Here is a 230,686-nt window from a genome sequence, read left to right as displayed (position 1 = left end):
CCGTCAAGTGTACCAAAAAGCGGAAGGATTTATTGAGGATGAACGTGAATTTCCATTATCTCAGGTCTTCTTAAATGCGACTTTTCAGCGCTTTGTGACCGATAATGTGAAAATGTTGCAAGATCTGCACGCAGACTTACACGACGACTGGTTACGTCTTTATGCAACCCTAGATTACAACGGCTTGAACATCACTCTGTCTGTCGATTTAAAATTAGTACAGATGGAATTGAATAAAGATACTCAGCTGATTGTGTTTGAACAAATTAGTGACACGCAGGTGATTGAAGCAAGTTATCCAAGTTTTTTGCATAAAATCGCTGTGAAGTGCGCTTTATTTTACTATCAAAAAATACGCAATGATGACCCTTTAGGCATGATTTTAGAAAAACTCAAAGTCATTAAAGTCAAAGATGATTTGCTGCATTTAGATTTAAATCGCTGGTTGGGCAAAAGCCGCTCTATCATTGACACACTCAGCAAAGTTCATGTGAATCATGCGGTATTACGTGAAGCGGAATTGGTGCTCACTGGCAACGTCAATTTAACGGCGTTGTTCCGCAAAATGTCTGAAGAAAGACTAGAAGATGTGGAAGAATCTCTTGCAGATACGCAAGTCACACCGCTGAAACAAAAATAAAGCTAAGCTGAAACTTTAGAAGAGAATACATACAGGAAAACTACACAAGCCGCATAATTCCTAATTTTCTCTTCATATTCAACGCGTATAATGGCAACAAGCAAGCAAATTGCATCTCCCTACATACAGAGGAAATATCTCAGCAATGGCAAATCATGTATTGAAAAAAATGGGTATGGCAGCCGGTGTGTCTACAGCACTGTTTTTGGCTGGTTTCTCTAGCCAAACATTTGCCATGAGTCCTTTCCAAGCCAGTTATCAATTTAACTACAATGGTAAAAACTTAGGTTCTGCAACACGTACTTTAAGCCAAACAGGTAACCAATGGAGTTATGTGTTTGCTGCCAAAGCAGGCGTGATTGCCTCTGCTACAGAAACTAGCCGTTTTAGTTTTAATAATGGCAAAATTGGCTCATCTAGCTTTAGCCGCAGCAGTAAGATTTTGGTGCATAACAACACCATGAGTATTAACTTCAATCCTTCGGCGAAAACCATTAACACCAAAAAGGACAGCGACACCCGTTCTTTTGCGTGGAAAGCGGGCGTGTTGGATGAGTTGAATGCGGAACTGCAAATCCGTGAAGACTTAAAAAGTGGCGGTTTAAAATCGAGCTACTATATTGCCGATAATAAAGAGGTGGAATCACGTCGCTTTATTAAGCAAGGTTCAGAAAAAATCAAAACCAGTTATGGTACTTTTGATACCATTAAAGTGGTGCTGAAACACAACAAACCAAACCGTGATACGATTTTCTGGTTGGCACCAAAACTTGACTACTTGCCTGTCAAAGTTACCCACCAAGACAAAGACAAGTCTTATGGATTATTACTCACAGGCTATAAAGGCCCGACCAACTAATTTAGAATATAACTACTGAGCAAAGCTTGGCAGTTATTCACCATTTGGTAAATTGTTCTTGCATTTTTTCAGGTGCTTTTTAAAATACGCTTTTGCTTTGAAAAGCACCTGCTCTTGAGGATTCTCCCGTGCATGCACTAGAACAGAAAATTTTAGCCGAAGGTATCGTTCTATCTGAAGCGGTTCTAAAAGTCGACTCTTTCTTAAACCATCAAATTGACCCTGTGATGATGCAGCAAATTGGTCAAGAATTTGCGCGTTTGTTTAAAGATGCAGGCATCACCAAAATTATTACCATCGAAGCTTCTGGCATTGCACCAGCTGTGATGGCAGGTTTAGAGCTTGGCGTACCTGTAATTTTTGCACGTAAATATCAATCTTTAACCTTAAAAGATGATTTATACCGCTCTAAAGTATTTTCATTTACCAAGCAAACTGAAAGCACGATTGCCATTTCAAACAAACATATCAGCGCGAGCGACAAAGTCTTGGTGATTGATGACTTTTTGGCAAATGGTCAAGCTGCACTTGGTTTGGCAGATTTAATCCATCAAGCCAATGCAGAAGTCGTGGGTATTGGGATTGTGATTGAAAAATCATTCCAACCGGGTCGTGAATTATTGCTTGAAAAAGGCTATCGTGTTGAATCATTGGCACGAGTAAAGTCTTTGGCAAACGGTACTGTTGAATTTGTACGCGATTAAGGTCGATTAAAACTGATGTTGTTTCATCATTTAGACCTTATGATCAAAGAGTGCTTAGGCGCTCTTTTTTTTGCTTTTTTTCAAACTTAAACAACTCATTTACATATATTTTATTTACAAAACTGTGGTGCTACGCCATGCTGCACTTGAAATAACAGTGTTTAAGCAGTCTGCTCTTTTCAGATTGCAGCTCTACACAGCACTCTTTAGGTCGTCTGCGTGCATTGATGCATGCGGCATGAGTACAAGGCATTTTAAAGTCATGACACAAGACAATCCGTTGATGGAACATAGTATCGTCTGTCCAAAATGTGGTTCAACTCAAGTTGAAAAACGCAACCATGAACAAAACTTACAAAAAATTGGTGGCGTGTTATTAGGCTCTGCAGGTACAGCAGCAGGTACTGTGGGCGGCGCAGCTTCAGGAGCTTCTATTGGTGCGGCAATCGGTACTGCCGCAGGACCTTTGGGCGTAATTATGGGCGGCACGATTGGCACGTTTGTCGGGGCAATTAGTGTGGGAATCACAGGCGGTTTTCTTGGGCATCGCTTTGGTAAAAAAGCAGGTGTAATTGTCGATCAGAATATTTTTCTGGATTTTCAATGCCTCAAGTGCAAACACCGCTTTAAAGAAAAAATTCAAACAGCCAAGCAACTCTAAATAGCCCTAAATCAATTTCAAAAAAATGCTGCACATGGCAACACTTTTTGATTGTATCTTTTTATTTTGCAGTGCTGCTTGCAGAAGTCATCACAGTTTTTTGTGCCGCTAAATACTGTGCTTCCGCAGGTTGTTTTTCAATACGTTGTTCTTCTGGAAAACTCAGACTATGCACAATTTCAGTCGCTGCAACACTCGACCATGAACACCCTAAACTCATTAGACCTAACCCAATCAGCATCCACTTATTCATTTTCACTTTCCTCAATCTCTCATTTTTACAGCAGTCCGTTGTGCTCAATACATTAGGGTCTGTTGACAATTCGTCTATGTTTGCGGCATGAGAGATATATCTCGCAAGGTTTTTTAGCTGATATAAGGCATGGGACAGGAAATTTAGTCATTCTAAATGACTGGCACATAACGCAATAGCAGCAAAAAATATGCTCGCCCCGAAAGGCTGTGGCTAAAACTTTCTCAGATTGCGTTATGAAACTTAGCAATAATCTCGCTATTCCTTGCGTTTCATGCCTGATCTGCTCAGTTTTAGCCTACAGCGCAAGCCATTTATGAAATGTCAACAGACCCTAGCCTGCAAAAAAATGCTGCGTGAACCGTGACAGAAAACTCTGCTTTTAAAGCGGTTATTAGACGTGAAAAGAGAAAACTGAATATCACTGCAAATGGTGATTTTAGGTGAAAAGTGAACTTATTTTTTAGCACGCTCAATGCTACATAAGCCAATCGAATTCAAGTACAAAAGATAAAAGCGTAAAACGATATCCACATTTTACGCTTCATCTTAATTAAAGAAAGAATCTCACATGCCCTGTAATTTTTTTACCATTTCACCTAGGCGTTGTCCTTGCGCTTCACAAAGGATTTTTTCATCCTGACTCAAAGCCTGATCGTGGCGCGGGCCGCTCACATGCGTTGCACCATACGGCGTACCGCCCGTTTTGGTATTTGATAAAGCAGGATGCGCATTATGCAATCCCATAATCATCATTCCGTGGTGAAACAATGGCGGCAACATGGTCAATAAGGTACTTTCCTGTCCACCATGCATCGAACCCGATGAGGTAAAAACGCAGGCAGGTTTATTGTGCAATGCGCCATTCAGCCACAGACTAGTGGTTTGATCCCAGAAATATTTCATTTCAGATGCCATATTGCCAAAACGTGTAGGTGAACCTAAAGCCAAACCTGCACAATTGGCCAAGTCATCCAAAGTACAATAAATATCACCTTCGGCAGGAATACTTGGCTCTGCTTGTTGCACCACGGTCGAGATATTTGGCACAGTTCTAATTTTAACGGGCATGCCACTAGCCTCCACCCCGTTGGCAATTAAATGTGCCATTTCTTTGGTAGAACCATATTTACTAAAGTACAAAACCAGAATATATGCTTGCATCATGCTAAGAAATCAGACTAAAAATGAAAACTATACGGTATTTTGCTGCTTTTTTGGTTAAGCTTAACCATGAAAACAGATAAAGATGATTAAAAAAGTTGAGACAGCCACTGTATGATCGTTGATTATTTAAAGAAACTGCCTTTTTATGACAAACAATGGTTTCAATTTGTCTTATTTGTGCTGCGTCGCTTTGAAGCAGATCGCTGCCGTGAACAAGCAGGCTCTTTAACCTACACTACCCTGTTTGCCGTTGTACCTATGCTCACCGTATTTTTGGTGATCATCTCATCCATTAAGGCACTCGAACCTGCACGGCAACAATTACAACAACTGATTTACAGCAACTTTTTACCTAAAACCACCATCGCCTTTGATAAAGCCTTAAATGCCTTTACCGACAAATCTAGCAACTTAACCGTCATCGGGATTTTGTTTTTATTCGTGACCACGGTGATGATGCTGACCAGTATTGAAACTGTGTTTAATCGAATTTGGCGGGTTAAGGAAACCCGTGGCGGCATTATGGGTTTTATGCGTTACTGGACCATTATCTCATTAGGCCCTATTTTACTGGGCAGTGCTTTTGTCATTTCCTCAACTTTGGCTTCTATGAATGTGCTGAGTAATAACTTTGCAGGTTATGAGCTCAATGGAGCATTTATTTTATGGCTGATTTCATTTGCCCTAACCATTTTAGGTTTTTTTATTCTGAATTGGACCATTCCCAACCGCAGTGTACCTATTAAAGCCGCATTAATTGCGGGGGGTTTCAGTGCTGTTGTATTTGAATTTTTGAAAAACCTGTTTGGTTTTATTATGTCCAACTTCACCAGTTATGAAATTATTTATGGTGCTTTTGCTGCCGTACCTATTTTCTTACTGTGGATTTTCCTGTCTTGGAATATTGTGCTGTTAGGTGTTGAAATTAGTTATGCCTTGACCGCTTTTGAAGCCAGTCGCGAAAAAAAATGCCATCCGCTGCTCATGCTATTGGACTTACTGGAATTGTTTTACAAAAAACAAATGCGCGGAGAAAGTGTCACTGAAGCTGAAGCCTTAGATGTATTGGGACGTAATGAAATTGGGCGCTGGCCGTCTTATGTGCTGATGCTAGAACAACAAAATTTAATTAAACGTACTGAAAATGATGAATTTGTTTTGGTGCGCAATTTATCTCAGGTAGATTTTTGGAGTTTTTATTCACAGCTACCGTATTCATTGCCACGTCGTCAGGACTTGGCCAATGTCTATCCTGATGATGAATGGATGCAAAAACTTGGCCCCGTACTCAGTGAAACCGATGACTATTTGGCTGCCAAATTGTCGATTCCGCTCTCTAAGATTTTTGAAGAAAAATAATCTTGTACGCGCTAGCGAGATTGTAAATATATCAATCATTTTCAAATTTAAAGCCGTATTGAGCTACTGGTGATTTGAAGATGAGTTTTACATGACAACATTGCTGATGTTGAATCTTGCTCAAGTTCATGGAAAAGCTGCAAATACTTATTTTCTTTTTAGTACTTGGGTTTTATGTTTAAACCAACATTGAGCATTCACCATCAACACCCCCAGCATGACCAAAACAGCCCCAATCATAAAACTTTGGCTCAAGCTTTCATTCAACAACCATACACCAAACAATACGCCAAATAATGGCGTTAAAAATGAAAACACGCCTAAACTGGATGCTAAATATTGTTTCAGCAACCAAAACCAAGCGAGATAGCTAATAAACGAAATCAATACCGCATGAAAAATCAAACTGCCAATGGCTAAGGCTGTCCAATGAATTTCAGCCTGTCCCATCCACCATGCCATCGGCAGTAAAATCAAAAAACCACCCATCAATTGGTAAAACAAAGTTTGTGTTGCAGGGGCTTCCGATAAACGACTTAGACGTACCGCAACAGTTGTGGCTGCCCAAAGTATGCCTGCACTCAGCGCAAGTAAATCGCCAAAAAGCATCTGGCTGAAGTTTTGGTGGCTCTCTTGTTGCACAGTATCACGCCATAAAAAAGTCACCGCTATGCCAGCAAAAGACAACAGAATCCCGCCCCATTGCAAGCGAGATAAACGCTCTGCAGGTAGTTTCCAATGCAACGCTAAAGCCACAAAAATAGGCGCGGTATATAGTAAAACCACCACATGCGACGCAGAAGTATATTGAATCGCCTGCCCTAACATAAAAAATTCTGCGGCAAATAAAATACCCACCAATATGCCTACAGGCAGATATTCAGTCGAAGCCCATTGTGTATTTCTTGCAAGCAATAACAAAGGCAACACCATCACAGCAGACAAGCCTGAACGCAGTGCCAATTGCATCAAGGGTGAAATATCTGCCGCAGCAACTTTTAGCACCACTTGTTGCAGACCCCAAAAAACACACAAAATTAGCATCATACTGCTGGCTTTTGCATCAAGTGCTTGGCGTGAACTCATGGCTGAACCTGATCTGAGATAAAAAATAGACTTTAAAGTAAGCAGCGGACTCAACCTAAATCTTTTGGATATTCAACATCATTGAGTACTTGAGGAGTTTTGGCATTATGCGCGACTTTGCATAAAAAAAGCGACCTAAATAGATCGCTAATTTTTAAGGATTAACTTAATCATCTGTTGCGAAAGCAATATCACTGAGTCCGGCTTCACTCGCACGTGACATCACTTGCGCCACAGTATCATAACGCGCATCTTTATCTGCTCTTAACACCACGGTTGGCTGTTGAGCTTGCTGACTAGCATCATTAAAGCGGGTTTGCAACTCATCTAAACTAATGATTTGATCATCCCACGCCACTTCACCATTGGCATTGATACTGACCTGAATTTGCTCAGGCGGTAAATCAACAATTTCTGCGCTGGTTTGCGGTAAGGTTAATGGTATAGATGGGTTGGCAACGGTCGCTGTCACCAAAAAGATGATCATCAATACCAACATAATGTCGATCAGGGGAATGAGGTTCATCTCATTCATGCCAGAGTCGTTGTCTTCACCCAATTGAAAAGCCATTAAACCTGACCTCCCACTAAACTTTGTTGTGTTGCTTTCACTTCTGTTTTTTGCACAGATGAATCTTGCTGCAACATGGTATCAATCAATAAGCTGTGTGCATGATCTTGCAGATTGTTCGATAAGGTACGGTTCACGCGTGAGCAAATGTTGTAGGCAATCACTGCTGGAATTGCGACTGCCAAACCAAAGCCTGTCATAATTAAAGCTTCACCCACTGGGGTTGCGACTTGTGCCAGTCCTGCCTGCCCACTTTTACCTACAGCAACCAGTGCATGGAAAATGCCCCAAACCGTACCGAATAAACCGACAAACGGTGCAAGTGAGGCAATCGTACCCAATACCGATACCCCTTTTTCTGCCGATGCTTTTTCTACAGAAATTTGACGCAATAGAGCCTGTTCTGCAACCGCTTTGCGCTGTTCAAAACTTAGTGGCGCCAGTTTTGCCTTAAGCTGATTTAAAGCCTGAGACAGTTGAGCATAAGCTTGTTGCTTCAATTGGCGCGTGCCCATCAAGCGTAATGCGAAGATGGTCCATGTCGCAATCGACATCGCCAATAACACGAAATACAGTGTTTTACTGACTGCATCTGCATGTTGCCAATAGACGGAAAAGTTCATACTCGAACTCCTGTTAAGGTTAGCCGTTAGGGTTCAATATCAATTCAAAAGGCTGCTCAGCACGAATTGGATAAGCAACGCCATTTTCTTTGTACGGTTTGAATTTTGCACTACGCACAGCGCGTAAAATCTTTTGATCTAAAGCAGGTAAACCACTGGAACGGGTGATTTGTGCATGGGTAATTGCACCGTTTTCATTGGCTTCAATGAGAACCACCACTGTTCGGGTTTCACCTTGTAAATCGCGGTTACTATAAGTTGGTTTTGGTGAGCGACTCCATTGCACCCCTGACCCACCAATTGAAACTGTTTTAGGTGCGGCTGGCACGACAGGTGCGGGTGCAACAGGCGCAGGAGTTGGTTTAGGTGCGGCTTGTACCACCTTAGTTTCAGTCACTGTCGCTACAGGTGCAGGTTTCACAACACGCTCGACAGGTTTTTCTACGGGTTTTGCCACAGGCTTAGGCGCTTCCGCTTTTTTCACCTGCTGTACTTTTTCCACTTTTTTAGGTGGCGGTGGTAACGGTTTTTCTACCACTGGCACTTCTTTCACTGGCTGCGGTTTTGGTTTTTCTGGTTGCGGCTCAGCTTTAGGTTGTGGCGGCAAAGGTTTTGGAGGTTCTTGAATTTTTACAAAGCGGACTTTTAAAGGTTCTTTTTCTATTGGCTTTAAGCTTGGGGTTGGCATCTGCCCCAATGCCCACAACACGCCCACGTGTCCCAATGCAACCACGGCTAAAGCTGTTACAACTTTCTTTTTCATGGTGTGGGATGTATGCGTCATAGCGTTGGGAGATTGGTTCATTAAAGTCAGCGACCTTGAAAAGCAATTGCCAAACCATCACAGCTTATACGATCAAACTGATCGGTTAGCACAATTAAAGTAACGCAATAATAAATGAGAAGTGTTTTCATTTGCAACTATTTTTTAATAACACATGTGAACAATCACACATTATGCTTATTAATACACAATTAAAATAAATGTTATAACATTACAATTATAGTATAAAAAAACATGCCTAGACGGCATGTTTTTTGTTCAATCTTGAGATGGCTTTACACCCTATTGAAATACAACAGTTTTGTTGCCATCTACAATAATACGGTCTTCTAAATGCCATTTGACTGCACGAGCCAGTACATTACGTTCAACGTCCTGCCCCAATTCGCGCAACTGATCTACCGTAAAGTCATGGTTTACACGCTCTACATCTTGCTCAATAATCGGGCCTTGGTCTAGGTCTGCAGTCACGTAGTGTGCCGTTGCACCAATCAACTTCACGCCTTTTTCATAGGCTTGTTTGTACGGGTTTGCTCCCACAAAGGCCGGCAAGAAAGAGTGGTGAATATTGATCACTTTCATTTCCCACTTAGAGACAAACTCTTCATCCAAAATTTGCATATAACGCGCCAATACCAACAAATCATTGCCTTGCATCAATTCATCAATTTTAGCGTAAGCTTCACGTTTATTTTCTTTATTAACAGGCACTACTTCAAACGGAATACCAAAGTTTTCTACCGCTTCACGCAAGGTGTCATGGTTCGACACCACTTTGGTAATTTCACATGGTAAACCACCACGTGAATGACGCCATAATAGTTCGAGCAAAGCATGATCAACTTTAGACACCAAAATGCCGACTTTTTTCACATCGCTGACCAAAGCCAAACGCCATTGCATTTCATAACGCTCTGCCACGTTAGAAGCAAAGGTTTGCAATAAGCTTTCTTTACGGCTTTGCAAGTGATCCAGTTCAAACTCAACCCGCATGAAATAACGCCCGCCCTGAGCTTCTGTTGCGTATTGATCAAGCGCGGTAATGTTGGCTCCTTGATGATACAAAAAGCTCGATACAGCCTGCACAATACCTGGCTTATCTTCACAGGTAATCAGTAAACGTGCAGTATTCGCAGTCGTCATATTCATGTTGTTTTTAGTCACTACTTGGTTAAATTGAAAAACAAGCCGAGTATTCTAGCGCGTTTCTCAGACATTCTAAATAGCCATTCTCAGTCTCTTAGTCGGCTTGAGTATTTTTACTGGATGATAAACTCTCAAACAGTTCAGATGTGCCTAGTGTTTCTAGTAAACGCTCATAGGTTGCACGACTTTCACCCCGTAAATATGCCCCTTCAAGGAACAGCATTTGACGTAAAGCCTGCCAAATCCATTTTTCTTCCAAATGGTTTGAATCGGTAATGTGACCCGACATATATAAGAAGTTCGTCCAGTTGGTCAGCACAATCCAAATATTGATAATCAAGGCTTCAATTTCTGACTCAGTCATTTGCATCAGACCCGCATCCACAAAGGCCTGATAAATTTTTTGTCCCTGCTGCATGACCTGTCCTGCAAAACGTGGATACATTTTGCGGAAATCTTCATTGGTTTCGACCAAATGATAGACATCACGATGCAAAAAACGATAAGCCCACAGCTGACTACTGAGAACCTGAAAATAACGAATTTTGTCATTGGCATCTAAGCCACGATTTTCAGGCAAAGCCAGCATTTCTAAAGTTTCTTGCTGATATTGTTCCATCAGCTCTTTAATAATTTCGTTCTTATTGCGGAAGTGGTAATACAAGTTTCCTGGGCTCATGCCCAGTTCTGCCGCAATATGATTGGTTGTTACCGAACGCTCACCACGCTCGTTAAACAATTGCAAACTCAATTGCAAAATACGTTCTTTGGTTTTCAACGTTTTGGTTTGAGACATCCTAAAAACAACCATTCTTTAAAATTTGGGGGGCATGAAAACATAAAGTCACTTGACTGATTAGAGTAAATACTCTAAAAATTAACTTATATTGCTTTTATTGAATGGTAACATGCCATGAACAGTCAAACAAAAACAACTTCAATGACCCCACATTCACCCGATTTACAACGTCTGGATGATATTTTGGCATTGCAGAAATATGCCTATCAGCGTCATCCTGTCCCAAGTGCCAAAGAACGCATTGAACGCTTAGCCCGCTTAAAACGTGTGATTGTGAAATATCAGGATCAATTTGCCGAAGCCATTAACCGTGACTATGGCAACCGCGCCATTGCAGAAACCAAAATTGGTGAATTACTTACCTGCTTGGAACATATCAAATATTACAGCAAAAACCTGACCGACTGGATGAAGCCATCTAAACGTCAGGTTGGTATTATCCACCAACCTGCAAAAGCATGGGTACAGTATCAACCTTTAGGGGTAATTGGCATTATTGCACCTTGGAACTATCCGCTGCTGTTGTCTTTAGGCCCACTGATCTGTGCTTTGGCTGCAGGCAACCATGCCATGATCAAAATTTCCAGTGCTTCTGCGCATTTTGGTAAAGTACTGGAAAACGCCATGAGCGAAGCATTTCCACAGGAATTGGTGGCAGTAATTAATGGCGGCGGTATTATTTCCGATGCGTTCTGTCATTTGCCTTTTGACAAAATTATTTTCACAGGCTCTACCGAAGTCGGCAAAACTGTAATGGCTGCCGCGTCACAAAACCTTGTGCCTGTCATTTTAGAACTAGGTGGAAAATCCCCTGTTTTGGTGCATCCATCTAGCGATATGGTCGATGTAGCGCAGCGTATTGCGGTAGGTAAACTCTGGAATGCTGGACAAACCTGTGTTGCACCCGACTATATGTTCTTGCCTAAAGGCAAAACTGCCGAATTTATGGAGCATTTCGAGCAATTTGTGACCGAAATGTATCCGCATATTCGTGATAACCAAGACTACACTTCTATTATTAATGACAAACAATATCGTCGCTTACAGGGCTATTTAGAAGATGCACGTGAGCGAGGTGCAAATATTATTGAAATTAATCCGCAAAGTGAAAATGTGGCTGCAACCCGTAAAATGGCACCAACGGTACTGACCAATGTCAGTCCAGACATGCAAATTATGCAAAATGAGATCTTTGGTCCAGTCCTGCCAATCTTAGAATATGAACAAATTGATGATGTAATCGAGTTTATTAATAGCCGACCGCGTCCTCTTGCTTTATACTATTTCGACTTTGATCAGGCGCGTGCCGACTATGTCGCACAGCGAACCCATTCAGGGCATTTCGGACTCAATACTGTATTGACCCACGTTGCACAAGATGACTTACCATTTGGTGGTGTTGGTGCATCGGGCATGGGGAAATATCACGGTCCAGAAGGTTTTTTCAGCTTGTCACATGAACGGTCGGTAATGTCTAATCCGAAGCTTTACAGCTTGAAGTTCATTCTCCCCCCATTTGATAAGCCGATTCATCGATTGATTTCGAAGACGCTTCTTCGTTAACTGATCAAGGCATGAGCTATCAAACACGCTCATGCTGTTTTTGAAGAAAATCGCTTGTCTTTTAAGCGTATTTTTGATATAAAACGCCCCTTGAATGAATTCATCCGTTTATTTTTGACTGGCCATACAGATTTGCTGTTGGCTAAATCAATGGAGTTACACCATGTCTAAGGTTTGCCAAGTTACCGGCAAGCGTCCAGTCGTTGGTAACAACGTCTCACACGCCAACAACAAAACTAAGCGCCGGTTCGAGCCGAACCTGCACAACCACCGTTTCTGGTTAGAAAGCGAAAAACGTTTCGTACGTCTTCGTTTAACCACTAAAGGTATGCGTATTATCGACAAATTGGGCATTGAAAAGGTTGTTGCTGACCTTCGTGCTCAAGGTCAAAAGATCTAAGTAAGGAGTCAGGACAATGCGTGATAAGATTCGCTTAGTTTCTACAGCTGGTACAGGTTATTTCTATACCACTACTAAAAACAAACGTACTATGCCGGAAAAAATGGAAATCAAAAAATTTGATCCAAAAATCCGTCAACACGTAGTTTTCAAAGAAGCTAAAATCAAATAATTTTAGCTTTTTTAAAAAACGACCTTATTCAGGTCGTTTTTTTTTGCACTTTTTTTGCCTCACTTGTTAAAATTTCCTCGTTTTCTTTTTTGGCACTATTTGTGCTTGTCTTATTTCAGTCTTTTGACCGCACCTTCACCATGGCTTAGGAGTTTCTCGTGCCTCATGATGTAGAACTCATCATCTTACTTGCCGTTGGTTTTAGCTTGGCACTGGTATTTGGCTATATCGCTGCGCGCTTACGCCTTCCACCGCTTATGGGCTATCTGATTGCAGGTGTCATCATTAGTCCCAACACACCGGGCATTGTGGCAGATATTCATCTTGCCAACCAATTGGCAGAACTTGGGGTCATGTTCCTCATGTTCGGTGTTGGCATGCATTTCTCGCTAAATGATTTAATGCAGGTACGACGCATTGCTTTGCCTGGTGCAGTATTGCAGATCGCCGTGGCGACCCTGCTCGGTGTAGGCGTGTCGATGATGTGGGGTTGGAGTTTTGGTTCTGCCTTAATTTTTGGCTTAAGTCTGTCTTGTGCCAGTACCGTTGTGCTCTTAAAAGCATTGGGTGATCGTGGCCTGCTCGACTCCGTGAACGGTAAAATTGCCGTAGGCTGGTTGTTAGTTGAAGACTTAGTGATGGTCTTAGCATTGGTGCTTTTGCCTGCCACAGCTGTATTACTGGGTGGACAAGCTATCGACAATGCCAGTGATGAAAATATTTGGCTAACACTCGGACTGACTTTATTAAAAGTTTCAGGCTTTATTGCCTTTATGCTGATTGTTGGCAAACGCCTTGTGCCCTTCATTATGCAAATTGTGGCACGTTTAGGCTCAAGGGAACTGTTTACCCTAACTGTAGTTGCAGCAGCGGTATCAATTGCCTTTGGTGCCTATAAAGTCTTTGGCGTATCGATGGCGCTCGGTGCATTCTTTGCAGGTATGGTGGTGAAAGAGTCTGACTTTAGCCATCGTGCCGAAGAAGAAACTCTTCCACTACGTGAAATTTTCTCAATCCTGTTCTTTGTAGCCGTGGGCATGCTGTTTGATCCACGTATTTTAATTGAAGAACCGATACACGTACTGGCTGTGGTCGCCATTATTATGGTGGGTAAAACCATTGCGGCAATGGCGTTGGTGCTGTTCTTCCGCTACCCACTCAACACGGCCTTAACTGTAGGTGCAAGCTTAGCGCAAATTGGTGAGTTCTCCTTCATTTTGGCAACCTTAGGCGTATCGCTACAACTGTTGTCGCTGGAAGGCCAAAACCTGATTCTGGCAGGAGCACTCATTTCTATTACACTCAACTCTTTTGTTTTCTCTGCAATTGAACCCGTGCAAAACTGGATTCGGGAACGCTCTTACTTGGCACGTTTACTGGAACGTAGCAGCGACCCATTAGCGATGCTACCCGATGAAGTCTCACAGGACTATTTACGTGATCAGGTCGTGATTGTTGGACATGGTGAAGTCGGACGTCGTATTACCCAAAACCTCATGGCTGAAAATATTAAGGTCGTGATTGCCGAAGAAAACCGTGAAATTGTAGAAGATTTACGAGCTAAAGGCATTGCTGCGGTCAGCGGAGTTGCGACAGAAGCAGGTGTGCTGATTCAAGCACATATCCAGCATGCAAGACTGTTGGTGCTTTCGCCTATGGATATTCTGGACATTCATAAAATTGTGGATATTGCCAAAACCCTCAACCCAGAAATTCAGGTCTTGGTTTGTGCAGAAAGCAAAGCTGAAGCCGAAGTGATTCGTAAGGACAACATTGGTGAGGTCTATTTCGCCAAAGAAGAAATGGCGAAAAATATGAGTAATTATATTTTAAATCAAATTGAAATTGCGCATCATCAACTACCAACGCATTAAGCCAAGTTTGGACTTATGGCGATCTAAGCCAGATATAAAACAAACAAAAAGCGCACTTTAAACAGTGCGCTTTTTATATGAACGATTGCTTTCTCTGCTGATCTAGCAAGTTCACTGAAGCATACAGATCAACTCATAAATTTTGGCTGCTCATCCACAATTTCTGCATGCCACTCATTGACCTGTTTTTCCAACAAGCCAAATAATGCCGCCTGAATCATGTGCTGTGCAACAACAGCCGTCTGATCACCCAATAAGGCTTTGACTTCATCATTAAACTGGATTTTCACTAACGGCTCTTTCTCTGAGCCTGCATTACGCAATGCCAACTCACCGCCTTCAAGCTGCACCAGCTCCAAAATAGCTTCCTGATTACCAAATAATTCTTTCAATTGCTCTATAGACATATATCCTCCATGCTCGACATGGCGGCAAAGGCGCTTGCACTTTGCATCGTTCAGAATATTTATATCGGGCTGATCAAAAATTTTTCAAGGGCTATTGGTCAGCTTAAAACTCCACCATCTCATTGCGAAAACCATCAATCAACTGGGTTAAGTCACGATGCCATTCGCGCAAAATTTTCGTATCTGGTAGCCATGCTTGCGGAGATTGCGTGACTTTAATAATCAAATTGGATGACGTTTCCTGTTCAGGTTCTGGTGCACTTGGCTCGGGCGTGTACTGACATAAACGATAAGCGCGCTTTAACTCTGCAATAAAACCCGATTTGCTCAGTTGCTGCAAAATTGCCACTTCAGGGGAAATCTGCCCTTTGGCTGCCATCAATTCTTCAATTGATTTAAGGGTTGGATTACTGTCATTTAAACGATAATACCGCACCAATTCCTGCAAAAAAGCCAGCACCGCGCCATTTAAATGAAACACCGCAGCTTCACGATGTGCCTGCGCTTGCTGAACATGCTCGGTTTGCTCGGCCTGCTGACATGAAAGACGGGCGAAATATAATTTCTGATTGGTACGATCTGCATGAAAACGAGCAACACGGGACATGAGCATTTCCTCAATTTAGCGTTCTAAGAAGCTTAGATTAAACCGATTTTGCTACAACGCCCAATAAAAAATACACTATTTTTACTGCGATAAAATCGCGCACCGATGCAGTGCCAATCTCGTGTTTTTTCTAAAATTTACGCATAAAAAAGGAGCATTTTTGCTCCCTTTGAACTATTTTGATGCAGGCTTATCTTCTGCTGCTTTGACACGTATTCCATGTCCATGCAGGCGCAAAGTGTTCAGTGCTTTAATGGCTTTAACTGCTTCACGTGCATGTGGCATTTCCACAAATGCAAAACCTTTAGATTTTCCTGTTGCAGCATCCAACACCAAATTACAAGATTCTACAGTGCCATATTCCTGAAAAAGTTTTAATAATTCTTCTTCAGTCACTGTGCGCTCTAAACTACGAACTAAAATTTTCATCTTACAACCTTAAAATAGGCAAAAAACATCAAAAAGCACTCGCCTACTCTACTTTTTGCAGGAAACCTTATGACATAGTTTAATCGAGATCAATGCCAAAATCTAAATTAATCGCTTGGCGTTCCACCAAGGCACTTTTCACAGTTTGCTGTCGGGTATGGTGATGAGTTTCCATCGTACACAACTGTCGTGTCAGATCATTCAAAAAATAACTGTCCAGTTTGCGTCCTTGTTCATCTACCGTATCACGCGCCCATAAATTAAAATTTTGCTTGGTTAAAATCAGTTCATTTTGAGCACGGGTCAAAGCCACGTACAACACTCGACGTTCTTCTTCAATATCATCAAAACTGCCCTGCGCCCGTGCATGTGGATACTGTCCTGCAGTCACATTCGCCACATAACAGACTTTTTGCTCGGTGCCTTTGGCAGAATGGATGGTGATTAAAGTGACCACATCTGTATCAGACTGGCGTTCAATTTCAGAAATAGACACAGGATCGAGTACGTATTCTTCTAAAAACTCACTTAACTGTGCATGCTTACCCGCCAGTTGTTGCACCAACTGAAAATCACTCTGACGACGGTTCCAGTCTTTTTTATAGTTCTCTGCCAATTGTTCCTGAATCGCTTCTATACCTAATCCGACACAAGCCGCAACCTCATGTCGTAATACATCCATTTGCTTCATGATCAATAACGTTTTTTCTGGCAAGCGTCCAAATTTTTCCAGCTTTTCAATCACCTTATCCATGGTAGGTTCAATTAACAATTGCTGCGCCAACTTACTCGCACCGACATCACCCACGCCATTCCATAAAGTGAGAAAACGCATCCATGCAATATCATCTAAAGGATTGGCAATAATCCGCAATAAACTGAGCAAGTCTTTGACATGCGCGGTTTCCAAGAGCTTCATGCCACCAATAAAACGATACGGCACACTTGCCGCAATACACGCGGCTTCAATATGTCGTGCTGCAAAACTCGAACGCACCAAAACCATGTGATCTGACCACGGCGCGCCTTGTAAGAAATGTCGCTCTTTAATATCAATCGCAATCCATTTGGCTTCATCAAATTCATTCGGGAAAATATGCATTTTGGGCTTGATGCCATCGCCACGATGCGCCTGCAAACGCTTGTTATAACGAATCTCGCTTTGATCTAATAGCCAGTTAGATAAGTCTAAAATTTCCTGTGTAGAACGGTAATTTTGCTCTAATTTAAAAATTTGGGCGTTGGGTACACGCTCTGTAAAATGATGAATATTTTCAAAATCTGCACCACGGAAACCATAAATAGATTGTGCATCATCGCCCACACAAAACAGACTAACCCGATCTTTTAAGGGTTCAAGCAAAGCCCATTGCAAAGGATTGGTGTCCTGCATTTCATCGACCAAAAGATGCTGACAAATTGACGCGACATAATCGACCAGACCTTCAGACTGTGCCAATGCCGATGCCACCACAGCCAAAATATCGTCATAATCGAGAAAGCCACGTGCACGTTTACGGCTTTCGTATTCCTGCATAATTTCAGCAATTTGATCTTTTAATGCCAAATATTCAGGCTGTTGCTTTTCTAAAGCCACACTCAGTTTTTGACGGGTATTCCGCGCAAAAGAATACAAATCACATAATTCTTGAGGCTTAGGCAACTGACTTGGATTTTTCTTATCATCTTTTCCGCGAATGAGGCGAAACATCATCAACTGATCATCACGATCAATAATAGAAAATTGTTCCAAGCCAAAAGCTTTAGGAATACGTCGTAACAAGTACATACAAAAAGTATGAAAGGTCGAAGCACGTAAGCCTTTGGCTTGCTCGCCCAGTGCCAACTCCACCCGTGCGACAATTTCACTCGCCGCACGGCGGGTAAAGGTCAAAATTTGAATTTGATTGGCTGGAATACCTTGATCAATCAAGTACGCTGCACGTGCCACAATGGTTTTGGTTTTGCCACAGCCTGCGCCAGCCAAGACCAGACTATGTTGATATGCTGTCGTGGCTGCTTGTTTTTGCTGGGGATTCAATTCATCAATTAGGCTGGCTAAACTCATAGTGACTCATCGTACTGGGTGGATGAATAGTTTAACAGATCGGTTTAGGAATAAACCCATGAATATAAATGGCTCGGTTCATGCCTAAACACATACTTTTACACAAGCTCTATTGTAGAGATGTGGATAAGTACATGCTTATCCACATTATTTCCAGCCCAATTCTATGGCAGTGATTTCGTTAATACGTGTCTGTTGTAGAGATTCAGGCATTTTACTTTTGCTTTGCGAAAGTGGCACATAACCCGCCATCAGTTCAGCCTGTCGTTGTGGGTACAATGGTTGCTGATTTGGGTCTGCATAACCAATCGGATAAATCGGTTGACCTGTGCTCAAATCATATTTATCTGTGGCACCAAAGGTATGCAGTAATTCATGCACCATCACCATGGTATTGCGCTCACTGTGTGCAGCAGAAGCAAATAAATTCACCGAGCCAATTTTACCTTTTTGTAAAGCGGTGGAATGTTTCAAAATTTGAGTTTGACTCGGATCATAATAATTCAGGTACAGCGTCACGGTTGCCGTACCATCACTGCTTTGTCGTTGCTGCCAAGCGTAAAAACGGAACTTTAAACTCCAAAGTACAGTATTAAGTAGTGATGCCTGCTCAGGCACTTTTGGTGGCAACTCCTTTAATTCTCGCCCCTGTTTGAAATAAAGCGCAATGGGTTGCCCACGATACTGCAAAGAAGCTTGTTTTAGATAGTCTTGAGCAGAATTTAAATTATTGATATTTAACGTATTGATATAGTTTTGGGTATTTGATCGTCCATCGGCATTGATTGGATGTAACAATACGATGATGGGCTTATTCCAGTCTTGGTTCTGATCACGCCAAGCATTGACTGCGACGACCAGCAAAACCAGCAATAAGCATAAAATTCGGATTTTTTTCCACATACTTTAAATATCTTTAGGCAATCACTTTACCGAGTTTAATCTTATTATCTTTAAACTCGACCCCCACATCGGATTAAGATTCACAAAACCTCTCTGTTTTTTATTTTTCACATTTCAAATTATATGATTTAAAAAAATGCTGACCGAAGCCAGCATTTTGTAATTTGGATAATTAAGCCTCAACCCATTTACCATCTTGGTAAACCAATGACCATTTGGTTTGTTTGCCTTCAGGCGTTTCCGAACCAATATATTGCGCTTGATTCTTACGGCTGAATTTCACTAATGTTGGATTACCCTCTGGGTCTGCATCAGGTGCTTGCAAAATAAATTGATATTTTGGATCAAGCTGTTCTGCAACAGTACGCAATTCCGCGACTTTCGGCGCACGGGTTTCACGTACTTTCGGGAACTTACTGGCTGCCAAAAACAAGCCTGCTGCACCATCACGCAACACAAAGAAATCATCATGTTTGGTTGAGCGTAAATGTTCCATTTTAATTGGATCAACACGCGGTGGCGCAGGCTGACCATTCTTGAGTACTTTACGTGTGTTTTCACAACTGGTGCAGGCAAAATAAGGGCCAAAGCGACCTGTTTTCAACTGCATTTCGCCATCACACTTGTCGCACGGAATGGTTGGGCCATCATAGCCTTTAATTTTGAACTCGCCTTCTTCTAGCTCAAAACCTGCACAGTCTGGGTTATTCCCACAAATGTGCAGTTTACGACCACCATCAATCACATAGCTGTCCATGGCAGTTTCGCAAATTGGACAGCGTTTTTTAGACATCAAATCTGCAGTTTCAGCGGTATCATCATCCGACAATGCAGCAAGCGACTCGACAGGAGTTAGGTTCAGAGTTCCCTTGCAACGTTCTTTCGGTGGCAAGTTATAGCCTGAACATCCCAAGAATACCCCTGTTGTACCTGTACGAATCTGCATTGGACGTGAACATTCTTTACAATGTACTGCATCAACCTCTACAGGTAGATTACGGCGCATGCCTTGTTCGCCCTGTGCATTGGTCAAACGCTGCTTGAAGTCACCATAAAAACTGTTGAGTAAGTCTTTCCAGTTACGTTCTCCATCTGCAACTTTATCCAGCTGACCTTCCAAGTCTGCTGTAAAATCGTAGTTCATCAGGTTATTAAAACTTTCATCCAGACGATCTGTAACAATCTCACCCATTTTTTCGGCAAACAGACGACGGTTTTCCAGTTTGACATAACCACGGTCTTGAATAGTTGAAATAATCGCAGCATAGGTCGATGGACGTCCAATACCTTTTTTCTCAAGCTCTTTCACCAAAGAGGCTTCGGTAAAACGCGCAGGCGGTTTGGTAAAGTGTTGTGATGGATCAAGCTTCTCTAATTTAAGAATTTCACCGACTTTAACTGCAGGCAGTAACACATCATCATCCGATTTGTTTTGCCCACGCACTTTGGTAAAGCCATCAAAAACTAGCGTACGACCTTTGGCTTTTAACTCGACACCATTGGCATCAACCAAAATGGTCGATGATAAATATTCGGCTGGTGTCATTTGGCAAGCGACGAACTGACGCCAAATCAGATCATATAAACGCTGTGCATCGCGCTCTACACCCACCAAACTGTCGCCTTTAAGCGCAACATTAGATGGACGAATCGCTTCGTGCGCTTCTTGTGCGCCTGCTTTATTGCCATAACGATTTGGTTTAGCAGGCAGATATTTTTGACCAAACTCCGCTTCAATATGCGTACGCACCATATTGACCGCGTCATCACTGAGGAAGGTCGAGTCTGTACGCATATAGGTGATAAAACCTGCCTCATACAAACGCTGTGCTAGCATCATGGTTTTCTTGACTGAAAAACCAAGACGGGTACTCGCAGCCTGTTGCAGCGTTGACGTGATATACGGCGCACTTGGGTTGACTTTGGTCGGCTTATCTTCACGTGCAGATACGGTGTATTGCGCATCTTTAATCAAGTTCAGTAAAGCATCGGTTTCAGCTTTGTTGCGTAACTTGAGGGTTTTACCCGCTTGCTTAACCGCTTCTAGACGAATGTCATCTTTTTCAGATTTAGTATCTGCAAAGACTTGCCAATATTCTTCGGGTACAAAGGCGCGAATTTCACGCTCGCGCTCCACAACCAGCTTCACCGCAACTGACTGCACTCGTCCTGCCGATAAACCACGGGCAATTTTTTCCCAGAGCAGTGGCGAAATCATAAAACCCACCACGCGATCTAAGAAACGACGTGCCTGTTGGGCATTGACTTTGTTGGTATCTAAACGCGCAGGATGCTTAAAGGCTTCTTGAATCGCATTTTTGGTAATTTCGTTAAACACGACACGTTGATAACGTGAGTCATCTCCACCAATGACTTCTTTTAAGTGCCACGCAATCGCTTCCCCTTCACGGTCCAAGTCCGTTGCGAGATAGACTTCATCGACCTGCGATGCCAGTTTTTTTAATTCAGCGACTACATTTTCTTTGCCTGGCAGCACTTCATAGTGTGCTTTCCAGTCATGTTCAGGATCAACCCCCATACGGTTGACTAATGCTTGTTGAGCTTTTTCAGCTTTCTGAGCCTCGGTCAGTTTGGTTCGGGTGGTGGTTTTCTTTTCTGTGGTTTTTGCGCCACCACTGGTTGGCAAATCACGCACGTGACCGACCGAAGACTTCACAATGTAGTCCGAACCAAGATATTTATTGATTGTTTTCGCTTTTGCAGGCGACTCCACAATCACTAAAGCACGTTTGTGACCAGCTTCAGATTTGGCTGCAGTGCTTTTGGATGTGGACCGAGGAGCGTTCGCCATAAGTAACCGTATTTCCTATTTAATGGTTTAAAAATTAACGTTCAGCCAAGCTATGTAAAAAGGCTTTCATCTCATCTAATTGAGTTGCGCGAAGATCGGCTTCTTCATCCCAATAGATTCCTACACAGTTTGCCTGCATATCAATAGCATAAATGCCCTTTAATGCAATGGGTAAGCCTTGGAATTTCTCATCGCCATGCAACAGCTCTAGCTTTTGATCTGTCACTAAAGCACGCATTAACGGTAAACGTGCATCGGCAATGAGTACGCTGTAATACGCCACCATACTGGCACGTGATTCCGTAGCTTTGGGGATTTTTGTCCAATCAGGTGCAACCACCAAACGAGGGTGTAGTCCCATTTTTCGGGCTTTTTCACGCATCAATCCTAAAGCTTTTTCTCTTGGGCTGACACGCAGACCAAAAATAGAGCCCATCACAAATATAATGATGGCAACGGCAACCCAAATTCCAGTATTTTCCATAGTACAACCTTTCTATTCTTATATTAGAGTTGCATAAGCACAATATAAAACGCAAGTACCACCGACTAAAATCAACTGGCTTTATCAGAAGCTTATACTGTTTATGACAAAACTTCCGTATTAGGTTGTTCCATCAAACTTGTCTGAATTATTGTTGTATTCAAACAAGTTTTGTCTAGACTTGCCCAAGCCTCAATCAAGGAATCGTTATATATTAGTTTAGTACTTTCTTGCTTAACAATATTTTGCTTTATTAAAATATTGATAAAGTCTTGAGCCAATTGCTGAGCGTTTAACTTTAATACAGATTGAATCGAATTCAGTAAACTATTTAATTTTGCAGGTTTATTATTGCTAATTTTACTTAGATAATCACAATACTGTTTCACTCTTTGCAAGTGCGGCTTAATCTGAATTTCATCAACTGACGGTAAAGCTTTACTCAAAGCCTGTACCTCACCTTTTTCTCTAAATTTAAGAGCATCTTTCATCCGAGATAGCTCATAACTTACAGTCTGATCTTTAATTTGGATCAATTGATAATCTTTTAACTGCTCAATAATCTTTCTGGTATTGCTTGTATATCCTTTTAACCAAGACTTTAGAGCATTGTTTAATGAATTAAATTGTTTGGGTTGATTTTTTAAAAGTAATTGGATTGCAAACAGTAAAGGTTTCAGTTCATCAGAACTTAAATCAGTTTCTTGATTTATTAATTTGAACTCTTTGCTAGGTGAAGATAAGAGATCCCTTTTTAACTGTTGAGACTTAAAACCCATTACTATCAATAAATCAACAATATATTCAATTTTCTTGTCATTAGACATTACATCAAATTCAACATTTGATTTATCCATTTGAATAGATAACTGACCAGCTAAGAAAGCTAATCCAAAATCTGCAGCATCTGGGCCAATCTTAGGCATTTTAATAAGAACAAGCTTTTTCTTGCTCACAAAATCAGAAAGCATCTGCAAACCATCTAAGCTTAAATTTATAGGTGATTTTGCATATACCAAATACACGAATTGATATTCAGATAAATATTTTAGAAGTTCTTTTTCTGATTTATGTAAATTTTCAATATCCAACAACAAGACTTTTTTCATACACTCTCACAATCTTTTAACTCAAGAACATCTCATGACTATATAGCACTTCATGTCCATTCCAATAAATATAGCCTTTTTCAATCAGTTCTTTGAGCAATAAACGAATATCAGACTTTGGAAACAACCGCTCTAGTAAATCACGCAATTCATAAATATCTTTCGGTTTTTCACCTTTTAGCTCACGTAACTTTTTGGCAACTTCCCATTGCACAGGGTCAATTTGGCTAAAGTTTTTAAACAAACTGTGCTGAGGATGTGGCTCTACGGCTTCAGTTTGCGCCACGATTGTAGAAGTGACTGTCGCCTCTTGCGTAGATTCTTCCACAGCATCCAAGTCAAGTTGAACCCACTGCTTCAGTACTTTTTTACGAAAGCTAATTTGCTCATCCACCCGCTTTACAATTTTCAGGTTCATCAACATACCAACCACATGCTGCACTTTGTCTGCCTCAAGTTGCAAAATATTGGCAATCGAGTTTTTTAAAGCCTCTACGTTGGTTGGCTTGCCTGACATTTTTGCCAACGCATCACAATACTTTTTTACCAACAGCAATTCAGGTTTGTTGCGAATTGCCATTGGGCTTGGTAAACGATTTTTGCTTTTCCCAGACTGCGTTTCAGGCTGAATATGAATCAGGTGACAGGCAATTTCAGATGCTTGCAACATTTCCATTAAAATCTGAATACTATCAGCCGCAGAAATCACTTCAACTTGTGTTTCTGGCTCTAGCAGTGCCATCAGTTGCCCCACCACCACCGCATATTCAAACTCTTTAAACTCTGCGCGCGGGCTGTCTAAAATCATAAGCTGACCGGTACTGATCCAGCCAGCCAACTCAGTTAAATCCTGCAAGTTATATTCAAATTTTCCTGCACAATTAAACAGATACACACTCGGATGATGCTCAATAATTTCTCGCAACAAAGTCGCGGTAGGCTGGTTGTTTTCAAGGTCAAGTAACACAACTTTAAAGGACATAAACTTTAGCGGACACAATAGGGTTTAAAAGATTCAGGCACAGCAGCCGAGCATTACAGCGGGAAGTACAGCAAAGGTCAAATTAAAATCAGCACGGAAACCAATACCGTTGATTAAGTACGATTGATTAATAGTGTGGTGGGCGATTGGTCATCGGGTCAAATGGTGCAATCCCATCCGACAAATCTGCCGACTCTACCCGCTGATATAACAACTGCATTTGTTTCTTTAAATCAGCAATTTCCAGACTTTGATGAACCACTTGTTCATTCAATTGCTCAACTAAATCGTCCAAAAATGCAATTCGCACTTGCAAATCTTCAATGGGTGCGGAAAATGACGCCTGATCATCTATACTTTGTTTAGTCATTTCAAATCCTCATTTGAGATTTTTTAGGAAACACTATGGCCTATATTACTTTAAGGGATGTCCAACTTGCATTTGGTGGACCTGCCTTGCTCGACGGCGCGAATTTTAACCTAGAACGTGGCGAACGAGTGTGTTTGATTGGCCGTAATGGAGAAGGTAAGTCTACTCTACTTAAACTGATTGAAGGAAGTTTACTGCCCGATGCAGGTGAAGTGTCTATTCAAAATGGCATCACCATTGCCATGTTGGCGCAAGATGTGCCCATGGATTCAGGCAAAGTCGCTGATATTGTGGCCGATGGTGCAGGTGAAGCTGCTGCAGTATTAAAAGCCTATCACGAAGCCAGCGATGCCTGTGTATTGGGCGATATGGATGCCTGTGACCGTATGGGGAACTTGCAACACAAGCTAGATCAGCTTGATGGCTGGGCGCTAGAAAATAAGGTCAATGCCATTTTAAGTAAAATGGGACTTGATCCAAATGCCGACTTGGCCGATTTATCGGGTGGACGTAAACGTCGTGTGTTGTTGGCACGTGCCCTACTCACCCAACCTGACGTATTGTTGCTAGATGAGCCGACCAACCACTTAGATGTGGAAAGTATTGAATGGCTAGAAAAATTTTTACTCGATCAAAATAATTTAACTCTACTGTTTATTTCGCATGACCGTGCTTTTGTCGATAGTATCGCCACCCGCATTGTCGAGTTAGATCGTGGTGTATTACGCAGCTACGAAGGCAACTATTCACGTTATTTAGATTTAAAAGCACAGCAACTTGAAGCTGAAGAAAAACAAAATGCGCTGTTTGATAAAAAACTGGCCGAAGAAGAAGCATGGATTCGTCAAGGCATTAAAGCACGTCGTACCCGCAACGAAGGACGTGTGCGTGCCTTAAAAGCCTTACGTGAAGAATCCAAAGCACGTCGCTTCCAACAAGGCAAAGTCAATATGGCAGCGCAGGAAGCCAATCGCTCAGGCAAACTGGTCTTTGATATTGAACATTTACAAGTGGCCTTTGGCAATCAAGCTCCGATTATCAAAGACTTTTCAACACTGGTATTACGTGGCGATCGTATTGGTTTAGTTGGCGATAACGGTGTCGGTAAAACCACCCTGATTAAAGCCATTTTAGGTGAAATTGAGCATGGTGGCTCTGTCAAAACAGGCACACAACTGGAAATTGCCTATTTCGACCAATTACGCAATGTCTTGGATTTGGAAAAGTCGGTCAAAGATAACGTGTCTGAAGGTTCAGACTTTGTTGATGTGAACGGACAACGTCGTCATATCTATAGTTATTTACAAGACTTTTTATTCTCACCAGAACGTGCACGCACGCCGGTTAAAGCTTTGTCTGGCGGTGAACGCAACCGTATTTTACTGGCAAAATTACTACTCAAACCATCTAACCTAATTGTGATGGATGAGCCGACCAACGACTTAGATATGGTCACTTTAGAGTTGCTTGAGGAAATGCTCAGCGACTATAAGGGTACTTTATTGCTGATTTCACACGACCGTGCTTTTATGGACAACGTGGTGACCTCGACTTGGGTATTTGATGGCAAAGGCAATATTGATGAATATATTGGCGGCTATCAGGACTACTTGCAGCAACGCCCAGACCAAACTGTAGTTGATCAAAAAAGTGATGTTAAAAAAGCCGTTGCCAAAGCCGAAGCGGCTGCAGCAGCACCAACGGCTAAAAAAGTAAAATTGAGCTACAAAGATCAACGTGCTTTAGAGCAGTTGCCAGGTGAAATTGAAGCACTGGAACAGGAACAAACCGAATTGGCTGAAAAACTGGCGGATGGTTCTTGGTTTGTAACAGATGCCAATGCAGCCACCAAAGCCTCACAGCGTTTGGCTGAAATTGATGAAGAACTGCTGGAAAAACTGGAGCGTTGGGACGAACTGGAAAACTTGGCGAATGGTAACTAGGGTCTATTGACACTTCGTCTACGCTTGTCCTGAAAGACTTCGCAAAACCGTTTTAAGCATCTTTCCCATTGGACGGATGCTTTTAAATTTTAAAATCGGTTCGTGCTAAACTGCAACGATACAACACTTTACACGGTCATTATGAGTCAACACACTGAATATCCACCAGGCGAATTTCAATGGTCTTTCCTGTTGCCAAAATATTGGGGCATCTGGATTGGCATTGTCTGCCTGATGATTTTAGCCATTTTGCCGTGGGCGATTCAGTATCGTTTGGCGCAGCTTTTAGGCAATCTTGCCTTTAACAGCATGAAGTCACGTCGCGTAACTACGTTACGCAATTTGGAAGTGTGTTTTCCTGAATGGAGCGAGGCTGAAGTACATGAAAATGCTCGCCAAGTCTTTGTTGATCAAATGCTGGGCGTATTTGAAACCTTAAATGCGTGGTACTGTCCACAGTGGTTTAAAGGACGTACTCAGGTTGAAGGTTTAGAACATATTCAGCAAGCCCAAGCAGATGGTCGCGGGGTTTTATTGTTAGGTACACATTCTACTCTGCTAGATGCAGGCGGCTATGTCTGTGCGCAATATTTTGACCCCGATGTGGTCTATCGTCCACAAAACAATCCATTACTGGACATGCTGATTTACCGTTGTCGCGCCACCATTTACGGTCATCAAATTGACCACGATGACATGCGTGGTTTAATCCGTCACTTAAAAAATGGTCGTGCCATTTGGTATAGCCCAGATCAGGACTTTGGTTTAAAACAAGGTGTTATGGCACCGTTTTTTGGCGTACCTGCAGCGACAGTTACAGCGCATCGTCGTTTACTTAAAATGACCAAAGCCGCAGCAATTCCGTTATATTTTTACCGTACAGGCAAGCTTTCCAACCCGCAATATAAAGTCTTGATTGAACCTGAACTGCTGGATTTCCCAAGCGCAGATGAAGTTGCAGATGCAACGCGCACCAATTTCATTATTGAGCAGCAATTACGGATCGCTCCTACCCAATATATGTGGTTTCATCGTCGGTTTAAGAGCCGCCCCGAAGGTTATGACAGTATTTACTAATCTGTACGGCAGAAGGAAAGATTCATGAAAGTCATGCAGTTATTACCCGAATTAAACAGTGGCGGTGTAGAACGCGGTACGCTCGAAATCGCCCGAGCCTTGGTCGCTCAAGGACATACGTCATTGGTGGTGTCGAATGGCGGACGGATGGTTAACCAACTCGAAGCTGAAGGTTCCACTCATTTAAAGTTAGCCATCCACAAAAAATCATTATCAAGCTTGTGGCAAATCCGTCCTTTACGCCAACTGATTATGCAACATCAACCTGATATTGTGCATGTACGTTCCCGCGTACCTGCATGGCTAACTCATTTTTCCCTAAAAGGTATTCCAGCCGAAAAACGTCCACACTTAATTTCAACTGTACATGGTTTTTATTCAGTTAACCGTTACAGCCAAATTATGACCCAAGCGGAAAAAGTGATCGCAGTTTCTGACAGTGTAGTCAAATACATTCGTGATCATTATCAAAACTGTCCACCTGAAGATATTGTCCGTATTTATCGTGGAATTGACCCTGCTGCATTTCCGCACGGGTATCAACCTTCGGCACAATGGATGCAACAAACCTATCAAGATTTCCCAGAACTTGAACATAAGTTTTTAATTTGTTTGCCGGGACGTATCACCCGCTTAAAAGGTCATGAAACATTGATTGATCTAATTGCGAAATTAAAAACCCAGTATCCACAGATTCATGCTGTTGTTGTAGGCGGTGCAGATGTTAAAAAAGCAGCTTATTTACAGGAACTGGAACGCAATATTCGGGATAAACATCTGACCGAAGCGATAACCTTTGTTGGACACCGTTCTGACATTCGCGAGTGGCTTGCGTTTAGCGATATTGTACTTTCACTTTCCAATCAGGCGGAAACCTTTGGACGCACTGCACTTGAGGCTTTATCTGTAGGAACACCTGTGATTGGCTGGAACCGTGGTGGTGTGGCTGAAATTTTGTCACAACTGTATCCGCAAGGGCTCATCGCAGCAGATGACCAAGTGGCTTTATTCAATGCAGTGCAATTGCATCTGGAAATACCGCAAAGTGTCACCCCTGTTGAATTGTTCAGCTTGGCAGATATGTGTCATCAAACCTTAGATTTATATCAGCAAGTTTTGCAGTCAAAACACACCTAAAGCCTTAAAACTGAATCGAGCTGATTGAAATTTAATTTGTTTAAAAACAATGAGAATGAAAAAATAAGCCCTAAAAAATCATCGCCCGAGTTCTACATCCTGTAAAACTCGGGCTCATGAGGTTGTGCTTTCAAAACTTATTGTTATTTTATTGTATGGCGTTCCTTACCTACATCATATCCTTGATGTTTATCCCTCAGCGTCGTCTTCCCTAATGGGATACTCCGTTCCCGAGTCCTTGTGCTGATGAATTAATCTTAACCAGATCAGTCAGAATAAACCATGCGTCATGTGCCTAAATCCGTGTAAGCCATTTCGTACACTTTTCGTTTAATTTCTAAACCGATTTATCCTGTGCTTTATACGGTTGTGCAATTTCATCGGTCACCAGTTTTTCTTCTTGCTCTGCTTTTTCAATCCCATCCTGAATCGCCTGTTGTGCTTCCTGCTCATCGGCATCGGTTTGCGGCAGTTCTTCCTGAATTCGATCAAACACCCGTCCAGTTTGTAATACCGCATACACAGGAAAATGGTCTGAACCGATATGCGATAAACGCTGCATATCCACCAATGCAAAATCAGTACTATGAAAAACGTGGTCTAATGACCAACGCAATAAAGGATAATCGGCATGAAAGGTATTGATATAGTGCCGTCCAACGCGCGGGTCGAGCAAGCCACTGATTCTTTGAAACAAGCGTGTAGTCCGCGACCATGCCACATCGTTTAAATCCCCCATCACGATACAACTTTCATCTAAATCTTTGATTTGATCGCCTACAATCAACAATTCGGCATCTCTTAAAACTGAATCTTTGGCTTCGGTAGGACTTGGTGGTTTAGGATGCAAACAATACAACTGTACAGGCTGCCCCGAAGGCAAAATCACACTGGTATGAATGGATGGAATTTCATCGCTGAGAATAAATTTGATCTCAGTGTCTTTTAATGGCAAACGGCTATACAAATGCATGCCATATAAATTATCTAAAGGCACAGCGACCCGATAAGGATAGTCGGCTTCAATCACAGACAAGGCTTTCTGCCAAGCCAAATCAGATTCTAGGGTCAACACCAAATCTGGTTTTAAGGCTTGAATATGTTCAATTAAAAGATGATATTTTTGATTTGGTGTCAGAACATTGGACACGATTAATGAAATTTGTTTTTCAGGATTTAGCTGTTCTGGACGAACTTGTTTGACCTGTTTTTTCCACAGCAAGGTGTAGGGCAAGACCATTTTTAACTGATAAGCCAAAGCTGCAATCAGCCCAATTAAAATCACTTGGCTAGACACATCCCACGTCTGCTCCCAAATCAGTAGCAAAACAAAGGCAATGATGCCCAAAACCAAGATCTGTAAACGTGGAAAATCTGCGCCCCGAATCCACCATTCATCACGCGGAATCAGTGACCAAAAACTTAACCAAATGACTAATATTGCAAGCCCTTCTACCCAAATCATCTTGCTTTACTCTTTTGTATTTTTTGTCGTTTTTACATGAAAACCAAAGTTATCAATTTTGTATGTAACACAAACAAGAGATTTCACTCAATAATACTCATGTTTTGTTCATGTAATGCTTGCAGTTGCGTCCCCTTTTGATAGACTTATATTCCTTTATTGTTTTTTAACGCACCGAGGCAAAGTGACATGAAAGTAGGTCTGGTCGGTTGGCGCGGGATGGTGGGTTCCGTCCTTATGCAACGTATGGTTGAAGAAAATGATTTTGCTCATTTTGAGCCATTCTATTTCTCTACCAGTAATGCTGGCGGTGAAGCACCAGCGTTTGGTGGTAAGACTGCCCCAGCACTTATGGATGCAACAGATATTGAAAGTCTGAAGCAAATGGATGTCATTATTACCTGTCAAGGTGGTGATTACACTTCTGCCGTTTTCCCGAAGCTTAAAGCTGAAGGATGGAATGGTTACTGGATTGATGCTGCATCTACCCTGCGTATGGATGATGAAGCGATTATCGTACTTGATCCAGTCAACATGAATGTCATTAAAGATGGCTTGGTGAATGGCACCAAAACATTTGTGGGCGGTAACTGTACTGTTTCACTCATGTTGATGGGCTTGGGTTCATTATTCCAAAACAATTTGGTGGAATGGGCAACTTCAATGACCTATCAAGCAGCTTCTGGTGCAGGTGCGCAAAACATGCGTGAGCTGATCACAGGCATGGGCTACTTGTATAACAACACCAAAGACTTGTTGGATGACCCACGTTCACCAATTTTAGACATCGACTCTAAAATTGCCGAATTACAACGTGGCGAAGGTTTCCCATCGGCAAACTTTGGTGTGCCTTTAGCGGGTTCTCTCATTCCATATATCGACAAACAGCTTGAAAGCGGTCAGTCAAAAGAAGAATGGAAAGGTCAGGTTGAAACCAACAAGATTTTAGGCAATCAGCAGATCGTTCCAATTGATGGTCACTGTGTGCGTATTGGCGCAATGCGTTGTCACTCTCAGGCAATCACATTGAAGCTGAAAAAAGACGTTCCACTGAACGAAATTGAAGATATGATTCGTCAATCAAGCCAATGGGCAAAAGTGGTACCAAATACACGCGAAGCATCAATGACCGATCTTACCCCAGTTGCAGTTACAGGGACTTTAACAGTACCTGTTGGTCGTTTACGCAAAATGAACATGGGTAAAGAATACCTTGGTGCATTCACTGTAGGTGACCAATTACTTTGGGGCGCAGCAGAGCCATTACGTCGTATGTTACGCATCTTAATTGATTACAAAAATGCTTAAGCTTCGTCTTGAGCACTGAATCATTTTTGATTCTGTGATCAATCTCAACAAGCCAGTCAAATTTGACTGGCTTTTTTATGTAATCAACGTGTTAATATTTTACAATCGACCTACAACTCGCTACTCTATCCTTTTCGCCTTGCGATAAATGACCGAGCTAACAATTAAGATGACTGTATATAACAAATTAAAGATCGCCATTTTATCTATTTTGGCTTCACAGCAAATGTATGCAATGAATGTTGACCCGATTCAAATTCAGTCAACAACTGGGGAATTGCTCTATGCCGAAATCAACTTTCGTCAATCGAATGTGAATGAAGCGATTGATGTTAGTTTAGCTACGGCCGAAGATCTGATGTCGATTGGTGCGAGCCACCGTCCGCCTGGTCATCTTAACTTTTTTACACGTCGTAACAGCAACGGTACAGGGGTTATCACCATTACCTCATCTCGACCTCTAACCGAGTCTGAGTTGAATATTGTGGTCAAAATTAAAGAAGGCAATGCAACCCGCCTGCAACATATTCGCACCCCATTAAAACGCAGTGCACCTGCGCCATTGGCCGCTATGCAACGTAGCAATGAACAAGCTTTAATGCCTGTTATGATTGTCAATGAGCAAGATATTGCTTTAAATTTACCTGTAAGTACGGCCTATCAGGTTGAAACACCCAAAGCAATTGAACAACAAACTTTTGAAGCACCGCTAACCATTAAACGCAATACACCGCCTGCGTTAAACCATCAAGCAGTAACAGTGATTCAAACTGCGCCAAGCCGTAGCGCAGCGAGTGAAAATACGACTGTTGCTGCTCCAAAAGCAGCGCCAGCAAAAACAAATAACAACCCAACACCGACAGCATCTACAGCGACTACGTCAGTCACTTCACAACAATCGGCTGATCCATTGGTACAAAAATTTGCTGAACAGCAACGCACGAAGCAACTGGCACAAACTCAGCCTGCTGCTGCCGTGAAAAAGCCTGCACAAATAGCGGCTACACAGGCTAAACCAAGCCCTGCCACAGCCATGCCTGCAGTCAATACCCAACACGTGGTGCAATCGAATGAATCATTATGGGCAATTGCCTCACGCATTGCGGGTGAAAATAACCGCCCTGTTGCTGAAGTGATGCAGCAAATTAAAGCCAATAATGAGCATGCTTTTATTCAAGGCGATGCCAATCGTTTGCGTCGTGGTGCGACCTTAAATTTACATGCACAAGCTAACTCTAAAACAGAGAAAAAAGCCGCAATTCCAAAACCAGAAACGGCCAGTACACCACAATCAGGCAAAGCCAAATATCGTTTAAATCAAGCAGAAATGAGCCTTGTGGCAGAGAATCAACAAGACTCGACCCACGGTTCTGCCAAGAAGAACACACAATCCACACAAACTTCGGGTGACTTGTCATTAAAAGTTATGACATCCCGCGAGAAAACCGTTAAATTACAGAGAAACGTAACAGAATTAGAATTGGCATTACGTCAGAAGGATCACAGAATTCAATTACTCAACGCGCGCCTTGCCGAACTGCAACAACAATTGCAAAAACAACAAGCCGCAAATAAGCCAAAACACTAAATGTTACACACAATGATTTTTTTGGGATAAGGTCAAACAGGGACCACATCCTCAAGGGGTATAAACATGCTGATTTATGTGATTCCGTTTATTTTATTACTGGTGATCGCAATTTTCTTGAAAAAGCGTGAAGCAAGTAAAGAAGCCGAACCAAGCAACAAGAAAACAGCAGCGCCAGCCAAAACCAGTGGCAAGAAAACTACAACTACCAAAAAAGTTGCCCAGAAATCGGTGGTGGTTGAAGAGGTTGTTCCAACACCACAACACTCTACCCCTGTTCCTGTAAAAATCCAAACCAACATTGAAAACCTGATCAAAGAACGTAATTTCTTTGCTGCAGAAGCACAAATTAACCAAGCATTAAAACGTGATAACTCATTGCATGGTTTGTATTTATTCTTGCTTGATATTCATTTACAACAAAAAGATGAATTTGCAATTGATCAATTGCTGAATCATTTACGTTCTTTAGAGCTTGACGATATTCTGTCACAAGCTGAAGCGAAAAAAGCCAGTCATGCACATGAAGATATTGCTGAAAAATCAGCAAATGAAGCGCCGACAGCAGCTCCAAGCAGCTTAGATTTTACTGCACCTGTGAGTACGCCAAATCAAACGGCTTCTTTTGACCAGTTACAGCACGAACTGACCTCAAATAAAACTGCAGAACCTGAAGCAGCTTTAGAATTTGACACCTCATCGTTAAATTTCAGCCCTGCAGCTACACCTGTTGTAGAAAAAGCAGCCGAACCTGAAGTCAAAGCAGAACCTGCTGCACTGGATTTTAATTTCTCACTCGATTCCACAGCAGCAGAAGCAAAAACTGAAGCGCCTGCAATTACAGCTGAACCAAGTGTAAGCCCTGCAGAGGAAGTTAAACCGCTCGACTTCACGTTTGATTTAACACCAAGTCCAGCTGAAACCACAGCAGCACCAGAAACAGCAGCCCCAGAATCAACAGTCAATGAAGCTTCTTCAGTCAAAGCCCCAAGTCTAGACTTCAATTTTTCTACACCAGAAAGCGCATCTGCGGTTGAAGCAAAAGCTGAACCTGCAACGCCTGATTTTAATTTCACATTTGACAGTGCGCCTGCTGAGGAAACCAACCTTCAGCCTGCAATTGAACCTGAAGTCATTGCTGCACCAAGTATTGCACTTGAACCTGCTGCAACCGTTGTCAGCACAGATGTTGATCTAAATGATCCATTGGTGAAATCATTCCCAGACTTATCTCAAGTAGATGAAATTCAGTTGAATTTAGACTTGGCGAGCCAATATGTGGAATTGGGCGCTTATGATGCTGCGAAAGCTTTACTTAGCGAACAAGGCGCAAATTATTCTGCTGAACAACGCCAACGTGCCGATCAGTTACTGAATCAAATCGCTTCTTAATTCAAATCAGATTAAGATAAAGCAGTCATTCTTGACTGCTTTTTTTATGATGAAAAAAATTGCGTTAATCTATATGGGCGGCACTTTTGGCTGTGTCGGTGAACCACTAAGCCCAATGCCTGCGGAGCAATTTCTGCCACGCTTGGCACAGGTCTTACCCCTAAATTTAGAGATTGAATGCTTTGTTGCCCCTGTCATTAAAGACAGTAGTGCCTGCACAGCCGCAGACTGGTTACAGCTCATTCAATATATTCAAAAATTACAACACGATGATTTTCAACATTTCGTTATTTTACATGGCACCGACACCCTCAGCTATGCCAGCGCAGTCTTGGCACGTTTTTTAGCGCAAAGTACCCATGTCATTCTCACGGGTAGCCAATATCCCTTACTCAATGCACAAGGCACAGATACCCGTGAATTTAGTGATGCCTTGGACAATCTAAATTTTGCTTTACAACAGATTCATCAAGTGACTCAGGGCGTATATCTCGCCTTCCATCAGCAACTGATTCATGCCGCAACGGCACTGAAACAACACACCACCGAGTTAAATGCATTTACAGGTCAGTCTGCTTTGGTTTACACGGAGAACAAATCGCAGAATGAGCCAGCATTCAACATTAGCACTCAACATATTGAAAAAGCCCAGCACTTTAACTGCCTGAACTGGATGTTACAGCCAATTGCCATTTCCGCTTTGGTCGATAATTTAAAAGCCTTACAGCAACAGCCACCACACTGCCTCATTTTACAGAGTTATGGTACAGGCAATATGGCCGTCAATGCCGAAGTGATTGAGTTAATTCAGGCCTTACAAGCTCAACAATGTGCCGTGATTCTCACCACCCAAGTCACTTTTGGTGGCATGCAACAACGCTATGCGATCAGCCAGTGGTTACAGGACAGTAAAATTTTAATCAGTGATTGCCAAAGTCACGCAGATCTTTATGCCAAAGCCTTAAAAATGTATTTACAATACGACAGCCTTGCACAGTGGTATGCGCATTGGCAGTCTTCAGTGTGATTTGAGGTGATTATGCAGCGTTTTGCAATCGGAATTGAGTTTTGTGGCATTCGGTATCGGGGTTGGCAAACCCAGCAAGCAGGCGTACCTAGTGTGCAGGAAACCATTGAAAAAGTTCTGAGCAAAATTGCCGATGAACCCATTATTTTACATGGTGCAGGACGTACCGATGCAGGCGTGCATGCAACCAATATGGTGGCACATTTTGATACGCATGCCATTCGCCCTGAACGCGGTTGGTTGATGGGTGCCAACAGCCAACTACCCAAAGACATTGCAATTCAATGGATTAAAACGATGGATATGGACTTCCATGCTCGTTTTAAGGCTCAGGCACGGCGTTATCGCTATGTCGTGTATAACAATCCACAACGCCCTGCCTTGCTGCACAAACAAGTCACTCACGCTTATTATCCCTTAGATGTCGATAAAATGATTGCGGCTGCGCAGAAATTTGAAGGGACACATAATTTTGAAAGCTTTCGTGCCGCAGCGTGTCAGTCCAATCAGCCTGTCCGTCATGTCAGCCATTGCCGCTTAATTCGTCACGGCAATTATTTAGTGTTAGATATTCAAGCCGATGGTTTTTTACATCACATGGTTCGCAATATCATGGGTTGTCTATTGGAGATTGGACAAGGTTTATATGACATTGCGCATATTGACCAAATTTTTGCAGCTCAAGACCGTAAAGCAGCAGGAATTACCGCCCCACCCGATGGCTTGTATTTTATTCAGGCACACTATCCTGAACAGTTTGATTTACCGAAAGTTCCCTTAGGGCCACATTGGTTAAATATGCCGGAATAATTTAATCCCTTCCGACCTCCCTTTTCCAAAGAGAGGAGCTCCATTTCGAGGCTTTAAAACGAAAGTCCCCCTTTGAAAAAGGGGGATTTAGGGGGATTCTGTTTAGGAAAGGTTTTAAATTTTCAAACTTAACGCTGCTTGCGCTTTCTATATTCCACTGGGGTTTCATTGGTCCAGCGTTTAAAGGCACGATAGAACGTACTTGGCTCTGAAAAACCCGTTAAGTACACAATCCGCTCCACGCTTTCATTGGTATTCGATAATAATCGTTTAGCCAGACGACAGCGATAATCGGACAGAATTTGCTGAAAACTGGTATTGGCTTCGCTCAATTGGGTACGCAAACGGCGTGGCGTGATATTCAATTGTGCCGCCACTGTTTCTAGTGTCGTTTCTCCACTTTCTAAGGTCGAACCAATGGCACGGCGCACTTCACCAACCAAATCATAACGCGCCAGTTCCTGCAGTTTTTCCAATGCCAACTGTTCGTGTAATTGCAATAACTCAGGTTCTGCCTGCCACAGTGGATAATCCAAAATACTCGGATCAAAATACAAACGCGTTTCTTTCTGCCCCAAACTCACAGGACATTCAAAGACACGGAAATATTCATCATCTGCAGCACCATCACTAAAGTTAAAGTCAATATAAATAGGCTGAAAACGACCTTCGGTAATGAATTTAAAGAAGCGTAAAACACCCGACATGGCGCATTCAGAAAAATGACGATTGACGATATTTTCTGACCACGGCTGCACGCCATTGGTTAAATAGCAGCGTCCATCTTCCACCACCAATTTGGCATCAAAAGCATCACTAATCAGGCGTTGATAAGCCAAAGCACGTTTTAGGCCTTCACCAAAGTTTTCTGAAGAAATAAACAAATGTTCAATCACTTGCCCGCGATAAAGTGGCAAATGCTCCCCCAGATGTAAACCAATATCAGGGTCTTTACTGACTTCCTCAGCCGCAACCCAAAACGCATATTGTGCATTTAAAGGCGTACGCTCATTGGCTTCGACCTGATTTAAGGCCACACCTGCTTTTGTTAAAATATCTTCGGTTGGCAACCCCGCACGACGAATCGCTTGGTAGCCTAAACGCAATACAACCGATGCATCAGTTAGCTGACCCACGCAAAAACCTTCCTTGTATGTACTTCATTTATACTTAAAAAGATTGAAATTAGATTAACTGCGATTGACCGAACTGACAACCTACCCAAGCCCATTTTTACAGAAAAAGTATAAACCGATGATTCGCTTATTTTACTAACAGATGCGCTGTGTATAGGGTAAAGCATCTTGTTTTTTTCAGAAAAATTGCCTATAATTTGCGCCTTTCCAATTTGATACTCAGGTAGGCTATGGCCAATAAAGAGGAACTCATCGAGTTCGAAGGCGTTGTCACCGAAACGCTTCCTAATACTATGTTTCGTGTACGTTTAGAAAACGGTCATGAAGTGATTGCTCACATTTCTGGTAAAATGCGTAAACACTATATTCGTATTTTAACAGGCGACAGTGTGAAAGTTGAAATGACACCTTACGACTTAACCAAGGGTCGCATCACTTACCGCGCACGCTAAGTTTTAGAGTAAGCTAAAGCCACTTTCGGAGTGGCTTTTTTACGTTCACTTAAAAAAATTCTGTTTAGCCTTTAATTCGTCCCCGCCGCTTATCGAATCACCACATTCTTTTCTTGCATTGCCTTCTACAATAAAGTTTTGAGCAAGGGAGAAAAAGCATGTTATTTCGATCCTGCGTTGCTTGTATAACAGGTCTTTTTGCGCTCAGTTTAGTGGCGTGTAGTAGTAATCCACCGCATTCCACTTTAAACCGCGATGCGTATTTACAGCAATTTATTGGTCAATCTAGCCAATATATCCTGACCCATTTGCAATTAAGCCAAATTGGCTATCAACAGCTTGGTACAGCTCAAGCTACCCCTCAATTGCTACATTACCGTATCATTCGTCCTGTACGTGTTCCGATCCCTATGGCGCAGCATCCCACTACAGGTATTGGTGCTGTTCCGTTAAATATCGGTATCCCGAGTCATGAAAGTTACGATGTTGCACTGACTTGTGATTTGTATTTTCGCCTACAGCAGGGTATTGCTACCGCAGTGTATGTTTCGGGACAACGCTGTTAAGTCTCCTAGCTAAAACACTCTGAAAGTACAAAACCAATAAAAAAACGCAGCCCGAAGACTGCGTTTAATGATTTGATTTTGAGCTGTAAGCGATAGGTTAAATCGCTTAAATTTTTAGTTGAGTGCCGTAACGACTGCTTGACCCATTTCAACAGTACCAACTTTATTCATGCCTTCAGACATAATATCGGCAGTACGTAAACCTTGATCTAATACATTGCCTACTGCATCTTCAATGGCTTTTGCTGCCGCTTCTTCGCGGAAGGTGTAACGTAGCATCATTGCCACAGAAAGAATGGTTGCCAATGGGTTTGCCAAGTTCTGACCTGCGATATCTGGCGCTGAACCATGACAAGGCTCATACATACCCTTACCGTTTTCGTCTAAAGATGCAGATGGCAACATACCAATAGAACCTGTCAACATCGCCGCTTCATCAGACAAGATGTCACCAAACAAGTTACCTGTCACCAATACGTCAAATTGTTTTGGCGCGCGTACCAATTGCATCGCTGCGTTATCGACATACATGTGCGACAAGTTGATTTCTGGGTACTGTTCTGCATGTAACTGAGTCACAGTTTGCTTCCACAATTCAGTCACTTCCAGTACGTTGGCTTTATCTACCGAACATACTTTACCGCCACGCAATTTCGCCATTTCAAACGCTACTTTTGCAATGCGTTTGATTTCTGACTCAGCATATACGTCGGTGTTAAAACCTTGTTTTTCACCGTTTTCTAATTCACGAATACCACGTGGCTGACCGAAATAGATACCACCCGTCAATTCACGCACGATTAAGATATCTAAGCCCGATACAATTTCAGGTTTTAAGCTTGAAGCATCTGCCAATTGTGGATACAAAATTGCAGGACGTAAGTTCGCAAATAAATTGAGTTCTGAACGCAATTTTAACAAACCACGCTCTGGACGGATTGAGCGCTCAATGTTGTCCCATTTTGGACCACCAACTGCACCCAATAAAATTGCATCGGCTTTTTTCGCTTGCTCAGATGTTACTGCTGGGTACGGTTCACCATGTGCATCAATTGCAGAACCACCCAATAAACCTTGTTCCCAAGTCAAACCCAAATTGAATTTTTCATTGACACGTGTCAGCACTTGTTCAGCAGCTTTCACAATTTCTGGACCAATGCCGTCACCAGCTAAAATCAAAATATGTTTTGACATGAGAGTTTCCATTGTTCATGACAGTCAAAGACTGTGGGATTAAATTTTTTGTTCTACAAACTCACCCAAGCCATTTAAGACATTGTAGGGTTTGCAAAAACGTCGAATGGTTTTGTTGTTTTGCACCAAATCTACACATAAAGGATCTGGCGCAGACACATTTAATAAGCTGCCTTTAGTACGACTTCGATCACGATACATTCTAAAGGTATATTTTTGCCTGGCATTAAACTTATGAATTACATGCAGTTTTTCTGCACGATCTTTAGAAATGGGATAAAAGCGAATCACCAATTCATGTTGTTTAGGCGGTACAGATAAATACAAGGCATTGGATTTATTTAAGGATGATTCCTGTAAACGTACCAAACCCTCCTGAATGGCAGCACGTGTAACACGATGTTTTTCTGCATCGAAAATTGTGACCGTATTTAAACGCTCAAACTCACAATCATCTGTACCCGCACAGTAAATCAGTGCATTGGATTTGCTTTGTTCAGTTTCTTTCACCTGTTTAATGCGTGCTGTATTCCACGTTTGGCATGCGCTTAGCGTGGTGATACATAATCCAATGACAGCAAGCCGACCGAAAATTTTAGTCATTGTTCGCGCCCAACCTCACCTGTTAGATACAAAATATAAAAATTATTATGTGCCGATGTTAGCAAGAGTTAGGCAGCGATGCTATGACAAATTTCAGCGAATTTATGCCTGAATTTCGGCAAAAACCCACGGACGCGACTGCTTGGTTTTCTCTTCATAAGCACGAATGTCATCGGCTGCTTGTAATGTTAAGCCAATATCATCCAAACCATTCAATAAACAGTGCTTACGGAATGGATCTACTTCAAATTTAAATGCCGTACCGCTTGGTGTGCGTACTTCTTGCGCGTCTAAGTCGATGGTTAATTGATAGCCTTCAGTCGCCGCACATTCTTTAAATAATTGCTCGACCTGCTCTTCAGACAAGATCACAGGCAACATGCCGTTTTTAAAGCAGTTATTGAAGAAAATGTCGGCAAAACTTGGCGCAATAACGGTACGGAAACCATATTCATTCAACGCCCAAGGCGCATGCTCACGGCTTGAACCACAACCAAAGTTGGCACGTGAAATTAAGATTGAAGCACCCTGATAACGCGGCTGATTCAATACAAACTCAGTATTAATCGGACGTTTTGAGTTGTCCTGACCCGGATAACCTTCATCTAAATAACGCAATTCATCAAATAAGTTATCGCCAAAACCAGTACGTTTGATCGATTTCAAAAACTGTTTTGGAATGATTAAGTCTGTATCGACATTGGCACGGTCTAATGGTGCAACGATACCTTGTTCAACGGTATATTTTTTCATGTTTAATTCTCACTGAATCCGTAACCTCTCCCTTGCCCTCTCCGATAATGAGAGGGAACGCCTTCTCTCAGAGAGAGGGTGGGATGAAGGCATAACTTAGAATGAACGTACGTCTACAAAATGACCTGCGATGGCTGCTGCAGCTGCCATTGCTGGACTCACCAAATGGGTACGACCACCATTACCTTGACGACCTTCAAAGTTACGGTTTGAAGTCGATGCACAGTGTTCACCCGGTTGCAATTTGTCTGCGTTCATTGCCAAGCACATTGAACAACCTGGTTCACGCCATTCAAAGCCTGCTTCTACAAACACTTTGTCTAAGCCTTCTTGTTCCGCTTGTTGCTTAACTAAACCAGAACCTGGAACCACCATCGCCTGTTTAATACTTGCTGCAACTTTACGACCTTTAATCACTTCAGCGGCTGCACGAATATCTTCAATACGCGAGTTGGTGCATGAGCCAATAAATACGCGGTCTAATTGAATATCTGCCAAAGACTGACCTGCAGTTAAGCCCATATATTGATAAGCACGCGTCCAGTCATTGCGCTGTACATCATCTTTCGCCTGCTCTAAAGTTGGTACGGCTTGTGATACTGGAATGACCATTTCAGGTGAAGTTCCCCAAGACACTTGCGGCTCAATTTCTTCGCCTTGTAATACCACTACGGTGTCAAAGTGCGCGCCTTCATCTGAGTGTAAAGTATTCCAGTAAGCAACTGCTGCATCCCATTGCTCGCCTTTTGGTGCATAGTTACGACCTTTCACGTATTCAATGGTTTTGTCATCCACAGCGACCATACCTACGCGCGCGCCTGCTTCAATCGCCATATTACATACTGTCATACGTCCTTCAATCGACATATCACGGAATACTTGACCACCAAACTCAATCGCGTGACCTGTACCGCCTGCAGTACCAATTTTACCAATGATCGCTAAAACGACATCTTTCGGTGTAACACCTTGACCTAATTTGCCATCTACACGCACTAGCATGTTTTTCATTTTCTTTTGAACTAAGCATTGGGTTGCTAATACGTGTTCAACTTCAGACGTCCCAATACCATGCGCTAAACACCCAAATGCACCGTGAGTCGCTGTATGTGAGTCACCACAAACTACGGTCATACCTGGCAAAGTTAAGCCCTGCTCAGGCCCAACCACGTGCGCAATCCCCTGACGGATGTCGTTGATGTCAAACTGCACCACGTTAAAGGTTTTACAGTTGTCATCTAAAGTTTGTACCTGAATACGTGAGGTATCATCTTCAATACCTGCAATACCGTCTGCACGTTCTTTCTTAGACGTTGGTACGTTATGGTCAGGCGTTGCCACGTTGGCACTTAAACGCCACGGCTTACGTCCTGCAAGTTGCAAACCTTCAAAGGCTTGTGGAGAAGTCACTTCATGCAATAAATGACGGTCGATATACAATAAAGCCGAGCCATCATCACGTTGAGTGACCAAGTGATCATCCCACAATTTGTCGTACAAAGTTTTTGCAGCTGGATTTTGTGCTTGTTGGTTTTCGCCTGCCATGTCAGATCTACTCCACTGGACTGGGTAATTTTTTCATTAATTTGATTATAACCGCGAATTTGTATAAATCTAATTTATCATTTTTATTAATTTAAAAACTTTTAGGAATTTCTAGCAAAATAATTTTTATTGATTCATCACGACCTGCCTATAAGCAAAAACAAATAGATGCTTAAAATTTTGACCTTATAATCTTTCTATTAAAATCTAATTTTCCAATCAAAATTACAAAATTATTCGTTTTTACAAATTAAATAAGAATGATTATCCTTTAGCTATCCACACAGAAAATGATCAAAGCAGCATAAGGAGTATTCACATGAGCCATATTCAAAAATTTGTCGCCAACAATCAACGCATGTTCAAAAAAACTTTAAGCTACTACATCATGCACATCACCGTGGCGATGGTGGTCGGTTATATAGTCACAGGCAATATTTGGATGGCCATTACCTTAAGTTTGGTCGAACCGACAGTACAAGCTGTTGCGTATTTCATTCACGAGCGGATTTGGGAAAAGAAAGCACAAACGCAAGATTCTAAAATTATCGCTTAATGGTTTTATAGATTCTGCTTGTGAATATTCCATTTCAGTTTGAGATCATCTTGGTTGCAGCCCACGATGATCTTTTTTTATCTCTGCTGTATCTCTACAAGATCATCCCGGATGCATAGTTTAAAAATAAGTAGAATTTGTTTTGATTAATTCTAATTTTTTCTAAATAATAAGCACAGTAATAAAAAATCTTTATGGATGGTGCAAATGAATCTTGCAGCCTTTGAAGCCTTTGTTAAAGTCATGGAAACAGGTTCTATTTCTTTGGCAGCAGATCAGTTATTTATTACCCAACCTGCGGTGACCAAACGTATTCACAGCCTAGAAGACTATTTTGGCGTGAAACTGTTTGAATCAGCAGGTCGTGGAGTGCAAGCCACGCATGCAGCACATTCATTATTACCCAAAGTCAAAAACTGGCTGAATGAACTGGGCGATATTCACCACACTCTCAGTCATGAGCAAGGACAGGTTCAAGGCAAACTGAAAATCGGCACCAGTCACCATATTGGTTTGCACCATTTACCCAATCATTTACGTGAATATGTACAGGAATTTCCCAACGTCACGTTAGATGTGCATTTTGTCGACTCAGAACAGGCACATGAACAAGTTTTGGCAGGCGATTTAGAACTGGCTTTTCTGACCTTACCGCCCAAATTAGATGAACGTCTGTCTTATGTCACCATTTGGAATGATCCATTGGTGTTTGTGGTCGCATCTTTTCATCCGCTTGCACATCAGAAAAACCTGCAATTGACCGATTTACTCGCCTACCCTAGTTTGTTGCCTGCCGCGCAAACCTATACCAGTCAAATCACTTTGGCAGAGTTTGAAAAGCAAGGTGTTAAACCTAAAGTCACCATGAGCAATAATCCGCTAGAATCTATTCGGATGTTGGTGTCAATTGGTTTGGGATGGTCTGTTTTACCTAAAACTTTGGTCAATCAAGACTTACAACAGTTAGATATTGACTTAGAAATGAACCGTCAATTAGGCATGGTATGGCATCCGGGACGAACGCAATCACGCGCTGTTTTAGAATTGATTGAGATGATGAAACACTAAAAGATTAATCGTTTCTTTTGAATGAAAAACACCCTCAGACACGATTGTACTGAGGGTGTTTTTTTATTGGCTCAACTTGGACACAAGTGAAGTCTTAACGACTCACCGAATCTTCATGCAAAGATTCATTCAATTGGTCTACCACAATTGCCCATGAACCATCCGATTTCATTTTTTCGACGATAAACTGACGCTGTGCTTCCGTCCAAAATTCTGCCTCGGCAATTGTTGTTTCTGCATTCAATTGATGCGTTTCAATAAATTGCTGAATCGCAGCTTCACTGGCATCCAAACCCAGTTGTTCAAATAAATGTGTCATTCTTGGGCGTACACCACTCATTTTTTCACTCCTGATCATTTTTAATTCTTGTCTTACCTTAGCATGCCTATTCTAAAAATGAATGACATAATCCAACATTGCAGCAAATAAAAACAAAACAGAAACAAGCGACTAGTTACACCTGATACAGCAACAATTGCACTAATCTAAGCTTTAAATTGACCAGTCCTGCACATCCCACCCTTGCTCTTCCGCCAAAGCCTGTAAACGTGCATCTGGGTTTACCGCAATGGCATGATCGGCATATTCCAGCAAGAAACGGTCGTTAATGGAATCTGAATACGCCCAAGACTCAGTCACATCGCGGCCTTCTAGCCATTGCTCCAAACGCACTAATTTGCCTTTTTGGTAACATGCGGTGTTAATCACTTTGCCTGTATATTTACCATCGACTACTTCCGCATTGGTGGCAATAATTTCAGTAATGCCAAATTCACGAAAAATAGGTGCTGTAATAAAGTCAGAAGTTGCGGTGATGCCCACCAATTCATGTCCTAAAGCCTGATGACGCTGAATTGCTTTAAAACCTTCAGGACGCATTTGCGGACGAATCACCTTTTGCATAAATAATTCATGCAAATCTGTGAGGTACTGATTGTCGTGCTGGGTTAAAAACTCAAATACAAATTCGTTATATGCAATTGGGTCGAGTTGCCCTGCTTTGTAGTCTTCATAAAACTTGTCGTTCATGGCGCGATGGCGAACAGGATCGACCAAGCCCTCACTTACCAAAAACTCACCCCAAGAATGATCTGAATCAGTATTTAACAAGGTGTGATCGAGATCAAATAGCGCCAATTTCATGAAAATACTCGTAAAAACTGAAATTTAAGAAAAAAATTGTAAATCTATCTCCGCTAGTCGATAGAAATTCGTTAAGATCATAGCAATTTTAACATTATTTACACTTTGCGTTTTCGAGTTGGAGAAAAGAAATCATTATCCCCGAGTGCAAAGTCATAAATTAAACAATATTTAGGTAGCCAAATGATCGACTCAGAAGGTTTCCGACCCAATGTCGGGATCATTTTGGCAAACGAGTTTGGACAAGTTCTATGGGCAAAACGCATTGGTCACAATGCATGGCAATTTCCACAAGGAGGTATCCAATATGGAGAAACCCCTGAACAGGCACTTTATCGTGAGCTGAGAGAAGAAGTTGGCTTACTGCCCGAACACGTCCAAGTTATCGCGCAAACTAAGGGTTGGCTGCGTTATCGTTTGCCACATCGGTATATACGCACGGATTCGGATCCCGTATGTATTGGTCAAAAACAGAAGTGGTTTTTATTGCAACTGACAGCGTCAGCGCATCATATTCGGCTGAATTTGTCAGACCCACCCGAATTTGATCAATGGCAATGGGTCAGTTACTGGTATCCGCTTGGTCAGGTTGTCAATTTTAAACGTGACGTCTACCGTAAAGCGATGGTGGAATTGTGCAATCAATTGCCCCTGAAAAAACCTTAAAATTTGCATGAAGATGTAGATTTTTTAGCTTATTGTTATAGGGTCATCTGTGGTGTAAAACTGACCTCAAATCATTGATTGGAATATGGAGTAGCGCGTATGTCGAACATGCAACTGGATACCCTTAGACGCATTGTACAAGAAATCAATGCGTCCACCAGTTTGCATGAATCACTCGATATTATGGTCAATCAGGTCGCAGAAGCCATGCATGTGGATGTCTGCTCTATTTACCTGCTCGATGAACGCAATCAACGCTACTTGCTCATGGCATCAAAGGGTTTAAATCCTGAGTCCGTGGGGCATGTGTCTCTACATACCAGTGAAGGTTTGGTCGGTTTAGTCGGACAACGTGAAGAAATTGTCAACCTAAACGATGCGCCCAAACACGAACGCTTCATGTATTTACCCGAAACAGGCGAAGAAATTTATAATTCCTTCCTTGGCGTGCCTGTCATGTATCGTCGTAAAGTGATGGGCGTTCTTGTGGTGCAAAACAAAGATAAACAAGACTTTTCTGAAGCGGCAGAATCCTTTTTAGTGACGCTCTGCGCCCAGCTTTCTGGTGTCATTGCGCATGCGCATGCCGTGGGCAATATTGATGTGTTCCGCAAACCCAACAACCTGCCTGCCTACAAAACCTTTCAGGGCGTATCAGGTTCGGGCGGGATTGCACTGGGTCGTGCGGTAATTCTGTATCCACCTGCAGATTTGGCGGCTGTACCTGATCGTGAAGCTGAAGACATTAGTGAAGAGTTAGAATTACTAGACAACGCACTAGATGCAGTGCGTCAAGAAATTCAGGCACTAGATGACAAAATGCAGGATGCCTTAATGGCAGAAGAACGCGCTTTATTCAGTGTGTTCCTACGCATGTTGGATGAAAATGCCCTGCCTGCAGAAATTAAAGAACTGATTCGTGAAGGGAACTGGGCACAAGGTGCAGTGCGTATTGTAATTGACAATCACATTGCCCTATTTTCGCAAATGGAAGATGACTATTTACGCGAACGTGTTTCTGACCTGAAAGATTTAGGGCGTCGTATTCTCGCCTCTTTACAAGAAGCCGATGCCAGTCACCGTGAACTGACCGATGAAAGTATTTTAATTGGCGAAGAAATTTCCACAGCAGCTTTGGTAGAACTGCCTGTCGATAAAATTGCAGCAATTGTCACCACCGAAGGCGCAATGAATTCTCACATGGTCATTGTGGCACGTGCTTTGGGTATTCCAACCGTAGTTGGCGTAACTGAATTGCCCATCAACAGCCTAGACGATGTGGAAATGATTGTAGATGCGCACCAAGGTCGGGTGTTTATCAACCCGCCACGTCGCATGCGGACACGCTATAAAGAAATTCAAAAAGAAGAAGAACAGATTGCCAAAGACCTCAAGCAATATGAAACCAAAGATGCCATTACCCCTGACGGCGTAGCGGTAAAATTGTATGTCAATACAGGCTTGATGATTGACGTGGTGCGTGGCGTACAACGCGGTGCTAAAGGTGTTGGTTTATATCGTTCTGAAATTCCATTTATGCTGCGTGACCGTTTCCCGGGCGAAGAAGAACAGCGTGCTATTTACCGCCAACAGCTCAGTCACTTTGCCAACAAACCTGTGGTGATGCGTACGCTAGATATTGGCGCAGACAAGGACTTGCCGTACTTTTCGATTGAAGAAGAAAACTCAGCCTTGGGTTGGCGCGGGATTCGCTTCACGCTAGATCATCCTGAAATTTTTTCTTCGCAAATTCGTGCCATGCTCAAAGCCAGTATTGGTTTGAATAATCTGCATATTTTGCTGCCAATGATCACCAGTGTCAGCGAGGTTGAAGAAGCCTTGTATTTGCTAGATCGTGACTTGCAAGCAGTGCAGGAAGAAGAACAGGTTAAAATCACCAAACCGAAAATTGGCATTATGGTAGAAGTACCGAGTGTGCTGCTGCAAATTGATGAATTTGCCCCGTTGGTGGATTTTTTCTCGGTAGGATCAAACGATTTAACCCAGTATTTATTGGCAGTGGATCGTAACAATCCGCGTGTGGCCAACGTCTATTCACACTTTCATCCTGCAGTACTGCGCGCCTTAACCCGCTTGGTGAAAGAATGTCATAAATATGACAAGCCTGTGAGCGTTTGTGGCGAAATGGCAGGAGATCCGCTGTCTGCGGTAATTCTGATGGCAATGGGCTTTAATACCCTGTCGATGAGTTCAAGTAATATCTTGCGGGTGCGTAAAGCAATTTGTCATGTACCGATGACCGATGCGCAACATTTATTAGATCAGGCGTTAAAAATGAATAATCCGCTGATGGTGAAAAGTCTGATGGAATATTATTTTAAAACCCATGGCTTGGGCGATATGGTGAAACTAGCGACACGTATCGTATCTCCATAAAACTTAGTTTAAGCCTCAAGCAACACACCATTCACTCCAAAAACAACAAGGGCGATAATCATCGGAATATCGCCCTTGTTTGTGTTTGCTATAGCCTCGTTTGGCATTTTTCTTACGGTCTACAAAAACCTGACTTTTGTTGACCTCATGCATGTGCTTTGCCACAAAGTTATGCTGAATAAGCTCTGGCTGTTTTTTCTTTGCCATAACGCTGTTCCTTTCAGTTGATTATTGAAATGAGCAGTATGCCTGCTCTATATAAATGGAGGTGTTGGCGTAAAATTCAAGCCGATAATATCTGCAAAAAATGGTTAATCTTCCTCCAACCGTCCACGTAAGTTGGGCAGCCGATCATACGCTTTTTTGTACAATTTACAAGCGATTTACCCTAAATAGTGCTAAGATAAAAATAAGGGTGAAAAACTTACTAAAAGCAGTTTTACTGGATTTTTCTGACGGTTATTTTTGAAAGCTATTTTAAAGAATATTCAGCTGCTTTACCCATACAATTATAGCACGAAATTCTAAAAAATTTTATTACTTTGCAAAGACTTAGTAGTTATAAAATCCACTAGAAAAATGGCAATGATTGGCTAATATGAATATAGAAGATCAGTTAAACAAGACCATTAAAAACAGGAGTCAAATCTATGATTTATGAAGTATCTGGAGATATTTTACTGAGCGAAGCACGTGCAATTGCTCACGGTGTTGCCCCTAACGATAACTTTGCTACAGGTTTGGCTTTAAGTCTGCGCGAGCACTGGCCTGCATTGTATAAAGACTTCCGTAACTATTGCCATATTTACCACCCTAAAGCGGGCGAGCAATGGACTTGGGTCAATGCTGAAGGTCAACGCATTGTGAACTTGATGACTCAGGAAGCCGCTTATGACAACGGTTCAAAACCTGGTAAAGCATCAACAGAATACGTAAACCGTACTTTGAAAAACTTAAAACAGTTGATTGAAGAAGAGAAAATTGAAAGCTTGGCATTACCACGTCTTGCAACAGGTGTAGGCGGTTTAGATTGGGAAGATGTACGTCCACTGATCTACAAACACTTAGAAGATTTGGATATTCCGATCTACATTTACACGCTTTATCAAAAAGGTGTAAAAGCTGAAGAGCCTGCGAAGTAAGTATTGCCAGATCAGCTTTGACTTGATCTATTGAGTGTGATTATTCAACACTTAACTGAAAGAGACGGTTCGATTCACCCGTTTGGTGTTTGCCAAGCGGGTGAATTTTTTTATGTGTTAACTATGAGAAGCACTGGATTTTATGCCGCAAATGCACGCTGTAAAATGGCGGCAACATCTACCTGTTCAGGTTTCAGCATACCCACCACTTGCCCATGCGATTCACTATAACGTGACTGAATAAAACCCTGTGCAACAAAGTCTGGGGCATAACGCAGCAACAATACCGCTTGTGCCAAGATCACTAAACGGCTGACTAAAGAACGTGCCATAAATTGTAAATCTTGACCATTCGTGCTCTTCAATAACTGCTGCAAACGATCTAACTCACGGCTCAAAATAGCATCTGTAATGGCAGTACCCGCCAAGTCTTGTAATAACACCTGAATTAGCCCAGGTTCTCGCTGCATGGCGCGTAGCACATCTAAGCACATCACATTGCCTGAACCTTCCCAAATGGTATTCACAGGCGCTTCTTTGAAAATACGTGCCATGATGCCGTTATCGACATAACCATTGCCACCAAAGACCTCCATCATCTCACCTGTAAGCTCCACAGCGCGTTTGCATACCCAAAACTTCGCTGCAGGCGTCATTAAGCGCTTCCATGCCAAAGACACAGCATCATCGCTTTCATAACAATGAGCCAAATGAAAACTGAGTTGTACTGCAGCTTCGGTTTCCAGTGCTAAATCTGCCAAAACCGCCTGCATTAATGGCTGATTAGCCAGTGTCTGCCCAAAAGCCTGACGCTGTCGGGTATAGGCAAGGCACTGCACAAGGGCTTGGCGGAGCATGGCACTACTGCCCACAGCACATGTTAAACGGGTGTAATTCGCCATTTCAATAATCGTGGGAATACCACGCCCCGCTTCTCCGATCATAACGCCCCAAGCCTGCTGAAATTCGACTTCTGAACTGGAGTTGCTGCGGTTTCCGACTTTGTCTTTTAAGCGCTGTACCTGAACATGATTTTTGCTGCCATCTTCCAACCAGCGCGGGACAAAGAAACAAGCCAAACCATCTTGCTCGGTATTGGCCACCACCAAATGTGCATCACACATCGGTGCTGAGAAAAACCATTTATGCCCTGTCAGTAAATAAGCTTGGCCTCGTCCTGTTTCTGCGACTGGAACGGCAAGCGTTTGGTTGGCACGCACATCTGAACCACCCTGCTTTTCGGTCATACCCATGCCCAGCCAAATAGATTTCTTTTGTGAAATCGGCACATCACGCGGGTCATATTCATGCGATAACAGTTTCTCACCCATGCTTGCCCACAACTCAGGTTCACGCTGAATGAGCGGAATGCTGCCTAAAGTCATAGAATTTGGGCATAAATTACCGCACTCAACCTGTCCTGCCAAATAAAAACGACTGGCCCAATCGACCCATTTTGCCGTAGATTGCGGTTGCTTAAATGGATGTGCATGCGTGTCAAACTTACGATTCAGCGCCATCCAGTGATGCCACGCAGGATGAAACTCCACTACATCTTTACGACGTCCACGTGCATCGAAGGCATGTAAAATAGGCGTATGCCGATTGGCTAAATCGGCATAATGATAATATTCTGCCGATGCTGCAATGTGCCCCAATTCACTCAGTCGGGTCTGATCTTGACTGCCATAACGGGTTAAAATTTCTTGTAAAACCGTATCGGTTTCAAATAAGTTATAGTCTTGTAATTCATCAAACTGATTTTGAATTTGATGGGTCATCCATGTCTGCATTGTGTCACTCCTAGATAAACGCGGTGCTATCATTGCATTCAGTATAGAGAAAAATATGCGCTCAGGTGTTCGGCTTTATTTATGAAAAATTCTGAGGTTCAAGTGCGCCGTAAGCCGCGCCAATCAAGGGCTAAACTGACTCAAGAGGCTTTACAAGAAAGTTTTGTTCGGCTTTTGCATGAACGCTCGGCAGCTGAAATTACCATTCGCGAAATTACCGATTTGGCAGGTGTCGGTTTAGGCACTTTTTATGAATACTTTGCCAAGAAAGAAGATTTACTGGCATTGACGATTCACCTGCAAGTCAAACAGCATGCAGAACGCTTAAAAAGTTATGCCCAACAGCAACTTGAGTTATCCACAGTTGTTGAAATAAACCGCTATATCGCAACAATCATTCAGTTTCAGCTTCAGCAAATTCAGGCACAACAATGGCTTTGGGCACAGACTTTTTTACTGGAACGACAAGTTTCACACATTGAAACTTACCAAAAAAGTTACAGCATGATGCTGCAAATGTGGCAACAGATATTCGCACCTGTCATACATAATGCCGAACTACAACTGCGCCTTGCTTTGAATCTGCACCGCATCAGCTATGGCTTTATTTCACAAAGTTTATTAATCAATCCGCATTTTCAAGATTGGGGCACCTTGTACACCGATATTTCACTAGCAATTCAACCGTTTTTAGTCTCTGTTTCAGATATTTAATGCTGCAAAAACTATTAGGGTCTGTTGACACTTCGTCTATGTTTGCGACGACGCATATTTTTTTAGCTGATATAAGGCATGAGATAGGGAATTTAGTCATTCTAAGTGACTGACACATAACGTAATAGCAGCAAAAAATATGCTTGTCCTGAAAGGCTGTGACTAAAACTTTCTCAGATTGCGTTATGAAACTTGGCAATAGTCTCGCTATTCCCTGCGTTTCATGCCTGATCTGCTCAGTTTTAGCCTACAGCGCAAGCCATTTATGAAATGTCAACAGACCCTGATTTCCACACAAACAATAATCGAATACACCAATCATAAACAATAAATTTATCTATTTGTAAAATTATAAAAATCGTTTTACATTAAAATGGTGAGATTTGAAAAGCTTTCATCTACAAAGCCCGATCTGCATGGTATTGTGGTGTTGTAGTTGATTTTTTAAACAAACAAAACGGTTCATGGCCGCTTGTTTTAGAAGCTAAATTTCTAATACAGCCCACCACATGATGATCACAATAATGGAGAACAATGATGAGCCAAGAGATAAAAAAATGCCCTGTAACGCATTTAACCACCGATGCAGGCGCACCTGTTGTAGATAACCAAAATAGTATGACTGCGGGCGCACGTGGCCCACTTCTTGCCCAAGATTTATGGCTCAATGAAAAGTTGGCAAACTTTGTACGTGAAGTAATTCCTGAGCGTCGTATGCATGCCAAAGGTTCAGGTGCGTTTGGTACGTTTACTGTCACGCACGACATCAGCCAATATACCCGTGCCAAAATTTTCTCTGAAGTTGGCAAAAAAACTGAAATGTTTGCTCGTTTCTCTACCGTTGCAGGTGAGCGTGGCGCTGCCGATGCAGAACGTGACATTCGTGGTTTTGCTTTAAAATTCTATACTGAAGAAGGCAACTGGGATTTAGTCGGTAACAACACACCAGTGTTCTTTTTCCGCGACCCACGTCAATTCCCTGACCTGAATAAAGCGGTAAAGCGTGACCCACGCACCAACCTGCGTAATGCGACCAATAACTGGGATTTCTGGACTTTGCTGCCAGAAGCACTGCACCAAGTCACCATTGTGATGTCGGATCGTGGTATTCCTGTGGGTTATCGTCACATGCATGGTTTTGGTAGCCACACCTATAGTTTTATTAATGCCAATAATGAGCGTTTCTGGGTGAAATTCCACTTCCGCACTCAACAAGGCATTCAAAACCTGACCGATGCAGAAGCAGCAGAATTGATTGGTCGTGACCGTGAAAGCAGCCAGACTGACCTTTACAATGCCATTGAACGTGGTGATTTCCCGAAATGGACACTGTTCGTGCAAATCATGCCTGAACTGGATGCAGAAAAAGTCCCTTATCACCCATTTGACCTCACCAAAGTTTGGCCGAAAGGTGATTATCCACTGATTGAAGTGGGTGAATTTGAACTGAACCGTAACCCTGAAAACTACTTCCAAGATGTTGAACAGGCTGCCTTTGCACCAAGCAACCTTGTACCAGGAATTAGCTACTCGCCAGATCGCATGTTACAAGCGCGTTTGGTCAACTATGCCGATGCTGCACGTTACCGTGTTGGTGTGAACCATTCACAAATTCCAGTGAATGCTGCACGCTGCCCTGTGCACTCAAACCGTCGTGATGGTCAGGGTCGTATGGATGGCAACTATGGCAGCTTGCCACACTATGAGCCAAACAGCTTCCATCAATGGCAAGAGCAACCACAATACCGCGAACCACCGCTAAAAATTCGTGGCGATGCAGATTTCTGGGATTATCGTGAAGATGATAGCAACTATTTTAGCCAGCCGCGTGCCTTGTTCAATTTAATGAACCCTGAGCAAAAACAAGCACTGTTTGATAACACGGCACGTGCGATGGGTGATGCTTTAGACTTTATTAAGTATCGTCATATTCGTAACTGTTATGCATGTGACCCTGCTTATGGCGAAGGCGTTGCAGCAGCTTTAGGCATGACCGTTGCCGATGCGCAAGCAGCACGTGCCAGTGACCCTGCACTTGGTCAGCCTGGCGTACTGTAATCTTTGTAGTTAAAGATCAAGTCAGTCTAAACAGCAAGACTTTAAACACCAAAACAAAGCCCCTATTTCGATAGGGGCTTTGTGTTCTATATCTATCATTGCCACTTTTCAGTAGCGTGAAAAGTAGCGTGTCACTTTTATTTAAGGTCAAGTTTTTAAAAGATTAAACAATTAATTTCTTACCTTCACGAATACAATAAAACGGATTCATTAATTTAGATGAACGCTTCATGGCATGATGCAAGTCTGCCTCTGGTTGCTCACGCCCTTCATCGGTCAGCTCAAAAGTGCGGTAATGAATGGCCAAAGAACATTTGGAATGTAAATCTTTATGGGCCTGAAAGGCATCTTCAGGGTTCATATGCATATAACGCATCAGATTCCGTGGCTCGTAAGAACCTATAGGTAAAAGTGCCACGCGCGGTGCGCCAATGCGGGTTTGGATTTCTTTAAAGTGTGGCGAGTAACCTGTATCGCCCGCAAAGAAGCAATGATCTTGCCCATGCAAAATAGAAAAACCGCCCCATAACGCCATGTTCTGATCACGTACGCCACGCCCTGAACCATGTTGTGCAGGGGTGTAGACAATTTTCACTTCTTTAAATAAAGCCGATTGCCACCAGTCCATTTCAATCACATGCAAATCAGGCGGCAAATACCAAGCATTGCCCAAACCTGTATAAATAGGCATGGCAAATTGATGATTCAGCCATTTTAAGGTGGCTAAATCCATGTGGTCATAATGGTTATGGCTCAAGAAGACGGCATGAATGGTCGGTAAATCTTCCAGTGCAATCCCTGCAGGACAGGCACGTTTAGGCCCTCGCCCCTGTTTCGGACTGGCATGCTCTGCCCAGACTGGATCGGTTAAAAAGTTATACGGTCCAATTTGAATCAGCACCGTTGCATGCCCCACAAACCAAACTTGCCAATCATCCAAACTGGCGTGTGGACGTAATTGTGGCAAAGCACTTGGCGCTGTAAAAAATTGCTGTGCTTCTTGTTGCGGATTGACATTCCAACTGTTCGATTTGCGTTTTAGCAACCATTTCAATAAATCAGTTTGGCTGCGCCCCTCAGGACACGCAATCGGATTAAAAAACTGCGCTCCATCATAATGATTTGAAGGCAAAAACTGCAGCTTGGGTTTACGCCAAGTATGCGACCAACAGGCTTCCGTTGGCAGTTGAAAATGCTTTTGTTCCACGTTGTTCATGTAAGCCCAATAATATATAGCGCATCTACCATGATGCTTTTTATCCTGATCTGTTCAGAAAAAAACACAGCTTTGGTTCATGTGTTGACTCTATCACGCATAGTAGCGAAATCAAGCAGGCAATTTCCTTTATGTTTTTGTTGTTTTGAGAAAAAAGTCGTATCGACAGCGGGTTAATGATCGGAAATTTACACCTCAGATAAACGAGGCTTTAGAAAAACCTAAACACGGGTATAGCAATGCGGGCTTAGCGTTTAGCAAAATATTGTTCGCGCCATTCTTTCCAGAAATACATCACAATCCCGAACATCACCACGGCAATGCCAATAAACGCATTCATGCTGATGTGTTCATTATTTAAGGTCGCACCTAAAATTAACGCGATGATGGGAGTCATCACATTACTTAAAGATACGGTTGAGGCATTTAAACGACGAATCAGCCAGAAATAACACAGCATGGCGACAATAGACGACATGATCATGGTAAATACAAAACCAATCATGGCTTGGCTGCTTGGCATTTGAGTCGGGAAATGCGACCAAATAAAGGGAATTAATAACAATGACCCTGCCGATGATACCAATAAAGAACCTGTGGCTTGTGACATCGGCTTTAAAGGAGCATTGATTTGTTTGACCCAAAAAATTGAGCTGATATAGGACAGCATACTGATAAACATCAACACCACGCCCCATGGATTCACTTTGCTGTCGGCAGAGTCTGCAAAGACAAAGCTGAGTCCTGCAATCGCAATTGCCATCCCTGTCCACTGTAAGGCAATCAATTTTTGCGTGCGTAAAATCACATGACCAATCAAGCCTGCGATTAAAGGAGAAAAGCCAAAAATCAGCGCCATTAAGCCTGAAGTTAAATAATTGGCAGCCAAGTAAATAAATAGCTGTGCACCAATTAAATTCAGACTACCCGCCAAATAGCTTTTCACTGAGGTGTGATCAAAAGGCAGTGGATCGCGCATCAGTTTGAGCAAGCATAGCGCAATCACGGAAGCCCCAATGTAGCGGATAATCAAGACCCACATAGGGTGAATTTCCTGCACACTCCAGACAATCGCCAATGGCGTGGTCGCCCAGATTAATACTAACAAGGCATAAATACTGGCAGTTACCACAACAGGAGATGTATTCGCATTCATCGCTTGCTCAACATAAAATGGACACTTTTATTCGGCAGATAAAAAACAGACCCAAGTTGCCTCAGGTCTGTTTGATAGCAGTTCAAGCTTACTTCACCAATTTGCGAAGCTCTTGGCTCACATCTAAATATTTGTCAGCTTCAAAAGCAGCTTGCTTGGCAATCAGCTTTTTCAAGTGACGCATATCTTTGGCTGAGTTGACGGTAATTCCGCCCACAATCACACCATCGGTCACACCAAACAATACGAATGAAGACTCACTGCGTTTGGCAGCATCCATCTCACCACGCACATGCCATTCTGCTGCCGACATATCTCCTACAAACTGGTAGTTAATGTCGAGCTGATCAGTCCAAAACCACGCAGGATTGGCCACAGGATGTTCCACGCCCATCACATGACGCGCGAATATGCCTGCTTGCAGGTTGGCATTTTCCCAAGTTTCTACACGACGATGATTGCCACATTCACGCAGTTGTGATGCGACATCGCCCGCAGCATAAATGTCTGGGTTTGAGGTTTGACAGTTTTCATTCACATGCACGGCAAAGTCTGCATCTAAGCCTGCTTCAACTGCCAGTTGTGCGTTTGGAATAATCCCAATACCGTAAATCACCGCATCGGCACGTAGTTCTTCGCCACCTTCTAGGGTCACGACAATTTCTTCACCATCTAGCTTGCAATCTGCAATTTGCGTAGACAGACGTACATCAACTCCTGCCAATAACTGCTGTTGCAGTAAAAACTCACTCAAGATGAGTGGTGATGAACGTCCCATCACCATTGGTCCCATTTCAATGACAGTTACCTGACAGTCTTTAAAACGTGCAGAAGATGCCAACTCTAAACCAATCACACCACCACCAATTAAGATGATGCGACGACCCGCTTGTAATACAGGGACTAAGGCTTGCGAGTCTTCAAGATTACGCAACGTGTAAACGTGTTTACCTAAGGCATCAAAATTTGGCAAGCGACGTGCAGCACCGCCTGTGGCAAGCAACAACTTGTCGTAGGCAATGACCTCACCATTTTGCAATTCAACCGTATGTGCTTCGGCATTGATTTTGCTCACGCCATTGCCACGAATAGTGGTCACACCTAGTTCTGCCAATTTTTCTTCCGACAGAATTTCGATTTTGGTTTCTTCAGGACGCAAAATCACATCTTTAGACAGCGGTGGACGCTCATAAGGCAAATGTGTTTCATCTCCAATTAAGATGATGTTGCCTGCATATTGATTGCCGCGCAGCTCAAGAATGGCACTCGCCCCTGCCTGACCTGCCCCCACAATCACAATTGTTTCTACACTCATGGGCTTAACCTTTTAACTCGGCAGATACGATGCCAAAGCCCGCAATCCACTCACTAATATCTTCATAGCAATGCGTGGTCATTTCATACGCACCCAGTTCATCTAACGCAGCAAAAGCAGCCATCCACGAACGGACTTCCTGACCACCACGACCACCATCTCGACGAATTTCAGCTTCGGTCATGGCTTCCATAGCTGCAAAGTCTGCCTGTTTGAATTTTTCAAGCAAGGCAATATCCCACTCAGGGCTTAACGGTACAGCCACAGAAGTATCGCCTGCAGCAAGTTTCTGACCGACTGCAATCACTTTGGCCTGACGTGCATGACGTGCTTCAGGGCTCGGATTACGACCTGCAATTAAAAACTCTTCAACTTCAGGCGGTACTGAACCCATTTGTGGCGTTGGTGGATCGTGTGAAAGACCACCTGTACCCAAGACCAAAACGCGCTCATTTTCAAGATTCAACGACTTGATGAATTGACCCACAGCACGACCCAAAGCAATGGTACGCTTGGTGGTTGGCATCGGTGCTGCAGCGCCATTAATAAATACGGGAATGGTTGGATAACGATCTAGCTGCCCCTCACACAAAAAGTGTAATGGCTGAGTCACCCCATGGTCGGCCTGCATACGATACGAATATGCAACATCTACACCTTCATCCAACACACGGCGCACCATTGCCAAGGCTTTGTCTTCAGGCACATCAATACGGTTGTTGTCTTTGCCGTAGTCCCAGTCACCCGCAGCCGTAGCACGAATACCGACACAGAAACTTGGCATCAAATCGTAAAAGAAACCGTTGAAATGGTCTGGACCAAAGGTAATGATCAGGGTTGGATCGTAAGCTTTGACTTCGGCAGAAAGTTGCTCAAAGGCAGCACGAACTTTTTGTTCTTTAGATTGATCTTGCGGTGTTGCAAATTCCATTAAAGGACTGTGCGATGCACAAATGAGTTTAACGGCCATGAAAGACTCCTAAATAAGGAAGGCAGCCCAGAGAAAGGCTGCCGATTCGTCTATTGAATTTAGACTCAATTTTATTCGTCAAAAAAACCTGCACGTGGTTGACGCAAACCACGAATACCCAAACCACATTCTGCATTGATCAGAACGCCAGTCAGCGCACGGTTATTTTGACGCGATGCCAAGAGCACATACGAACCAGTCATGTCTTCTGGCTCAGGCAAGAAATTCAGCGGCATACCGCGTGCAATTTTTTCAGGATCACGTGCATCGAGTAAGCCTAGGTTTTCCTGACCTAAAGATGCTGCGCCCTTAATATTGACATTCATCGCTGAAGGCGCAACAGCATTGACACGTACTTTAGGTGCCAATTCATAAGCCAACTCTTTCATGATGCCAACACCTGCATGTTTAGATGCAGTGTAAACAGGACCACCGCCTGAAGAATACAGCGCAGAATTGGATAAGGTTAAGATGATAGAACCTTCAGATTTCACCAACTCATCCAGTGCTGCTTTTGCCCCCAAGATTAACGCCTTGGTATTGATGCCCATGATTTCATCAAAGGCTTTTTCAAGCTGCTCACCAGAAGTATTGACGATATCTGCGTAGTGATCCCAAATCCCTGCATTGCCAATAAAGCAATCCAGCTTTCCAAAACGCTCCACAGTGGCCTGCACAGCACGGACATTGTCTGCATAGTTGGCAACATCACCAGCGACTGCCACGATTTGATCACCAAAACGTTCTTTTAAGGCATCAACTTTAGATTGTGAGCGCTGTAACACGCCCACATGCGCACCTTCTTCAAGAAAGCGCTCGACCAAAGCCCAACCTAAACCAGAACCGCCACCTGTAATCAGTGCCACTTCGCCTTTTAGCCAACCCATGCTTACTCTCCTGCCATTTCTACATATAACGCGCCGTCTTCAACCACCACAGGGAAAGTTTGAATCGGGTCGGTGGCTGGCAAGCATAATGCTTGACCAGTCTTTAAACAGAAACGTGCAGAATGCAGTGGGCATTCAACTGTGCCATCATCTTCAAGATAACCTTCAGACATTGAGGCATTGCCGTGTGAACAACGGTCATTCATGGCAAAGAACTCACCACCGTTGTTGAATACTGCCAGTGCCTCGATACCGTTCACACCGCAGTCCACTTTTAACGCTTCGCCTTCGTCTAATTCGTCAACTTGGCAAACAAAGATTTTATTCATTAGAAGAATACACTCAGGTTGTGTGAGTTATAGGTTACTTGGTCAAGCACAATCTTACGGTTGAAGATCTGGAAGCCTAAGCCACCTTCAACACGACGGATTTTGTCATGGCGCTTACCACAGTAAATGGTCACGTCTTTCTCTTTTTGAGTACGGTACAACAAGTAAGTCACGTGTACGTCGTATTCGCCTGCTACCTCTGTCGCTTCAACAATCACGTTGCTGACCATGTGCGTTGTACGTGACGGAGGTTCTTCAGCCCACGCCATACCAGTTTCCAGACGTGCAACACGGCGCTCAAGCAAGTGTTTGTTGTCGTTGAACACCCACGTTGTTGGCGGTTCAACTGAGCGACGACGGTCACGAGTTTGTGCATTTGGTGTAGTACGCAAGGTATAAGAAATGTCTTCTGCCATGAGGTCTAACCACTCACGGAATTTCCAGTCGTCCAGCAATTTTGCTTCGCGATACAAGAATTGGCTCACTTCATGTTGAAGTTCTAAACTGATTTGACTCATTTCATTAGCTCCTTCTCGTATTCGTCAGCTGCTTTTTCAACGTCTTCCCATTTTTCATGGATCAGCAAGTCTGCCCAACGGCGGTACATACCACGTGCTGCAGTTTCAGAGAAAATGTAGTTGGTGATTCCTGGAATACCATCTTCACGTACTTTTTCGTTGCCTTTACCCATTTCTACAATGAGCTTGTTTTGACGTGCTTTATAGCCGCGCAATACTTTTTGAATTTCAATCCAGTTCTCAGAGTCATCTTGCTCTAAGAAACCTGCAGGACCGAAAGCACGTGTTGCAGAACGCTCAAATGCTTCTTTCACGTCTTGAGGTGCTTCAGCATCGGCAATACAGAATGCCCATACTTCAGTTTTGTTTGGCCCACGTGGATGCCATACGCGCAGTGTTGCAGTACCGTTCAGCCAAGACAGTGTTGGGAACATGGTGTTGTGACCTGCAAGACGTAAGGCACGTACTTCGCCTAAACGCTCTTTCACTTCTTCGTAAGTTTCACGGAAATAGTTGGCAACTTCACCGTCAACCCATACGTTTGCATCTGGTTTTTCTGTAAAGAAGAAACCTGAACCGTGACCACGTGAACCATACTGAATCGCATCTTTGGCAGTTTCCCAAACAGGACGAGCTGTTTGCGCTGCACCTAATTGTTTGCTGCTGTCATCATCTGGTTTTGCACCAAGTACCTGAATCGCAGAGGCGTGTGAGAACAAAGCGTGATATTGGTCAGAAGCAAACTGTTCTGCAGCAAATTTCCAGTTACAGTCAATTTCCCACTTGTGTACGCCACCAATAATTTCAGTACCACCCGGACGACGGTCAATCACGCCATCTAAGTACCAAGCGATGTCGCCCATATATTCTTCTAGGTCTGGAGTGGTTTCATCCCAGCAACCAAAGATCAAGCCTTTGTAAGACTTCACGCGGTTCACTTCCACCAAGCCCCATTGCTCTTTACAAGCACCTTGTGGATACGCACGTTCTTCTAAAGGAATATCTTTGAGTGAACCATCAATACCGTAAGACCAACCGTGATATGGGCAAGTAAATGCACGGGTATTACCACAGTCTGCAAAGCTCACACGCATAGAACGGTGACGGCACTGGTTTAAAAATGCTTTGATTGAACCGTCTTTTTGACGTGCCACAATAATTGGATCTTCACCCATGTAGGTGTTGAAGAAGTCGCCAGCTTTAGGAATTTGGCTTTCATGACACAGGAACAACCACGTACGGCCGAACACACGTTCAAGTTCTAATTCGTAGATATCTGGATCTGTATAAATAGATGGAGTGATACGTCCATTTTGTGCATCGACCAAAGCGTCGATTTCGCGCACATCAATTTTTCCACTCATGAAAAGCTCTCCTGTGACCAACAACGGCACAAAGTAAATAGACTCAACTTTTGATGGATAATGGTTTTTTAGGGACGTTTAGTGAAATATTTTTTTTGTTTCAATTAATAGTTTTTATAGATTAATCCAACATTATATTTTGCATTTAAATCGTTGCATAATGATGAAACCCTATTTACTTCGTGAATGACACAATAATTCTCACCGAATAGTTGTTTATAGATCATTCTTTTATTAATCTATAATTAGACATATTTTAAATTAATCTTTGGAATGGTTGTATGGAATTACGTCACCTTCGCTACTTCATTACCGTTGCTGAAGAACTCAACTTCAGTAAAGCCGCACTTAAACTTTATACGGCTCAACCTTCGCTGAGTCAGCAAATTAAAGATTTAGAAGAAGATGTCGGCGTTAAGCTACTCAACCGTACCAAACGTAAAGTCGAGCTAACCGAAGAAGGTGCTGTATTTTTAGAACAGGCGCGTCTGACTTTGGCGCAAGCCGACAAAGCGGTTGCCATGGCACGTCAGGTGTCACAAGCCAAACAGAAAATGCTGCGTATTGGCTTTGTTCCTGTGGCAGAAATGAAAATTTTCCCTTTTGTACTGCCTAATTTACGAGTACAAAACCCAGAATTAAAAATTGAATTGCTAAGTTTGAACAACACTGAGCAAATGAAAATGATTAAAAAAGGTGAACTCGATATCACCTTTACCCGCCACAATATCAACAGTGATGAAATTGAGAGCCAGTTTGTACTGCGTGAACCGTTAATTTTTATTTTGCCCAAAGATCATCCGTTAGCAAAATACGAACGCATTCCTGTCAAAGCATTGAATGGTATTGATTTTATTATTCCTTCGGCAGAAGCTTCGTATAATCTGCATCACCTGATTGTCGATTTTGCCAAACAGCACAACATTGAACTAAACATTGTGCAAAAAGCTGACAACATTTTATTTAATATCAACTCGATTGGTATGGGCTTGGGTTGCACCATTTTACCGGGCTATGTTGCTCCGCTAACCATGGAAAATACCGTCATCCGTCCACTTGATGTAGAACTTCCACATTTAGATTTATACGTCAGCTACGGCAAAAACAGCCATTCCGCTGCGGTACAGAAATTTATGGAACTGCTCACACGTGTGTTCTATTTGGACATCAACCGCGAACAATAATTCTAAAACCACTCGCGTTTTTCAACCTTTCAAAAGTGCTTGCTGCTTGATGTAGTAAGCACTTTTTTGTGCATCCTAAATGCTAAAACAAAGCTTTAGACTTAAGTCTAAACTTATTTTTTTAATCTTTTTCTGAACTACTGCTCATTCTTACACTCAAACATTCGCATTTTTGCAGTCTGCTTTTTCCTCGCTTCGCTACCACATTTCCTGCAAATTACAACTTAAGTCTAATAAGTTAAAATAGGCACCCCATCGCTATTTTCTAAAATTAAGCCGATGATAACAGGCAGTAACACCTTTAGATTGCACATCCAGAAAGGATCAAGAATGATAAAAACACCCTTCAGCAGAATGAAAACAGGGATTCAATATCGTCCTTATTTTTTTATCAGTTTTGTGATTACCATTGTGCTGTATGCTGTTTTTCAGACCCTCACTGCATGGTCATGGTCAAGCTGTTTATTGATTAGCTGGAATATCGCGATTTCCTGCTATTTGGTTTTAACCATGCGCAGTTTGTGGCACAGCGATCATGCACATATTTTACAACGTGCCCAACAACAAGATGCCAGCAAATGGCTGATTTTATTCTTGGTATTTCTAACCTTAGTGATGTGCTTTATTGCGATCATTGTCGAGGTGAATTTATTTGCACAAAGTGAGTTTGTGCGCATGGGACATTTTATTTTATCCATTACCACTATTTTATGTGCTTGGTTTTTTATGCACACCATTTTTGCGATTCACTATGCGCATGACTATTATTTGGCACTGCAACAGCAGCAAGAAGGTGGTTTGGATTTTCCCAAGACGTCGCATCCAACCTATCCTGACTTTTTATATTTCAGCTATGTGATTGGTACATCTGCACAAACCGCCGATGTCTCGATTAGCTCACAACCCATGCGGGTACTGAACACGCTACATATTATTTTGGCTTATAGCTTTAATACCACTATTTTGGCAATTTGCATTAACTTGGTCGCGAGCTTTATTCAGCACTAAATTGGGTACATAAAACATCCATAAAAAAGGATGGCAAATTGCCATCCTTTTTTACCTCACTGCGCTTAATTTACGCCACGTGCAGTTAAGTAGTTTTTAATCACAGTGTTAAATTCTTCCGCTTTTTCAACCTGTGACCAGTGACCACATTGGCTGAAAATGTGTGCATCGGCATGTGGCACAATATTTAAAATATCCCATGTACGCGATACTGGAATCACCACATCTTGTGTACCGTGAATCAGCAATACAGGCACAGTGATGTCTTTCATTTTGTCAAAGTCGAGTGGGAACTCGAAACGGTCACGGTCACGCGCGCCCACAACATCCATTAAACGGTCTGAAGCATAGTCATTTTTTGCAGAAGCAAAACGGACTTTGACCAACTCATCTGTAATCAAGTCTTTATTTACCACGAACATTGAAAGCGTCTTTTTAATGCCTTCTTCAGTCAATACAGGATTTGCATGCGCTTTGAGGGCTGCAGTCTGTTTTGCACCGCCTGTACCCATTGAGATAATACCAAGAACACGCTCTGGGTAATCCAATGCCAACTGGAATGCCAACCAGCCACCCAACGAGTTACCCACCAACCAAGTTTTTTCAATGCCTAAGGCATCTAAAGTACGCACAGCATGATCGACCCATGCACGGATGCCATATTGTGTTCCTGGTGCAACCACAGTTTGACCATAGCCAATGGTATCAATGGCGATACAACGTGCTTGCTCACCAATTTGTGGCAAGTTTAACCACCAGTTTGCAGCAGCCGATACGCCTGTACCTGAACCGTGTAAAAATAGAATAGGTGTACCTTCACCCACTTCGTGATAATGCGTTAATTCGCCTTCTGCTGTTTCAATCCATTTATCTTCTAAGCCAAAGAATGGATCTGTTGTATAGTCAGGGATTTGAACAGTGCTCATATATACTCCTCGTACAGTCTTTAGCTTGCGTTTGGCTCTAGGTATAGAATTTGACGTCAAGTGGACTCATTCAACATTACTTTTTACAGGCTTATATTACCTGTTCACACAGCATCAACTGATACAAATTTACGATCACAACCCATAAAAAAACGATTAAACAACTCTTTGAATTTTATAACTTTAATAAAATAAAAGTCTTAATTTATATAAGGTATTTATTCAGTAAATATTAAAAAAAGAGCGACTATATAAAGTCGCTCTTTTTTTCAAATTTTAAAATTTATAGGTGTAAGTGGTGGCTACACGGTACTCTTGTAAATCAGATTTGTAATCAAAATCTGCATCAATATACATTGCCTGAACACCTAAACCTTTCAATTTACCTTCTGGTACGGTGTAATTGACAATCAAGTTCAACTCTTTTGAGTCTTGGTCTTTTTTCACACCATACGTTGCATCTTTACCTAACATATACACAGCTGTTGCGTTTAAGCCTTTTGCACCCAATTCAGCAAAATCATAGCCATAAGTGAAGCCCCATGATTTTTCATCAGGGTTGGTAAAGGTTGCAACACCCCAGTTCACTAAATAAGGCTGTGGCACCCAACCACCCAATGTTGGAAAGTTGGTTTCGCCAAACATTTGCTGATAGCCAACACCAAAAGTATGCGCACCATAATTCACCTTTGCACCTACCGAAAGTGCTTGGTTATCAATTTCACCATATAATTGATCACCCGATTCGGCGTTATCAAAGTAGCGTACATGGCTAGTGAGTTTGGTCTTTTCAGCCAATTGGCGGTTATAACTCAAACCTACATAATGTTGTTGGTAAATATCTTGCACATCTGCATACCAATAACTTGCACCCAACTCTTTTGTGAATTGGTGATCTACTCCCGCAATCCACATACCATCAGAAGTTGGACCAAGATCAAAATGTCCTTTTGAAGCATCTGGCAAGGTTTTACCTGGTGCGAATAAAGTCAGATCACGGAACTGATTGTCATAACGGTTGTTAATTTTATCAATATAAGCAACGGATAGTTTAGTATTCTGAATATCTTTAGATTCTAACCATGCACCACTATAAGTGGTCAGCAATTGACGTGATGGATCAAAGACCAAAACTGGAGATACAGGTAACAACTCCCCCACTTTAAGCTCAGTTTCAGATACTTTCGCTTTGAGCGTTGCTCCCACTTTCCCAAAGTGATCTTTTGATTCTTTACCGTTATGTGGCAACACCCAGTCTGGGTTTTTATCGCGCCCTTTGAGTTTCACTGCATGCTGAACAAGAAGATCGGCTCCAACCTTAATTCCACCTAAATCGTGATAACCTGATTTAGCATCTAAAGTGACAGCTTGTGACCACGAACCCCAATTACCCGCAGGGTTGTCTTTAATTTGACGATCTAAATAAAAATTCTTAAATTTAAGTTGAACATTGCTGTCGTCAATAAAATCTGCCTGAGTTGCAGTTGTCCCTAAAGTTGCTGTCGCAGCAAAAAGTGCTATCCATAAATTGTGACGATGCATGCGTTTTTCCTATTCATCCAATAAGCGAATCTGGGCATCATGCAAAACTCTTGTCATGAAAAAAATCCGACCACAGTATTAAGCTTTTCTACAAATTCAGCACTTTCTGTATCGAGCAGCTTTTTTCCAAGTTTTTTAATTCTTTTTAACGATAAAAAATTAAGCTCAAAATCCTCACTAAATGAATTTTTATTTGAATTCACTGCTTAATTTAGGTGAAAAACGCTGTTATTTTTTGCATCATGTGAAGGATTAATCTTTTTTAACTTTAAACCCATGTGTTAGCGTTATTTTCTATAAACCCAACTTATAAGAAAAACATTTTAATCAGCACAAAATTCAGCACGTTTTACATCTTTCACAGCATAAAAAAGCACCCCAAACGCATTTGGAGTGCTTAATTCAAGCCTGCTTTATATTAAAAACTTAGGCTTGCATTTCACGTGCTTTAGACATAGTCAATGCCAAGTCTTCAATCATATCTTCCTGACCGCCCACCGTACCGCGACGACCAAGCTCAAGTAGAATTTCACGCGCAGATACTCCATATTTTGCTTCGGCACGTTTTGCGAACAATAGGAACGATGAGTAAACACCTGCATAACCTAAAGTTGCTGCATCACGGTCTGCACGAATTTGATGCGTCATCATTGGAATGATCAAGTCTTCAGCAATATCCTGCACTTTAAACAAGTCCACACCTGTTTCCATTTGCATACGGTTTGCGACCGCTACAAACAATTCAAGTGGTGTATTACCTGCGCCTGCACCTAAACCAGCCGAAGCCAAGTCAACACGGGTTGCACCTGCGGTCACAGCCGATACAGAGTTCGCAACGCCCATGCCCAAGTTATGGTGACCATGGAAACCAATTTCGATGTCTGAGCCGAGGTTGGCACGTAAAATACCTACGCGATCAGTCACATCTTGAGGCAACATATAGCCTGCAGAATCTGTTACATAGATACAGTTTGCACCGTAAGACACCATTTTTTGTGCTTCTTCGAGCAATTTTTCAGGAGAAGCCATGTGCGCCATCATCAAGAAGCCCACAGTATCCATACCCAGTTTACGTGCTGCAGTAATGTGCTGTTCAGAAACGTCTGCTTCAGTCGAATGTGTCGCCACACGAATGGTTGCCACGCCTACATCATGCGCCATTTTCAGATGATCAACTGTTCCAATACCTGGCAGTAATAGTGCAGAAACTTTTGCCTGTTTCAGGTTTGGAATCACTGCTTTCAGATATTCTTCATCAGTAGCGGCTGCAAAACCATAGTTCACAGAGTTACCACCTAAGCCATCACCGTGTGTGACTTCAATTAAAGGCACACCTGCATCATCCAAAGCAGTGGCAATCGCAACCATTTGCTCTGGCGTGGTTTGATGGCGCATTGGGTGCATACCATCACGTAAAGTCATATCATTAATAATAATCTTAGACATTTTGGTATTCCTTAAGCTTCAGCAGTTTTGAAAACGTGTTCTGCAAACATTTCTGCAGTACGTGCAGCCGCTGCAGTCATAATGTCTAGATTACCTGCATATTTAGGCAAGTAATCACCCAAACCTTCAACTTCCAAGAAAATTGAAACACGGTTGCCATCAAAAACAGGGCCGTTTACAAGTTTGTAACCCGGTACATATTTTTGCACTTCTTTGATCATGGCATGCACAGATGCTGTAATCGCTGCCTGATCTGGCTCACCTTCCACCAAGCAGTGAACGGTATCACGCATCATTAATGGTGGCTCAGCTGGGTTAATGATGATGATGGCTTTACCTTGTTTTGCACCGCCAACTTCTTCAATCGCGCCTGCAGTTGTACGGGTAAATTCATCAATGTTTTTACGTGTACCCGGCCCCACAGATTTAGTCGATACCGTTGCAATAATTTCACCGTATTCCACAGGTTGAACACGAGAAACTGCAGCCACCATAGGAATTGTTGCCTGACCACCACAAGTCACCATGTTGACGTTTGGCACTTCGCCCGCTTCAAGCAATGCTTCAAGGTTCACTGGCGGTACGCAGAATGGGCCAATTGCCGCAGGCGTTAAGTCAATCATCAACACGCCAAGCTCATTCAGTTTGCGACTGTTTTCTGCATGCACATAAGCGGAAGTTGCATCAAAAGCAATTTTAATGTCATCTTCAAGTACGTGAGGAAGAAGACCATCTACACCGTCACTTGTGGTTTTTAAACCCATTTTTGCCGCACGAGCTAGACCTTCAGAGGTTGGGTCAATTCCCACCATCCACACAGGCTCTAACCATTCACTGCGTTGTAATTTATAAAGCAAATCTGTACCAATATTACCTGGACCAATCATTGCACATTTAATCTTTTTCATGCATGTACTCTCTTAGAATCTCGATTTATTCCGCAGCAAACGCAGCTGTCACTGAACCAAAGCCTTCAATTTCGACTTTAAATTCTTCACCTGGCTGTGCAACAACCATAGGACCTAAAGCACCAGTTAAGATGATGTCGCCTTTTAACAATGGACGACCTCGGCGCACCATTTCATCGGCTAACCACACGGCAGCGTTTAATGGATTTGCTAAACAAGCTTTACCCACGCCTTGAGAAACTACTTCTTCACCACGGGTCATCACCATTTTGCAGTTCACCAAATCCAGATTTTCTAGCTTGACTGGTTTTGAACCTAGAACGAATGCAGCAGAAGATGCGTTATCGGCCACGGTATCAATCAAACTAATTTTCCAGTTTTCAATACGGCTATCGACCACTTCAATGGCAGGCAAGGCATATTCAGTCGCGCTGATAATATCCGCATACGTGTGTTTTTCTTTGGTTAGATCTTGGTTAATCACCAATGCAATTTCTGCTTCTACTTTTGGCTGAATCAGCAAACCTGCAGGAATCGCTTCACCATCACCATAAGCCATATCGGCAAACAACATGCCAAAGTCAGGCTGATCTACACCCAGTTGTGCTTGAACCACTTTAGAGGTCAAACCAATTTTACGCCCCACCAAACGACGACCTTCTTTTAAGGCACGTTCGGTATTCACTTCTTGAACGGCATAGGCAATATCTACGTCAGCACTTTCACCACCAAGTTCTGGGCGGATTGGCGCAATCGCAGTTTGAGAGAGTTCGGCAGTACGTAATGCTTGCGCAACTGATTCAACAACAGCAGAATTCGACATCAATGTTTCCTTAAACTGCAAAAATTGGGCATATACCCCGAGATGTTGGAAAGGTAATAATAGAAAATAGGGATGATGACCCCGATCTTGTCCATTCTCAGGACAAGCTATCCAGCTCAGAGGTATGTAAACTGATTAAGAATCGGAAAAATGGCGGGTTTATGCCAATACTTATTTTCTTTTTTTCAATAGCTATTAGCTATTAATCTATTTTTATAAAAAGCAAGCAAAACAGTTGTCTGTAGGCTATGACATTATTTTCCGAGTCATTGACTCGGCAATTCGCAGCAATCTTAAAATGTCTTAATCCTAACTTTAGACTAAAAGCTAAGCCTTTTTATGACGCTCCCAAAAGTACATAAAAAAAGAGCAACCTGAAATTTTTCAAGTTACTCTAATTTCAAATTCATCTAAATTGTTTTACTGGGTTTAACTCGCCTGACGTAAACGATATTGCTGCACTAAAAAATCATGCAAACTCGGCACATCATCTGCAATGGTTAAAGGCTGATAACGCTGCAACACCTCTACACTATGCACGCCATAACTCACGCCTACACGCGGCATGGCAATGTTTTGTGCCATTTCCAAATCGTAAGAAGTATCACCCACCATAATCGCTTGCTCGACCTGCACATCGGTACTGCTCAAAATTTCCTGCAACATTAAAGGATCAGGTTTAGATTTGGTTTCACTTGCAGCACGTGTCGCCACAAACAAATCCTGACTTTGGGTTTGCGCCAACACTCGGTCTAAACCTTTACGGCTTTTGCCTGTTGCCACTGCCAATTTCAGTCCCAAACCTGACAACTCATCGAGCATATCTGCCACACCCTCAAACCAAGCATCGGTTTTTGAGTGTTCGACATAGTGTTCTGAATAGCACTGCAAAATCGCTTGATGCAGCTCTGGCACTTCAGGAAATAAACGCTGTGCCACTTCAGGCAAACCCAAACCAATAATACTTTTAGCCGCAGCATCGGTCAGGGGTTGCTGAAATTGTTGTGCTGCGAACTGCAAACTCGCCACAATTTGACCGACGGAATTAAATAAGGTGCCATCCCAATCAAAAATGATGAGTTCTACAGGTTTGTTCATATTAGATTCCTAAATTTGATTCGGCTTTTAAATTCCCTCGCTTTACCTTAACTCAAAAGGATAAACGACCAAGAATCAGCACATATATCACAACAAATATTCGATACGCGAAGGGCGACATGGATGTCGCCGTTTCGCTGTGGCACAGAGATGTTCCATCAGCGAAACAAAAGTTTTTTGTTACTTTTCATCTTTGAAAAGTAAGGCATAGCCTATACACCAAAAATTTAAATTAAAAACTATAAAATGTGGCTGTGAATTACCCCTAAAAACCTCATCTCCTTGTTGCGAAACAATGTTCCTCATCTTTAAAAAGAAGCAAGCTGCTATCGCACAACAGAGAGTTACAAAAATTAAAACTCAGGTGGCGCCGTCGGCTTATCCGCCTTTTGCGCTCTCAACTGCGCCACCAAACTCTGCATATCTTCAGGTAAAGGCGCTTCAATCACAGGATAGCCTGGAATTTCCAAACGCATGGCATGTAAGCACAAACGACGTGGCGCAGGACCCCGATATTCAGTTTGATGACCATATTTATCATCACCTACTAGCGGATGCCCAATACTTAAACCATGCACACGAATTTGATGGGTACGTCCAGACAATGGCGAAGCATATACCAAGCTTGCATGCATAAAACGCTCAGCCACATTCCACTGGGTTTTAGACTCTTTACCTTCTTTAGATACACGTACACGACGTTCGCCATTCGCCAATTCATAACGATGTAACGGCGCATCAATCAATTGTTTATCCAAACTCACCTGCCCTTTGACAATGGCAGCATAAGTTTTTTGGATTTTATGTTCGCGCAATAAATCTTGCAGGGTTTTTAAGGTACTGCGTTTTTTGGAAATCATCACCAAGCCTGAAGTATCACGGTCAATACGGTGAATCAATTCCAAATATTTTTTACCTGTCGCAGCACGTAAGCCTTCAATCAACCCGTATGCAACGCCACTGCCGCCATGGACTGCAATGCCCGAAGGTTTATTCACCACCATCAAGCCTTCATCTTCATAAATCACACGGCTCAATAAACCCTGTGCCACCTTGTCTGAAATTGGAGCAGCACTGTCGTCTTTTTGTTCATAGCGAATCGGCGCCACACGAATTTGATCGCCAATATTCAGTTTGGTTTCTGCTTTAATGCGCTTTTTATTGACCCGCACCTGCCCTTCACGAATCAAACGATAGATGCGACTTTTAGGCACCCCTTTTAAACGACTAAACAAAAAATTATCGATGCGTTGACCCGCTTGATGCTCATCCACTTCAAACCAAGTGACACTTTGCCATTGTTGGGTAGAATTCATACAGTTAAGAGACCTAATAAAATACTAAAATTGATTAAAAACTGATCATTTAGGCTATGCTTTACACAAGAAACATAAGCTTAGCCCATAGGCAGATGATGCAAGGTTTGATATAGTCAGCGCACGGAAACCATCGTCAGTGGGTTCACGTTGAATCTTTTCAGGTTTTTCTGAAATAGAGCAATCAACCAACATCCCACTACATACGAGCAGGTCCCAAAAGAATTATGCCGACGCCGAAGGCTTATTATATCGGCAAAAAAGCAAACTGTTGCGTTTAATTGTACCTCAGGTACATAAATCAGTTTGCCTGAAAAAATATGTCGCCAACTCTAGTTGGTTTTTAAACGTAAACTGATACACATCAGATTAGTCGCACCCTGAAAACCACTTCAGGCTAAAGCGTTTGATGTATTGGATCTGCACAATTTGTAAAGATACGACGATAATTCCGTATCAAGACACTCTATCTATGAAAGAAGAGATGATCTTCGAGCAATGTGACAGTGAAAGTTACACACATCCAATACACCGCTCGTCCGCCAGTGAAGCGATCAGGTGACTTTATCCGTTTAAAGGTTAAAGCCGTATTGCCATCATCAATACGTGAATCATACACCGCAGCCCCACACAAAAAGGCCGGTAAAAAAGCTCAGACCACAATTGGTTTTTTTGAGATCTGAGCAGTTGATCCGTGATGCTTGATGTTCGCTACGTGTCTAGCGATTTTTTGCTGTGTATCACTATTAGGTGTTACACCCATGAAACGTATGTTGATTAATGCAACACATGCCGAAGAAATTCGCGTTGCACTTGTCACTGGTCAGCGTCTTTACGATTTCGATTTAGAAAATCGTACCCGTGAACAAAAAAAATCGAATATCTACAAAGGTCATGTGACCCGTGTAGAACCTTCTTTAGAAGCCGTATTTGTTGAATACGGTGCAGGTCGCCAAGGCTTCCTGTCGATGCGTGAAATCGCAAACTCTTATTACAAAGCCGACCCTCGCCAAACTTCTAATATTCGTGAACTGATCACTGAAGGCACTGAGCTTTTGGTACAGGTAGAAAAAGAAGAACGTGGCAACAAAGGTGCTGCGCTCTCTACCTTCATTTCTTTGGCTGGTCGTTATTTAGTGCTTATGCCAAATAACCCGAAAGGTGGCGGTATCAGTCGTCAAATTTCAGGTTCTGTGCGTGAAGAACTCAAAGAAATGTTGGCATCTTTAAACGTGCCACGCGGCATGAGCGTGATTGTACGTACTGCGGGCATTGGTCGTTCACAAGAAGAATTACAGCTTGATTTACAACACTTGCTTGACCTTTGGGCGCAAATTCAAAACACCGCAAGCTCTGGCCCATCGCCAATGTTGGTACACCAAGAAGCAGGTGTGGTGACACGTGCGATTCGTGACTACTTACGTGATGATGTTGCCGAAATTTTAATTGACTCAGAACAAGCTTATAACGAAGCCTATAACTTCGTAAAAGCCGTGATGCCACGTCAGTTAGACAAGCTAAAAACCTATACTTTAAATGAGCCGCTATTCGCGCATTTTGGTATCGAAAGCCAAATTCAAACAGCTTATGAGCGTGAAGTTAAATTGCCTTCAGGCGGCTCAATTGTCATTGACCAAACTGAAGCATTAGTTTCAATTGACATCAACTCGGCTAAGTCTACCCGTGGTCAAGATGTTGAAGATACTGCGCTTAATACCAACCTTGAAGCTGCCGAAGAAATTGCGCGTCAATTGCGTTTACGCGACATCGGTGGTTTGGTGGTCATCGACTTTATCGACATGACCAAAGACCGCAACCAACGTATGGTTGAAGCCAAACTTCGTGAAGCAACACAAAGTGACCGCGCACGTATTCAATTTGGTCAATTATCACGTTTTGGTTTAATGGAAATGAGCCGTCAGCGCTTACGTCCATCACTTGAAGAAGCGACTGGCTACGTTTGCCCACGCTGTCATGGCACAGGCATGGTACGTGACCTACGCTCTCTTTCACTTTCTATTATGCGTAAAGTGGAAGAAATTGCCCTGCGTGAACGTCATGGTGAAGTTCAAGTCGAAGTACCTGTTGAAATTGCAGCATTCTTACTGAATGAAAAGCGTCACAGTCTGGTTTACCTTGAGCAAACTTCAAATGTGCGTGTGACTGTATTACCTCACCCACACTTAGAAACCCCACATTACGAAATTTCGTATAATCCTGAAGGTTTTGCACCAACCAGCTATGAACGTACTGAAGCAACCCGTTCAAGCGAAAAAGAGTTGGGTTATGAATCTTCTGAATGGCATTTAGAAGAAGCAGATCAATCGCACAGCCACGCTGCTGCACCTGCGGCTGAAAAAACCTCTGCAAGAAAACCACAAGCAGCACAGCAAAATAAAGCATCTGCACAACAGCAGCCTGCACCTGCGGCAGCAACAACTACTGCAAGCCCATGTGCCTGGTTAGAAAACCTGTTTGTTCAAAAGCAAGCCAGCACCATTGATCAAGCACGTAGTGCCAACAATGCAGCAGCAGCCATCGAGCAAATGGTGAATAGCGGTGCTGTGAGCCGTGGTCAGTTTGGTCAAATTGCAACTGCATCTGCTGCCCCTGCTGCAAGCAGTCAAAATGTATACCTTGCACCATCGACAGTGGCACAAAAAACTGAACGTGACTCTGCAGAGAAATCTGCTGAACGTGAAGACAAACCGGCTCCTCGTCACAACAACAAAAAGCCGCGTCACAGCAACAACAATAACAAGCACAAAGAGCAACGTGAGCCGCAAACTCAGCACGATAATCAACAACATCAAGTGCATGAAGAAGTGGTTCAAATGTCGCGTCAGGAGCAACGTCAAGAAGCGCGTGAAAACAAACGCAACTCTCGTCGTCAGCACAACAATGACCAAGCACCGCAGCAGCAAGAAGCTCAAAACAACAATGAGCAGCAGCAAAATGCCGTGCCACGTCGTGACCGTCGCAACCAACCTCGTCCAGAACGCCCAAATCGTCACCGCGACCCAAGCGTATTGAATGAGCAAGCAACGACTACGGCAGTGGCTTCTAATCATCCGAAAGTGGAGTTAATTGACGCACCGCGTCAAGAGTTCAATACAACGGCTTTGGTGGTGAATGTCGATCAAGCTCAAACTGAAATTGTGGCATTGAATGCTGCGCCAGTAGCGGCTGAACCAGTGACAGCAGTAGAAGCAACTCTGCTTGAAACGGTTGCTGAACCGACTCAAGCTGTTGCTGCGGTAGAAGCTGCTCCAGTTGTTGCAGAAGAAACAGCTGCACCTGCGGAAGTACAAGCACAACCGACTGCGCCTGCAAAACGTGCCAGCAACGATCCGCGTCAGCGTCGTCGTCAGCAACGTGAAGGTCAAGCGCAGCAAGTAACTGCACCAAAGTTAACACCTTCACAGGTGCCAACTTTAGCGCAATACAGCATTGGTAGCCTGATTCGCCACGTATATGGCGAAGATTGTTCAGTTCTGATTGAACAGTTTGGTTTAATTCCAACGTTCAATCGTGCTTTGCAGAAGTTCACTGACGAGTATGCTGCAAGCCTTGTTAGCACTGCGCCTGTGGCAGAGAAAAAACCTGTCACTCGTGATGTGGAAGTTGCCAAAGCTGCTCCTGAAGCTGAGCCTGCACCTGTGTTAGACCTAACACCACCAAAACCAGTGTCAGATAAGCGTGTTGCCAACGATCCGCGTGAGCGTCGTCGTTTAGCCAAACAAGCTGCTGAGCAAGCATTGGAACAAGCCAAGCAAGCACAGGCAGTAGAAAAAGCTGAAGCGGAAAGCACACCTGCAGCAGAGCCAACGACTGACGTTGTGGCAACTACCGACGCATCTGTAGAAGCAAACTCTACTGCAGAAACGTCTGTAGCGCTAAGCACAGAAGTCGAAGCAACTACAGAAGTAAACCCTGAAGTAGAGGCTACAACTGAAGCTACTCAGCCAGAGTTGAACGCGCAAGACGACCTTGCACAAACTGTCACTGAAACTGCAGCAGCGCAAGAAGAAACTGCCGTTGAAGTGGTCGCACCTGTACAAGCGGAATTAGCAGTAGATGACCCAGTCGAAACTGCTGAATCTGAACAGGACAAAGCAGAGAAAGAGAAAACTGCGCGTCCGCGTCGTCCACGTGGCCGTCCACCTAAAAAAGTAACTCCGCCAACTGAGTCGTAATTCGCACTTTTGCAGCGGAATAAAAAAATCCAGTCATTTTAATGACTGGATTTTTTTTGCTACTTTAGAGCAAATGCAGTGGTGACTTAAATTTAAGCAAGTTAATTTGGTGTTAGGTGTTTTTGATTTTTAACAGCTTTTATAAAAACATCAGTCAAAGCTAAAAATTAGGTTGATTGCACTAGGACTAAGGGATTACAAAACAATAAGACGCGATGCTTTGCAGATGCAACGGATGATGACAAAAACAGGATTCTTATGTACCAGATGACAAAAAGCGATTTAATTGGCTTAACGGATGTTGCGGCAAAAATTCCGCAGTTTATGACTAAAGTGCCCCACCTGATCACAGGGTTAAAGCAAGCCTATTTACGCACACCCAATACGCCTGCAGGCTTAGGTCTTGCGTTTGAAAAAGCCGTGCATCGTAACCCGCATGGTTGTGCCTTGATGTTTGAAGATCAGCAGTACAGCTATTTGCAGCTCAACGCATGGGCTAACCAAATTGCACATTACTATTTAAGCATTGGCGCACGCAAAGGTGATGTCATTGCGGTGATGTTGGAAAATCGCCCTGAATTAATTGCCAGTGTCATTGGCTTAGCAAAAATTGGCGTTACCGTGGCTTTGGTCAATACCGCACAAGTTGCCAAAGTTTTGGCGCACAGCATCAATTTAGTCAAACCAATTGCCGTGATTGTGGGGGAAGAATGTCGTCAAGCCGTTGCCGATATTCGCCAAGAACTTGAGCTTACAGAAAATCGACTGTATTGGTTTGCAGATCAAAATACCCGTACCGATGCTGGCACTGCCCCTGAAGGTTTTCAAAATTTAGCGCAATGCATTGCATCATTCCCAAGCTTTAACCCTGCCACCACACAGTCAGTACAGGGCAAAGATGGGCTGTTTTATATCTATACCTCAGGTACAACAGGCTTACCTAAAGCGGTGATTTTCACCAATAGCCGTTGGACGTTGGCTTATGGTACCTATGGTCATGTCTTGGGTTTAAATCAGGATGATGTGATGTACTGCACTCTGCCGCTGTACCACGCCACAGGCATTGTGGTGTGCTGGTGTGGCGTAATTGCAGGCAGTGCCACCTTTGCCATCCGTAGAAAATACTCCACTTCATGCTTCTGGCAAGATGTACACAAATTCAATGCCTCTGCGATTGGCTATGTGGGCGAATTGTGCCGTTATTTAATGGATGCGCCTGCTTCTGATTTAGAGCGTGGGCATCGTGTGACCAAAATGATTGGCAATGGCATGCGTCCTAATATTTGGAGCAAATTCAAAACACGCTTTGGTGTTCAGGAAATTCTGGAACTGTATGCGTCTAGCGAAGGCAACGTCGGCTTTAGCAATGTGTTTAACTTTGACAACACGGTTGGTTTTTCACCGACACCTTATGCGGTCATTCAGTTTGATAAAGAAAAAAATGAACCCGTACGCGATGCCAAAGGCAAATGCATGAAAGTCAAAAAAGGCGAAGTCGGCTTATTGATTGGAAAAATCACCCGTCGCTCACCGTTTGATGGCTACACCGACCCTGAAAAAAACAAGGCGGTGATGATGCAAAACGTGTTTAAACAAGGCGATGCCTATTTTAACACGGGCGATTTAGTCCGCGACATTGGCTTCCGTCACGCCCAGTTTGTTGATCGTTTAGGTGATACCTTCCGCTGGAAAGGTGAGAACGTATCCACCACAGAAGTAGAAAACATTGTCAGTGACTATGAAAAAATTGCTGAAGCTGTCGTGTATGGCGTTGAAATCCCACATACCAATGGTCGTGCAGGTATGGCTGCGATTACCTTAAACGAAGGCTGCCAGTTAGATGAACAAGACTTGCGTCAAATGCTGGTGGAGTTTAAAAAAGCAATGCCCGCTTATGCAGTACCCGTTTTTTTACGCATTCAAAAGCAAATGCAAACCACAGGTACATTTAAATATCAGAAGAACACCCTGAAAACTCAAGGTTTTGATTTAAAACAGTGTGATGAAAAAATTCTGGTGTTATTGCCAAACCAATCTGCTTATTGCGAGCTGACCCAAGAAATTTACGACAATATTCAACAGTATCAATATCGCTTCTAGGCCACTATGTTGCCTATTTTTTGATTAGATACGACAAATTTGTTGCATTTATAATCAAACATAGGCAACTTTTTTATTTTTTACTTGCGCTCGCTTCATATCTTGCTACAATACGCTCCATCAAACGAAGTGGTGCTTAAAACCCTCTGGTTTTTCTTGCACTTCACAATCAAGCCTGCTTGATTGCTGGTTCAGGGTCGTTAGCTCAGTCGGTAGAGCAGCGGACTTTTAATCCGTTGGTCCCGCGTTCGAATCGCGGACGACCCACCATTTCCTTGATCAACCTTAGATGGGTCGTTAGCTCAGTCGGTAGAGCAGCGGACTTTTAATCCGTTGGTCCCGCGTTCGAATCGCGGACGACCCACCATTCCTTCTAAAAAATCTTTAAATTACCAGTCATCACAGCACTGTTCTGTGGATCGTGCAGTTTCGTAATTTACTATAGAATTCCCGTATTCTGCCCTGTTTGACTAACACTTTTATCCACTACACCTTGCTCAATTCAGTTGTAGACGATGTGCCATCATTGATAAATCATACTTTACACATCCCAAATAAAAACTTGATGTAAAAAAACAAAAGCCCAAAAGTTTTTCACGAATGGGCTAAGAATTGAATGAGCGAATAATTAACTTGCTCTGATTAAATGATAGTTTTGCGAAGGTAAGGGATTGCTTTTAAAGTATTCACGATTATTTTCTGTTGCAATCGCAATTTTTTTTTTATCCATAATTAAATTATGGTCTTGATCAACATTATAGTAAAAGTTCACCCCAGAGGCGCGTGCCACCACAATTTGATGCGCGTCTTCATCATAGAACCATAAATCTTTGCGGTATTTTTTTTTATTGTCGTAACTGATTTGCCCCGCATTGACAAAAATACGATGCGCTGTCCCATCAGGCAATAAGGTCAGAATATAATCGACTTTTCCGCTTTCGCACATAACAAACTTATCTTCACAGCTAATCTGAACGGTATAGCGCCCCACATAAGTCAGAAGATTCTCTGGAATATGATGTTCCGTTGCAGCCGTTTGTATGGGTGCGGTTGCCTGCCCTGCCACCTCAGTCAGTCTTTTGGTTTCTGCCTGTTCTGTATATTTTTGCACGGCAGCTTGCTCAAGTTGTGAATCATCGCATCCAAGCAATGCCACTGCACTCCATATTGAAACTGCGCAAATATTTGATTTAGCTGACACACTATCCCTCATATAGAGTGACCAGACTGAATACTCAGTCCTATTCAAACCACTGAATAGGCAGCTCGATGTAAGCCATGCTTTTCCTCAATCCTTTGTGGTCAAGCGCTTACTCTGCCCATCGCTTCTTTAGGATATTTTAGGTGGATGCTGGTTTAAGCAACACCAAATGTTACATAACTTTACTAATTGCCTTGCTTACCGCCCTTTAAAAACCCAAGTGCATCACCATTTTTATTTTATATATAGATGATGTGCTGTGAAGCTAAACATCAGCCTGTATTTATTTTGAATTTTAGATCTCTTAAGGAGAATTAGATGGCCAATGTTGGTTTATATCGCTCAAACCGCTCAAATATGATTGCTGGGGTTATGGGTGGTATTGCTGAACGTTTTGGTTGGAACGCAAATTTACTGCGCTTAATTTTTGTGATTGTTTCCGTGATGAGCGCTGCCTTTCCTGGCATTTTGGTGTATTTGGTGTTGTGGTTGGTGATTCCTAAACAAAACCAGTCGAATACAGCAAACTATACTCAGGGCTACACAAGACCTGTGCGCACAGTCAATCCTGATCAAGACCGATAAACGGTATTGAAATTTGAAAGACTGACCACATGTAAGATTTATAGGTTTTAATCGTTCGCTGATTCACTCTTAGATATCCCTTATTTACACAGTTTTTTTCTTTTTCGCTACGATTGCTCCCCCAAGCATCGTAGCTTTTTTTTGCCTTTCAACCTGCAATATATTTTAAAAGTCACAGCATTTCAGGATTGAGTCGTGTTGAATACTCATCGACAATACAAGTCAATCAATTCGTCTTTACAGCAAGCTGTTGATTCAAGACGGCAATCATGTCGGCACGGCTAATAATCCCGACCAAACGCTGCTGTTCTACCACAGGAATATAGTTAAAAGAACGCTCGACAAAGTACGGCACAAGGTCTTGAATACTTTGTTGCGGTTGCACCGTGACCACTTGGCGCAACATGATATGTTTCACCTGATGTTTCCAGCTATACGGAAAATCTGTTGCGTGTTTAAACCATTCCACCACTTCATACAGCGCCAAAGTTCCGACCAAATGTTGTTCAGTATCAATGACAGGTAAACTCATTAAATTCATGTGTTTGAATTTTTCTAAAGCACTGTGAATATCATCATCTTGGTGCAAACTGACTACATCTTTACTCATAATATCTGCACAAGTCAGTGCTTGAGTTTGTCGTTCACTGGCTTTGTGCTGCGCTTCTAAAATGATTTTTTGTAAGTCATATTCACTAATATCTAGCAACTGGGTTTGTGCATCTAAAACATCTTGAATATCTTGCGGCTGAATAGTGGCTTTTTGAGTAGGCGTTGGGTCTTGGGTACGTTGATTCAACTGTGGCGTTTGAGGATAAGGCTTGCCAATCATGCGGTTAAATACGATTGCAATCATCATCAGCAAAACTGAATTAAGCAGCACAGGATAAAAGATGAAGTGATAACCCAGCTCACGCACGGCATCTCCGCCAAGCACTGCGGTAATGGCCACTGCTCCACTCGGTGGATGCAGCGAATCGGTGGTCATCATCAAGAAAATAGATAAAGCCACAGCCACACTAAAGGCTTCGGTTAAATTTGGAATATATAAAGCACAGCTCACGCCCATAATTGCTGCAATACTGTTCCCAACTACAATATTCCACGGCTGCGCCAAAGGACTGGCAGGCACAGCAAACAACAATACCGAAGATGCACCCATTGGCGCGATATACCATGCGTTAATATCGCCCAACACCCACCAACTGATCAGGGAAGATAATGCCAAACCCAATAATGCGCCCAAACCACAAAGTAGGCGTTCTTTTAACGGCAATACTTTAAAATTGGGTTTCAGCGTATTCAGCCAATCAAGTTGTGAATGAAACACGGGCAGGCAATCCAGTGGTGACAATTGGACAAGATTATAAGGCAATCATTTAGTAATGATGTATTTGTTTTATATCTTTCATTTATCAGTGAATTTGTAAAACCCCAAACAACCAACCGCTAGTTGTGCTTTAACCTTTGCCAGCACCCCGCAAAATCCTTATAATTGAGCACAATTTTTCTCTAATTTTAAGTGGATGACCATGAGTCGCGCCATATCGCATATTGATACCTTTCAAGGCTTAATTCTTGCCTTACAAAACTACTGGGCGGAGCAGGGCTGCGTCGTTTTACAACCTTACGATATGGAAATGGGTGCAGGGACATTCCACACTGCCACTTTCCTACGTGCTTTAGGTCCAGAAACATGGAACGCGGCGTATGTACAACCATCTCGTCGTCCTAAAGATGGTCGTTATGGCGAAAACCCGAACCGCTTACAACACTACTATCAATTTCAGGTGGTGCTGAAACCAAACCCAGACAACATCCAGCAGTTGTATTTAGATTCTTTAAAAGCGATTGGAATTGACCCATTGGTGCATGACATTCGCTTTGTGGAAGATAACTGGGAATCTCCAACACTTGGCGCGTGGGGCCTAGGTTGGGAAGTATGGTTAAACGGTATGGAAGTGACGCAATTCACTTACTTCCAGCAAGTGGGTGGAGTTGAATGCTACCCTGTAACAGGCGAAATCACTTATGGTCTTGAGCGTTTGGCAATGTACCTGCAAGGTGTAGACTCAGTTTACGACTTGGTTTGGACTAAAGGACAGTTTGGTACTGTGACGTATGGCGATGTGTTCCATCAAAACGAAGTTGAACAATCGACCTATAACTTTGAATACGCACCTGTAGAAAAAATGTTTGAACTGTTTGACTTCTATGAAGTAGAAGCGAGCCGTTTAATTGCAGCAGAATTACCATTACCTGCTTATGAGCAAGTGATTAAAGCATCTCACTGCTTTAACCTGTTGGATGCGCGCGGTGCAATTTCTGTGACTGAACGTCAGCGTTATATTTTACGTGTTCGTACTTTGGCACGTTCTATTGCACAAAGTTATGTGGCTGCACGTGCAAAATTAGGTTTCCCAATGGCTGAACCACATTTACGTGATGAAGTCTTGGCGCAGTTAAAAGCACAGGTTGAAGCGGAAGCCAAAGCGCAAAATACTGAGGAAAGCAAATAATGTCTAAACATACAGTTTTATTTGAACTCGGTTGCGAAGAACTCCCACCGAAAAGCTTAAAAACCTTACGCGATGCCTTACTTGCAGAAACTGAAAAAGGTTTGAAAGATGCAGGCTTGGCTTTTGATGCAATTGAAGCCTATGCAGCACCACGTCGCTTGGCACTTAAAATTGTCAATGTAGATGGTGCGCAAGCAGACACCCAAAAACGTTTTGATGGACCTGCTGTTCAAGCCGCTTATGATGCCGAAGGCAAACCGACCAAAGCGCTTGAAGGCTTTATGCGCGGTCAAGGTATTACGGTTGATCAGGTTTCTACTTTCCAAGCAGGTAAAGTTGAAAAAGTCTGCTACCTAAAAGATGTGAAAGGTCAAAGCCTTGATGCATTATTGCCACAAATTCTACAAACTGCGTTGGACAACCTGCCAATTGCAAAACGCATGCGCTCTGCTGCGAGCCGTACTGAATTTGTGCGTCCAGTTAAATGGGTCGTTTTACTTAAAGATCATCAAGTAATTGAAGCAACGATTCAAGACCATCAGGCAGCTAATGTCACTTATGGTCACCGCTTCCATGCCCCTGAAGCAATCAGACTACAACACGCCAATGACTATTTAGATGCGTTACGTGCGGCTAAAGTCATTGCGTCGTTTGAAGAGCGTCAAGCGATCATTGATCAGCAAGTAAAAGCATTAGCGGATGAAGTGAATGCGATTGCAATTGTGCCTAGCGACCTACGTGATGAAGTGACTGCATTGGTTGAATGGCCTGTTGCACTACGTGCCAGCTTTGAAGAACGCTTCCTTGCCGTTCCTCAAGAAGCCCTGATCACTACCATGCAGGATAACCAGAAGTATTTCTGTCTGGTGAATGCTGAAAACAAATTACAGCCTTACTTCATTACCGTTTCAAACATTGAGTCTAAAGATCCGACTCAAATTATTGAAGGTAATGAGAAAGTGGTTCGTCCACGTCTGTCAGATGCTGAGTTCTTCTTCCTGCAAGACCAGAAACAGCCATTAGCTTCTCGTAAAGAGAAACTGGCCAACATGGTATTCCAGGCACAACTGGGTACTTTGTGGAACAAGTCTGAACGTATTGCTAAACTGGCTGTCGCACTTGCTCCGATTACGGGTGCAAAAGCTGAAGATGCTGAAAAAGCTGCCCTGCTTGCAAAATGCGACTTAACTTCTGAGTTAGTAGGTGAATTCCCAGAACTTCAAGGCATCGCGGGTACTTACTACGCACGTCTTGAAGGTGAAAATGATGAAGTGGCTGAATCTTTAGGTGAGCAATATTTACCTAAATTCGCGGGTGACGTTCTGCCTAAAACCAAAACGGGTACAACGATTGCCCTTGCGGATCGTCTAGATACTTTAACTGGTATTTTCGGTATTGGTCAGGCACCTACAGGTTCTAAAGACCCATTTGCGCTACGTCGTTCTGCCATTGGTATCCTGCGTCTAGTGACTGAAAATGGTTTAGACGTATCTATCGAAGACTTGATTAAGCTAGCCTTGGCTGCTTATGGCGATGTATTGAAAGACCACGACAAGACTTTGGCAGATGCTGTTGCATTCCTTGAAGGTCGTTACCGTGCGAAATACGAAGACCAAGGCGTTGCAGTAGATGTGATTCAAGCCGTTCAAGCTTTATCACCAAAATCTCCACTAGATTTTGATAAACGTGTGAATGCGGTAAATCACTTCCGTGCCTTGCCTGAAGCGGCTGCATTGGCTGCTGCAAACAAGCGTGTTGCCAACATTTTAGCCAAAGAAACCGCACCTGAAGGAAGCGTCATTGAAGCTAACTTGGTGGAAGATGCAGAAAAAGCATTATTCGCGGAACTTGCGAAAATCACACCTGTGGTGGAGCCATTATTGGCAGCAAAAGACTACACCGCCGCACTCTCTCAATTGGCTGCATTGCGTGCGCCTATTGATGCTTTCTTTGACAGTGTCATGGTGATGGCAGATGATGCAGAGTTGAAAGCCAACCGCTTACGTTTACTTGCGCAGTTACGTGATTTGTTTACACGTGTTGCGGATGTAAGTGTATTGCAGCATTAATATGCGAAACCAATATGCAAATTTATAGCAATTCACCCATTGCTTTAGCCATCCTCAAGCTCTTTCGAGAGCTTGAGGAATGGATTTCCCTCTATCATCACAACTTGCCAAACGGTGCAATTAAAGCCTATATTTTTGGTGGATGTGCTTTTCATTTACACACCAATGCCCGAGGCAGTAACGACATTGATGCCGAGATTCAGGCAATTCAACAATTAAAAAAACAAGACATTTTATTATTTCTTGAAAATAATGATGTGGAGTACATCGACCATAATCATCTTGAAACAAATTTAGAATTTGATCGAAGTTTTAATACCGCCTTAGCTTCAATTGATCCAGATTATATTGATCGAGTAATCCCTCTACATACAAGCAGTATTGTTGAAGTTTATCTGGTTTCAGGCGTAGATTTGGCAACTTCTAAACTTGCCCGACTCTCCGACCAAGATATTGAAGATATAAAAACTTTATATCTAAAGCACAAATTCACACTTGATCAGTTTAAAAAATCAGCGAATAATGCTAAGGATTATTACGCAATCCCAGAGCAATTAGACTCGAACATACGCTATATGACATCTGTATTGTCCAGCTTGAAGGATGTGAGATGAATCAGCAAAAATTTGAACAAGCATTAAATGATTTAGTTACACAACCTTTAAACTCTGCCAAATTTGAAGAGGTTAAACCCATTGTTGAATCATTACTCTACTCAGACTTGCTCCCGACCACAGTAAATAAACTCGGTTTGACCGAAAAGCGCCGACTTCTTTTTTTACTTGAAAAGTTTAGAAGATATTCTTGTGCTTCTGTTACGCGTCGTCTGCAATTAAAAACATTCGCCCATCATTTAAGCTTAGAACAGCCTTTAACAGATTCACCTATATTCAATCAAGTTGATCCTTTAGCAAGAAAAATAGGGTTAAATGAAGACCTGAATCACTTAAAACCTCAATTATTGAGCTTACAAACTCGACACTATCAAAATGCTCATTCAGCGTTTCCATTTTAAACGCATACTTTTTATTAGAGCCGAGTAACTAGGCATTTCACTTCAGATTCCCTATACTCAACCTAACAACACTCAACAAGAAAACAAGCTTATGAAACTTAAAACACTCATTTTATCGGGTTTAACTTGCCTTTCTCTTAGTGCGTGTACTTCTGCACCTGTCATTCCACAGCTCACAGCAGGTGTTTTACAAGAAGTGAAAAATATTGAAGTTTACCCAGACACTGTCAATAACAGCGCCAAACTCACAAAATTTATTGATAAATGCGTGATCGAATTTACAGGCACACTGCAAGCAGGTCGTTCTATTGAACAATGGGCATTTAAAGGCAATGCATTAATTTCAGCTGGTTCTGCAACATTTGCACAAGATGGGACTAGCATAGCAACTCACTTTGACTTGCATGATGCAACTGTGCAAAAGAACTTCATCACCTTACGCAACCATTTTCATAAAGATGCGCTTGCACAATGCAACTAAGCTAAAAACAGCTTTGAATGTATCTTGATGTAGCAAGATTGTTGGACTTTCAATATAAATACAGCATCGCTTGATATTTCAAACTAAGATGATAAAAGCAGTGTAGCCATTGCTGCCCTGCTTTAAAAACTCTCCAGAGTAACAAGACCCACAATTTTATGTGGGTCTTCTTCTTTAAGCCTGAAATGCTGCCATAATTTCAAATATTTTAAAGTTTCAAACACTGTAAATTTCACCTAAAAATACATCATACTTGCGAAAAATAAACACTGCAGATCATCTAGGCTTTATACAATGCAGTACATTCCATTCAAAACCTTTCAACGACCAGTATTCGGCATCCTAAGAGGCACAGCACAATGAAAAAGATCAATATCAGCATTTGTATTGGACTATTGTTCAGTAGTGCTTCGGTGTGGGCACAAAGTAGTGCTGCACAAACTCAAAGTAATAAACCAATTCAGCCTTATGCAGACAATCCAAACCTCTTACATGTTTGGGCATATAAAACTCAGGAAGGTGTGATTCAGGCAGCACAAAAAGTCGGTGAAGTAACCGAAAAAGGTATTGAAAAAATTCGCCCATCGGCACATCAAGCTTTAGACAACGCCAAACAATTGGGCAGTCAGGGTGCGGCTCAAGCCAAACATACTGGGCAGCAACTTGCCAACAATGTAAATACTAAAATTCAGAAAACCAAAGAAGTGATTACAGGACAAAGTGATCATGCCGTGCCTATCTATCAAGCACCATTAAGCGCGCCTTCGCAGAATATCGCCCCTGCAGCCACCATTGCCGCACCTACTCAAGAAGCACAGACTCAGGCTGCACCAAGTACAGATACTGAAGAAGAAATTAAAGTGATTAAGCTATAATTTTTTTGATTTATTGGTTTGCTCAAAATTATAAAAACAACTCAGTGCAAATAAAAAAGCCTGCATTTAATCTGCAGGCTTATTCATGTGATAGCGTATCGATTTTTGAATTTGTCGGAATACATAAGCGCCTAATACCAACAATACCAACAAACCTAAAGCAAAAAATAGATAAGCCTTCGGCTCAGGCGCATCTGCAAACAAAGTCGCAGATAAAATGAAACTGGACAGCAAAACAAGCACAGCAGGCATCAACAACTTGGTCATACATACTACCCTTGGAATGATCAACAAAACCATGTTTTAAGATCATCTTAGCCCAATGGCAAAACAATACAAGTGTCTAAAGTTTAAACCATCTAAATAATGGATCAAACTTTGCAGCTTACTGTTCCAGTTCTAGGGTAAATTTGGCAGTATCTGGCAAATCTTCCACAAAGTCATTGCCGCCAAACTCATCACTGCTCAGGTTCAAATCTTTATAGCTCAACACAAAATAGTCGCTATATTTTTTCAATATTAATGGGTGCATGCCTGCAGCAAGCGCATCTTGTTCCTTGCATAGTTTCATGACATGACGATCATTCATACTAATTAAATAGCGTTCATCATTCAGATAAATTTGCACCAAACCACTGCACTTTGCATAAATCGGAATCAGGAATTTATGGTTCAAAGCAATCGCATGTGCGGCATAGCTCTCAATTTTTTGGCTGATGATGTTAAATACCAAACCATGACCAAAATGGTCGAGCAAGACATTACGATTTTCATACGGCAACTGAATTTGTAAGCCAAGTTTGTTTAAATCGTGCTGATCGACCTGTTTATTACTAAGCAAAGAGCGAATCAGGTTTTGTTTTAACTTGGCATCAAAAAAGTTACTGTCTAGCTGTAAGTTATTGTATTTTAAAATACGACCTAAAGACCAACGATGATTCGGCAAGACATTTTCAATCACTTTACGATAGTAAAACTTGCTGTTCTTTTTCACCTTGCGAATTTTTTGGTAAAAGAACGGCGCATCAAAAGGATGGGTTAAAAAGTCATTCAGTAATTCAGAGTTGGCTAAAATCGCAATTGCATCATGCCCTGTAAATGGCAAATGTAAGGTATGTAAATGCGGAATTAAAGGCTGAATTTTTAAATAATGCCCACGATCTTCAGCATAATATTGGTCATAGACCACAATATATTCACGCTGTGCCGATACATCTTGCGCTTGAATGCGCATATTGGCATTTAAGTCTGCATGATAAAACATGTTATAGCGTGGGTCATGAATATCTTCAGGGTCAATTGAATATTGCGGCACCAAAGCCACAATGCGGTTTAAATCCAGCAAATTGGAATATTTAATTGCCGCATAGCCACCCATTGAGCCGCCATAGCCCACACGAATTTTAAATGGGGCAATCAGGTCTTGAATGGCTGCCAACATGGCGCGCATAGAGGCTTCAGGAAACCATGATTTTTCCTTGGGCATGACCCCAATCACATTAAAATGAAACTTTTCCAGTGATTTTTCGGCATTAATAGACGTTCCTTTGGCCCGTGTAATTAAATCGCCAAAAGAAAAAATCAGCTCCTGAGATGAGCCTTTCATGAAAATAGCGCGGATATGTCCGTCTTCAAAAATTATGTGTTTGTCCATTCCCACACCGGCGCCAAGGCGCTGAATTAAACCATTACTTTAAACTTGAATACACTGTACGCAAGTTCAAAAGTGAATATGTTATTTTATAGATGCACAGCAGATTAAAAATCGCAAAATATGACACAATCTCTACATCCTGCCGCACAACAAGGTTTTGCTTTAGGGGCAAACCTATATCAACAAGTTCGCCCCAGTTACCCGCAAGAAGTCGATATTTTCCTGCAAGATCAGCTCCAAGTTCCACTTAATAGCAATATTGTAGACTTGGGTTCTGGCACAGGAAAGTTCCTACCACATTTGCTCAAACTGACAACTCAGCTTATAGCGGTAGATCCGATTGCCAGCATGTTAGCCGAATTAGAACAACTTTACCCGCAAGTTGCGACAATTCAGGCACGAAGTGAGCAATTACCACTGCACGATCAATGTGCAGATTTGGTGAGCTGTGCGCAATCTTTTCATTGGTTTGCCAATCTGCAAAGTTTAAAGGAAATTCACCGAATCTTAAAACCTAAAGGTTATTTGCTGTTAATTTGGAATCAACGTGATATTTCGGTCAATTGGGTCAATGCACTGGCACAGATGATTTTGCCTTTTGAGGGCGATACACCGCGTTTTCACAATCAAGACTGGCGTCAGGTATTTACCGATACAGATTTATTTCAACTCACTCACGAGCAGCAATTTCATCACACGCATGTTGGTACAGTCGAACAAGTGGTATCTAAGCGTTTGCTTTCGACCAGTTTCATTGCTGCGATGCCAACTGAACAGCAACAACAACTCAAAACACAATTTGAACAATTAGTATTAGAATATACGAATAAGCATGTGCAAGATGAAATTGAATTTCCCTATTGCACACATTTGTATGTCTATCAAAAAGTTGAATGAGAGGGAGCAAATAAATGCAAATAACCTTTAAACACGCGATTGCTCCCTTAACAATTTGTTTGGCGTTCGCCCTCAGCGCTTGTGAGCGCAGCAAGGTAGAACATGCCGACAAACTCAGCCCTGAAGATCAAATCATGCAAAGTCAGGTCGAGCAAGCCGCTATTCAACCCTTTGAAATGACTGCGGATGACCCGCATGATATTCAATTGCTGATGGATTATGAACAACGCCATGACCAAATGAGCAATGATTTGGAAGATGAGTTAGAACGCTTGCATGAAAGCCAACAACTCGATGCTGCATTTGCACAAAATCGCCTGCAGGACAACATTCAATCTGCCTTGAGTATGCTCAAAGAACTGGATTTAAAGACACCGCAAGGGCGTTATATTCAAGGCCTAATGAGTCATTATTGGGAACAGCAAGCGCAATATCTAGCAACTCAAAATACAACTTCTGCACCTTATCCTGTCAGTAAAGAACAACGTCAGCAAGGCTTAGCAGACTTGCTACAGGCGCAGCAACAACTAGAACATTGGCGTGGGCAATATCCACAACTTGATGAATAACGTGTTTTACGGACGCTGCTGTAAATACTGATGCACTCCTTCAGCGGCAGCGCGTCCTGTAGCAAAACAGGCTGTCAGCAAATAGCCGCCCGTTGGCGCATCCCAATCCAGCATTTCACCACAGAGAAAAACGTGTGGATTGGAATTTAACTGCAATTGTGCAGATAAAACCTCACGTTTGACTCCGCCCGCACAGCTAATTGCTTCTTCAATAGGACGAAAACCCTTTAAAGGCACCGTTAAATTTTTAATCTGCTGCGCCAATTGCATAGGTTGCTGCCAAAGGGCTTTATCCACCAATTCACGCACGACTGCAGACTTCACGGCATCCAAACCTGCCTTACGCCAAATATTGCTTACAGACTGTTTTTTGGAAGGTTGCAACTTTTGGTAGAGTTGCTCAACGGTTAAATCGGGTAGCAAATCGAGTTGTAACTGCAGCGGTTGTTGAGCGTGCTGCAACTGTCGCAATGCTCGCCCTTGCTTATAAATTAAGCCACTTTCCAAACCATAATGGCTAATCACAATATCGCCCATGCTCGCTTCAGCGCCTTTCACCCATGCTTGCACACGTTTTAAAGGTTGTCCAAAAACTGGCTGCATATAGTTAGACCAGTGACATTCCACCCCTGCATTACTGGCTTGAAAAGGCTGAATTTCATTGGCAGATAACCAACGCTGCCATGCACCATCACTACCTAATTTTGACCACGACACTGCTCCACATGCCATCACAATAGCGGCAAACTGCTGTTGTTCAACTTGCGCTGTACTTAGATTTTGAATACTGAGTTGATTGTTCTTTAAATCACATACCTGATGCCGATAATGAAACTGCACGCCTGCATCAACCAAACGTTTTAACCATGCGCGTAGCAAAGGTGCGGCTTTCATTTCTTGTGGAAAAATTCGCCCCGATGAACCTACATAAGACTGAATACCTAAACCCTGCATCCAATTTTGAATCCAAGCCGCATCCCATTGTTGAATCCACGGCGCCAACCATTCCGCCCGATCATAACGCTGAATAAATTGTGCAATCGGTTCGGCATGTGAAATATTCAGCCCCGTTTTACCTGCCATCAAAAACTTACGTGCCGCTGAAGGTTTCTGCTCATAGACATGCACATCATAGGCATACTGACTCAGCACTTCGGCAGCCATTAGCCCTGCTGGCCCTGCTCCTATAATTGCAATGCGCTGTTTCATGCCTGTTTACTCAGTTGTTGCACTTGAGTCTGCAGAAACTTTCGCCTCAACTGCAGCAGGTGTTAAAGTCGGCTGCTGTCCTTGCAAAGGCTGAAAATCATCAAAACGGGTTGTATAAGCCGCAGGTTTGGTGATCAGCAGTTCCTGACAACGCTCACCACGTGCTAAATATTTGATTTCAAAATGAGTGCGTGCTGAATCTACTGGAACATCCTGCTGAATAAATGGCAATTTCCACACTTCAATCAGCTGTTGCTGTGCTTCTGCAATATATTCAGGAATATTACTTACCAAAGTAATACTGCCGCCTGCTTTTAAACGCGACAATAAAAACTCAAAAAATGGCATATTCAACCAACGCTGGGTGGCATTATGCGGTTCTGGGTTCGGATATAAAATAAAGAATTGCTCAACTTGAGCAGGAAATAAAGCATGCACAATCCACGGAATGGCATCGGCATGTACTATTTGTAAGTTACGCCGACCTTCAAGTTGATGCTGTTTTTGCATCGCCACAAATTTTTCGCGGGTACGCTCAATCGCAATTAATTTTTTATCGGGATGTTGCCCACTAAATAATAAAGCATGCCTGCCTTTTCCCGCACCAATTTCAACACAAATCGATTCATTGGCAATGGCTTGAAAATCACGAGGGGCATGCATACGCTGGGCTTGAAATTGACGAATTGGCATAATCAGATCAAACTTACAAAATTCGGCACAAGTCTACCAAGTCAGGTGCTATTTGCCTAATCCAATCCTGTATTTTTCATTTGGAGTTGATCATGCCACGCACTTTTCCTTGCCCTCGTTGTGGTGAACCTTCGCAATGGGAAAACAATCCATTTCGTCCTTTTTGTTCTGAGCGTTGCAAGCTCATTGATTTAGGCGCATGGGCAAATGACGAGTATCGTTTACCCACCCAAGATGCTCCGCAAGCAGAAAACTCTGAGGAATAAGCAATAAATTTCCACGCCAAATATTGCCTAAAACTACACACAGTTTCATGGAATTTTTCACATTTTTAGAAAAATTATTCAAAATTTAGTTGTTCTATAATTGCTTTCAGCAGAATTAGCACAGGTTATACTTTGCACTATTCGTGACTCCGTCACTGCACATAACAATAAAGAAAGCAAAAAATAACCTAGGAACATTTCACCATGGAAATCATGTTAAAAGGAATTGTAATGCTGTGTATTTTACTCTCTACCAGCAGTTTAGGCTTTGGACTGTACGCGCATGATTTACTCATGCTGTGCATAGGCATCTTACTGACAATTTTCACAATGCTGTTTGCAATTGAAAGCAAACAAATGCTGAATAATCCCTTTCGCAAATAAAAAAGTCAGCGACTGCTGACTTTTTCTTAAAGCATAAATACACACTGCTTTTAACCTGCTTGCCCTGCTACAAACGGGTTATGCTGTTTTTCAAAACCAATGGTGCTGATTGGCCCATGCCCCGAAATAAACTGAGTGTCATCGGGCAAACTAAAACATTCGCGCTGAATTGAATCTAGCAATTGTTGATGATTCCCACGTGGAAAATCTGTACGACCAATAGAACCCTTAAACAGCACATCACCCGTCCACAAAATGCCATATTTAGCGTTATAGAACATCACATGACCTGGGGTATGTCCTGGGGCATAGCGCACTTCAAAACTTTCTTGACCCAATTGCAGCACTTCACCACCCTCTAACCACTGTGTAACCGTGACTTGTTCAGGGATAGGAAAACCATAACGTGCAGACACTTCTTGCAGTTGATCTAACCAAAAAGCATCTTCTTTCTGTGGACCAATCACAGGAACATTCCAGTAATGTTGCAACGCACCAACAGCCCCCGCATGGTCTAAATGTCCATGAGTGAGCCACAAAGCTTTCACCGTTAAACCCAACGCTTCAACTTCGGCTTTCAGCTTTTCAGGCTCACCGCCTGCATCAATCAAAATTGCTTCTTTGCTTTCTGCATCCCAAACAATTGAACAGTTTTGCTGAAATGCAGTTACAGGAACAATTTTGACTTGCAACATAGGTCTAGACCTCAAAATTTAACAGGCGAGCTGAAGCTTTAAAGCCTCAAGATTAGCCTGAAGTAAATGTTTGAGCAAATCCAAATGATCGGCACGGGTATTCAGTGCAGGAATATAGGCATATTCTTTGCCACCTGCTTGTAAAAACAATTCTGCGTTTTGAATTGCCAATTCTTCTAGCGTTTCCAAACAATCTGCAGAAAAAGCAGGACTCATAATTTGCACCGACTTCACGCCCTGCTGTCCCCATTCTTCAAGTAAGACATCGGTATAGGGTTTGACCCATTCTTGTTTGCCAAAACGTGACTGGAAGCTAATTGCCCACTGATCATCATTTAAATTTAAAGCATCGGCAAGCAATTTGGCCGTGATCCGACAACGCTCTGCATACGGATCACCCTTATCGGCATACGGCTGTGGAATGCCATGAAACGACATCAATAATTTTTCTGCCACACCATGCTCGGCTTGAAATTCACGCACACTTTGCGCCAACGCCTGAATGTATAAAGGATGCTGATAATAATCACGAATGATGGATAAGCCTGGCAAATTACGCTGCTGTGGCACCCATTTGGCAACGGCATCATATAAAGGTGCAGTCGAAGTTGCCGAATATTGTGGAAATAAAGGGAACAAAATCACGTGATCTTGAGGATTTTGACTCAAAGCTGCCAAAGCCTGTTGAATACCCGGATTGCCATAGGTCATTACCGGTAGAATATTCAATTCAAACTCAGGATATAGCGGCAATAACTGCTGTTTTAAAGCATCAACCTGTTGCAACAAAATTTCCCGCATCGGTGAATCTTGCTGCCAGACCATGGCATAAGCATGTGCAACACGCTTAGGACGAAATGGCAAAATGAATAAGTTCAAAATGATTTGCCAAATCGGTTTTGGAATTTCAATCACCCGTTGATCGGATAAAAACTGCTTTAAAAAACGGCGAACCGCTGCTGCAGTCGGTTCATCAGGCGTACCTAAATTGGCTAAAAGAACGGTTACTTTGGGTTTTGCTGTAGACAACATCCAGCCCTCGTGTCTGATGATTGAGCCCGACTACTTTAACAGTTTTTTCACTCTGTATTGAGAGATTAATACGGTGTTTTAAATGAATAAACCCGATCGGTATCTAGCAAATTGCTCTCTAAAAGTTTTTGCGCTTTTGCCGTGGTTTGCCACAACATCCGCTGACGATCATCACGCCCCGCCTGCACAATCCAGTCATTTTGACGCATTTGCATTTTAATCTGATGCAAGGCCCGAATATTGATTTGGGCACGTGCAACTGCATGCGCACGTGGCATGATCCGACGTGCATCCTCCAAACCAGTTTCATTCAAATATTCATTCATGCGTTTCGAAAAATATTCTTCAGGGGTTGGATGAATAAAAGTATTGCCTAAAATTGCCAACAACTGCGCCCAACTTAAACTTCGCTCAACTTTCAGCTCTCTAAAGTTACCATCCTGATAGGCATGCATGCGATATTCAAAACGATATGATTCATTCATCGACACTTTAGATACGCTTAGAAACGGGTCTGCTTCGCGCTGTCCCACATCGGTTTCCAGCTGACGTAACTTACTTTTTAAACGTTCAATTTCATCATGCAAAGCTTGTGTATTTTGCGGGCGCACCCAACCAGAAGTCGGATAACGTTCTAGCATTTGCGACATATTAAAGCGGACAGCAAGCTCTAAATCACGCAGAGTGCGGTAGCTAAACACCTGATCGACTTCTTGTTGTAATAATTTACGGAACTCTTTGAATTTTTCACGCAATTCAGGTTTTTCATCATGTAAAGATGAATCACGTGAATCTGGGTCTTCGTGCATAAATACAATGATCGGCTTTTGCTTGGTGACTGCATAAATATACTCTAAATGCATATACCCCACGCCCGACACCGATTGCTCACCGTACTGGCTGCCCAATAGAATCACCACATAATCACAATCATCAATTTGACGGCGTGCAAATGCAGTGCTGAGTGAGGTACGTTGTTCTAAACCCCACGAAAAAAAACCCATTCCCACCAATGTTTGTGCCAAGATCACTCGTTCTGGCTGCATATCTGCCCCAGACGTCGAGATAAAGACCTGATAGCGCTTATCGAGCATTGGTTTCCCCTCTCCTATTGCCATTACAAGTCGGTCACCGTCTACTTGTAATGCCTTTCCCCAATCATAAAAAAGTTATCTTAAAGTCAGTCCACAGTACTCACATTTGCGATACTCCAAGAAATATTGCCTGGAATAAGATGCTGCAACACGGGCTTTAATTGTTCTGCATTGTTCCCGCTGACATAACACGCAATTTGTAAAGTATCTGCCAAACTTTGTTCAAATAATAACTCATTTTTAATTAAAATGCGGGAAGTTTGACGCGCAACGGCAATTCCTGAGTCAATTAATGTCAGTTTCTGACCAAAAATGGACTCAATCGCAGGTTTTAGGAAAGGATAATGGGTACAACCGAGCACCAAATAGTCCGCGCCCTGATCGACCACAGGTTGCAAACTCTGCTGTAAGGAACTTAAACATGCCTCACTCATTTGCGCCCCTTGCTCAACAAAAGGCACTAAATCTAGATTGGTGACATTCAAGACTTGCACTTGAGCAGGAATCGCAAAACGCTGCATCACATCTTTAATAAGTTGTCCGCGAAAAGTCGCAGGCGTCGCAAGTACAGCCACAGTTTTGCTTTGGCTATTTAATACGGCAGGCTTTAAAGCAGGCACTAAACCAATAATGGGAAAATCTTCGCCGTAATGATCGCGCAGATAATCTAGACTAAAAGCAGAAGCAGTATTACACGCCACGACCGCAACTTTACAACCTTGTCGATATAACCATTCGATTGCAGCTGCAGTGAGTTCTCGAATATTTTGATCATCACGTGGGCCATACGGCACATGTGCAGTATCGGCATAATAAAGGATGCGCTCATTGGGCAAATATTCTGCAATTTCAATGGCAACTGACAAGCCTCCTATGCCCGAATCAAAAATACCAATTGGCGCACTGGCTTGTGCTTTTGGCATGGCTTGATTTAAGGGAGAAACAGGATGAATGGCTGTCATAGCAAGAGATTCAGCAATACAAAATGGGATGAATAAAGCTTAAACCTCAGCTGCTTAAATGCAAGTGCAAATCACCACTTTTCAACGATAAAATCGTTTCGCCCTGCGCATTTTCACTCAGCTCGCCCAATTCCACCAAATGTAAAAAAGCCGCACGCTGAATCAGGGCATTAATACCAAAACGCACATGCACATAAGGACGCAGCTCACCTGCATATTCACGCATAAAAATAGGATGCTCGGCATCAACAATCACAATATCCTGATGTGTAGTGATAAGTTGAATATAATTTTGCTGTCCGATTTCGACCACATCAACCTGATTGATGAACAAAGGCTCATCTTCTACCTGGATTTCAATTTGTTCCACTGGGGTTTTTAAATAAAACTTGCCCTGCTCTTTCCATAACACACTAGAAAACAGATCAACCAATGCCTGACGTTTGATCAATTGACCTTCGTGCCACCATTCTCCATTGGCTTTGACCAGCAAATCCATTGCTCCACAATGCTTTGGATGCCATTGCTCCAAAGGAGGGATTGATCTTTTGTGACCTGACTGTCCAGTTTTTATATATTGTGCAATGTGCATTAAATTTTTATTATCAGCCGTAGCTACATTTTCTGTCGGTTTGATTGAATTATCGTCATGCTTCATGCTGCAGTACCTTACTGACGGAAAAATAATACGATTCAGCCAATTGGCTAAGACTCGGTTTAAAACTATACTAGCTCACAATACTTACCCATACTGTAAAAGACACGATTAAATTTGTGTCTGGCAACTAAAAATACTCATGGCAGCACCGTTGCTTGATGCGGTTGCCACCTTCAATTATATGAGGAGTCCTACATGGAACACATCGAACGTGAATCGATGGAGTTTGACGTAGTCATCGTAGGCGCAGGCCCTGCGGGTCTTTCTGCTGCGATCAAAATTCGTCAACTTGCAATTGAAAACAATTTAAATGATCTGTCCGTTTGTGTGGTCGAAAAAGGCTCTGAAGTTGGTGCGCATATCCTTTCGGGTGCAATTCTTGAGCCTCGCGCCATCAACGAGTTATTTCCTAACTGGAAAGAAGAAGGTGCGCCTTTAAATGTGCCTGTGACTGAAGATAAAACTTTCTTCTTGATGTCACCTGAAAAAGCTCAGCAAGCACCGCATTGGATGGTGCCTAAAACCATGCATAACGATGGTAACTACGTGATCTCGTTAGGCAACGTGGTGCGTTGGTTAGGTCAAAAAGCCGAAGAATTAGAAGTTTCTATTTTCCCTGGCTTTGCGGCATCTGAAATTCTTTACCATGCCGATGGTACGGTTAAAGGCATCCAAACTGGTGACATGGGCATTGGTAAAGATGGCGAGCCAACGCATAACTTCACACCGGGTTATGAACTACATGCCAAATACACCATTTTCGCAGAAGGCTGTCGTGGTCATTTAGGTAAGCGTTTAATCCAGCAATTCAATTTGGATAAAGATGCCGATCCGCAACACTACGGGATTGGTATTAAAGAACTTTGGGAAATTGACCCTGCAAAACACAAACCAGGTTTAGTCATGCACGGTGCAGGCTGGCCATTAAGTGAAACAGGTTCTTCAGGTGGTTGGTGGTTATACCACGCAGAAAACAACCAAGTGACTTTGGGTATGATTGTGGACTTGTCGTATACCAACCCACACATGTATCCATTTATGGAAATGCAGCGCTGGAAAACTCACCCTCTAATTAAACAGTATCTAGAAGGCGGCAAGCGTATTTCTTATGGTGCACGTGCTGTGACCAAAGGTGGCTTTAACTCATTGCCAAAATTCACCTTCCCAGGTGGTTCTTTAATTGGTGATGATGCAGGCTTCTTAAACTTTGCCAAAATCAAAGGCTCTCATACCGCCATGAAGTCTGGCATGCTTTGCGGTGAAGCAGTATTTGAAGCGATTGCTGCAGGTGTCGCAAAAGGCGGTGACTTGGCGATTGCTCGCGTAACTGAAGGCGAAGATTTCTTTGTGAAAGAGCTAACGGCTTACACTGAAAAATTCAACAACAGCTGGCTGAAAGAAGAACTTTATAGCGCACGTAACTTTGGCCCTGCAATGCATAAGTTTGGTCAATGGATGGGTGGTGCGTTTAACTTTATCGACCAGAACGTGTTTAAAGTACCATTTACTTTGCATGATTTAGTGCCTGATTTCAGCGCACTCAAAACTGTAGATGCAACCAGCTTTAAACCGAACTATCCAAAACCAGATGGCAAGCTGACTTTTGACCGTTTATCTTCAGTGTTCGTATCGAATACCGTACATGAAGAAAATCAGCCAGCACACTTAAAGTTGACAGATACCTCTATTCCAGTGAACGTAAACTTACCTAAATGGGATGAGCCTGCACAGCGCTACTGCCCTGCGGGTGTTTATGAAATCATGGAAAATGATGATGGTTCAAAACGCTTCCAGATTAACGCAGCCAACTGTGTTCACTGTAAGACTTGTGACATTAAAGACCCATCACAGAACATCACTTGGGTAACACCTGAAGGTGGCGGTGGTCCGAATTACCCGAATATGTAATTGCGAATCGCAATTGAGAAACCCAAAAGCAGTGCCTCGGCACTGCTTTTTTATACACAGTTTACAAAATTACCAAGGTCTCATAATCCCTTACATTTTTCAGGTATTTCTCTATTCAAAAGCAGGCGATTGAATAACTTTCCTTGTTATGCTGTTTTGCTTATTTTTTATCTTTTCTATTTTTAGTTTTTTATTTCGTTTTTTTCAGACTTGAACAACCGAAAATGTTGTTTTGTCAGCTTTTATACAATGCTATTCGGCATTTTATGCAGCACTTAGCACGGTAGCAAAATGTTGTAGATGCTGACTAAAACTGACTTGAGTGGAGTATAAAGCAGTACTTTGAGTTTTATCTTGCTCAAGCATTTGGTTGTTCTTCTTATTTTCATTAGAAGAGGAATTCCAACATGCTTAATTTAACAGACACCCTCAACCAACTTAAAAATGTGCAGGCACAACCTGCAGTCAGCTTATTTCTACCCACACATCGTACCTTTCCAGACAATCAGCAAGATGTGATTGCTCTTAAAAACCAACTTAAACAACTCGAAGAACGCCTGTTGGCAGACTATGACAAACGTCTGGTGGCACAAATTTTAGAACAGATTCATCATCAAACCAAAGATTTGAATCCCAACTACCATTTAGACAGTCTGGCTATTTTTGCCACAGCCGACAGTGCACAAGTACTGCGTCTGCCATTCCCTACCCAAGAACGTATTGTGATTGATCAACAATTTTCAGTGCGTGATTTTATTCGTGAGCTATCTTATGCAGTGCAATACTATGTGGTAGTGATCAGTCGTGAAGTTGGACGTCTGATTAAGGCCTCCAATGATCGTGTAATCCATGAGTTTTCTGTAGATGACAGCGACTTGAATGAACGACTGCCACATGGTGCATTTCCTGTTCAAAATGATAACTTATATAGCACCAGCGGTGCAGAACGTGCCACAGCCGCCAATGAAGACCGTTTACTCAAAGAGTTTTTAAACCGTGTCGATAAAAATGTGCAAACTGTACGTGCCAGTGAGCCATTGGGCTTGGTCATTGTGGGTGATCGACGCAATATCAGTTTTTATGAATCTATTTGCGACCAACCCAATGCCATTATTTTCAGTGTAGATAACGTCACTCAGCTAGAACAAGGCAGCGCACAACACATTATTGACAGTATTCAGACCGAGCTAAAAAGCCATCAACAACAATTGCATCAGCAACATGCGCAGCAACTGGATGAACTCTATGCCAGTGACCGTGTTGTGACCGATCTGCAGCAAATTTATCAGGCAGTGTTGCAAAATAATGTCGATACTTTATATGTTCAACAAGGCTACATGCAGACAGGTTGGGTCGATACCGACCAGCAACGAATTTATCTAAATCAAGCGCACGCACCTGACAGCGCACAAGCCACAGACGATGTGATCAACCATATTATTGATGCAGCACAGCAACACGCTGCCAATATCGTATTTATTCCTGCCGATTATTTACAGTCCAAAGCACCACTGACTTTAATGAGTCGCTATGCGGTCTAAAACTCAGTCCATTTGACTGTGATCTAAAAAACAGCCATGCAGATTTATCTACATGGCTGTTTCAATCAAGATTCAAACTTCTCATTCATACGCAAATCTACGCTTTTTCATGACTTTCTCATGAATAAAACGATCAATTAGAATCGAGTCGTTACCGCCAACTGTACCCGATGACTGTCGCTATGTGATCGCCCGCTATATTCATAATTCAAATTGATAAAACTATGTTGTCCAAAGTGAAGTTGTGAACCTAAGGCAGCATGATATTGACCTTGATCGGCGCCATGCATCAAACTTCAGTTTCTCCGCTGTGCCTACATAATGGGTATCTAAATATGCTTTTTCCTGAATCGGTTGGCTGTAATACAAGCTGCCTTGCAATTGCCATGCTGGATTCAACTGGTAATTGGCTTGCAAACCTGCACCAAAATTCCAGCGCTGCATCACCAAATCATCTAAGCTGTTGACACCATCCTGCTGAGTTTGTTCGGCATGAACATAATGTTGGAACGAAGCGTCTAAATACGGTTGAATCTGCATTTTTTGACTGAGTGGATAGCTATAATCTAGACGCAAACCTGCGGCATACATTTGTCCATCAAACTGTATTTTTTGTGCTTGAGCATGACCACGCTGCGCGTCAACATCCACCTGCATGCCTTTTAACCATGCCGCGACACTTAAATCACGATTAAGCTGCTGTGCTGTCCCCATAGTTAGTGCATAGGCTTTGCTCTGACTGCTATTTTTTGAGCCTGTTTGTACGGCATCATCTAAGTTCAGTTGACTGAAATCGGCCTGCGCTGCCAAGGTCATCCCTGCCAGTTTTGTTGCCACACCAACACCTTGATGATGACTACGGCGCTCACTATTTAAGCCGACATAATCCATATCATAACTTTGGTAATCACCCGAAAACCAAAGCTGTTTGGGTTGTGCGGTTGCCAAACGCTGTGCAAACTGACGTTCTTGCTTGCTGCTTTCTTCTGCGACATTTAAAACGGTATTGGCATAAAAACTTGGATCAAGTTGATGAAACAGTTGATTCAATGCCTGCGTAGAAACTGTACTTTCAGCAGCATTGCTATAACGTATAGTTTGAGCAAAATTGTTAAATAAGCGATTGGAAAAAACTTTTTCAGCATCTTCCAGCGTTTCTAACTGTTGTTTCTGATCAAGACTTGCTAAAACTACATCTAAATTACGGGCAACCTGAGTACGTCCTTCAAGTTCAGCAGCAAGAGCCGCCACCGTTTCAGTCGATTTACGCTTTGCCGTAATCACCACATCGGTATTGATTGTATCTGCCGCACGTACAAGCTCGCCCGTTGCATTCAGTTCAGGACGATAACTAACTTGTGTCAACTCAAATAATGGATTGCTTGAGCGATAAGCATCGAACTCACGCTGTACGCCTTGTTGCGCACGTAATACGGTAGTTTGTGAACCTTGTGCAGTAATAAGTGGCTGATCAAGTGGCACTTCATCAAACAGGTTCAAAGTCCCTGCCAAATTGGCGGTTCCCGTTACCGTCAGCAAATTGCCAAAACGTGCTTTAAAACCCGCATGTTGCTGCTGATCTGCAGCAATCTGCATCGAATAGTTGCCTGTGATGGTTAAATTGCCTTCCTTTCAAGAAATGCACTGCCTGTTTCGACTTCTAAAGTGTTTTGTGAGGGTTCAAGTTCTTGAATCGTACTACCCATCTCAACTTCAGATGTATCTTGTGGTACTTCAATATCTTGAATTGCACTATCGACCAAAACGGTGTCGGTTAAAGCAGGCTCTACTGCAGGTGGAGCTACCACATCGACTGGTTGCTCTACTTCTGACGGAGGTGATTCAAGTGTAGGTATCGTATCAGGCTGATTGACATCATTATTTTCTAAAACGGTAGCATCATCGCTAGGTACAGCATCATTGCTGTCTAAAAGTGAATCTTCAGTTGGTGATGTATTGCCATGATCTGTACTGCCACCACTCAAACCACCACCATTGGATGATACATCGCCATGATCTAGCTCTAAATTCACAGGAGGTTGATCGGTAATGGGTGCAGATGGTGCGATAGGTTGCTCTACTCCGCTGCCAATGCCTTCATTTGTAGTCGGTTGATCTTCTTGGCTGACATTTTCTGCCCCCAACACATCAGTGACTTGAACCGTGCTTGACTGAGAGCCTGAACCCGATGAACAGCCTGAGATACTCATGGCCAATAAACACGCCACACTCAGTGGCTTTAAAGAAAAGTTTTGCTTTTTATCTAAAATCATACCGTACTCAATCAAAATGATGATAACGCAAGATTTATAGATGATTGATCACGTAAAAAATTAAGCAGATTTTGCTCAGTCTAAATGGCATATTTTTTTAAGATAAAGACAATCAGTTAAGCCCCCCAAAATTATTTTTCTTAACTTGACTACTTTAATGCGACAGCTTAATCAGCTTTTTCAGCCTTATAAAACATAAACACTGCCATATAACATTCAAACCAAGCAAAACCCCAAATCTGCTTAATTTTATCCCCAAATGTTCTGCAATCGAACTCAATAAACTGATCGCATTATAGGCTAATTTTTCCATATATTAAAAAATATTTAAAATAATTTTGTTAAAAATCAATAATTAAACAATAGACTAAACTCACACTCTAAAAATTATTTCTTATACAACACACAGAGCTTTGTTAGATTTTGCACAAGCACACAACTTGCCCTATAAATGCAGAAAAGTTGAAAAGTCCCTTAAAAAATGTGTAGCAGATAACGCAACTCGTGGATCGTTTCGCCATTTTTTAACTCAAACTGTGAAGCAGGTGGGATTGATGCAAAATTGATGAAAAATTAAAAATAAAGTTGAACGTCATGGCTAAAAACACAAAAGGCATATTTCAACTTGCATGAATTGCAAATGAAATATGCCTATATGGATCACATGACTATTTTATCGTGTTTAAATTATAGTGTTCTAAAAGTGCTGAGGCTAATTTTTGCCTATTAGCCTTTTTTCACCAAATAATGAAATTCTTTATTGCCTTGCTCATCTAAGCGTTCTTCTTGCAATAACAACTCATGCCCCAAATGCATGCAAAATTTTGGAATATCCCAAGACGTCGAATTGTCAGTTGCAAACACTTCAACCACATCGCCAGACTTAGATTTGCGAATGGCTTGATGCAGCATCATCACAGGTTCAGGGCAACGCAAACCGCGGGTATTCAGTTGAATACTAGGTGTGACAGGAAGTTCAGACATGCACAGACTCGATATTAAAACATCGGGCTAGTTTAGCATAAAGCGCAGCCTTGTTTTATGTGTTCCCGCTACGCACAGCAACACATCTCGTGACGTAATTGCCGTCATTTTCTCCCAAGATTAGCAATAGACAACTGTATTTTCTAAGGTATGATTAAGCTAAGTTTTTTAGATATAAAGAGTCTTTAGGAAAGATCATGCACGAGGAATCAGGCCCATCGTGGGGTATGCGTGGCCTAAGAAAATGGTTAGGCACTGCACCAGAAACCCGCGATGAATTGCTAAAATTAGTACAAGATTCACGTCGTTTTTTAGAACCCGATACGGTGGCAATGCTCGAAGGTGTTCTGGATTTACCTGCCACCAAAATCCGTGAAGTCATGACCCCACGTACCGCCATGATTAGCTTACAAGAAGATGATGAGCTACTCGACATTTTGCATGTACTGGTCGAATCGGCACATTCACGTTTTCCTGTGTTCTCATCTGACCAACCCGACAACGTGGTGGGGATTTTATTGGCAAAAGATTTATTGCCTTTACTGACCGAACAAAGAACCAAAGTCGATATTCGCGCCTTAATGCGTCAGCCGTTATTTGTGCCTGAAAGTGCTCGTTCAGACCAAGTATTGCGTATGCTCAAAAACACCCAAACCCATATTGCAGTGGTGATTGATGAGTATGGCACCACTTCGGGCTTGGTTACTTTAGAAGATATTTTAGAAGAAATTGTCGGTGAAATTGAAGATGAACACGACAATATTGACGAAGAAGCAGAATACATCATCCCCGATCACGACCCAAAAACGGCAAATACTTGGTTAGTACAAGCACTTACACCAATCGAACATTTTAATAATGTTTTAGATGCAGATTTTTCTGACGATGAAGTAGAAACTGTGGGCGGTTTATTGCTTCAGGAAATTGGTTTGGTGAGTGATTTGCAAGGACAAGTGATTGTGATTGGCAACTGGGAGTTTACCATTCTTGAAGCAGATGCCCGCACTATTCATCTGATTCGAGCCGTACGTCAATGAGGACTTTTTTTTCCAAGCTGTCTAATCCTGCAGAACATCAACAACTGCCCTTAATTTATCCATTAATCATTGCCCTATTGGCAGGTGCAGTGTTTAGTTTGGCACTTGCTCCCTATCATTACTGGTGGATTGCCTTACTTTCACCTGCTTTGCTGTATGCGACTTTAAGCAAACGCACCCCGAAACAGGCCTTTTTGATTGGTTGGTCTTACGGGATTGGGTTGTGGTTTGTCGGAGCATTTTGGCTCTATACATCCATTCACGTCTATGGCGACACCAATGCCTTTTTAAGCGTGCTGATGATTGTCATTATGGCGCTGTTGATGGGTTTGTTTACTGCCGTACAAACGTGGTTATATCGTCGGTTTTTCCCTGAAACACCACTGACTTTTGCACCGCTATGGGTATTTTTTGAATGGGCGAAAACTTGGGTCTTTACAGGTTTTCCATGGCTGTTTGCAGGTTATGCCTTCACCGAACGCTTTTTGGATAGCTATGCACCGTTGTTTGGTATTTTCGGGGTGTCTTTTGTGGTCATCTTGCTGGCCTGTGCGTTGGTTGAAGTCCTTAAAAAGCGTATCTTCTGGCTGATTCCATCGGCAATTTTACTTTTGGGTGCATGGGGTGCAGCACAACTCAGTTTTGTAACTGCAAAATCTGAAAAGCCACTCTCGGTTTCTCTGATTCAAGGCAACATTCCTCAAGACTTAAAGTGGCTAACCGAATACCAAATTAAGACCTTGGAAATTTATACCCGCTTGACCCGAACTGAATGGGGACGCGACATTATTGTTTGGCCTGAATCATCCATTCCAATGTTCCAGACCGATATTGAACCGTTTTTGGATGCCATGAAAACACAGGCTGAAAAAACGGGCAGTTCGTGGGTGACAGGTATTCCGTATTGGGACTTGCCTGAATCACAAGTGCAGCAACATCCAATGTATTACAACAGCATTATGGCAACGGGAGATGCGGCTGAAGGCTTGTATAAAAAGCAGCGTCTGGTGCCTTTTGGTGAATATATTCCGCTTTCAGGCTTACTGAGTTGGGTACTACCTGCGATGCAAAATGACCCATCCATGAGTGGTTTTTCACGTGGAGCGTCTGAGCAAAAACCGCTTGCAATTAAACAGCATCATTTGGGGGCAGCCATTTGTTATGAGGTGGCTTATCCGAACCTGACCCGCCGCAATGCTAGCCAAAGTGACTTTTTGGTAACAGTATCCAATGATGCTTGGTTTACGGGTACTGCAGGGCCATTGCAACATTTACAAATGGTACAAATGCGCGCCAAAGAAAATGGACGCTGGTTTGTTCGTGCCACCAATACAGGTGTGACCGCATTTATTGACCATCATGGGCATATTGTCAAACAAGCGCCAATGGATCAGGAATTTGTGCTGCGTGGTGATCTGCCTGCCATGCAAGGTCAAACACTGTATACCCAACTCAGCGATTGGCCTGTGCTGATTTTCTCATTGCTGTTGTTAATTATGGGGTGGATTTATCGACCACGTCAGGTGGATGTGTCGTTTAAATCACGTCGTTAATAGTACTGTTCAATAGCGGCTAGAAATAACCATTCATAAAAAAACCGAGCATTAAGCGCTCGGTTTTTTTTGGAGTTCACTGAATCAATATATAGACTCAACTCATCTTCTATTAAGGCTGATAATAAATGTCGGCATCGGTACCTTCACCACCCTGCTGACCATCTGCACCAAAAGAATATAAATCAAATGGACGACCTTCTGAACCCGGAATCACATATTGGATGTCATTATCCCAACTGTCTTTCGGATAGCCCCCTTTCACATAACCGCCTGGCAACCAGTTTTTAGCCGAAGCAGGCTGATTCACCAAGGCATCTAAACCACCGTCTTGCATTGAAGGATATTTTTGATTATCGAGTTTGTATTGATCGAGTGCGCCAGCCACACCTTTTAAAGTAATAACCGTAGTATCTACTTTGGCTTTTTCACCACGTCCCATTACGTTCGGTACGATTAAAGCCGCCAACACACCTAAAATTACAATCACCACCATGACTTCAATCAGGGTAAAACCAGACTGTTTACTCGGTTGCTTCTGTTTCATTCAATCTCTCTCATTTATTTATATCAATTCGACATTTATTTTAGATTCTGTTTGAAGAACGATGCTTCAAAACGATTTAAATCATATTGTTCATATTCACAATTGGCAGCATTACCGCAATCACAATCACCAGTACAATACTCGCCATCAGTACCAACATCAACGGTTCTAATAATGCCAACAGGGTAGAAATCAGTGTGGTCACTTCACGGTCTTGCATGTCTGAAGCACGTGACAGCATACGGTCTAACTCGCCCGAGGCTTCACCACTTTTGATCATTTGTACCATCATCGGTGGGAAATAACCACTGCGCTCTAATTGCGTCGCCAAGTTACCACCTTCAGTGACTTTTTCTGCCGCCAAATTGACCGCATCACGAATGACCCAGTTGTTACTGACCGCAGCACCAATATTTAGCGCATCCACCAAAGGCACACCCGACTGAGTCAAAATAGACAAGGTACTGGCAAAACGCGCGGCATTAATCCCACGTGATAATTTTGCAAATAACGGCAACTTTAAGGTTAAACGGTCAAAGGCATAATGCCCTGCGGTGGTGCGTAAAAAACGCACCAACAACAATACCCCCACCACAGAAGCCACCAGTAAAAACGGCCATGCAACACGAATAAAATCACTGGCTTTCATTAATGCCACGGTGATCCACGGCAAGGCATCTTTGCTCTGATCAAAGGTTTTAACAATATCGGGTACGACATAAGTCATTAAACCCATCACAATCGCAAAAGACATCAGCATTAAAATGATGGGATAAATCATCGCCCCTTGAATTTTTTTCTGCATGGCAAAGCGGTTTTCGGTGTAATCTGCCAATTGTTCCAGAATTAAATCCAAATGCCCCGAACGCTCGCCTGCGGCAATGGTGGCAATATATAAGTCTGGAAAACGCCCCGATTGTTGTAAAGCATTGGCCAGTGAATAACCTTCCAAAACTTTGGAACGCACCGACATCAGCAAATTTTGCACATGGGCTTTTTCACTTTGTTTACCCACAGCGCGAACGGCTTCTTCCAAAGGAATCGCAGCAGCCACCAAAACCGATAACTGACGGGTCAGCAAAGCCAAATCATAGGCGGTGATTTTTTTCTGAAACCATTGTTTGCCACTGTGTTTATCTTTTTGTTCAACGGTATCGACACTGACAGGAATCCATTCTTTGTCACGTAATTGCTGACGGATTTGTCGTGCAGAATCACCCTCTAAAACACCTTTTTGCTGCTTCCCTGAAGCGTCAATGGCAGTAAATTGATATGCTGGCATTGTAATGCTCTAATTTTCCAAAATTTCTTGCAACGCAGTTGCGTCTGACCACTAAAATCATTCATATTCTTAGATATAAATTCTGTGCTCACTCTAACACATGCCAAAGTCGAGCACGAAGCCATTTTTCACAGGACGATACGACTTTTTCTATGCCAGATTCCACTTTAGACCCACAGCCTGTTTATCGTATTCGAGTGGCTGTACCCGTATATCTTTACGACTGCTTCGATTATATGCTCAGTGCAGCACAATATCAGCAAGCAGAAGTGGGCGCGCGGGTCTTGGTTTCTTTTGGTCGGCAAAACTTGGTCGGAATTATTGTCGAAAAACTGGCACTCGACACCCCAATTGATCCACGTTTTAAACTCAAAGCCATTAGCGAACTGTTAGATGAGCAAGCGATTTTAGACCCTAAAGTTTTAACTTTGTTGACATGGTCGGCACAATATTATCAATTCCCGATTGGTGAAGTGATGCAAAGTGCCTTACCTAGCTTATTGCGCCAAGCCAAACCCTATAATTTATTGGCACGTACTTGGAAATTGTTGGATGCACATGCCGAAGCTAAAATTACACGCTCAGAAAAACAACAAGAAGCCTATAAAATTTTAAAGCTGCATCCTTCGGGAACTTCTGAAAATATTTTAAATTTGGCAGGCATTGAAACAGCAACCCTAAAAGCCTTGGCGAATAAAGAAATTTGCGCATGTGTTTTGGAAGCCCAAGATTTTAGCCCAATGCCAGTGACTTTGGCGCAAATGCCTTTAACCCCTAATCCAGATCAGAAAAAAGCCATCGACAGCGTACTTAAAGTACGGCAGCAATATAAGGCATTTTTACTGGATGGTTTAACGGGTAGCGGTAAAACTGAAGTGTACTTACACATCATGCATGAGGTACTAAAACAGGGCAAACAAGTGTTGGTGTTAGTACCTGAAATTGGTCTAACGCCACAAACCATTAGCCGTTTCCAATCGCGTTTTCACTGCCACATCGCCCTCTTACATTCAGGTTTAAATGATTCCAAGCGTTTGCAGGCGTGGCAAGCCGCACAAACGGGCAAAGCCTCGATTATTTTAGGTACACGTTCTGCGATTTATACCCCATTGCCAAATTTAGGCTTGATTATTTTAGATGAAGAACACGACCTGTCTTTTAAACAGCAGGAAGGTTTTCGCTACCATGCCCGTGATGTTGCGCTCTATCGTGCCCATCTGGAAAATTGCCCTGTTATTTTAGGTTCGGCAACTCCAAGCATTGACAGCTATGCACTAGTCGATCAAGGCAAAATGCAATGTCTGGAATTAAATCAACGCGCGGGCACGGCACTCATGCCCAAAATCCACCTGATTGATTTAAAAATTGCCAAAAAACAGCACGGTATTAGCCAACAATTGATTGATGAAATCAAAAAACGCTTGGCTAAAAAAGAACAAGTTTTGGTGTTTTTAAACCGACGCGGCTATGCACCCGTATTGATTTGTGAGAGCTGTGCATGGCAAGCCAAATGCCCGAATTGTGATGCCAACTTTACCTTGCATCATCAACCTTATACACATTTGCATTGCCACCACTGCGGTACGATTCATCGTAAACCTGAGCAATGCCCTGCCTGCAACCATGCAGAACTCAAACCAATTGGCATGGGCACTGCCAAAGTCGAAGACAGTTTAAACGAGCTGTTTCCCAATGTAGATGTGATTCGGGTAGATCGTGACTCAACCAGTCGTGTTGGCAGTTGGCAAAAAATTTATGACCGTATTCAACGCAGCGAACCACTGATTTTATTGGGCACGCAAATGCTGGCCAAAGGGCATCATTTTCCGTATGTGACATTGGTGGCAATTTTAGATATTGATTCAGGCTTACTTAGTGTGGATATTCGCGCACCTGAACGCACGGCTCAACTGATTGTGCAAGTGGCGGGACGTGCAGGGCGTGGTGAGCATAAAGGTGATGTTTATTTGCAAAGTGTGCGTCCTGATCATCCACTTCTCACCACATTGGTCGAGGGAGATTACCGCAAGTTCGCCAAACAAAGTTTAAAAGAACGCAAAGCTGCACAATTACCGCCTTATCGTTACAGTGCTTTGATTCGCTGTGAATCTAAAAGTCAGGAATTAAACCAGCAATTTTTACAACAACATGCACAATGGCTTAGAGAACATTCAGAACAATTAATTGAAATTTGGGGGCCGATTCCTGCGCCAATGGAACGTAAAGCAGGACGTTTCCATGCACACATGGTGTTGTTGTCTAAAGATCGGGCACGCTTACATTTTTATATCAGGAACTGGTGGCAAAATATGTTGCATGAAAAGCCATCCAGCATGAAACTAAGTTTAGATATAGATCCGCAAGAATTTAGCTAATACTGTAAATTGAAACTTAGCTGTATCAGCACTTATTTCAATAATCCACCGCTTTAAACTTTGGATGACCACATGTCCTTATTGTTACAAATAACCATTTTTCTAGGCGCTTCATTGGTTTTGGTTCCCTTACTAAAACGCTTTGGTATTGCGACCGTATTGGGCTATTTGTTTACAGGCATTTTGCTAGGGCCTAGCGTATTCAATATTGCCAGCGACCCCGATGATATTCAGGAACTGGCAGAATATGGTGTGGTGTTCCTGATGTTTATTATTGGCTTAGAACTGCGTCCACAACGGCTGTGGGAAATGCGCAAGCCCATTTTTGTTTTGGGTAGTTTACAGGTCAGCATCACGGGTATTCTACTTGCAATCTTGGCTTTTTTTGCCTTACAGCAAGGCATTGCCTCAAGTGTGGTGATAGGTTTTGCACTGGCACTTTCCTCTACAGCCTTTGTGCTACAAATGTTGCAAGAAAAGCAGCAACTCAACAGCAGTTATGGACAACAATCCTTTTCCATTCTGCTGTTTCAAGATATTGCCGCCATTCCTTTAATTGCCATCATTCCCATGTTAGCAGGTGCAGAATCGACTCATCATAGCATTGCTTATTTTGCTGCAATCATGGCGACCTTTAGCGGTTTGTTCTTATTTAGCCGTTATCTCATGCGTCCATTTTTTCGTTTTGTGGCTAAAAGTGGCGCACATGAACTGATCACTGCTGTCGGTTTATTCATTGTACTTGGCGTGGTCAGCATTATGGATGTGCTGGGCATTAGCACCACCTTAGGTGCATTTTTAACAGGCGTATTGTTGGCAGATTCCGAATTTAGACATGAGTTAGAAGCCAGTATTGCCCCATTCAAAGGCTTATTGCTAGGCTTATTTTTTATGACCGTCGGGATGAGCACCGAACTGGCAATCTTAATGAATACCCCTTGGCTGATTGTAGGCGGTGCATTGCTGCTCCTGCTCATCAAACTGATTAGCCTCACGGCCATTGCCCGTTATTTCCAATATTCTTGGCGCAATAGTTTGTTGTTGGCGACTTGCTTGGCACAAGGCGGTGAGTTTGCCTTTGTGGTGCTCAGTGTCGCACAAAGTGAAAGTGTGCTCAGCCAGGCCATGCTGCAACCACTGACCTTAATTGTGACTTTGTCGATGGTGTTGACCCCAATTTTATATTGGTTGATGAGCAGTCAAATTATTCCTCGCTTAGAACGTGAAAAATCGCCTGAATATGACGAAATTCCCGATACACATCACCCCATGATTATTGCGGGTTTTGGTCGTTTTGGACAAATTATTGCCCGTGTGGCGTACTTGCAGCATCTGCACTTTACTGCCATCGACAGCAATATGGATAAAATTGATTTTGTGCGGAATTACGGCGGTAAAGTCTATTATGGCGATGCCACTCAACCTGAAATTTTACGTGCCGCAGGCATCGAGCATGCCAAAATCTTTATTCTAGCCATTGATGATATTGAAGACTCAATGAACGTGGCACGGCATATTCGCCTGAATTATCCAGCGCTAAAATTACTGGTACGCGCTCGTGATCGTCATCATGTGCACTTATTGCGCGATTTAGGCGTTACCTATATTTGGCGTGAAACGTATTTATCCTCTTTAGGCATGGCCTATCAGGCTTTGCGCGATTTGGGCATTAATGAAAAAGATGCCTATAAAAGCATTGAGTTGTTCCGTGATTATGATGAACAACTCTTGGCACAACAGCAGCACATTTATACCGATGAACAAAAAGTATATGAAACCCATCGTAACGCTTTGGCAGAACTGGAACACCTGTTTGAAAGTGATGCACAAAACCGTGAAATGCCCTTGGGTGTCGATTTAAAACGCGGCTTGCATAGCAGTCATATTGATGTAACACGTGATGCAGCAAACTGACTTGTGTTTTACAATATTGCCACCATTAAAACAGGGTTATGGAGAATTTTATGTCTGATTTACGCCAACGCTTTTTTATTGAAGATAGCCCTGTTCGTGGTGAAGTAGTTCATCTCGAAGAAGCTTTGCAAACCATTTTGAAACAACGTGATTATGTGCCTGCGGTACAAGTGTTGTTGGGAGAAATGCTTTGCGCCACTGCCCTACTGGCCAGTACCCTAAAAATTAAAGGGCGTATTAGCTTACAAATTCAGGCATCTGGCACATTTAAATGGGCCATGGCGGAATGTAACCACTTGGGTGAAGTGCGTGCGTTGGCAGACTACGAACAAGACCCGCGCTTTTTAAGCGCTGAAGACAGCAGTACCGTCCTGAAAAGTTTGGTCAGTCCTGTACTGTTTATTAATATCGAGCCTGAATTTGGTGAGCGTTATCAAGGTATTGTGCCTTTGGACAAAGCCAATTTAGCTGAATGTTTAATGCAGTATTACGACTTATCGGCACAAATTCCAACTCGTATTGTGTTGGCAAGCAATGCCGAACGTGCGGGCGGTTTGCTGATTCAATTGTTGCCGCGTAACAGTGAAGAAGAACAACAACGGGTCGATGAAGATTTATGGCCGCGTGTGACCATGCTGACTGAAACCTTAAAAGCGGAAGAATTGACTGATTTAGACGTCAATGAAATTTTGTACCGTTTATACAATGAAGAACAAGTGCGTTTGCCTGAAGTGGAAGCCTTACGTTTTGGTTGCACTTGCTCCAAAGAGCGCTGTGCCAATGCCTTAATGCAAATTGGTGTTGCTGCGGTACGTGAAACTTTGGAACATCAGAACCCTATTACTATGGATTGTCAATTCTGCAGCACACAATATAGCTTTAGTGCCGAAGAAGCCTTAGGTTTATTTGGAGAACATCTCAGTTAAATGGCATGGTGAATACCATGATTAATATGTGATGCAATGCTGAAAATTCATCAAAAATGAGCAGTACATTCTGCTCATTTTTTATTTACGTGATGACCATCGTCAAAACCTATTATTTTATTACTTTTCATGTGATTAATTTCACAAAACTTTCATGCAATTACTAGAAAATACCGCGTAAATTGGGTATAAATAATCCCATATTTTTTTTATGCCTTTATATATTTTAGGCTGCTTCTTCTCTGGGATATTGATTTTATGAACACCCTGTTCTTTTCTCGTTTAGCATTCATCAGCGCGATTTGCTGTTCAAGTTTAGCTTATGCAGCCAATGCAGACCCACTTTTGGGCAAATGGAAAACATTAGACTACCGCACAGGTTTTTCATTGTCTGACGTAGTCATGAGTAAAGATAAACAAGGTGCGTATGCCGCTACGATTATAGAACTACGTGCGGTTCCTGGCGCACCGCGTTTGGAAAATTGCACACTCTGTACGGGTAAAAATAAAGATAAGCCACTGTTAGGTTTTGTGCCATTAAGTCACTTAAAAGCTACGCCAAGCAATCAAATTGAATTTTATGAAGGTGACTATTTAGACCCGCGCACAGGTAAACAATATAAAACTCGTGCACGTTTAAGCAGCAATGGCAAACATTTAACCCTTTATAATGTAGACCTTGCCACCAATGCCAGCCGCAAAATGACGTGGGTGAAATACTGATTTTATTCCTCACCAATGCGATAAAAGCTGTGTTCTGCACACTTTTATCGGAATGATTAGATTTAAATTACCAACTCCATAACACTTATATCTTTTCCTGCCTGACATCTCACACTGCTCAATTTGCTTGTTTATTACATTCTTGCTATAAAACCCGAAATAGAATTTTTACTCTATTTTTTAAAATAACAATTTTGGGGATGCTGTTCATGAAAATAAATTTCAGAGGGATTTTTGCGGGTTTCGTTTTAACAACCCTCTCAAGTGTTGGCTTTGCAGAAAGCGATCTACTGGTCGGTAAATGGAAAACCATTGATGATCGCACAGGTTATTCACGTGCCGATGTCGAAATTCGCAAAAAGCCAGATGGCACTTATGAAGGCATTATCGTGGAAACCCGTAATATTCCGGGTGCAGAAAAAATGGTGATTTGTAGCAATTGTCCAGGTAACTTAAAGAACAAGCCTTTTATTGGCTTGCCATTTATTTGGGGCTTTAAACAAGATGCTAAAAACCCACGTGAATTTAACCAAGGTCATGTTTTAGACCCAATTGGCGGTAAAGTTTATAAAGGCAAAGCTCGTTTAAGCGCTAACGGTAAGCGCCTCACCTTACGTGGCTATGTAGGTGTTTCAGTGATTGGTCGCAGCGTGACTTGGGTAAAATACTAATTCCAAAAACTAAGATATTGATTTACAGGGTTCTTTTTAAAGAGCCCTTTTTATTACCAAATTTTGAAACAATCCTTTTAAACACCGTACGACCGTTCAATCCAAAATATTGAAATAAAGGATGGCATTGAATAAAAAATAGACTAATATCTATAAGACATCTATACGCACAAGCCAAATTGACACATCAATATAACAGGCGTGAGCACAGCAAAGGGTTGGCTGAATTTCACCAAAGGAATACAAATAAAAGATTCTATTACAGCGTACACAGGCTAAATTAAAGAGAATCACTTATTGGATATCCACCAATTATTGATGTAAAGCAATCCCTCATTTCAGGCGAGCCAACTCGTTTGAATTCGATCAGAAGGAGTATGCCATGACCACTATTTTATATCGTGAAATCACTTCAGACGGACAGCACACAGAAATTATTGAAGAATTTACCCAGTTAGATTTAAAAAAATTTGCCGAAGCGTGTGGGCAAAGCCCTGAATGGGTCTTACAACTTTTAGAATATGACATCCTGCCTTCCCGCCCTGCCGAACGTATCCACCAATTTTTTGGTGAAGATGTCAGCCGTGCACGCCAAGCCTATCGGCTGCAACGTGATTTTGATGCCAGTTTTTCAGCTGTCGCCATGATGCTTGACCTGATTGATGAAGTACAAAAATTACGTAAAGAAGTTAAACATCTGAATTTTCAACATAGTTAATCCTCACGCTCTAGCTGTGTGATTCATCACCTTGCTAGAGCGTTTTTCTTTCTATGCCCGTAAATTTTTTTGATGAGAATGATCTACACAATGAAAACTAAAGACTGCAACAAGAAGATTAAAAATATGTTTCCTGAGTTTCGTGATTTAATTCAGGGATTACGCGACAGCAATCCACATTTTTCAAAAATTTTTGAAGATCACGAACAGCTAGACCGTGAAATCAGCCAGTTAGAGCTTGATCCTGTGCATCAAATTAATGATGACATTGAAGCGCTGAAACGCAAAAAATTAAGACTAAAAGATGAAATGTATCACTTGCTGCGTAATGCACAAAATGATCAATTGGCTTAAAAATACATACAAGTCTGAACTGCAAATCCTCATACGATCAAATGCAGGACACAGCAAGAAAAGACAAAAAGCAAAACAAGATGGCGTATTCAAGTCTGAAAACAGCATTCAAAAAACTGCCATCTTGAGCTAAGTGTCTGCCTATCTGGTTCAATCTATGGATAAGCTTATCAGTCCTATGGATAACTTTTGAGGTCTGTGGACAACTTTTATCAACGAATTATCTTGTGACATATATTGGATGTGGAACTCAATTTATCACCACATCTGCAAGTCTATGTTCTGGATTATTTAATTTTAGTCAGTTTTTCGACTTCTTTAATGGTGCCTTTCACGGTTTGCTTAATGGGTTCATAGTCTAAAAACCAAAATAAATTCATGGGTTGGTCATTATGTTGCTGTGCCAACATATCAATCACACTTTTTTCACCCAGACCGACAAGGTGCCTACGATAAAAATAATACAGCAACAACAAAGTAGTCATCACCATTACCCCAAGCATGATCCAAAAGGCCTGTGCGTGTTTCAGCCCCGGCATAAACTCAAAGTTCATACCATACACCCCTGTAAATAAAGTCAAAGGTGCAAAAACTGCGGTAATGATGGCTAAAATCCGCATGTTTTCATTGGTCTGGTTGGCAATAGCAGAAAAATGCAGATCAATTGCGGTTTGCACTGCAGAGCGTAAGCGAATGGTATGCTTTTGAATTCGTTCAATGTGACTGGTCAAATCATCCAAACGTACCAAAATAATATCCTGCCGTTCACTACGTTTTTTGCCACGTAAATGTGGGTAGTTATCGACAATTTCATCACGCAATTCCTGCAAGGCTTCTATTTGCTCTTCACATAAATTTTCAACTTGCTGAAACGCCATATTTTCTTGCAGCAATTGATGCCAACGGGTAAAACGACGATGTCCCTGCAACAACTCTTGTTGCCAATATTCCACACGGCGGGTTAGCGGCATGCGAATATCCAAGTAATCATCCGCTACCAAATTCAGTAAACGCAACGTTAAATCTAATGGTGTTGCTGCCAGTTTGCGTGCTTTATTCTGTTCTTCAATCGGGCGTTGTACCGCTGCTTCCACACGTGACAAATAGCTTTCCATGACTTTATTGCCCTGTTCCCGCACACTAATCAAAATCTGCGGTGTCATAATAAAGCTCATCGGCGTAGTGGCCAGTCCAAAAATCCGTTCATGTTTCTCCCCGACTTGTTGCCCTGTTGCAATACGGTCTTCGGGTGTGATCAGTTTACGGAAAATCAATAAGTCATAATCATCTAAAGTATCAAACGCACATGGATGCTCTATATTTAAAATATCGCGCACATGATATTCATTGAGCGATAATTGACTGTACTGAAAAATCTCTTGTTGCCACTGTTCTGCACGGTTAAGCACATCATCACGGGTGCAATCAATCCAGATAAATTCAGGCTCAAGCCCTTCAATTGGCTGTTTTTGCACATAAATATTGGTTTTATGATTGGTATGCAGATAAAAATAATAACTTTGCATAGAACGGGCACTCTATTTCAGTTTTCTTGTACGGTTTTTTGAGATTTTAAGATGTACTCAGTTTAAGCATGGATCAGGCTTCTTTTCAAATACATGCTGTAATTTATGCCGCTTTTCATACAACAAAGATGGTTTGTACGATGCAACAAAATTTTTAGCATAAAAAAACCCGCATTCAGATTGAATACGGGTTTTTTGACCATTTCAGATCATCAACACAGCATTACGCTTGTTCGATATCTTTCATAGTTAATTTGATACGACCACGGTTGTCTACATCAGCAACCTGTACTTTCACTTCCTGACCTTCTTTCAACACGTCTGCAACGTTGGCAATACGCTCATTTGAAATTTGAGAAATGTGAAGTAAACCGTCAGTACCCGGAAGGATATTTACGAACGCACCGAATTCAACAATACGGATTACTTTACCTGTGTAAATTGTACCCGGCTCGATTTCAGCAGTTAAAGCCTGAATTTTTGCAACAGCAGCTTGTGCAGCAGCTTTGGTTTCACCAAATACGCGCACTGTACCGTTGTCTTCAATATCAATTGCCGCTTTAGTTTCTTCAGTAATTTGGCGGATGGTAGCACCACCTTTACCAATCACGTCACGAATCTTGTCTGGGTTGATGTTAATCACTTGGAAAGTTGGTGCATGCATTGAAATTTCTGGACGCGCACGTGAAATCACTTGGTTCATTGCATTTAAGATATGCATACGACCTGCATAAGCTTGGTTTAATGCAACTTCCATGATTTCTTCAGTGATGCCTTCAATCTTGATGTCCATTTGCAATGCAGTAATACCGTTGGCAGAACCCGCAACTTTAAAGTCCATGTCGCCAAGGTGGTCTTCATCACCCAAAATGTCAGAAAGTACAGCGAAACGCTCGCCTTCTTTCACTAAGCCCATTGCGATACCCGCAACTGGTGCTTTCAATGGAACACCTGCATCCATAAGTGATAACGATGCACCACAAACAGACGCCATAGAAGATGAACCGTTTGATTCAGTGATGTCCGATACGATACGAATCACATACGGGAAGCGATCTGCTGCAGGAAGAACTGCTTGCACACCACGACGTGCCAAACGACCATGACCAATTTCACGACGTTTAGGGCCAGATTCACGACCTGTTTCACCTACTGAATATGCAGGGAAGTTGTAGTGCAACATGAAGTTGTCAGTTTTAGTACCCGATAAGGTATCAACCATTAAGGCATCACGTGTATTACCTAAAGTGGTGGTAACCAAAGCCTGAGTTTCACCACGGGTAAACAATGCAGAACCGTGCGCACGGTCTAGAACGCCAACCTGTACGTCAAGCGCACGAACGGTTTTGGTGTCACGACCATCAATACGTGGTTTACCAGACAAGATGTTGTCACGTACGGTACGGTATTTAAGATCTTCAAAGAGTTCGATCAAGTCATCTGCAATGCCAGTTTCGTCATTTTCAGGAACGAATTGCGCAACTGCTTCTGCTTGAAGTGCATCTAATGCAGCATAACGGTCTTGTTTGATCGCAATGGTGTACGCTTCAGAAATTTTTGCTTCAAACGCTTCTTTTAGTTTTGCACGAAGGTCTTCGTTTTTCTCTGGAGCAGTCCAAGTTGACTCAGTTGCACCTGCAGCCGCAGCAAATTCTTTGATCGCTTGAATCGCGATTTGCATTTCGTCATGACCGTAAAGCACTGCGCCTAACATTTGGTCTTCTGAAAGTTCTTTTGCTTCAGATTCAACCATCAATACAGCAGATTCTGTACCTGCAACCACAAGGTCAAGGTCAGATTGCGCCATTTGTTCAAAGTTCGGGTTAAGCACGTATTCGCCGTTGATTAAACCCACACGCGCCGCACCAATTGGGCCACGGAACGGTGTACCTGCAATTGCAAGTGCAGCAGACGTACCTAACATTGCAGCAATGTCAGCTTCCATGGTTTTGTCAGAAGATACAACAGTCGCAGTAACTTGAATTTCGTTGTAGTAACCTTCTGGGAACAACGGACGAATTGGACGGTCAATTAAACGTGAAATTAAAGTTTCTGCTTCAGAAGCACGGCCTTCACGCTTACCATAACCACCTGGGATACGACCTGCAGCATATTGTTTTTCTTGATAGTTAACAGTCAGTGGGAAGAAATCTTGACCCGCTTTTGCTGTTGGTTGAGCAACCACTGCAACCAATACAGTCACGCCACCCATAGTAATCATTACCGTGTTGGCTTGACGCGCTACACGACCAGTTTCAAGTACAACTTGGTGCTGACCAAATTGGAATTCTTTACGAATAATATTAAACATCGACATGTTTTATTTTTTCCTAGTTCTTGTGAACAATTATTCTCGTGGAGACCCCTAAGGTTTGGCATTCACAATACAATTGTTTAGGTAAATGACAAAGCTTAGAAGCCGACCTCACTCGAATGAAACACGATTTTTAAACACAAAGAAGGAGCGAATCATTCGCCCCTTCCACTGATCTAGCCAAGGCTAGATATACTTTAGTTTTCAGTAATACAGCATTCAACATGCAATAGTCCGAAAATAAAAGCTTAAATCGAATTAACGACGTAAACCTAAAGCAGCAATCAATGCGCTGTAACGAGTCACATCTTTGCCTTTAAGGTAGTCAAGTAACTTACGACGTTGGTTAACCATACGGATTAGACCGCGACGGCTATGGTGGTCGTGTTTGTGCTCTTTGAAGTGACCTTGTAAGTCATTGATTTGAGCAGTTAAAAGCGCTACTTGAACTTCTGGTGAACCAGTGTCGTTTTCAGCACGAGCAAATTTAGCGATGATCTCTGCGCGATCTGCGTTTGTTAAAGCCATTCGATTTCTCCGAGATGCTTAATAAAAAGATTTGATACCGATCAATTGATTGCTCAATTGACTGCCGTGCATCACTACAGCAAGGGCATTATTTTAAGGCAAAAACGTGCCGATTGCAAAACAGAACGACAAACAAGCACTTTTAATTTTGAGATGTACCAATAAAAGTATGATTTATGCTAAGGGTATACACATCATGTTAGGTATAAAGTGTCTAAGGAAAATAAATATACAATTGTATATGATTGATAATATGTAATATTTTGCCAACTGCTTTTCATCCACTGGAATATTTTGCCGTTAAAATAAAACAGCCCGAGCATAGCTCGGGCTGTTTTTTGCGCTGTAGTTTCTTGTCTTATTATTCTTATTGTCTTGTTTATTGTGGTTATTTGCGCGTTTTCGCGTCTTATTCTCTGAACATTCCTGTTCTTGCTTTCACGTCCTTGTGTGGTAGATTTTGCCACAATACTAAAGTGAAAGAAGTCGTATTTCTCGTATCTGTTTGTAAGCTTTTTCTTACAACAGGTAAGCATTGTCAGCATTTTGCAAATCACCCAAACTTACAGGCATAAAAAAGCCCTGTAGTCTCTCCCAAAACTACAAGGCTTAGCGGCTGTAAGTTTCCTCTTCTCACTCACGTCCTGTCAGTTCGCTGTCTTTCGACATTTATCGTTATTATTCTGCGATTATGCTCAACTATCCCTATTGAGCTTTTTATGTGAAGTCATCTTCTCAAAAAGATCTTGAAATCTCTATGCGCAAATTTCTCGAATCAATGTAAGCCATTTCGTACAAAACCATCTCTTATTCAGTTTTACTTAACAATCCAAAGCGTCATTAATTCTGGCTAATAAACCACTGCTGCGACGGGTACGAATCATCAAAGCTTGCTGCAAAGCTTGCGCATCAACCAACAAACTTACGACTTTTTTAGCACGGGTAATGGCAGTGTAGATCAGCTCCTTACTCAGCAAGTTTTTTGCCGCAGCATCCAACACCACAGCTGTATGAGTAAATTCAGAACCTTGCGATTTATGAATAGTAAGTACAAATGCGGTTTCAATATTTTTAGGTAAGCGTGTTGCAGGCACCCACTTATTTAAACTTGGAAAATATACTTCAAACTGGCGCTGATCATTCTGCTCTCGCATAAAACAGATGCCAATATCACCATTCGACAACCCCAGTTGATAATCGTTATAGGTCATCATGACGGGGCGTCCTGCATACCAATCGCCATGTTTGGTTTGTTTTAACTGTTGCAACAAGCGTTTTTCAATCTGCAAATTCAGTTGTTGTAAACCCAAATGACCATGACGAATTGCGGTTAAAATACGGTAATCATCAAATACATTCACCACATTCTCAACATGCGCTTGAAATGCTGTACTTGATTGTTCCAAGCCCAAAGTATGTGCTTTTAATACCGCTACATAAGCCTGATAACCATACATCAGCTGATCATAATAATGTGCTAAATCTTCCACTGAAATTTGCCCATTTTGCTGAGGCAGATATTGCAGTTGTAAGGCATCTATTTCAACTTGCTTAAATTGAATTGGCTTTAATTCACCTGCTGCTACGACTTGCTGTTCAAAATCAGCCAAAACCTCTGCAGGAGAATGTTCTTGCTGAATAAACTTCGCTATTGCACCAATTTTTGCACCTTCAGCAAAACGACGTGTGGTCACTAAATTGACACGGTTATTTGCGAGTTCAGGCACTTGCTGTAAATCGGCCAATACTGTACCGACATCGACTGAAGCCAATTGATTGGCATCGCCCAACAGAATTAAACGTGCCTGCGCAGGAATGGCAGCCAATAACATCTGTGACAGGCTTAAATCCAGCATCGACGCTTCATCGACCACAATCACGTCATAAGGTAAAGGTTGTTTGGCGTGAAAACGTGGCTTGCCTGTATTGCCCAGACCCAATAAACGATGCAACGTCACAGGTTGTAATTGACGCAAGGCATCGACATTAAACGCTTGTAAAGCTTGACTATTCAAAGCATTTTGCAAGGCTTCCTGCATCCGCTGTGCTGCCTTGCCTGTTGGTGCAGCCATCGCAATCCGAATATTGGGTAAAGCTTGATTAAGCACCGCAACAATATGCGCCAAAGTATAGGTTTTTCCTGTACCTGGCCCACCAGTGATAATACTTAAACTTTGAGTTGCCGCAGTCTGTAACGCTTTTTGCTGCTGTGGATCTTGCAATAAATTAAGCTGTTCGGCTTGTAATTCAAAGGACAAAGGCGGCTGCGCCTGAATCCGTAAAATATCGCTAGCAACCTGATGTTCCAGTTTCCAGTAGCGATACAAATACAAACGCTGCCCATCAAATACAAACGGTGCAATTTGTGGATCAGGATTTAAAGCGCTACGCTGCAAGTTCATGTGCAAATGTTGCAATGCCGCCACTTGTTCTGCGGTTGCAGGAATACAGCTATCCCCTTGCTGAATAGCATCGAGTACCTGTTGCATCAAAATTTGCGCTGAAGCATCAAAAGTGACATTGCTAAATGGCGGCTGACATAGGTAATCCATCCACGCCTGCATTGGCGTTTGAGCTGAATTTAAGTGAATATGCTTGTTTTCCACACAGTTATCCTCAAAGTTATCCACAGGATAAGCAATTGTTTTATTAAGTCGATAAGCTGACTTAGCGTTATTTTTTAAGTTCAAAGTAACCCAATATTTGATCTAGTTGCAGAATAAATTCCGCATCTGGCCGCCAATGACAAACCCCTTGCCCTGCTTGCCCCTGCATACCACGCAAATACAAATAACTGGCTCCACCCAAATGTTGCCGAATATCATAATCTTGCAAACGACTGCCCAAATAACGGTGCAACGCCACCAAATACAAGGCCGCTTGTAACCAATAACTCGATTGGGTCATGTTGTGTTCAAGGTTGGTTTTTTCATAATCGCGCTGATCGGCACCCAAATAATTACTCTTATAGTCGGCAATGTGATAACACTGCCCATCAAAATAAACCAAGTCAATTGAGCCTGTCAGATAACGCGCAGTAGCGGCTTCATTTAAATCTTGAATAGGATGTCCCGCATCTTCAAACAATTGCTGAATTGCTTGAGTAAATAAGCGCTGATCTGCCAACGCCAAATAGAATGGAAACTCTGATAAATAATGTGCAGTAGATAAGGCGGAAAGCTGGAAAGTATCGTGTAAAGGAGTATTCAACACATCCTTCAGCCACTCGGTCATGTGCGCAAAAATATCTGCTTCCTGCACAGTCGCGCTGCCTTTGGCAGTGTCGAGTTTTGCAATCAAATCTACCAATAACACATCTGAATTAAACTCTTTGTCGTTATGAAAACGGCGTTTGACTTCTTCAAAAATGTCATCATGACTGGCTTGAAAGTCGATATATTCAAAGAGTTTATGTAAAAAACTCCCCGCTTGAGTACCACGCTGAAAATTAGCTTTGATCCATGCAATCGGTTGAGCCACCTGTACGATTTCCTGTTCCGTTTCGACAGGTTCCTGATTGATTTCGTCGGCAGCAGCAGCCTGCTCCTCGCTTGCCAATGCCAAAGTATCGCTACGCATGGCGGCAGGTAAATGTTGTGCCAAGCCACTAAAACTGGTTTTGGTTCGTGGATAAAAGCGACGCTGCGGAAAATCTGCAGCTTCAATCTTAATTTCTTGCACTTGTTCGAGTTGTAATGCTGCCGCCAATTGTGTCAGAGGTGCTTCATCACAGCTCCATGCTGCTGCAATTTCTGCTGAACTTGGCGCTTGTAAACGCCAGACATTTAAACCAGCAGATTTTGGTGCAGCCTCTTTTTTACCTTCTTTTGCAGGCGTAGGCTGTTTTAGCATCGCATAGACCCGATAACTGGCACGGGTGAGTGCCACATACCAAAGGCGATTCAACTCTGCCAAACGGCGCTCACTGTGTTGCTTCGTTGTTGTGGCATCTATGTCTTTATGTTTAATGGCAATGATACGTTGCTCAATGCCTTGCTCTTCCTGCGTTGCAAACACCAAAGCAGACTTGTCAGATATAGGTGGCTGATCTGCCGACATCAAAAATACGACTTTAAACTCCAAGCCTTTGGACTGGTGAATGGTCATCAATTTCACGCCTGCCGCATTAGAAAGTTTTCGTTCAATTTCCCAATCGCGTTTGGCAGGTGATTCAACTTGCTGTAAATACCAGTAATACAGCATGTAAGCCCCTTGATGGCGTTCACTTTGACGACTTAGCAATTCGGTTAAATGGCGTAAATTCACCACATGCCGTTCATTGTCAAAACTGCGTTTTGCCACCAAATTTTCCCAAATTTTAAATAAGTTCAGGCAGTAATTCCATGCGGTTAAAAAGCCTTTATTGACCCACATTTCCCGAATGCAGTCGAAGTCATAAATAAACTGACCTAACCCCTGTTGCTCAAGTTCAATCAACTGTTGCAGGTTATAACCCAATAAACGTGTCAGTAAGGCACGCTTGACCTTGGCTTCATCATAAGGATGTAAAATTGCAGTTAAAATTGCCGCCACATCTTTGGCTAAAAAGCCTGTAAAAACACTGCGCTGACTACTTCTATTGACCTGAATTCCAATCCGTTCAAGCTCGTATTGGGCTTGATCAAGCTTTTGATGACTGGTCGATAAAATGGCAATATCATCGGCTTGTAAAGCGACTTTGCCTGAAGAGTGATCAAAATATAAATCGCCTGCAATGCCTTGATTTAATAACTCGCGAATTTTTCGTGCAATTTGAATGGACTCATCCTGATCATGTTCCACCGTTACCCAACGCAGCGGTGCGGGATTGGCCTGTTGCCGATCCATTAAAGCAGGATGAGGACGTGAACCTGCAATGACAGGTTCATAAATCACTTTCTCACCAAAAGCGGGTTGGCGTTGAAATAACTCATCCACCACACAGACCAACTCTTTCACTGAACGATGATTTTGTCTGAGTGAATAAATGCGACCTTGCTTTTTCAGCACGTCATCACGGGCATTGTTATAGGTCAGCATATCGCCACCGCGAAAACCATAAATCGCCTGCTTAGGATCGCCCACCATAATCATGCAACCGCGCGCATACCACTTCGGATTACGCCAAATTTGCGCCAGCATGTCGTCTTGATCTTGGTTAGTATCCTGAAACTCATCCACCAAAATCAGTGGATAACGGGTATGCACAAACTGCGCAAAACGCTGCCCACGTTCGCCCTGCAACGCTTCGGCTAAGCTGCGAATTTGTTGGGCAAAAGTGGTTTCCCCTTTTTGCTGTAAAAGTTGCGGTAAACGCTGCTTGACGTGTTGTACCAAATAGAATTTTAAATTGGTATCCACCAATTCAATTTGACGCTCAAAATTAAGTTTGGCATCCACAACTGCTTTAATTTTTCGGATTACAGGATGATCAAAAAAAGCATCTTGCACCTCTTGCGTACATGGCGCTTTCGCTTTGTTAAAAATAGATTTTCTGAGCTTACCGTCTTGATTCAAATATAGTGCAAAGACCGCATTAAACAATTCAGCAAGGTGTGAATTAAAATAATGTTCTAAAGGATTATGCTTAATTTTTTCAATCAGTTTTGGCAAAGCTTCTGTAAATAGTGGCTGCAACCCCTTCTTGTCACTCCCCGCGACATAATGGGAAAAATTAAAACTATATTCACCATCATAATATTCTTTTAATTCTTCAATTTGCGTGATGTTGATACTGGCTAAATTCTGCAACGCCTCTGCTAAATCCTGAACCTCCAACTGTGCCTGATCTATGCCCTGAATCTCTGCCGATGCAAAATTCAAACTGGTATTGACCAACCCCTCATAATCGGCTGCAGATTTCAACCGCCCACATAACAGCATATAGTCCACAACATGCTGAGGCTGTGCCTGAATCCATTCACGCAGCACATCATGCACCAATTGTTCGGTATAGACCGATGCTTGGTCAGTAATATTGGCGCGCTCAATTTTGCCACTTTCAAAGGAAAATTCACGCAATAATTTTTGGCTAAAGCTATCCAGCGTTCCGACAAATAATTCATCGAGTTGTGCAATCACCAACTTCAAACGTGAACTGGCATAGTCCAGTTTTAAACGATATTTCTGCAAAATATGTTTGAGTAAAGGGTCTTGTAGTTGTGTAATTTTCTCTGCAAGGGCACGCTGATCTAAAGACTGGTTTAAACACTGATCGATATATTGTTGGGTTTCAAGCAAACGTGCACGAATACGACTTTTTAGCTCGGCTGCTGCGGCACGGGTAAATGTGGTCGCAATCACCTGATTAGGCAAATAATCTTTCAGGAAAATCCGCACCATCAAACTAGATAAAGTATAGGTTTTTCCTGTACCTGCCGATGCTTCAATCCAATGCAAGCCTTTAAATTGCATCTCTTGAATTGGGTCATAACAAATTGGGAATGGGCTAGATGAGTTCACGCAGATTCCCCTTGTTTTTGAAGATTTTTCGCAGATTCATAATTTTCAATGATGGGCTGATACAGTCGATGGCTATATTGCTGAAATGCCTCAATCAACAACGGTTCAGTTTCACTGTCTTGAAAAATAAATGACCAGTCTGGGTGATTTTTCTCACTTTCATCAATAAAGCTCCTCCTAGCACCGTCATGCCAATGTTTTACGAAGCTTTCCATGTTCAAAACCTGATCGGACTGAGCTTCATCCCATTGGATTTCAAATTCTTTTTTATCTTTCATTTTTAAAACTAAAGCCGCAGGCAATAACACAGGATATTGCTGTGCGTGTTTCCAGAACTCAAACCACTGGGCTAAATACTCGTGTGCTTGCTGTGCATTGATATTGGCAAAATGAATCACCGCATCTTTACACACCACAATCCGCTCTAAATCTTGATGTTCTGTGTTCTGATAGGCCACCCAAAACAAATATTCCAACCACACTTCGGCATATTTTCTTGGTCTGGCACTCGCTGCCACCACGCTACACCAAAGCTTTGTCGGCTGTTCAGGCACTTGAATACGGATATGCAGATGCGGATTCATTTTCCAAAGCTGTTGCGTTGTTGCGGTTGCCTCATCTGCAAATTGCTGGAGTGTGTCACGTAAATATTGCTGTTCTTGCAGTCCCGTTTGAAACGTGGCATTTAAGGTTTTACCCACAGGCAAGGTATCTTGCAACAAGCTTTCTGCATCTTGCGTGCCATGTTGGAGTAAAAAATCACGCACACTATATTTTTCCAAGCCATTTAAAATCAGTGGCTCGTGGTTCATTGCAGCAGTGTCGGATTGTAAATTTTCGACCCCAATCGCTTTTAAATAGGCACGCGCAGGGAAACACACATCTCGAATCCATTGCATACTGTCGAGTACCACCACGTCTTGTGGCAATAATGGATATTCACCAAACCATGCTTCGCGTGGTGTGGTTTCTTGCTGCATTTGTTTGGCAACCCGATACCATTGATCTTTAAAGCGAACTTCACGGCTTTCGGCAAAACGCAGTTGATCAAAAGGTTGCAAACTATGTAAGTGATAAAGAGATTTCAATTGTGCGGGAATCTCGACACCATTCAAATTTAAGCGTGAATCGCTAGCTTCATCGGGATGTTTCACAATCAACTCCAAATGCTGCACAAATTCCTGCACCAGCACGGATGGATCGCGCACCTCGCCATCACTGACATCAAAACCGTTATAAAATAACCAAACACTGTCTTGCGCCAACAATAAACTATCTAAAAATGCCCCTTGATCATCCTCAATGCGTGAACGATCTCCCAGTTGTGGTTTTAATAATTGCATCAAATCAAAAGCCAATTGCTGGTCACGACTTGGGAACACGCCATTGTCCAAATTCAGCATCACAATCAGCTTATACGGCAGTGGACGAATTGCACCAATTTGGCTAAAGGTAATGGCGCCCGATGGACTGGCTTGTTCGAGTTGGGTTTCGAGCTGGGCTGAAATTTCTTGCAGAATATAATCCAGCGGTAAGCTTAAATGACGCAAATCTTGACCCGACTGCACATCAAAATAACTGGCTAAGGTCAGCATACGGTCATGTTTTTGCACCAAACTAAACACCGATGCCAACACATCTACCCCTGCATCCTGAAACTCACTCAGGTCTTGCATCAGTTGTTTAAGCCAATATTCCACCGTTTTGGCTTGCCCCAATTCATGCTGAATTAGCCAATCACGGCGCTGTGCAAAATCCTGATAAATTTGAACCAGTTTAAAAATCAATTCAAAATCGCTACTTTGCACATCGGCATAACTTAAAGTGTGCTGAACCACGCAATGCTCTGGCACTGCAACGCCCAAAGCCAAACGATCTAAAGCAAACTTTAAGCTGAACCGATAATCTTGATCATCTGCACTCAGGCTGCGTTTTAAATGCTCGGCATCTAAACCACGTTTAAAACCTGCATTGGCCAACAACTCATTCATGCGCTCAATATTGTTTAAATTCAAGGCATAACGCTGTTGTGTGGCAGCTAAACTCAACCAGTCACCAAACTCCTCAAAGCTAAAACGTCCTTGTACCAACGCTATACGCCCAACCACCGCACGCCAAGCATTGTGAATATCTAAAGAGCTGATACCTGCTATTTGAATAGGCAAATACACACTATCTTGACTGAGTTGATGCCCTAAAGCGGCTTGATTCTGCTGTGATTTTTGTTGTCCTTTCTGATAGAGATCACGTTCACTTGGCGGTGCAGCAAATACGCTGCGAATTAAAGATTCTTGTTCTTTGAGTTTCGGACTCAACACCAAAATATCACTGGCTTGGCGGCTGTCATCTTGTCCTAGCCATGCAATTAAACGATCTTTAAGTACCTCAAGCTGACGTAAACTTGAATGACACACATGAATTTGCAATGACTCATCGGCAGGATCTAAGTCATACGCCTGCGCGACTGGCTCAACCAAATTCAATACATCCGATTGAATTTTACCCAGTAAATGCTGCGGCTCTTCTTCAGGGAAAAGATCATACCACTCGCCTTCATCACCACTTGACAACGCCGCCAATAAAGAAAAGTGATCACGTGCCTGTTTACCAAAGCGTGTCAGCAAAGGATGATGTGACTCGCGCATATCGGCATTAAATTCGCCATTATATTTTTTGATATATGCAGCAATATCATCATCACTTACGGTTTTATTTTGACTTTCCATCTCACGAATAAAACGACTTTTGATTCGCGCATCCATGTTTAATTTCCACTTAGGATCGACCATGTCTGCCCAATATTCTTGCGATGGGTTGTAATGCAGAATAAAAATATCCATATACTGCGCCAAACGGCGGATAAACAGCAACTGACTTGGCGGCAAATCCAATAAGGTAAAAATCACCAACTGTTTGGGTAATTTGTTAATACACGAATTTGGATTTTCAGGCTCGCCCAAGGCTTGCCAAAACTGCAGGTCAATCTCCTGCATTTTTTCAAAATCTGCATGAAAAATATGCAACCACAACCAACTTTGCCATTGCTCTAATTCTTCGGCTTGCTCTTGAGTAAATGCGGCTATTTCCAATGCCGCTTGTTTTTCTTCTTCGCTCTCAAAGTTTTTAGGGATATAAATTTGCTGCTTTAAGTTCAGGCGTTTCTGCTGTCCCCAAACCGCTAACCAATTGCTTTGACATTGGCAGACACCCTCGCAGCCTTTTTGGCAAAAACCACGATAAACCATGTAATTGCTAAATAAACGTGAAACTTTATCTGCCACCCAATACAGCATGTTTTGCTTTTTGAGCTGCTTTTCTAAACCCTGTGACAATTGCTCTGCGCTGTCATAAATTCGCTGAATCAAACGATGTAAAGCATGCTCGGCAGGAAGTGGGTTTTGTTCGTGTTGTATCCACGGTTGTAAGTCATAAAACACACGCCATTGCATCACAATACGCGGAATATTTGCCTGACGCACCCGATCTTTATCGTCTAAAACTGCCTGATAAGCGGCCCATTGAAAGGCACGAATACGATGATGAAATTCAGTATTGGCACTAATGCCTTTTTGCTCGGCTATTTTTTCCGTCAGCCACTTTTCTACTGCCACTGAAGGCACAATAAAATGCTGGGTTTGTAGCACCTGAAGCGGATTCGATGTCGGTTGACGTATGGTTTTCAGCATTTCATTGACTAAAACTTCTATACGTTGGCTTTGTATGACATGAATCGCCATAAGGTATCCTTTAATTTATTTTGAATAAGAATGTATTAAATGTACTAGAAGGCCGTTGATCTATCATTTGCCTCAAGCACAACAAAAGAATAAAGATTATTGGCTATACACTTACAACGGTGTATGCCACTTTACAAGCATACTTTTATTGCCTACTTTATTCAAAAAGTGCTTTGAATAAAGTGGTTTAATTTACCAAACAGCATACGATTATCCGCCATTTTAAGGTTGTACTTATGATAAAAAGAGAGACAATTCCAGACAGTATTGATCCAAGCCTAGACTTGGAAATGATTCGTGCAGAATGCCTAGAACTGGTCAAAAAACGTGCCTATTTTTCTGCAGGTGCAGCCGTCATTCCTGTGCCGTTCTTAGACGTTGTCATTGATGTGGGCATCTTGTCGCAACTGATTCCAGAAATTAATGCACGTTTTGGCTTATCTCCTGAACAAGTCAGCGTGTACGATCCTGAAACCCGAAAAGTCCACTGGAGCGAATTGCGTAAACGCGGTGTGGAGTTTTCAGGCTTAGTCGTGGCGCGTACTGCAGTAAAAAAATCCCTGAATAATGTCGCAGCCAAGTACATCACCAAACAAGTGACCAAGTTTATTCCATTGGGTGGACAAATGGTGGCAGCAGGTTTGGGTTATTTTATTATGAAAAAAATTGCCGAAACACATGTTGAAGAAAGCTATAAACTAGCAAAAAGCATTCAGCTTAAACAAGCCAAAGTTGTAAATGCATAGGGTCTGTTGATCATTCACCTATGTTTTTGGTGTGAGAGATATATCTCGCAAGATTTTTTAGCTGATATAAGGCATGAGGCAGGAAGTTTAGTCATTCTAAATGACTGACTCATAACGCAATAGCAGCAAAAAATATGCTCGCCCTGAAAGGCAGATTATTCTGCCTTGAGTTGTTTCAAGATAGTTCTTAAAATTTCCAAACGTGCTGCATTTTTGTCATTACTCGGAATGATGTGCCACGGTGCATATTCGGTACTGGTACGTTGCAACATATCTGCCGCAGCCACCAAATAATCATCCCAACGGCTACGGTTGCGCCAGTCTTCATCTGTAATTTTAAAACGCTTATGTGCGGTTTCCTGACGTGCTTTAAAACGCAGCTCCTGCTCATCTTTACTAATGGCTAACCAAAATTTGATGACGACAGTTTGATGATCATTTAAGTCTTTTTCAAAACGGTTGATTTCGTCATAAGAACGCTGCCATTCCAGTGGGCTAATCAAACCTTCTACACGTTCTACCAATACCCGACCATACCAAGAACGGTCAAAAATATTGATTTTTTCTTCAGGCAGAATTTTCGTCCAAAAACGCCACAAATAAGGACGACTGATTTCAAAGGCTTCAGGTGCACTAATGGTGTAAATTTCGTATTCACGCGGATCCAGTTTTTTTACAATCCGTTTAATCGCGCCGCCTTTGCCTGCTGCGTCCACTCCTTCAAAAACAATGCTGACATTACGGTTATCTAAACGCAGTGCATCTGCCACTTTTTTCGTGAGTTTCTTTAACTCTGCTTTATAGTCATCCTCATTGACCGATTCAGATACAGGATTAAGCAAAACTTCTGGAATTTCTGCAGCTTGCCAAGTGATGCCCGAACTGGTCGGATGCACAGGACAATGCTCTAAAGCACGTAAAATATGCTGTGCAAATTGTTGATCGCGGATGGTTTCATCTTCGCAATCAATCATAATCCAGTCATCGGTAAAGCGTTGGCGCAGCTTTTGCAAGCTGTCATATTGCTTTTTATTGCGCCAATCCAAGCCGTGCAATTTATGCCAATGCACTTCGCTCGGTTCCATATCATCTAGTCGTTTTTGTAGTGATTTCCACGATAAATCGAACCAGATTTTAATGACATCCATATGGTTATTTTTTAAGTCTTCTTCATAGGCACGCATTTTTTCGACATAGTTATCAAACATGGTGTCATCAATTTGTTTAGACACATGCATGGCTGTGCTTAATAAGTCACTATACCAATTGCCAAACATCACCATAATTTGACCTTCGGCAGGAATAAAACGTGCATAAGGCTGCCAAAGTGTCTGTTTGGGATTAAACGGGTGCGGCGCATCGGCTTTTACCCTTAAATAACGCGGATCGACCCATTCTCTTAATTGTTTAACCGATTCACCCTTACCCGCCAATTCAATGCCGCTCACTAAAATCAGCAAACTTTTGGCATTTTTTTCACCTTTGGTGTTTTTTAAAGCATATTGGGCTTCAATTAGCTCGACTGAAAGTTGTTCTTCTTCCATGAGTTTAAATTCAGTATGTGCTTGTGACATCATCTACCCTATTGTTGTGTTATTTAAGCTCTGCTGATCATTCATCTATATTTACGATATTAGAATGAGCGACAGACTTGGATCAGTATACGAATATCGACCCATTTTTTAACAACTTTTCGCTTATTTTTGTAGATTAATCTCACACACTGACCTTTGCCGTTTGGAATTCTGTGTAATTTGTCATAGCGACGAGATCAAACTCACATTAAGATTTGCCCATTCAACTCAATAATGAGACACCCTATGTCTAAACTTGCTGCTTTAGATGAGCTGTTAGAACTGTATTATCAATTTAAATATCATAAAAATCCTATGCTTTTTCAACGCTTACAAGATGTTCAAGCATGGCAAAAACAGCGTATGCAACGCACCCATGCCACACAGTTTGCCGAAAAGCACAATGTCTTGATGGCTGAATATTTTTTAAACCGCTTATATGGCGGTCCAGATTTTGACGCTTTGGCAGGTCAAATTGCTCGCCTACTGAAATATGCACACAAAGCTGAAAAAATCATCCCTGAAAATGCAATAAAAACAGGGACTTCTGGGGTAAGTCTGGCGATTTTGGCAGTGCAGTTAGATGAACAAGTCGCGATACAATTGCTACAGGACTATCCTGAAAATATGCCTTTAAATGATGAGATGATGCGTCTGACTTATTTAAAGCTCGATCAGGGCGAAGCACGCTTAAAACAATTAAATATGTTGGATGAACTGGGTAAAAACCTAGATAAATATATGCGCTCTTTTGTGGTCTATACCGCTTTTAAAATGTGTAAAGGCGCGGCGCAAAAATACAGTTTTCAAATTATGTATGAGTTTATGCAAGATGGCTTTTTAGCCATGAAACCATTAAAGTCCGCAGAGAAATTTGTGAAGCAATTTACTACCACAGAACGGGAAATTATTGCCAAAGTACATGCAGGTGATTTACATCCATTTTCATAATCCCAATGTGTGAAATAACCAACACTTATTCAGCACACTTACGCTATCTTTGGTTTTTTCTGTATATTATTCATAACAATTGCATGATGATTACTGTACAAGTGCTTAGAATCTGTCATCATGCATACACTGCAGCCTTAAGCCTTTTTATCCTGAGGAGTGACTCCAATGTCGAATGAAAATCAAACGCCTACCGCTACTCCCGAGTCGGCACAACCAACAGACAAAGTGAGTCCATTCTTAACCGAACCTCTACCGCAAGGCGCTCCACAAGGTCAGCAACAATCTTTAGAACAAAAATTAACGGATACACCTGTTACGGGTTCAGTGCCAAAATATAATTTGCCGCGCGGTGCCAACACAGGCAATGTCGGTGCAACCACACACTTCGGCTACCAAACCGTCAGCAGTGAAGATAAAGCCCAGAAAGTCGCAGAAGTCTTCCACTCGGTTGCAAGCAAATACGACATTATGAACGACTTAATGTCATTTGGTATTCACCGCTTATGGAAACGCTTTGCGATTAATATGTCAGGTGTACGTCGTGGTCAGCGCGTACTGGACATTGCAGGCGGTACGGGTGACTTAGCCAAAGTCTTTAGCCGTGAAGTTGGCCCTACAGGTCATGTGGTACTGTCAGATATTAACGAATCTATGCTGAATGTTGGCCGTGACCGTCTAATTGATGCAGGCTGTACCAATGTCGATTTCGTGTTGGCGAATGCCGAAACTTTAGAACCATTTGAAGACAACAGCTTTGACTTACTGACTATTTCATTTGGTTTACGTAACGTGACCGATAAAGATGCAGCTTTGGCAGCGATGTACCGCGTACTCAAGCCGGGTGGTCGTTTATTGATTTTAGAATTTTCAAAACCAGTATTTGAACCGTTCTCAAAACTCTACGATTTATATTCATTCACAGCATTGCCATTGATGGGTAAAATTGTCGCAAACGACTCAGAAAGCTACAAATACTTGGCTGAATCTATTCGTATGCACCCAGATCAACGCACTTTAAAAGGCATGATGGAACAGGCAGGCTTCCAAAACTGTGATTACCACAACCTGACTGGTGGTATTGTTGCCGTTCACCGTGGTTTTAAACTCTAAGGCGTACCGCAATGTGGTCAATTCTCGCCCTTGGTGCAGTTGAGAAACTGATTCATCATGTTATTGATTTGGATGCGATTACTCGCATCCAGCTCAACCAACTACACGGCAAAATGTTGCGTGTGGTGCTCGATTCGCCACAGCTTTCTGTAGATGTCTTTTTTGATGACAACAAAGTTCGTTTAGAACCTACTGCAACAGGTCACAGCGAGCAGCCTTCTATTTTTGAGCAACGCCCGTTTGATCAAGCGCAAAATATCAGCCCCGCAACGACCACTTTGCATGTTAAAAATGTGGTGCAATTGCTCAAACTGTTGCTATCCGATGAAGTGGGCAATATTCCCCTACAAGGTGACTATCATCTTTTACAAGATATTCAGCGCATTATGCAGCAGGCTGAACTAGACTTGGCCGCACATTTAAGCCCTTGGATTGGTCCTGCTTTGGCTCATGAAGTTGGCAAAATTCAGCTTGCACCCAAGCATTTAAAACGCAGTCTACACAGCCATTTGTTCTTTGCTGAAGATGCCCTAAAAGAAGACAGTGGTCTATTTGCCCCACGCTGGCAAATGGATGACTTACAACAAGACACGCGCATTTTTCAACAAAATTTAGACCGCGCCGAAGCCAAAATTCAACAGCTACAAGCGCAGCTTGATGCACAGCCAGATACCGCTTCTGACACCTTAAACTCCACTCAACCCTAGGGAATAAGTCTTTATGATTCCGCACGTTTCACGTTTACTCGAACTTTGGCGCATTGCCGCGCACTATAGACTCGACACGTTGTTTCCTGCGGAAGAACTACCAGAAAAGGCACGTCATGCACTCAGTTTTATTCGCATGCACCCTGCGGCTTGGTCAAGTAAAGAGCGTAAAAACCCGCTGAAGCTCAAAGAAGCTTTAGAAGAAATGGGACCACTGGCGATTAAACTTGGGCAATTACTGTCTACACGTCGTGACCTGATTCCGCCTGAAGTTTTACAGCAATTGGTGTTGCTACAAGACCGTGTCAAACCATTCGGTTCTGACGTGGCACAAATGCGAATTCAGCAATCGCTCAAGGCAGACATCAACACCCTGTTTGCCCGTTTTGATGAGCAACCTTTAGCAGCAGCCTCCATTGCGCAAGTCCATACCGCTGCCTTGCATGATGGTCGTGAAGTCGTCGTTAAAGTCACCCGTCCCGATATTCGCCAGCAAATTCTACAAGATTTTGAAATTCTGGAATGGCTCGGTGCAGCACTGGAAAAACGTCTGGAAGCGGCACGCGCTCTACATTTATCTGAAATTATTCAGGACTATCGTCAAATTATTCTCAACGAACTGGATTTGACCTTAGAAGCGGATAACACCCGCCGCATGCGTCACTACTTTACAGGCTCAAGCATGATGTACGTGCCTGAAGTCTATATGGACAGTAAAGATGTGATGGTGGCAGAGCGCATTACAGGTGTGCCAATTTCCGACACGGCAACCTTTGATCGTTTGGGGATGAATCGTGCCGATTTGGCAGAAAAAGGCCTCACGATTTTCTTTACCCAAGTGTTCCGTGACAACTTTTTCCATGCCGATATGCATCCTGGCAACGTCTTTGTGGAAACCATCAATCCGAATAATCCGCGTTTTATTGCGCTAGATTGTGCGATTATGGGCGAGCTGTCCAAGCATGACCAAATGACCGTAGCACGTATGTTGCTGGCGGTGATGAACAGCAACTTTATGCAGCTGATTCAAGTGGTACACCAAGCTGGCTGGATTCCACCGGGCACAGATCAAGATGCTCTCGCCCGTGAAATGCGCCGTACTGTCGGGCCAATGGTGTCTAAACCGATGCACGAATTGGACTTTGCAGGCATTCTGATTCAGGTCATGGATATTGCACGTCGTTTCCATTTGGAAATTCCACCGCAATTGATGCTACTCCTGAAAACATTGGTGCATGTTGAAGGCTTGGGCACAGACTTATATCCAGAACTGGATATCTGGAAACTGGCAAAACCAATTTTAACGGATTGGATTAAAGCCAATATGAATCCAGTCAAAAATATCAAAGAAATTGGGCAGCAAATTCCCGACCTGTTACTGGGTGCGCAAGACTTACCAAGTTTAATGATTGACAGTTTAAATGGTTTAAAAAACCAATCGGCTTGGCATTCCAAACAATTGCATGAATTACAAAGCATGCGTCTACAAATGGAACATCAGCAAAAACGCAGCTGGATTTTTGGCAGCATTATGGCCATTTTCCTCTCCATTGCGATTATTGCACCGTGGTATGTCTCTATTGTTTTAATCGCGTTGGCAAGTTTCTTGGCGATTTGGCGTATAGCTAAATAAAGCCACATTGCTTGATAACAAACTGATTAGACGATAAAAAAATTAGAAAGCCTGTTTTAAAGCAGGCTTTTTTATCACGCTGATTTTCTCTAACTCATCCTAAAAACTACCGCATGACTCATCAGTCACCAAGTGATGCCTCTCGCCATTGTTGTAAATATCACCACACCTACAATTAATGCACATTTGTAGCGTTATAGATCAAGCATGACTCAGATTTTGCATAAACGTGCCCCTGCACTCAATATTCGCGCAGGACATCTGGCACGCCAACTGATTGAACAAGAAGGCTTACATGCCCAACACGTCGATATTATTCCAGGTGCAGCAGGCGGCCCCAAAGGTATTGGCATTCAAGGCTTAGACCAAGCTATTTTTGGCGAGTTTTTTGCCCAAGCCCCAAAGCGTCGTACTGTGGTCGGTTCTTCAATTGGCAGTTGGCGCTTTGCCAGTATTTTGGCGTGGGGCGCAAAACAAGGCACTGAGCGTCTGTCCGATTTATATACCAACTTGTATTTTCATAAAAAAATGTCGCGCCAAGAAGTCGCTGAGATTTGTCAAAATATGCTGTTTGAACTGATTCAGGGACAGCAACAACAACTGATTCAGCATCCTGACTATCACCTCACGGTCATTTCCGTCAAAGCTCAACATATTTTCCAAAGTGACCAAGCCTTGCCTTTGCTAGCATCTGTGGCTGGAATTATTGGTAGCAATGCCATTGCGCGCAAACATAACCGCTTATTTATGCAACGCGTCATCAGCCAACCTGCGCAAGGTCAGCAGTTTATGGTAGAGGATGATTTTGTCACCCATTACCAAGCCCTGAATGAGCAGAATGTCGCACCGTGGCTGCTCGCCTCAGCGTCTATTCCCGGGGTGATGTCTGCTATTCGTGACATTCCTGATGCGCCCGTGGGCAGTTATCGGGATGGTGGCTTAATTGACTACCATCTAGATTTACCTTACCAAAGTCAGGGCATTGTGCTGTACCCACACTTTACCGACAGCATTACCCCTGGCTGGTTTGATAAAATGTTGAAGCATCGTAAAGCCAATCCTGAAAATCAGGCCCGGACACTCTTGCTATCACCTTCGGCAGAATATTTAAGCAGCTTGCCTTTAGGCCGTTTGCCCGATCGTAAAGACTTCACCTTAAAAGGTTTAGATCAGGCACAGCGCATTCGCTTATGGAAACAATCGGTGGCAGAAAGTCAGCGTTTGGGCGATGAATTTCTGGAAATGGTGGAAAAACAAAACTTCCCTCAATTTATGCAAACGCTTTGACAGTACAAATCTGGCAAGATAATTTAGGTAAATTGTCTTGAATCACGTACACTATAGGGACGATGCAAAATCGTGCGCTCAGAAAATAGCGTCCATACAATTTAAATTAATTTTGGTGAACAACTCATGAATAACTTGCAATGGCTCGATGAAGTAAAATTTAACGAACAAGGATTAGTGCCTGCCATTGCACAGCATCATCAAACAGGACGTGTGTTGATGGTGGCGTGGATGAACCGTGAAGCCTTGGCACTGACTGCCGAAAAAAATCAGGCGGTGTATTTTTCACGTTCACGCAATAAATTGTGGCACAAGGGTGAAGAATCTGGACACTTTCAAACTGTGCACGAGATTCGTCTGGACTGCGATGCCGATGTGATTATCCTGCAAATTGAACAACATGGTGGAATTGCTTGCCACACAGGGCGTGAATCTTGTTTCTATCGCAAACTCACCGCCAATGGTTGGGAAATTGTAGATGCACAGCTGAAAGACCCGAATCAAATTTATGGTGAACAAGCCGCCAATGCTCACACCTTAGCCATGAGCCAATCAAAGGCACAAGCTGAACAGGTTGAAGTTTTGGCTTATTTAGGGCAAATGATGAGCGAGCGCAAAACCGCTAATCCTGACTCATCTTATGTAGCCAAGCTATACCATAAAGGCTTGAATAAAATTTTGGAAAAAGTCGGTGAAGAAACCGTGGAAGCAATTATTGCCGCCAAAGATTTCAACACCGAAGCCAATGCCAACAACAAAAATGACCTGATTTATGAAGTGGCCGATTTATGGTTCCACAGCATTGTCATGTTGGGTTATTTCGATATTGAACCGCAAGTGGTACTGAATGAATTGGCTCGTCGTCAAGGTTTATCAGGCTTGGTTGAAAAAGCCAACCGTAGCCATTAACGCGAAAAGCCAACCCTGATCTGTGTCTGTAATCACCAAGCCTCGCCCGACCTATGAGCAAGCCACTGCTATAGATAATGCACGTCTGGGCAAATCTTTTAAAGTGATTGCCTATGCAGGTACAGGTAAAACCACGACCTTACAAATGATCAGTGATGCCATGCCAGAACGGCGTGGCATGTACTTGGCATTTAACAAAGCCATTGCCGCAGAAGCACAAAGTAAATTTCATCGTCAGGTCGATTGTCGTACATTTCACTCGCTTGCATATCGCAGCGTTCCACGTGGAGTCACCGACAAATTACGCCTACCCCGTTTAAGTCCAAGTTTTATTGCCAAAGAGTATCGTTTAGAACCGATTACCCTTAGACGCATGATGGGCGGACGCTATGAAAAATATGTGTTGATGCCAAGTCGTTTAGCCAGCTTGGTGGCCAATGCCGTGAGTCATTTCTGCTCGACCAGTTCGCAATACCCTGCCCCACGACATTTACAAGCACCTAGTTGGTTGCATCCAGACGACATCGACACCTTACAAAAGCATCTTTATCCTGCGGTAGAACGACGCTGGTTGGAGTCAATTGACCCGAATCATCAGGCAGGCATTGGACACGATATTTATCTGAAACTTTGGGCCTTGTCTGAACCCAACATTCCTGCCGATTATGTGCTGTTTGACGAAGCTCAAGATGCCGACCCGCTCATGCTGGGCATTTTACTCAAGCAACGTAATACTCAAGTGATTTATGTGGGCGATGCGCATCAGCAAATCTATGCTTGGCGTGGTGCAATCAATGCCATGCAGCAATTACCTTTGCCTGAATCACGACTGACCACATCGTTCCGTTTTGGTGAAGAAATTGCCCTGACCGCCAATGCCATTTTAGGTGGGCTGAATGAAACCGTGCCACTCTTGGGCAATCCAGAATTACATTCCAAAGTGGTCAACAAACCGCATACCAAAATGCGTGATGCGATTTTATGCCGTACCAACGCCCGTGCCATGGAACTGCTACTGGCAGGTTTAGTGCATGGCGATAAAGTCAGTCTGCAAGCCGACCATGTGCGCTTAAACCGTTTTGTGGATGCTGCCGCGATGCTCAAACAAGGCAAACGTGTGACCGACGTTCCGGAACTGGCATGGTTTAACTCTTGGCATGATGTACATGAATATTGTGAAACCAACGATGGCAGCGACATTAAACCTTTGGTCAAACTGGTGGATGATCATGGTACTAATCCACTCAAACGGGCGTTGGCAAAAATCACCCCAATTGACCAAGCCGACTATATTATTTCGACAGCGCATAAAGCCAAAGGTTTAGAATGGAATCGGGTACATATTGAAGACGACTACCAATTTAAACTGAACGACAAAGAGCATAAAATTAGCGATGAAGAATTAAGATTACTGTACGTGGCATGCACACGTGCTAAAGTCAGTTTAAATATTCATCATATTTACGATTTGGTACAACAACTGAAAATAAAAATGCCGACATCGTTACGCAAAGCGGTGGGGTAATTGCAGCAGGTGCGCTATGAAAATTACATCGGTTCATTTCAGACACATCACCCATTTTGCAGACCTAAAACTCGAACTCAATTATCACGACCTGCCCATTACGCTTATTTTGGCAGACCAAAGCGCGGGTAAAACCTCGCTGTTACGATTTAGTTATCAAGCACTGACTTGGTTTGCCGCTCGCTATAAAGACTTACGCACTGCGGGTTTGGTGATGCAAGATCAAGATATTTTGTTCAACCGCTTGCAAGCTAAAATTGATGTTTGTGTGGAAATTCCAGCAGAAATAGGCAGTTTGGCAGAATCAAGCAACACGCAAATTGAAAGCACCCAACATTGTGACTGGCAATTATATAAAACCCTGAATAGTAGCGGCGTAGGAGTAAGCAAAGCAGAAACCGCCAAGCTTGAAAAAATGGTGCAGCTCTATCAACACGCCATTAAACATGACCCGATGCAAGGTCTACCGCTGATTGCCTACTACCCTGCAGAACGCTTAGTGAATGAAGTTAATTTACTCAATAAAAATAATCCGCTGATTTTACAACCTGGACATGCCTACGAAATTGCTGCGATTCCATTCACGACATTTACTCGTTTTTTTGAATGGTTGCGGGAAATTTCCGATATTGAAAATGCCCAAAGTGCGCAGCTTTTACACAAGCTATATCAGCAACAACAAAGCGAACTCGCACAAACCCTGAATCAGTCCTTATTGCATGCCTATACCCAAATGCATGCACCGAGTTTACAAGCACTGAAAGATGCCTTACAAATCGTGCTGCCTGAAATTGAAGACCTATATCTACAACATCTGCCTAAATTACAACTCATGGTGCGCTGTCAGGGCAAAGATATGCTGTATCAGCAATTGTCGAACAGTCAGCGCAACTGGATTGCTCTGGTAGGCGATATTGTACGTCGCCTCTGTTTGCTAAACCCAAACAGTTTGTATCCGTGTCGCGAGGGAGATGGTATTTTGTTGATTGACCAGATTGATCATCAGCTCGATCAACAACAGGCCGCACAAATACTGACCCGTTTACATCAAGCTTTTCCGCGCTTACAAATTATTGCCACAGGCAACCGCAGCGAACTTTTGGAACAAGCGGAACGCTTTCAATGTTTAAAACTGGAACATCAACAGCTGCATCCCATCGCATGGCAAAGTTTACAACCGCAGTTTGCAGAAATTTATGCTGATGTGCTAGAAACCACTCACACGACAGAAGACGTCAGCCTACAAGAACAAAACCCAACACAATTAGGCACGGCTGAAATTTTGCAGCAGATTCAAAACCATTTAACTGCCGAACAAAAACAGGAATTGCTGCAACGCTTACAGCAATTGGATAGTGAGCCAACACCTGATCAATTGCCTGAATCTTAATTGCCGAAGTCTTTCAAGGCATACTTGGGCAAAAAGCAAGGAAATACTTTATCCCGCATATAACAGACGGTATATAATGACTTTGCTGTATGCAAAAAAATTGATGTTGTTTTATTCATGTAATAAAATCAGATTAATTTTGAACTTTTATAGTAAAATCCGATTTTGCTGTAGTTTTTAAAGTTGCGCAATACAACTTTTTTTATACCTTGAATAGTGTCTATTGACCTTTCAAACACGGTGAATGCTGTAAAAATGCAGCAGATGCAGATCAACTTCATCCATAGTTCAACTAGGTTGTAGATTGACGCATCTAAATATTTTTAACACAGCTTTAACCAAACCAAGCACAACCTTATTCGCTGCATCGTCAGCGAAAGATCAGCATATTTTTTGCTGCTTGAGCCGCCTAGCCATGTAAAATTATTTTTGCATGATCTTGTTTTGAGTTTAAGTTGCGACAATACGCTCATCAAAACAATAGACTACGTGTTTACTGACACGACTGATTGGCTTTCAAGATTGAATCTTTTGGATGGTGTGTTGCTGTCCTGTAATCCTTGGAAGATAAGATTCATCCTTTAGGTTTTCAACCTATTCACGACAATGGATATGAGTGTGCTACCGATTATTATATTGTTACCGTTAGTACTGGGCACAACCCTTGTCTCGTGGCTGAAACAATTTTCACGCGGGGTAACGGCTTTAGGGGCGATTGGCGTCAGTCTGAGCAGTCTTATTCTGCTCCTGACTCAAGCAAAAGCAGTCTTTAATGGCGAAACGATCATTCAAACATGGTCTTGGCTGCCACAGTTGGGGATTGATTTAAGCTTTCGTCTAGATGCGCTTGGTTTATTATTCTCCTTGCTGATCACGGGGATCGGCACACTCATTTTTATTTATGCCTATTATTATTTAAGTCCACAAAACTCGCTCAGTAAACTCTATGTTCTCCTCATGCTGTTTATGGCTGCCATGTTGGGAATTTCGCTCTCCAATAACCTGATTTTGTTGCTGACTTTTTGGGAACTGACCAGTATTTCCTCTTTCTTATTGGTGGGTTATTGGAGCAATTACGAGGCAGCACAACGCGGCTCACGTATGGCACTGACCATTACAGGCATGGGCGGACTCGCCATGCTCGGTGGTTTTGTGTTATTGGCGCAAATCACAGGCACCTATCAAATTGACCAAATCTTAATGATGACTGAACAAATTCAAAGTCATCATTTATTTGTACCAACTTTATTGCTGATTTTATTGGGTGCATTTACCAAAAGTGCGCAATTTCCGTTTCACTTCTGGCTACCCAATGCCATGGCTGCACCCACGCCTGTTTCTGCCTATCTACATTCGGCAACGATGGTCAAAGCAGGGATTTTCTTGCTGGCGCGCTTATTGCCAATTTTTGCAGGCGCAGCGTTATATCACAACCTAGTCACCTTTATTGGTCTATTTACCCTGTGTATGGCAGCATTCTTTGCCATTTTCAAAGAAGATTTAAAAGGCTTATTGGCGTATTCCACCATCAGTCATTTAGGTCTGATCATGTGCTTACTCGGCATTGGTTCACCGTTAGCAGTAGCTGCTGCAATTTTCCACATCATCAACCACGCCACCTTTAAAGCGGCCCTGTTTATGATTGCAGGAATTATCGACCACGAATCAGGCACACGTGATTTACGTAAACTTAGTGGCTTATGGCAACTATTACCCTTTACCGCCACCCTCACTATGATTACCGCGGCCTCTATGGCTGGCGTACCGTTGACCAACGGCTTTTTGTCCAAAGAAATGTTCTTCACTGAACTGGTAGCAAACTTATCTGGCCCTGTACTGTTGGTTTCTGCAATTGTTGCGACACTGGCGGGTATTTTTGCAGTGGCCTATTCAATACGTTTGGTACACGGCGTTTTCTTTGATGGTCCAATTGGTAAAGATGTCCCAAACAAAGAAGCTCACGAACCTCCGTTTGGCATGCGTGCACCCGCAACTTTATTGGCTGTTTTATGTATTTTAGTCGGCTTGATGCCTGCCTTATTGGTCGAGCATATTGTCAATAGCACGACTCGTGCCAGTACCCAACTGTCGCAGTTTGAAGGCACACATCTGGCAATTTGGCATGGCTTTAATCTTCCCCTGCTGATGAGTGTTATTGCACTGCTTGGCGGGATCATTTTCTATTTCTCGCTCGCCAAAGGTGGAAAAATCCGTGAAATTGACCTCGACCCACATTTAGGTCAATTCCAAGGCAAACTGCTGTTTGAATTATTCTTAAAACATTTGCTACAAGTTTCACGCAAAATCAAACGTAAAACCGAAAATGGTTCACTGCAAAGCTATTTGGTGTGGATCATTGCTTTTACGGTATTCATGGTCGCGCTACCATTATTCAATCAGGGATTAACAACTGGCACACGTGAACTCAAACATGCGCCTATGATTGCCATTGTTTTATGGTTATTGCTGTTCTCTGCCTGCTGGATGATGCTGTGGTTCCACCATGAGCGCATCAAAGCTGTCTTAATCAGCGGTGCAGTTGGCTTGGTCGTCACCATGATGTTTGTCGGACTGTCTGCTCCCGACTTGGCACAAACTCAAATCACGGTTGATGTCGTCACCACTGTTTTATTGCTGATGAGTCTATCGCTGCTCCCACAATTGACCCCGTATGAATCTAGCCGTTCACGTCGTTGGCAAGATGCCTTCATTGCGATTGGTGGCGGCATTGGTATCGGCTGGATTGCGTGGCTGGTTATGACTCGCGACCACAATTCAATTTCATGGTTCTTTAATCAGCAATCCATTCCACTCGGTGGCGGAACCAACGTGGTCAACGTCATTTTGGTGGACTTCCGTGGTTTCGATACCTTTGGTGAAATTACCGTCTTGGGCATTGCTGCGATTGGTACGCTGTGTTTAATGGATGGTATGCGTGCGCACGGCACTATCATGACCCAAGGTTTAACCTATCGCTTTAATCCTTCACCGTTGATGCTGCGGATTACCGCCTCATGGATTTTACCTATCGCCCTTGTGGTCAGCCTGTATATTTTCTTGCGCGGTCATAACTTACCAGGCGGTGGCTTTATTGCGGGCTTAATTACCGCAATGGCGTTGATCATCCAATACATTGCGCTTGGTCAAGACCACACCGAACAAATGCTCAAAGCTAAATCTGGACGTTTATACGAAATTTGGATTGGTGTGGGTTTAAGTATTGCAGGTCTGACAGGACTTGCCGCATGGTTCTGGGGACGTCCATTCCTCACCAGTGCACATATTTATGTCAATCCTCCGATTATTGGTGAAATGCACCTCGCTTCGGCTGCCTTATTTGATGTAGGCGTGTATGTCACAGTGGTTGGCGCAGTAATGTTGATGATTTCTGTCTTGGGCGACTCACGTCACTCAGGCATGTCTGGCCCACTTCCAAAGGAGTAATGCAATGATTAGTATTGAGTTTTTAATTGCGTCTGCCATTGGAATGTTAGTCGCGACAGGGATTTATTTAATTTTACGTGCCCGTACCTTTCCTGTGGTTTTAGGTTTGGCGATGATTGGTTATGCCGTCAATATTTTCTTATTCAGCATGGGGCGTATTCAGCTCAATGCACCTGCAATTTTGACTGAAGCTTCAAAAGTCACCGACCCATTACCACAAGCCTTGGTGTTAACCGCAATTGTGATTGGCTTTGCCACCACTGCATTTATTGTGCAATTGGCGCTGCGTAGCCGTTATGAAACAGGGACAGACCACGTCGATGCCAAAGAAGAACATCCACTGCTTGACCCACGTGAGGATGAGCCATAATGACTGATTTCCTCCAATTTTGGCTACAGCATTCACCTATTTTTAGCATCCTGATTCCCACCTTTACCGCATTTATTTTGGTGCTATTAGGCAATCCGGGCTTTGGTTCACTCTCGCATGACTGGCGTCAGCCATGGCGTCGTGGCATTAGTTATCTTTCTGCCACGCTCGGTTTAATCACGGCGATCAGCTATTTAATTCAGGTCAGCAGTGGGCAAATTATTATTTATAATTTGAGCGAATGGGCCGCCCCGTTTGGCATTATTTTAGTGCTAGATCAACTGTCTGCCCTCATGTTGGTACTGACTTATTCACTTGCCTTGCCATTACTGTGGTTTTCCAGCAAAAAATGGGATGAACGTGGTCGCTATTTTCATACCATGGTGCATTTCCTACTCATGGGACTTTGCGGTGCATTCCTCACAGGCGACTTATTTAACCTGTTCGTATTCTTTGAAATCTTGTTGCTGGCCTCGTATGTGTTGTTATTGCACGGTCAGGGCAAAGCACGTTTTCAACTCGGGATTCATTACGTCACCATCAACCTGTTGGCCTCTGCCCTGTTCCTAATTGGTTTAGGGATGATTTACGGCAGTGTCGGCAGTTTAAATATGACCGATGTGGCGCGTCTGATTCCGCTACTCGATGCTGATGCACATAAAATTGCGGTGGCAGGTGGCTTACTGTTATTTGTGGTGTTTGGTATTAAAGCCGCCATGCTTCCTGTCGGTTTCTGGCTACCTAAAACCTATGCCGTGGCGACAACCCCTGTGGCAGCCTTATTCACCATCATGACCAAAGTGGGTGTGTATGCCATTTTGCGGGTCAATGGAACCGTATTTGATGATGCACTGAGCCATAAAATCCTACAAGACTGGTTGCTGCCGATTGGTCTAATTACCTCACTGTATGGGGTCATTGGCGCAATTGGTGCAGAGCGCTTACGTCGTTTTGTCGGTTTTATGGTGCTGTCTTCGATTGGTACGATCCTGATCGCCATTTCGATGCTGAACACACAGGCATGGTCAGCCGCACTGTATTACTTAGTACACAGTACCTTAATTGCAGCGGCTTTCTATTTGCTGTGTGGCTGGATTACCTCACAACGTGGCGCATTTAAAGATCACTTCAATATTGCCCCGCAAATGAAGCAACACAAAGTACTGGCAATCACATACTTCATGATTGCCTTAATGATGGCAGGTTTGCCACCGTTTAGTGGCTTTTTGGGCAAGGTCTTTATTTTGCAAGCCACCGCCAATATGGCACATCAAGGCTGGATTATTGGCATTATTCTCTTGGTCAGCTTGCTGAGTATTATTGCATTCACCCGTGTCGGCTTTATTTTATTTTGGCGCGCGACCAAACCTGAAGATGATGCGCAAACTGAAGCCTATTATGAATATCAGGCACTACCTGCGATTGCACCGCCCCGTAATGACCGTGTCATTTATTTTCTCCTAACGGGTTTAGTGCTGTACGTGGTATTTGCCAATCCAATTCAACAATATATGCTGAAGACTGCACAGCAGATTCAACATAATGCGGCCTATGAAGCACTGATTCTGAAAAAAGACCGTGCTGCAAATGTGATTAGCGTACAACCTTATGATCCATTGTACTTACCTGAAACCAAGTACGGTGGCGAAGCAATTGACACCAATGCACATTTAATTCCCTATGTGATTGATCCAAACACCTTGGAAGGCGAGCATATTTCTGACTATAAACAACGTCAGATTCAACAGCAAAATCGTGAGGAAGCACAGCAACCTAGCGATACTCAACTCAAACCTGCGGAGCCCTAAACATGCAAAAAACGAGACCAAAAACTTCGTTTTGGGATAACCTGCTGCCACACCCGTTTGTATCTGTCTTGGTGGCACTGAGTTGGCTGATGTTGGCGCATAGTGTTTCTGCAGGGAATCTGTTGATGGCACTGGTCTTGGCGCTCTTGATTCCCAAACTGATCCAGCCCTTTATTGCGCGTACACCAGACATCAACTGGACTGCAGCCATTCGCTTATTCTTCGTGGTGGTCTGGGATATTATGATTTGTAATATTCGTGTCGCAAAACTGGTACTTGGCCCAACAGACCGTATGCAGCCAAAATGGTTCCGTGTCCCTCTCGAAACACAACACGAACAGGTCAACAGTATTTTGGCGATGATCATTACCACCACACCAGGCACGGTTACAGCAGGTATTGACCAAGACCGTGGCGATATTTTGGTGCATGCCTTAAACACTGCAGATGAAAGTGTAGATATTCAAGACATCAAAAATCGTTATGAAAAACCGCTGATTGAAATTTTTGGTGCACAGTCAGGAGAAAAGCAATGATGATTCTGCCTTATGCACTTGGAATCTGCATGGTTGCGATTACGCTGTCCATGTTTATGTGCCTATATCGCCTGATTATTGGCCCTTCAATTGTAGACCGCCTGTTGGCCTTGGATACCTTGTTTTTAAATGCGACCTGTTTGGTGGTGGTTCTGGGTATCTATTGGACCAGTACCTCATTATTTGAAGGTGCGTTATTGGTGGCGATGCTAGGCTTTGTGTCTACTGCAGCACTGGCGCGTTACTTCACCAGTGGTCATGTGATTGATTAAGGAGAATGAACATGCAATTACTCATGGAAATTTTAGTGTCATTCTTTTTAATTATTGGCGCATTTTTCATGTTGGTGGGCGGCATTGGCATGGTTCGCCTACCCGACTTATTTATGCGACTGCATGCCCCTACAAAATCCAGCACTTTAGGACTAGGCAGTTTCTTAATTGCAGCCATTATTTATGCGGCATTTGAAGGACGATTTGGCTTTGCAGAAGTATTAATCACCCTATTTGCGTTTATTACCGCGCCTGTTTCTGCCAATTTAATGGCACAGGCAGCACTGCATTTACGTTTACGTTCGATGAGTGGCAATGTGCCTGAAACCTTAGACCGTCCATTACCGTGGCAACGCCAACGTCGTAATTTACGTCGTTATGAAAAAAAGTCCCATGATGATTTGGTCTAGAATATTAGTCAGGCATTAAAAAAAGCATCGTATCCGATATAACCTTGCTTACATTGCAAAAGCTCAAACATGATAGACAAAAAAATGCCACCCGAAGGTGGCATTTTTTATCATCACTGATTTATTCTTCATCTTGCTTAGGTGCTGCAGGAGGTAAATCTTTTACCGCTTCTGCAATCAAACCAAACATATAGTTACCATAGGCATTGGTTTTATCGTAGTGAAAACGCAAACGCGGGGTAATACGTGTCTTAATACGACGGCTTAACTCATGGCGCAAGAAGCCTGATGCTTTATTCAACACATCCAAGGTTTCTTTATTTGCCGTTTCGCTTTGCTCATCGCCTAATTCACGTCCCATGACGGTCACGTACACTTCCGCATATCCTAAGTCTGGGCTCACCTTCACTGCAGAGATGGTCACAAGACCACCTAAGCGTGGATCTTTCAGCTCTTGGCGAATCAATTCTGACAGCTCACGCTGTACTGTATCCGCCATACGCTTCAGACGTTGACTACCCGCCATTAAAGACTCCGTTTAATCAATTGAACATCGTACACTTCAATCTTATCAAGTGGTTTGATGTCTTTATAGCCTTTTACTGCAAGACCACATTCCATACCTGCGCGAACTTCTTCCACCACGTCTTTATAACGACGAAGTGACTCAAGCTCACCTTGGAATACCACCACATCATCACGTAATACGCGAATTGGTTTGTTACGGTGAAGTACGCCTTCAAGTACCATACAACCTGCAGCTGCACCGAACTTACTTGAGTGGAACACTTCACGCACTTCTGCAACACCCAAAATAGTTTCACGGTGTTCAGGTGCAAGCTTACCGCTCATCGCATCTTTCACATCATCAATTAATTGATAGATGATGCTGTAGTAACGAATGTCAATACCATCGGCATCGGCTTTTTGACGCGCAGTATTGTCAGCACGTACGTTAAAGCCCAGTAATACAGCTTCTGAAGATTCTGCAAGCGTAACGTCAGACTCAGTGATCGCACCTACGCCTGAACCAATCACACGTACACGTACTTCATCGGTAGACAACTCGCCCAATGCAACAATCAAGGCTTCCAAAGTACCTCGTACATCGGTCTTCAATACCACATTGACAAATGGAACGTCTTTTTTGCCCATTGATGCCATGATGTTTTCAAGACGCATTGCGCTTTGACGCTCAAGACGTTTTTGACGCTCACGATCCATACGCGCATCGGCAACTTCACGTGCTTTCTTCTCGTCATTTACAACAAGAACTTCGTCACCTGCCATTGGCGCTTCAGGTAAACCTAAAATTTCAACTGGAATTGAAGGACCTGCAGATTTAATACGCTTACCGTTTTCATCGGTCATGGCACGTACGCGACCATAAGATGAACCTGCAAGAACCAAGTCACCTACATTCAAAGTACCGTTTTGTACCAGAATTGAAGTCACTGCACCGCGACCTTTATCTACACGCGCTTCAATCACCACACCTTGCGCTGCACCTTCTTCAGATGCTTTCAATTCCATCATTTCTGCTTGAATTGAAATTAAATCAAGAAGTTCATCAATACCTTGACCTGAATGCGCTGAAACCATTGCAACAGGTACGTCACCGCCCCATTGTTCAGGTACGATTTCTTTGGTGGTCAATTCATTCAATACGCGGTCTGGATCAGCCGATTCTTTGTCCATTTTGTTAATGGCAACAATGATTGGCGTACCCGCTGCACGCGCATGGTCAATGGCTTCTGCAGTTTGTGGCATTACACCATCATCTGCCGCAACTACCAATACCACGATATCTGTTGCTTTCGCACCACGTGAACGCATTGCAGTAAACGCTGCGTGTCCCGGTGTATCTAAGAAGGTGATAATGCCTTTGTCGGTTTGTACGTGGTATGCACCAATGTGCTGGGTAATACCACCTGCTTCGCCTGCAGCCACTTTGGCACGACGAATACGGTCAAGTAATGATGTCTTACCATGGTCAACGTGACCCATGATGGTCACCACTGGTGGACGTGTCGTTTGAACACCACGTGCCTCTTCAGCAGCTTCAAGTAAGTTATCTTCAGCTTGCGTATCAGATACTAGAACTGGGTTGTGGCCCATTTCTTCAACTACAAGTGCCGCAACTTCTTGCTCAATCGCTTGGTTTTGCGTAACTAACTCACCCATTTTCATGAGTGATTTAATCACTTCACGTACTTTAACTGCCATTTTTGCAGCCAAGTCTGCAACCACAATCGTTGCACCAATTTCAACATCATAAACTTGTTTTTTAACTGGTTTTTCAAAGCCGTGCTTGTTGGCTTGGCTCGTTTTCAAACCGCGTTTATGTGAGTTTTGGCTGAAAGACTGTTCTTCCTGACCACGACGACCACCTTTTTTCGGTGAACGTGTATTGGTGGTGCTGGTACCACGCTTGATTTCACGGTCTTCTTTGGCAAATGAATCTTCATAAGCCTGACCCACAAGACCAGCCGCCAATGGAGAATCATCTACCACACGAATGGTAGCGGTTGCATCTTCATTTGAGTATTTAGATGCCATCTGACGCATTTGCTCAAGCGTACGTTGCTGCGCTTCTTCAGCAGCTTTACGACGTGCTGCTTCTTCAGTCGCTTTCAACTGAGCTGCTTGCGCTTCACGTGCTTTCTTTTGCTCAGGCGTTTCAGTGACCTTCACTGCTTGCTTCACAATTGGCTTGTTGGTTGACTTACGTTTCACCACAACCGCAGCTTTCGCAACTTCTTGCTTGGCTGTTTCTTGCTTCGCTGCTGCACGCATTGCATCTAAAGCTTGTTTCGCTTTTGCAGCACCTGCTTGAGGCGCGTCTGCTTTCGCTTTGCTCTTTTCTGCCACGTCACGTGCTTGCTGTTCTGCTTGCGCTTTTTCAGCTGCTTCCGCCTGTGCTTTTGCCAGTGCTTCCGCTTTAATCTGTTCAGGATCAGGCTTTACAAATGTATGCTTCTTACGAACTTCTACATTAATCGTTTTCGCTTTGCCCGAAGTACTTGCCACTTTAGCGGTACTGGTGGTTTTACGTTTCAACGTGATTTGTCCTGCATTACCCTCTTGACCGTGAACCTTTTTTAAATGGTTCACTAGGGTACTTTGTTGTTCAGTGGAAATAATATCGTCAGCCTTACGCTGTGGTAAACCTGCGTCACGAACCTGTTCCAGGAGTTTCTCAACTGGACGACCTACACTGAGCGCTAACTCTTTAATCGACTTGTCCGTCATATATTACCTCCTAGTTAAACCATGATTCGCGCGCTTTCATAATCAATTGACCCGCTTTATCTGTACCTAGACCTTCAATATCTTCGATATCGTCAGTCGCTTGGTCAGCTAAATCATCAACTGTGATGACACCACGAGCGGCAAGCGCATAAGCGATCTCTTGTGTCATGCCTTCCATTGCTAGAAGTTCTGCACTCGGATCTTGGATATTTTCTTGCTGTTGCAATGCGTCTGCCAATGCCACTTCTTTGGCACGACCTTGTAACATTTCAACAATTTCTTCATCTAAATCAATTTCGTCAAATGTTTCCGCAGGAACATACGCAATTTCTTCTAATGAAGTGAAGCCCATTTCTACCAATGCCATCGCCAAATCTTCAGCAATGTCTAGACGTGAAACAAACAAGTCTAAGTATTGTTGCGCTTCATTTTGCTGACGTGCGTGATACTCTTCTTCAAGCATCATGTTCAGCTTGTAACCTGTGAGTTCAGAGGCTAAACGTACGTTTTGACCTTGTGAACCAATGGCACGCGCTAACTGATCGCTAGTGGCGAAAATAATGTCAGCAGTACGCTCTTCTTCATCAATCACAATACCGGATACATCGGCTGGCTCTAAAGCACTGGCGATATATTGTGCAGGATCATCAGACCACACCACAACATCAATACGCTCACCATTTAACTCTTGCTGTACCGCTTGGATACGTGTACCACGCATACCAATACATGCACCTACAGGGTCAATACGATGATCGTTGGTTTTTACTGCAATTTTTGCACGTACACCTGGCTGACGCGCTGCGGCTTTAATTTCGATGATTTCTTCAGAAATTTCTGGAATTTCTTTTTTCATCAACGCAATCAGCATTTCAGGCTTAGCACGTGACAACAACAATTGAGCACCACGACCTTCACGGTTCACACTGTACAAAATTGCATTCACACGCTGCTTAGGACGCAAAATTTCTTTGGCAATCATTTCTTCACGCGCCAAATATGCTTCTGCATTGTCGCCTAAATCAATAATAAAGCCATCTTTGGTTTGCTTTTTCACTTCACCGTAAATCAGCTCGCCTACTTTAGCTTCATAAGCATCTGCAACCAACGCGCGTTCTGCTTCACGAATTTTTTGCACAATCACTTGCTTGGCAATTTGCGCAGCAATACGACCGAAGTCAATTGACTCAACTTCAAGTTCGCGAATATCACCAATTGACCACTTTGCAGGATCTACATCAGAAATTGCATCTTGGCATGCAGGCATTTCATGATCTTCATCTGCCACCACTTCCCACTGACGGAAAGTTCTGTAGTCACCTGTTTTACGATCAATTTCCACACGTAAGCGTGCTTCTTCTGAGTTTGTGCCTTCGTAGAATTTCTTTTTCGTCGCAGCAACAAGAGCCTGTTCAAGCGCCTCAAAAATTGCCTCACGACTTACACCTTTTTCGTTACTAACCGTTTCAACGACGGTAAGAATTTCACGTGCCATAAGTCACCTATTCGTTCAGATTCTTATTAATTTGATTAATCTTGGTAAATCAGGTTTGCTTTATCAATATTGTGACTGTCAATCTCCAATACCTGCTGTTTTTCCACTTCGACCTGAATGGTTTCATTTTCCAGATCTACAGCAACCAATTTCGCTTGAAATTTACGACGGTTTTCTACAGCACTGATTAAACGTAACGCAATGGTTTGCCCAATATATGCAGGCAATTGCTCTAATTGGAAAAATGGACGATCCCAACCCGGAGAGGATACTTCAAGTGCATATTCACCTGAAATTGGATCATGCACATCAAGCATTGCACCAACTTGCTGGGTTACACGTACACAATCTTGCACACCAATACCACGACCTTGCTCTAATTCGCCATCTTCATTTAAGACAGGTTCTGCATTTTCATCGACAGCTTTGTCGATATAAATACGTAACAAAGAACGCTTACCTTGTGGAATAAACTCGATTCCCCAAAGATCCACATCACATGCTTGCACTGCTGGCGCAATTAAGTCCTGAAGTGCTTGAGTTTTATTTGATAGCTTCATTTACTCTCGTCATTCTGCTGCGGTTCAATGGTCTTATTTGACCACTACACATTCATACAAACTATAGTAGTAGTGAAACATGACACTTTGACTTTAGGCCGCGCACGGCTTGTATCGACACTACACGATAGCCAATAAAAAAGGGCGTAATCGCCCCTATTCTTGCACAGTAAAACCAATATCCACTGTGCAAAAAGGCCCACCTAGTTGTGAGCCTCTTTAGAAACTTGGTTGCGGGGATTAGACTAAATCCAACCATCTTTGCTAGTTTATTATGCTGAATTCAATCAACTAAAACTAACGTACCACACCATTAGAAACTTGGTAGCGGGAGCTGGATTTGAACCAACGACCTTCGGGTTATGAGCCCGACGAGCTACCAGACTGCTCCATCCCGCATCAACGTGCAAAAATTATATACAAATATGAATAAGTTTTCAATCAAACTTAGCATTTTTGCCTGACTTAAGTTGCACCTTAGTCAGTATAAAGCGTAAAACTCATATTAGAGCATAATCACACTTTTAAAATATTGGTAGCGGGAGCTGGATTTGAACCAACGACCTTCGGGTTATGAGCCCGACGAGCTACCAGACTGCTCCATCCCGCAACAACATGTAAATACTTATCTCAACCTAAAATAATTTAAGTTGCCTACGCTTAATTCACGATAAGCTTAGGATTGATTGGTAGCGGGAGCTGGATTTGAACCAACGACCTTCGGGTTATGAGCCCGACGAGCTACCAGACTGCTCCATCCCGCATCAACAGATTTGCTGCTTAACACCAACTTATGTTTTCTGGATTATAAGTTGGTGCGGAAGGGGGGACTTGAACCCCCACGCCCGAAAGCACTACCACCTCAAGGTAGCGTGTCTACCAATTCCACCACCACCGCAGCTGTGACGCATTCTAGTCGCATCATGCGAAAAAAGAAAGTGCTAAATAAAATTATTCAGCGCTTTTAGGCGCAGTTGGTGAAGTTTCAGGCGATACTGGCTGTGCAGGTGCAGTCGTTTGTACAGTCTGCAAACTATATGCACCTGTGGTTTGTTTCTTGGCAAACACCGCTAAAGTTAAACTGGTTGCAAAAAACAATGCTGTTAAAATTGCCGTTAAACGGGTTAAAAAGTTACCTGAGCCTGACGCACCAAATACGGTTGCCGCACCACCGCCACCAAAAGAAGCGCCTGCATCTGCACCTTTACCATGCTGAACCAAAATTAGTCCAATCATTAAAATGGCTAAGATAATATGTACTACCAGCACAAATGTTTGCATGCTGAACTCCTCATTATTGTGTATTTGCAAAGGCTTGCGCAATTTGATGGAACGATGCCGCATTTAAGGATGCACCACCGACCAAAGCACCATTAATGTCTGGGCAGGCTGCTAACTCTACGGCATTTTCTGGTTTTACACTACCACCATATAAAATCGGTAGAGTCACCGCATAAGCGGTGATTTGGCTTAAACCTTCACGGATTTTTGCATGCATGCTTTGCGCATCTTCAGGTGATGCGGTCTTGCCTGTACCAATTGCCCAAATAGGTTCATACGCAATCACTATCTGTTGCCATTGCTCAGCGTCAACCACAGCAGCAATATCACAAATTTGTTGCAAAACAACTTGCTCTGCCTGACCGCTTTCACGTTGTTGCAGACTTTCACCCACACAATAAATAACTGTCAAACCTGCCTGCAAGGCATTTTTAACTTTTTCATTCAAAATGCTTGGTGTGTCTGCAAAAAGTTCACGACGTTCTGAATGCCCAACCAATACATAATCAATTTGACTGTCTTTTAGCAATTCTGCACTGACTTCGCCTGTATATGCACCCAAACCCGCAATACGGGAAAGGTCTTGTGCAACGGTATAGACAGGACGTACTGCTTCGCTCAATGCAGCTTGAATTTGAGTTAAAGCCAAAGTGACAGGTGCAATCCCCAAATGACACTTTTCAGCCTCTACAGGGCTGTCTTGTAATAATGTTTTAAATTCAGAAATAAGTTGCTGAGCATCGGCATGTATCGGATTCATCTTCCAATTGCCAACCACCCAAGGCTTAATCGTCGTAGCCGACATATAGAATAACCTGCAAAAACAATTCATTTAATCGCGCACATTCTACACGCAAATCACATTTCTGCTGAGTTTTTTGTACAAGCTTTGCATCAAACTGCTGCATGAAGTATCTTTTCATGGCAGGACTTACAATTTTTTTAGCAGATTAATGTAACTGGTTCATGCTTTTAGGCGATACTTAGGTGGTGACAGCACTTTCAGATATGGTATTTTTGTGCAACAAAAGTATAATTTTAAGATACCAATTATAAACAATCTTGATTTTGAGGACGTTGGGGAATGTCAGTACAACAAGCTACACCTAGATTTACAGGTTTTATTCGACGTTTGGTCGAAGATGGGCTCGTTTCTGCTGAAAATATGCAAACTGCCATTAAAGCCGCACAAAAAGATAATGTTGATATTGTTCCCTATCTCATTCAAAACCTAAATATCGCGCCTTTAATCATTGCTGAAAAAATTTCTAATGAGTTTGGCGAACCTATTTTTGATTTAAGCGTGTATGACTCTGCGCTCATCGTGCGTGAAGGCATTGATGAAAAACTGTTCAGCAAATATTGCATATTGCCTATTTTTAAACGCAATCATCTGCTTTATGTTGCAACCAGTAACCCGACCAATATCGAAGCAATGGATGCCATTCGTTTCAACAGTAAAATGAATATTGAAGCCATTGTGGTCGAACACGATAAATTGGTAAAACTGATTGAACAAAACTTTGCGAGTGAGTCTGCTTTTGAATTTGAAGATGATGACTTCGATCTCAACTTTGAAGATGGTAACAGCGAACCAGAACAAGCTGCAGAAGATGAACCGCAGGGTGATGAATCCCCAATTGTTAAATACATCAACAAATTACTGATTGATGCAATTCGCATGGGTGCTTCGGACTTACACTTTGAACCGTATGAAAAAACCTATCGAGTGCGTTACCGTGTCGATGGTGTATTACGTCAAATTGCCACCCCACCCTTACAGTTAGCTAACCGCTTGGCATCACGTTTAAAAGTGATGTCCCAAATGGACATTTCTGAAAAGCGTGTCCCGCAAGATGGTCGTATTAAATTAAAACTATCTAAAAATAAATCCATCGACTTCCGTGTGAACTCGTTGCCAACATTGTTCGGTGAAAAAATCGTACTGCGTATTCTTGACCCATCTAGCGCGATGCTTGGGATTGACGCTTTGGGCTATGAACCAGAACAAAAAGAATTGTTCATGGAAGCCTTAGAAAAACCGCAAGGCATGTTACTGATTACAGGTCCAACGGGTTCGGGTAAAACGGTATCGCTATATACAGGCTTAAATATCTTAAACAGAGAAGATACCAACATTTCCACTGCCGAAGACCCTGTGGAAATTAACTTAGAAGGCATCAACCAGGTTAACGTCAACAATAAAGTGGGCTTAACCTTCGCTGCCGCTCTGAAATCTTTCTTACGTCAAGACCCTGATATTGTCATGGTGGGTGAGATTCGTGACCTTGAAACTGCAGAAATTGCAATTAAAGCAGCCCAAACAGGTCACATGGTTTTATCTACCCTCCACACCAACAGTGCGCCAGAAACTTTAACGCGTTTACGCAATATGGGCGTTCCTTCCTTTAACATCGCAACTTCGGTAAACCTCGTCATTGCACAGCGTTTGGCACGACGCCTATGCCCGCATTGCAAAGCTCCTTCCGATATTCCAAAACAAAGCTTATTGGAAATGGGCTTTACTGAAGCCGATTTGAGCAATCCAGAATTTCAGGTCTATCAACCTGTAGGCTGTTCTGAATGCCGTGAAGGTTATAAAGGACGTGTTGGTGTTTATGAAGTGATGAAAGTCACACCAGAAATTTCTAGAATTATTATGGAGGATGGTAATGCCATCCAAATTGCTGATGCGTCAGCAAAATCGGGGTTTAACAATCTGCGTCGTTCGGGGTTACTTAAGGTCATGCAGGGGGTGACTTCATTGCAAGAAGTCAATCGTGTGACCAGTGAATAGTTGTAAAATTTAAAATAAGGATAAATACGCATGGCTGTCAAAAAAGCACAGATGATGCCCACCTTCGTTTATGAAGGGATTGACCGCAAAGGGGCTAAGTTAAAAGGGGAAATTCCAGCGCGTAATATGGCCTTGGCAAAGGTTACATTGCGTAAACAAGGGATTACCATCAAGACGATTCGCCAAAAGAAAAAGAATATTCTTGAAGGCTTAATGAAAAAACGGGTGTCGACCTTAGACATCACTATTTTCACGCGTCAGCTTGCCACTATGATGAAAGCAGGTGTGCCTTTGGTACAAAGCTTTGAGATTGTTGCCGAAGGTCTTGAAAACCCCGCCATGCGTGAAGTGGTTTTAGGCATTAAAGGTGAAGTGGAAGGCGGGAATACCTTTGCTGGCGCATTGCGTAAATATCCTCAATATTTTGACAACCTATTTTGTTCTTTGGTCGAATCTGGTGAACAATCGGGTGCCCTAGAAACCATGCTAGATCGTGTCGCGATCTATAAAGAAAAGAGTGAGTTACTCAAACAAAAAATTAAAAAAGCCATGAAATACCCTGCAACGGTCATTGTGGTGGCCGTGATTGTGACCATTATTTTGATGGTGAAAGTCGTACCTGTGTTTGAAGAGTTGTTTAGCTCTTTTGGTGCGGACTTGCCTGCCTTCACTAAAATGGTGGTGAACATGTCACAATGGATGCAGAAATACTGGTTTATTCTGATTATTGTGATTGGGGTCATCATTGCAGGTTTCTTGGAAACTAAAAAACGCAGTAAAAAATTCCGTGACTTCTTAGACAAAGCGGCACTGAAAGCGCCTATTTTTGGTGACTTGGTCTATAAAGCGATTATTGCACGTTATAGCCGTACTTTAGCCACTACTTTTGCTGCTGGTGTACCCTTAATTGATGCCTTGGAATCTACCGCTGGGGCAACCAATAATGTGGTCTATGAAGAAGCCGTGATGAAAATTCGTGATGATGTTGCGACAGGTCAACAGCTACAATTCGCCATGCGTGTCACCAATAAATTCCCGTCTATGGCAGTGCAAATGGTAGCCATTGGTGAAGAATCAGGTGCGCTAGATGCCATGCTAGATAAAGTCGCAACCCACTATGAAAACGAAGTCGACAACGCAGTAGATGGCTTAACCTCAATGATGGAGCCGTTGATTATGTCTGTCTTGGGTATTTTAGTGGGTGGTTTAGTTGTCGCCATGTACCTTCCAATCTTCCAAATGGGTTCTGTGGTTTAATGCAAGAATTAATCGCGTACTTTATCCAAAATCCAACTGCGCTCTATATCGCAGTTGGACTTTTTAGTTTATGTATTGGCAGTTTTTTGAATGTGGTGATTTACCGCACCCCAAAAATGATGGAACAGGAGTGGCGTAATGACTGCCAAATGTTATTACATCCTGAACAAGCCATTATTGATGAAAGTAAAATCACCCTGAGCAAACCTGCATCGACCTGCCCCAAATGTCACAACCCAATTCGTTGGTATCAAAATATTCCTGTGCTGAGTTGGTTGGTATTACGCGGTAAATGTAGCAACTGCCAAAACCTGATCAGCGTACGTTATCCAATGATTGAAGTATTAACCGCTGTTTGCGCCCTGATTGTGCTTGCGGTATTTGGCCCAACTGTACAAATGCTGTTTGGTTTGCTGCTCACTTATACCTTGATTGCACTCACCTTCATTGATTTTGATACACAACTCTTGCCAGACCGTTACACCCTGCCTTTGGCTGCACTGGGTTTGGCAGTCAACAGCTATGCCATCTATACCTCACCGACATCGGCAATTTGGGGTTATGTAATTGGCTTCCTATGTCTATGGGTGGTGTATTACCTGTTTAAAATCGTCACAGGCAAAGAAGGCATGGGCTATGGTGACTTCAAGCTCCTTGCCGCTTTAGGTGCATGGATGGGGCCGATGATGTTACCCCTGATTGTGCTACTATCGTCCTTAGTTGGGGCTATTATTGGCATTATTCTGTTAAAAGTGCGTAAAGAAAACCAACCCTTTGCATTTGGTCCGTATATCGCCATTGCGGGCTGGATTGCCTTTTTATGGGGCGAGCAAATCATGAAAGTATATTTGGGACAATAAGGACAGCACATGCGTTTTGTTTTGGGTCTAACAGGAGGAATTGGCAGTGGCAAGTCTGCAGCCAGTGCGTGGTTCGAGACCCAAGGCATTGTTGTGGTCGATGCGGATGTTGTTGCACGTGAAGTGGTTGAAAAAGGACAGCCTACCTTAAAGCAAATTCAACAACACTTTGGCGATTGGGTTTTACTTGAAAATGGCGAACTAGATCGTCGCGCATTACGTGAACACATTTTCAAAGAACCAAGTGCACGACAAGCACTTGAAAAAATCACCCACCCTGCAATTCGTGAATCGATTATTCAACAATTAGATACTGCCGACAGTCCCTATGTGGTTTTGGTTTCACCACTCTTGTTTGAAACCAATCAACATCAATTGACCCGACATACATTATTGATTGATGCTACTGAAGCCCTACAAATTCACCGTGCTTCACAACGTGATGGTCAAACGGTTGAGCAAATTCATAAAATTATTCAAGCACAAATGCCACGTGCTGAAAAACAACGCCTAGCCGATGACATTGTGCTAAATGATGGGCATTTAGATCATTTGTATAGCAAACTTGAAGTATTGCATCAGCAGTATTTAAAGCGAGCGATGCAGTAAGCAAATTAATCTGACTGTTGTTTTTGCTGTTCAAGTTGAGCTTTTAAGCTGTCAGGTCGGGCCCACCAACGCCAAGGTTGCAAAGCACCAATCCCCATACCCACCAAGCCACATAAAATTGCTAAACTCAAAGGTTCACCCAATAAAGGGACAGCAAGAATCGCAGCGATAAACGGCGCCAAGGTCACAATACTGCCAGTTTTGAATGCTCCCAAACGCTTAATTGCCTCGACATAGCTAAGTGTTGCGATGATCACCACAAACACTCCATGAAAAATAGTTTGCAGCAATAAATGAATCGGTTCAGGTGTGCTGAGTTGTTTCGGGAAAAACAGTACGTAAATCGGGACATAGACGATTGCCGACCAAATTGCGACACCCGCCATAGCATGCCAAGCGGAAAGCTTCCATTGTCTTAATAAAACCGTAAACACACCCCACCAAATAGCGCTGATAAAAAACAGTCCATCCCCAAGTCCAAAGGCAACACCTGTTTCTTGATACATCAGCGCACTCATACCCGCAATGGCGGTCAGCATAATTACAATACTGATCCATGTATGGCGGTCAAAAGGCACTCGAAATAACATCCAAGCAGCAATGGCGGTACAAACAGGAATACAGCCATTCAAAAAAATGGCAGCATGCGCAGCAGGTACATAATGAAAAGCACTATACGCAGTCAGGCAATAGCCCACTCCACCAATCATTGCCAAAATAAAAGGCTCTTTTTTCCATAAAAATGCCGTATCTTTTTTCCAGATAAGAATCGGCATTAAAATACAAAAAGCCAAAGCAAAGCGTAAGGCGGTAATATCCCAAGCACTGATCTGCCATTGTGCATTCAGCCGAGCAGTTAGGGTAAAACCACCCCAAATGCACATGGTAACAAGCACCAAAGCATAACCTTGCTTTTGGGGAGATAGACGAATCACGGTGTTGAAAGCATCAATAAAATAGCAAATACAAAATCAGCAATTAAGCCTGACGCTGACGACAAGCTTCATACAAGGCCATACCTGTTGCAACACTGACATTCAGACTTTGCAGATTTCCTGCCATTGGAATAAATACGGTTTGATCACATTGTGACTGGGTAATTGGGCGTAAACCTGTATCTTCTGCGCCCATCACCACGCATACTGCTGTGCCTGTAAAGTCAAATTGCTGAATTGGCAAAGCTTTTTCATCCAGCATCGTACCCACCACGCGCACATTAAACTCTTGTTTCAAATGCGCCAAAGTACGTGCCAAATTGGTCACTTGGATAAATTTGACTTTTTCTGCACCACCTGCAGCTACTTTGCGTGCAGTTGGGGTCAAACTTGCTGAACGATCACGCGGCACAATCACGGCAGTAACCCCCATCGCAGCGGCAGTACGGATACACGCACCCAAGTTATGCGGGTCGGTGACTTGGTCGAGCGCCAAAAGTAAAGGCTTGCTATCAGCCTGCAACAAGGCATCCAAGTCTTTTTCATTCAGAGTTGGATGTGGGCGTACTGCAGCCACCACTCCTTGGTGAAAAGGCAAACCTGCCAGTTTTTCCAAGCTGTCACGGCTGGCTTTTTGCACACTAATGCCAAATGGTTCGGCAAGTTCTAAAATCTTTTGTAAACGCTGATCATCACGCCCTTTTAAGGTAAAAAGAGTTAAGACGCGCTCTGGCTCAAGCTCCAATAATGACTCCACCGAGTGAACGCCATAATAATATTCAGGTTTTGCCATGAACGACCTCTAATTAATGCACCAATAAACCAGCGAAAACGAAAAATCCTGCAAAGCTGACTTTACAGGATTTCAATAAGATCTAGTTTAACCGATTCGGGTGAAAATTTCTTGATTCAATTCCGCTTGATTGGGTGCTCAAGCAGGAGAAAAATGAAATCTTAATTCAATACCCTATTATCGGCTGATTAGCCTTCTAAGTGGCACACGTAATCGAGCACTTCATCGGTTTCGATGCTGAAACGGCTATTGCCAGGCACATAGAACGATTGACCCGCGCGGAATAATTCACTTTCTTCGCTATCGGCAATTTTGACACGACATTCACCTGAAATAATTTCCATACGTTCAGGTACATGCGTTTCGAAAGTCAAGGCTTGTTCAGTCGGTAAAATTACCCCTAAGGTTTTTTTGGTACCGTCTTCAAATTGCACCGTGTGACTGATGCATTGCCCACCAAAATAGACATTCGACTTTTTCACAACTGATACATGATCAAACTGAGCTGACATGCGTATTCTCCAGGTAACGCGTTTTTATATTTTTGACTGATGTAGTTTAATTCTGTCCTCAGAACTAATCAATCTGTGTTTACAGTGGGCTTTGCGTAAATTGAACAATGTTTCAATACGCAGCATGCAACACGCTGACAGCACAGTCTAAGCCAATGCCAGAGGCATGCAAAGTACTCTGCTCTAGATTCTTCCCCACTAAAGTGCTAAATCTGAACGTGAAACAGATCACGAATAGTATCTATATCGTTTAAGTTCCACCATATCAAGCAGCACCGAAAACTCCCCAAGTGAATATACTGCAATTTAATGACCATCCAATGAAATGATCAAATGATCATGTGTTTTATATATGATGCTTATCGGGTACATTTTTTGTTGTTTGCGCTGCAATTTAAGCTAGAATTAAATAGAAGAAAATAACAGCCTTGTTATGGCATTTCCAAAACTTGACTCTCTTTCACTGACACTTTTCGCAGCTTGGATGCGTTTATGCTGACTCATTTAACACTGATTAACTTTGCCCTTGCCGACCACTTAGCACTGGATATTGAAACAGGTTTTAACGTTCTGACAGGGGAAACAGGTGCAGGTAAATCCTTACTTTTAGATGCGCTCTCTGCCTGTTTAGGTGAACGTACCGATACCAATTATGTACGTTTTGGCTCAGATAAAGCCGATGTGACCGCGAGTTTCAGTTATCAGGACAATAGCCCTGAAGCACAATGGCTAAAAGAACATGAATTAGATGATGAGTCTGGTGAAATTCATTTACGTCGGGTAATTTTTGCCACAGGGCGCAGCAAAGCATGGATTAATGGTCGTCCAAGCAGTTTGGCAGAGCTGAAAGAAATTGGACGCTTACTGGTACAGTTATACAGTCAGCACAGTCAGCAACAATTGCTCGAACCGCCTTATCCAAAACACTGGCTTGATCGTTATTATAATTTTTATGCCCCTGCCCAAGCAGTACGTGATGCTTACAGTACATGGCAAAAAAATATCCGACAGCATCAGGCAGCGCTGGATGCACAGGCAACCCGCAAGCAACGCATCGAAACCCTGAACTTACAGCTCGAAGAACTCGAAGAACTGGTACAAATCGATTATAAGGAGATTGAACAAGAGTTTGATCGCCTAAGCCATCATGAACATATCATGCAGGACTGCAGTTATAGCTTAAATGCCTTAGACGAAGCCGAGCAAAACATCACTCAGGAAATTGCTTCGATTATTCGCCGCTTGGAATCGCATGCGGGACGAAGTGAACAATTATCAGAAATTTATAACTCATTGTTAAATGCGCAAAGTGAATTAGATGATGCGACAGCCAATTTACGTCAGTTTATTGATCGTCAAAGCTTTGACCCTGAACGCATGGAAGAACTGAATCAAAAATTAGAAGTCTTTCATCGTTTAGCGCGTAAATACCGCACACAACCTGAATTATTAAAACAAGAATTTGATACTTGGCAAACTGAGCTCACTGCTTTACATGAACTTGAAGACCCTGAAACTTTGGCAGAACAAGTCGAAGTGGCACATCAGGACTTTTTAGCCAAAGCACAACATTTAGATGACATCCGTCGTGAAGCAGCCGCACCACTTGCCAAACAACTGACCGAGCAAGTCAAACAGTTGGCACTGCCTGAGGCACATTTTGAATTTAAGTTTGAACCTTTAGAGCAGGTTTCTGCGGAGGGGTTAAGTTTTATTCAACTACTGTTTACTGCCAACAAAGGTATTCCTGCTCAGCCATTAGCACGTGTGGCTTCTGGTGGCGAATTATCGCGGATTGCCTTGGTCATGCAAGTCATGAATGCCGAAAAAACCGAAGCTGAAGTTTTGGTTTTTGATGAAATTGATGTCGGGATTAGTGGTGGTACTGCTGAAATTGTGGGGCGTTTGCTCGCAGGTTTGGCGCAACACGTTCAAATTTTATGTATTACCCACCAAGCACAAGTAGCTGCACAGTCTGATCAGCACCTTTTGGTGAAAAAGCGTCAGACCGATCCTGCCAGCAGTACCATTGTTGAATTAGAAGAAGATGCGCGTATTTTAGAATTGGCACGCATGACAGGCGGTGTTGAAATTAATGACACTACCTTGCAACACGCCAAACAATTACGCCAATTGAAGTTTCAACAGGCTTAAAAAATAAATCCCCTGATTTTCAGGGGGATTTATTTAGGTCTAAAACAAGCTTAATCATTATTTACCATTTCACAGGTTGGTCACTTGAACCAGGTGTCATTTCATAACCTGGAGAGGTATCATAAAATTGACTGCTAGAAGATTGCACAGGTTGTAGTTTAAGACCCTGTAAAATTTCAGGATTTAAACTTTGGGCAATCTTATCTGCAGTACTATCATTTAAACTATTATTTAAAAGATTCTGTGTCATCAAGTTCGATAAGGTACGATTAAAAGTCCCTGCCGCAACTACCTTACTGGTATTCGCTTCAATCACTCGCCACGTTAAACGCACCTGCTCTGCACCAGCATTTAACCCATACATTTGTTGACCGCTAGCAACTGACAAATCGTTAATACGCCCCACGAGTAAATAATCAGCACCTACTTTTTGACCAATACGCGCTAACTCATGCGGTGCACCATCCCAATACAGGAAGTCATTTTCAAATTGCATTTCATCTATGTAATGACGATCAACAACACTTAACTGCCCTGACTGTGCCAAATAAGTACCTAAAGTATCTGATAATTCTTGACTAAACTCAGAAGCAGAAGCACCGCTGGCTAAGCGGTTATTTTTTTCTGCCATTTGAAATGGCAAGACTGCAATACGGCGCATGTGTTGATCTTGTACAGTAGATTCAAACTTCACCACATGTGCGCGAACTTTAGCGCGATAATTATTTTTAGCACCAGAAACACTCAAGACCTGAAACTTGGTGACAGAACCCGAACCTTGATTGGCTACACTAAATACAGGTGAAACTTTACCCGTATATGTCCAGCCCTGATTATTTACAGATAAAGAAACTGTTTCTTCATAATTCATTTGTGACGATACCGAAGCACCATTCACCGATTGAACTGCAATCAATAATGCTTCAGAAATAGCTTGGTGTTGTGTTGGACCACTACCCGTTGCCTCTTTAATCACTTCTTTAATCGCAGCAAAAGCAGGACTGCACAGTAATCCAGATAATAAGCCTGCAAATAATATTTTTTTCATGTTCTATTCTTCAACAGCAACTGCGCTTATCACAGCGCAGTTGCTTTCAGATTAAATTAAAGACCAAAAGTTGAGCGCTTTGCTGCCTTACGGATTTCTTTTTCGCCTGTCCACTCTACAATGCCAGTTTGTAAGTTCTGCAATTTAAATGTGAACTTGTAATACACATCGCTCTTACCACCTGCATTTTTTACAATACTAGATAGATTGCCATTGAGCATATATTCAGCACCGATATGTCCACCAGTACGCACTGCAGTCGCTTGATTGACCATGCCGCTTTGCTTTTGATAGGCAAGTTGCTGCGCCATCGCATTGACAGATTTCATATCTACAAAACGAAACTTCCCTGAATTAATTAATTTGTTCTGAATCGTATCTGTAATAGATTCTGTATCGATATGTTCTTGTGTCTTGTTATGAATACGATCAAGCACAATGACTGGACGACGAGTTTGCGTCATTTGCACCACAGGTGGGAAGGTCAGCATATCATCCACCATCTTTGCAGCAATCATTTGTAGATCTGTCGATCCAAAATCTTTCGTTAAAGTTTCTACAGCTTGAGCATCACCATAACTCACTGCACTACCCGTTGTTGCACAACCTGTTGCCAAAACAGAAGTTGCTACCACAGCCATGATTAACTTTGCATTCATTGCTCTATCTCGCTTATTTCTTTAAATACACAACAACATCTACAGCCGATGGGTTTGGTGCTAAAGATTGCACGCCTTTCACCTCTCGACCCGTTAACTGAATTGGTTTCCAAATCGCACCTTCAGGGTTCACTTCTGCCCCATGCGCATCGACCCATACGATTTTGTAGCTAAAATCTTTGTTATTGAAACGGCGGTTTTTGATGGCAATTGATGCCTTTTTTAAGTCGCCTGCCATGGACATTCCCACACGCTCAACAAATACCTCAGTGGTTAAGACTGGGTTATTGGTAATGGTGCGAATACTTACTTCGTTATTCGCATCTGTCTGTGTAGACAAAGCATTAGGGGCTGTACATCCAACCATCGCCGCAGCACTAAGACCGAGTAATGCGAGTTTTAACTGATTTTTCATAAAGTTCTCTTCAATATTATTGGCGTGGAATACTACTTACACTTGCTGTAATTTTGTCATTTACATGATGTGCATAAACAAATACTGTCTCATTGGCTTTTACATCCAACTTCACAGAGGAGCTTGACAAATTACCTGACGATAACTGTAAGTTGTGTGTCCCTGGTGTTAAGTTCAGACGTGCAATTTGCGTATTACTTGGCAAAGTTGTCCAAGCTCGTAAATCTGCTCGCTCGGTTGCCATATTGAGCACGTTACCTGCCAATTGCCCTAAAACACCAAATTGGTTACCAAGCTCTTTTTGAGCAGCATATTTGGCTGTGGCACGAATCACTTGGGTTGTTAAAGTTCCAACGACTTTTTCTTTTAAGTCTTTGACAGCCAATGCACCAATATCACTAATCACATAACTGTCTTGCAAAACTCGATTATTCAGCTTCACTTTCAGGCTTTTAGGTGCAACATAAGTGCTAGGTTCATAAGTTGCAAAAGCAATGTTGATAATGCCGCCCGGAGTCGGAATATCTAACTTATTTTCAACTTTCTGTGGAACGATACCTTGTTCAATAAATACAATAACAGGCACACTACTATTACTTTGTTTTGCAACCAATTGATCTAAACGCTTTACATCTTTAGCAATCTGCTCATCAGGCTGTAACTCATAAGCTTTTTTGTAATCCACCAAAGCATCGTTATATTCGCCTAAGGTTTCCCACAAGTTAGCAGCCATGTAAAAAGCATAAGCATTTTGATAAGTATTCTTAATCTTGCCCGCAATTGGATCTAAGCCAACAAATGCCTCATCTAAAACATGCAATGCGGCATTTGAAGATGCATTTGCTTTTGTATTTTTCTCTTTTTTCTTTTCAAACTCAGCCTGATGCGCCAGTTCAATTTCACGCTGAATACCCTGTGCAACACGCATTTCTACAGCAGCAGCCTCAAGGTTTTTTAGAAAAATATAATTTTTGGCTTGAGAAATATGTGCCAATACCTGTTCATGAGGTGGCACCAAATAAGGCACCACCGAATCATTACTCACCATAGAAAGTGCTTTAAATCCGACCCGACTCAGACTAATTTTTGCACGACTTTTTTGTTTATCTAGCAATTCAAAAGCCTGCTTATAATGATTCAAACTTTCTTCATACTGATGATTGACTTGTAATAAACGTGCCTGCTCCAGTAAATATAGTACGCCGTCTTTTGAATCTACTTTATCTTTAAATTTAGCAGCTAAATCTTCAGATAAATGATTATTCAAATGACTGCGAAACAAATTACCTTCTTCATTATAAGTTCCAAAAATTGCTGCTTGAGAAAAAACTGAAGCTGAAAAAACAGCAGCAAACAAACTTCCCTTTATTAAATAATTCATATTAAACCATCAAAAAAAGCTATAAAAGATGAAAATTTCACCATCTTACAAACAATTATTTTTTGTTTCAATATGTATTTTATGTATATTTATTGAAACATATCAAGCTGTAAAAAACACAAATTTTACATAAAAGCACAAAACTTATAAAAGCAACAAACAAATTTATAGATTTTTTATATAAAAAAATCACTATTCATTAGACAAACTTAATATTTAATAAAAGAGAATATAAATGCAATAAAACCGCCTATTTTGCAATTAAAAAACAGAAATCACATTAGTTAAAATTAAAAGTAGATTAAAAAATATACACAAAAAATTTAAACAAACCCTTATCACAAAGATAATAAAGCAATCAATTATTATGTTTCTATATCTTCAACTTTGTAACTAAATAGATAAATTTAATGACATCATTTTTTCTAAATTTTAAATTTATTCTTTTATTTATACTTTGTCTCACTTTTACCAAAGCAAAGTTGTCATCACAGTGGTTTTATGGGATAAGTACAGCTAAGAAATGTATATTTGTATGATTTGGCTGTAACTCGTTTACGTTTCCAAGTAGGTTTACAGTTCTGTTTGCCACCACCTCAGATTAAGGAGAATTGCTTAGGTGACTAAACAATATCTGACGCATCGCTGTCTCATAGCCCCGCCCGATATGAATGATGAGTTTTTTGCAAACACCGTCATCTATTTGGCACGTCATGATGAAGACGGTGCGCAAGGCATTATTATCAACCGTCCATCGGGTATCCAAATCAAAGAATTACTCAATGATTTAGATATAGACGCAGATAATGTGCATCCTCACGAAGTTCTACAAGGTGGTCCATTACGACCTGAGGCAGGTTTTGTTTTACACACAGGGCAGCCAACTTGGCATTCATCTATCGCTGTTGGTGAAAATGTCTGTATCACCACCTCTAAAGATATTTTAGATGCAATTGCCCACAATGAAGGCGTTGGACGCTACCAAATTGCCTTAGGCTATGCCAGCTGGGGCAAACAACAACTCGAACAGGAAATTGCTCGGGGCGATTGGCTGATTTGCGAATCCGACATGGACTTAATTTTTAATTTACCTTATGACGATCGTTGGGATGCCGCTTATCGTAAAATGGGCGTAGATCCAACATGGTTATCTTCCGAGATTGGTCATGCTTGAAACAACACAAGCCCAAACCATTATGGCATTTGACTTCGGTACGCAAAAAATGGGCATGGCTGTGGGGCAGGCACTAATTGAAAGTGCGACCCCACTCGCCCTCTTCCCCATGAAAGATGGCATTCCACAATGGGAAAACTTGCTGAAAATCATCAAGCAACATCAGCCACAATTATTTCTAGTGGGCTTACCTTTAAATATGGATGATAGCGAGTCGGAACTGTCTACCCGTGCACGTAAGTTTGCCAGACGCTTACGCCATCAAAGCAATATCAACACCCTAATGGTCGATGAACGCCTAACCACACGTGAAGCACGTGATGAGCTTGATCATTATCAAGCCCAAGGGCGTGGCAAAAAGCTCGCAGCCGACAGTCTTGCCGCAGCACTATTGATTGAAAGCTGGTATCGTGAGCCTCACGGCATTCAGCCTTAAATCCTGTTTCTGAATAGATAACAACGACAAACGAAAGAATTGGGATATTGATCGTTAGAATGCCTAAGATCATCTTTAAAAAGTCTATTGGTCTGGCGATTTTTTGATATAAAGTGACACCATCCTTTTGGTGTGAATGGGTAAATCCGCATGGCACTGTCTAGCTTTGGCAAGATTCTCACAGTCTTAGACTTATTTTCAACCGCACGTCCTGTCATTAATGTAGATACCATTAGTGAGGAACTTGGTTTATCTAAGCCTACCAGTTACCGCTATTTAAAAGAGTTGGTTTCAGCAGAGTTGTTGCAGCGCATGAGTGGCACATCGGGAGATTACACCCTTGGGCCAAAAATTGCGGTATTGGATTTTATCTCTCGCACGACCGATCCATTGGTCACCATCAGTATTCCGTTTATGAAAAAAATTGCGGAACGTACTGAATTTTGCTGTTTGCTGACCCAACTCAATCAAGATTCCTGCATTGATGTGCATCACGAAATCTTTAAAGATACACCTTTGCTGTCTTATGGTCGCGGCTGCCCACGTCCTGTTTATGTCGGCTCATCGCCAAAAATTATTATGGCACATCTGCCTAAAGCTAAAATTTTAGACTATTACCAACGTTTTTCTAACGAATTGGCACAAGTCAATTTTGCACAAGATGAAGATGACTTTTTGCAGCAAATGCGCAAAATCAAAAAACAAGGCTATTATTTTTCTAACGGCGAACTCGATGCAGAAATTGCAGGCTTATCTGTACCGATTCGTTTTTCATCTAAAGATGCACCTTATGCATTGACGCTGCTGGCATCTAAAAACCGTTTTGAATTTGTCAATTTGCAAAAACTGATTGAAATTTTGCAGGACAATGCAGAACAAATTGAAAAACAGGTGGAAGTACTGAATACCAGTTTTAGTATAGAACTCACTTAAAGATTTAGGTTGTTGATACCTTAAAGCACTGAATTTAAATACAATTAAAATTTATTCCTGAATAAGGATTTAGAGTGCTAAATCAAGTTTTATTCAATAGCCGTGTGAAAATAGCGAAAGGTCAGATTAATTCTGGGTTGTATAATTTTATTGGACTTCATTAAGGCATGTTTCCAATAGTGTTGTGTCGTGCCACGCATGACCAACAACTGACCGCTGTGCAACAGTAGCTCAACCTTGTTGGCGCGGTGTTTATGCTGAAAACAAAATTTACGGGTTGCCCCCAAACTCAAAGATGCAATGACAGCGTGTCTGCCTAAATTCGGCTCATCATCACTGTGCCAACCCAAGCCCTGCGTACCATCTTGATATAAATTGGCCAAACATGAATTAAAGGGATGCCCGACCCATTGTTCAATTTGCTGTTTCAATCGCCACAAAGCAGGCTGCCATAGCAGTGCCTGCTTAACTGCTCCCGAATAACGATATTGATACTGCTCATCGCCATACCATACCACTTGGCGCTGTGTCCGATAATACTGACCAAAGAGCAGACCTTCATCAGGCTGCCATGCCAAATGTTGCAGAAAATACTGCAAATAACGCTCACTATGCTCCGCACTCAGCACCAAACCATAGTCCTGCACAATGCCGTCATAAGGCAGTACGTTGTCACAACGCTCAGGTGCAAACAATTCTAGATTCATGGTCATTCCTATGCTGAATAGCTTATTGTTTAATCTAAAACAAGGATCAGGACTGCTCACAAAATGACACAGCTTTTTGGCTTGTGAGTCGTGAAGTTCATCCTTAGACTTAAAATCATCGTTCTTATAACAATAATAGCTTATGAATTTATGGCATTTATTTCAAAAATTGCGTCCCTTCGTTCGACCTTATCAGCTCTTGGTGATTGCTACCTTAGTTTTAACGCTCATCGGCTCATTAACAGCTCAAGTCAATGCACTAACTTTACAATACGCTGTTGACCGTATTAACGCCTTAATTGAGGCAGGACAAGGTCTGTCTGCAGGCTGGCACATTTTAATCACCATTTCAGCCATTTTGCTGGGTAAAGAAATCATCAATGCCTTTGTGCAGTTTGGACAGAAGTTTTATGGTGAAAAACTACGCATTTTTGTGTCACAAGATTTGGCACAGGGCATTATTGAGAAATTTTTGCGTTATCGACTGGCCTTTTTTAATCAGGACAACAACCAAGCAGGTAAATTACAAACACGTATAGATCGTGGCATTGGTTCGCTCACCCGCTTAGTGCAAATTTTCTTTATTGATATTTTGCCACTCTTTACCAGTGCAATTGTGGCTTTGGGCTTAATGTATTATGCCAATTTTTATGTGGGCTTGGTCGCGACACTCATTGTGCCTATTTATTTTTGGCTGACCTATCAGCAGGCACAAAAACTAGGAAGCTGGCGACGTAATTTACGTGATGGACGTGAGAAAAAAAGCCAAGGGATTCTCAGCATCATCAACTCAATTACCGTGATTAAATCATTTAACAGAGAAAGCATCGAAGCAGAAAAACAACTCACCCTGCAGAAAAAACTGACCCACAATCAAATGCAGACCCGCCAAACCAGTTTTTTATTTGATGGTTTAAAAAGCTTTATTGAACAAATTGGCGTGGTGCTGATTATTATTTTAACTGCTTATTTTGTGTTAGATAGACAAATGAGCATCGGCATGATCATGTATCACGTGTTGCTGTTTGGCAATGTTTCTGCCCCAATTCGCTCATTGCATCGTATTTATGATGAAGTCAATGATGCAATGATCTATTCAGAAAGCTTCTTTCAAATTTTGGAAGCCGAGCATGAAATTGAGCCAAGTGGTACGCTTAAACCAGTTATTCGAGGGCAGTTTGATCTGCAACAGGTAAACTTTTTTTATCCGAATGGACATCATGCACTCAAAGACATTCAAATGCAGATTCAGCCCAATAAAATTACCGCATTGGTGGGATTGTCGGGAGCAGGAAAATCTACCCTGATCAGTTTATTAGATAAATTCTATGAACCACAACAGGGAAAAATTCAGCTCGATGGGATTGATATTAACCACATCGACACTCAATATTTGCGTGACCATATCGGCTTGGTTTTGCAAAAAAATCATATTTTCCAAGGCTCTATTTTTGAAAATATTCGTTATGGCAAAACTGATGCAAGCTTGGAAGATGTGATTCTGGCAGCCCAAAAAGCCTCTATTCACGAACAAATTTTGCAATTGCCTCAGGCTTATGACGCAGATGCCCTCATGCTTTCAGGCGGTCAACAACAACGGATTGCCCTTGCACGTATGTTCCTGAAAAATCCACCTATTATTTTTTTAGATGAACCGACTGCTAGTCTGGATGCCATTGCAACCGAACAAATCAAACAAAGCCTCGATGAAATTAAACAAGGGCGTACAGTCATCATCATTTCACATAGCTTATCGCAAATTATTGATGCCGATTACACCTATGTCATGAAAGATGGCAGGATTGCGGAACATGGCGAACATGATGCGCTTTATCATCAAAATGGGGTTTATAAAGAAATTTTTGATGCGATGGCAAAAAGTTTAAATATTGAAAAAATTGCCAAAACTTATGAGGATGATGCCGAGGAAGAAACCCATAGTTAATCAAAAAGTGCTTCAATCAGAAGCACTTTTTAATGAAGAATCACGATATTTAAGGTTGTTTCAAATATGGCCATGCCGCTTTTAAATAAATAAACATCGACCAAAGCGTTAGAATTACAGCAGTATAGAGCAACAAATAAGCCACCATTTCCAATGGTTGCCAGTTCAATAAGAACACTGAAATCGCAATCATTTGGAATGCTGTTTTATATTTCCCCACTGTAGACACCGCCACACTGGTACGTGCGCCGAGTTCAGCCATCCACTCTCGTAAGGCAGATACGGTAATTTCACGGGAAATAATTACAATCGCGGCAAAAGCCATAGAAATAGTCGGTTGCCATTGCACTAAAACAATCAATGCCGCAGCGACCATAAGTTTATCGGCCACAGGGTCTAAAAAGCGCCCAAATGCAGAGGTCTGATTCAAAGTACGTGCCAAATAGCCATCAAACCAGTCGGTCACAGCAGCAATCACAAAAATAGACGTCAAAATAATATGACGCGTCATGCCACCATCATAACCATTTACGCCCATTGCAGGCGGCCAATACGCCACCAACAAAAAAACAGGAATCAAGGCGATTCGAGCCAAAGTTAATATATTTGGAATGTTCAGGATACGACCTGTTGTCATAGACACCGCCAATGTTTCCCCTCTTTACGCTGCATATTCACAAGTTTTTTGAGGATTTGTCATCGTGAATAGGCTTCACTTTATACGAAATGCTAGTAGGTGTCACTAGGCAAACACGGTGATGGTCTGTCGGGCAATCGCTATTAGCCGATCCTGATCATCCCATAAGTGCGCATATTCTGTGGCATAACCACCGCTAGCATGATCGGTAAAAACTTTATATTTCATCTAATCTTGCAGCTGATTTTGCAAAGGATTGACATAGGTCACATGCCAAGTCAGTGAACTGGCAGGAGCGAGCTGCTCAAACATCGGCAGTACTCCAGGCGGCCACATATCAAAAGCCACCATCAAATCGGCAATGGTCATGGCACGATTCGTATGCTGTTTTGGGTTAAAACGCATCCAGCCTGCAAAATCAGGTTTATGACTAGCAGTAAACGGATATTGTCCTTCAGACCAAACCAAATCCATCTGCTGAAAACATTCAGGTGCTAAAGGATGATGCTGTGTAACAGGCAATTCCGTTGCAGGTGGAAAATTGGGCGCAGTACGTTCTTGTTGCACCACAATGCTGGATTCACGTGCCGCACCAAAACTGGCAATTAAAATGCTTTGTACTGCATCATCCTGCCATAAACGAACTTCGACACTGGTCACAGATTTGCCTTCACGCAGAATTTCCGCCGTGAGCCGTGCCCGACCTTGTTGCACAGGTCCGACAAACGTGACACTGCTGCTTAGCAAGCGCTTTTTCGGATCGGCAATACAAAGCTGGGCTTTTTGCATCATCAAACCTGCCACCAATCCACCATAAATAGTGCGCCCCTGTAACCACCCAAGCGGGATGTCTATCCATTCTTGCTCGGCAATGGCTTGATAGGTCTGTAGCAACGACATAGCTTTTCCTTAAACAATGTTGTGGTTGATATTACAGGGTTTCGATCTGATGTGAATGTTCAATGACGACAGAGTCAATGCACTTTTTTGCTATTTACCTTTGTAGAAAATACTGCTTTTTATGCAGTAAATAGGGTCTGTTGACAATTCGTCTATGTTTGCGACGTGAGAGATATATCTCGCAAGATTTTTAGCTAATATAAGGCATGAGGCAGGAAATTTAGTCATTCATGCAGCACTTTATAAATCGTACGCGCCATTACTTCACCCAGTCCGGGTACTAAAGTCAACTCTTTTTCAGAAGCTTTCAGGACACCTTGTATGCCACCAAAATGGGTGAGTAAATCACGACGACGTTTTGGCCCTAAGCCCGGAATCACTTCAAGTATTGATGAGCCACGTTTTTTATCGCGCTTGGCACGGTGCTTGGTAATTGCAAATCGGTGTGCTTCATCACGTACCTGCTGAATCAAATGCAGCGCCTTATGATCTTCAGGCAGCTGAATTTTGCTGCCATCGGTAAAATGTAGCGTTTCTAGACCAGGTTTGCGTCCTTCGCCTTTGGACACCCCAATCATAAAGGCATCCAATCCTAACTCCTGCATGACCTCCATCGCCATATTCAACTGCCCTTTACCGCCATCAATCAGCAATAAATCGGGCAGCATGGCTTTTTTATAACGGCGCGTTAAAGCTTGGCGCATGGCAGCATAGTCATCTCCAGCCTGAATATCCTGAATTGAAAATTGTCGATAATCACGTTTGCGAATACCACCACTGTCAAATACCACGCAAGATGCCACAGTGTCTTCGCCCATAGTGTGCGAAATATCAAAACATTCAATCCGATCAATCGGGCGTCCAACCACTTGCTCTAACTGATGAAAACGCTCATTTAATTCAAAGTGATTGGCGAGTTTACCTTTAATGGCATGCTGCACATTCATTTGTGCCAATTCTTGCCACTCGGCACGGGTTTCACGCACTTTATGTTTAATTTGAATTTTTTTATCGAAGTGTTGCTGTAAGGCTTGTTCCAACTCTTTGCAATCTGCCACTTCCACATTAACAATCAATTCCGCTGGAATTTCATCGGCCACCTGAAAGTAAAAGTTGGCAATAAAATCGGCCAACATTTGCCCCAAATCATCGCCCAACATATCAGGAAAATAGCTTTTACCGCCCAGCATTTTGCCATTGCGCACATGCATAATTTGCACACAGGTCACACCTGCCTGATAAGCTATTGCGATAATATCGGCTTCGCCTTTGAGTTTATAAATGGCTTGCTGTGCCTGCACATCACGCAACAAAGCCATACGGTCACGGTAAAAGACTGCTTTTTCAAATTCCAACGCTTCGGCTGCAGCTTCCATTTTAGCAATCAATTGCTGATTCAGTTCTTTACTATCGCCCTGTAAAAATCGAATCGAATTATTAACATCTTCTTTATATTCTTCGGGCGAAATCAATCCTACACACGGTGCCGAACAGCGTTTGATCTGATATTGCAAACACGGACGCTGCCGTTGAGCAAAATAACTGTTTTCACACTGCCGCACATTAAACAGTTTTTGTAACACCACCAAAGTATCGCGGGCATTGTACGCACTCGGATAAGGCCCAAAAAACTTGCCTATCTGATGCTTGCCTTTGCCGCGTCCACTGGCAATACGCGGATAAGGCTGATCTGCCGACACAAAAATATAAACATAGGACTTATCATCGCGCAGCATAATATTGTACGGTGGACGATGCAGCTTAATCAGATTTTGTTCAAGCAATAACGCTTCAGTTTCGGAACGCACCACCAAAGTTTCAATATCATAAATACGCGCCACTAAAGCCTGCGTTTTAGGATGCTCGATGGTTTTGACAAAATAACTCGACACTCGGTTTTTTAAATTTTTGGCTTTGCCGACATATAACAACTCCCCGTCTTTACCCAACATACGGTAAACCCCTGGCAATTGGGTCATATTTGCCAAAATTTTCTCGATATGCTCACCTGCGTTTGGGTTCACGAGTCATCCTATTGTTGCTGCATTCTTTACATGATGTGCTGCTTTATCTGATTTTTTCAAGCTTTATCCTGTGGCATAGCGCATGATCTATCCACTAAAACGATCAGCTCAGTGCTAAAAACGATCAGTCGGCAACACAAGATTTGCTATGCTCAGGCATCTTGTCAGCAGAAGGAAAGTGCAGGATGACGACCGCACCACACGGCATACCGACCATTCAATCCGCAACGTCCCAGCCGATCAGTACACATCAGTATGTATCCGCCAAAGACCGTTTGATTGGCAAGCCGCGCTTTCATTTTGAACCTACACAAGTCATGCAATTGTTACGTCAACGGATTATTGGACAAGATGCAGCGCTGAATGAAATCGAAAAAATGCTGTATGTGGTCAAGGCCGATTTCTCCAGCACAGAGCGACCACTTTCAGTGACTTTAATGCTTGGCCCGACAGGTGTTGGCAAGACCGAAACGGTGCGCCTGATTGCCGAAGCCATTTATGGTCGCCCCGATGCCTTCTGCCGCATTGATATGAATACCTTGGCGCAGGAACACTATGCGGCTGCACTCACAGGCGCGCCTCCTGGCTATGTCGGCTCTAAAGAAGGCCATAGTTTATTTGATGAAACTGCGATTGCAGGTTCGCACACCCGCCCAGGCATTATGCTGTTTGATGAACTGGAAAAAGCCTCAAGCGAAGTGATACGTGGCTTAATGAATGTGCTAGATACAGGCAAACTGACCCTGACTGCAGGCACCAAAACCATCGACTTTCGCAATTGCATGATTTTTATGACCAGCAATGTGGGTACTCAAGCCGCACAACAATACTTAGATAAATTGAATCTGTTGCCGCAAAAAGTACAACAACTGTGCTTAAAACGCATGCCCACACAACGGATCATTGAAAAAGTCATGCAGCGTAAATTTGACCCTGAATTTTTAAATCGGATTGACCGTAGTTTGCATTATCAAGCGGTATCTGCTGATGCCCTGCCGCAATTGGTTGAAATTGAATTGGAAAAGTTAAACCATCGCCTGCAGCATCAACAGCGCCAAGTCGAACTCACTGCAGCAGCTAAAGCCTATTTTTATCAGGGGCATGATATTCGTTACGGCGCGCGGCATTTGGGGCGTAAAATTCGTACTGAACTTGAACCCATTTTAGCTTTATATTTTTTAAAGTATCCTGAAAAATCGGAAATATGTGTAGATTGCAGTGCAAATCAATTGCACCTCAAAATAGAATAAGCCCGCGACTTATGCTGCGTGAATCTTGAGAATGCCGCTCTGCTCATCCTCAAAGTTTTGATGCTTATTTTTGCTTAAAAAGCCTAGGGTCTGTTGACAATTCGTCTATGTTTGCGACGTGAGAGATATATCTCGCAAGGTTTTTTAGCTGATATAAGGCATGAGGCAGGAAATTTAGTCATTCTAAATGACTGACTCATAACGCAATAGCAGCAAAAAATATGCTCGTCCTGAAAGGCTGTGGCTAAAACTTTCTCAGATTGCGTTATGAAACTTGGCAATAGTCTCGCTATTCCCTGCGTTTCATGCCTGATCTGCTCAGTTTTAGCCTACAGCGCAAGCCATTTATGAAATGTCAACAGACCCTAGGGATTAGTCGGTAATTTCCATTCCCAAGGCTTGACTAAATTTGGTCTGATCTTTAGGTGAAACCAATACAAATTTTGGCTGCCCCGCTTGAAGATAATCAATTTTTAAACGCTTCAGCGACAAAGCAGGTGACGCTACCGAATTATTGGTTTTAGATATTTTTTGAATACTGTCGCGTGGAATATCCCATTTTAAAAACATGCAACGGATCTGCAAGCGTTCTGCATCGACCTGATAGCGCGTATTGAACACAGGCCACCACAACACAAAAATGGTAATGAAATACACCCCTGTGTGCACAGGAAATGCTGGCATCGTGCCTTTGGCGTACATGGTCAGCAATAACTGAATCAATAGACCAGACATACAAATCACAAAAGCCAAAACCCACCAATCTTTTTTAGAACGAAACGTTTGCATAAAAATTCCCCTATTTACTTCATTCTATACATAAAAGTAGGTCTGGATTAAAGCTCGTTGCTGAAATTGCTCAAAAATGTCATAAAAAAACGCCCCGAAAGGCGTTGTGATACTCTAAAACACATAAGGGCGAATAAAAATTAAGAAGAAAATCCCGAGCATTAAAAACCATTTTAAGAAATAGTACACACGACTATTTTTAGCTTTTAAAGCCTTGGCTTTTAAACGCACTTGATAGACATAGCCAAAGACTTTATTTAAGCCACCCGTCTGATCGCCTGCTTCATTCGGAGAGCTTGCTGCGGTCATCACATTTTTGCCAAACCAGTGATTAAACTTTTGCATCCAGAGTGATTTTAACGGACGCTCGACATCGGCAAAGAAAATAATACGGTTTTGAGAAGTGCCATTTTCAGCATAGTGAATATAGGTTTCATCAAACACCACACTTTCACCATCACGCCATGAATAACGCTCCCCATCGACATCAATAAAACAACGGTCATCATTTGGTGTCATCAATCCCAAGTGGTAACGCAATGAACCTGCATACGGGTCACGATGACGCACTAAACGACTGTCGGGCGCTAGTTCAGTAAACATCGCCGCCTTAATGCTAGGCAAAGTTTTTAATAATGCTGTGGTTTTTGGACATAATTCTGCGGCAGATGGATGCGCGGAGTCATACCATTTTAAATAAAAACGCTTCCAGCCTGTTTTAAAGAATGAGTTAAATCCCAAATCATCGTAGCTACTTGAAGCTTTAATACCACCCTGTTCATACAAAGCTTTGGCTTCATCACGAATCATTTCCCAATTGTCATCCAAAACCTTTAAATCTTGAAAGTGCTGGGTGTCGATATAAGGTTGATTCGGCACTTTAGAAAATAAGTACATTAAATAGTTGATCGGTGCGAGAATGGTAGAATGGTCAAAAAACTGACGATAAAAACTATGACGCACCTTGCCGCGCTGTTGAATATACAACGCTGAAGCGATAAAAATCGCCAAAATAACCCACTTCAACATAGAACAACCCAAATTGCTGAAAACAGCTGAAATTCAAAAATGGCGCATATTCTACTCAATTTCAGCGCATGAGGTCATAGCAGAAAATAGAACACAGCATTGCAAATCGCTATCCCCCCTATCCAGCTTCACGCTTTAAAACATCACCATCCAAACGATGGATTGACTTTTCTGCCCAAAACAACCCACTGATAACATCTATTTATCAAGCTTTTCTAAATCATAAAACAATACAACCCGATTAAAAATAAAAGAGAAAACAATCACTTTCATCTTGCTTTAAAAATAGGATTTTAAAATCAGGTCAAAAAGCAATTCCGTGCTATGAGAAAAATCATGACCCTTGCGTCACGGCTTGATACAACTTGCTATATTTTTTTTCGATATAGTTATCGTAAGATTAGCGAGGCATATATGTGTGCAGGACTATCGCACACGCTTCATAACATCAACTTAGAAGTCCTCCAAAATAAAGGAGATCAGGCATGATCCACGCTGGCAATGCCATTACCGTCCAAATGCTTTCGGACGGAATTGCAGAATTCCGCTTTGACTTACAAGGTGAGTCGGTCAACAAATTTAACCGTGCAACGATTGAAGACTTTAAAGCTGCGATTGAGGCTGTTAAAGCAAACAATGAAGTGAAAGGTTTAATCGTCACTTCTGCAAAATCAACCTTTATCGTGGGTGCAGACATCACCGAATTTGGCGCAAACTTCGCTCAAGGCGAACAAGCTATTGTGGATTGGGCATTGCCTGTTCACGACATCTTCAATGCTTTTGAAGATTTAGAAATTCCTAAAGTTGCTGCAATCAATGGTATGGCATTGGGCGGTGGCTTTGAAATGTGTTTGGTATGTGACTACCGTGTCATGTCAAACCAAGCACAGGTGGGCTTACCAGAAATCAAACTCGGTATTTTCCCAGGCTTTGGTGGTACGGTTCGTTTAAGCCGCGTTATTGGTATCGACAATGCGGTTGAATGGATGGCAATGGCTAACCCTAAACGTCCTGATGCTGCACTTAAAGACGGTGCTGTAGATGCTGTAGTTGCTGCAGATCAATTACAAGCGGCTGCGCTTGATTTGGTTAAACAAGCCATTGCAGGTCGTTTAGACTGGAAAGCAAAACGCCAAGAAAAATTAGACCCAGTGAAATTGAACCCACTTGAACAAATGATGGCGTTCAACACTGCAAAAGGTGCGGTATTAGCGAAAGCGAATCCTGCACAATACCCTGCACCAAAACTCATGCTTGATGCTTTACAAGCAGGTGCAAGCTTGCCACGTAACGATGCACTCAAAGCAGAAGCTGAAGGCTTTGCCAAAGCTGCAGTAACGCCACAAGCAGGCGCGTTGATTGGCTTGTTCATCAACGACCAAGTGGTGAAAAAAACCTCGAAAAAATATGAAAAAGGTGCGCATCCTGTTAACCAAGCGGCTGTACTCGGCGCGGGTATCATGGGTGGCGGTATTGCTTACCAAGCGGCAAGCAAAGGCACACCAATTATCATGAAAGACATTGGCAACCCACAATTGGCATTGGGGATGTCTGAAGCAAACAAATTGCTGACCAAGCAAGTTGAACGTAAAAAAATGACACCTGCCAAAATGGGTGAAACTTTGGCACGTATCCGCCCAACTTTAAGCTATGACGAGTTTAAAGAAGTAGATATCGTGATTGAAGCCGTGACTGAAAATCCGAAAGTCAAAGGTATTGTGTTGGCTGAAACTGAAAAATCAGTACGTGAAAACACCATTATCGCGTCAAACACATCAACCATTTCGATTACACGTTTGGCAGAAAACCTCCAACGTCCAGAAAACTTTGTCGGCATGCACTTCTTTAACCCAGTGCACATGATGCCATTGGTAGAAGTGATTCGTGGTGAAAAAACTTCACCTGAAGCGATTGCGACTACTGTGGTGCTTGCTCAGAAAATGGGTAAAACACCAATCGTAGTGAATGACTGCCCAGGCTTCTTGGTGAACCGCGTATTGTTCCCTTACTTTGGTGCATTCGACTTGTTACTTAAAGATGGCGCAGACTTCCAGCAAGTTGACAAAGTCATGGAAAAATTCGGCTGGCCAATGGGCCCTGCTTACCTGATGGACGTTGTTGGTATCGACACGGGCGTTCACGGTGCAGAAGTCATGGCAGAAGGTTTCCCAGACCGTATGAAGCCAGACTATAAAGGCTCAATCCAAGTCATGTACGAAAACAAACGTCTAGGTCAAAAAAATGACGTTGGTTTCTACAAATATGAATTGGATCGTAAAGGCAAAAAAGCCAAAGTGGTCGACCCAACTGCGTATGAGCTTGTAGCATCTGTCGCAACATCTGAAAAACGCGAATTTGATGCACAAGAAATCATTGACCGTATGATGCTTGCGTTCTGTAACGAAACTGTACGTTGCTTAGAAGACAACATCGTGGCGACACCATCTGAAGCAGATATGGCGATGATTATGGGCGTAGGTTTCCCTCCATTCCGTGGTGGTCCATGCCGTTACATCGACCAAACAGGTGTTGCTGAATATGTTGCGCTTTGCGACAAGTATGCACACTTAGGAAAAGCTTATGAAGCGCCACAAATGTTGCGTGACATGGCTGCTAACAACAAAAAATTCTACGGTTAAGGAGCAACGTGAATGGCTACTTTAAATCCACGTGACGTTGTCATCGTTGATGGCGTACGTTCTGCAATGGGTAAAACCAAAAACGGTATGTTCCGCAATGTACGTGCTGACAGTCTATCGGCTGAATTGGTTCGTGCTTTAGTTGCTCGTAACCAGTTTGATGTCAACGAAGTTGAAGATGTGATCTGGGGCTGTGTTAACCAAACCCTAGAACAAGGTATGAACATTGGTCGTAATATTGCTTTATTGGCTGATCTTCCAAAAACAGTAGCGGGTCAAACTGTAAACCGTCTGTGTGGTTCTTCAATGCAAGCGATCCACACCGCTGCGGCACAAATTGCAACCAATCAGGGTGATATTTTCATCATTGGTGGTGTAGAGCACATGGGCCATGTGGGCATGATGCACGGTATCGACATCAACCCTGCTGCATCGAAGCACTATGCCAAAGCCTCAAACATGATGGGCTTAACTGCTGAAATGTTGGGTCGCATGAACGGTATTTCTCGTGAAGAGCAAGATGCCTTTGGTGTGGAATCACACCGTCGTGCATGGGCTGCAACGCAAGAAGGCCGTTTTAAAAACGAAATCATTGGCATTGAAGGTCATGATGCAAACGGCTTTAAACAACTATGCGACATCGACGAAGTGATTCGTCCAGATGCTAACCTTGAAGCATTCCAAGCTTTACGTCCTGTATTTGATCCGAAAGGCGGTACCGTAACTGCGGCGACATCTTCAGCATTGTCTGATGGTGCTTCTGCGATGTTGCTTATGTCTGCTGAACGTGCACAAGCATTAGGTTTGAAACCACGTGCGGTGATTCGCTCTATGGCCGTTGCAGGCTGTGATGCAGCAATCATGGGTTATGGCCCAGTACCTGCAACGCAAAAAGCACTTAAACGTGCGGGCTTGTCAATTGCAGACATTCAAACCTTTGAATTAAACGAAGCGTTTGCTGCACAAGGTCTATCTGTTCTAAAAGGCTTAGGCATTTATGATCAGCAAGATCGTGTGAACTTGAACGGTGGTGCAATTGCACTCGGTCACCCATTGGGTTGTTCAGGTGCGCGTATCACCACCACGTTGTTGAACGTGATGGAACAACAAGACACGCAAATTGGTCTTGCGACCATGTGTATCGGTCTTGGTCAAGGTATCGCGACAATTATTGAGCGTGTGTAAAAAGTCTTCGTAATAAAAAAATCCTCGCATCATGCGGGGATTTTTTATTTTGTTGTTTTGAGCTGTTCTAATTTTTAAATTTTATTCTTTTGCATTGTTATCTTGAAGACTAGATGGCTGATCAGTTGTGATTTACCTGCACGGCTTAAACCAACAACTCCCCCATCAACCATGTCATATAGCGTTCTTTATCCATAAAGTCTGGGGCGCTGCCTGTATCCAAGCAATAATATTGTTGATTAAATTCAATCACAATTTGTTCAGTCTGATGCCAATCTTCAACCAAACGAAAGTGCTGATTAAAGAAGTAACGGTTCTTGCCCCAATTATTTAAATTTTCGAGTTTCGGGTAGTTTTTATTTTCTAAGAATTGCAAATACAGTTGTTGAATATCATCAAAGACTTGAATGCTGTTCATATTGGACCTGCCTAGCTGAGCAATTAAATCAACAGGCACAGTTTAGGCAAGAGATTTGAACGGCAGATGACATTCTTTTGACAATTTGATGTAAGGATTTGCCAGACCTTACAACTTGCTTTCCAGTGCCCGCTGATGCTGCTGAGTGATCTCTTGCATTTGCGTATTGAGCTGCACCATCTCTTGATATACCGCATTAAATTCTTTCAAGGCTGCATCTTCATAGAACATGAAGGTATTGTTTTTGAGCTCCCATTTATTGTTTTTTTAAATTGCAAACAACACATACGCCTTACCCAAATTTTTCTTTTCCAATTCAAATAATGCGTGTCCTTGGTCATTATGGCGGCTTTCTAGCAAAGATTCTGCTAAATGACGGCGCAAATTATGATTGATTTCAAGATTCTCAATCTGCTCCAAAGCCATCGCTTCATGCTGTTCTAAATGTTCCTGATACAGCTCTACCATGGCACGTACTTGCACCAACATGGCTTCGGTATCGGCATAGTCTTGTTTTTTATCTGCAGCAAGTCGTTGAGGATCTAAAAACTGATCCCAATTCAAGGCTTTTAATTCACGTAAATAGCTATTGCGCGCTTCGGCACTTTGCACCATGTGACTCAAGACAAAACTCGCCATAATTTGATAGTCGCCATCTAAACGATTATCTTTTAAGTCAATTTGAATCGGCTTAGACCAATCCTGTGCCTGTACAAAAATTTGTTCGGCTTTTTCATAAATCACATTTTGATAAGCATGCAATTGAGTGACTTGTTTTTGCTGCTGTTGATATTGATAAAACATCCCGCCAAAAATCAGCAGCGTTGCACATCCTATAATTAGCACTATACGTCGCATGCGTGCCCTCTTATTTTTTAGTATTTGCAATATCTTAGCGTGAAGCCTGTCACATTTGTATAGCATTTTATGCTTATTTTCTAATGCAGCCATTAGAATATAGTGAAATAAATCAATTCATTTATACCTTTATATGATTCTGTATCCATGACGCTATTTGACCAGATGCTCAAAAATAAGTTTAGCATCGCTTTATGCTTTAAATTTTATGTAACATCCCCATCTTAGTAAAAAACAGAATTTGAGATTGTTCATGCGCGTTGATATTTGGTCAGATATTGTTTGCCCGTTTTGCTATATCGGCAAAAAACGTTTAGAGGCTGCTGCTGAAGAAGCAGGTGTAGAATTAGAAGTGCATTGGCACAGTTTTGAACTCGATCCAGATGCGCCACCGCGTCAGGAAGTGTCCAATTCAGAGCGTTTGGCACAAAAATATGGGCGCAGCCTTGCCGAAGTAGAAGACATGCAGCGTAATATTGCCGAAATGGCAAAAGCTGAAGGCATTGACTTTCAATGGGAAAATGCCAATTCAGGCAATACCTTTAATGCCCATCGTTTGGTGCATTTGGCGCAAAGTAAAGGCTTGGGCAGCGAAGCCAAAGAAGCTTTTTTCTATAGCTATATGACTCAAGGTTTGGCAATTGGCGAGCGTGAAACACTAGAAGATGTTGCATCACGTATTGGGCTGAACCCTGTAGAAGTGGATGATGTTTTGGATTCTGACGAATATGCCGACTTTGTAAAATTTGACCAAGAAGTTGCACGTGAACAATTAAACGTCACTGGCGTACCGTTCTTCGTATTTGATCAGCGTATTGCTTTAGCAGGTGCGCAGCCACGCGAAGTTTTTGTGCAAGTTCTGCAAAAAGCCCTTGAAACAGCAAGCGAGCTAGAGCTTGAAGATGCAGCAAGCTGCGATGCAGAACAATGCGATGTGTCTGAACCCAAAGCTTAAGATTGAAATACAGACAAGGCTGAATAGTGTTCTTCCGGCTGATTAGACGCACAAAAAAATCCCATTACGGGATTTTTTGTGCTTTTAAAATGGGTCAAAGTTCCAGCTTTGCCCCGCAACCATGCTTCGGTTAGTTGTCATCTTACTATGCTTCGTTAATGAAGCGAGGTGTTATTCAACCAAGAAGCTGATTTTTAAATTGACCCGATACTCCGTGATTTGATTGTCTTTAACCACCACTTTTTGTTCGTTAATCCACGCCCCTTGGACATTTTTAATTGTTTCTGTCACTTTAGCGATTCCAGTCTGAATCGCGTCTTCAAAACTTTTTGTACTGCTTGAATTAACTTCAACTACTTTTGCAATTGCCATGATTTTCTCACTGTCCTTTATCGTTATTGGAATTCCATCATAGATTAAAAAAACCGCATTTTTAGACTGTTTAACCAATCACAGCCAAAACATTACATGATTTCACACTGTCAAAAACTGTCACCATTCACCCGCATTTCAGACTTATCTAAATACAAATTTTGCAGACATCTCAACCATTTAAGCCTACAAAAAAAACTAGAGCTAAAACTCTAATATATTGTTTTATATTGCTATTTTTAAAATAATTGCCGAAATGATCATTTTGTAAATTTTAAACTTTGTTATGATTCATGTGAATTTTTTATTTCGTTTGATCTCCCTACGATGTCTATTCTTCTGCCTAGACATTAACACTTTGGATGGATATTCCCATGAATATGTTTAAATCTGTTTTGATGGTTTCACTTTTAGCAATTGCTGCAAATGTATCTGCTCAAATTGTGCATGTACCTGATTTTCCAAATCAAAAAGTGAATACAGAATCGGCTGCATCTGAAGCTGTTGTAAATGAACCAACTTCGCAAAAGGCAGCTTAAGTTACGCGTTTTATCCACTAATTTTAGCTGTATTAATCTCTCCCATTTCTCTCCCCAAACAGCAGTCTAAAGCAGGCTGCTGTTTGTTTTTCTAATGCTAAATTTGCTTTAAATCGTCCATGCAACATCTAAAAACTGTGTTCTACCCAATTGCTAATACTTTTTTGGCACTGCGATTTAAATTTTTTTGATTATTTTTCATATAAAAAGCGCATTTTTTGTCAATAATGTCTAAAAAAGCACAAAAGCTGACAATTTTTAGCATGTATTTTTTAATTAAATCCATATAATTAAAGTGATTTTGTTTTCATTGCTATAGCAGATGCCTATGCAACAACTTCAAGCACTTATACAAAGAAAAATTCCACCTCAAGCGATTGAGGTCAGCCATTTAATCGAATTAGCCAAACGCTATCCTCAACCACAATCGGCAGAATATAAATTGATTGAATTGGCTCTGAATATTGTCTTGGCAGATTATTTGGAAAAAGCACAACAACATATTTAAGTATGCATCAATGAATACACTAGAAAAATCACTGTTGATTAAAGAATTACGCGACTTAATTGATGCTTTAACGCATAAAAGACTCAGTCTGTATGAAACAGCCAAAGCCAAAGCACGCATTAAAGAAATTTTTATGCTGTGCGATAAACCGATTTTTCAAAAACAGTTGCTCACATTTAAAGCCTCACAAAATCCAATTCAAACTGCGGTAACTTTTGCAGAACAAAGTTTATATGCACAATCTTTTTGTGGCGTATTTACAGAACCAGAAACACTTGAAACAGTACTTTATCAACAGCCTGAAGCAGGTTGGGCGATTTTGTATCAACCGAGAGCAGGTTGGCAAATTTGGTTAATTCCTGCTGCTGACCGCACTGCTTTACTAAGTGAGTTTCAAGATTTAGAGCAGGTCTATCGCTGGATGTTGGAACAGCAGCAACAATATCACTGCCTTCAAACCGATGCAGAACTCAAGCAAGCTGCTGTGCTAGAAGCTGCTCAAACTGTAACGATAGAAGCAGCACAAACTCAGCCAGTCTTTGTCACTGCAGACTTGGAAGAAAATAAAGCTGTAGATTCGCCAATTCAATTTGAATTCATTACAGACCACATCGCTACAGAAGAAGTTGCCTCGTCTGATACTCAAGTTGTGGACGTGGCTAAAGATGAACTTACAATTGAACCGACAGCAGACCAAACGATCATTTCCAATGCAACATTGGATATAACTCAGCCTGATGCAACGACAATAGATACTGCCCAGATGACGGCTGGCACGCAAAAACCAAGCGTCAACCCAGCTTATAATCTATTGTTAAGCCAATATAGTTGCCCCATTTCTGCGCTCAATCTTAGCCAAAATGAGTCAGCACAGTTGTATCGGGTCTTTTTGCCTGAAGCGCCAGAAGTCACGCAATATGCCGATGTATTGGTGCATTTGTCTGATCCCGAAGAAGATCAGCAACAGGTGTTGGCGCGTGCGGTATATTTGGCAGAACAAACCAATACGCAAGGACGCTTTATTAAATATGTGGTACTGCTTGGCGCATTAGATCAAATGCAAGCGATTCGTTTGACTCAAAACTTTTGCCAACAGTTTGAACATGAAATTGCAGCAATACGTGAAATTTCTTGGGAAAAATTACAAGAACATTTATTTGATTTCGATCAGCTTTTTCAATGCTATAGTCATGATGCTCAAATCGTGTGGCAGCAAGAGCATTATTTTCCTTTCATTCCGATACAGCACATTCAAACTACTAAGTTTATTCAGTTTGAAGAAAGTGAAGCACAGAGTCATACCCCTTTGATTTTACTGAAAGAACGACAAAAAATTCGTGTGATTCATGGTCAAAAGCGCTTACAACTGTCCCGTACTGAACAAGCTATACCGCACATTTTATTAGATCGACAACAAGGTATTAGTTGGCAAATGATTCAAAAAGTCATCTCCCAATTACAGCAACCGATTGATGCTTTGCAGTTATGCCAAGCACTTCAAATGTATCAAGAAAAAGAGGTTTCTGCCTAAAAACTGCCGTTTATATTATGATTTTGTAGCCAAGTCTTGCTTTTACCTCATAGATTTTCAACACTAACAAAAATGGCTTAAAGATCAGTAAATAATGTCAAGAATAAAGCACACATCGCCTTTTATATTAAGCTGTCTCTTAAGTGGGGTCGCAGGCATCACTTTTGCACAAGAATCAACTCAAGCAGTGGATCAAGCCCATACGTCACTGCCACCTTATGAATTGCCTGTCGCTCCGCCAAGTGCAGTAGATAAAAGCAGTTTTTATTACACAATTCCACGTTGGATTGATGCCACACCGACAGTGTTACCCGAACAATCCAATGAACCCATTGTACCTGCCGCCGCAGAAACGGAACATTTAACTTGGTTCGATCAACGTCAAAAAAATATTCGTAATTGGGCAGATAAAACAGCACATAAACTGGATAACTGGTTTGGTGAACCGAGTCCTGAACAGCCTGCCTCAGCCACTTTACGGGTTTTGGTCGATAGCAGTTGGGATAAGCATAATGAATATGAAGTCAAACCTCGTATTCGCGGGAAAATCCAACTGCCTACGCTTGAAAATAAACTCAGTGTGGTCTTTGGTGATGACTCGCTCGATAACGAATTGCAAAATAACGTCGCCATTACCAACGAAAACCCAGTGCATGACGCAGACAAAACCGTAGACAGCAAACGTAGCCGTGAAGACAACAGTTCTCTGGCATTACGTTGGTCGAACTTTGCCGAGCGTCTACCTTTTGAAACAGATGTCGATTTAGGGGTACGTTCTGGCGATGATATTTATCTGCGTTTAAAAGCCTCTAAAGACTGGACTTTGGAAAATGATTTCTCTTTTCATGCCGAACAAATTTATCGTTATGGCATCGACAGTGAAAATTATCTCAGAACCAACTTGGAGCTCACGCACGCACGCCCCAATCAGGCTTTCTTGTCCAATCAATTTAGCCTGACCTATGCCGATGAACAAGATGATGATTTGGTTTGGGACAACTACACCTTTAGACAACATCAATTCTTTGCAGGCAACCGCTTTAACTATGGCATTTATACAGGCGGTTTTTATCACGATGATGACTTACGTTTAAATCGTTGGGGGCCATTTGTCTCTTGGCGTCAACCATTTTTACGTGAATGGTTCTTTATTCAGGGCGATGTCAATTATTTAAATGATGATCGCGCAGATCGTAATCATTATCTCGGTGCTTTAGTGCGTTTAGAAGCCATTTTCTAAACAGGTAACATCTACAATCAAGCCAAATTAAAAAACCAAGTCTTGCGAACAGGACTTGGTTTTTTTGCAAGATGATCTTGCAAGATGACGATGCATTATTTGTACAACGCATCATCGATCATGTTCATGCGAAAGCAGACTTACTTTAACAGTAAGCTATTAATACGTTTCACATATTCCGCTGGGTCTTCAGGCAAGCCACCTTCAGCAATCACAGCTTGATCAAAAATCACATGCGCCAAATCATCAAATTGATTGGAGTCCTGTAATTTTTTCACCAAAGGATGCTCTGGGTTGATTTCCAAAATTGGCTTCATATCAGGTACAGCTTGCCCTGCATCCTTCAACATACGAATCAATTGTGGTGACAGTTCACCTTCACCTGTTACCAAACAAGCAGGGGAATCAACCAAACGTGTAGTCACACGCACTTCTTTGGTTTTACCGCTTAAAGATGCAGACAATTGCTCAACCACAGGTTTAAATTGTTCTGCAGCCGCGTCTAAAGCTTTCTTCTCTTCAGCATCTTGTAGATCGCCTAAATCAACCGCACCTTTAGATACGTTTTGCATTGGCGTGCCATCAAACTCCTGCACAAAGTTCATCGCCCACTCGTCTACGCGTTCTGCCATCAACAACACTTCAATGCCTTTTTTCTTAAACAACTCCAACTGTGGAGAATGCTTTGCTGCGTTCAAGTTGTCTGCCGTAACGTAGTAAATGGCTTTCTGACCTTCTTTCATTCGCGCTTTATAGTCCGCCAATGAGGTACTGATGTCATCATTACTTGAAGTAGCGTAGCGTAATAATTTCAGGATACGTTCACGGTTGCCAAAGTCTTCGCCTAAGCCTTCTTTTAAAACTGAACCAAATTCTTGATAGAATTGCTTAAATTTTTCTTGGTCTTTTTCATCTTCAGACTTGGCTAAATTGTCCAACATGGTCAACACACGACGGGTATTGCCTTCGCGGATGGTTTTCACATCACGGCTTTCTTGCAATAACTCACGGCTCACGTTCAATGGCAAATCGGCGCTGTCCACCACACCTTGTACAAAACGTAGATAGTTCGGGATCAGGTTGTCTGCCTCATCCATAATAAATACGCGCTTCACATACAATTTAATCCCCGCTTTGGCTTCACGAGTAAAAATGTTGTGCGGTGCTTTACTTGGCACATACAACAACTGAGTGTATTCAGTACTGCCTTCAACACGGTTATGCGCCCATGCCAATGGTGCGTCAAAATCGTGGCTGAGGTTTTTATAAAACTCAATGTACTGTTCTGCACTAATTTCGTTTTTATTGCGCGTCCACAACGCACTGGCCGAGTTAATTGCTTCCCACTCATCAGTTTTCACATACTGACCTGCTTTCGGTGTTTCACCTTCAGCTGCTTCTTCTTGCTGCCATACTTCTTTCTGCATTTGAATTGGCAAACTGATGTGATCAGAGTATTTATTGATGATCTGCTTAACTTTGTAGCTTTCTAAATAATCCAGCGCATCTTCACGCAAGTGCAGAATAATATCGGTACCCCGTTCTGCTTTGTGAATTTGCTCGACATCAAACTCGCCAGTACCCGCACTGCTCCAACGCACGGCTTCATCTGCAGCCAATCCTGCACGGCGTGATTCCACAGTAATTTTATCTGCCACGATAAAACCTGAATAGAAACCCACACCAAATTGACCAATCAATTGCGCATCGGCTTTTTGATCGCCCGTCAATTTTGACATAAAGTCTTTGGTGCCCGATTTGGCAATGGTACCCAAATGCTCAATCGCATCCTGCTGACTTAAACCAATGCCATTGTCTGAAATGGTCAGGGTTTTCTTGTCTTGATCTAAGCGGATACGCACACGTAAATCTGGATCATTTTCATAATATTCAGGATGGTTGATGCCTTCAAAACGTAATTTGTCGCAGGCATCCGATGCGTTAGAAATCAGTTCACGCAAGAAAATTTCAGGGTTGGAATAAAGAGAATGGGTCACCAAATGTAATAACTGCGCCACTTCGGCTTGGAAACTGTGTTTTTGGCTGTGCTCGCTCATTCATCACTCCTTAAATTCATAAACATGGTTATTGTTGGATGTGTTTATGAATTGGAGTGATTGCCTAATTTTTCAAGCCTAAACCCAGAAAAATTTAAAAAGGTGCACGTTGATAGACCTGATTTAAATGATCCTCTAATTTCTGCTGACGCAAATTATACACTTGGGTTAAACAATCGACTGAAGTACCACAACGATCACGCAACTCTAACCAGCGAAATTGTTCATCACGAATTTGTGAACGTGTCCCCATAGCGACCAAGCGGCTGACGATACGATAGGTGGTTGCCATTTTCACATCGGCATCATTGACCGCACGATGTTCACAAATGGCATGTTCGGTTTGTGTTTTGGCTTTCTCACAAGAAAAACTTGCCGCATGGCCTGCAACGCTTAGCATTAAACCAAGACACACAAACCAACCGTATTTGATCAACATGAATTAATTCCTTTTTTTATCGTTCTTTACTTTATCTTTCAGACTGTAAATGAACATGGCATATGCTCTCAATTTTTTCATTCGGTACATTTGTTATTTTTTGCAATAAAAAAAACCCCATCATAAATATGGGGTTGCGCTGATTTTTATTATTATAAAAAGCTACTTTTTATGATTAGAATTTGTAGCTATAACCGATGGTGTACACCATTGGGTCGATGTCTAGATCAAATGGTTTTAAACCTTCGATTTCAACTTCTGGGCTTAATTGTGCATAACGTGCATCAAAGAATACGCCCCAGTTTTTTGCATCGGCTGGCTGGAAGTTAAAACCGACTTGACCTGCAAAACCAAAGTCTTCTTTTACCTTAACTTTACCTAAATCAGATTTTTCATCCCATGCAACAAATGCAGTACCACCGACACCAATGTATGGTGTGAAACGGGTTGAATTTTTAAAATTATATTTAGCAGTCAATGTTGGTGGTAAATGCTTAATCTTAACAGCAGAATCACCATTCACTAACACATCGTGGCTAATTGGCGTAGCCAACAATAATTCTGCAGAGATATTATCATTAAAGAAATATTCTACTGAAGGTGTAAATGCATATTCATGATCAGCCTCAACATTAGCTGCACCACCTAGAATATCTGTATCTTGTGTTGGAGAAATTACAGAACCACCAACTTTAACTTGCCATTGACCTGCCATAGCAGAAGCAGACATTCCCATTAATGCAATTAGAGCAACTTGCTTTAACATTTCAAAACCACCTTTAGAATAAAAATCTTAACGCTTAATTAATATTAAACACGACCACTATTAATATGCAACACATATTAAACATAATATTTTAATTATTTTATAAGCTATTCATTATTATATAAATTTATTTTAAATAGACCAAATTACTTGGTTTTAAAATCCGAGTTAATTAATAGAGTTTATATTATTATTTCCCGACTATATTACTCAATTTTATTTTAAAAATATATTAAAAGATTTATTTAAAATACATCTTATATTTATTTAAAAATTAAAACAAATTTATTTTAAATAGATTAATTCACTCAGACTTTCTATTTTTAAATCATAGAAAATCAATAAAATTATCCAAATTAAATAAAGAGAATTAAAATCATCTTCATTCTAATATTAGAAGTTGATGACAACGAAAAATGGATCATTTTGTTAGAGAGTTTGAATTTTGTATTGGGTTTCAATAGGCAGATTTGAGGATGAATTTGAGGAAGATTCTTCTTGTCGTTTTAGCACGATGCTGCAACGTGCCCAGCCTATTCTGAACACGTGTGCTTAAAAATTTTGGTGATAATTTACAGCACCATCGCTGCAATCCAACCAAAAATCATCAATGGAATATTAAAGTGAATAAAAGTCGGTACCACACTGTCCTTCATGTGGTCGTGCTGCCCATCCATATTTAAACCCGAAGTTGGCCCCAAGGTTGAATCCGATGCTGGAGAACCCGCATCTCCTAAGGCTGCTGCTGTACCAATAATCGCAATGGTTGCTGCAGGGCTAAAACCGAACTGCAAACATAAAGGCACATAAATAATCGCTAAAATAGGCACGGTAGAGAAAGATGAGCCAATCCCCAAGGTGATTAACAAACCAATCAATAACATTAAAAATGCAGCCAAAGCTTTGCTATTGCCAATCCATTCCACCGACGCTTCTACCAAAGCAGGTACTTGATTGGTGGCTTCAATCACTGCTGCGAAACCTTGTGCAGCAATCATAATAAAGCCGATGAGTGCCATCATCCGCATACCGGTAATAATCACATCATCCGCTTCTTTCCATTTGAAAATTCCTGCACAGCTTAAAATGGCAACACCCACCAAACCTGCCAGAATCATCGAATCTGAATACAATTGCACTGCTAAGGTTGCAATAATCGCAAACACTGCCATCCACAGCGTAAATTTAGCAATTTGCGGTGCTTGTAAGCTTGACCCTGTTGTGTCTGCATTGAGTTCACTCGAAATGCTTTGAGTACGTGCTACCTGCACATCTAGATAGTGTCGTGGCTTGCGATAACTTACAAATAACGCAAACAATAGACCAATAAACATCCCAAACACAGGAATAAACATGGCAGCAGGAATATCTTCATTTTGAATGGCAAAACCATACGGAGCACCAAAGGTATTGATATTGTGCGCCAAAATATCATTCAGAAAGATTGCACCGAAACCGACAGGAACAAACATATAGCTGGCAACCAAACCAAAAGTCAGCAAACAAGCCACTGCACGACGGTCTAGGTTTAAATGATTGAAAACACTCAATAAAGGTGGAATCAATACAGGAATAAATGCAATATGCACTGGAATCAAGTTTTGTGAGAAGACCGCTGCCAAAGCCACAGTAAAATAAATCAGATATTTAACGCGGTTCTGTACCTTAGTATTACTGCTACCTGTTAAGGTGCGAATCAGTTTATACGCCAATAAGTCTGGTAAACCTGACCGTGCCAAAGCCAAAGCAAATGCACCTAAAATACCGTAAGCCAAGGCAATTTTAGCGCCACCACCTAAGCCATTATTAAACGCATCTAAAGTGCCTTGTAAGCCTAAACCAGCCAGTAAACCACCTGAAACTGCACCAATAACCAAGGCAAAAACCACAGGCACACGAGCCAACGACAATCCGAACATGATTGCAATGGCAGCAAGAATTGCGAACATAAGAGATGAAAATTCAAAAAAGAAGCTATTTTATCAGAGATTATGCAGATTGGAGTTGACCAAACATTCAACTCCGACAAGCGTTTCTGATTTAAATTGCTGCAGCATGTGAATTTGCATGACCTAAAGCAAAATCACGGATGGCAGTAGCAACCGCTTGCGGCTGACTAAGAATCGCCCAGTGATTAGCTGCCAATTCCACACGTTGAAAATCATCTACCCAAAGCGACATTTCATCAATCAATTCAGCACCCACAAATTGATCACATTTCAAGACAATAGCTTGCACAGGACAAATTGCATAACGTTGACGCGGCTTTAATAAACGTGGGATAAAATTGGTACGATATAAATTGACGCCATAGCGCCCATCTTTGCGGATATTAGGATTGATCGCAATATCTTGATCACGTTCTAAACGCATCACCACCTGACGCCATTGTTCAGGTTGAAAGAACTGCCAAACTGTAGGTGCAAGTGCAGGAAGTTGAAAGGCGGCAATATACCAAGATTTACGCATTTGTTTGAAAAATTTAATTTTATTTTCAGAAAACTGCTTACGCATCCAGAACGCTGCATGATCCAAACATGGGCCTGAAATACTGCTGTACGATAAAATTCGTCCCTTTAATTCTGGATCCGTCACTGCTTCCCAAGACTGAATTGAACCCCAGTCATGAGCTGCCAAGTGAAATGCACGCTGCCCCAAAACGGCATTAGCAACAGCCATTAAATCTGCAGCCAATTGAGCCAAGCTATAGGCACGAATGGATTTAGGAATGGAGGATTGTCCCGCACCGCGCACATCATAACTCACCACATAAAAATCTTGCACCAACACGGCAATCACCCGTTCCCAGACTTCTTGGTTATCTGGATAGCCATGCACCAAAATCAGTGCAGGTGCTTTTTTTTCGCCCCAAGTTTTGACATAAAGCTGTTGTCGATCAGAGGTTTCAATCCATTGCGTTTGCGCTTGCATAAACATCCTGTTGGTTTTTATTGACACGATTGCTGTTGAGAATAACAAAATATGCCATAGGTTTGCTTAAATTTCATACTAATATAAAAGACAATCTGCTCTAGGCTCTATGAAATATCACATGAATCTCATCAAAAAATTACAGCAACTTCCTATCGTTTCCAAATACTTTTTAAATCGCTATCCACCCTATCGGGGTGCAGGCATTGAAATGGCTTTGTTGCACAAAGATTTGAAATGCAAAGCGCCCCTAATTGAGCCAAATTTAAGGCGTAACTTGGGTAACTGGTCGACCTAATTCCGTAAATCTGTTGAAGACTGCTACACGTGCATGAATCTCATTCACCTGACTAGGAAAGCTTCTTGCCATTAATTTATCGCCTAATAATTTGATGCAATGCATCTTGGTTTCCACCAAACTGCGGCGATGATAGCCTGACCATTTTTTCCATAGTGTCCTGCCTAAACGTTTAACTGTTCGAAGTAATTCATTTCGCGCTAGCGAGCTACTCTTTGTATCTTTCCATGGTTTCGCATTTTTTCTAGGTGGAATCACCGCATGTGCTTGCCGATCTGCAATGACCTGACGGCATTGCTTGGTATCATAAGCTCCATCGGTATAAACAGAGTCAATCTGCTCATCTTGAGGAATCTGATCGAGTAAATCACCAAGTACTTGTGAATCACTCACATTATTTGTAGTGAGTTGAATAGCGCGTATTTGAAGGGTTTTGGCATCTATACCAATATGAAGTTTACGCCATTGGCGACGATATTCAGGTCCATGTTTCTTGCGTTTCCATTCGCCCTCACCTAGAAACTTCATGCCTGTAGAGTCTATGAGTAGATGCAGCCCATCGCTACTTTTTTGGTAGCTGATTGCAATATCAATATGCTTTTGTCTTCTACAAAGCGTACTGTAATCTGGTGCGGTCCAATTTAATCCACAAAGTTTAATCAGACTTTGCACAAAGCCAGTGACCATACGTAAAGATAGACGGAATAAGGATTTAATCATTAAGCAGCATTGGATAGCTGCGTCGGAGTAGGTTTGATTTCGCCCTTGTTTGCCTTTTGATGGAGCATACCATTGCGTAGCAGGATCAAACCAAATGGCAATATTTCCGCGACTCATGAGTGCTCGGTTATATGCGGGCCAATTGGTTGTACTGTAGATTTTGTGTGTAGGCTTCTTCATTTGAAAATTATATCGCTGAAAAAGCCTTTACAGATAGGTTTGTGCAACAAAGCCGTTAATCGATCAAGTTACTGGTCAGATCAAATTAGCGTTTTTGCTCAATTGCAGCGCCTGCACCGCCACCAACAGCACCGCCAATTGCAGCACCCGCATTTCCGCCAATCACTTCTTTACCTAAAATTGAACCAATCGCACCGCCAATTCCACTATAGGTTGCGTTACGGTTAGAACCATCTTGGGTTTTACTTCCAACTGCTGCACCTGCACCTGCGCCTGCTGCTGCACCAACACTACCACCTACGCTGTTACCCGCTGCGCCACCAACGGCACCGCCTAATGCTGCAGCACCAATACGTTGGTCATTAGAACTCATGCTTTCACAACCCGCCATAAGCATGGTCGATACTGTGGCAATTGCCAATACACTCAATACTTTTTTCATCGCGATGTCTCCCCGCTGTTGTTGATTTTAAGTGTAGTGCATCTTGCGGCATCAACTTTGAAAAATCTGTTACCAAGCACAGTAAGATATGAGTATTTCTGTAAAATGCTTAAGGCATCATAAAGGATTCTGTACCCTCTTCTTCAAGTACCACCACATCACGTGTGGTTTGTCCATCTTCAGTAAACACAGCATGAGAAACTGTTTCTTTGCTTTCAGGCGTTTTGACCCGATCCAGTTTTAATGTGCGATGAATTGGCGCCTGCCCCTGCTTATATTCCATGCCTTCTGCATCAATCGTTTTCACTTCAGAAATGACTTTACCATCCTGCTTTAGGGTTTTATTCAACTCAATTTTTGAGGTTGGTACAATCACCCCACCTTTTTGAATCACAGGAATACCCCAATTGTTTCTCTGAAAACTGTGCTTGATCATCATCAAAAACAACTTCCTTTGCCACAATATCTTTACCCTGATTGCTCACTTCAAAAATCGTGGCTTCTACATGGCGTATAGGCTTTTCACCTGTCACTGTACGAATCACTTCAGTTTTTAGAATAGGCACAATGGCTTTATCTTTCACCACAATGCTGTTTGGCATTGGTGCAGCCGAAACAGACACACTCAGTAGCATTGCCGATAAACACAGTGTCAGTCCTCTAAATTGCATAAGCTATCCCCTTAGTTTTCTTGATATTTTTAAATTGTTCTTAATTCACTATATGCAATATTGCGGCTTTATTAAAGCAAAATATGCAACTAAAACGTTGGCAAAAAAAGACGCCTCGAAAGGCGTCTTTAAATGATGCTTTAAAACGAATTAGAGATCGTTAAATTCATCGCTAAATGCTTGGCTTAATGCTTGATCTACATCAGAGAAATCATTCACTAATGCCAATTCAGCAGCTTCAGCTTCTTGACGACGACGCTCTAAGTGGTAAGCAAGACCCGTACCTGCTGGGATCAAACGACCCACAACAACGTTCTCTTTCAAGCCACGTAAATCATCTTCTTTACCTGTTACAGCCGCTTCAGTTAACACACGTGTAGTTTCCTGGAACGATGCAGCAGAAATGAACGAGTCTGTTGAAAGCGATGCTTTGGTGATACCCATCAATTGACGTTCAAACTTCGCTGGGAACTTGTTTTGTGCAAGTACAGCTTGGTTTTCTTGTACCACGCGAATGTAATCCACTTGTTCGCCTTTGATGAAGCTCGTATCGCCACCATCGGTGATTTCAACTTTACGCAACATTTGACGCACGATGACTTCAATGTGCTTATCGTTAATTTTTACACCTTGTAAGCGGTAAACGTCTTGAACTTCGTTCACGATGTAGTTGGTTAATGCCACTTCACCTTTCAAGCGTAAGATGTCATGTGGGTTTTGTGGACCATCAGAAATGGTTTCACCACGGTTCACATGCTCACCTTCAAACACGTTGATGTTACGCCATTTTGGAATCAACTCTTCGTAAATCTCAGAGCCATCATCTGGTGTAATCACTAAACGGTTCTTACCTTTGGTTTCTTTACCAAAGCTCACGATACCTGACACTTCTGCAAGAATCGCATGCTCTTTTGGTTTACGTGCTTCAAATAAGTCTGCAACGCGTGGTAAACCACCGGTAATATCACGAGTACGTGAAGATTCTTGTGGTACACGACCAATAACGTCACCCACACCGATATTTTCGCCATCACGGACAGAAAGAATCGTGTTCTGTGGCAAGAAGTAGAACTGTTCGCCACCATCCACAGTGTCTAATACCACAGCAGGACGTAAGTCTTTACCTGACGCAGGACGTGAAGTCACTGGCAAGATTTCAACTGTGGTCATACCTGTTGCATCATCAGTTTTCGAGGTTGCAGTCACGCCATCAGCAATTTGGCTGAAACGGATTTTACCCGCAACTTCGGTCACAAGTGGATGCGTGTGTGGATCCCAAGTCGCCACAATACCGCCAGCTTCTACCGCTTCGCCATCTTTGAGCAAGATTGACGCACCGTATGGCAGTTTATAACGCTCACGCTCACGACCTAACTCATCGGCAATACCAATTTCACCTGAACGTGAAACAGATACCAAGTGACCTTTAGCGTGTTGTACAGTTTTCACGTTATGGAAACGTACTGAACCTTTGTTACGCACTTGTACGCTGTTGGCTGCAGAAGTTCGGCTTGCCGCACCACCCACGTGGAATGTACGCATGGTTAACTGTGTACCTGGCTCACCAATCGATTGAGCAGCCATTACACCCACAGATTCACCTGGATTCACCAAGTGACCACGTGCTAGGTCACGACCATAACACTTCGCACATACACCAAAGGTCGATTCACAAGATACCACTGAACGTACTTTTACTTCATCGACACCTTGCTCTTCTAAGAAGTTAGCAAGTTTTTCATCAATGAGTGTGTTACGTGGCAGAATAACTTCGTCTGAACCCGCTTTCTTCACATCTTCTGCAGTTACACGACCTAATACACGCGTACCAAGGTTTTCAATGACATCACCACCTTGAATGAATGATGTCATCACTAAACCGCCATAAGTACCGCAATCTGGCTCAGTAATTACCAAGTCTTGTGCAACGTCAACCAAACGACGTGTCAAGTAACCTGAGTTCGCTGTTTTCAATGCGGTATCGGCCAAACCTTTACGCGCACCGTGAGTTGAAATGAAGTACTGAAGTACCGTCAAACCTTCACGGAAGTTCGCTTTAATTGGCGTTTCAATGATCGAACCATCTGGTTTCGCCATCAAACCACGCATACCCGCCAACTGACGAATCTGTGCCGCACTACCACGCGCACCTGAATCCGACATCATGTAGATCGAGTTGAATGATTTTTGCTTCTCGTCTTCACCCTGTTTGTTTTTCACAGTTGTGAATGACAAGTTGTCCATCATCGCTTTAGCAACTTGGTCGTTGGTACGTGCCCAAATATCGACCACTTTGTTATAACGCTCACCCGCAGTTACGAAGCCTTGCTCGAACTGTTGTTCAATTTCACGAACTTCAGTTTCTGCTTTTTCAATAATTGCTTGTTTTTGTGGTGGAATAACCATGTCTTCCATACCCACAGAAACACCTGAACGTGTCGCTTGACGGAAGCCCAAGTACATCAATTGGTCTGCAAAAATAACCGTGTCTTTTAGACCTAATTTACGGTAGCAAGAGTTGATTAACTTTGAGATGTTCTTTTTGTTCATCTCTAGGTTAATTTGCTCGAAGCTTAAACCTTCAGGCACAACTTCCCAAAGCAAGCAGCGGCCTGGTGTCGTATCTACAACAATAGTTTGTTGCTCACGCTCACCATTTTCATTGATTACGGTTTGGTGTACACGTGCTTTTACGCGAGCGTGTAAGTCAACTTGACCCGTTGCAAGTGCACGGTTTACTTCGTGCGTATCAGCAAACACCATGCCTTCACCTTTGGCATTGATTGCATCACGCGTGATGTAATACAAGCCCAACACCACGTCCTGAGATGGTACGATGATTGGTTCACCGTTCGCAGGAGACAAGATGTTGTTGGTGGACATCATTAACGCACGCGCTTCTAATTGTGCTTCAAGCGTTAATGGTACGTGTACCGCCATTTGGTCACCGTCGAAGTCGGCGTTAAACGCAGCACAGACAAGCGGGTGTAGACGGATCGCTTTACCTTCAATCAGGATCGGTTCAAATGCTTGAAGGCCTAAACGGTGAAGTGTAGGCGCACGGTTCAACATCACTGGGTGTTGACGAATCACAGAGGCAAGAACGTCCCAAACTTCTGGCGTTTCACGCTCAACCATTTTCTTCGCAGCTTTAATGGTAGTTGCTTGACCTGAAGCTTGTAGTTTGGCAAAGATGAACGGCTTGAATAGCTCAAGTGCCATTTTCTTCGGAAGACCACATTGGTGCAGACGTAGGTTTGGACCTACAGTAATTACCGAACGACCAGAGTAGTCAACACGCTTACCAAGTAAGTTTTGACGGAAACGACCTTGCTTACCTTTGATCATATCTGCCAAAGATTTAAGCGGACGCTTGTTTGAACCTGTGATTGCACGACCACGACGACCGTTATCTAACAAGGCATCAACAGACTCTTGTAACATACGTTTTTCGTTACGTACGATGATGTCTGGCGCTGCAAGGTCAAGAAGACGCTTCAAACGGTTGTTACGGTTAATCACACGACGATAAAGATCGTTCAAGTCAGACGTCGCAAAACGACCACCTTCAAGTGGAACCAACGGACGAAGATCTGGTGGAAGTACAGGCAGTACATTCATCACCATCCATTCTGGCTTGTTGTTCGACTCTTTGAACGCTTCCATCAACTTCAAACGCTTAGAGGCTTTTTTCAGCTTAGTTTCTGAAGTTGTTTGTGGAATTTCTTCACGTAAACGAGCAATTTCAGCTTCAAGATCGATGTCTTTTAACAAGTCTTGAACCGCTTCAGCACCCATTTTCGCTGTGAATTCATCACCATGCTCTTCTAAAGCATTGAAGTATTCTTCGTCATTGAGAAGTTGGTATTTCTCAAATGGTGTCATACCTGGGTCAGTCACCACATAAGATTCAAAATACAATACACGTTCGATATCACGTAAAGTCATGTCTAACAATAGACCAATACGGCTCGGAAGTGATTTTAAGAACCAAATGTGTGCAACTGGAGAAGCTAGTTCGATGTGACCCATACGCTCACGACGAACTTTTGCAGTCGTTACTTCTACGCCACATTTTTCACAAATGACGCCTTTGTATTTCATACGCTTGTATTTACCACACAAGCATTCGTAATCTTTTACTGGACCAAAAATTTTGGCACAGAATAAACCATCACGTTCTGGTTTGAACGTACGATAGTTAATGGTTTCTGGCTTTTTAACTTCACCGTGAGACCATGACTTAATCATTTCTGGTGACGCAAGACCAATACGGATGCGATCAAACTCTACTGGAGCATGACCGTCTGAATCCGTCTTTTTGCGCATGATATCGAGCAAGTCTTTCAATTTTTTTCTCCGTGTGCTGGGAGGCTGTTTTCACATCCCAACTGGGTCACAAATATTGTTTTTTAACTGAGTTTTAATCCCCCTTAATCCCCCTTTTTCAAAGGGGGAAAAGTCCCTCTTTTATAAAGAGGGATCTAGGGAGATTTAATGGAGATGATTAGTCACCATTTTTCAGTTCAATGTTGATACCTAAAGAACGGATCTCTTTGGTCAATACGTTAAATGATTCAGGCATGCCCGGATCCATATAATGGTTGCCATCTACAATGTTCTTATAGATGCGGGTACGACCTTCAACGTCATCCGACTTCACAGTGAGCATTTCTTGCAGCGTATAAGCAGCACCGTATGCTTCAAGTGCCCAGACTTCCATCTCACCGAAACGCTGACCACCGAATTGTGCCTTACCACCTAACGGCTGTTGCGTTACAAGTGAGTAAGAACCTGTAGAACGTGCGTGCATCTTGTCATCCACCAAGTGGTTAAGTTTGAGCATGTACATATAACCTACAGTCACAGGACGGTCGAATTTCTCGCCTGTACGTCCATCATACAATACGGTCTGACCTGAACGTGGTAATTCAGCCAGTTCAAGCAATTCTTTGATTTGACCTTCTTCAGCACCATCAAATACAGGAGTAGCCAATGGAACACCTGCACGCAAGTTACCCGCCAATACCAAGATTTCATCATCAGTTAAGCTGTCAAGATCTTCTTGCTCGCCACCCACTTTGTTATAAATCTTGTCTAGGAACGCACGTAGTTCAGCAATCTCACGTTGTTGTTTGAGCATCTTGTCAATTTGCTCACCCAAACCTTTGGCTGCCATACCCAAGTGTGTTTCAAGAATCTGACCCACGTTCATACGAGATGGTACACCTAGTGGGTTCAATACGATGTCAACAGGTACACCGTTAGCATCGTGCGGCATGTCTTCTACTGGCAAGATGTTAGATACAACACCTTTGTTACCGTGACGACCCGCCATCTTATCACCCGGTTGGATGCGACGTTTAACAGCCAAGTACACCTTAACAACTTTCAACACGCCTGTAGTGAGCTCATCGCCTGTAGAAAGTTTACGTTTCTTCTCAGCAAATTTCTCATCAATTTCAAAGCTCTTCTCTTTCAAGAAGGTTTGAATTTGCGTTAAGCGTTCAGCAATCGCTTCATCACTTGGTTGAATTTCAAGTAAATCCACTAAAGCCAAGCCTGACAACATATCTTCAGAAAGCTTGTCGCCACGTTTGGTTGTACCGCCACCGTTAGACTCTTGGCCTTTCAATAAGCGGATAATACGTTCACGTGCAGCTTCTTCAAAGATTTTGTATTCTTCTTTCAAGTCTTTGCGATATGCATCTAACTGTGCTTTTTCAATTGCTTGCGCACGTTCGTCTTTTTCTAGACCATCGCGGGTAAACACTTGAACGTCAATCACTGTACCTTTAGTACCTGATGGAACGCGCAATGATGAATCTTTCACATCTGCTGCTTTTTCACCGAAGATTGCACGAAGCAATTTTTCTTCAGGGGTTAACTGAGTTTCACCCTTCGGCGTTACTTTACCTACCAGGATGTCGCCTGCAGTAACTTCAGCACCAATGTAAACGATACCAGACTCGTCTAGTTTAGACAGTGCAGCTTCGCCCACGTTTGGAATATCAGCTGTGATTTCTTCCGCACCCAATTTGGTATCACGTGCAACACATGACAATTCTTGAATGTGAATCGAAGTTAAACGGTCTTCTTGAAGTACACGCTCAGAAAGCAAGATCGAGTCTTCGTAGTTATAGCCATTCCAAGTCATGAACGCGACACGCATGTTCTGACCGAGTGCAAGCTCACCGCCATCTGTAGATGGACCGTCAGCCAATACATCACCACGACCTACCTTATCACCCATCTTCACCAAAACTTTTTGGTTAATACAAGTGTTTTGGTTTGAACGTGTGTATTTGATCAGGTTGTAGATATCTACACCTGCTTCACCCGCGATCATTTCTTCTTCGTTCACACGAATGACTACACGTGAAGCATCGACATATTCAATACGACCACCACGGTTTGCAATCACACATACACCTGAGTCATGTGCTACGTTCGCTTCCATCCCTGTACCCACAAGTGGTTTATCAGCGATAAGCGTCGGAACAGCCTGACGTTGCATGTTCGATCCCATCAAGGCACGGTTGGCGTCATCGTGCTCAAGGAATGGAATCAGTGATGCTGCTACAGATACAACCTGCTGTGCAGAAACGTCCATGTGCGTCACGCGCTCTGGCGGCATACGCACGAAGTCACCTTGGTGACGTACAGATACGAATTCTTCTGTTAAATTGCCATCTTGGTCTACGCTTGAGTCCGCTTGCGCAATGATCGTGCCCACTTCTTCAATTGCAGATAAATACTCAACCTCATCGGTTACACGACCATCAACCACTTTACGGTATGGCGTTTCCAAGAAGCCAAAATTATTACATTTTGCATAAACAGAAAGCGAGTTGATCAAACCAATGTTTGGACCTTCAGGCGTTTCAATTGGACACACACGACCATAGTGAGTTTGGTGTACGTCACGTACCTCAAAGCCTGCACGTTCACGTGTCAAACCACCTGGACCAAGCGCAGATACGCGACGCTTGTGGGTAATTTCAGACAACGGGTTGTTTTGGTCCATGAACTGAGACAATTGGCTTGAACCAAAGAATTCTTTGATTGCAGCAGCCACTGGCTTCGCATTGATTAAATCTTGCGGAGACAGGTTGTCTGTTTCAGCTTGTGACAAACGCTCTTTTACAGCACGCTCAACACGTACCAAACCAACACGGAATTGGTTTTCAGTCATCTCGCCCACTGAACGTACGCGACGGTTACCCAAGTGGTCGATATCGTCGACTTCACCTTTACCGTTACGGATTTCGATCAATGTTTTAAGTACATCGGTAATGTCTTCGTTAGACAAAATACCTTCAACTTCACGTGATTTCTGATCTGTACCCACTTCGTAAGGACGACCCAAACGACGGTTGAACTTCATACGACCTACTGGCGATAAATCATAACGCTCAGAAGAGAAGAACAAGTTATTGAACAGATTTTCAGCGGCTTCTTTCGTCGGTGGCTCACCTGGACGCATCACTTTGTAGATTTCTACCAAAGCATCTTCACGACCAACAGTTGTATCTGCACGTAAGGTGTCCGCAATGAACGAACCACGGTCGATGTCATTGGTGAATAGGATGTTAAATTGTTTAACACCACCTTCTGCAAGTTTCACCATGATTTCATGGCTTAACAAGGTGTTTGCAGCAATCACATCGCCATCTTTTAGCTGGATGTCTTCTGCAGTAATACGTTCGTACAAGTACTCATCAGGAACTGAAAGCTTCTCAAGACCAGCTGCTTCCATTTGACGTACGTGACGCGCATTAATGCGTTTACCTTGCTCAACAATCACTTTGCCGTCAGTATCAGTGATGTCAAATTGTGCCATTTCGCCACGTAAGCGTTCTGGGACAAGGTCAATTTGGTAGCTACCCATGTCTAAATAGACAGGTACTTTCTCAAAGAACAAGTCTAGGATTTGTTCATTGCTATAGCCCAATGCACGCAACACTACAGTCGCAAGCAATTTACGACGACGGTCAATACGCACATAAACGAGGTCTTTGGCATCGAATTCAAAGTCTAACCATGAGCCACGGTAAGGAATAATGCGTGCTGAATACAACACTTTACCGCTCGAGTGGGTCTTACCTTTATCGTGGTCAAAGAACACGCCTGGTGAACGGTGTAATTGAGAAACAATTACACGCTCAGTACCGTTAATCACAAAGGTACCGTTATCCGTCATCAATGGCATTTCGCCCATGTAGACTTCTTGCTCACGCACATCTTTGATTGATTTCGTTTCACGATCTTTAATGATCAAACGAATTTTTACGCGCATTGGTGCCGCATAAGTTGAGCCGCGAAGAATACACTCACGTACATCAAACTCAGGCTTACCAAGACTATACTCAACAAATTCTAAAGCAGCATTGCCAGAATAACTTTCTATAGGAAAAACTGAACGAAATGCGGCTTGGAGACCGATATCTTCGCGGCTTTTTGGAGTTTTGCCATCTTGAAGGAAAGTACGGTACGAGTCGACTTGAATCGAAAGCAAGTACGGTGCATCCATTACTTGGGGCAATTTACCAAAATTCTTACGGATCCGTTTCTTTTCGGTATATGAGTATGCCATCTGGAGTCCTCGGAAAGTAAACTAAACCCGCCTGCAGAACGGGTTTAGAAGGAATTACGCAGGCCGATATGGCCACCACTCTTTACAAATGCTGCAATTTTTAGTGGTATTAAAACGCTTAACAATATTTTTAAATGTGGAAAAATATTGGTAAGCGTTTGATTTTATTGATTTATATTGTTTTCGATGGTTTTCCCATCATTCAAACAAAAATCGAGCCGATAATTGTAACGCAAAAAGGCTGATGACCCAAGAGCCATCAGCCATTTTTTGGAGTCGATTATAAAAAAATCGACTCCCCTTAAGATTACTTAAGTGTAACTGTAGCACCAGCTTCTTCAAGTTTCTTCTTAAGCTCTTCACCTTCTTCTTTAGAAACAGCTTCTTTGATCACTGAAGGAGCGCCTTCAACGATGTCTTTAGCTTCTTTAAGACCAAGGCCAGTAGCTTCACGAACTGCTTTAATTACAGCAACTTTGTTCGCACCGAAAGAAGTCAACTCAACGTTGAATTCAGATTGCTCTTCTGCAGCAGCAGCGCCAGCGCCTGGAGCAGCAGCAACAGCAACAGCAGCAGCTGATACATTGAATTTCTCTTCAAAAGCAGAGATAAGTTCAACAAGTTCAAGAACAGTTTTTTCAGCAACTGCGTTTAAGATTTCTTCGTTAGTTAAAGCCATGAGAATAACTCCAAATGGAAATTGAATGGTGTGGAAATAAATTTAAGCTTATGCAGCTTCTGACTCGTTTTTCTCTTTGAGCGCAGTAATAAGGCGACCCAATTTCGAAATAGGAGCTTGAAGAACGTTTGCAAGCATAGTAAGCGCTTTTTCTTGGTTCGGAAGATTCGCAATTACGCTAACTTCAGCACCTTTATAAAGTTTGCCGTCAAATGCAGCAGCTTTAAGTTCAAATGCTTTATTCGTTTTAGCGAATTCTTCGAACAAGCGTGCAGCTGCACCCATGTCGTCTTCAGAAGTTGAGAAAGCTAAAATTGTTGGGCCAACAAGGTTGTCGTTCAAGATCGTGAATTGCGTATCTTGAAAAGCACGTTTAGCCAAAGTATTACGTACAACACGTGTAGTAACACCTAATTTACGCGCTTCAACACGTAGAGCCGTTAATTGCTCAACGCTCATACCTTGATAGTCAGCAACAACAGCAGAGAACGCTTTAGAAGCAACTTCGTTAACTTCTGCTACGATCTGTTTTTTGTCTTCGATAAGAAGAGCCATTGTAAAACCTCCTAACGGTGATTTATGTGCTTACGTGAAGCACACTCCCAATTCGTAAATTCATTGCTGAACTTACACGCGGAGGAGGAATAAATCACACCACCGCGTCTACCCAGGCTGGAAGATTAAGAAAGCAGCATAAAACTACTCTCGCCTGAGGTCTTTGACGCTGATAAATTCTCATTTACCAATTCAAAGTCCGCCTGAATGTCCCCCTCTCCTGCTAGGAGAGGGTTAGGGAGAGGTTTAACCCTCATCCCGACCTTCTCCCAGAGGGAGAAGGAGACTTTTCAGGACTTTAAAATTCTTTCTAAGTCAGACTTAGTTAGAAACGTTCTGTACATCAATAACAAGACCAGGACCCATAGTAGAGCTCAAAGTGATCTTTTTGATGTATACGCCTTTAGAAGTTGCAGGCTTTAACTTTTTCAAGTCAGCAACTAAGGTTTCAACGTTTGAACGAACTGCTTCAGCAGTAAAGCCAACTTGACCAATCGCAGCGTGGATAATACCCGCTTTGTCTACACGGTAACGCGCTTGACCTGCTTTTGCATTTTTAACTGCAGTCGCAACGTCAGGAGTTACAGTACCCACTTTAGGGTTTGGCATTAAGCCACGTGGACCAAGAATCGTACCCAACTTACCTACTACGCGCATTGCATCCGGAGCTGCAATCACAACGTCAAAGTCAAGGTTACCCGCTTGAATGCTTTCAGCTAAGTCATCGAAACCAACTACGTCTGCGCCTTCAGCTTTAGCAGCTTCTGCAGCAGCACCTTGAGCGAAAACAGCTACACGTACAGTTTTACCAGTACCTGCAGGAAGTGTAGTCGCACCACGAACAACCTGATCAGATTTACGTGGGTCAACACCTAGGTTTACCGCAACATCCAAAGATTCTTTGAATTTAGCAGCAGGAAGGTTGTTTAGAACTTCAACTGCTTCTTCCAAAGTGTAAACTTTGTTTGCTTCTACAGCAGCAGCAATGGCTTTTTGACGTTTAGTTAACTTTGCCATGTCTTATAGCTCCACATCCAAGCCCATAGAACGTGCAGAACCAGCAATGGTACGCACACGTGCTTCTAAATCAGCACCAGTTAAATCTGGTTCTTTAGTAGTCGCGATTTCTTCTAATTGAGCACGAGTCAACTTACCAACTTTGTTTTTGTTAGGTACAGCTGAACCCTTTTGAATGCCTGCAGCTTTCTTAAGAAGAATTGCAGCAGGAGGAGTTTTCATGATGAATGTGAACGACTTGTCGTTGTACACAGTGATCACTACAGGAATTGGCAAACCTGGTTCAACTTTTTGTGTAGCAGCATTGAATTCTTTACAGAATGCCATGATGTTAACACCACGTTGACCTAATGCAGGACCAATTGGTGGAGATGGATTCGCTTTACCAGCTGGAACTTGCAGCTTGATATAGCCGTCAATCTTCTTAGCCATTTCAAATTACCTCTGGGTACAAACGCCGCTAGGCTCCCCAATATTTTAAGTAACGATACCGTTACAACAACAATGCCCGATTCATCATAAATCGGGCGTTTTCCAACCACTCAAACTTAAACGGATTTTTCGACTTGACGAAATTCCAGCTCAACCTGAGTAGGTCGATTAAATACATTAATTGTCAACGTTAAACGTGACTTCTCGTATTGAACTTCTTCCACCACGCCTTTAAAGTCGGTGAATGGACCATCAATCACAAGTAATTCTTCGCCTGGTTCAAACATCGTCTTCGGACGAGGTGCTTCACCAGTATTGCGTACACGTGCAAGAATCGCGTCAGCTTCTTTTTGCGTAATTGGGGCAGGCTTTTCTGCTGTACCACCAATAAAACCTAAAACTTTTGGACACTCTTTAACAATGTGCCAAGTTTCATCGTTCATTTCCATTTCAACCAATACATAGCCTGGAAAGAACTTACGCTCTGACTTACGTTTCTTACCATCCTTCATTTCTACCACTTCTTCGGTAGGAACAAGGACTTCACCAAAGCTATCGGCAACAGCGCTACGCTGGATTCGATCATTAAGCGAACGCATCACTTGTTTTTCATAACCTGAGTAGGCATGAATAATGTACCAACGTTTCATAGCTCTTTTACCCGATAATTAACTTGATTGCCCAGCCTAACAAATAGTCAAAACACCACAATACAATTGAAGTGACTACAACAACAATCAATACATGCCATGACGTTGTTACAGTTTCCTGTTTAGTAGGCCAAGTGACTCGACGTAACTCAATACGTGAATCTTTAAGCAAACGAACAAAGCCTTTGCCTTGATGGGTGGCGTATAATAAACCTAAAGCCACAACGATACAAGCCAAAATTACCCCAACACGCACCCAAATATCATTGGCTGGTGCCCAATACGCAGGAAGATGCTGATTCACCATCATCGAAGCGATGAATAAAATCAAAGCGATACCCCACAACACGTAGTCTAATGGAGAACTCGATTGAACAACTTCAGCAGAATTATTTCTTTGAGGGATTGGCGCGTCGCTTAATGCGTCACGCGATTTATCATTCGACATTTTTGTACTCGTCGTAGAATTCGCGACTTATTATATGACTAGATTAGCCGACATCAAGCTTTTTTAAAAAAAGTGGCAGGCCAGGAGGGACTCGAACCCCCAACATTCGGTTTTGGAGACCGACGCTCTACCAATTGAACTACTGACCTACAAAACAGAACGAGAGCCAAAGCTCTCGACCTGTTTAACACATTCTATAATTATGCTGTTACTTTAGCAACAACACCCGCACCTACAGTACGACCACCTTCACGGATCGCAAAACGTAGACCTGGGTCCATTGCGATTGGGTGGATTAATTCTACTGACATTTCAACGTTGTCACCTGGCATTACCATTTCAACGCCTTCTTTCAACTGGATTGCACCAGTTACGTCAGTTGTACGGAAATAGAATTGTGGACGGTAACCGTTAAGGAATGGAGTGTGACGACCACCCTCTTCTTTAGAAAGTACGTATACTTCCGCATCGAATTTAGTGTGTGGCTTGATTGTACCTGGCTTAGCAAGTACTTGACCACGTTGTACGTCTTCACGCTTAGTACCACGTAAAAGAACACCACAGTTCTCGCCCGCACGACCTTCGTCAAGAAGTTTACGGAACATTTCTACGCCAGTTACAGTTGTTTTAACTGTGTCTTTGATACCAACGATTTCAACTTCTTCGCCTACTTTCACGATACCAGTTTCTACACGACCAGTTACTACTGTACCACGACCAGAAATAGAGAATACGTCTTCGATTGGCATTAAGAATGCTTGGTCGATTGCACGTACTGGCTCTGGGATGTAAGTATCAAGCGCTTCAACAAGAGCAACTACAGCATCTTCACCATATTGACCTGATTCACCGTTAAGTGCAGCAAGTGCTGAACCACGGATTACTGGAGTGTCGTCGCCTGGGAAGTCGTAAGTAGAAAGAAGTTCACGAACTTCCATTTCAACTAATTCGATTAACTCTTCGTCGTCTACGATATCGCATTTGTTTAAGAATACGATGATGTAAGGTACACCTACCTGACGAGAAAGAAGGATGTGTTCACGAGTTTGTGGCATTGGACCATCAGTCGCTGAACAAACAAGGATCGCACCATCCATCTGAGCAGCACCAGTGATCATGTTTTTAACATAGTCGGCGTGACCTGGGCAGTCTACGTGCGCGTAGTGACGAGTTGGAGAGTCGTATTCTACGTGAGAAGTATTAATTGTAATACCACGTGCTTTTTCTTCTGGTGCAGAGTCGATAGCAGCGTAATCTTTCGCTTCACCACCAAACTTACGTGCACATACTGTAGCAATCGCAGCTGTTAAAGTTGTTTTACCATGGTCAACGTGACCGATTGTGCCCACGTTAACGTGTGGCTTATTACGTTCAAACTTAGCCTTAGCCATGTTCATCTTCCTCGTTTACGTCGAACACAATGCTGAGTAAAACTCTGCCCCGACATATCGCCTAAAAAACTAGACACCTAATACTTGAAAAGCAGACTAATAAGCCTGCTTTTTGAAAATCTTGTGCGAATAATCGCTAAACTGTATCTGGAGCTCTTATCGAGATTTGAACTCGAGACCTCTCCCTTACCAAGGGAGTGCTCTACCACTGAGCTATAAGAGCGACAAATCCTTCGATGGAGCGGGAGACGAGGATCGAACTCGCGACATGCAGCTTGGAAGGCTGCCGCTCTACCAACTGAGCTACTCCCGCATCTATGTTGGTAATTACCACTTCTATCGAAGTTAATGGTGGTGGGAGAAGGATTCGAACCTTCGAAGCTTACGCGGCAGAGTTACAGTCTGCTCCCTTTGACCGCTCGGGAATCCCACCATTTTCACACTTACTCAGTGTTCGTTCTTTACTTAACAACTTAAACTCCCTAAGATGGTGCCGGCACACGGATTCGAACTGTGGACCTACTGATTACAAGTCAGTTGCTCTACCAACTGAGCTATGCCGGCGTTTCTTAGTGTTTCGTACGTTTCGTATCGGAACGGTGTGCAGTTTAGCAAAACTTGAAATCCGTGCAAGTGTTTTTTTCAAAAAAAACGCTAAAAACTCATAAAATCAATCCATTTGATGATAATTCAACCGCTTTGATCACTGCGCGAGCTTTTATTTGGGTTTCATTCCATTCAGATTCAGGATTTGAGTCCGCAACTAGACCTGCGCCTGCCTGCACATAGACCTTATTTTGACGAATAACACAGGTACGAATCGCAATCGACATGTCCATTTCGCCATGCCAGCCTAAATAACCAACAGCACCACCAAAAACACCACGTTTTACAGGCTCAACTTCATCAATAATTTCCATGGCACGAATTTTTGGTGCACCCGAAAGTGTCCCTGCAGGGAAAGTTGCCTGAAAAACATCCAAAGCATCGACATCGTCACGCACTTCACCTTGCACATTGGACACAATATGCATGACATGCGAATAACGCTCGATCACCATTTGATCAGTCACTTGTACTTTACCAATTTTGGCGATACGCCCGACATCATTACGCCCCAAGTCAATCAGCATTAAGTGTTCGGCAATTTCTTTTTCATCCGACAACAAATCTTGCTCAAGTGCCAAATCTTCTTCTTTGGTTTTACCGCGCGGGCGTGTACCTGCTAAAGGACGCACAGTGGCAATACCATTTTCCAAACGCGATAAAATTTCAGGTGATGAGCCGACAATATGAAACGGCTGATCATCGCCCAAAGTTTTGCCTTGTACCAAGAATAAGTACGGCGATGGGTTGAGATGGCGCAAAGCACGATAAACCTGTAACGACTCACCATCAAAATCTGACACCATGCGATGTCCAGGCACCACTTGCATAACATCGCCTGCACGAATGTATTCTTTGACGGTATCAATGGTCGCCAAGAATTTTTCTTTGCCTGTAAGCGATTCAAAATGTGGTGGCGTATGTTTTTCTGCTTTTAGACTAATCGGGGTTGCTAAAATTTCTTCTAGTGCATCGAGTTGTTGTTGTGCCTTGTCATAAGCATCTGCCTGCGCTGCATCGGCATGCACAATTAAGAACAAGGTATCTTTTAAGTTATCAAACACGATGACTGTTTTAGACAACATCATCCAAATATCAGGCAAACCGACTGGATCTGCTGCAGGCACGTTTTTTAAACGCGGTTCGATATAACGCACTGCATCGTAACCAAAATAACCCACCAAACCACCTGTAAAGCTTGGCAATTCAGGCAAGTCAGCTTGCGTAGGCACTTTAAATTGCGCTTGAAAATCGCGGATATACTGAAACGGCTGTGCACGAGTTTGTTTTTCGATTGAACCGTCAGCATGTTGGATGGTGAGTTCACCCGCATTACAGGAGAAAACTGTAGATTCACCCAAACCAATAATTGAATAACGTGCCCAGTTTTCACCACCTTCTACAGACTCAAACAAATAGGCTTGTTGATGCTGCTTCAAACGTGCAAATACCGACAATGGAGTTTCGGTATCGGCCAAACGCTGGCGATATACAGGAATGAGGTTGTAGCCTGCTGCTTTAAGTTGTTCAAATTGAGTCAGAGTGGTCATGTGAAGCTCTCTATATTTCGATGTAGCAATGTTTTCGATAAGACGAAGTGAAGGACGGTTGTAGATTGACTAGCGTCGCCATCGAAATATGGGCATTACAGCCTGACTCATATTGATATCCTTTATAGCAATTAGCGTAAAATTATTTAATTTTTGAATCTTAAATATTTAACAATTCAGTTAAATTATCCACAATTTGTTGCGGCTGACAATTGGCAATCGGCTCACCATGATTATAGCCGTAGCTGACCACAATACAATCAATCCCCGCTCGACGCGCGGCTTCAACATCATTAGAAGAATCACCAATCATCAAGACTTGAGACTTCTCCACTTGATAATGTTCAACACAATGCAGCAATTGACGCGGGTGTGGTTTACGCTCCTCAAAGCGATCTCCACCAATCACATCAGCAAAATAGTGTTGCATCTCTAATGCTTCAACAATGGCACGAGCAGGTAGTTCAGGTTTATTGGTCACACAAACTAAGGTTTTTTGTTGTGCTTTTGCCCAGTCCAAAAATTCAATAATGCCCGGGAATGGTTGTGTGTCGATACACGGATCGGCATTATAAATTTCTAAGAAGGTGTTCAGTAGCTGTTGTTGCTGTTCAGGATGAACTTCGCCCATTAAGTGCGATAAGACACTATTGCAAAATACCGCAGTTCCCTTCCCCACCCAAGTTCGCACTTGTTCCAGTGTTACCAAAGGCAGTTGCAGTGCATTTAAACTCATGTTCATGGCGCGGTATAAATCTGTCGCAGAATCGACCAAAGTGCCATCTAAATCAAATAAAATGACTTGACGTGTATCAAGCTGAGCAATAGACATTCTTCCCCCTAAATGAACAAAGGCATGCGATCGCATGCCTTGATTGTAAAGCAAAGGCTGCTTATTTAAACAATAGCCAAGCCAAAACTGCCAAAATCACCAAGACAATCAGTGAAATCAAGCCAACAGAAGCATTTTTTTGCTGTTCTTTCTCTTGTTCCACACGAGAAACAGGCTGCTCGACAGACACAGGTGTTGGCTCTGCTGGAACTGCATGAATATCCACGCCTTCTGGAATAGGTGCTGGTTTTGGTACTGCCACGCCTTGCGGCATACCATCACGGTTTAATTGCACAGAACTGTCACGTTGATTCAATTCAGGCATTCCCTGCTCGTTCATTTGCTGTGCAGGTGTTTTTTCTGTTTGTGCTGTGACTTTTTCAGCAGTTTCGGCGACATCTGCCGCATGTTCCAATTCAACCGCAGGCGCAAATACTGAAAACTTTAAGCTGGCAAATTGGACGATATCACCTTCTTTAAGTAAGGTTTCATCGGCAATGCGTAAATCATTTACAAAAGTGCCGTTGGAAGAATTTAAATCTTGCACATACAGCGCTTGTTCTTTAAGTAAAAAAGCCGCATGTTTACGTGAAATTTCTGCCGATTGCAGCACCAAATCTGCACTTTGATGACGCCCCACCAACATATCACGGTCGATACTAATTTCTTGGCCAGTAAATTCACCGCTAATTGCTTGTATTTTCCAAGTCATAAATAACTTCTCTCGTGTGATTTGGCGACATCATAACATGCCCTCAACCACAATCTGCGCAGGATACGATTAAGGTGTAGCGCGAATTGTGGTCGTAGTGACTGTATTTTTAGTTTTGCTGACTTCCTGCTGCGGCAAAACTACGTTTTGGCGCTGTACCGCAGGCTCAATCGCAACAGGGGTGCTCACCACCGTTGCTGTGCGGTTTGCAGACACTGCTGATGGTAAGGTTTGATAAGTTCCTGTTTGCGGCGCAACTCGAGATACAGGCAAACGCTGCTGATAAACATCGCTAACATTCTCAGGCAGTTTAGCAAAGCTACCATCGGCATCCATTGCCAACTGAAGGCTATACAATTGGCTATAACGCTGCTGCGAAATACGGCGAATATCCTGACTATCTCCCACAATGGTTGGGTGAATAAAAATCAATAAATTACGTTTTTGATTAGATTGACCATCGGAACGGAATAAACGCCCCAACCCTGGAATAGCACCCAAACCTGGCACAGCCTGACGACTATAAACCGAGTTATCAGAAATTAAGCCACCTAAGACAATGGTTTGTCCGTGCTCGGCCAAAATAGAAGTTTTAATTGCGCGTTTGCTGGTGACTAAATCCTGCGCCTGACCTTTATTGGCTTTGACATCTGACACTTCTTGTTCAACTTCCAAGCGTAGTGTTCCGCCTTCACCAATATGTGGCACGACTTTTAAAGTAACCCCGACATCTTTACGTTCAATAGTGGTATACGGATTTGCCACACCACCATTGGTAGATAATGAACCTGTTACAAAAGGAACGTTTTCACCAACCACAATATAGGCTTCTTCATTGTCCATGGTCACAATAGATGGCGTAGACAATAAATTGGATTTGGTTTTTTCCTTCAAGGCCTGAATCATCGCACCATATAGCTTGCGTGAACCATCACGACCTTCACGATAATCACCCAACACCAATGACGTACCTGCACCAATCGCACTGCCTGCGCCTGCTGCACCACCAGTTAAATAGCCTGCAGCAACATTTTTTAAACTTGCACCAATATTGTCAAAATTAATTAGACCGATACCGCTGCTTAAATCGCCCAATGCCCACTGCACACCCAATTGGTCGGCATCAGTACCTTCCACTTCTATAATCGCAGCTTCAATCAACACTTGTTGACGACGGGTATCTAGTTGCTGAATGGCCGATTCAATTTCACGCATCAACTGCAGATCGGCTTTGACCACCAAAGCATTTTGCGAGCCATCGGCAATAATACTGACACCATTACCATTAAAACTGGTGATGTTGTTTTGATTGTTGCTATTCGAGCTGCCACCCAAATTAATACTTGGGGTGGAAATAGTCGATGAATTACCTGTGTTGTTATTGGTGCTGCTTAAATTACTAGCACTGTTGTTGTTACTGTTGCTATTTGCATTAGAGCTGCTGCTCACCGCCTGTCCTGAAACCAGACCTTGCAATATTTCTGCTAAATTCTGTGCACTGGCATATTTCAAGCGAAAAACCTTCAAACCACCCAAACGATCTGCCGCAGGCACATCCATCATTTCAATCATTTGACGAATGCGTTTACGTGTTGCGGTATCGCCTTTGATGATAATACGATTGGTACGGTTGTCCGCCACAATACGCACACGCGAACCTTTAACATCTTTCGCTGCCCCTGTCGAACTCATCGACTCAAGCAAGCCAATGACTTCTTCGGCTTGACTGGATTGCAGGCTAATCGCTTCAATGTCATTTTGCCCCGTACCATCTAGGTTACGAATAATGCTTTCTAACTGATAAATGTTACTGGCACGATCAGACACGATTAGAGCATTGGTGCCCCCGACCGCAGACAAATGCGCAAACTGCGGCATGAGCGGACGTAAAGCAGGAATCAGGTCATTGGCATTGGTATTTTCTAGCCAAATCACTCGCGTTACAATTTGGTCACCACGCGCATTTTGACGACCATCATAGGGAATGCCTGAGCTTTTTACATTGCTGTCAGGTACAAGGCGAATGGTATTGCCTGATGGTATTGCCACCACACCATTCACATTCAATACGCCTAAAAACAGGTCATAGACTTCATTTTTATTCAGGGCTTTGTTGGAAATCACCGTGACATTGCCACGCACACGCGGATCGACTGCAAAGTTCTTGCCCGTAATATCGGCCACTTCATTAATAAATGCAGTTAAGTCCGCATCACGTAAATTAATTTTCCAGGTTTGCGCATGACTTGCAGTACTCACCATTGCAACAAGCGGTGCAGCAGCCAGTAATGCCCAAAATGGACGCTCATAATTCAATAAAGCCATAATCTACTGTGTTTCCTAACCCTAAATATGTCTCTGCATGTAGTTACGATGCCGATCCATTTAAAAATTTTGTTGTATGGTCATCACTTGATCACCACGTTTTATTTCTAATTTCACTTGACCTTCACGACGTGCCTGTTCAAGCAATTGTGCATCGCTTTGTCCTTGCCCGACGTTTTGCCCATTTAAAGACAAAATACGGTCACCTGGCTGTAAACCCAGTTTATTTCTTAAAGCGGCTGGCGTACGTGTAGTCACTTCATAACCATTGCCCGTATTTGCTTCAACACCCATCTCTTTTAAGTATTGTTCGCGATCTTCCTGTATGCGCTGCACTGCCTGTCCAATGGCATTATTCGGTTGTGCGGACTGCGTAGGTGCAGTTACAGGAGCTTGATTACCACTTGGAATTAAAGGTGCGATAGGTTGATTTAAACCATTTTCAATACCTTTAAACAATACTTCACGCGTCGCGCCACTGCTATGACGTAAAATCACCCGATCCCAGTAGACTTCTGCCAATTGGTACTGACTCAAATCAATCACATCACCCACACGGTAACGCTCTGCCACCTCATTCACTTTAATGACCGCAGAAGAAAACTGACTCGGCTGCCCAACCACTACACCTTGCAAAGTCATATTTAATTGATCATCGGCAGTGTTGCTGCGCCCAAGTTCTTGAAACAATGCAAAGGAGGTAATATTCGGGATTTGTGGTTGCTGTGAACCCAACTCCACCCGATCAATTTGCATGACTTGGGGCGGCGCAACAACCCACCAAAATAAACTCGCCAGTTTCCAACACAGATACAAAATCAAAAAAGCTAAAAATACTGGCGCAGCACGATCAAACTGCTTCCAGTGCAAATTCCCTAATCGTTCAGAGAGTGTACGCATTAGAAACCTCCTTTTAATAGAGGTTGGCGAGTGCTGATCACATAGGTATCTAAGCCCGCTTTGCCTTCATAAGAGGCGATATTCATCAATAAGCGTTGCGTGAGTTGCACATCTAGCATCAAGCTTTGATCAAGCGCAATATTCAGCATTTTTTGTTCACGTTGATCGCGAATATCAAATAACAGTTTGCCATTTTCATCGGACAAGCTGCCTTTTAACGCGGGGATATTCATACGGTCTTGGCGCTGAGCAAAACGATACAGCAATTCACCACCCGCCCACTGCAGTTGTCCTTTGGCTTTTGTGAAGCCTTGCTGTTTTTTAAAATTCAAATGAATGTCTTTGAGTTGAATCGCATTACTTGGCCACTGCCAATCCACAATACTTTTTAAGGTTTCTGGCGCAACTTGCCCATCTAAAGATTGCACCAAGACGCTACCAAAACGATAGCCAACAATGCCTTCGAGTTTAGTATTGCCACTATGCACTTCAACATCGGCAGCGACACGCAATAAAACTAAATCTAAAGGACGTGTATTCCAACTTAAAGAACCACGTAACTGTCCCTTATGCCAATCGGCTTGCCCCTTCCAGATATTGCCACTCACATTATGTAAGGTCTGATTATTTTTATAAAATTTTGAAATTAACCACGCTGCTGGAATTTGTAATAACACAAAAAACAAAAATGAAATGAGGGCGAAAATCCACCACGTGATGTATTTGGGTTTCTTTATCATGCCACCACGACCAACCTTACTAATTTTTCTATGAATGACTTTTTATAACACTCACACATTATGCACACTTTTTCGGCGTCGCCAATTGATACAGATAAAAAAACCAAGCCGTATTGCTTGGTTTTTGAACTCTAAGTCAAATCAATGACAAATTGATGAAGCTTAGATTAGAAAATCTTCAAGTTTTGCGCCTTTTTCTAATTCAGCGACTAACCAGCGTGGTTTTTTACCACGACCAGTCCAAGTATCTGTAGAATTGATTTTGCTACGATAACGTGGCGCTACAGTTTTACGTGGGCTTTTCTTACGCTTGCTTTCGCCAACTTCCAAAATCTGCTCAATGCTTAAACCCAAATTGTCTGCAATCGCTAAAATTTGATTATAGGCATCTTCAATTGCTTGATCTTTTTTCGTGGCAATTAATGCTTCCGCTTCAGCTTGTAAACGCTTTAACTGTTCTACAGACAAATTGCTAATATCAGGCATCATACTTACTCCAAAAACTATGCTTTTTATATTCAGTTATTAAATTAAGCAGATTCATTCTATTTTTATCAAACCGAAGCGTCAATAAAAAATCTACTACTCTACATATAAATAACAGTCGGACATATTATGAACTGATTATTAAGATTTAATCAAGAATATGCGGTACGGTTTTTTCTATTTTATGAATACCCGCGCGTACATTTTCAGGGATTAAGGTTTTTTGCATATTGACGCGATCTACACATACAATCACCGCATCTGCCTCTGCCACCACCATTTGCTGTGCTTCACTGTGGATTAAATAATGCATACGCATGGCACTATTACGCAATTCTTCTACCCGAACGCCAATTTTTAAAATATCAGGATAAACCACAGGACGTATATATTTGCACTGATTTGAGGCAATCACCGTCAAAACATCTTGCTGTAAAATTTTTAAATGGTCTAAATAATATAAACGCGCACTTTCAATATAACGGTAATAGATCACATTATTGACATGCCCAAAAGCATCCATATCTCCCCATGCAACACGCTGCTCAAAAACAATTGGATAATCTGCTAGTGTTAACACAACTCACCCTTAAATTTTAATTTCGACAAAATTAGAATTATTTTCAAAGATTAAATTTAACTGTTTTAATAATTCAGGCTGATCTTTTAAATTAGATTTAACTCTTAAATAACTCATTAATACGTGTTCAGGATATAAATCCAGTAATTGCTCGGCTTCTGAATAACGCGCTGTTGCTGTAAAAATATGCCATTTGGCAAAACTAAATACAGGTAATGCAGGGTATTTCTGTTCCCACAGATTTATTTGCTTTTCAATTTTGGCATAATCAGGTTGTTGTTTTAACAACTGCTGTTGGAACCATAAATAAAACACTTCCTGATTAAACTGTTCACTCAACATCTGTACCGCAAGACGTTCATGTTGTGCGGCCAAATCAGGCAGACGCGATAATAACTTCAACCACAACACCTGAATGACATAAGACTGACTGAAAATCTGCTCACTTAAATCACTATAACGCTGCTGCAAAGCCTGTAAATTTTCTGCATCAGCCTGCTCAAATTGGGTTAATAACTCAGTCAGCCACTTTTGCTTGGTGTCTGCATCTAAATGCCCGTATTTGGTCGAACGTAAATAATGCCAAGGATATTGCGTGGCAAATTCGCCCCACAAGGCAATTAGACGCTTTTGATAAGCCGTTTTGACTTTAAATAACCACGGCGATAATTCGTGCTGATTCAAAAACTCTAAATGCGTCAAAGCTTGTTCAGGTTGTTGCTGCGCTAAATAAATTTCAATACGCTGTATTTCTGCCAACTCAAACGCCATGGCACTGCTTTGATTTAAGGCAGCCAACGCTTGCGGATATTGCTGTTGGATGGAGTGCATACGTGCTTCCATCACTCCTTTGAGCAAACCTGACTGGGCAAACACCTGTCGAATAAACTGGTGTTGATCTTCTGCAGCATCTAGCAACCAAATGACCGCGAATTGCTCATATGGATGCAGATTTTTAAAGTTAAATACTGTTTCAACCTTACGCTGTTCACGGCTAAAATAGCGCTTTAACAACAACCATAAAATTTGTAGCGAAACACTAATCGACAAGAAAAAGAACAACAACAACCAAATATTGGTTTGCAATTGCCATTCGCGCCAATACACATAAACATAGCCTGAACCATGCCCATAACTCAGTACGCTCAGCAAAGCGACCAGTACAATACTGACCACCACATAGGCGAGTAAAATCTGTTTCATTTATACCGCCCCCAATAAAGCACGTGTTTTTAAACTTGGCGTTGGAACGATATTTAAATTTTTAATTTTTTCTAATTGCTGAACCAATTGCTGTGCTTTCTGATCAGGCAATTGTTGTAATAACTGAATAATGTCATTCACTTCTTGTTGATATTGCACATATTGACCTTGTATAAAGATTTGTCGAGCCAGCAATAGACGCAATTGTGCTTCTTTTAAAATAATCTGGCGCTGCATCAACTGTGTCGCAGGTTGCTTGGCAGATTCAATACTCAGCCATTTTTGCCAAAAATAACGATCATCGACATCGGCAGGGTTCAGCTCAGGTTGTTGAGCTTGCTGTTTTAATTGTTGATCTAATTGCTGCAATAACTGACTTACTTGTTGATATTGCGCATCACGTGTTGTTATAAATTGTTGAATTTGTTTCTGATCTTGCTGAACAACTTGGTGCAAACTTTGTTTCAAAGCAGGAGCTAAAGCATATTCGTTTAACTCACGGTCTAAATGAGCTAGCTTTTCAGTCGCATAGTGAAACTGTTGTTGTTGTAAGGAAAATTCCACCAAGTCCAATTGCTGCGCCACCATATCTACTGGTTGAATCGCATCTTCTTGCTGCACAGCGCTGGATACTGCGGACTGTTCTGGCGCATCTTGGGTATAATTACGGCGCTGCAAAGCCACCAACTGATCATTTAAATTGGCATTGGTTTTTTCTGCAAGATGCAAACTTTGACTGAGTTGCTGTTGTTGCGCTGAAATTTGCATCACATCAAAACTTAATTTGACGATCCAGACCAAAGCGATCAACACCACTATCACAACCAGTTTTTTCATAGTTTTCCTTGCATGCGCATCATTTGCTGCAATATTAATTCTGTTTTTAAATGGGTCAACTTGAATACGTTATATTTTGTATGATGCTGCGTTTGATAATCGAGCAAAATTTTCTCTAAACGATCACCCAATACCCAATAATGACCTTTGTTCAGTAGATCGAAATCCCGCTGAATTAAGCTTAGCCAGTTTAACCAACTGGCTTCACTGCTGATCATCATGATAAATTCTGAAGATTGTATTAAACGTGCGCGTACTGCCTGCATTTTTTCAATAGAACTGGCAGGACACTCCCGCCGATACAATACAAAATTATGGATCTGCATCCCCTGATCAAGCAGTGTTTGCATCATAAATTGCCGTCCGCCCTCGCCACGCCAAAAGGCAATGTGTGTGCCGACTTTCAAATTTTGCAAACACGGCAAACTGAGCATCCCTTCGGAAGTTTCAACCTGCGGGACTTCGCTGTAAAGACCATATCCACGTAAAACTTCTGCTGTTTTCTCACCCACAGCCACCCAACGTATATGCTGCAAATCCTGCAATGATATTTGGCTTCGGGCTAAATATTGCATCCCAATATCGACAGCAGTCGGACTAACCACCACAATAATATGCGTGTGAGGCAACTGGGCATATAAATTAGCCAGTTGCTCCGACCACGGCTGTGCAGAAAGCTGCAACAAGGGCAAATCAATGACCTCAATATGCTGTTGTTGCAAAGCCTGAGTTAAGGCCTCTGCACGATCTTGAGGTCGGGTATTAATGAAGAGCATGGGCTTCTGGTGCAATATGAATTATTGATACAGGGCTTTGAGTAATTCGCCCGCACCCTGTGCCAATAAAGCTTTTGCCAATTCTTCACCTAGCATTTCAGCCTGTTCAGGTGCGCCAAATTGCACAGCTTTAAGAATGGTTTGCCCATCGACACTACCAACACGACCTTCAATCTGCAACTGACCATTCTGCAAAGTTGCGTAGCCTGCAATTGGCACCTGACAACCGCCTTCCAAGTAGGCATTAAAAGCACGTTCGGCACGTACACAGACATTGGTTTCGGCATGCATTAACGGCAAAATTAAATCCAACACCGCCTGATCTTGGCTACGACATTCCAGACCCAAAGCCCCTTGCCCAACGGCAGGTAAGCTCACATCAGGCTGAATGGTATGACGAATACGCTCTGCCAAGCCCAAACGCTTTAATCCTGCACTGGCTAAAATAATCGCGTCATACTGACCATCATCTAGCTTAGACAAGCGCGTACCCACATTGCCACGTAAATCAATAATCTCTAAATCTGGACGTGCTTTTAAAATTTGGCATTTACGGCGCAAGCTTGAGGTTCCAACTTTAGCGCCCTGTGGTAAATCTGCAAAACTGGCATAGTGATTCGACACAAAGGCATCGAGTGGGTCTTCACGCTCACAAATGACCGTCAAGCTCAGACCTTCAGGCAATGCCATGGGTACATCTTTCATAGAATGTACGGCTAAATCGGCACGCCCATCCATTAAAGCGGCTTCTAATTCTTTGACAAATAAGCCCTTCCCCCCAATTTTTGCCAATGGGGTATCTAAAATTTTATCGCCCTGTGTGACAAAGGTCACCAACTCAACAGTTAAATCGGCATGCATCGCCTCTAAACGGGCACGAATGTGTTCAGCCTGCCATAACGCAAGCGGGCTTTGTCGAGTTGCAATTTTCAGGGTTTTCATCATAGTGGCTAAGCAAGATAAATAAGTTCATCTAAACTTAACCTGATCCCCTAAAAATGCAAGTCTATTTCTTTGCCGATTTATCAATCTGTTGCGTATTCATCTGCGATGAGGCTGATCAATTAGAGTTTTTGGATGCGTTCTCGCAATAAAGGCAAATGTCGTCGACTAACAGCCAAACGCTCATCTAGCTCGCGGCAACGTACCTGATACTGTCCTGAATTGACCACTTCTAGCCCCTCCAAAAACTGAATCGAGACCAAGGCATTTCGGTGAATCCGAATAAACTGATCACCAAATTCGGTTTCTAAATCTTTCAGCGTTTCATCAATCAAGACACTGCCATTTTTATGACGCACCGTGACATATTTCTGATCGGCTAAAAAATAATAGATATTTTCTATAGGCACCAACTCTACACCACGATAAGTTTTCGCAGCAATTTGGTGACGTTTTATTTTTAATTCGTCCATATTTTCTTTTTGTTTTAAATGACTCATCTGCGCTTGCGTGAGTTTTGTTAAATGATCTAAAACCTGTTGCAATTCCTGTTGCATAATAGGTTTTAACAAATAGCCTTCCGCATTGGACTTAAATGCCTCGAGTGCATGTTCATCGTAGGCGGTACAAAACACAATGGCTGGCATTGGGTCAAGCTCACGCAAATGTTGAGCGCAACTTAAACCATCCATTCCCGGCATTTGAATATCTAATAATATGACATCCGGCTGATGTTCATCTGCCAGTTCAATCGCCTGTTGCCCATGAGCTGCCGTTGCCACCACATGATGCCCCAATTGAGTGACCAAACGTGATAATCGCTCTCTTGCCAGAGGCTCATCATCACAAATTAGGATGTCCATTTCCCCTCCTTTTCAGTTGAATACTTTATTTTTATCAAGTTAAGAAAAATCAGAACAATCACAAGTTTTTTTATTTATAGCGATATTGCAACACCGTCATGTACATACCATTCCCCGCATAACTTTGAAAAGCGACACTGCGCCCATAATAAGCCTGTAAACGCTGTTTCACGTTTTGTAGCGCGATACCGTGTCCTTGTCTTAAATTTATTTTATCGCTGACATACGGATTTGTAATGACAATATTGACTTGGTTTTGCAATATTTCGATCAATATACTTATCGTACTCTTTGCTAAAACTTTTTCAACTCCATGAAAAATACTATTTTCTAACAAGGGTTGTAAAGTTAATAAGGGAATTTGTACCTGACTGAGCAGTTGCGGTTGTTCAATTTTCCACTCTACGGTCAGGCGTTCACCTAAACGAATTTGTTCTATGTCTAAATATCGCTGGCAAAGTTCGATCTCATCTTGCAGGCTAACCAATTTTAATTCTTGCAAACTGGCACGAAATAAACGTGATAAATTGAGCAGCATTTGCTCGGCTTTATCGGGGTCTATGGCAATGAGACTAATCACATTATTTAAACTATTGAATAAAAAATGTGGATGAATACGCGCCTGCATGGCATGTACCCGCGCTTGCAATTCACTGTGCCGTTGCTGAATCGCCTGTTCACGCACATAAATATAACGAAAGCAAAACGCACCCAATAGCACGCCATAACTCAAATGCAGTCCGACACCTTGTAACAGATCATCTATGCCAAACTGCTGTAGATGAAAGTTTTGCCCAAAATGCAACAAGGTATTTAAACTGAGTGTCGTGACCAATACGATGGTTTGCAGCAAGATAAAACTCACCATAAACGATAGCGCCAAGCCCATGCGTAAAAAACGTGCCTGAAAAAATTCAACCAAAGCCGCAAAACACAATACCACCCAGTTGATATACAAAATATATTGCAGCACCCGAGTAAAACTTAAACCTTGCCAGCCCTGTGCTTCAGCCAGTGCCAAAACCATTGCCAAGGCATTACTGCCAATAAATAATTCAATTAGATATTGCCAACGTCCTATTTTCGTAAAAAAATACAGCTCATGTTGTTCTGCCTGCGTATCAGCATAAGTTTGATTGGCTTGTTCTTCGGCAAGTGAATCTGAATTTGTTATACTCTTGTCCAAATCACCGCTTTTTACTTTATTGAGCCGATATGACCACATCTTCTAATTCCTCAAATCCGTCACAAGCCCAAACTTCGGGTATGTGGGGCGGTCGTTTCTCTGAAGCGACTGATGCTTTTGTTGCTGAATTTACAGCATCTGTTCAATTTGACCAACGCTTTTATAAACAAGATATTGCTGGCTCAATTGCGCATGCAACGATGCTTGCCAAAGTAGGCGTACTTACGACTGAAGAGCGTGACGATATTATTCAAGGTTTAAATACCATTCAGGCTGAAATTGAAGCAGGTCAATTTGGATGGCGTATTGACCTTGAAGATGTCCACATGAACATCGAATCACGCCTTACTCAACGTATTGGCATTACAGGTAAAAAATTACATACAGGTCGTAGCCGTAACGACCAGGTGGCAACCGATATTCGTTTATATGTCCGTGACGAAATTGATGCTATTTTAGAATTATTAAAAAAATTACAACACGGCATTTTGAGCTTGGCAGCCAAAAACACCCACACCATTATGCCTGGTTTTACCCATTTGCAAACCGCACAGCCTGTGACTTTTGGTCATCACCTTATGGCATGGTTCGAAATGTTGGTACGTGACTCTGAGCGTTTAATTGACTGCCGCAAACGTGTTAATCGTATGCCTTTGGGTTCTGCTGCTTTGGCAGGTACCACTTACCCAATTGACCGTGCTTTTACCGCAGAATTGTTGGGCTTTGAAGCTGTATCTGAAAACTCGTTAGATGCTGTATCAGACCGTGATTTCGGGATTGAGTTTAACGCTGCTGCATCTTTAATTATGATGCACTTGTCGCGTATGTCTGAAGAACTGATTTTATGGACATCGGCACAGTTCAAATTTGTGAATATTCCAGACCGTTTCTGCACTGGCTCATCCATTATGCCGCAGAAGAAAAACCCAGACGTACCAGAATTGGTGCGCGGTAAAACAGGTCGTGTTTATGGCGATTTAATGAGTCTGTTGACCCTGATGAAAGGTCAACCGCTTGCCTACAACAAAGACAACCAAGAAGACAAAGAACCTTTGTTTGATGCCATTGATACCGTGCGCGGCTCGCTCATGGCATTTGCCGATATGATTCCTGCTTTAGTACCAAACATTGCAGAAATGCGTGAAGCTGCATTACGTGGTTTCTCTACGGCAACTGACCTTGCAGATTACTTAGTAAAAAATGGCGTGGCATTCCGCGATGCACATGAAATTGTAGGTAAAGCCGTAGCATTGGGCGTACAAGAAGGCAAAGACTTGTCTGAACTTAGCCTAGAACAATTACAGCAATTCTCAGATTTAATTCAAGCTGATGTATTTGAAAAAGCACTGACCCTTGAAGCCTCTGTAAATGCACGTGATCATATTGGCGGTACAGCGCCTGCACAAGTTGCAGCGGCAATTGAACGTGCTCAAACACGTCTTGCTCAACTTTATGCATAATCAGGAAGTGAGAGATGTCTAAACAAGTATTTTGTCGTAAATATCAAACCGACATGGAAGCGATGGATTTCGCTCCTTTTCCGGGTGCCAAAGGTCAAGAATTACTTGAAACGGTATCTAAACAGGCTTGGCAGGAATGGCTCAAACACCAAACTACGCTCATTAATGAAAAGCGTTTAAATGTGTTTGAACCTGAAGCGAAAAAGTTTTTGGAAGAACAACGTGAGAAGTTTCTCAACAATGATGCCAGTTTGGAAGTCGCAGAAGGCTTAAAACCTCAAAACTAATCCCAGTACCGTTTTTCATTTAGAAAATTCAAACCTTGTTTATTTTACAATTAAAAGAGTCTTTATGAAGGCTCTTTTTTTATGCCATTTGTGATTATGAGTTGCCGCAACAATGTTTTAAATAAATGAAAATAGATTCAAAAAATTAAGCTAATTTCCTATTTTTATTTTTCGACTGAAGTCATATAACTCATAGTCACAGTAAAGCACTCAAAAATATATTAATTATTGATTTTAAAGACAATAGTTTTAAAAATAATCACACTAGTAATAACCCGAATTACGGATAAGAAAAGCCCTTGAAAAAAAGGTAGTTAGAGCCATTTAGAAAGTTACGACACAACCCAAAGGCTCTAACTACCATGTACGATTTTACAGAAATTTTTTGTATTGTTGATGATTTTTTCAAAAAATTTGAACCCATCTATTGGCAATTTCTCAAGCAAGAAAACAAACGTCAACGTATCAGACAAGCAACGCTATCTTTATCAGAAATTGT

207 protein-coding genes, 11 tRNA genes and 2 pseudogenes (1 of these 220 only partly in view) are annotated in these 230,686 nt (G+C 42.4%); 90 read left to right on the top strand and 130 right to left on the bottom strand.

The annotated features are described in order from the left end of the window. The 4 genes from F947_RS12325 to F947_RS12310 form a co-directional block, all read left to right on the top strand. Positions 1 to 640: the 3' portion of a hypothetical protein gene (locus F947_RS12325; RefSeq protein ID WP_004976182.1), read on the top strand. The gene continues 35 nt to the left of window position 1, outside the view; the window shows 640 of its 675 coding nt (coding positions 36–675); the start codon falls outside the window, past its left edge; the stop codon is at positions 638 to 640. Positions 641 to 785: 145 nt separating this feature from the next. After that, the gene (locus F947_RS12320; protein WP_004976176.1) at positions 786 to 1,499 is read left to right on the top strand and encodes a DUF3108 domain-containing protein; all 714 of its coding nucleotides are present in this window, start codon (positions 786 to 788) and stop codon (positions 1,497 to 1,499) included. Positions 1,500 to 1,627: 128 nt separating this feature from the next. Continuing rightward, positions 1,628 to 2,203: a xanthine phosphoribosyltransferase gene (locus tag F947_RS12315; protein WP_004976172.1), complete on the top strand. Its 576-nt coding sequence runs from the start codon at positions 1,628 to 1,630 to the stop codon at positions 2,201 to 2,203. Between the two features lie 283 nt (positions 2,204 to 2,486). Next, positions 2,487 to 2,864 carry a hypothetical protein gene (locus F947_RS12310; protein WP_410468204.1) on the top strand — a complete coding sequence of 126 codons (378 nt, stop codon included), beginning with the start codon at positions 2,487 to 2,489 and terminating at the stop codon, positions 2,862 to 2,864. Positions 2,865 to 2,925: 61 nt separating this feature from the next. Here the strand turns inward: F947_RS12310 and F947_RS12305 are convergent, their stop codons facing one another. After that, the gene (locus F947_RS12305) at positions 2,926 to 3,117 is read right to left on the bottom strand and encodes a hypothetical protein (protein WP_004976167.1); all 192 of its coding nucleotides are present in this window, start codon (positions 3,115 to 3,117) and stop codon (positions 2,926 to 2,928) included. A 567-nt stretch (positions 3,118 to 3,684) separates the two neighbouring features. Continuing rightward, the gene (wrbA, locus tag F947_RS12300; protein WP_026438329.1) at positions 3,685 to 4,281 is read right to left on the bottom strand and encodes an NAD(P)H:quinone oxidoreductase; all 597 of its coding nucleotides are present in this window, start codon (positions 4,279 to 4,281) and stop codon (positions 3,685 to 3,687) included. 114 nt (positions 4,282 to 4,395) lie between these two features. Between wrbA and F947_RS12295 the strand changes: the two genes are divergently transcribed. After that, positions 4,396 to 5,643: a YihY family inner membrane protein gene (locus F947_RS12295; RefSeq protein ID WP_004976162.1), complete on the top strand. Its 1,248-nt coding sequence runs from the start codon at positions 4,396 to 4,398 to the stop codon at positions 5,641 to 5,643. A 147-nt stretch (positions 5,644 to 5,790) separates the two neighbouring features. Here the strand turns inward: F947_RS12295 and F947_RS12290 are convergent, their stop codons facing one another. The 6 genes from F947_RS12290 to F947_RS12265 form a co-directional block, all read right to left on the bottom strand. After that, positions 5,791 to 6,729, bottom strand: coding sequence for a DMT family transporter (locus F947_RS12290; protein ID WP_004976161.1), 939 nt, complete (start codon positions 6,727 to 6,729; stop codon positions 5,791 to 5,793). 166 nt (positions 6,730 to 6,895) lie between these two features. After that, positions 6,896 to 7,300, bottom strand: a complete 405-nt coding sequence (locus F947_RS12285; RefSeq protein WP_004976158.1) for an ExbD/TolR family protein — start codon at positions 7,298 to 7,300, stop codon at positions 6,896 to 6,898. Continuing rightward, on the bottom strand, positions 7,300 to 7,923 hold the full coding sequence (locus F947_RS12280) for a MotA/TolQ/ExbB proton channel family protein (RefSeq protein ID WP_004976156.1): 624 nt from the start codon (positions 7,921 to 7,923) through the stop codon (positions 7,300 to 7,302). Before F947_RS12280 ends, F947_RS12285 begins: the two co-directional genes overlap by 1 nt. Positions 7,924 to 7,942: 19 nt before the next feature. Continuing rightward, entirely contained in the window at positions 7,943 to 8,728 is a 786-nt protein-coding gene (locus F947_RS12275; RefSeq protein ID WP_004976154.1) for an energy transducer TonB, read from the bottom strand. Between the two features lie 261 nt (positions 8,729 to 8,989). Next, complete coding sequence (purU, locus tag F947_RS12270) at positions 8,990 to 9,856, bottom strand: formyltetrahydrofolate deformylase (RefSeq protein WP_004976151.1); 867 nt, start codon at positions 9,854 to 9,856, stop codon at positions 8,990 to 8,992. A gap of 91 nt (positions 9,857 to 9,947) precedes the next feature. Then, positions 9,948 to 10,649: a TetR/AcrR family transcriptional regulator gene (locus tag F947_RS12265; protein ID WP_004976150.1), complete on the bottom strand. Its 702-nt coding sequence runs from the start codon at positions 10,647 to 10,649 to the stop codon at positions 9,948 to 9,950. A gap of 117 nt (positions 10,650 to 10,766) precedes the next feature. Between F947_RS12265 and F947_RS12260 the strand changes: the two genes are divergently transcribed. The 4 genes from F947_RS12260 (at position 10,767) to F947_RS12245 (ending at position 14,661) form a co-directional block, all read left to right on the top strand. Then, positions 10,767 to 12,215, top strand: a complete 1,449-nt coding sequence (locus F947_RS12260) for a coniferyl aldehyde dehydrogenase (RefSeq protein WP_004976148.1) — start codon at positions 10,767 to 10,769, stop codon at positions 12,213 to 12,215. A 163-nt stretch (positions 12,216 to 12,378) separates the two neighbouring features. Further along, positions 12,379 to 12,615, top strand: coding sequence for a 50S ribosomal protein L28 (gene rpmB / locus F947_RS12255; RefSeq protein ID WP_004976147.1), 237 nt, complete (start codon positions 12,379 to 12,381; stop codon positions 12,613 to 12,615). A 16-nt stretch (positions 12,616 to 12,631) separates the two neighbouring features. Then, complete coding sequence (gene rpmG / locus F947_RS12250; RefSeq protein ID WP_004976146.1) at positions 12,632 to 12,787, top strand: 50S ribosomal protein L33; 156 nt, start codon at positions 12,632 to 12,634, stop codon at positions 12,785 to 12,787. 158 nt (positions 12,788 to 12,945) lie between these two features. Further along, a complete protein-coding gene (locus tag F947_RS12245; protein WP_004976144.1) occupies positions 12,946 to 14,661 on the top strand; it encodes a cation:proton antiporter in 1,716 nt (571 codons plus the stop codon). Between the two features lie 128 nt (positions 14,662 to 14,789). Here the strand turns inward: F947_RS12245 and F947_RS12240 are convergent, their stop codons facing one another. From F947_RS12240 to F947_RS12195, 10 genes are all read right to left on the bottom strand, one after another. Further along, a complete protein-coding gene (locus tag F947_RS12240; RefSeq protein ID WP_004976142.1) occupies positions 14,790 to 15,068 on the bottom strand; it encodes a hypothetical protein in 279 nt (92 codons plus the stop codon). A gap of 103 nt (positions 15,069 to 15,171) precedes the next feature. Beyond that, on the bottom strand, positions 15,172 to 15,675 hold the full coding sequence (locus tag F947_RS12235; RefSeq protein WP_004976141.1) for a DUF6586 family protein: 504 nt from the start codon (positions 15,673 to 15,675) through the stop codon (positions 15,172 to 15,174). 174 nt (positions 15,676 to 15,849) lie between these two features. After that, the gene (locus tag F947_RS12230; protein ID WP_004976139.1) at positions 15,850 to 16,104 is read right to left on the bottom strand and encodes an RNA recognition motif domain-containing protein; all 255 of its coding nucleotides are present in this window, start codon (positions 16,102 to 16,104) and stop codon (positions 15,850 to 15,852) included. 79 nt (positions 16,105 to 16,183) lie between these two features. Beyond that, the gene (locus tag F947_RS12225) at positions 16,184 to 18,172 is read right to left on the bottom strand and encodes an ATP-dependent helicase (protein ID WP_004976134.1); all 1,989 of its coding nucleotides are present in this window, start codon (positions 18,170 to 18,172) and stop codon (positions 16,184 to 16,186) included. Positions 18,173 to 18,319: 147 nt separating this feature from the next. Beyond that, the gene (locus tag F947_RS12220) at positions 18,320 to 19,075 is read right to left on the bottom strand and encodes a hypothetical protein (protein ID WP_004976133.1); all 756 of its coding nucleotides are present in this window, start codon (positions 19,073 to 19,075) and stop codon (positions 18,320 to 18,322) included. A gap of 172 nt (positions 19,076 to 19,247) precedes the next feature. Continuing rightward, positions 19,248 to 21,887 carry a type I DNA topoisomerase gene (topA, locus tag F947_RS12215; RefSeq protein ID WP_004976132.1) on the bottom strand — a complete coding sequence of 880 codons (2,640 nt, stop codon included), beginning with the start codon at positions 21,885 to 21,887 and terminating at the stop codon, positions 19,248 to 19,250. Positions 21,888 to 21,921: 34 nt separating this feature from the next. Further along, positions 21,922 to 22,371 carry an ammonium transporter gene (locus F947_RS12210; RefSeq protein WP_004976129.1) on the bottom strand — a complete coding sequence of 150 codons (450 nt, stop codon included), beginning with the start codon at positions 22,369 to 22,371 and terminating at the stop codon, positions 21,922 to 21,924. 101 nt (positions 22,372 to 22,472) lie between these two features. Continuing rightward, positions 22,473 to 23,480, bottom strand: a complete 1,008-nt coding sequence (locus F947_RS12205) for a PIN domain-containing protein (RefSeq protein WP_004976126.1) — start codon at positions 23,478 to 23,480, stop codon at positions 22,473 to 22,475. Between the two features lie 16 nt (positions 23,481 to 23,496). Continuing rightward, positions 23,497 to 24,462, bottom strand: a complete 966-nt coding sequence (locus tag F947_RS12200; protein ID WP_004976124.1) for a hypothetical protein — start codon at positions 24,460 to 24,462, stop codon at positions 23,497 to 23,499. Between the two features lie 127 nt (positions 24,463 to 24,589). Further along, positions 24,590 to 24,832, bottom strand: coding sequence for a SlyX family protein (locus F947_RS12195; RefSeq protein WP_004976120.1), 243 nt, complete (start codon positions 24,830 to 24,832; stop codon positions 24,590 to 24,592). 35 nt (positions 24,833 to 24,867) lie between these two features. On the opposite strand from F947_RS12195, the gene F947_RS12190 reads away from it, so the two are divergent. The 3 genes from F947_RS12190 to F947_RS12180 all read left to right on the top strand — a co-directional run bounded on the left by F947_RS12190 (position 24,868) and on the right by F947_RS12180 (position 28,989). Beyond that, on the top strand, positions 24,868 to 26,775 hold the full coding sequence (locus tag F947_RS12190; RefSeq protein WP_004976119.1) for an ATP-binding cassette domain-containing protein: 1,908 nt from the start codon (positions 24,868 to 24,870) through the stop codon (positions 26,773 to 26,775). Between the two features lie 141 nt (positions 26,776 to 26,916). Then, on the top strand, positions 26,917 to 27,852 hold the full coding sequence (locus tag F947_RS12185) for an LpxL/LpxP family acyltransferase (RefSeq protein WP_004976118.1): 936 nt from the start codon (positions 26,917 to 26,919) through the stop codon (positions 27,850 to 27,852). 24 nt (positions 27,853 to 27,876) lie between these two features. Further along, positions 27,877 to 28,989, top strand: coding sequence for a glycosyltransferase family 4 protein (locus tag F947_RS12180; protein WP_004976117.1), 1,113 nt, complete (start codon positions 27,877 to 27,879; stop codon positions 28,987 to 28,989). A gap of 337 nt (positions 28,990 to 29,326) precedes the next feature. Here the strand turns inward: F947_RS12180 and F947_RS12175 are convergent, their stop codons facing one another. Beyond that, positions 29,327 to 30,454 carry an endonuclease/exonuclease/phosphatase family protein gene (locus tag F947_RS12175; RefSeq protein WP_004976116.1) on the bottom strand — a complete coding sequence of 376 codons (1,128 nt, stop codon included), beginning with the start codon at positions 30,452 to 30,454 and terminating at the stop codon, positions 29,327 to 29,329. A gap of 189 nt (positions 30,455 to 30,643) precedes the next feature. On the opposite strand from F947_RS12175, the gene asd reads away from it, so the two are divergent. The 5 genes from asd (at position 30,644) to truA (ending at position 36,579) form a co-directional block, all read left to right on the top strand. Next, entirely contained in the window at positions 30,644 to 31,762 is a 1,119-nt protein-coding gene (gene asd, locus F947_RS12170) for an aspartate-semialdehyde dehydrogenase (protein ID WP_004976115.1), read from the top strand. A 169-nt stretch (positions 31,763 to 31,931) separates the two neighbouring features. Further along, positions 31,932 to 33,350 (top strand): type IV pilus assembly protein FimV, encoded by a 1,419-nt coding sequence (locus F947_RS12165; protein WP_004976111.1) that lies wholly within the window; start codon positions 31,932 to 31,934, stop codon positions 33,348 to 33,350. A gap of 66 nt (positions 33,351 to 33,416) precedes the next feature. Continuing rightward, positions 33,417 to 34,742, top strand: a complete 1,326-nt coding sequence (locus F947_RS12160; protein ID WP_004976110.1) for a hypothetical protein — start codon at positions 33,417 to 33,419, stop codon at positions 34,740 to 34,742. 46 nt (positions 34,743 to 34,788) lie between these two features. Further along, complete coding sequence (locus F947_RS12155; RefSeq protein WP_004976109.1) at positions 34,789 to 35,769, top strand: asparaginase; 981 nt, start codon at positions 34,789 to 34,791, stop codon at positions 35,767 to 35,769. Between the two features lie 12 nt (positions 35,770 to 35,781). Beyond that, positions 35,782 to 36,579, top strand: a complete 798-nt coding sequence (gene truA / locus F947_RS12150) for a tRNA pseudouridine(38-40) synthase TruA (RefSeq protein WP_004976106.1) — start codon at positions 35,782 to 35,784, stop codon at positions 36,577 to 36,579. A gap of 128 nt (positions 36,580 to 36,707) precedes the next feature. Here truA and F947_RS12145 read toward each other — a convergent pair whose 3' ends face one another. Further along, on the bottom strand, positions 36,708 to 37,715 hold the full coding sequence (locus F947_RS12145; RefSeq protein WP_004976104.1) for an AraC family transcriptional regulator: 1,008 nt from the start codon (positions 37,713 to 37,715) through the stop codon (positions 36,708 to 36,710). 230 nt (positions 37,716 to 37,945) lie between these two features. On the opposite strand from F947_RS12145, the gene infA reads away from it, so the two are divergent. Both infA and F947_RS12135 read left to right on the top strand, forming a co-directional pair. Then, positions 37,946 to 38,167 carry a translation initiation factor IF-1 gene (gene infA / locus F947_RS12140; RefSeq protein ID WP_001284370.1) on the top strand — a complete coding sequence of 74 codons (222 nt, stop codon included), beginning with the start codon at positions 37,946 to 37,948 and terminating at the stop codon, positions 38,165 to 38,167. A gap of 158 nt (positions 38,168 to 38,325) precedes the next feature. Beyond that, positions 38,326 to 38,733, top strand: coding sequence for a hypothetical protein (locus F947_RS12135; RefSeq protein WP_004976100.1), 408 nt, complete (start codon positions 38,326 to 38,328; stop codon positions 38,731 to 38,733). Between the two features lie 114 nt (positions 38,734 to 38,847). Here F947_RS12135 and leuB read toward each other — a convergent pair whose 3' ends face one another. The 4 genes from leuB to leuC form a co-directional block, all read right to left on the bottom strand. Then, positions 38,848 to 39,927, bottom strand: a complete 1,080-nt coding sequence (leuB, locus tag F947_RS12130) for a 3-isopropylmalate dehydrogenase (RefSeq protein ID WP_004976098.1) — start codon at positions 39,925 to 39,927, stop codon at positions 38,848 to 38,850. 39 nt (positions 39,928 to 39,966) lie between these two features. Further along, the gene (locus F947_RS12125; protein ID WP_004976096.1) at positions 39,967 to 40,530 is read right to left on the bottom strand and encodes a hypothetical protein; all 564 of its coding nucleotides are present in this window, start codon (positions 40,528 to 40,530) and stop codon (positions 39,967 to 39,969) included. Between the two features lie 102 nt (positions 40,531 to 40,632). Next, positions 40,633 to 41,283, bottom strand: a complete 651-nt coding sequence (gene leuD / locus F947_RS12120; protein WP_004976094.1) for a 3-isopropylmalate dehydratase small subunit — start codon at positions 41,281 to 41,283, stop codon at positions 40,633 to 40,635. Positions 41,284 to 41,379: 96 nt separating this feature from the next. After that, entirely contained in the window at positions 41,380 to 42,828 is a 1,449-nt protein-coding gene (leuC, locus tag F947_RS12115; RefSeq protein ID WP_004976092.1) for a 3-isopropylmalate dehydratase large subunit, read from the bottom strand. 319 nt (positions 42,829 to 43,147) lie between these two features. Here leuC and F947_RS12110 point away from each other — a divergent pair, with 319 nt between their 5' ends. After that, on the top strand, positions 43,148 to 43,384 hold the full coding sequence (locus F947_RS12110) for a DUF2061 domain-containing protein (RefSeq protein ID WP_004976091.1): 237 nt from the start codon (positions 43,148 to 43,150) through the stop codon (positions 43,382 to 43,384). A gap of 207 nt (positions 43,385 to 43,591) precedes the next feature. Next, positions 43,592 to 44,452 carry a LysR family transcriptional regulator gene (locus F947_RS12105; protein ID WP_004976089.1) on the top strand — a complete coding sequence of 287 codons (861 nt, stop codon included), beginning with the start codon at positions 43,592 to 43,594 and terminating at the stop codon, positions 44,450 to 44,452. Between the two features lie 94 nt (positions 44,453 to 44,546). Here F947_RS12105 and F947_RS12100 read toward each other — a convergent pair whose 3' ends face one another. After that, entirely contained in the window at positions 44,547 to 44,792 is a 246-nt protein-coding gene (locus tag F947_RS12100; protein ID WP_004976087.1) for a DUF2789 family protein, read from the bottom strand. Positions 44,793 to 44,945: 153 nt separating this feature from the next. Next, on the bottom strand, positions 44,946 to 45,596 hold the full coding sequence (locus F947_RS12095) for an HAD family hydrolase (protein ID WP_004976085.1): 651 nt from the start codon (positions 45,594 to 45,596) through the stop codon (positions 44,946 to 44,948). Positions 45,597 to 45,779: 183 nt separating this feature from the next. On the opposite strand from F947_RS12095, the gene F947_RS12090 reads away from it, so the two are divergent. Both F947_RS12090 and ptsP read left to right on the top strand, forming a co-directional pair. Beyond that, the gene (locus F947_RS12090) at positions 45,780 to 46,262 is read left to right on the top strand and encodes an RNA pyrophosphohydrolase (protein ID WP_004976084.1); all 483 of its coding nucleotides are present in this window, start codon (positions 45,780 to 45,782) and stop codon (positions 46,260 to 46,262) included. Between the two features lie 99 nt (positions 46,263 to 46,361). Next, positions 46,362 to 48,659 (top strand): phosphoenolpyruvate--protein phosphotransferase, encoded by a 2,298-nt coding sequence (ptsP, locus tag F947_RS12085; RefSeq protein ID WP_004976082.1) that lies wholly within the window; start codon positions 46,362 to 46,364, stop codon positions 48,657 to 48,659. 15 nt (positions 48,660 to 48,674) lie between these two features. Here ptsP and F947_RS12080 read toward each other — a convergent pair whose 3' ends face one another. Then, positions 48,675 to 48,866: a DUF7230 family protein gene (locus F947_RS12080; RefSeq protein WP_004976081.1), complete on the bottom strand. Its 192-nt coding sequence runs from the start codon at positions 48,864 to 48,866 to the stop codon at positions 48,675 to 48,677. Positions 48,867 to 49,309: 443 nt separating this feature from the next. Here F947_RS12080 and F947_RS12075 point away from each other — a divergent pair, with 443 nt between their 5' ends. Then, complete coding sequence (locus F947_RS12075) at positions 49,310 to 49,801, top strand: macro domain-containing protein (protein WP_004976080.1); 492 nt, start codon at positions 49,310 to 49,312, stop codon at positions 49,799 to 49,801. 140 nt (positions 49,802 to 49,941) lie between these two features. Here F947_RS12075 and F947_RS12070 read toward each other — a convergent pair whose 3' ends face one another. After that, on the bottom strand, positions 49,942 to 51,594 hold the full coding sequence (locus F947_RS12070; protein WP_004976078.1) for an acyl-CoA dehydrogenase family protein: 1,653 nt from the start codon (positions 51,592 to 51,594) through the stop codon (positions 49,942 to 49,944). A gap of 81 nt (positions 51,595 to 51,675) precedes the next feature. On the opposite strand from F947_RS12070, the gene F947_RS12065 reads away from it, so the two are divergent. Together F947_RS12065 and F947_RS12060 are read left to right on the top strand one after the other, a co-directional pair. Further along, complete coding sequence (locus F947_RS12065; protein WP_026438328.1) at positions 51,676 to 52,308, top strand: TetR/AcrR family transcriptional regulator; 633 nt, start codon at positions 51,676 to 51,678, stop codon at positions 52,306 to 52,308. Positions 52,309 to 52,845: 537 nt separating this feature from the next. Beyond that, on the top strand, positions 52,846 to 54,366 hold the full coding sequence (locus F947_RS12060) for a catalase (RefSeq protein WP_004976076.1): 1,521 nt from the start codon (positions 52,846 to 52,848) through the stop codon (positions 54,364 to 54,366). Positions 54,367 to 54,529: 163 nt separating this feature from the next. On the opposite strand, the gene F947_RS12055 is transcribed toward F947_RS12060, so the two are convergent. The 8 genes from F947_RS12055 to hcaE form a co-directional block, all read right to left on the bottom strand. Then, positions 54,530 to 55,582 carry an MBL fold metallo-hydrolase gene (locus tag F947_RS12055; protein WP_004976075.1) on the bottom strand — a complete coding sequence of 351 codons (1,053 nt, stop codon included), beginning with the start codon at positions 55,580 to 55,582 and terminating at the stop codon, positions 54,530 to 54,532. A gap of 247 nt (positions 55,583 to 55,829) precedes the next feature. Beyond that, complete coding sequence (locus F947_RS12050; protein ID WP_004976074.1) at positions 55,830 to 56,738, bottom strand: DMT family transporter; 909 nt, start codon at positions 56,736 to 56,738, stop codon at positions 55,830 to 55,832. Positions 56,739 to 56,826: 88 nt separating this feature from the next. After that, positions 56,827 to 58,053 (bottom strand): 3-phenylpropionate/cinnamic acid dioxygenase ferredoxin--NAD(+) reductase subunit, encoded by a 1,227-nt coding sequence (gene hcaD / locus F947_RS12045; RefSeq protein ID WP_004976070.1) that lies wholly within the window; start codon positions 58,051 to 58,053, stop codon positions 56,827 to 56,829. A 4-nt stretch (positions 58,054 to 58,057) separates the two neighbouring features. Further along, positions 58,058 to 59,023, bottom strand: coding sequence for a 3-carboxyethylcatechol 2,3-dioxygenase (locus tag F947_RS12040; RefSeq protein WP_004976064.1), 966 nt, complete (start codon positions 59,021 to 59,023; stop codon positions 58,058 to 58,060). A 71-nt stretch (positions 59,024 to 59,094) separates the two neighbouring features. Further along, on the bottom strand, positions 59,095 to 59,910 hold the full coding sequence (hcaB, locus tag F947_RS12035; RefSeq protein ID WP_004976058.1) for a 3-phenylpropionate-dihydrodiol/cinnamic acid-dihydrodiol dehydrogenase: 816 nt from the start codon (positions 59,908 to 59,910) through the stop codon (positions 59,095 to 59,097). Between the two features lie 2 nt (positions 59,911 to 59,912). Then, positions 59,913 to 60,239: a 3-phenylpropionate/cinnamic acid dioxygenase ferredoxin subunit gene (hcaC, locus tag F947_RS12030; RefSeq protein ID WP_004976057.1), complete on the bottom strand. Its 327-nt coding sequence runs from the start codon at positions 60,237 to 60,239 to the stop codon at positions 59,913 to 59,915. Continuing rightward, positions 60,239 to 60,757: a 3-phenylpropionate/cinnamic acid dioxygenase subunit beta gene (gene hcaF, locus F947_RS12025; RefSeq protein ID WP_004976055.1), complete on the bottom strand. Its 519-nt coding sequence runs from the start codon at positions 60,755 to 60,757 to the stop codon at positions 60,239 to 60,241. Before hcaF ends, hcaC begins: the two co-directional genes overlap by 1 nt. Then, positions 60,754 to 62,121, bottom strand: a complete 1,368-nt coding sequence (gene hcaE / locus F947_RS12020; RefSeq protein ID WP_004976053.1) for a 3-phenylpropionate/cinnamic acid dioxygenase subunit alpha — start codon at positions 62,119 to 62,121, stop codon at positions 60,754 to 60,756. The genes hcaF and hcaE overlap by 4 nt, the downstream gene beginning before the upstream one ends. 281 nt (positions 62,122 to 62,402) lie before the next feature. Here hcaE and hcaR point away from each other — a divergent pair, with 281 nt between their 5' ends. Then, positions 62,403 to 63,305, top strand: a complete 903-nt coding sequence (gene hcaR, locus F947_RS12015) for a DNA-binding transcriptional regulator HcaR (RefSeq protein ID WP_004976051.1) — start codon at positions 62,403 to 62,405, stop codon at positions 63,303 to 63,305. Positions 63,306 to 63,635: 330 nt separating this feature from the next. Continuing rightward, entirely contained in the window at positions 63,636 to 64,313 is a 678-nt protein-coding gene (locus F947_RS12010) for a DUF1345 domain-containing protein (RefSeq protein ID WP_004976048.1), read from the top strand. 65 nt (positions 64,314 to 64,378) lie between these two features. On the opposite strand, the gene F947_RS12005 is transcribed toward F947_RS12010, so the two are convergent. From F947_RS12005 to F947_RS11975, 7 genes are all read right to left on the bottom strand, one after another. Beyond that, positions 64,379 to 65,239 (bottom strand): alpha/beta fold hydrolase, encoded by an 861-nt coding sequence (locus F947_RS12005; RefSeq protein ID WP_004976044.1) that lies wholly within the window; start codon positions 65,237 to 65,239, stop codon positions 64,379 to 64,381. Between the two features lie 276 nt (positions 65,240 to 65,515). Beyond that, the gene (locus F947_RS12000; protein ID WP_004976040.1) at positions 65,516 to 66,781 is read right to left on the bottom strand and encodes an OprD family outer membrane porin; all 1,266 of its coding nucleotides are present in this window, start codon (positions 66,779 to 66,781) and stop codon (positions 65,516 to 65,518) included. 426 nt (positions 66,782 to 67,207) lie between these two features. Then, complete coding sequence (gene dmpG / locus F947_RS11995) at positions 67,208 to 68,227, bottom strand: 4-hydroxy-2-oxovalerate aldolase (RefSeq protein WP_004976038.1); 1,020 nt, start codon at positions 68,225 to 68,227, stop codon at positions 67,208 to 67,210. Between the two features lie 11 nt (positions 68,228 to 68,238). Next, entirely contained in the window at positions 68,239 to 69,135 is an 897-nt protein-coding gene (locus F947_RS11990; protein ID WP_004976037.1) for an acetaldehyde dehydrogenase (acetylating), read from the bottom strand. 25 nt (positions 69,136 to 69,160) lie between these two features. After that, entirely contained in the window at positions 69,161 to 69,958 is a 798-nt protein-coding gene (locus F947_RS11985) for a 2-keto-4-pentenoate hydratase (RefSeq protein ID WP_004976036.1), read from the bottom strand. 429 nt (positions 69,959 to 70,387) lie between these two features. Then, entirely contained in the window at positions 70,388 to 71,056 is a 669-nt protein-coding gene (locus F947_RS11980; protein WP_004976034.1) for an HAD-IA family hydrolase, read from the bottom strand. Between the two features lie 353 nt (positions 71,057 to 71,409). Further along, positions 71,410 to 72,372, bottom strand: coding sequence for an RluA family pseudouridine synthase (locus tag F947_RS11975; RefSeq protein WP_004976032.1), 963 nt, complete (start codon positions 72,370 to 72,372; stop codon positions 71,410 to 71,412). 761 nt (positions 72,373 to 73,133) lie between these two features. On the opposite strand from F947_RS11975, the gene F947_RS11970 reads away from it, so the two are divergent. The 4 genes from F947_RS11970 to F947_RS11955 all read left to right on the top strand — a co-directional run bounded on the left by F947_RS11970 (position 73,134) and on the right by F947_RS11955 (position 79,035). Continuing rightward, the gene (locus F947_RS11970) at positions 73,134 to 76,568 is read left to right on the top strand and encodes an Rne/Rng family ribonuclease (protein WP_004976030.1); all 3,435 of its coding nucleotides are present in this window, start codon (positions 73,134 to 73,136) and stop codon (positions 76,566 to 76,568) included. A gap of 258 nt (positions 76,569 to 76,826) precedes the next feature. Beyond that, a complete protein-coding gene (locus F947_RS11965; RefSeq protein WP_004976028.1) occupies positions 76,827 to 78,668 on the top strand; it encodes a long-chain-acyl-CoA synthetase in 1,842 nt (613 codons plus the stop codon). 194 nt (positions 78,669 to 78,862) lie between these two features. Next, positions 78,863 to 78,938 (top strand) — tRNA-Lys (locus tag F947_RS11960). Positions 78,939 to 78,959: 21 nt separating this feature from the next. After that, a tRNA-Lys gene (locus F947_RS11955) sits at positions 78,960 to 79,035 on the top strand. A 261-nt stretch (positions 79,036 to 79,296) separates the two neighbouring features. Here F947_RS11955 and F947_RS11950 read toward each other — a convergent pair. Next, positions 79,297 to 79,869, bottom strand: a complete 573-nt coding sequence (locus F947_RS11950) for a hypothetical protein (RefSeq protein ID WP_004976025.1) — start codon at positions 79,867 to 79,869, stop codon at positions 79,297 to 79,299. Between the two features lie 318 nt (positions 79,870 to 80,187). Here F947_RS11950 and F947_RS11945 point away from each other — a divergent pair, with 318 nt between their 5' ends. Then, positions 80,188 to 80,454, top strand: coding sequence for a PspC domain-containing protein (locus F947_RS11945; protein ID WP_004976022.1), 267 nt, complete (start codon positions 80,188 to 80,190; stop codon positions 80,452 to 80,454). Between the two features lie 226 nt (positions 80,455 to 80,680). Here F947_RS11945 and F947_RS11940 read toward each other — a convergent pair whose 3' ends face one another. Further along, on the bottom strand, positions 80,681 to 81,784 hold the full coding sequence (locus F947_RS11940) for an HPP family protein (protein ID WP_004976020.1): 1,104 nt from the start codon (positions 81,782 to 81,784) through the stop codon (positions 80,681 to 80,683). Positions 81,785 to 81,986: 202 nt separating this feature from the next. Between F947_RS11940 and glyQ the strand changes: the two genes are divergently transcribed. The 6 genes from glyQ to F947_RS11910 all read left to right on the top strand — a co-directional run bounded on the left by glyQ (position 81,987) and on the right by F947_RS11910 (position 87,413). Beyond that, positions 81,987 to 82,973 (top strand): glycine--tRNA ligase subunit alpha, encoded by a 987-nt coding sequence (glyQ, locus tag F947_RS11935; RefSeq protein ID WP_004976017.1) that lies wholly within the window; start codon positions 81,987 to 81,989, stop codon positions 82,971 to 82,973. After that, entirely contained in the window at positions 82,973 to 85,042 is a 2,070-nt protein-coding gene (glyS, locus tag F947_RS11930; RefSeq protein WP_004976014.1) for a glycine--tRNA ligase subunit beta, read from the top strand. Before glyQ ends, glyS begins: the two co-directional genes overlap by 1 nt. Positions 85,043 to 85,056: 14 nt before the next feature. After that, a complete protein-coding gene (locus F947_RS11925) occupies positions 85,057 to 85,656 on the top strand; it encodes a DUF6036 family nucleotidyltransferase (RefSeq protein ID WP_004976011.1) in 600 nt (199 codons plus the stop codon). Then, entirely contained in the window at positions 85,653 to 86,057 is a 405-nt protein-coding gene (locus F947_RS11920) for a hypothetical protein (protein WP_004976009.1), read from the top strand. The genes F947_RS11925 and F947_RS11920 overlap by 4 nt, the downstream gene beginning before the upstream one ends. 91 nt (positions 86,058 to 86,148) lie before the next feature. Further along, a complete protein-coding gene (locus F947_RS11915) occupies positions 86,149 to 86,538 on the top strand; it encodes a hypothetical protein (RefSeq protein ID WP_004976007.1) in 390 nt (129 codons plus the stop codon). A 359-nt stretch (positions 86,539 to 86,897) separates the two neighbouring features. Then, entirely contained in the window at positions 86,898 to 87,413 is a 516-nt protein-coding gene (locus F947_RS11910; RefSeq protein WP_004976003.1) for a hypothetical protein, read from the top strand. 66 nt (positions 87,414 to 87,479) lie between these two features. Here F947_RS11910 and F947_RS11905 read toward each other — a convergent pair whose 3' ends face one another. Together F947_RS11905 and F947_RS11900 are read right to left on the bottom strand one after the other, a co-directional pair. Further along, positions 87,480 to 87,680, bottom strand: a complete 201-nt coding sequence (locus tag F947_RS11905; RefSeq protein WP_004976000.1) for a hypothetical protein — start codon at positions 87,678 to 87,680, stop codon at positions 87,480 to 87,482. 118 nt (positions 87,681 to 87,798) lie between these two features. Then, entirely contained in the window at positions 87,799 to 89,067 is a 1,269-nt protein-coding gene (locus tag F947_RS11900) for a hypothetical protein (RefSeq protein WP_004975998.1), read from the bottom strand. 120 nt (positions 89,068 to 89,187) lie between these two features. Between F947_RS11900 and F947_RS11895 the strand changes: the two genes are divergently transcribed. Together F947_RS11895 and F947_RS11890 are read left to right on the top strand one after the other, a co-directional pair. Further along, positions 89,188 to 89,964 carry a class I SAM-dependent methyltransferase gene (locus F947_RS11895; protein WP_004975994.1) on the top strand — a complete coding sequence of 259 codons (777 nt, stop codon included), beginning with the start codon at positions 89,188 to 89,190 and terminating at the stop codon, positions 89,962 to 89,964. A gap of 14 nt (positions 89,965 to 89,978) precedes the next feature. Then, entirely contained in the window at positions 89,979 to 90,533 is a 555-nt protein-coding gene (locus tag F947_RS11890) for a hypothetical protein (RefSeq protein ID WP_004975991.1), read from the top strand. Between the two features lie 6 nt (positions 90,534 to 90,539). Here the strand turns inward: F947_RS11890 and F947_RS11885 are convergent, their stop codons facing one another. Further along, a complete protein-coding gene (locus tag F947_RS11885) occupies positions 90,540 to 91,742 on the bottom strand; it encodes a TIGR03862 family flavoprotein (RefSeq protein ID WP_004975990.1) in 1,203 nt (400 codons plus the stop codon). Positions 91,743 to 91,748: 6 nt separating this feature from the next. Next, entirely contained in the window at positions 91,749 to 92,441 is a 693-nt protein-coding gene (locus tag F947_RS11880; protein ID WP_228619228.1) for a class I SAM-dependent methyltransferase, read from the bottom strand. Positions 92,442 to 92,527: 86 nt separating this feature from the next. Here F947_RS11880 and F947_RS11875 point away from each other — a divergent pair, with 86 nt between their 5' ends. Continuing rightward, positions 92,528 to 92,701, top strand: coding sequence for a DNA gyrase inhibitor YacG (locus F947_RS11875; RefSeq protein ID WP_004975985.1), 174 nt, complete (start codon positions 92,528 to 92,530; stop codon positions 92,699 to 92,701). A gap of 204 nt (positions 92,702 to 92,905) precedes the next feature. After that, a complete protein-coding gene (locus F947_RS11870; protein WP_004975984.1) occupies positions 92,906 to 93,085 on the top strand; it encodes a hypothetical protein in 180 nt (59 codons plus the stop codon). Between the two features lie 50 nt (positions 93,086 to 93,135). Here the strand turns inward: F947_RS11870 and F947_RS11865 are convergent, their stop codons facing one another. The 5 genes from F947_RS11865 to F947_RS11845 form a co-directional block, all read right to left on the bottom strand. Then, positions 93,136 to 93,780, bottom strand: a complete 645-nt coding sequence (locus F947_RS11865) for an MBL fold metallo-hydrolase (protein ID WP_004975982.1) — start codon at positions 93,778 to 93,780, stop codon at positions 93,136 to 93,138. Between the two features lie 18 nt (positions 93,781 to 93,798). Next, a complete protein-coding gene (hemH, locus tag F947_RS11860) occupies positions 93,799 to 94,812 on the bottom strand; it encodes a ferrochelatase (RefSeq protein ID WP_004975980.1) in 1,014 nt (337 codons plus the stop codon). Positions 94,813 to 94,877: 65 nt separating this feature from the next. Beyond that, on the bottom strand, positions 94,878 to 95,906 hold the full coding sequence (locus F947_RS11855) for a DUF4062 domain-containing protein (protein ID WP_004975972.1): 1,029 nt from the start codon (positions 95,904 to 95,906) through the stop codon (positions 94,878 to 94,880). Between the two features lie 86 nt (positions 95,907 to 95,992). After that, positions 95,993 to 96,868 (bottom strand): glutamate racemase, encoded by an 876-nt coding sequence (gene murI, locus F947_RS11850; RefSeq protein WP_004975969.1) that lies wholly within the window; start codon positions 96,866 to 96,868, stop codon positions 95,993 to 95,995. Between the two features lie 46 nt (positions 96,869 to 96,914). After that, complete coding sequence (locus tag F947_RS11845; protein WP_004975967.1) at positions 96,915 to 97,526, bottom strand: DUF1285 domain-containing protein; 612 nt, start codon at positions 97,524 to 97,526, stop codon at positions 96,915 to 96,917. A 195-nt stretch (positions 97,527 to 97,721) separates the two neighbouring features. Here F947_RS11845 and F947_RS11840 point away from each other — a divergent pair, with 195 nt between their 5' ends. Together F947_RS11840 and F947_RS11835 are read left to right on the top strand one after the other, a co-directional pair. Continuing rightward, positions 97,722 to 99,434, top strand: a complete 1,713-nt coding sequence (locus F947_RS11840) for an electron transfer flavoprotein-ubiquinone oxidoreductase (RefSeq protein WP_004975965.1) — start codon at positions 97,722 to 97,724, stop codon at positions 99,432 to 99,434. A 407-nt stretch (positions 99,435 to 99,841) separates the two neighbouring features. Then, on the top strand, positions 99,842 to 100,975 hold the full coding sequence (locus F947_RS11835; protein ID WP_004975962.1) for an AOC03_06830 family ribosome hibernation factor: 1,134 nt from the start codon (positions 99,842 to 99,844) through the stop codon (positions 100,973 to 100,975). 222 nt (positions 100,976 to 101,197) lie between these two features. Here the strand turns inward: F947_RS11835 and F947_RS11830 are convergent, their stop codons facing one another. The 3 genes from F947_RS11830 to tusA all read right to left on the bottom strand — a co-directional run bounded on the left by F947_RS11830 (position 101,198) and on the right by tusA (position 104,232). Beyond that, the gene (locus F947_RS11830) at positions 101,198 to 102,571 is read right to left on the bottom strand and encodes an autotransporter outer membrane beta-barrel domain-containing protein (protein ID WP_004975961.1); all 1,374 of its coding nucleotides are present in this window, start codon (positions 102,569 to 102,571) and stop codon (positions 101,198 to 101,200) included. 20 nt (positions 102,572 to 102,591) lie between these two features. Then, positions 102,592 to 103,248 carry a hypothetical protein gene (locus F947_RS11825; protein ID WP_004975959.1) on the bottom strand — a complete coding sequence of 219 codons (657 nt, stop codon included), beginning with the start codon at positions 103,246 to 103,248 and terminating at the stop codon, positions 102,592 to 102,594. Positions 103,249 to 103,974: 726 nt separating this feature from the next. Next, positions 103,975 to 104,232 carry a sulfurtransferase TusA gene (tusA, locus tag F947_RS11820; RefSeq protein ID WP_004975955.1) on the bottom strand — a complete coding sequence of 86 codons (258 nt, stop codon included), beginning with the start codon at positions 104,230 to 104,232 and terminating at the stop codon, positions 103,975 to 103,977. A 197-nt stretch (positions 104,233 to 104,429) separates the two neighbouring features. Here tusA and F947_RS11815 point away from each other — a divergent pair, with 197 nt between their 5' ends. Then, entirely contained in the window at positions 104,430 to 105,269 is an 840-nt protein-coding gene (locus F947_RS11815; protein WP_004975954.1) for a CBS domain-containing protein, read from the top strand. After that, on the top strand, positions 105,266 to 106,822 hold the full coding sequence (gene lnt, locus F947_RS11810) for an apolipoprotein N-acyltransferase (protein ID WP_004975952.1): 1,557 nt from the start codon (positions 105,266 to 105,268) through the stop codon (positions 106,820 to 106,822). The genes F947_RS11815 and lnt overlap by 4 nt, the downstream gene beginning before the upstream one ends. Positions 106,823 to 106,934: 112 nt before the next feature. Here the strand turns inward: lnt and gspG are convergent, their stop codons facing one another. Together gspG and gspF are read right to left on the bottom strand one after the other, a co-directional pair. Further along, the gene (gene gspG, locus F947_RS11805; protein WP_004975950.1) at positions 106,935 to 107,369 is read right to left on the bottom strand and encodes a type II secretion system major pseudopilin GspG; all 435 of its coding nucleotides are present in this window, start codon (positions 107,367 to 107,369) and stop codon (positions 106,935 to 106,937) included. Between the two features lie 76 nt (positions 107,370 to 107,445). After that, positions 107,446 to 108,651, bottom strand: a complete 1,206-nt coding sequence (gene gspF / locus F947_RS11800) for a type II secretion system inner membrane protein GspF (RefSeq protein ID WP_004975948.1) — start codon at positions 108,649 to 108,651, stop codon at positions 107,446 to 107,448. A gap of 152 nt (positions 108,652 to 108,803) precedes the next feature. On the opposite strand from gspF, the gene F947_RS11795 reads away from it, so the two are divergent. The 7 genes from F947_RS11795 (at position 108,804) to F947_RS11765 (ending at position 116,332) form a co-directional block, all read left to right on the top strand. Further along, positions 108,804 to 111,026: a primosomal protein N' gene (locus tag F947_RS11795; protein ID WP_004975947.1), complete on the top strand. Its 2,223-nt coding sequence runs from the start codon at positions 108,804 to 108,806 to the stop codon at positions 111,024 to 111,026. Between the two features lie 72 nt (positions 111,027 to 111,098). Then, positions 111,099 to 112,940, top strand: coding sequence for a monovalent cation:proton antiporter-2 (CPA2) family protein (locus F947_RS11790; protein ID WP_004975943.1), 1,842 nt, complete (start codon positions 111,099 to 111,101; stop codon positions 112,938 to 112,940). 50 nt (positions 112,941 to 112,990) lie between these two features. After that, on the top strand, positions 112,991 to 113,866 hold the full coding sequence (gene hslO / locus F947_RS11785) for an Hsp33 family molecular chaperone HslO (protein WP_004975941.1): 876 nt from the start codon (positions 112,991 to 112,993) through the stop codon (positions 113,864 to 113,866). A 258-nt stretch (positions 113,867 to 114,124) separates the two neighbouring features. Continuing rightward, positions 114,125 to 114,589 (top strand): DUF2147 domain-containing protein, encoded by a 465-nt coding sequence (locus tag F947_RS11780; RefSeq protein ID WP_004975938.1) that lies wholly within the window; start codon positions 114,125 to 114,127, stop codon positions 114,587 to 114,589. 209 nt (positions 114,590 to 114,798) lie between these two features. Next, positions 114,799 to 115,260 carry a DUF2147 domain-containing protein gene (locus F947_RS11775; RefSeq protein ID WP_004975935.1) on the top strand — a complete coding sequence of 154 codons (462 nt, stop codon included), beginning with the start codon at positions 114,799 to 114,801 and terminating at the stop codon, positions 115,258 to 115,260. A 382-nt stretch (positions 115,261 to 115,642) separates the two neighbouring features. Further along, positions 115,643 to 115,978 carry a chaperone modulator CbpM gene (locus F947_RS11770; protein ID WP_004975930.1) on the top strand — a complete coding sequence of 112 codons (336 nt, stop codon included), beginning with the start codon at positions 115,643 to 115,645 and terminating at the stop codon, positions 115,976 to 115,978. Positions 115,979 to 116,068: 90 nt separating this feature from the next. Beyond that, positions 116,069 to 116,332, top strand: coding sequence for an HP1242/YdcH family protein (locus F947_RS11765; protein ID WP_026438326.1), 264 nt, complete (start codon positions 116,069 to 116,071; stop codon positions 116,330 to 116,332). A gap of 287 nt (positions 116,333 to 116,619) precedes the next feature. Here the strand turns inward: F947_RS11765 and F947_RS11760 are convergent, their stop codons facing one another. The 6 genes from F947_RS11760 to F947_RS11730 form a co-directional block, all read right to left on the bottom strand. Further along, the gene (locus F947_RS11760) at positions 116,620 to 117,858 is read right to left on the bottom strand and encodes a magnesium transporter CorA family protein (protein WP_004975927.1); all 1,239 of its coding nucleotides are present in this window, start codon (positions 117,856 to 117,858) and stop codon (positions 116,620 to 116,622) included. A 223-nt stretch (positions 117,859 to 118,081) separates the two neighbouring features. After that, a complete protein-coding gene (gene pnp, locus F947_RS11755) occupies positions 118,082 to 120,169 on the bottom strand; it encodes a polyribonucleotide nucleotidyltransferase (RefSeq protein WP_171062602.1) in 2,088 nt (695 codons plus the stop codon). A gap of 261 nt (positions 120,170 to 120,430) precedes the next feature. Further along, positions 120,431 to 120,700 (bottom strand): 30S ribosomal protein S15, encoded by a 270-nt coding sequence (gene rpsO / locus F947_RS11750; protein ID WP_004975922.1) that lies wholly within the window; start codon positions 120,698 to 120,700, stop codon positions 120,431 to 120,433. An 821-nt stretch (positions 120,701 to 121,521) separates the two neighbouring features. Continuing rightward, a complete protein-coding gene (recD, locus tag F947_RS11740) occupies positions 121,522 to 123,264 on the bottom strand; it encodes an exodeoxyribonuclease V subunit alpha (RefSeq protein WP_179943732.1) in 1,743 nt (580 codons plus the stop codon). Positions 123,265 to 123,373: 109 nt separating this feature from the next. Then, complete coding sequence (locus F947_RS11735) at positions 123,374 to 127,141, bottom strand: UvrD-helicase domain-containing protein (protein ID WP_004975917.1); 3,768 nt, start codon at positions 127,139 to 127,141, stop codon at positions 123,374 to 123,376. After that, a complete protein-coding gene (locus F947_RS11730; RefSeq protein ID WP_004975915.1) occupies positions 127,138 to 130,878 on the bottom strand; it encodes an exodeoxyribonuclease V subunit gamma in 3,741 nt (1,246 codons plus the stop codon). Before F947_RS11730 ends, F947_RS11735 begins: the two co-directional genes overlap by 4 nt. A gap of 236 nt (positions 130,879 to 131,114) precedes the next feature. Here F947_RS11730 and F947_RS11725 point away from each other — a divergent pair, with 236 nt between their 5' ends. Beyond that, on the top strand, positions 131,115 to 131,624 hold the full coding sequence (locus F947_RS11725) for a hypothetical protein (protein WP_004975913.1): 510 nt from the start codon (positions 131,115 to 131,117) through the stop codon (positions 131,622 to 131,624). 155 nt (positions 131,625 to 131,779) lie between these two features. Here the strand turns inward: F947_RS11725 and pap are convergent, their stop codons facing one another. After that, positions 131,780 to 133,198 (bottom strand): polyphosphate:AMP phosphotransferase, encoded by a 1,419-nt coding sequence (gene pap, locus F947_RS11720; RefSeq protein ID WP_004975912.1) that lies wholly within the window; start codon positions 133,196 to 133,198, stop codon positions 131,780 to 131,782. Positions 133,199 to 133,444: 246 nt separating this feature from the next. Here pap and F947_RS11715 point away from each other — a divergent pair, with 246 nt between their 5' ends. From F947_RS11715 to F947_RS11650, 14 genes are all read left to right on the top strand, one after another. Continuing rightward, positions 133,445 to 134,149 (top strand): DUF8198 family protein, encoded by a 705-nt coding sequence (locus tag F947_RS11715; protein WP_004975910.1) that lies wholly within the window; start codon positions 133,445 to 133,447, stop codon positions 134,147 to 134,149. 168 nt (positions 134,150 to 134,317) lie between these two features. After that, positions 134,318 to 135,262: a bifunctional demethylmenaquinone methyltransferase/2-methoxy-6-polyprenyl-1,4-benzoquinol methylase UbiE gene (ubiE, locus tag F947_RS11710; protein WP_004975907.1), complete on the top strand. Its 945-nt coding sequence runs from the start codon at positions 134,318 to 134,320 to the stop codon at positions 135,260 to 135,262. An 11-nt stretch (positions 135,263 to 135,273) separates the two neighbouring features. Next, positions 135,274 to 135,969 (top strand): ubiquinone biosynthesis accessory factor UbiJ, encoded by a 696-nt coding sequence (locus F947_RS11705; RefSeq protein WP_004975904.1) that lies wholly within the window; start codon positions 135,274 to 135,276, stop codon positions 135,967 to 135,969. Positions 135,970 to 135,982: 13 nt separating this feature from the next. Continuing rightward, complete coding sequence (locus F947_RS11700) at positions 135,983 to 137,602, top strand: ABC1 kinase family protein (protein ID WP_004975899.1); 1,620 nt, start codon at positions 135,983 to 135,985, stop codon at positions 137,600 to 137,602. Between the two features lie 207 nt (positions 137,603 to 137,809). Further along, positions 137,810 to 138,889 carry a patatin-like phospholipase domain-containing protein gene (locus F947_RS11695; protein WP_004975897.1) on the top strand — a complete coding sequence of 360 codons (1,080 nt, stop codon included), beginning with the start codon at positions 137,810 to 137,812 and terminating at the stop codon, positions 138,887 to 138,889. A 126-nt stretch (positions 138,890 to 139,015) separates the two neighbouring features. Continuing rightward, the gene (gene hisIE, locus F947_RS11690) at positions 139,016 to 139,798 is read left to right on the top strand and encodes a bifunctional phosphoribosyl-AMP cyclohydrolase/phosphoribosyl-ATP diphosphatase HisIE (protein WP_004975893.1); all 783 of its coding nucleotides are present in this window, start codon (positions 139,016 to 139,018) and stop codon (positions 139,796 to 139,798) included. Between the two features lie 22 nt (positions 139,799 to 139,820). Further along, positions 139,821 to 141,323, top strand: a complete 1,503-nt coding sequence (locus F947_RS11685; protein ID WP_004975892.1) for a UvrD-helicase domain-containing protein — start codon at positions 139,821 to 139,823, stop codon at positions 141,321 to 141,323. A gap of 16 nt (positions 141,324 to 141,339) precedes the next feature. Continuing rightward, a complete protein-coding gene (locus F947_RS11680) occupies positions 141,340 to 142,713 on the top strand; it encodes an AAA family ATPase (protein ID WP_004975890.1) in 1,374 nt (457 codons plus the stop codon). A gap of 606 nt (positions 142,714 to 143,319) precedes the next feature. After that, entirely contained in the window at positions 143,320 to 146,157 is a 2,838-nt protein-coding gene (locus tag F947_RS11675) for a monovalent cation/H+ antiporter subunit A (RefSeq protein ID WP_004975888.1), read from the top strand. A 4-nt stretch (positions 146,158 to 146,161) separates the two neighbouring features. Then, complete coding sequence (locus F947_RS11670) at positions 146,162 to 146,527, top strand: Na+/H+ antiporter subunit C (protein ID WP_004975886.1); 366 nt, start codon at positions 146,162 to 146,164, stop codon at positions 146,525 to 146,527. Then, positions 146,527 to 148,335 (top strand): monovalent cation/H+ antiporter subunit D, encoded by a 1,809-nt coding sequence (locus F947_RS11665; RefSeq protein WP_004975885.1) that lies wholly within the window; start codon positions 146,527 to 146,529, stop codon positions 148,333 to 148,335. Before F947_RS11670 ends, F947_RS11665 begins: the two co-directional genes overlap by 1 nt. 2 nt (positions 148,336 to 148,337) lie before the next feature. Then, a complete protein-coding gene (locus F947_RS11660) occupies positions 148,338 to 148,871 on the top strand; it encodes a Na+/H+ antiporter subunit E (RefSeq protein WP_004975882.1) in 534 nt (177 codons plus the stop codon). After that, positions 148,868 to 149,143 carry a monovalent cation/H+ antiporter subunit F gene (locus F947_RS11655; RefSeq protein ID WP_004975880.1) on the top strand — a complete coding sequence of 92 codons (276 nt, stop codon included), beginning with the start codon at positions 148,868 to 148,870 and terminating at the stop codon, positions 149,141 to 149,143. The genes F947_RS11660 and F947_RS11655 overlap by 4 nt, the downstream gene beginning before the upstream one ends. Before the next feature lie 11 nt (positions 149,144 to 149,154). Next, positions 149,155 to 149,553, top strand: a complete 399-nt coding sequence (locus F947_RS11650; protein ID WP_004975877.1) for a Na+/H+ antiporter subunit G — start codon at positions 149,155 to 149,157, stop codon at positions 149,551 to 149,553. Between the two features lie 121 nt (positions 149,554 to 149,674). Here F947_RS11650 and F947_RS11645 read toward each other — a convergent pair whose 3' ends face one another. From F947_RS11645 to tpiA, 10 genes are all read right to left on the bottom strand, one after another. After that, entirely contained in the window at positions 149,675 to 150,079 is a 405-nt protein-coding gene (locus F947_RS11645) for a ribosome-binding factor A (RefSeq protein WP_004975876.1), read from the bottom strand. Further along, positions 150,079 to 152,805 (bottom strand): translation initiation factor IF-2, encoded by a 2,727-nt coding sequence (infB, locus tag F947_RS11640; protein ID WP_004975874.1) that lies wholly within the window; start codon positions 152,803 to 152,805, stop codon positions 150,079 to 150,081. Before infB ends, F947_RS11645 begins: the two co-directional genes overlap by 1 nt. A 10-nt stretch (positions 152,806 to 152,815) precedes the next feature. Then, the gene (nusA, locus tag F947_RS11635; protein WP_004975873.1) at positions 152,816 to 154,300 is read right to left on the bottom strand and encodes a transcription termination factor NusA; all 1,485 of its coding nucleotides are present in this window, start codon (positions 154,298 to 154,300) and stop codon (positions 152,816 to 152,818) included. A 35-nt stretch (positions 154,301 to 154,335) separates the two neighbouring features. Beyond that, complete coding sequence (rimP, locus tag F947_RS11630; RefSeq protein ID WP_004975871.1) at positions 154,336 to 154,860, bottom strand: ribosome maturation factor RimP; 525 nt, start codon at positions 154,858 to 154,860, stop codon at positions 154,336 to 154,338. A 322-nt stretch (positions 154,861 to 155,182) separates the two neighbouring features. Further along, positions 155,183 to 155,259, bottom strand: a tRNA-Met gene (locus F947_RS11625). Between the two features lie 134 nt (positions 155,260 to 155,393). Further along, positions 155,394 to 155,470, bottom strand: a tRNA-Met gene (locus F947_RS11620). Between the two features lie 77 nt (positions 155,471 to 155,547). Beyond that, positions 155,548 to 155,624: transfer RNA gene (locus F947_RS11615), tRNA-Met, on the bottom strand. 49 nt (positions 155,625 to 155,673) lie between these two features. Then, positions 155,674 to 155,758, bottom strand: a tRNA-Leu gene (locus tag F947_RS11610). A gap of 53 nt (positions 155,759 to 155,811) precedes the next feature. Further along, positions 155,812 to 156,141: a preprotein translocase subunit SecG gene (gene secG / locus F947_RS11605; RefSeq protein ID WP_004975868.1), complete on the bottom strand. Its 330-nt coding sequence runs from the start codon at positions 156,139 to 156,141 to the stop codon at positions 155,812 to 155,814. Between the two features lie 13 nt (positions 156,142 to 156,154). Next, on the bottom strand, positions 156,155 to 156,946 hold the full coding sequence (gene tpiA / locus F947_RS11600) for a triose-phosphate isomerase (protein WP_004975867.1): 792 nt from the start codon (positions 156,944 to 156,946) through the stop codon (positions 156,155 to 156,157). 279 nt (positions 156,947 to 157,225) lie between these two features. On the opposite strand from tpiA, the gene pilB reads away from it, so the two are divergent. From pilB to coaE, 4 genes are read left to right on the top strand one after another with little or no spacing between them, the layout of a single operon-like run. Further along, positions 157,226 to 158,938 (top strand): type IV-A pilus assembly ATPase PilB, encoded by a 1,713-nt coding sequence (gene pilB / locus F947_RS11595; RefSeq protein ID WP_004975865.1) that lies wholly within the window; start codon positions 157,226 to 157,228, stop codon positions 158,936 to 158,938. 30 nt (positions 158,939 to 158,968) lie between these two features. Continuing rightward, positions 158,969 to 160,195: a type II secretion system F family protein gene (locus tag F947_RS11590; RefSeq protein ID WP_004975864.1), complete on the top strand. Its 1,227-nt coding sequence runs from the start codon at positions 158,969 to 158,971 to the stop codon at positions 160,193 to 160,195. Continuing rightward, positions 160,195 to 161,055, top strand: a complete 861-nt coding sequence (locus F947_RS14930; RefSeq protein ID WP_004975862.1) for a prepilin peptidase — start codon at positions 160,195 to 160,197, stop codon at positions 161,053 to 161,055. Before F947_RS11590 ends, F947_RS14930 begins: the two co-directional genes overlap by 1 nt. Before the next feature lie 9 nt (positions 161,056 to 161,064). Next, the gene (gene coaE / locus F947_RS11580; RefSeq protein WP_004975860.1) at positions 161,065 to 161,664 is read left to right on the top strand and encodes a dephospho-CoA kinase; all 600 of its coding nucleotides are present in this window, start codon (positions 161,065 to 161,067) and stop codon (positions 161,662 to 161,664) included. Positions 161,665 to 161,669: 5 nt separating this feature from the next. Here coaE and F947_RS11575 read toward each other — a convergent pair whose 3' ends face one another. The 3 genes from F947_RS11575 to ppnP form a co-directional block, all read right to left on the bottom strand. Next, positions 161,670 to 162,599 (bottom strand): DMT family transporter, encoded by a 930-nt coding sequence (locus F947_RS11575; RefSeq protein WP_004975858.1) that lies wholly within the window; start codon positions 162,597 to 162,599, stop codon positions 161,670 to 161,672. 43 nt (positions 162,600 to 162,642) lie between these two features. Then, positions 162,643 to 163,392, bottom strand: coding sequence for a 23S rRNA (guanosine(2251)-2'-O)-methyltransferase RlmB (gene rlmB, locus F947_RS11570; protein ID WP_004975856.1), 750 nt, complete (start codon positions 163,390 to 163,392; stop codon positions 162,643 to 162,645). 188 nt (positions 163,393 to 163,580) lie between these two features. Continuing rightward, positions 163,581 to 163,904, bottom strand: a complete 324-nt coding sequence (gene ppnP / locus F947_RS11565; protein ID WP_004975854.1) for a pyrimidine/purine nucleoside phosphorylase — start codon at positions 163,902 to 163,904, stop codon at positions 163,581 to 163,583. 492 nt (positions 163,905 to 164,396) lie between these two features. Here ppnP and recN point away from each other — a divergent pair, with 492 nt between their 5' ends. Beyond that, positions 164,397 to 166,058, top strand: a complete 1,662-nt coding sequence (gene recN / locus F947_RS11560) for a DNA repair protein RecN (RefSeq protein WP_004975853.1) — start codon at positions 164,397 to 164,399, stop codon at positions 166,056 to 166,058. A 61-nt stretch (positions 166,059 to 166,119) separates the two neighbouring features. Here recN and F947_RS11555 read toward each other — a convergent pair whose 3' ends face one another. From F947_RS11555 to F947_RS11540, 4 genes are read right to left on the bottom strand one after another with little or no spacing between them, the layout of a single operon-like run. Then, entirely contained in the window at positions 166,120 to 167,106 is a 987-nt protein-coding gene (locus F947_RS11555; RefSeq protein WP_004975851.1) for a CsgG/HfaB family protein, read from the bottom strand. A 56-nt stretch (positions 167,107 to 167,162) separates the two neighbouring features. Then, positions 167,163 to 167,765 (bottom strand): penicillin-binding protein activator LpoB, encoded by a 603-nt coding sequence (gene lpoB, locus F947_RS11550; protein WP_004975849.1) that lies wholly within the window; start codon positions 167,763 to 167,765, stop codon positions 167,163 to 167,165. Between the two features lie 13 nt (positions 167,766 to 167,778). After that, positions 167,779 to 168,180 (bottom strand): DUF1425 domain-containing protein, encoded by a 402-nt coding sequence (locus F947_RS11545; RefSeq protein WP_004975847.1) that lies wholly within the window; start codon positions 168,178 to 168,180, stop codon positions 167,779 to 167,781. Between the two features lie 16 nt (positions 168,181 to 168,196). After that, positions 168,197 to 169,561 carry a COG3014 family protein gene (locus F947_RS11540; protein WP_026438322.1) on the bottom strand — a complete coding sequence of 455 codons (1,365 nt, stop codon included), beginning with the start codon at positions 169,559 to 169,561 and terminating at the stop codon, positions 168,197 to 168,199. A 619-nt stretch (positions 169,562 to 170,180) separates the two neighbouring features. On the opposite strand from F947_RS11540, the gene F947_RS11535 reads away from it, so the two are divergent. The 3 genes from F947_RS11535 to F947_RS11525 all read left to right on the top strand — a co-directional run bounded on the left by F947_RS11535 (position 170,181) and on the right by F947_RS11525 (position 172,104). Beyond that, on the top strand, positions 170,181 to 170,735 hold the full coding sequence (locus F947_RS11535) for a YqgE/AlgH family protein (RefSeq protein ID WP_004975844.1): 555 nt from the start codon (positions 170,181 to 170,183) through the stop codon (positions 170,733 to 170,735). After that, positions 170,728 to 171,171 carry a Holliday junction resolvase RuvX gene (gene ruvX, locus F947_RS11530; protein ID WP_004975842.1) on the top strand — a complete coding sequence of 148 codons (444 nt, stop codon included), beginning with the start codon at positions 170,728 to 170,730 and terminating at the stop codon, positions 171,169 to 171,171. The genes F947_RS11535 and ruvX overlap by 8 nt, the downstream gene beginning before the upstream one ends. Before the next feature lie 150 nt (positions 171,172 to 171,321). Beyond that, positions 171,322 to 172,104: an IclR family transcriptional regulator gene (locus F947_RS11525; RefSeq protein WP_004975841.1), complete on the top strand. Its 783-nt coding sequence runs from the start codon at positions 171,322 to 171,324 to the stop codon at positions 172,102 to 172,104. A gap of 89 nt (positions 172,105 to 172,193) precedes the next feature. On the opposite strand, the gene F947_RS11520 is transcribed toward F947_RS11525, so the two are convergent. Continuing rightward, on the bottom strand, positions 172,194 to 172,811 hold the full coding sequence (locus tag F947_RS11520) for an alpha-ketoglutarate-dependent dioxygenase AlkB family protein (RefSeq protein WP_004975838.1): 618 nt from the start codon (positions 172,809 to 172,811) through the stop codon (positions 172,194 to 172,196). Positions 172,812 to 172,953: 142 nt separating this feature from the next. Between F947_RS11520 and F947_RS11515 the strand changes: the two genes are divergently transcribed. Beyond that, positions 172,954 to 174,756, top strand: a complete 1,803-nt coding sequence (locus tag F947_RS11515) for an ABC transporter ATP-binding protein (RefSeq protein ID WP_004975837.1) — start codon at positions 172,954 to 172,956, stop codon at positions 174,754 to 174,756. A 49-nt stretch (positions 174,757 to 174,805) separates the two neighbouring features. On the opposite strand, the gene pgsA is transcribed toward F947_RS11515, so the two are convergent. The 3 genes and pseudogenes from pgsA to uvrC all read right to left on the bottom strand — a co-directional run bounded on the left by pgsA (position 174,806) and on the right by uvrC (position 178,317). Next, positions 174,806 to 175,393 (bottom strand): CDP-diacylglycerol--glycerol-3-phosphate 3-phosphatidyltransferase, encoded by a 588-nt coding sequence (gene pgsA / locus F947_RS11510; RefSeq protein ID WP_004975835.1) that lies wholly within the window; start codon positions 175,391 to 175,393, stop codon positions 174,806 to 174,808. A 105-nt stretch (positions 175,394 to 175,498) separates the two neighbouring features. Next, positions 175,499 to 176,293: pseudogene (locus tag F947_RS11505) on the bottom strand (thioesterase family protein). A 224-nt stretch (positions 176,294 to 176,517) separates the two neighbouring features. Further along, entirely contained in the window at positions 176,518 to 178,317 is a 1,800-nt protein-coding gene (gene uvrC / locus F947_RS11500; RefSeq protein WP_004975832.1) for an excinuclease ABC subunit UvrC, read from the bottom strand. Positions 178,318 to 178,502: 185 nt separating this feature from the next. On the opposite strand from uvrC, the gene F947_RS11495 reads away from it, so the two are divergent. Next, on the top strand, positions 178,503 to 179,567 hold the full coding sequence (locus tag F947_RS11495) for an AAA family ATPase (protein ID WP_004975830.1): 1,065 nt from the start codon (positions 178,503 to 178,505) through the stop codon (positions 179,565 to 179,567). A gap of 372 nt (positions 179,568 to 179,939) precedes the next feature. Here F947_RS11495 and F947_RS11490 read toward each other — a convergent pair whose 3' ends face one another. Both F947_RS11490 and lpxO read right to left on the bottom strand, forming a co-directional pair. After that, positions 179,940 to 180,356 (bottom strand): PH domain-containing protein, encoded by a 417-nt coding sequence (locus F947_RS11490; RefSeq protein ID WP_004975829.1) that lies wholly within the window; start codon positions 180,354 to 180,356, stop codon positions 179,940 to 179,942. Between the two features lie 114 nt (positions 180,357 to 180,470). Further along, the gene (lpxO, locus tag F947_RS11485) at positions 180,471 to 181,385 is read right to left on the bottom strand and encodes a lipid A hydroxylase LpxO (protein ID WP_004975827.1); all 915 of its coding nucleotides are present in this window, start codon (positions 181,383 to 181,385) and stop codon (positions 180,471 to 180,473) included. Positions 181,386 to 181,870: 485 nt separating this feature from the next. Between lpxO and fadB the strand changes: the two genes are divergently transcribed. Both fadB and fadA read left to right on the top strand, forming a co-directional pair. Beyond that, complete coding sequence (gene fadB, locus F947_RS11480; protein WP_004975825.1) at positions 181,871 to 184,024, top strand: fatty acid oxidation complex subunit alpha FadB; 2,154 nt, start codon at positions 181,871 to 181,873, stop codon at positions 184,022 to 184,024. 12 nt (positions 184,025 to 184,036) lie between these two features. Then, positions 184,037 to 185,209, top strand: a complete 1,173-nt coding sequence (fadA, locus tag F947_RS11475; RefSeq protein ID WP_004975824.1) for an acetyl-CoA C-acyltransferase FadA — start codon at positions 184,037 to 184,039, stop codon at positions 185,207 to 185,209. Between the two features lie 145 nt (positions 185,210 to 185,354). On the opposite strand, the gene F947_RS11470 is transcribed toward fadA, so the two are convergent. The 3 genes from F947_RS11470 to F947_RS11465 form a co-directional block, all read right to left on the bottom strand. Then, positions 185,355 to 185,627, bottom strand: a complete 273-nt coding sequence (locus F947_RS11470; protein WP_004975814.1) for a hypothetical protein — start codon at positions 185,625 to 185,627, stop codon at positions 185,355 to 185,357. Between the two features lie 108 nt (positions 185,628 to 185,735). Beyond that, positions 185,736 to 185,858: a hypothetical protein gene (locus tag F947_RS14925; RefSeq protein WP_267283332.1), complete on the bottom strand. Its 123-nt coding sequence runs from the start codon at positions 185,856 to 185,858 to the stop codon at positions 185,736 to 185,738. A gap of 36 nt (positions 185,859 to 185,894) precedes the next feature. Then, positions 185,895 to 186,485 carry a hypothetical protein gene (locus F947_RS11465; protein WP_004975811.1) on the bottom strand — a complete coding sequence of 197 codons (591 nt, stop codon included), beginning with the start codon at positions 186,483 to 186,485 and terminating at the stop codon, positions 185,895 to 185,897. A gap of 253 nt (positions 186,486 to 186,738) precedes the next feature. On the opposite strand from F947_RS11465, the gene F947_RS11460 reads away from it, so the two are divergent. Then, entirely contained in the window at positions 186,739 to 187,440 is a 702-nt protein-coding gene (locus tag F947_RS11460; protein ID WP_004975810.1) for a DsbA family oxidoreductase, read from the top strand. A gap of 171 nt (positions 187,441 to 187,611) precedes the next feature. Here the strand turns inward: F947_RS11460 and F947_RS11455 are convergent, their stop codons facing one another. Then, positions 187,612 to 187,812, bottom strand: coding sequence for a dodecin family protein (locus F947_RS11455; RefSeq protein ID WP_004975809.1), 201 nt, complete (start codon positions 187,810 to 187,812; stop codon positions 187,612 to 187,614). 374 nt (positions 187,813 to 188,186) lie between these two features. Between F947_RS11455 and F947_RS14760 the strand changes: the two genes are divergently transcribed. The 4 genes from F947_RS14760 (at position 188,187) to F947_RS11440 (ending at position 191,630) form a co-directional block, all read left to right on the top strand. Further along, a complete protein-coding gene (locus F947_RS14760; protein WP_004975808.1) occupies positions 188,187 to 188,351 on the top strand; it encodes a hypothetical protein in 165 nt (54 codons plus the stop codon). A gap of 328 nt (positions 188,352 to 188,679) precedes the next feature. Then, positions 188,680 to 188,859: a hypothetical protein gene (locus tag F947_RS11450; protein ID WP_004975807.1), complete on the top strand. Its 180-nt coding sequence runs from the start codon at positions 188,680 to 188,682 to the stop codon at positions 188,857 to 188,859. 10 nt (positions 188,860 to 188,869) lie between these two features. After that, positions 188,870 to 190,390: a hypothetical protein gene (locus F947_RS11445; protein ID WP_004975806.1), complete on the top strand. Its 1,521-nt coding sequence runs from the start codon at positions 188,870 to 188,872 to the stop codon at positions 190,388 to 190,390. 94 nt (positions 190,391 to 190,484) lie between these two features. Then, on the top strand, positions 190,485 to 191,630 hold the full coding sequence (locus F947_RS11440; RefSeq protein WP_004975804.1) for a hypothetical protein: 1,146 nt from the start codon (positions 190,485 to 190,487) through the stop codon (positions 191,628 to 191,630). A gap of 140 nt (positions 191,631 to 191,770) precedes the next feature. Here F947_RS11440 and htpG read toward each other — a convergent pair whose 3' ends face one another. From htpG to F947_RS11415, 5 genes are all read right to left on the bottom strand, one after another. Continuing rightward, positions 191,771 to 193,687, bottom strand: a complete 1,917-nt coding sequence (gene htpG / locus F947_RS11435; RefSeq protein WP_004975801.1) for a molecular chaperone HtpG — start codon at positions 193,685 to 193,687, stop codon at positions 191,771 to 191,773. Between the two features lie 94 nt (positions 193,688 to 193,781). Next, positions 193,782 to 194,126, bottom strand: a complete 345-nt coding sequence (locus tag F947_RS11430; RefSeq protein WP_004975799.1) for a lysozyme inhibitor LprI family protein — start codon at positions 194,124 to 194,126, stop codon at positions 193,782 to 193,784. A 175-nt stretch (positions 194,127 to 194,301) separates the two neighbouring features. After that, positions 194,302 to 194,892, bottom strand: a complete 591-nt coding sequence (locus F947_RS11425) for an OmpW/AlkL family protein (RefSeq protein WP_004975796.1) — start codon at positions 194,890 to 194,892, stop codon at positions 194,302 to 194,304. A 572-nt stretch (positions 194,893 to 195,464) separates the two neighbouring features. Beyond that, the gene (locus F947_RS11420; protein WP_004975794.1) at positions 195,465 to 196,841 is read right to left on the bottom strand and encodes a Na+/H+ antiporter family protein; all 1,377 of its coding nucleotides are present in this window, start codon (positions 196,839 to 196,841) and stop codon (positions 195,465 to 195,467) included. A gap of 91 nt (positions 196,842 to 196,932) precedes the next feature. Then, positions 196,933 to 197,823 (bottom strand): alpha/beta fold hydrolase, encoded by an 891-nt coding sequence (locus F947_RS11415; RefSeq protein ID WP_004975793.1) that lies wholly within the window; start codon positions 197,821 to 197,823, stop codon positions 196,933 to 196,935. 121 nt (positions 197,824 to 197,944) lie between these two features. On the opposite strand from F947_RS11415, the gene F947_RS14875 reads away from it, so the two are divergent. Continuing rightward, on the top strand, positions 197,945 to 198,121 hold the full coding sequence (locus tag F947_RS14875; RefSeq protein ID WP_171062598.1) for a hypothetical protein: 177 nt from the start codon (positions 197,945 to 197,947) through the stop codon (positions 198,119 to 198,121). Here F947_RS14875 and F947_RS11410 read toward each other — a convergent pair. From F947_RS11410 to F947_RS11260, 32 genes are all read right to left on the bottom strand, one after another. Continuing rightward, positions 198,089 to 199,021 carry an IS5 family transposase gene (locus F947_RS11410; RefSeq protein WP_082188695.1) on the bottom strand — a complete coding sequence of 311 codons (933 nt, stop codon included), beginning with the start codon at positions 199,019 to 199,021 and terminating at the stop codon, positions 198,089 to 198,091. The two genes, F947_RS14875 and F947_RS11410, sit on opposite strands and share 33 nt — an antisense overlap. Positions 199,022 to 199,106: 85 nt before the next feature. Next, the gene (locus F947_RS11405; RefSeq protein WP_004975789.1) at positions 199,107 to 199,463 is read right to left on the bottom strand and encodes a hypothetical protein; all 357 of its coding nucleotides are present in this window, start codon (positions 199,461 to 199,463) and stop codon (positions 199,107 to 199,109) included. A 109-nt stretch (positions 199,464 to 199,572) separates the two neighbouring features. Further along, positions 199,573 to 199,857: a hypothetical protein gene (locus tag F947_RS14870; protein WP_004975788.1), complete on the bottom strand. Its 285-nt coding sequence runs from the start codon at positions 199,855 to 199,857 to the stop codon at positions 199,573 to 199,575. After that, a complete protein-coding gene (locus F947_RS14865) occupies positions 199,814 to 200,134 on the bottom strand; it encodes a hypothetical protein (RefSeq protein WP_004975786.1) in 321 nt (106 codons plus the stop codon). Before F947_RS14865 ends, F947_RS14870 begins: the two co-directional genes overlap by 44 nt. A gap of 150 nt (positions 200,135 to 200,284) precedes the next feature. Continuing rightward, complete coding sequence (rpoC, locus tag F947_RS11395) at positions 200,285 to 204,484, bottom strand: DNA-directed RNA polymerase subunit beta' (protein ID WP_004975785.1); 4,200 nt, start codon at positions 204,482 to 204,484, stop codon at positions 200,285 to 200,287. A gap of 157 nt (positions 204,485 to 204,641) precedes the next feature. Beyond that, a complete protein-coding gene (gene rpoB, locus F947_RS11390; protein ID WP_004975783.1) occupies positions 204,642 to 208,730 on the bottom strand; it encodes a DNA-directed RNA polymerase subunit beta in 4,089 nt (1,362 codons plus the stop codon). Positions 208,731 to 209,037: 307 nt separating this feature from the next. Then, a complete protein-coding gene (gene rplL, locus F947_RS11385) occupies positions 209,038 to 209,409 on the bottom strand; it encodes a 50S ribosomal protein L7/L12 (RefSeq protein ID WP_004975779.1) in 372 nt (123 codons plus the stop codon). A gap of 48 nt (positions 209,410 to 209,457) precedes the next feature. Then, a complete protein-coding gene (gene rplJ, locus F947_RS11380) occupies positions 209,458 to 209,964 on the bottom strand; it encodes a 50S ribosomal protein L10 (protein WP_004975777.1) in 507 nt (168 codons plus the stop codon). Positions 209,965 to 210,285: 321 nt separating this feature from the next. Beyond that, the gene (rplA, locus tag F947_RS11375) at positions 210,286 to 210,981 is read right to left on the bottom strand and encodes a 50S ribosomal protein L1 (protein WP_004975774.1); all 696 of its coding nucleotides are present in this window, start codon (positions 210,979 to 210,981) and stop codon (positions 210,286 to 210,288) included. A 3-nt stretch (positions 210,982 to 210,984) separates the two neighbouring features. Next, a complete protein-coding gene (gene rplK, locus F947_RS11370) occupies positions 210,985 to 211,413 on the bottom strand; it encodes a 50S ribosomal protein L11 (RefSeq protein ID WP_004975771.1) in 429 nt (142 codons plus the stop codon). Positions 211,414 to 211,529: 116 nt separating this feature from the next. Beyond that, positions 211,530 to 212,063, bottom strand: coding sequence for a transcription termination/antitermination protein NusG (gene nusG / locus F947_RS11365; RefSeq protein ID WP_004975770.1), 534 nt, complete (start codon positions 212,061 to 212,063; stop codon positions 211,530 to 211,532). A gap of 7 nt (positions 212,064 to 212,070) precedes the next feature. Continuing rightward, positions 212,071 to 212,511: a preprotein translocase subunit SecE gene (secE, locus tag F947_RS11360; protein WP_004975769.1), complete on the bottom strand. Its 441-nt coding sequence runs from the start codon at positions 212,509 to 212,511 to the stop codon at positions 212,071 to 212,073. A 73-nt stretch (positions 212,512 to 212,584) separates the two neighbouring features. Further along, positions 212,585 to 212,660 (bottom strand) — tRNA-Trp (locus F947_RS11355). 51 nt (positions 212,661 to 212,711) lie between these two features. Then, a complete protein-coding gene (tuf, locus tag F947_RS11350) occupies positions 212,712 to 213,902 on the bottom strand; it encodes an elongation factor Tu (protein WP_004975768.1) in 1,191 nt (396 codons plus the stop codon). 148 nt (positions 213,903 to 214,050) lie between these two features. Then, positions 214,051 to 214,125: transfer RNA gene (locus F947_RS11345), tRNA-Thr, on the bottom strand. Positions 214,126 to 214,139: 14 nt separating this feature from the next. Continuing rightward, positions 214,140 to 214,215 (bottom strand) — tRNA-Gly (locus tag F947_RS11340). A gap of 36 nt (positions 214,216 to 214,251) precedes the next feature. After that, positions 214,252 to 214,335: transfer RNA gene (locus tag F947_RS11335), tRNA-Tyr, on the bottom strand. A gap of 55 nt (positions 214,336 to 214,390) precedes the next feature. Continuing rightward, positions 214,391 to 214,466: transfer RNA gene (locus tag F947_RS11330), tRNA-Thr, on the bottom strand. Between the two features lie 98 nt (positions 214,467 to 214,564). After that, positions 214,565 to 216,058, bottom strand: coding sequence for an anthranilate synthase component I (trpE, locus tag F947_RS11325; protein ID WP_004975766.1), 1,494 nt, complete (start codon positions 216,056 to 216,058; stop codon positions 214,565 to 214,567). A 160-nt stretch (positions 216,059 to 216,218) separates the two neighbouring features. Beyond that, complete coding sequence (locus F947_RS11320) at positions 216,219 to 216,890, bottom strand: phosphoglycolate phosphatase (protein WP_004975764.1); 672 nt, start codon at positions 216,888 to 216,890, stop codon at positions 216,219 to 216,221. 61 nt (positions 216,891 to 216,951) lie between these two features. Continuing rightward, entirely contained in the window at positions 216,952 to 217,602 is a 651-nt protein-coding gene (locus F947_RS11315; RefSeq protein WP_004975761.1) for an FHA domain-containing protein, read from the bottom strand. Positions 217,603 to 217,671: 69 nt separating this feature from the next. Further along, positions 217,672 to 219,927 carry a type II secretion system secretin GspD gene (gspD, locus tag F947_RS11310; protein ID WP_004975759.1) on the bottom strand — a complete coding sequence of 752 codons (2,256 nt, stop codon included), beginning with the start codon at positions 219,925 to 219,927 and terminating at the stop codon, positions 217,672 to 217,674. Between the two features lie 60 nt (positions 219,928 to 219,987). Next, positions 219,988 to 220,827, bottom strand: coding sequence for a type II secretion system protein N (locus F947_RS11305; protein WP_004975757.1), 840 nt, complete (start codon positions 220,825 to 220,827; stop codon positions 219,988 to 219,990). Continuing rightward, positions 220,827 to 221,567 (bottom strand): type II secretion system protein N, encoded by a 741-nt coding sequence (gene gspN / locus F947_RS11300; RefSeq protein ID WP_004975754.1) that lies wholly within the window; start codon positions 221,565 to 221,567, stop codon positions 220,827 to 220,829. The genes F947_RS11305 and gspN overlap by 1 nt, the downstream gene beginning before the upstream one ends. Positions 221,568 to 221,729: 162 nt before the next feature. Further along, a complete protein-coding gene (locus tag F947_RS11295; protein WP_004975751.1) occupies positions 221,730 to 222,056 on the bottom strand; it encodes an H-NS histone family protein in 327 nt (108 codons plus the stop codon). A gap of 145 nt (positions 222,057 to 222,201) precedes the next feature. Beyond that, a complete protein-coding gene (locus tag F947_RS11290; RefSeq protein ID WP_004975749.1) occupies positions 222,202 to 222,633 on the bottom strand; it encodes an acyl-CoA thioesterase in 432 nt (143 codons plus the stop codon). A 9-nt stretch (positions 222,634 to 222,642) separates the two neighbouring features. Continuing rightward, a complete protein-coding gene (locus F947_RS11285) occupies positions 222,643 to 223,836 on the bottom strand; it encodes a hypothetical protein (RefSeq protein ID WP_004975748.1) in 1,194 nt (397 codons plus the stop codon). Next, on the bottom strand, positions 223,837 to 224,673 hold the full coding sequence (locus F947_RS11280; protein WP_004975747.1) for a hypothetical protein: 837 nt from the start codon (positions 224,671 to 224,673) through the stop codon (positions 223,837 to 223,839). Then, positions 224,670 to 225,449 (bottom strand): uroporphyrinogen-III synthase, encoded by a 780-nt coding sequence (locus F947_RS11275; RefSeq protein WP_004975746.1) that lies wholly within the window; start codon positions 225,447 to 225,449, stop codon positions 224,670 to 224,672. Before F947_RS11275 ends, F947_RS11280 begins: the two co-directional genes overlap by 4 nt. Positions 225,450 to 225,470: 21 nt before the next feature. Further along, positions 225,471 to 226,391, bottom strand: coding sequence for a hydroxymethylbilane synthase (hemC, locus tag F947_RS11270; protein WP_026438489.1), 921 nt, complete (start codon positions 226,389 to 226,391; stop codon positions 225,471 to 225,473). Between the two features lie 122 nt (positions 226,392 to 226,513). Continuing rightward, complete coding sequence (locus F947_RS11265; protein ID WP_004975743.1) at positions 226,514 to 227,254, bottom strand: LytR/AlgR family response regulator transcription factor; 741 nt, start codon at positions 227,252 to 227,254, stop codon at positions 226,514 to 226,516. 70 nt (positions 227,255 to 227,324) lie between these two features. Further along, positions 227,325 to 228,479 carry a sensor histidine kinase gene (locus F947_RS11260; RefSeq protein WP_004975742.1) on the bottom strand — a complete coding sequence of 385 codons (1,155 nt, stop codon included), beginning with the start codon at positions 228,477 to 228,479 and terminating at the stop codon, positions 227,325 to 227,327. Between F947_RS11260 and argH the strand changes: the two genes are divergently transcribed. From argH to F947_RS14520, 3 genes and pseudogenes are all read left to right on the top strand, one after another. Continuing rightward, positions 228,470 to 229,900 carry an argininosuccinate lyase gene (gene argH / locus F947_RS11255; protein WP_026438488.1) on the top strand — a complete coding sequence of 477 codons (1,431 nt, stop codon included), beginning with the start codon at positions 228,470 to 228,472 and terminating at the stop codon, positions 229,898 to 229,900. The genes F947_RS11260 and argH overlap by 10 nt on opposite strands. A gap of 14 nt (positions 229,901 to 229,914) precedes the next feature. Beyond that, on the top strand, positions 229,915 to 230,187 hold the full coding sequence (locus tag F947_RS11250) for an oxidative damage protection protein (protein WP_004975738.1): 273 nt from the start codon (positions 229,915 to 229,917) through the stop codon (positions 230,185 to 230,187). A 362-nt stretch (positions 230,188 to 230,549) separates the two neighbouring features. Next, positions 230,550 to 230,686 (top strand): annotated as a pseudogene (locus F947_RS14520) (IS982 family transposase); the annotation flags it as partial.

Source organism: Acinetobacter towneri DSM 14962 = CIP 107472, assembly GCF_000368785.1.
Classification (GTDB): domain Bacteria; phylum Pseudomonadota; class Gammaproteobacteria; order Pseudomonadales; family Moraxellaceae; genus Acinetobacter; species Acinetobacter towneri.
Note: the sequence above shows the minus strand (reverse complement) of the source record. Positions and strands in the feature narration are given on the sequence as shown.

Coding starts and splice junctions, on each gene's coding strand:
- F947_RS12320 (WP_004976176.1), top strand. CDS start 786: ATGGCAAATCATGTATTGAAAAAAATGGGTATGGCAGCCGGTGTGTCT.
- F947_RS12310 (WP_410468204.1), top strand. CDS start 2,487: ATGGAACATAGTATCGTCTGTCCAAAATGTGGTTCAACTCAAGTTGAA.
- F947_RS12305 (WP_004976167.1), bottom strand. CDS start 3,117: ATGAATAAGTGGATGCTGATTGGGTTAGGTCTAATGAGTTTAGGGTGT.
- wrbA (WP_026438329.1), bottom strand. CDS start 4,281: ATGCAAGCATATATTCTGGTTTTGTACTTTAGTAAATATGGTTCTACC.
- F947_RS12295 (WP_004976162.1), top strand. CDS start 4,396: ATGATCGTTGATTATTTAAAGAAACTGCCTTTTTATGACAAACAATGG.
- F947_RS12290 (WP_004976161.1), bottom strand. CDS start 6,729: ATGAGTTCACGCCAAGCACTTGATGCAAAAGCCAGCAGTATGATGCTA.
- F947_RS12285 (WP_004976158.1), bottom strand. CDS start 7,300: ATGGCTTTTCAATTGGGTGAAGACAACGACTCTGGCATGAATGAGATG.
- F947_RS12280 (WP_004976156.1), bottom strand. CDS start 7,923: ATGAACTTTTCCGTCTATTGGCAACATGCAGATGCAGTCAGTAAAACA.
- F947_RS12275 (WP_004976154.1), bottom strand. CDS start 8,728: ATGAACCAATCTCCCAACGCTATGACGCATACATCCCACACCATGAAA.
- purU (WP_004976151.1), bottom strand. CDS start 9,856: ATGAATATGACGACTGCGAATACTGCACGTTTACTGATTACCTGTGAA.
- F947_RS12265 (WP_004976150.1), bottom strand. CDS start 10,649: ATGTCTCAAACCAAAACGTTGAAAACCAAAGAACGTATTTTGCAATTG.
- F947_RS12260 (WP_004976148.1), top strand. CDS start 10,767: ATGAACAGTCAAACAAAAACAACTTCAATGACCCCACATTCACCCGAT.
- rpmB (WP_004976147.1), top strand. CDS start 12,379: ATGTCTAAGGTTTGCCAAGTTACCGGCAAGCGTCCAGTCGTTGGTAAC.
- rpmG (WP_004976146.1), top strand. CDS start 12,632: ATGCGTGATAAGATTCGCTTAGTTTCTACAGCTGGTACAGGTTATTTC.
- F947_RS12240 (WP_004976142.1), bottom strand. CDS start 15,068: ATGTCTATAGAGCAATTGAAAGAATTATTTGGTAATCAGGAAGCTATT.
- F947_RS12235 (WP_004976141.1), bottom strand. CDS start 15,675: ATGTCCCGTGTTGCTCGTTTTCATGCAGATCGTACCAATCAGAAATTA.
- F947_RS12230 (WP_004976139.1), bottom strand. CDS start 16,104: ATGAAAATTTTAGTTCGTAGTTTAGAGCGCACAGTGACTGAAGAAGAA.
- F947_RS12225 (WP_004976134.1), bottom strand. CDS start 18,172: ATGAGTTTAGCCAGCCTAATTGATGAATTGAATCCCCAGCAAAAACAA.
- F947_RS12220 (WP_004976133.1), bottom strand. CDS start 19,075: ATGTGGAAAAAAATCCGAATTTTATGCTTATTGCTGGTTTTGCTGGTC.
- topA (WP_004976132.1), bottom strand. CDS start 21,887: ATGGCGAACGCTCCTCGGTCCACATCCAAAAGCACTGCAGCCAAATCT.
- F947_RS12210 (WP_004976129.1), bottom strand. CDS start 22,371: ATGGAAAATACTGGAATTTGGGTTGCCGTTGCCATCATTATATTTGTG.
- F947_RS12205 (WP_004976126.1), bottom strand. CDS start 23,480: ATGAAAAAAGTCTTGTTGTTGGATATTGAAAATTTACATAAATCAGAA.
- F947_RS12200 (WP_004976124.1), bottom strand. CDS start 24,462: ATGTCCTTTAAAGTTGTGTTACTTGACCTTGAAAACAACCAGCCTACC.
- F947_RS12195 (WP_004976120.1), bottom strand. CDS start 24,832: ATGACTAAACAAAGTATAGATGATCAGGCGTCATTTTCCGCACCCATT.
- F947_RS12190 (WP_004976119.1), top strand. CDS start 24,868: ATGGCCTATATTACTTTAAGGGATGTCCAACTTGCATTTGGTGGACCT.
- F947_RS12185 (WP_004976118.1), top strand. CDS start 26,917: ATGAGTCAACACACTGAATATCCACCAGGCGAATTTCAATGGTCTTTC.
- F947_RS12180 (WP_004976117.1), top strand. CDS start 27,877: ATGAAAGTCATGCAGTTATTACCCGAATTAAACAGTGGCGGTGTAGAA.
- F947_RS12175 (WP_004976116.1), bottom strand. CDS start 30,454: ATGATTTGGGTAGAAGGGCTTGCAATATTAGTCATTTGGTTAAGTTTT.
- asd (WP_004976115.1), top strand. CDS start 30,644: ATGAAAGTAGGTCTGGTCGGTTGGCGCGGGATGGTGGGTTCCGTCCTT.
- F947_RS12165 (WP_004976111.1), top strand. CDS start 31,932: ATGACTGTATATAACAAATTAAAGATCGCCATTTTATCTATTTTGGCT.
- F947_RS12160 (WP_004976110.1), top strand. CDS start 33,417: ATGCTGATTTATGTGATTCCGTTTATTTTATTACTGGTGATCGCAATT.
- F947_RS12155 (WP_004976109.1), top strand. CDS start 34,789: ATGATGAAAAAAATTGCGTTAATCTATATGGGCGGCACTTTTGGCTGT.
- truA (WP_004976106.1), top strand. CDS start 35,782: ATGCAGCGTTTTGCAATCGGAATTGAGTTTTGTGGCATTCGGTATCGG.
- infA (WP_001284370.1), top strand. CDS start 37,946: ATGGCCAATAAAGAGGAACTCATCGAGTTCGAAGGCGTTGTCACCGAA.
- F947_RS12135 (WP_004976100.1), top strand. CDS start 38,326: ATGTTATTTCGATCCTGCGTTGCTTGTATAACAGGTCTTTTTGCGCTC.
- leuB (WP_004976098.1), bottom strand. CDS start 39,927: ATGTCAAAACATATTTTGATTTTAGCTGGTGACGGCATTGGTCCAGAA.
- F947_RS12125 (WP_004976096.1), bottom strand. CDS start 40,530: ATGACTAAAATTTTCGGTCGGCTTGCTGTCATTGGATTATGTATCACC.
- leuD (WP_004976094.1), bottom strand. CDS start 41,283: ATGAAAAAATATACCGTTGAACAAGGTATCGTTGCACCATTAGACCGT.
- leuC (WP_004976092.1), bottom strand. CDS start 42,828: ATGGCAGGCGAAAACCAACAAGCACAAAATCCAGCTGCAAAAACTTTG.
- F947_RS12110 (WP_004976091.1), top strand. CDS start 43,148: ATGAGCCATATTCAAAAATTTGTCGCCAACAATCAACGCATGTTCAAA.
- F947_RS12105 (WP_004976089.1), top strand. CDS start 43,592: ATGAATCTTGCAGCCTTTGAAGCCTTTGTTAAAGTCATGGAAACAGGT.
- F947_RS12100 (WP_004976087.1), bottom strand. CDS start 44,792: ATGAGTGGTGTACGCCCAAGAATGACACATTTATTTGAACAACTGGGT.
- F947_RS12095 (WP_004976085.1), bottom strand. CDS start 45,596: ATGAAATTGGCGCTATTTGATCTCGATCACACCTTGTTAAATACTGAT.
- F947_RS12090 (WP_004976084.1), top strand. CDS start 45,780: ATGATCGACTCAGAAGGTTTCCGACCCAATGTCGGGATCATTTTGGCA.
- ptsP (WP_004976082.1), top strand. CDS start 46,362: ATGTCGAACATGCAACTGGATACCCTTAGACGCATTGTACAAGAAATC.
- F947_RS12080 (WP_004976081.1), bottom strand. CDS start 48,866: ATGGCAAAGAAAAAACAGCCAGAGCTTATTCAGCATAACTTTGTGGCA.
- F947_RS12075 (WP_004976080.1), top strand. CDS start 49,310: ATGATTTATGAAGTATCTGGAGATATTTTACTGAGCGAAGCACGTGCA.
- F947_RS12070 (WP_004976078.1), bottom strand. CDS start 51,594: ATGCAGACATGGATGACCCATCAAATTCAAAATCAGTTTGATGAATTA.
- F947_RS12065 (WP_026438328.1), top strand. CDS start 51,676: ATGAAAAATTCTGAGGTTCAAGTGCGCCGTAAGCCGCGCCAATCAAGG.
- F947_RS12060 (WP_004976076.1), top strand. CDS start 52,846: ATGAGCCAAGAGATAAAAAAATGCCCTGTAACGCATTTAACCACCGAT.
- F947_RS12055 (WP_004976075.1), bottom strand. CDS start 55,582: ATGAACAACGTGGAACAAAAGCATTTTCAACTGCCAACGGAAGCCTGT.
- F947_RS12050 (WP_004976074.1), bottom strand. CDS start 56,738: ATGAATGCGAATACATCTCCTGTTGTGGTAACTGCCAGTATTTATGCC.
- hcaD (WP_004976070.1), bottom strand. CDS start 58,053: ATGAGTGTAGAAACAATTGTGATTGTGGGGGCAGGTCAGGCAGGGGCG.
- F947_RS12040 (WP_004976064.1), bottom strand. CDS start 59,023: ATGGCCGTTAAACTCATTTGTGCATCGCACAGTCCTTTAATGGAATTT.
- hcaB (WP_004976058.1), bottom strand. CDS start 59,910: ATGGGTTGGCTAAAAGGCGAAGTGGCACTGATTACAGGTGGCGGTTCT.
- hcaC (WP_004976057.1), bottom strand. CDS start 60,239: ATGAATAAAATCTTTGTTTGCCAAGTTGACGAATTAGACGAAGGCGAA.
- hcaF (WP_004976055.1), bottom strand. CDS start 60,757: ATGAGTCAAATCAGTTTAGAACTTCAACATGAAGTGAGCCAATTCTTG.
- hcaE (WP_004976053.1), bottom strand. CDS start 62,121: ATGAGTGGAAAAATTGATGTGCGCGAAATCGACGCTTTGGTCGATGCA.
- hcaR (WP_004976051.1), top strand. CDS start 62,403: ATGGAATTACGTCACCTTCGCTACTTCATTACCGTTGCTGAAGAACTC.
- F947_RS12010 (WP_004976048.1), top strand. CDS start 63,636: ATGATAAAAACACCCTTCAGCAGAATGAAAACAGGGATTCAATATCGT.
- F947_RS12005 (WP_004976044.1), bottom strand. CDS start 65,239: ATGAGCACTGTTCAAATCCCTGACTATACAACAGATCCATTCTTTGGC.
- F947_RS12000 (WP_004976040.1), bottom strand. CDS start 66,781: ATGCATCGTCACAATTTATGGATAGCACTTTTTGCTGCGACAGCAACT.
- dmpG (WP_004976038.1), bottom strand. CDS start 68,227: ATGTCTAAGATTATTATTAATGATATGACTTTACGTGATGGTATGCAC.
- F947_RS11990 (WP_004976037.1), bottom strand. CDS start 69,135: ATGAAAAAGATTAAATGTGCAATGATTGGTCCAGGTAATATTGGTACA.
- F947_RS11985 (WP_004976036.1), bottom strand. CDS start 69,958: ATGTCGAATTCTGCTGTTGTTGAATCAGTTGCGCAAGCATTACGTACT.
- F947_RS11980 (WP_004976034.1), bottom strand. CDS start 71,056: ATGAACAAACCTGTAGAACTCATCATTTTTGATTGGGATGGCACCTTA.
- F947_RS11975 (WP_004976032.1), bottom strand. CDS start 72,372: ATGAATTCTACCCAACAATGGCAAAGTGTCACTTGGTTTGAAGTGGAT.
- F947_RS11970 (WP_004976030.1), top strand. CDS start 73,134: ATGAAACGTATGTTGATTAATGCAACACATGCCGAAGAAATTCGCGTT.
- F947_RS11965 (WP_004976028.1), top strand. CDS start 76,827: ATGTACCAGATGACAAAAAGCGATTTAATTGGCTTAACGGATGTTGCG.
- F947_RS11945 (WP_004976022.1), top strand. CDS start 80,188: ATGGCCAATGTTGGTTTATATCGCTCAAACCGCTCAAATATGATTGCT.
- glyQ (WP_004976017.1), top strand. CDS start 81,987: ATGAGTCGCGCCATATCGCATATTGATACCTTTCAAGGCTTAATTCTT.
- glyS (WP_004976014.1), top strand. CDS start 82,973: ATGTCTAAACATACAGTTTTATTTGAACTCGGTTGCGAAGAACTCCCA.
- F947_RS11925 (WP_004976011.1), top strand. CDS start 85,057: ATGCAAATTTATAGCAATTCACCCATTGCTTTAGCCATCCTCAAGCTC.
- F947_RS11920 (WP_004976009.1), top strand. CDS start 85,653: ATGAATCAGCAAAAATTTGAACAAGCATTAAATGATTTAGTTACACAA.
- F947_RS11915 (WP_004976007.1), top strand. CDS start 86,149: ATGAAACTTAAAACACTCATTTTATCGGGTTTAACTTGCCTTTCTCTT.
- F947_RS11910 (WP_004976003.1), top strand. CDS start 86,898: ATGAAAAAGATCAATATCAGCATTTGTATTGGACTATTGTTCAGTAGT.
- F947_RS11905 (WP_004976000.1), bottom strand. CDS start 87,680: ATGACCAAGTTGTTGATGCCTGCTGTGCTTGTTTTGCTGTCCAGTTTC.
- F947_RS11900 (WP_004975998.1), bottom strand. CDS start 89,067: ATGGACAAACACATAATTTTTGAAGACGGACATATCCGCGCTATTTTC.
- F947_RS11895 (WP_004975994.1), top strand. CDS start 89,188: ATGACACAATCTCTACATCCTGCCGCACAACAAGGTTTTGCTTTAGGG.
- F947_RS11890 (WP_004975991.1), top strand. CDS start 89,979: ATGCAAATAACCTTTAAACACGCGATTGCTCCCTTAACAATTTGTTTG.
- F947_RS11885 (WP_004975990.1), bottom strand. CDS start 91,742: ATGAAACAGCGCATTGCAATTATAGGAGCAGGGCCAGCAGGGCTAATG.
- F947_RS11875 (WP_004975985.1), top strand. CDS start 92,528: ATGCCACGCACTTTTCCTTGCCCTCGTTGTGGTGAACCTTCGCAATGG.
- F947_RS11870 (WP_004975984.1), top strand. CDS start 92,906: ATGGAAATCATGTTAAAAGGAATTGTAATGCTGTGTATTTTACTCTCT.
- F947_RS11865 (WP_004975982.1), bottom strand. CDS start 93,780: ATGTTGCAAGTCAAAATTGTTCCTGTAACTGCATTTCAGCAAAACTGT.
- hemH (WP_004975980.1), bottom strand. CDS start 94,812: ATGTTGTCTACAGCAAAACCCAAAGTAACCGTTCTTTTAGCCAATTTA.
- F947_RS11855 (WP_004975972.1), bottom strand. CDS start 95,906: ATGCTCGATAAGCGCTATCAGGTCTTTATCTCGACGTCTGGGGCAGAT.
- murI (WP_004975969.1), bottom strand. CDS start 96,868: ATGACAGCCATTCATCCTGTTTCTCCCTTAAATCAAGCCATGCCAAAA.
- F947_RS11845 (WP_004975967.1), bottom strand. CDS start 97,526: ATGAAGCATGACGATAATTCAATCAAACCGACAGAAAATGTAGCTACG.
- F947_RS11840 (WP_004975965.1), top strand. CDS start 97,722: ATGGAACACATCGAACGTGAATCGATGGAGTTTGACGTAGTCATCGTA.
- F947_RS11835 (WP_004975962.1), top strand. CDS start 99,842: ATGCTTAATTTAACAGACACCCTCAACCAACTTAAAAATGTGCAGGCA.
- F947_RS11830 (WP_004975961.1), bottom strand. CDS start 102,571: ATGCAGATTGCTGCAGATCAGCAGCAACATGCGGGTTTTAAAGCACGT.
- F947_RS11825 (WP_004975959.1), bottom strand. CDS start 103,248: ATGATTTTAGATAAAAAGCAAAACTTTTCTTTAAAGCCACTGAGTGTG.
- tusA (WP_004975955.1), bottom strand. CDS start 104,232: ATGTCTGAACTTCCTGTCACACCTAGTATTCAACTGAATACCCGCGGT.
- F947_RS11815 (WP_004975954.1), top strand. CDS start 104,430: ATGCACGAGGAATCAGGCCCATCGTGGGGTATGCGTGGCCTAAGAAAA.
- lnt (WP_004975952.1), top strand. CDS start 105,266: ATGAGGACTTTTTTTTCCAAGCTGTCTAATCCTGCAGAACATCAACAA.
- gspG (WP_004975950.1), bottom strand. CDS start 107,369: ATGAAACAGAAGCAACCGAGTAAACAGTCTGGTTTTACCCTGATTGAA.
- gspF (WP_004975948.1), bottom strand. CDS start 108,651: ATGCCAGCATATCAATTTACTGCCATTGACGCTTCAGGGAAGCAGCAA.
- F947_RS11795 (WP_004975947.1), top strand. CDS start 108,804: ATGCCAGATTCCACTTTAGACCCACAGCCTGTTTATCGTATTCGAGTG.
- F947_RS11790 (WP_004975943.1), top strand. CDS start 111,099: ATGTCCTTATTGTTACAAATAACCATTTTTCTAGGCGCTTCATTGGTT.
- hslO (WP_004975941.1), top strand. CDS start 112,991: ATGTCTGATTTACGCCAACGCTTTTTTATTGAAGATAGCCCTGTTCGT.
- F947_RS11780 (WP_004975938.1), top strand. CDS start 114,125: ATGAACACCCTGTTCTTTTCTCGTTTAGCATTCATCAGCGCGATTTGC.
- F947_RS11775 (WP_004975935.1), top strand. CDS start 114,799: ATGAAAATAAATTTCAGAGGGATTTTTGCGGGTTTCGTTTTAACAACC.
- F947_RS11770 (WP_004975930.1), top strand. CDS start 115,643: ATGACCACTATTTTATATCGTGAAATCACTTCAGACGGACAGCACACA.
- F947_RS11765 (WP_026438326.1), top strand. CDS start 116,069: ATGAAAACTAAAGACTGCAACAAGAAGATTAAAAATATGTTTCCTGAG.
- F947_RS11760 (WP_004975927.1), bottom strand. CDS start 117,858: ATGCAAAGTTATTATTTTTATCTGCATACCAATCATAAAACCAATATT.
- pnp (WP_171062602.1), bottom strand. CDS start 120,169: ATGTTTAATATTATTCGTAAAGAATTCCAATTTGGTCAGCACCAAGTT.
- rpsO (WP_004975922.1), bottom strand. CDS start 120,700: ATGGCTTTAACAAACGCAGATCGCGCAGAGATCATCGCTAAATTTGCT.
- recD (WP_179943732.1), bottom strand. CDS start 123,264: ATGCAGGCGTGGATGGATTACCTATGTCAGCCGCCATTTAGCAATGTC.
- F947_RS11730 (WP_004975915.1), bottom strand. CDS start 130,878: ATGGCGATTCATGTCATACAAAGCCAACGTATAGAAGTTTTAGTCAAT.
- F947_RS11725 (WP_004975913.1), top strand. CDS start 131,115: ATGATAAAAAGAGAGACAATTCCAGACAGTATTGATCCAAGCCTAGAC.
- pap (WP_004975912.1), bottom strand. CDS start 133,198: ATGTCACAAGCACATACTGAATTTAAACTCATGGAAGAAGAACAACTT.
- F947_RS11715 (WP_004975910.1), top strand. CDS start 133,445: ATGTCTAAACTTGCTGCTTTAGATGAGCTGTTAGAACTGTATTATCAA.
- ubiE (WP_004975907.1), top strand. CDS start 134,318: ATGTCGAATGAAAATCAAACGCCTACCGCTACTCCCGAGTCGGCACAA.
- F947_RS11705 (WP_004975904.1), top strand. CDS start 135,274: ATGTGGTCAATTCTCGCCCTTGGTGCAGTTGAGAAACTGATTCATCAT.
- F947_RS11700 (WP_004975899.1), top strand. CDS start 135,983: ATGATTCCGCACGTTTCACGTTTACTCGAACTTTGGCGCATTGCCGCG.
- F947_RS11695 (WP_004975897.1), top strand. CDS start 137,810: ATGACTCAGATTTTGCATAAACGTGCCCCTGCACTCAATATTCGCGCA.
- hisIE (WP_004975893.1), top strand. CDS start 139,016: ATGAATAACTTGCAATGGCTCGATGAAGTAAAATTTAACGAACAAGGA.
- F947_RS11680 (WP_004975890.1), top strand. CDS start 141,340: ATGAAAATTACATCGGTTCATTTCAGACACATCACCCATTTTGCAGAC.
- F947_RS11675 (WP_004975888.1), top strand. CDS start 143,320: ATGGATATGAGTGTGCTACCGATTATTATATTGTTACCGTTAGTACTG.
- F947_RS11670 (WP_004975886.1), top strand. CDS start 146,162: ATGATTAGTATTGAGTTTTTAATTGCGTCTGCCATTGGAATGTTAGTC.
- F947_RS11665 (WP_004975885.1), top strand. CDS start 146,527: ATGACTGATTTCCTCCAATTTTGGCTACAGCATTCACCTATTTTTAGC.
- F947_RS11660 (WP_004975882.1), top strand. CDS start 148,338: ATGCAAAAAACGAGACCAAAAACTTCGTTTTGGGATAACCTGCTGCCA.
- F947_RS11655 (WP_004975880.1), top strand. CDS start 148,868: ATGATGATTCTGCCTTATGCACTTGGAATCTGCATGGTTGCGATTACG.
- F947_RS11650 (WP_004975877.1), top strand. CDS start 149,155: ATGCAATTACTCATGGAAATTTTAGTGTCATTCTTTTTAATTATTGGC.
- F947_RS11645 (WP_004975876.1), bottom strand. CDS start 150,079: ATGGCGGGTAGTCAACGTCTGAAGCGTATGGCGGATACAGTACAGCGT.
- infB (WP_004975874.1), bottom strand. CDS start 152,805: ATGACGGACAAGTCGATTAAAGAGTTAGCGCTCAGTGTAGGTCGTCCA.
- nusA (WP_004975873.1), bottom strand. CDS start 154,300: ATGGCACGTGAAATTCTTACCGTCGTTGAAACGGTTAGTAACGAAAAA.
- rimP (WP_004975871.1), bottom strand. CDS start 154,860: ATGAAGCTATCAAATAAAACTCAAGCACTTCAGGACTTAATTGCGCCA.
- secG (WP_004975868.1), bottom strand. CDS start 156,141: ATGCAAACATTTGTGCTGGTAGTACATATTATCTTAGCCATTTTAATG.
- tpiA (WP_004975867.1), bottom strand. CDS start 156,946: ATGTCGGCTACGACGATTAAGCCTTGGGTGGTTGGCAATTGGAAGATG.
- pilB (WP_004975865.1), top strand. CDS start 157,226: ATGTCAGTACAACAAGCTACACCTAGATTTACAGGTTTTATTCGACGT.
- F947_RS11590 (WP_004975864.1), top strand. CDS start 158,969: ATGGCTGTCAAAAAAGCACAGATGATGCCCACCTTCGTTTATGAAGGG.
- F947_RS14930 (WP_004975862.1), top strand. CDS start 160,195: ATGCAAGAATTAATCGCGTACTTTATCCAAAATCCAACTGCGCTCTAT.
- coaE (WP_004975860.1), top strand. CDS start 161,065: ATGCGTTTTGTTTTGGGTCTAACAGGAGGAATTGGCAGTGGCAAGTCT.
- rlmB (WP_004975856.1), bottom strand. CDS start 163,392: ATGGCAAAACCTGAATATTATTATGGCGTTCACTCGGTGGAGTCATTA.
- ppnP (WP_004975854.1), bottom strand. CDS start 163,904: ATGTCAGCTCAGTTTGATCATGTATCAGTTGTGAAAAAGTCGAATGTC.
- recN (WP_004975853.1), top strand. CDS start 164,397: ATGCTGACTCATTTAACACTGATTAACTTTGCCCTTGCCGACCACTTA.
- F947_RS11555 (WP_004975851.1), bottom strand. CDS start 167,106: ATGAAAAAAATATTATTTGCAGGCTTATTATCTGGATTACTGTGCAGT.
- lpoB (WP_004975849.1), bottom strand. CDS start 167,765: ATGAATGCAAAGTTAATCATGGCTGTGGTAGCAACTTCTGTTTTGGCA.
- F947_RS11545 (WP_004975847.1), bottom strand. CDS start 168,180: ATGAAAAATCAGTTAAAACTCGCATTACTCGGTCTTAGTGCTGCGGCG.
- F947_RS11540 (WP_026438322.1), bottom strand. CDS start 169,561: ATGAATTATTTAATAAAGGGAAGTTTGTTTGCTGCTGTTTTTTCAGCT.
- ruvX (WP_004975842.1), top strand. CDS start 170,728: ATGCTTGAAACAACACAAGCCCAAACCATTATGGCATTTGACTTCGGT.
- F947_RS11525 (WP_004975841.1), top strand. CDS start 171,322: ATGGCACTGTCTAGCTTTGGCAAGATTCTCACAGTCTTAGACTTATTT.
- F947_RS11520 (WP_004975838.1), bottom strand. CDS start 172,811: ATGAATCTAGAATTGTTTGCACCTGAGCGTTGTGACAACGTACTGCCT.
- F947_RS11515 (WP_004975837.1), top strand. CDS start 172,954: ATGAATTTATGGCATTTATTTCAAAAATTGCGTCCCTTCGTTCGACCT.
- pgsA (WP_004975835.1), bottom strand. CDS start 175,393: ATGACAACAGGTCGTATCCTGAACATTCCAAATATATTAACTTTGGCT.
- F947_RS11495 (WP_004975830.1), top strand. CDS start 178,503: ATGACGACCGCACCACACGGCATACCGACCATTCAATCCGCAACGTCC.
- F947_RS11490 (WP_004975829.1), bottom strand. CDS start 180,356: ATGCAAACGTTTCGTTCTAAAAAAGATTGGTGGGTTTTGGCTTTTGTG.
- lpxO (WP_004975827.1), bottom strand. CDS start 181,385: ATGTTGAAGTGGGTTATTTTGGCGATTTTTATCGCTTCAGCGTTGTAT.
- fadB (WP_004975825.1), top strand. CDS start 181,871: ATGATCCACGCTGGCAATGCCATTACCGTCCAAATGCTTTCGGACGGA.
- fadA (WP_004975824.1), top strand. CDS start 184,037: ATGGCTACTTTAAATCCACGTGACGTTGTCATCGTTGATGGCGTACGT.
- F947_RS11470 (WP_004975814.1), bottom strand. CDS start 185,627: ATGAACAGCATTCAAGTCTTTGATGATATTCAACAACTGTATTTGCAA.
- F947_RS14925 (WP_267283332.1), bottom strand. CDS start 185,858: ATGTTCTATGAAGATGCAGCCTTGAAAGAATTTAATGCGGTATATCAA.
- F947_RS11465 (WP_004975811.1), bottom strand. CDS start 186,485: ATGCGACGTATAGTGCTAATTATAGGATGTGCAACGCTGCTGATTTTT.
- F947_RS11460 (WP_004975810.1), top strand. CDS start 186,739: ATGCGCGTTGATATTTGGTCAGATATTGTTTGCCCGTTTTGCTATATC.
- F947_RS11455 (WP_004975809.1), bottom strand. CDS start 187,812: ATGGCAATTGCAAAAGTAGTTGAAGTTAATTCAAGCAGTACAAAAAGT.
- F947_RS14760 (WP_004975808.1), top strand. CDS start 188,187: ATGAATATGTTTAAATCTGTTTTGATGGTTTCACTTTTAGCAATTGCT.
- F947_RS11450 (WP_004975807.1), top strand. CDS start 188,680: ATGCAACAACTTCAAGCACTTATACAAAGAAAAATTCCACCTCAAGCG.
- F947_RS11445 (WP_004975806.1), top strand. CDS start 188,870: ATGAATACACTAGAAAAATCACTGTTGATTAAAGAATTACGCGACTTA.
- F947_RS11440 (WP_004975804.1), top strand. CDS start 190,485: ATGTCAAGAATAAAGCACACATCGCCTTTTATATTAAGCTGTCTCTTA.
- htpG (WP_004975801.1), bottom strand. CDS start 193,687: ATGAGCGAGCACAGCCAAAAACACAGTTTCCAAGCCGAAGTGGCGCAG.
- F947_RS11430 (WP_004975799.1), bottom strand. CDS start 194,126: ATGTTGATCAAATACGGTTGGTTTGTGTGTCTTGGTTTAATGCTAAGC.
- F947_RS11425 (WP_004975796.1), bottom strand. CDS start 194,892: ATGTTAAAGCAAGTTGCTCTAATTGCATTAATGGGAATGTCTGCTTCT.
- F947_RS11420 (WP_004975794.1), bottom strand. CDS start 196,841: ATGTTCGCAATTCTTGCTGCCATTGCAATCATGTTCGGATTGTCGTTG.
- F947_RS11415 (WP_004975793.1), bottom strand. CDS start 197,823: ATGCAAGCGCAAACGCAATGGATTGAAACCTCTGATCGACAACAGCTT.
- F947_RS14875 (WP_171062598.1), top strand. CDS start 197,945: ATGAATCTCATCAAAAAATTACAGCAACTTCCTATCGTTTCCAAATAC.
- F947_RS11410 (WP_082188695.1), bottom strand. CDS start 199,021: ATGAAGAAGCCTACACACAAAATCTACAGTACAACCAATTGGCCCGCA.
- F947_RS11405 (WP_004975789.1), bottom strand. CDS start 199,463: ATGAAAAAAGTATTGAGTGTATTGGCAATTGCCACAGTATCGACCATG.
- F947_RS14865 (WP_004975786.1), bottom strand. CDS start 200,134: ATGCAATTTAGAGGACTGACACTGTGTTTATCGGCAATGCTACTGAGT.
- rpoB (WP_004975783.1), bottom strand. CDS start 208,730: ATGGCATACTCATATACCGAAAAGAAACGGATCCGTAAGAATTTTGGT.
- rplL (WP_004975779.1), bottom strand. CDS start 209,409: ATGGCTTTAACTAACGAAGAAATCTTAAACGCAGTTGCTGAAAAAACT.
- rplJ (WP_004975777.1), bottom strand. CDS start 209,964: ATGGCTCTTCTTATCGAAGACAAAAAACAGATCGTAGCAGAAGTTAAC.
- rplA (WP_004975774.1), bottom strand. CDS start 210,981: ATGGCAAAGTTAACTAAACGTCAAAAAGCCATTGCTGCTGCTGTAGAA.
- rplK (WP_004975771.1), bottom strand. CDS start 211,413: ATGGCTAAGAAGATTGACGGCTATATCAAGCTGCAAGTTCCAGCTGGT.
- nusG (WP_004975770.1), bottom strand. CDS start 212,063: ATGAAACGTTGGTACATTATTCATGCCTACTCAGGTTATGAAAAACAA.
- secE (WP_004975769.1), bottom strand. CDS start 212,511: ATGTCGAATGATAAATCGCGTGACGCATTAAGCGACGCGCCAATCCCT.
- tuf (WP_004975768.1), bottom strand. CDS start 213,902: ATGGCTAAGGCTAAGTTTGAACGTAATAAGCCACACGTTAACGTGGGC.
- trpE (WP_004975766.1), bottom strand. CDS start 216,058: ATGACCACTCTGACTCAATTTGAACAACTTAAAGCAGCAGGCTACAAC.
- F947_RS11320 (WP_004975764.1), bottom strand. CDS start 216,890: ATGTCTATTGCTCAGCTTGATACACGTCAAGTCATTTTATTTGATTTA.
- F947_RS11315 (WP_004975761.1), bottom strand. CDS start 217,602: ATGACTTGGAAAATACAAGCAATTAGCGGTGAATTTACTGGCCAAGAA.
- gspD (WP_004975759.1), bottom strand. CDS start 219,927: ATGGCTTTATTGAATTATGAGCGTCCATTTTGGGCATTACTGGCTGCT.
- F947_RS11305 (WP_004975757.1), bottom strand. CDS start 220,827: ATGCGTACACTCTCTGAACGATTAGGGAATTTGCACTGGAAGCAGTTT.
- gspN (WP_004975754.1), bottom strand. CDS start 221,567: ATGATAAAGAAACCCAAATACATCACGTGGTGGATTTTCGCCCTCATT.
- F947_RS11295 (WP_004975751.1), bottom strand. CDS start 222,056: ATGATGCCTGATATTAGCAATTTGTCTGTAGAACAGTTAAAGCGTTTA.
- F947_RS11285 (WP_004975748.1), bottom strand. CDS start 223,836: ATGAAACAGATTTTACTCGCCTATGTGGTGGTCAGTATTGTACTGGTC.
- F947_RS11280 (WP_004975747.1), bottom strand. CDS start 224,673: ATGAAAAAACTGGTTGTGATAGTGGTGTTGATCGCTTTGGTCTGGATC.
- F947_RS11275 (WP_004975746.1), bottom strand. CDS start 225,449: ATGCTCTTCATTAATACCCGACCTCAAGATCGTGCAGAGGCCTTAACT.
- hemC (WP_026438489.1), bottom strand. CDS start 226,391: ATGAAAACCCTGAAAATTGCAACTCGACAAAGCCCGCTTGCGTTATGG.
- F947_RS11265 (WP_004975743.1), bottom strand. CDS start 227,254: ATGGACATCCTAATTTGTGATGATGAGCCTCTGGCAAGAGAGCGATTA.
- argH (WP_026438488.1), top strand. CDS start 228,470: ATGACCACATCTTCTAATTCCTCAAATCCGTCACAAGCCCAAACTTCG.
- F947_RS11260 (WP_004975742.1), bottom strand. CDS start 228,479: ATGTGGTCATATCGGCTCAATAAAGTAAAAAGCGGTGATTTGGACAAG.
- F947_RS11250 (WP_004975738.1), top strand. CDS start 229,915: ATGTCTAAACAAGTATTTTGTCGTAAATATCAAACCGACATGGAAGCG.